This is a genomic window from Brevibacillus sp. AF8, assembly GCF_021270385.1.
Taxonomy (GTDB): domain Bacteria; phylum Bacillota; class Bacilli; order Brevibacillales; family Brevibacillaceae; genus Brevibacillus.
Genome location: NZ_JAGQDN010000001.1, coordinates 519045 through 749730, shown reverse-complemented (window position 1 = coordinate 749730; position 230686 = coordinate 519045). Strand labels below are relative to the sequence as shown.

Sequence of the window (230686 nt, the reverse complement as noted above, 5' to 3'; positions counted from 1 at the left end):
TGCACGATCAAAGGACCACTTTCAGAAGTACAGCAAAAAGTTTGGACTGTGCTGGACGATGCAGTAGGAGTGAAATTCGATGAGTAACGTGAACGGCGTGCTGGTTATCGACAAGCCAGCTGGTATGACATCCCATGATTGTGTAGCACGTATTCGTCGATTGTATGGAACGAAAAAAGTGGGGCATACGGGTACACTTGATCCAGATGTGACGGGTGTACTCCCCATTTGTGTGGGACACGCAACGAGGCTGGTTGAATATTTGCAAGAGCTGCCTAAGCGCTATGATGTAGTCATGCGCCTCGGCTCAACTACCACGACGGAAGATGCTTCCGGAGAAGTGGTGGAGCAAGCTGGAGTAGATGCAGCATCGATTACGACGGAGCGTATTCAAGCGCTGTTCGCTTCCTTCTTGGGTGAAATGGAGCAGATACCTCCGATGTTCTCTGCGGTTAAGGTAAACGGCAAGCGGCTGTACGACCTGGCTCGTGAAGGCACGGTAATTGAACGGCAGGCACGGAAAGTGACGCTCTATGAGCTGACACTTCATAAGATTAGCGTAGATGGGGACACTGTCGATGTTGCATTCACGTGCACGTGTTCCAAAGGCACATACATGCGCACCTTATGTGTTGACCTCGGACGCGCTCTGGGTTATCCTGCCCATATGAAGCTGTTGCGGCGAATAAAAAGCGGCCCGTTCCAGGAGCAAGAGGCAATCCCGCTCCAGCAAATTGAGGAACAGGCAGCAAGTGGGGAAGACATTTCCCACTACTTGGTCTCCATCCCTCAGGCAATCTCGTTCTTACCATCGTTTCAGGTCAAGCCAGAACGGATCAAAGCAGTACGTAATGGACTTGCGACTGCGCTTCCGGGCGTCACTGCGGAGGAAGGAAGTTTGATTTGCTTGTTTGCCGGGGAAGAATTACTTGGCATTCATCGCGTATGCCGTGGAGACAAAGGACTTTTCGCCAAGCCAGAAAAAGTCTTTCCAGCCGAGGTGTAATCCGTGAAAACGATCTACCTAACATACCCGTTTCCGTCTGACCTGCAAGCGAATCCTTGTGCGATTGCACTTGGGTACTTTGATGGTGTACATATTGGGCATCGCCGTGTAATCCAAAAGGCGATTGATACAGCGAAAGCAAACGGATGGCAAAGTACGGTAGTGACCTTTGATCCGCATCCTCGAGAAGTTTTGGGGCAAAGCGGTTATACCCGCTATTTGACACCACTTGAAGACAAGCTCGAGCAATTCGAAAAGATGGGCGTAGACACCACATATGTGATGAAGTTCGATATCAGCTTTGCGGCTATTTATCCAGAAGATTTCATCGCAGAGTGCCTTCTTCCATTGGAATGCCGCCATATTGTCGTTGGCTTCGACTACACCTTTGGTTATCGCGGGATGGGGACTGCCCATACCTTGCAAGAAATGAGCAAAGGTCGCTATGGGCTCGACATCGTGGGTCCGGTAAATCGCTTGGGTGAAAAAGTGAGCAGTACAATCATCCGTGAATATCTTCATCATGGGGATGTCGAGCAGGTTCGTCATTTGCTAGGCCGCTCCTACAAAGTGCGTGGAACAGTCGTGCATGGCGACAAACGCGGTCGAACCATTGGTTTTCCTACAGCGAACGTCCAAGTAAATCAGCCGTACTTAATCGGAAAGAATGGGGTCTACGGCGTTCGCTTTACCGTGGATGAACAAAGCTACTATGGTGTCATGAACGTTGGGATCAAGCCTACATTTGAACTGGAGAAAAAAGAAAAGTCACTAGAAGTGCACATTTTTGAGTTCTCTGGTGAAATTTATGACAAAGAAGTAGAAGTAGAGTTTTTGTTCTACATCCGGGAAGAGCAGAAGTTTGCTGGAGTCGATGCACTCATCGCGCAAATTGGACGAGATGTACAAACGGCGAAGCAAAAATTCGCAGAGGGAATCTCGTAAAGGATTCTCTTTGCTTTTCACAAAATGGTATGCTATAATTCAAAACGTTGTACAGATAACCGTAGCTTGGCTGTCCGATTCTCACCGACGGCAGACTCGGCGAACGGTATAAAAAATGAGGAGGTGAGTCATGATGGCATTGACTCAAGAACGTAAAACTCAACTGATTCAAGAGTTCCGTACTCATGAGAACGACACCGGTTCACCGGAAGTGCAAATCGCTATCTTGACCGAAAACATTAACAATCTGAACGGACACTTGCGTACGCACAAGAAAGATCACCACAGCCGTCGTGGTCTCTTGAAAATGGTTGGTCAACGTCGTAACCTGTTGACATACCTGCGTGAAGCAGATGTTCAACGCTATCGTTCGGTTGTAGACCGCCTGGGTCTGCGCCGCTAATCAGCGTTTTGTAGAAAGCGGGTTCTGCCCGCTTTTTCTATCGTGTGGGAGGGTTTAGCGCAAGAAATGCGCTAAGCCTATCCTAACGAGTAAAGGCTTAGAAACAAATGGTTTGCTTACATTAGCTTCACAAAAGAAGCTTTTTTTATTATCTAGAACGACTGCCAAAGGTACCCATTTAATTTTTATCATGGCAGGAAATAATACATATAGGTAGAAAACAAAGTGTGTAAACGCACATTGTTGTGAAGGAGGACTGCTAGCATCATGGAGCAACAATACCGTACATATGACTTCGAACTGGCAGGCCGAAAACTGACCCTGGAATTTGGCAAAATGGCTAAACAGGCGCATGGTTCGGTCTTGGTTCGTTACGGCGATACAGCAATCCTGTCTGCAGTTACAGTCTCGAAGGAGCCGAAACCACTTGACTTCTTTCCACTGACTGTCAACTATGAGGAACGTCTCTATGCGGTTGGGAAAATTCCTGGCGGCTTTATTAAAAGAGAAGGACGTCCAAGCGAAAAGGCGATTTTGGCTAGCCGCTTGATTGACCGCCCTGTCCGCCCTCTTTTTGCAGAAGGATTCCGTAACGATGTACAAATCGTAAATACTGTTCTGTCTGTGGATCAAGACTGCTCGCCTGAAATCGCTGCGATGATCGGTACTTCCGCAGCGCTATGCGTCTCGGAGATTCCTTTTGAAGGTCCGATTGCAGGGGTAATCGTAGGTCGAATTGACGGTGAGTTCGTCATTAACCCTACTGTAGCTCAAGCAGAGAAAAGCGATATTCACCTGACTGTCGCAGGTACGCACAAAGCGATTAACATGGTGGAAGCAGCTGCGAACCAAGTACCGGAAGCGGTCATGCTTGAAGCGATCATGGCTGGTCATGACGTGATTAAGCAATTGGTAGAATTCCAGAACATGATCGTAGCAGAAATCGGCAAGCAAAAAATGGAAGTCATCTTGCATGAGGTTGATCCTGAAATCGATCAAGCTGTACGTGCATATGCGGAAGCTCGCTTGAAAGAAGCTGTTCGCATCGAAGAAAAACAAGCGCGCTACGATGCTATTGATGATATCAAGGCAGAAACCAAAGAGCATTTTGCAGCCAAGGACCCTGAGGCATATCCAGAACAGGAAAAGATGATTAGCGAAGTACTTGGCAATATTGTCAAGGATGAGGTTCGCCGTCTGATTACTGACGAGAAAGTTCGCCCTGATGGACGAGCTTTGCACGAAATCCGTCCGCTGTCCAGTGAGACAAACATTCTTTCCCGTACACATGGCTCTGCTATGTTTACCCGCGGTCAGACGCAAGCGTTGAGCGTTTGCACATTGGGCGCGCTGGGAGATGTTCAAATTCTCGATGGACTCGGTCTGGAAGAATCGAAGCGTTTCATGCACCACTACAACTTCCCGCCGTATAGCGTGGGTGAAGCACGTCCGTTGCGTCCTCCGGGTCGTCGTGAAATCGGACACGGTGCGTTGGGTGAGCGTGCTATCGAGCCGATCATTCCATCTGAGACAGAGTTCCCATACACGATTCGTCTCGTATCCGAGGTCATTGAATCCAATGGTTCCACATCGCAAGCATCGATTTGCGCGAGCGTACTTGCCTTGATGGATGCAGGTGTACCGATCAAAGCACCGGTAGCAGGTATTGCGATGGGCTTGATCATGAGCAAAGATGAGAAATCTTTCTCGATCCTGACTGATATTCAAGGTATGGAAGATCATTTGGGAGACATGGATTTCAAAGTAGCGGGTACAGAGGCTGGTGTAACAGCTATCCAAATGGACATCAAAATTTCCGGTATTAACCGTGAGATTTTAGAGTTGGCCTTGGAGCAAGCGCGTGTTGGTCGTTTGCACATTCTGAACCATATGATGAGCACGATTTCCGAACCGCGTAAAGAACTGTCTCCTTATGCACCAAAAATCATGACCATGACGATCAATCCGGAGAAAATTCGCGATGTAATCGGTCCACAAGGTCGTGTCATCAATAAGATTATCGAAGAAACCGGCGTAAAAATCGACATCGAACAAGATGGAAGAGTCTTCATTGCATCCATCAACCACGAGGCGAATCTGCGCGCGAAACAAATCATTGAAGATCTGGTTCGTGAGGTAGCTGTTGGTCAGGTATACCTGGGAACAGTAAAACGCGTAGAGAAGTACGGTGCGTTCATCGAGTTGTTCGCGGGTAAAGAGGGCTTGTGCCACATCTCTCAACTGGCTGAAGAGCGTGTAGCCAAAACAGAAGATGTTGTCGCAGTTGGTGATAAAGTACAAGTGAAAGTGACCGAGATCGACGACCAAGGTCGTGTGAATCTCTCTCGCAAAGCAGTTTTGAAAGAACAAGCTGCTGCGGCACAAGCTGCTGAAACGCCAACAAAAGCAGAATAAAGGAAACCAAAAGGCTTCGTCACTCGAAGAAATTCGTGTACGGAAGCTTTTTTCTTTTCTATACCAGATGCTCCTGATTCGTATGTCTAAGTCGTTCCCTCCCTTCATACATTGGACAAGAGAGACTCGTACGATTGATAGAGGAGGGCGACGCCCTAATGACGAATAGGACCAGGAGACTTTTGTTCATCGTTATATATGGAGCTGCGCTGATTGTTCTCTTGAATTATCAGCCTATTCATCATTACATTAGCACGCTCAAAAATGTCCAGGTAGTAAATGGGGATCGAAACGACAATGAAAAAGCGCGTTTACGGGCGCAGATTGAAAAGTGGAAAGAGGGCAGAGAGGAAGAACCAATCGATGCCGTCGTTGATCAGACGTGGAAGGCGATTCCCGGCTATAATGGACGTGTAGTCGATGTAGAAGAATCACTCAATAAAATGCTGGCTGCGGGTGTGTCCAGCCCAGATTTGCTGGTATACAAGGAAGTACCTCCAGCGGTTTCGCTTGAGCAATTGGGAGCACAACCGATCTATCGAGGAAATCCAAATAAACCAGCGATTTCTTTTATGATCAATGTGGCTTGGGGAAATGAGTATCTCGATTCGATGCTCAATACACTCGATAAACATAAGGTAAAAACAACGTTCTTTCTGGATGGCTCTTGGGTAAAACGCTACCCAGAAGAAGCGAAAAAGATTATGGCACGTGGCCATGAGATTGGGAATCATGCGTATTCGCATCCTGATATGAACACACTGGGAACACAGAGGATTCATCAAGAGATAAGTCGTACGCAAGATGTTATTTTTAAAACGCTGGAAGTAAAGCCTTCCCTGTTTGCACCGCCATCTGGTGCTTTTAACCAACGCGTTGTACAAATCGCGCATTCGTCTTATCAAATGAAGACGATACTATGGACGGCAGATACCATTGACTGGCAGAAACCTTCGCCTGCTTATGTGATCAATAAAATAAGCCGGAAAATGGAGAACGGCGTCCTCGTACTCATGCACCCTACTTCTACCTCCGAGGCCAGTTTAGACCAGCTTCTGACAATCGCCAAAAAGAAGGGGTTACAGCCGACGACTGTTTCGGAGGTTATATCGAGTCGTAGACTCCCGTCACCGTAAATACATGTTCATTTATTGTGGAGACAAAGGAAGTTTGCTATAGTTAGACGTGTTTACAAGAAATTCCCCGAGGTTTCGGGTAGAGACAGATGAACAACCGAGGAGGATTTACGTGATACAACGTCATACGTGTGATAACGGTCTTCGAATCGTGACGGAACGGATTCCGTCCGTTCGCTCCGTTGCCTTAGGCATCTGGGTAGGGACTGGTTCGAAATATGAAAACGAGAAAAACAACGGGATTTCCCATTTTCTCGAGCATATGTTTTTCAAAGGCACAAAAACTCGTTCTGCAAAGGAAATTGCGGAAACCTTTGATGAGATTGGCGGGAACGTGAACGCCTTTACTTCGAAGGAGTATACTTGTTATTACGCAAGGGTGCTCGACCAACATGCTCCGATCGCTCTCGATGTTCTTTCCGATATGTACTTCAACTCGGTATTTGATGCAGATGAGTTGGAAAAGGAAAAGAACGTCGTCATTGAAGAGATCAGCATGTATGAAGACACACCAGATGATTTGGTGCATGATTTGATTGCACGCGCTTCGTACAGCACACACCCGCTAGGCTATTCGATTTTGGGTACGGAAGATGTCCTGCGTAGCTTGAAACGTGATGATTTGATCGGTTATATTGATCAGCACTACCTGCCAACGAATACGGTGATTACGGTAGCGGGAAATTTTGAAGACAGTTTGATTGAAGATATTCAAAAGCGCTTTCAAGCTTTCTCTCGTCCAGGCGCTATGCCGACCTTGTCTACTCCTGACTTTGCTGGAAATGTTATTGCACATCACAAGGCAACAGAGCAAGCGCATTTGTGCCTGTCTTTACCTGGGTTTAAGGTAGGACATCCCGAAGTATATTCCTTGATTTTGCTGAACAATGTGCTGGGTGGCAGCATGAGCTCGCGTCTATTTCAAGAAATTCGAGAAGAACGCGGCTTGGCATACTCCGTGTATTCCTATCATTCGTCCTATAAAGAAGCGGGTACGTTCCACGTGTATACAGGAACGGCACCAGAGCAAGTGGGACAGGTTTTTGATATCGTCTCGCGCGTCCTGCGCGATGTCGCTGATCATGGAATTACGGACAAAGAGCTGAACAAAGGAAAAGAGCAGCTGAAAGGCAGCCTGATGCTCAGCTTGGAAAGCACGAATAGCCGTATGAGTCGCCTTGGCAAAAATGAGCTTTTGCTGGGCCGTCATCTCAGTCTAGATGAGATCATCGCCAAAATTGACCGTGTTTCCCATGAATCTGTTTTGGCTGTGGCGCAGCAGCTGTTCCGTTCCAAGATGTCTATGGCGATGGTGAGTCCACTCGATGGCTTCCCTGAAAACGTGAATAACGATATTTTGTTGTAGGCAAAAATCCGGCATAGCCCGGATTTTTTTGCGTATATCAACAGTAAATGAAAGGACAAAGGGGGCTTCTCCATGCGCTTAAGCGAGTTAGGTGGGAAGGAGATTATCGGACTGGACAACGGGGAGAAAATGGGGGTCATCAGTGATTCCGATTTAGTCATCCATCCCGAAAACGGTTCGATTCAATCCATCATCTTGCCAGGAGGTAGTTTCTTTGGGTTCGGCAAGAAGCGAGAGGACCTCGTGATCCCATGGAGTTCCATCGTAAAAATTGGGTCAGATATGGTCATCATCCAGCTTCAAGCGCCTGAGGCACAAGCTTCTCAAAAGTAGGCACTACTGTCACCGAAGTAGCAGGAGCGGAATAGGATGGGGGTAGACCGCATGGATTTCCGTCAACTTTTCCAAAAGGAAAACCTTTGCGTTCCGATCATTTAATGCAGTAAAATGTGTGGAAAGGGGAACGCAGCATGCTAACGGGCATACATGTTGCCTTCATCGGCGGAGACGCTCGCCAGTTGGAAGTCATTAAGCGATGCATACAACTGGATGCTAGCGTCACGTTAGTTGGCTTCGACAACCTGGAAAGTAATTTTACAGGGGCAACGAAGAAACCATTAACATGCGATGTGTTGAAAGACGTGGACGCCCTCATCCTACCCATCGTAGGGACCGATGATCAAGGATACGTGGAAAGTATTTTCTGCTCCAAACAACTGCAGTTGCTAGACGAACATGTGGCAAGTCTGCCGGGTCATTGCGTGGTTTACACGGGAATGGCAAAGCCTTATCTGAAAAAGCTGTTGGCTTCCACACAGCTTCCTCTCGTGGAGCTTTTGGATCGTGATGACGTAGCTATCTATAACTCTATCCCTACTGTAGAGGGAGCGTTAATGATGGCGATTCAACATACGGATATTACGATTCATGGATCACAGTCAATTGTTTTGGGATTGGGCCGAACAGGTTTGTCCATGGCTCGAGCATTGCATTCGTTGGGAGCCCGCGTAAGAGTTGGAGCCAGACGTCAAGAACACTTGGCACGCATTTATGAGATGGGATTGACTCCCTTCCATATAAGCGAAGTAAGGCAACAGGTTACGAATGCTGATTTCATTTTTAATACCATCCCGCAATTATTACTCACGGCAGAAGTGATTGCTCAAATGCCTCAATCGGCGTTTATACTTGATCTTGCCTCCAAGCCAGGGGGAACAGATTTTCGTTACGCTGAGAGACGAGGTATCAAAGCTCTTCTTGCTCCCGGATTGCCTGGAATCGTTGCACCTAAAACCGCTGGACAAATTTTAGCCCAAACATTGTCTCGTCTGATTGCGGATCAAAGGAAAGCGCCAGGAGGGGATGCAACATGAGTAAGCTTCAGGGAAAGACCATTGGATTTGGTTTGTCTGGATCGCATTGCACCTTTGAGGAAACGATGCCGCAAATTAAGCGATTTGTGGATGCTGGAGCACGGGTGGTTCCGATCGTATCGAACACGATTATGACCACGGATACACGCTTCGGTACTTCGCAAAGCTGGCAGCAACAAATCAAGGAACTGACGGGGGAAGAGCTTATTTCGACTATTCCACAGGCTGAGCCGTTGGGACCTTCCAAGTTGTTGGATGTCATGCTGATTGCGCCTTGCACAGGGAGTACGACGAGTCGACTGGCAAATGCCATTACGGATAGTGCCGTACTGATGGCGGCTAAGGCTACCATGCGTAATTTGCGACCCATCGTGATTGCCATATCCACCAATGATGGTCTGGGATTAAATGCAGCCAATATTGCCAAGCTGTTGGCTGCGAAAAATATGTATTTCGTTCCGTTCGGGCAGGATGCTCCGGATAAAAAACCGAATTCGCTTGTAGCTCGTATGGATCTACTATTAGAAACATGCGAAGCAGCTTTGGAAGGTCGACAATTGCAACCCTTGCTCATCGAAAGATTTAACTACTAATAAGACTACAGAAAAAACAATTAACCTGCTTTTTCGCGATTAGGAGGAGAGTAAGAGATGGCAAACCAACTGACTTTCAATGTTGCTGTAGTCGGTGCGACTGGTGCAGTCGGACAGCAGATGATTCAACTATTAGAAAAGCGCAACTTCCCAATCAAACAGCTTAAGCTGCTTGCTTCTGGACGTTCTGCAGGAAAAACAGTCACCTTCAAGGGGCAAGAAATTGTACTGGAAGAGGCGACTCCAGACAGTTTTGCAGGGGTTGATTTCGCCCTGTTTAGTGCTGGCGGATCGGTCAGCAAGGAACTGGCTCATCACGCAGTACGTCATGGCGCGGTTGTCATTGACAATACCAGTGCATTCCGGATGGACCCAGATGTCCCTCTCGTTGTGCCAGAAGTAAACATGGATGCTGCGCTCGCTCATAATGGAATCATTGCGAATCCGAATTGCTCTACGATTCAGATGGTTGCCGCTCTAAAGCCCCTTTATGATCGTTTTGGTATAGACAGAATTATCGTTTCTACTTACCAGGCAGTATCCGGTGCAGGTCAATCTGCGATCAATGAATTGCTCGACCAGAGTCGAGACATTTTGGATGGAAAAGAACCGCAGTGTAACGTACTTCCCGTAGGCAAATTGCCTGTACATCATCAGATTGCGTACAACGCGATTCCGCAGATTGATGTGTTCACCGACAATGGTTTTACTTATGAAGAAATGAAAATGGTCAATGAGACCAAAAAAATCTTCGGTGATGACACTGTACTTGTTTCAGCTACTTGCGTACGTATTCCAGTGGTCTACGGCCACAGCGAGTCGGTATATGTAGAGCTGAAACAGGATTACGATCTGGCAGAAGTAAAGGCCCTGCTGAAAGACGCTCCGGGTATCGTGTTAGTAGATGCGCCGGAGGAACAGCAGTATCCACTCGCTACTGATGCAACAGGCAAACTGGAAGTATTCGTGGGCCGGGTGCGTCGTGATCTCCATCATCCTCGTGGACTGCATATGTGGATCGTTTCTGACAATCTTCTCAAGGGTGCAGCATGGAATACAGTACAAATCGCTGAAGAACTCATAAAAGCAAGAGTATAGGGGAGAGGTTAGTGAAGATTCTCGTCCAGAAGTTCGGTGGTTCTTCCTTGACGACGGAGGATTGCCGGATGCGGGCAATCTACCATATGGAAAAAGCAATTGATGAGGGCTATGCCCTCGTCGTTGTCGTATCGGCGATGGGACGCAAAGGCGATCCATATGCAACCGATACACTTTTGCAGTTGGTTCGAGCGAACGGGAACCAACTGCCGAGTAGAGAAATGGATATGCTGATGCATACCGGAGAAATCATCTCTGCTACAGTCATGTGCAGCATGCTGAATGCACGGGGAATTAAAGCGACGATTTTGACAGGCGGTCAAGCAAATATAGTGACGAGCGACGACTTTACAAATGCACAAATCATGTCGATCGATCCAAGTCGCATTTTGCAAGACTTGCAGGAAAATCAAGTTGTGATCGTTCCAGGATTTCAGGGGCGTACAGCCGAGTGGGAAATTACGACACTGGGACGGGGCGGAAGCGATACGACTGCTACCGCTCTCGGTGTCGCCTTGAAGGCTGAAACGGTGGATATTTTCACCGACGTGGAAGGCATCATGACCGCAGACCCGCGTATCGTTGAAGAAGCGCAGCGGCTCGGTATGGTGACCTACACGGAAATTTGCAACATGGCTCACCTGGGTGCAAAAGTTATTCATCCTAGAGCGGTGGAGATCGCGATGCACGCAAACGTGCCGATTCGTGTTCGCTCTACGTTTTCGGACGACCCCGGTACACTTGTTACGACGATGCTGGAGATCGGGAAGATGGGCTACACTGTAAACGATAGAGTCGTTATGGGAATTGCTCATGTACCGAACATTACCCAAATCAAAGTCGCGAACAAAGAAGGGTCTTATGATACACAGCTACAAGTCTTCAAAACGATGGCAACCAATAACATCAGTGTAGATTTCATCAATGTGAACCCAATGGGTGTTGCTTACACGGTCCATGATGAAATGGGAGAAAAAGCTGCTCGTCTGTTAACAGAAATGGGATACGAGCCGCAGCTTTTGCCGCATTGCGCAAAAGTGTCCGTGATTGGTGCAGGGATGACGGGCGTGCCCGGCGTGATGGCGAGAATCGTGGAGGCACTTACACAAGAAGACATTCAAATTCTTCAATCGGCAGACTCTCATACTACCATCTGGGTACTCGTGCATGAAATGGATATGGTGAAGGCGGTTCGCGCTCTTCATCAGCAGTTCAACCTGCATGTTCAACATATGTAAGAGCATATCCTGACTTTAAATACCTACTGATCACGATAAGAGGAGTTGGAGAGGTAGTGGCACGTTTTGGTCGACTGGTTACCGCTATGGTAACGCCTTTTAATGAGCAGCTACAGGTCGATTACGATAAAACAGAGCGACTGATTGACCATTTGATTGCAAATGGTTCAACTGGAATCGTATTGAGTGGTACCACGGGTGAATCACCAACTTTATCCCGTACGGAGAAACTCGACCTTTTCCGACATGTGGTTTCTTACGCAAAAGGAAGATGCCACATCATTGCAGGAACAGGCAGTAATGATACAGCCTCAAGCATTGAGTTCACCCAAGCTGTACAATCCATTGGCGTAGACGCTGTCATGGTCGTTGCTCCTTATTACAGCAAGCCATCACAGGAAGGACTATACGCACATTTCAAGGTATTATCGGAAGCGACCGAGCTGCCCGTGATGCTTTATAATGTGCCAGGAAGATCCGTCGTCAATATGACTGCTGAAACGACACTTCGTTTGGCAAAACTGCCTAATGTAGTATGCATCAAGGAAGCCTCCGGCAATTTGTCGCAGATGGCGCAAATCATTGAGCATGCACCGGAAGGCTTTGAGCTGTACAGTGGCGATGATGGATTAACCTTGCCGATCCTGTCTATCGGGGGAGTGGGCATAGTCAGTGTGGCGAGTCATGTAGTTGGCCGTCTAATGACAGACATGATGGACGCCTTTTTTGCCGGTAACTTAACGGAGGCAGCAAGACTCCATCGCAAGCTGTTGCCGATTTTTGAGGGCCTCTTTGCATACCCGAGCCCAGGACCGACCAAGGTCGCTTTAGAAAAGCTCGGCGTTCAAGTTGGAGGCGTTCGACTGCCATTAGTCGAGCTGAACGAACAAGAAAAAGCATTCGTTCATTCTCTGCTTGTTTAACTCCATAGAAGATCAAGAGCCATTCCTGCCTGGGATGGCTCTTTTTCCTTGTGTTCATGATTTCACTTCGGGTATAATAAGAACAAGTGATTTGGGGCGGTTTTTTTGAGTGGACATGACAACTAAATATAGGAGGTTACACGTTTTGGCAAAGTCGAATCACTCTGTTCTCGTTTTCGCCCTGGGCGGAGTCGGCGAAATTGGGAAGAATATGTACGTGGTACAAAGCGGTGACGACATCGTAGTGATTGATGCCGGATTGAAGTTCCCAGAAGAGGAAATGCTGGGGATTGATATGGTTATTCCGGATATCACCTACTTGGAGGAACATCGCGACAAGGTTCGGGGTATTATTATTACGCATGGACATGAAGACCACATCGGCGGCCTCAGCTACGTGCTGAAGCATTTGAAAGTCCCGGTTTATGCGACAAAACTTACCCTTGGTTTAATTGATGCAAAGTTAAAAGAAGCGGGTATCCTAAACGAAACAAAACGCGTATTGATCAACAGCGACTCGGAAGTCGTTCTAGGAAAGATGAAGGCAACCTTTTTCCGTGTAAACCACAGCATCCCGGATTGTGTAGGGGTATGCTTGGATACGCCAGAAGGCTACATCGTTCATACAGGAGACTTCAAATTCGATCAAACACCTGTTAACAATCAGGTAGCTGATTTGGCAAAAATGGCGATGATCGGTGACAGAGGCGTTTTGTGCTTGCTCTCTGACAGTACGAATGCAGAACGGCCTGGATTTACCGGATCGGAACGCTCAGTGGGCAAAGCACTCATGGATGTGTTCAGCAAAGCACCTGGACGTATTGTTGTTTCTACGTTTGCATCAAATGTTCACCGCATTCAACAAGTGGTGGACGCTGCAGCACAGTTCAACCGTAAATTGACGGTTGTTGGCCGGAGCATGCAAAATGTCATTACTATCAGCAGAGACTTAGGGTACTTGTTGGTCCCTGAGGGCTTGATTGTTGAGATCGATGAAATCAACAAATTGCCTGCTGAACAAGTCGTTATTTTATCAACTGGAAGCCAAGGAGAGCCTATGTCCGCGCTCACTCGTATGGCCCGATCCGCCCATCGGAAAATTGACATCCTTCCAGGGGATACCGTTATTATTGCAGCCACTCCCATTCCAGGGAATGAAAAATACGTGGCGCGTACGATCGATCAATTATCGCGCATTGGTGCAGATGTCATTTATGGTGGCCATGGACCTAACGGAACCGTCCACGTCTCCGGTCATGGAAGCCAAGAGGAATTGCGCCTGATGCTTAACCTAATGAAGCCTAAATACTTTATTCCCGTTCACGGTGAATATCGCATGCTGAAAACACATGCTTTACTTGCTGAACAGGTTGGAATTCCTGAAGAAAACACATTCTTGCTCGATAACGGCGATACAGTTGAATTCTCAGGGGGCAAGGCCCGTTACGGTGGAAAAGTCCATGCTGGCAATGTTTTGATTGACGGCTTGGGTGTTGGTGATGTAGGAAACATCGTACTTAGAGATCGCAAATTACTGTCACAAGATGGCATACTGGTAGTTGTCGTTACACTCAGCAAACAAAATGGCACGATTTTGTCAGGTCCAGACATCATTTCTCGCGGTTTCGTCTACGTGCGAGAATCCGAAGAGCTGCTGGATGAGGCAAATCGCATAGTGACCCAAACACTTGTCAAATGCATGGAAGAAAATGTGAACGAATGGTCTTCACTGAAAAATAACGTGAAAGAGTCATTAGGCCGTTATCTGTACGAGCAAACGCGCAGACGTCCGATGATCTTGCCGATTATCATGGAAGTGTAGGATCACGATAAAGAGCTGGAAATCCTTTTGAAAAAGGGTTTCTGGCTTTTTTTGCCTTTGTGGGCGCATGATTTTTCCTGTCTTTATCCATACTACAGAGGAAAGTGAGGGAGGATCATCCATGTCGAATCAACAATTTAGCGATTTTTTAAATAGGCCGCCGTTTGCAAACACAGCAGTAAATAGTAAGGAATCTCAGCCACAATCACCCACTGATGATCAGGAGCCTGCTGCCTCGCCGCCATCAGAAGCACCCGCACAGGAAGACCCGAAGAAAAAACTGCTGGATTCCATTACGCAACTGGGCCAGACAAACGTTCCACAGCTCGAAAGCAATATTTATTGTATGACCGTCATCGGACAAGTAGAAGGGCATATTCAGTTGCCCCCACAAAATAAGACGACCAAGTACGAGCACCTCATCCCTCAATTGGTTGCGGCAGAACAAAACAGTAAAATAGAGGGCGTACTCGTTATTTTGAATACGGTTGGCGGGGACGTGGAAGCAGGCTTGGCAATTGCGGAAATGGTATCGTCCTTGTCCAAACCGGTAGTCACACTCGTACTTGGCGGTGGTCATAGCATTGGTGTTCCAATTGCTGTAGCTGGTTCGTACTCGTTTATTGCAGAAACAGCCACGATGACGATACACCCGATCCGTTTGACGGGTCTTGTAATTGGTGTGCCTCAAACGTTTGAGTACTTGGACAAAATGCAGGATCGTGTAGTAAGCTTTATCGCCCGTCACTCCAAAGTTTCAGAAGAAAAGTTCCGTGAGCTCATGACCCGTACCGGTGAATTGACACGAGACATTGGAACCAACGTGATTGGTGTAGATGCAGTAAAATACGGATTGATTGATGAAGTAGGCGGTCTTGGTAGTGCACTGAAAAAACTGAACGAACTGATCAAAGCGCAAAAAGGCGAGGAGAGTGTACTCCAATGATCCTATACTCCATCATTCCGATGGAAACGGTGTTTGAGAACATGGAGCAAGTGGAGAAACAAGAGCTCAAAGAGATAGCCGTGGGTCATGCCACGATGCTCATTGAGCAAACCGGACCGTTTGAAGGAAAAATCGTCAGGCTGATTAGTCCCAATCCGCAAGACTACCTGAAGGAACAATACGCACCTGGACAAAAAATTCAGTTTCAACCTGAGTGGCTTGCCTAAGAAGTCCTGTATTTCTATGAATTTCCTGTGTTATACTAGAGAAGTACGAACAGCAGCCGAACACGCGACGGCTGCCTTTTTTAACGAATAGGAATTTAGAAATTAAATTCCGGAGCGCATGGAAACTTTCCGCTATAACAGGGTCGCTCTACGTTGAAAAGGCCTCGATAGAGGTGTTCTAACCATTGGATACATAAGGAGTATAATGACGGGAGGAGGCGTGCCATTGAGTAGGAGAAAAAAAGAGCGTTCACAAGCGGCATTGGCCTCAGTTGTCAAAATAGAGCTGCTGGGACTTCTCATCATCGTGCTGTCCTTGATCGGGCTTTTGGAGAGTGGATGGCTGGGCAAAAATGTACTGGCACTTCTATTTCGGTTTATTGCGGGCTCATGGGATTTTCTCATTCCTGTTCTGCTAATCGGTATGGCCATACATATGATGTTTACCAGAAAGTCACCGAAGCTTACTTACCGCGTCTTAGGCATAGCGCTCATAGGTGTGGCGATTTTGACTTGGGATCACATGATATTGTACAAACAAATTACCGCAGATGGAAAATTTGCAGAGCAAAGCATTATTAAGGTTACATGGGACAGAATTTGGCTCGATCATGGTCAGAAAGTGTCCACCACCGGGGTAGGCGGAGGAATGATTGGTGCCCTGTTTTTTGCGGTGACAAATGGCCTTGTTGGAACAATCGGTACTGGTCTCGTGATTGTGTTCCTTTTCCTCGTGGGACTGATGTTTCTGTTCAATCTCTCTTATGTAAACATTTTGATGTTTGCCAAGGACAAGCTCGCTTTGTTTTACGGAAAGGCGAAGCATACAGTGAAGGACTCTGTACAGCTTTTGCAGGAAGAGAGCGAGAAGAGAAAGAAAGAAGCAAAGGAAGCGGAAGAGGCTCGCAAGCAAAAAGAATCGGAGGCAGAGAACGAGGCCATTGCTGTTACGGCGTTGAAAGAGCAAAAATCTCATCCACAGCCTGTCAATCAGGAGGAAGAAGTACAGCAACTAAACGCCCCATTAATTCGTGATTTTACAGATCGCATTGCGCTGGAAGAGGATGAGGAACCGATTCATCCTAGTCATCAAGCGAGAGCTGCACAACCGAAAACTAATCAGGAAATTACGTTTGCGCTCGAAGGAGAAGAGGAAATCTTCGGTACAATAAATACCGGAGAAGAACAAAATACCATGCCGTATGAGCTGCCAAGTCTGCAAATGCTTGCAAGACCCAAAGCGAGTTCAACAGCTAAAGACGTCGATCATACCTCAAATGCGGCAAAATTAGTGCAGACACTAAAGAGCTTTGGCGTCAATGCAACTGTTTCCGAGGTACATCGAGGACCAGCTGTTACACGCTACGAAGTTCAGCCTGCTACAGGGGTAAAAGTAAGCAGGATTGTTAGCCTGACGGATGATCTGGCTTTGGCATTGGCAGCAAAAGATATCAGGATTGAGGCACCAATCCCAGGAAAATCAGCTATCGGCATCGAGGTTCCGAACTCGGAGGTAGCGGTCGTATCATTACGAGAAGTGTTGGAAGCACCCGAGTATCAAGATGCGCCAGGCAAGCTTACCGTTGCTCTTGGCCGAGATATTTCCGGAGAGCCGATCGTTGCAGATTTGACCAAGATGCCGCATTTGCTTGTAGCGGGTGCGACGGGAAGCGGAAAATCAGTATGTATTAACGGATTGATCATGAGTATTTTGTTCAAGGCCAAACCGGAAGAAGTCAAGCTGATGATGGTTGACCCGAAGATGGTGGAACTGAATGTCTACAACGGAATTCCGCATTTATTGGCTCCAGTTGTTACTGATCCGAGAAGGGCTTCTGTTGCATTGAAAAAAGTCGTGGCCGAGATGGAACGGCGCTATAATTTGTTTGCCAAAACCGGTAGCCGCAATATTGAAATGTACAATGCACAAGTGGAAGGCACGCCACTTCCCTATATCGTCGTTATCGTCGATGAGCTTGCGGACTTGATGATGGTAGCTCCGGGAGAAGTGGAGGATGCGATTTGTCGACTCGCGCAAATGGCTCGTGCTTCCGGGATTCATCTCATCATCGCTACCCAACGTCCTTCTGTAGATGTCATTACAGGTGTGATCAAGGCAAATATCCCATCTCGCATTGCCTTTGGGGTGTCTTCGATGGCGGACTCCAGAACGATTCTCGATATGGGAGGAGCAGAAAAGCTTCTCGGTAGAGGTGACATGCTATCGCTGCCGATGGGGGCATCCAAGCCGACCCGTGTCCAAGGAGCTTTTGTATCTGACAAGGAAGTAGAAGAGGTTGTTCGTTTTGTAAAAGAACAGCAAGAGGCTCGCTACAATGAAGAGATGATCCCGGGTGACGTGCAGGAGGAGCAGCAGCCAGTTGTGGATGATGAACTGTACGACCAAGCTGTCCAAATTGTTTCAGAAGCCCAAACGGCATCGGCATCCTTGTTGCAGCGTCGTCTTCGTGTCGGTTATACGAGAGCGGCACGATTGATTGATATGATGGAAGCTCAAGGAGTAGTCGGTCCTTATGAGGGAAGCAAGCCTCGTGAGGTTCGTCTTCCACGCCCGTCCATAGAAAGTAATATTTCATAAAGAGAGACCTTGCCAGCATTTGTGTTGGTAGGGTCTTTTTTCCTATTTTAGGAGAAAAATCCCTGTCGAAATTAATCATTTTGCATTATTATTCATAAATATTTGGCTTGCATGATACTCGCCCCTCATGTAAAATTTCTAAGAGATTGACGGAAATTGTTGTTATTAAGTCTCATACGAATCAGAGGTCTGACGTCCTACCTGTTGGGATGGCTGAAGGACAGCAGGAGTGAATGATGATGAGCATCAAAGGGAATGTTCGATCACTGTTTCTCTTGGTAATGGACAAGATCAAGAGTGATATCGAAACCGGACTTCTTCGTCCTGGTGAACGCCTCCCTTCTGAAGCCGAACTATCGAAACAGCTTGGTGTAAGCAGGGCGACGCTTCGCGAGGCACTCCGACTTCTTGAGGAAGAGAAGATTGTCATTCGTAGACACGGTGTAGGTACCTTTATTAATTCAAAGCCTGTTTTTTCGGGTGGGATTGGGGAACTCTTTAGTGTGACGGATGCAATCGAGCGTCAAGGATATACGGCAGGAACCTTGATCCTGAAAACATCCTTTGGCGAATCTGCTGAAGAAGAGAGGAAGCGGCTGGCCTTAAATCCGGGTGAAGGCGTTCTCATCGTAGAGCGAATTCGAACGGCTGACGGTGAGCCTGTGGTTTATTGTGTGGACCGCATTCCTGCACATCTGGTGCCCGAGGGCTATGCGGCAAGTGGAGAGTCTATCTTCAAATGGCTGGAGAGCGTAACAGGGGTAAGGATCGCATACGCAGTAGCCGATATTGAACCCATAGGCTACAATGAAAAGGTTTCCAACCTACTGCATTGCGATAAATCTGCTCCCATGCTCTTGCTCAAACAGATTCATTACGACGAAAGTGAAAAGCCAGTGCTATACTCCCATAATTACTTCAGGGCTGACAAAATTCACTTTCATGTCGTACGGAGACGGTTGTAACAGTGGGGGCAACCTCACTCAACAATTTCATCAACTAAAAACAGGGGGTAATCTCAGATGAAGAAAGTTCTATCCGTGCTTTCTGTGGCAACACTCAGCCTGTCGCTCGTTCTCGCTGGCTGCGGAAGCAAAGAAGCACAGCCTCAAGGCCAAACTGGTAGCAATGGAGGCGCTCCAGCCGCTAAAGCTATCAAAGTAGGTATGGTTACAGATGTTGGCGGTGTAAACGACAACTCCTTTAACCAGAGTGCTTGGGAAGGGCTGCAAAAACTCCAAACCGATATGAATCTCCCGAAAGAAAACGTAAACTATCTGCAATCAAAATCAGATGCTGACTATGTACCAAACCTGACTCAATTCGTAAAAGACGGTTGGGACCTGACTTGGGGTATCGGCTTCCTGATGGGTGACCACCTGAAAAAAGTAGCAGATGAAAACAAAGATGCAAAATTGGCGATCATCGACGCTGAAGTAGATGCTCCTAACGTAACATCTGTACTCTTTAAAGAGCATGAAGGCTCCTTCCTTGCTGGAGTAGTTGCAGCGAAAATGACCAAAACGAAAAAAGTTGGATTCGTGGGTGGCGTTGACATCCCGGTAATCAAACGTTTTGATCTTGGTTTCGAAGCGGGCGTAAAAGCTGTAGATCCAAGCATTCAGGTAGTTAAAGTTTACACGGGTGCTTTTGACAAACCAGACATGGGTAAATCTACTGCTTCCTCTATGTACGGTCAAGGTGTGGACATCATCTTCCACGCTTCCGGCGGTACAGGCGACGGTGTGTTCAACGAAGCAAAAGACCGTAAAGCTAAAGGCGAAAACGTATGGGTAATCGGTGTTGACAAAGACCAATCCCTGACTTTCGGCGACGAAGTCACATTGACTTCCATGGTAAAACGTGTTGACGAAGCAGTTATTCGTGTATCGAAAGACCTGTCTGAGGGTAAATTCAAAGGCGGAGTACAATGGCTAGGACTGGCTGAAAACGGTGTAGGTCTGGCTGACACTTCCACGAAGAACGTTCCTGAAGACGTATTGAAGCTGGTTGAAGAATACAAGCAAAAAATCGTTAAAGGCGAAATCACAGTTCCTGACAAGTAAAAACTAAGGAAGCTGCAAATGGACAAGGCTGGTTCGAGCTACTGGCCTTGTCCTTTACCTTCACACTAGACCCGAAAAATGGGGTGAGCATGCATGAACTCGGTAAAAAAAGTGGTTGAAATGAGAGGGATCACGAAACGGTTCCCAGGCATTGTTGCGAACGACAGTATTACGCTGTCTGTAGGTAAAGGTGAAATTCATGCGCTGCTCGGAGAGAATGGCGCGGGCAAGTCCACACTCATGAATATTTTGTTCGGTCTATATCAGCCGGATGAAGGCGAAATTCTGATTAACGAGAAAGTTGTAGAGATCACAAGTCCAAGGATTGCAAACGAACTTGGTATCGGAATGGTTCACCAACATTTTATGCTCGTAGAAACATTTACAGTCACGGAAAACATTGTGCTAGGAAATGAACCGAAAAACGGGTTGAAGATAGATATTCAAAGCGCTGAGAAAGCGGTAGAAAAACTGTCGAATCAATACGGGCTCAAAGTTGATCCGAGAGCAAAAATTCAGGATATCTCAGTAGGGATGCAGCAGCGTGTAGAGATTTTGAAAACGCTTTATCGCGGTGCCGACATCTTGATTTTTGATGAGCCTACGGCTGTATTGACGCCGCAGGAAATCCATGAACTTATCGAGATCATGCATAACTTGGTAAAAGAAGGTAAGACGATTATCCTGATCACACACAAGCTGAAAGAAATTATGGCTGTATGTGACGCGGTTACAATCATTCGTCGAGGAAAAGTCATTGACTCCGTATTGGTAAAAAATACGAATCCAGACGATTTGGCTGCGAAAATGGTTGGTCGTGAAGTGAACTTCCGCGTCGATAAAACGGAAGCAAAACCAAAAGAAACGATTCTTTCCGTAGAGAATTTGACAGCGATGGGTAACCGTGGTGTGAATGCGTTGAACAATCTCAGCTTAGAGGTTCGCGCTGGTGAAATTCTCGGGATTGCAGGAGTCGACGGAAATGGCCAAAGTGAACTGATTGAAGTTTTAACTGGCTTGCGTAAAGCAACAAGTGGGCGTGTCCTTCTTAATGGCAAAGAAATTACGAATCAAAGTCCACGTAACATCTCGGAATCAGGATTGTCGCACATTCCTGAAGACCGACATAAACGAGGATTGGTTCTTGATTTCACCATGAGTGAAAATATGGTATTGGAAACGTACTTCCATCCAACGTTTTGCAAAAACGGTTTTCTTGATTATGGCGCCATTGACAAGCATGCGGCCAAGCTTATCGAAGAATTCGACGTTCGGACTCCGAGTATTTACACGCCAGCACGAGCGCTCTCTGGAGGAAACCAACAGAAGGCAATTATTGCCCGCGAAGTGGACAAGAACCCGGATTTGCTGATTGCGGCTCAACCTACTCGTGGCTTGGACGTAGGGGCTATCGAATTTATTCATCGCAGGCTGATTGATCAGCGCGATCAGGGAAAAGCGGTTCTCTTGCTTTCCTTGGAGCTAGATGAGGTTATCAATGTATCCGACCGGATTGCGGTTATTTATGAGGGAGCCATTGTGGGGATTGTCGATGCAAAATCGACAACGGAGCAAGAGCTCGGCTTGATGATGTCCGGCGGAAAAGTAATGCAAGGAGGGGGAAACGATGAATAAAGTTATTGCGGTCTTCACGAAAGAATCGTTTCTCGTTCCTGCCGTTGCGATCATTCTTGGTCTTTTGACCGGAGCAATCGCAATGCTGGCAGGTGGATTTGATCCAATCGCTGCCTATACGGCTTTGATTAAAAAAGTATTTGGTAGTGCGTATAACTTTGGTGAAACGATTCGCCAAATTACGCCTTTGATCTTTACAGGTTTGGCTGTAGCTTTTGCTTTCCGTACGGGTCTTTTTAACATCGGGGCAGAAGGCCAATTTATCGTCGGGATGATTGCTTCTACTGTCGTAGGTGTTTCTTTTGACCTTCCAGCTATCATTCACGCTCCACTTGCGATCCTTGCAGGTGCTTTAGCAGGTGGTTTGTGGGGTGCCATTGCCGGTTATTTGAAAGCAGCACGTGGTGTCAATGAGGTTATTACCAGCATCATGTTGAATTGGGTAGCACTTTACTTTGCAAACTGGATCATGAATGCTTTCTTTATTCCAGCAGGCAAGCAAACATCGGAAGAGGTAAAGGATTCTGCGATCATTACTATCGGATGGCTCGCTGAAATGTTTGACAATGCTCGTTTGCACTGGGGTACACTCATTGCCGTACTCGCAGCTATTTTCTTCTATATCATCCTTTGGAAAACAAAATCTGGTTTTGAATTGCGTTCCGTTGGTTTGAACCCGAATGCTTCTGAGTATGCAGGTATGAATGTAAATCGTAATGTTGTAAAGGCCATGTTCATTGGTGGTATGTTTGCAGGGATTGGTGGAGCAACCGAGATTTTGGGCGTCTTCCACTATCAAGCGATTATGACGCAGCATACGGGCTATGGATTCGATGGAATCGCGGTAGCATTGATCGGCGGAAATACTCCATTCGGGGTTATCCTTGCTGCCATATTGTTTGGAGTTCTCACATTCGGTGCGAGCGGCATGCAGTTTAGTGCGGGTGTACCGTTTGAGTTAATCCGTGTCGTGATTGCTTCTGTTATTTTCTTCGTTGCTGCACATGGCATCGTGAAAATTTTCGTTAAGCCGATCTTGATGAAGAAAAAGGAAGGTGGAAACTGATGGATTGGGGATTAATTCTCAGCAACCTCGTTCATGATACCATCGTGTTTTCCACTGCCTTGATTTTTGCCGCATTGGGTGGATTGTACTCGGAGCGTTCTGGTGTCGTGAACATTGCGCTAGAAGGTATGATGATTATCGGTGCTTTTACCGGTGCCGTAATGACCTATGCTTTCCAAGATTCACTTGGTGCTTGGGCACCGTGGGTCGGATTTATAGCGGCAGGGATTGCTGGTGCTATTTTTGCACTCCCACATGCCGTTGCTTCCGTTACATTTAAAGCGGACCAGACCGTCAGTGGTGTGGCCCTGAACTTCTTGGCAGCTGGACTTTCCATCTACCTGACCAAAATTATTTTCAACGGAGCAGGTCAAACAACAACATTGACCACTGTATTTAACAAATTCAGTATTCCAGGATTGAGTGAAATTCCGTATATCGGACATGCCATTTTTGAGGCGTATCCTACTAGCTTTTTGGCTTTCATTGCTGTTTTCGTTACTTGGTATGTTGTATTTAAGACACCATTCGGATTGCGCTTGCGTTCAGTTGGTGAGCATCCGCGTGCTGCTGATACGGTAGGGATCAACGTTAAGAGAATGCGCTACACGGCTGTTATGATCAGTGGTATGCTGGCTGCATTGGGTGGAGCGACCATTTCTTTGACGACAACCAGTAACTTCTCCCATAACACGGTTTCCGGACAAGGGTTTATCGCGATTGCGGCCTTGATCTTCGGTAAATGGCATCCAATGGGTGCGATGGGAGCTGCATTGTTCTTTGGTGTCGCTCAAGCGATCAAGTCTTTGGTACAAATCTTCGGATTGACCAATTACATTCCTACTGAATTTATCTTCATGCTTCCGTACGTACTGACGATTCTCGTGATGGCTGGTCTGGTAGGACGATCCAGTGCTCCAGCGGCCCTCGGCAAACCTTACGATACGGGATCGCGTTAATCATTCGTTAACAAAATTTGGCGTCTAGAACCTGTCACTTCCCCTGTGCGATAATTTTTGTGACTGCTTGCGGTCAGCAAAAAACGGTCCTGTCCGTTTTTACAAATTGTTTGTGGGGAGGGAAAAAGATGAACCGCTGTCTACATAAGTACAGCAGTTATCGATGGAACAGGATTCTAGGCGCTTTTGTTTTTTGCCTGATGATAGCAGTATCCGGTGGAATGGTTTCAGCAAAAGAGCCAGGACCTGTCATTTCTGTCGTTGTCGATGGAAAGGGAGTCCAATCAGATGTATTGCCCATCCATCGAAATGGCCGAATGCTTGTTCCGATACGGGTAGTAGCAGAGGCAACAGGCTCAGAAGTAAGCTACGATGCCGCCACTCAAAAAGTCATGCTCAACAAAAAAAGCAAGCATATATCCTTTGCGATTGGCAGCCAGACAGCGTATGTAGATGGAAAACGATTGAAGATGGATGTCTCTCCAATCATTGTGAATAAGCGGACACTTGTTCCGATTCGTTTTATCTCTGAGGCATTTAGCTATCAAGTCCAATGGGATGAGACGTCGGCTGTTGCATACATACAATCCAAGTCTGTGGAAGACAAGGCTATGAGTGTGAAATACTCATTGAATCCCTATGTCGTTCAACAGGGTGATACCTTATCAAAAATTGCAGCTCGCCACGACACGAACATGAGTGCCATTCAGAAAAATAACCATCTTTCTTCTGATGAGGTACTGGTGGGTCAAATTTTATTTTTGCCAGAAGGTGCCCAAAGAGCTGAGCACCCCATTGCCACAACCGTTGCGGATGATCAATTGATTGGGAAACAATTTCGGTTTCCTTTCCACGATAATAGTTGGTATGAGCCGTATGGGGATAGCTTCGGATCCGATCGAGAGTGGACCGAGACGAATAGCGGCAGTGTTCGTAGTCACGAGGGCATCGACATAATGGCACCAAAAGGAACGCCGATTTACTCGGTATCCGATGGGACGATCAACAAAGTGGGCTGGAATACGTATGGTGGCTGGAGAGTAAATATTACAGATGAGAATGGTCAATATCGGATGTATTACGCTCATTTGCAGGCGTATGTACCAGGATTGTATGCAGGGAAAACGATAAAAGCTGGGCAGCTGATCGGTTTTGTTGGAGATACAGGCTACGGTGGAACTGGGACAGTGGGAATGTTTGAACCTCACCTGCATTTTGGCCTCTATCGTAACAGCACGGGGAAAGCGATCGATCCGTATGATTACTTGCGAATTTGGGAGCAAAATAAAGTAGATAGCGCCCTCTAAAATTTGGACAAACTACTACGGAGTACCTTCACGAATAAAAGGAGGCCCTTTGTATGTGGACATGTCCGTATTGTGGGGGAAGTCACGGCTTACCCTTTCACGATGAGCAGCTGGATGGCATGCTTTGTCTCTCGTCTGATTGCGGTCGATTTGTTGAAGAGCATAGCACATCGGATGATCCTCGAGACTGGGATGCAATGGATATGTAAGGAGAAGAGTGAACGGCCTTCGTAAGAAAGGTGCTGTTCGCTCTTTTTTTGTTCCATGGAAGCGCTGTGATTTGCGTATTATGGGACTTGCGTGAGCGCATAGGATGAAGCACTGGGATATATAATGGAAGATTCTGATGCTTGATGCCCTGACAATTGGTTACAATAGAGAAGAGTATGAGTATGCTGATGGAGAAGGGAGATTGGACTATGACTGCTTCTACGACCGAAATTGCATTTCAAAGCTCCCAAATCAATGGGATGAACGTACATATCCTTCCAACCGAAAAGTTCAAGACCACGACAATCGTGACGATGATTGAACAGGCGCTATCGGAGGAGCACGTAACGAAAACAGCATTGCTTGCAATGGTTATGAAACGTGCCAGCGCTCGTTTTCCGGAAACGAAGCAATTGCGAGCACATTTGGATTTCCTATACGGTGCCATTTTTGATGTAGATGTCATGAAAAAAGGCGAGCGGCAAATTCTGCAAATTTATATGGAAGTACCGAATGAAAAATATTTGTCCAATGAAGCCTCGCTTTTGGAGCAGGCCATCGAATTCGTGGGAGATATGCTCGTCAGACCGTATGTACAGGACAACGCTTTTTCCGAAAAGTACTTGGCACAGGAAAAAGAGACGCTACGAAAACGGATAGAGAGTTTGATCGACGACAAAATGAAGTATGCAAACCAACGCGTAACCGAAGAAATGTGCAAAGGTGAACCATTCTCTCTTCTCGTCCAAGGCCGTGTGGCGGATTTGCCGAAGATCACTGGTCAGGAGCTGTATCAATATTTTCAAGAAGTAACGACGACCAATCCGATCAATATGTTCGTGGTGGGCGATGTTGACCAACAGGAAGTAAGCGAGGCTATTCGCAAGCATATCCCGTTGGAGCGCTCCCAAGTAGGAGAACTGCAAATCGCATCGGCGGCGAAGGACGTGTCTGCTGAGCGCGAAGTGATCGATCGGCTCGATGTCAACCAGGCAAAGCTCAACATCGGCTGCCGCACGCAGATCACCTATAAGGATGATGATTATCCGACGCTGCTCTTGTTCAACGGGATTTTAGGCGGTTTTCCTCATTCCAAGCTGTTTGTCAATGTCCGTGAAAAAGAGAGTCTAGCTTACTATGCCGTATCCAGGCTAGAGAGCCACAAAGGGATTCTCATGATCATGTCCGGGATTGATGTTAGCAAATATCAGCGTGCGGTTGAGATTATTAAACAGCAGCTGGAACTGATGCAACAAGGAACCATATCGGACGAGGAAATGAGCCAGACTCGTGCCACTTTGTCAAACCAATTCCGCGAGCTTTTGGACAGTGCACGCGGCATGATTGATTTTACGTACAATGGTGTGATTAGCGGACGTCCTCGGAAAATCGAAGAGCTTTTGGCTGGGATCAACCAAGCAACAATTGAAGATATCAAGAAGGTAGCGAGCAAGGTGACGATCGACACGATTTATCTGCTGCGGGACAAGAAGGGAGAGGCATAAGATGCAGACCACTGTCTTTGATCAAGTAAATGAAACGGTATATCATGAAACTCTCCAAAATGGATTGCAAGTCTATCTGGTTCCCAAACAAGGCTTCAGCAAAACATACGCGGTGTTCACTACGCGCTACGGCTCCATTGATAGCCATTTCCGCACCCGAAGCGGGGAAGAAATCAATGTTCCCGACGGTATTGCGCATTTTCTTGAGCACAAAATGTTTGAGAAAAAAGATCGGGATGTCATGCACGAATTCAGTAAAAACGGGGCGAGCTGCAATGCGTTCACGAGCTTCAATCGTACAGCTTATTTGTTCTCGTGCACAGATAAGTTGGATGACAATCTGAATCTGCTGCTCGATTATGTTCAGGACCCATATTTTACAGATGCCAGTGTAGAAAAGGAAAAAGGAATCATCGGTCAGGAAATCACCATGTACGATGACAATCCTGACTGGAAGGTGTACATGAATCTTCTAAAGGCCATGTACCAGAAGTATCCTATTAACATTGAAATTGCGGGTACGATCGAGACGATCTCTCATATTACAAAAGAATATTTGTATCAGTGCTATGAAACGTTTTATCATCCTGCCAATATGCTCCTGTTGGTCGTGGGCTCCTTCGAACCTGAAGCGATCATGAAGCTCATTCGAGAAAATCAGGGAGCTAAGGAGTTTCCTCCTGCGCCACAAATCACGCGCGTGTTTCCAGACGAGCCATCAGCGCCAGCAGAGGCGAAGGTAGAAGCGTTTCTAACAGTTGGTCTACCCAAATGCATGATCGGAATTAAGGAAAAGGAAAACGGTCTAACCAAGGAAGCCTTGTTAAAACGCGAATTGACTACTAAACTGGTATTGGACATTGCGTTCGGCACTAGCTCCGCTGTCTATGAGCGTTTGTATGATAGCGAGCTGATTACGGAAAGCTTTGATTTTGACTACAGCAGTGAGCAGGATTATGCGTATACGATCATTGGTGGTGATACACCTGATCCAGAGCGTTTGGTGGAAACAATCAAAGCGGAGATCGAACAATTGAAGCAAGCCGGTATAGCCCAGGATGATTTTGAACGTGCGAAGCGTAAAAAAATCGGAAACTTCCTGCGTTCTCTAAACTCCGTGGAGTTTATCGCTAACCAGTTTACCAGCTTCAAATTTAACGGGAATGATCTGTTTTCCGTAGTGCCGACCTTGGAGTCGATCACACGCGAAGATGTGGAAAAACGTTTGAAGGAGCATTTTTTAATCGAGCAGATGGCTGTTTCCATCGTTCGTTCCGCTTCGCCACAGGAGTAATGTATTCATGTTCAAGCAAGAGACGCCATGGGCGTTAATTACGGGGGCTTCCGGAGAGATCGGGCAGGCGATTGGTGCCTATCTGATTGATGCGGGGGTTCCCCTTTATCTGCATTACAATCGAAATATGGAAAAATTGGAGCCGTTGGTGCAAAAATGCCAGGAGCGGGGCAATCCGTACGTTATCCTCCAGGCTGATTTACGGGACCCACATCAAATTGCCGCGATGTTTGCCCAGATGCAGGTTGCACCACTGTTGATCGTAAACAACGCTTCAGTGGATGATGTCGGCTTATTTACGGATGTGACCGTCGACAAATTCGATGAACTTATCGCACTCAATGTTCGATCCACTTTTTTGGTCTGCCAAGCTGCTGTTCCGGCCATGCTGCGTGCAAGGTATGGGCGTATCGTCAACATTTCTTCCATTTGGGGGCTGACGGGTGGTTCGTGTGAGGTGCTTTACTCCATGACCAAAGGAGCAATCAATACGTTCACCAAAGCCTTGGCAAAGGAAATGGCACCAAACGGAATCACGGTAAATGCAGTCGCTCCAGGAGCGATTGCTGGTGGAATGATGGAGCGCTTTTCTCCCGATGAAATGGAAATGATCGCGGAAGAAATACCAGCCAATCGTCTGGGACAACCATATGAGGTAGCCGCAGTCGTGCGCTTTTTGCTATCGGCGGATTCCAGTTATGTGACGGGGCAAGTGATTAGTCCAAACGGTGGATGGTACACGTAGAAGATAAGTATGCATGAATAAAATTCGAGAAATGATGGAATTCTACCTTTTGTGTGGGCAGCAAATCTGTTCGCAACGTACAAAAGGAGGGAATTTCCCTATGTCGATTCTTGACAATTTTAGCGACTGGAAAGCGTTTCTCGGAGATCGGGTAGAACAAGCGAAACAAGCCGGGATGGAAAGCGATACGCTTCAAAATGTAGCTTATCAAATCGGTAGCTACCTGTCTGAGCAAGTAGACCCGAAAAACGATCAGGAGCGTCTGTTGAAACAGCTGTGGGACGCAGGTGATCAACAGCAGCAACAAGCTTTGGCATCACTCATGGTGAAGCTTGTTCAGAATCGCAATGACGCGAACGCTGGCAGCTAGCCATTCAAATCCCCTCCTTTTGGGGATTTTTCTTTTCGCGATTGTCGAATGATACGAACGTGATATACTACATAAGAAGAGAATTCTGGTTGGCGGAGAGGATTGCATATGGAAGCGAAGAAAGAATGGTACATGGAGTATGAGATTGCCCGTAACCGTCCTGGTCTATTAGGGGACGTATCTTCTATTCTGGGGATGTTGAACATCAACATCGTGACGATCAATGGCGTGGATACCATGCGTCGAGGTATGCTGCTCTTGACCGATGATGATGAAAAAATGGAGGTTTTGCGCAACGTTGTGCAAAAAATGGACAACATAACCATAACGAGGTTACGTCCCCCGACAATGCTGGATCGTTTGGCTGTTCGCCATGGTCGCTATATTGAACGGGATAGCGAGGACAAAAAAACGTTTCGCTTTGTTCGTGAGGAGCTGGGCTTGCTGGTCGATTTCATGGCAGAAATCCTGAAGAAGGAAGGTCATCAGCTCATCGGGATTCGGGGAATGCCTCGCGTAGGAAAGACTGAGTCAATGATTGCTGCCAGCGTATCCGCCAATAAACGTTGGACATTTATTTCCTCTACTTTGTTGCGCCAGACGGTGCGCAGCTCCTTAGCCATTGATGAAATGTCTACTGATCATGTATATTTGATAGATGGAATTGTCTCAACGCTGCGATCGACAGAAAAGCACTATACCTTGCTTCGGGAGATTATGAACTTTCCTGCCGCAAAAATCATTGAGCATCCGGATATATTCGTAAGGGAATCAGAGTATCAACTAGATGATTTCCATTACATTATTGAGCTGCGTCATCATCCGGATGAAGAGATTACATATGAGCTTATCAACAATCGCGGCTTTGATAATTTCGAAATGAATTAAGGAGGGGCAGCTGTGTCTGAGCTAGGTCAAGTCCTGCAAAGGGCCCGCGAAGAAAAAGGAATCACGCTCGACGACATCCAACGTATCACCAAGATACAGCGGCGATATTTGGAAGCAATTGAAAGGGGTCATTTTCACGTACTTCCTGGCCACTTTTACGCGCGTGCATTTATAAAGAGTTATGCGGAAGCTGTCGGTCTAGACCCGAACCACATCCTGACTCACTTTCAGTCCGATTTGCCGGCCCAGCCACCTACAGAGCAAGTAGAGCGACTGCGTCGCAGAAGAGTTGCTTCAGCGAACAATCCATTACAAGCGGGGCGATGGGTTACCAAAACCTTGCTCGTATTGTTTATTGCCTTGATTATCGGGGTTATTTATTTCGCTGTCGTCAACAACAACGGTCAGTTGACTCAGCCAATGCCAGGTGGAACAGTTAACCCTGGAGCGGAAATTGTCACGCCTGACACTGGTGGTGGAGCGGCAACATCCCCGATTGCTCAACAACCGAAGCCTCCTTCTATTACCACACCGAATACTGAAACAGGAACAACCCCACCTGAGACCGTTACGGAAACTCCTCAGGCAACCATCACATTTGAATCGCAGCAAGGATCGATGTATAGCTATTCCTTGCAAGGTGGAGAAAAAATCACGGTTTATCTGAAGATAAAAGATGAAACGAGCTGGTTTGGTATTTCGGAAGGAAAAGGCAAAAAGTATGTTGAGCAGGGCACGCTCAAGAAGGATCAGGAAAAAACGATTGAGCTGGGGAAATCCGCTTATATTCGTTTGGGCAAACCGACTGTAGTGGAATTGAAAGTGAACGGAGTCTTGGTAGACACGTCTAAAATGAAGTCAATGCCGTCCAATATTACGATGAAAGTAAAAGAGGCGGTCACCCAGTAGGCAAGCATATGCTTGCCTTTTGTACTTTTCTCTTTTTTGACACTTCCTTTAGGCTTATATTATACTGGATAGGTGTAATATGGGTTGGTGTGACCAATTGGAGGAAAAAAGATGACAGAGAAGGTAGGCACGCGTGAAAAAGTAGCGATTGTTACGCTGGGCTGTGAAAAGAATCTCGTTGATTCGGATATGATGGCCCATCTGATAGATGAAAAAGGTTATGAACTGGTTGATAACCCGGAAGAAGCAACTGTGGTTATCGTCAATACCTGCGGTTTCATCGATGCAGCCAAGGAAGAATCCGTAAATAAGATTCTGGAAATGGGTGAATTGAAGGAAGCCGGCAAACTGAAATCGCTTGTGGTGGCAGGCTGTCTCACACAACGTTACAAAGAGGATATCTTGAATGAGATTCCTGAGGTGGATGGCATTGTCGGAACAGGCGATTTTATGTCGATTACAGGTATTATCGAAGAATCTCTGGAGGGCAAGCGACCGATTTTTGTAGGTAATCCCATTTTTACGTACGAAGATGTCGTGAAGCGGAAAGTAAAACAGGGCACGTACTCCGCATATATTAAAATTGCCGAGGGCTGCGACAACGCCTGTACGTTCTGCTCGATTCCTTTGATGCGTGGAGGATTCCGCAGTCGTACAATCGAGTCCATCGTGGAAGAAGCTCGTCATTTGGCGGCACAAGGGATCGTAGAAGTAAGTCTGATTGCACAAGACTCTACGAACTACGGAACGGATATTTACGATGGAAAATTGATGCTTCCCGAACTTTTAAACCGTCTGGCAGAAGTCGAGGGCATCGAGTGGATTCGTCTTCACTATGCATACCCTGGATTCTTCACGGATGAATTGATCCACACCTTTGCTACCAATCCAAAAGTGTGCAAATACGTAGATATGCCTTTGCAGCACTCGGAAGACCATATTCTGAAAAGAATGCGTCGCCCAGGTAGACAGACGGACATTCGTGCGCTGGTTGCAAAAATTCGCGCGCAGGTTCCAGACGTTGCTCTGCGTACCTCGTTGATCGTAGGGTTCCCTGGGGAAACAGAGGAAGACTTCGAGCGTCTTAGCGAGTTTGTGAAGGATATCCGTTTTGATCGACTGGGTGTATTTACTTACTCCAACGAGGATGACACGCCAGCTTCCCGATTGCCTGACCATGTAGACGAAGAGGTTAAGGAAAAACGTGCGAACATGCTGATGGAAATTCAGCGTGAAGTAGCTGGAGATCGTAACGGACGCTTTGTTGGTCAAGTCTTGGAAGTTTTGATTGAACGCTACGAAGGACGTAACGATATTTATGTAGGTCGAACACAGTATGACGCTCCGGAAATCGATGGTGAAGTATTCGTCACCGGTTTTAAAGGCGAACTGGGTACCATCGTAAAAGTAAAAATAACTCACTCCTATGAATACGATTTAGCCGGGGAGGTAGTCTAGGTGAATCTCGCCAACCGCATCACCCTCGCCAGGATTTTTCTGGTGCCGGTAGTTATGTTTTTTCTGCTGGTGCGTTACAACATCGGGACATTTTCGATTGGCAGCCTGACGATGACGTATAACGAGCTGATTGCGGCTTTGGTGTTTATCCTAGCAGCCAGTACGGACGGACTCGACGGTTATATTGCACGGAAAAAGAAAATCGTGACGAACTTGGGGAAGTTTCTGGACCCGCTTGCTGATAAGCTGTTGATTTCTGCAGCACTCATTTCACTCGTAGAGATGCAGCGTTTGGAAGCGTGGATTGCGATTGTCATTATCAGCCGGGAGTTTGCAGTAACGGGTCTACGGCTAGTTGCTGCGGCAGAAGGACAGGTAATTGCTGCGAGTGCATTGGGTAAACTGAAAACATGGGTGCAGATCGTAGCAATTACGGCTGTCATGATTCGCAACTTCCCATTTGGGTTCTTCGGTATTCCGTTCGACGAAGTAGCTACTTGGGCGATGGTGATCATCACGATTTACTCCGGGTACGACTACTTTGCGAAAAATCGTAACGTGATCCAATACTCGTAATGCGGGTATTGGTCTCTTTTTTCACAAGACTCTTCTCTTGAGCGTTTGCAAGTGATAAACTGTTAGTTTAGAGGCTTTTCTACTCTCAAAGAGAATGGATGAGGAAGATGAGAGCGGAGATTATCGCGGTAGGTACCGAGCTTTTGTTAGGCCAAATCGCTAACACCAACGCACAGTTTCTTTCTCAGAAGCTGGCGGAAATTGGCGTGGGAGTATACTTTCATACGGTTGTGGGAGACAACACGGAGCGATTGCTACAAGTGATTCGATTGGCATCAGGACGATCTGATCTCGTCATTTTCACGGGTGGGCTAGGGCCGACTCAAGATGATTTGACAAAAGAGACCTTGGCGGGGCATGTAGGCATTGGATTGGAAACGAATTCAGAGGCCATGGAGAGAATTGAAAAATTCTTTTCGCAACGTGGGATTGTCATGACGGAGAACAATCGTAAGCAGGCGCTGGTGCTTTCTGGCAGCCATGTATTCTCCAACGATTTCGGGATGGCGCCGGGGATGGCGATCCGTCATGACAGTAGTACGTTCGTGCTGTTGCCGGGACCACCAAGTGAGATGTATCCAATGGTGGAGAATTACGTGATGCCTTACTTGACTGATTTGCTCCCCGAAAAACAAGTGTTTCACTCTCATGTACTCCGATTCTACGGGATAGGCGAATCGGCTTTGGAGGAAAAACTGCTCGATTTGATCGAAAAGCAGGACAATCCAACGATCGCGCCTTACGCCAAAGAATTCGAAGTAACGCTGCGGATTACGGCAAGAGCTGCTACAGTCGAAGAAGGGGAAGCCCTGATTTTGCCTGTAGAAAAAGAAATTCTCAGCCGTGTTGGCCAGTATATGTACGGGATGGGCGAGAACTCGTCGCTGCATGATGTGCTGGTTGCTGAGCTGAAAAAAAGAAATGAGACGATTGCTTGTGCAGAAAGCTGCACAGGAGGAGCGATTGCCTCGTTGATTACCTCTGTACCGGGAAGCTCGCATGTGTTTCGTGGCGGGGTTGTCTGCTACACCAATGAAGTGAAAAACCAGCTACTCGAAGTACCTGATTCCATTTTGCAAACAGATGGGGCAGTCAGTGAGAAAACAGCTCAATTGCTGGCTGAGCATGTACGAGAAAAGCTGGGAGCTACTTACGGGATTTCTGTCACGGGAGTAGCTGGCCCCGATCCATCCGAGGGCAAGCCTGTTGGCCTTGTTTACGTAGGGATCGCGGCAGAAGGAATACCCACAGTTGTAAAAGAGCTGCGCCTTGCCGGAAGAAGGCATGCAATTGTTGGGCGTGCCGCTAAATACGCGTTGTTTTATGCGCTGCAAATGCAAAAAGAAAGGTGATTTTTTTCATGACGATTTTTTCTGATTTTCCTTTACATAAATCTATTCTGCAAGCGATTCACGATATGGGCTTCGAAGAGCCATCACCGATTCAGGCAGCTTGCATTCCAAAAGTTCTGGATGGCGGAGACCTGATTGGTCAAGCGCAGACAGGTACTGGTAAAACTGCTGCATTCGGGATTCCACTTGTAGAAAAGATTACGCCTGCCAATCGTGTTCAAGCGATCGTGCTGACACCCACTCGTGAGCTGGCTATCCAGGTTGCGGGAGAGCTCCTGCGCATCTCCAAATACAACAAAGTTCGTACGCTGCCAATCTATGGCGGACAATCGATCGGACATCAAATTCGTGCACTCCGTCAAGGTGTACAAATCGTCGTAGGTACGCCTGGTCGTGTCATGGATCACTTGCGCCGCAAAACATTGAAGCTGGATCACGTACATACACTCGTTTTGGATGAAGCGGATGAAATGCTGGACATGGGCTTCATCGAAGATATCGAAACGATCATCACACATATGCCGGAAGAGCGTCAAACCTTGCTGTTCTCTGCGACGATGCCGCCAGAAATCAAGCGTTTGGCTACCCGTTACATGAAACAGCCGCAAACGATCGCGGTGAGCCGTGAAGAAGTAACGGCGCCATTGATTGAACAGGTATACTACAAAGTGTTTGACCGTAACAAAGTAGAGAGCCTCTGCCGTATTCTGGACAGCGAGGATGTAGAGTTGGGAATCATTTTCTGCCGTACCAAGCGCGGTGTAGATGAGCTGTCCGAAGTGCTGCAATCCCGCGGATACCTTGCAGATGGTTTGCATGGCGACTTGTCACAGGCACAACGTGACAAGGTCATGAATGCGTTCCGCGAAGGCTCGATTGAATTCCTGATTGCAACAGACGTAGCAGCACGTGGTATCGACGTAGGAAACGTTTCTCACGTAATCAACTACGATATTCCACAAGACTCTGAGAGCTACGTACACCGTATTGGCCGTACAGGTCGCGCTGGTCGCAAAGGAATTGCGATGACGCTGGTTACGCCTCGTGAAGTAAGACAAATGATGTTTATCCAAAAGCAGACAAAAGCACAAGTGCTCTCTCGCAATGTTCCTTCCCTGGAGGAAGTGGCTGAGCGCAAACAAGAGCAATTGCGCGAACAGTTGACTAGCCTTTTGGAAAGCGATGCAATCGCGGATATGTATCAAAAAGTAGCGGATGCTCTCGTAGGTCAATACCCGGCTGAAAAAGTAGCTGCTGCTGCATTACACCTCGCATTCCATACCGAAGCAGGACAAGGGCAGGAAGTAGAAGCGTACAACTTTGGTGAGACGGGTGCAGCAAAAGGCATGGTTCGCTTCTTCCTGAACGTAGGTCGCAATGCGAACATGAAGCCACAGGATCTGGTAAGAGAAATCTCTGAATCTGTTGGTATCCCGGGAAAATCAGTAGGTCGCATCGACATTTTCGAGAACTTCACATTTGTTGAGGTTCCAGAAGAGGTAGCGGCATTCGTATATGAGTCACTGCGTCAAACACGCATCAACGGAAAACGAATCAATCTGGAGCCTGCAAAGCCTCGCGGAGCGAAGCGTTCCTAATTAGGGTGCATGACACAAAGCAGCCATTTCACTGGGAATAACCAGGAAATGGCTGCTTTTTTACGATGCGAATATTTGTTCGTAAAAAATACTTGGCAAACACTTCTGTCTCGAGGTATGATGAAGACAAGCAAAACAGAAGCGAAAAATTGAAAGGGTGTGTACCATTTGTCAGATCGTCGCGCAGCTTTGGAGAGTGCATTGCGTCAGATAGAAAAGCAATTCGGAAAAGGTTCCATTATGAAGTTGGGGGAAGTATCCAACGTTCAGATTTCTACTGTATCGAGCGGAGCGCTTGCTCTTGATATCGCACTTGGTGTGGGCGGATTCCCACGTGGACGGATTATTGAGATTTACGGACCAGAGTCTTCTGGTAAAACAACAGTAGCACTTCATGCAATCGCAGAAGTACAAAGACAAGGCGGACAGGCTGCGTTTATCGATGCTGAGCATGCCCTGGATCCGGTTTACGCTGCAAAGCTGGGTGTGAACATCGACGAATTGCTCTTGTCCCAACCAGACACTGGTGAGCAAGCGTTGGAGATCGCGGAAGCATTGGTGCGTTCGGGTGCAGTAGATATTATCGTAGTGGACTCCGTTGCGGCACTCGTGCCAAAAGCAGAGATCGAGGGCGAGATGGGAGATTCCCACGTAGGTTTGCAAGCACGCTTGATGTCCCAAGCACTTCGCAAGCTGTCCGGTGCCATCAACAAGTCCAAAACGATTGCGATCTTCATCAACCAGCTTCGTGAAAAAGTGGGAGTTATGTTCGGTAACCCGGAAACAACTCCAGGTGGACGCGCTTTGAAGTTCTACGCGAGTGTTCGTTTGGATGTTCGTAAAGCGGAATCTATCAAAGTCGGCAACGACATTTTGGGTAGCAAGACAAAGATCAAAGTTGTCAAAAATAAAGTGGCTCCACCATTTAAGGTTGCAGAAGTGGACATCATGTACGGTGAAGGTATTTCCAGAGAAGGTAGCATTCTCGACATCGGTTCTGAGATTGATGTCGTGCAAAAGAGTGGTGCTTGGTATTCCTTCAACGAAGAACGTCTCGGCCAAGGTAGAGAAAATTCGAAAGTCTTCCTGAAGGAAAATCCGCACATTGCATCACAGATTGAAACGAAAGTGCGCGAATACTTCAGCCTGAACCCTGGTTCTGTTCCAGAAGTAGAGGCAGAGCATGACCCAGAGCAAGATGAAGAGCCTACATTTGATCTGGAGTAAGAAAGTAAAACAGCAGCCTGTCGATGAGACAGGCTGTTATTTTAGCTTTGCGAAGGAGTGAATCATCATGAAGAGCGGCCTGATCACTGCCGTTCATCGAGATATCAAACAAAAGCAACGCTACCATATCGATGTAGAAGGCGAGTATGCCATTACCGTACATGAAGACATACTGGTAAAGTACAACCTATTTAAGGGAACAGAATTAGATGAAGCTTTTTGCCGAGAAGTCCTGATAGCAGAAGAAAAGCATAAAGCGTATTTAGGAGCTTTGCGATACCTCGGTATACGCCCACGGACAAGCAGTCAGCTGCATTCTTATTTGGTAGAGAAGGGATTTTCTTCGCAAATTGCCGAAGAGATATGTCAACGCTGCAAGGATCACGGCTACATCGATGATGAAGCATTTGCGAAGCAATGGGTAGACGAGCGGTTGCGTTTGAAGCCGAGAAGCTCGTATATGCTGCGTATGGAGCTTACGCAGCGAGGAGTGGACAGAGCGATTGTAGAGGACGCAGTAAGTGGCGTGTCTAGGCAGGCTGAACTAGATGCTGCCCGCGCATTGATAGAAAAGAAGGCGCGACGCATAGAGGGTGCCCCGAACCCCGAGGAAGAACGCAAGCTGCTGTCCATGCTGATGCGCAAGGGATTCTCTCATGCGATCATTCAACAAATGCGTGAAGAATTGCGTCATAGAAGCGATAGTTAGGGCCAACTCTATTTGCATGATCTTGACAATTCTTGTTCACAAATAATAAAATAGGTTTGTATTTACTTGGTGTATCATAACTTTTTGTGATTTGCTCACTCGATGCCTATGAAACAACTGAAAAACCGTGCGAAAGCAGTACGGATTCAGCGGACCGAGTAAAATCGGTCTTGTTTTTTAGCCGAATGTTCAAATGTGAGAGCACTCCATGAAAAACAAATGCTTGGAAAGCGGGGAGATGTCTTACAATAAGGAGGTGAAACGAAAAAGCCTATGGATCCTATAATTACTGTTGTCATTGTGCTCGTTGCCCTGCTGATCGGCTTGGGTGCTGGCTACTTCACTCGTAAATCGATTGCCGAAGCGAAGATCTCCAGTGCAGAAGAAGCTGCACGACAGATCGTGGAGGAAGCCAAACGGGACGCCGAAGCCGTTAAGAAGGAGAAGGTGCTGGAGGCAAAGGATGAAGTGTTCAAGCTTCGATCCGAAGCGGAAACCGAATTGCGTGAGAGACGCAATGAGATCCAGCGTCAGGAACGACGAATTCTACAAAAAGAAGAATCGTTGGACCGCAAGATGGAACAGTTGGAGCGCAAAGAAGAAGAATTGTCTGAGCGTGACCGTGCCATCGCAGAACTGCAAAGCAAGGTAGAGCACTTATATAAAGAACAAGTATCAGAGCTAGAACGAATCTCCGGTTTGACGCAGGATGAGGCGAAGACGATCATTCTCACAGATGTGGAGAATACCGTCCGTCACGAAATGGCTGTGATGATCAAGGAGATTGAGACTCAGGCCAAGGAAGAAGCGGACAAACGTGCTCGTGAGATCATTACGACCTCCATTCAACGTTGTGCAGCAGACCACGTAGCAGAAACAACCGTTTCTGTGGTTACGCTGCCAAATGATGAGATGAAGGGACGTATTATCGGACGGGAAGGACGTAACATTCGTGCCCTGGAGACGTTGACTGGTATCGATCTGATTATTGACGATACTCCAGAAGCAGTCATCCTGTCTGGCTTCGACCCGATTCGTCGGGAAATCGCCAAGACAGCGTTGGATAAACTGGTCGCAGACGGTCGCATTCACCCAGCTCGCATCGAGGAAATGGTGGAAAAAGCGCGTCGCGAAGTAGACGAGCGAATCCGTGAATACGGTGAGCAAGCAACGTTCGAAACAGGCGTTCACGGCTTGCATCCAGATTTGATCAAGATTCTCGGACGCTTGCGTTACCGTACGAGCTACGGTCAAAACGTACTGAAGCACTCTATGGAAGTGGCACATCTCGCCGGTTTAATGGCGGCAGAACTGAAAGAAGATGTGAAGCTGGCCAAACGTGCAGGTTTGCTGCATGATATCGGAAAAGCGATTGACCATGAAGTAGAAGGTTCACACGTGGAAATCGGTGTAGAACTGGCTAAGAAGTACAATGAGCATCACGTTGTAGTGAACAGTATTGCGTCTCATCACGGTGATACCGAACCAACTTCCGTCATTGCTATGCTCGTGGGAGCTGCCGACGCTCTGTCTGCCGCACGCCCAGGTGCACGCCGTGAGACATTGGAAACATATATCAGACGTTTGGAGAAACTGGAAGAAATCTCTGAGTCGTTCGATGGCGTAGAAAAGTCTTATGCGATTCAAGCAGGACGCGAAATTCGCGTGATGGTTCAACCTGATAAGATTGACGATGCGGAAGCTACCCGTCTGGCACGGGAGATCACGAAACGAATTGAAAATGAACTCGACTACCCAGGTCATATTAAAGTAACGGTTATCCGTGAAACAAGGGCAGTTGAGTATGCAAAGTAAAGTGGCTGCGTGCCACTTTACTTTTTTTGTAGCACACCAGATGCTTGACGAAGTCAAGTTTTCTAATGAGTAGAGGAATTGTGTATACTAGCAATGAGGTGATTTGGTAATGAAGTTGTTATTCATTGGAGATATTATGGGCTCGCCTGGCAGAGAGATCGTGAAAACATATCTGCCGTTACTGAAACGAAAATATAACCCAACCTTTATCGTAGCGAATGGAGAGAACGCTGCGCATGGTCGCGGGATCACAGAGAAAATTACCAAGGAGCTTTTCGAGTGGGGTGTTCACGCGATTACGCTCGGGAATCATACGTGGGACCAAAGAGAAATTTTCGATTTTATCGATGATGAGCCGCGGATGATTAGACCGGCGAACTTCCCGGAAGGGGCTCCTGGAAAAGGGATTACATATATCAAACAACCTGAAGGGGAACTAGCCGTCATTAATTTGATGGGGCGTACGTTCTTGCCACCTCTCGACTGTCCGTTCCAAATGGCTGACAAGCTCGTAGAACAAGCACGAAAACGCACGAAGCTGATTTTTGTAGATTTTCATGCCGAAGCCACATCCGAGAAGCAAGCAATGTCATGGTACCTCGATGGAAAGGTAACAGCGGTCGTGGGGACACATACCCATGTGCAAACCGCTGATGAGCGTATTTTGCCTCAAGGAACCGGATTTTTGTGTGATGTAGGAATGTGCGGCCCAAGTAACGGCATTTTGGGAATGGAACGCGAAGCTGTTATTAAGAAATTTTTGACGCAGCTCCCTGTTCGATTTGAGGTAGCGCCAGATCCAGCGCAGTTGAATGCGGTGCTGATTACCCTGGATAAAGCGACAGGCCATGCGAAAAAACTAGAACGAATCAGAATTGACTCTGACCATCCGTTTATGGAATAATGGGAATAAGATTAGAATTTTTTGAATCTTTCAAGCAAGTTAGCAGGAATTTTTAGGGGTTATGCGAATATCATACTAATGATGACAGGATTCCTATCAGACGGGAGGTTCAAAAAGGATGGAAGTATTAAAAGTTTCAGCAAAGTCTAACCCCAATTCCGTTGCTGGTGCCCTTGCCGGAGTTCTTCGTGAACGAGGAGCGGCTGAGATCCAAGCCATTGGCGCTGGGGCGCTTAATCAAGCTGTGAAGGCAGTAGCAATCGCACGAGGGTTCGTAGCGCCGAGTGGAGTTGACCTCATTTGTATTCCAGCCTTTACCGACATCGTGATTGATGGAGAAGAGCGAACTGCAATCAAACTAATCGTAGAACCCAGATGATACAACTGCAAATGCATCACCTGCCTGTTTGTTCGAAGAATGAACAGGTTTTTTCGTTTGTCCAGAAGTATGACCCTCCGAAGTTATCGAAGAGAAGGAGCATTTCCATATGAAAATCTTTGATGCGCATTGCGATGTATTATGCAAGCTATGGCAGAATCCCGAGCTGGACTTTTATAAAGAAGACAAGCTCTTGCAATCTGGTTTTACCGCTCTTGAAAAAGGGAATGTAGACATACAAGTGCTTGCCTGTTTCGTCCCATCTCAGGTGCCGTTTGGACGACGTTTTCATACTGTGCTAGAAATGATCGATATTTTTTATCAAAAGGTGGCAGGTGATCAATTCCGTCCCATTTTTACAAAGGCAGATTTGGCTGAATGCGTATTAAAGGGACAGAAAGGGGCTATTCTGTTTGTAGAAGGTGCGCATGCATTAGAAGAGAGCCTCGTTCAGCTACGTACGTGGTATCGGCTTGGTGTACGAGGAATGACACTGACCTGGAATCATGGCAATGCTCTAGCGAGTGGAAATGGAGAGCCGAATCCAGGTGGACTTACTTCATTTGGACGAGAAGTCATTGATGAAATGAATCGGCTGGGGATGATTATTGATGTTTCGCATTTAGCCGATCCAGGATTCTGGGATGTACTAGAATGCTCGAAAGCACCCGTGATCGCTTCACACTCAAACGTGAGAAGCCTATGTCATCACTCTCGCAATTTGACGGACGAGCAAATTCGAGCGTTAATCGCCAAAGATGGCGCGATTGGCTTGACGTTTGTAGACTTCTTTACCGTATCGGAGAAGCGCACGGTCTGGATCGACGACTTGTTGCGCCACTTGGATCATATCTGCGCATTGGGTGGCGTAGACCACGTAGGTTTTGGCTCCGATTTCGATGGGATTACCGAGACGTTTGGAGATATGGTATCCGCAGCAGATTACTCCCAGTTACTAGAAGCTTTGTTAAAACGTTATAAAGAGGCGGAAGTATTGAAATTTGTGCAAGGAAATTGGTTGCGTGTTTTCGGAAACGTGCTACAATAAAGCATGAGGATATTAATGTACCAAGTTCAACATTAAAATTCAGGTCAAAAGTAAGTTGAGTAAAAGCACTTGCAATTTGACATGGACAGGACTACAATTGTTACTGTCTATGCACAGAAATGTCACATCTTATCAGTCTTTTCAAGGTGTGATAGGCAGCTTTTCTCACAGTCACTGAAAGGGTGGAATCTGAATGATTAGTCAACTTTCCTGGAAAGTTGGAGGACAGCAAGGGGAGGGCATCGAGAGTACTGGTGAGATTTTCTCGATGGCGATGAACCGGATGGGGTACCATCTGTATAGCTACCGTCACTTCTCTTCCCGTATTAAGGGTGGACACACGAACAATAAAATTCGCGTGAGCACAACGCCTATGCGTGCGATCTCTGACGATCTGGACATTCTCGTAGCGTTTGACCAAGAGACGATCGATTTCAATGCGCATGAGCTTCGTGAAGGCGGTATCATTATCGCGGATGCGAAATTTAATCCAAAGTTGCCGGACGGCTTGAAGCCAGTTCGCTTCTTCACTGTACCACTGACTGAGATCGCTGATGAGCTGGGAACTTCCCTGATGAAAAACATGGTGTCGATTGGTGCTTCCAGTGCCATCCTCGGCATTGCAGTGGAAAGCTTCCGTCCCATCGTTGAAGATATGTTCCTCCGCAAGGGCGAAAAAGTGGTTGAAAAGAACATGGATGCCATTCGCCGCGGTTTTGATTTTGTAAATGAATTGACTGGTGGTCAACTGCCTGAGTTCCAAATGGAAAAGGCTGACCCACAAAAACAACTGTTCCTCATCGGTAACGATGCGATCGCTCTGGGTGCTGTAGCAGCAGGCTGCCGTTTCATGCCAGCTTACCCGATCACACCTGCTTCCGAGGTAATGGAATACTTGATTAAAAAGCTGCCTAAATTGGGCGGTACGGTTATCCAAACAGAAGATGAGATTGCTGCTATTACAATGGCAATCGGTGCTAACTTCGCAGGTGCTCGTTCCTTGACTGCTTCTGCAGGTCCTGGTCTGTCCCTGATGATGGAAGCAATTGGTCTGGCTGGTATCACGGAACAACCTGTTGTAATCGTGAACACACAGCGTGGTGGCCCATCCACTGGTATGCCTACTAAAATCGAGCAATCCGATGTGAATGCTATGATCTATGGTACGCATGGTGACATTCCAAAAGTAGTTATCGCGCCAAGCACAGTAGAAGAGTGCTTCTACGATGCAGTTGAAGCGTTTAACATTGCGGAAGAATACCAACTGCCTGTTATCCTGATGACAGACTTGACGCTGTCCTTGGGCAAACAAACTGTTGTTCCATTTGACTACAGCAAAGTAGAAATCCGTCGCGGAAAACTGCTTGCTGGACAAGAATTGCCAGAAAAAGAGCAAAACGACCTGTTCAAACGTTATGAAGTAACAGAAGACGGCGTTTCTCCTCGTGTAATTCCTGGTCAAAAATACGGTCTGCACCACGTAACTGGTGTAGAGCATGATCAAACTGGTCGTCCATCTGAGAATGCTGCAAACCGTATTCAACAAATGGATAAACGTATGCGCAAAATGGAAGGCGTCCTGAAAAACTTCAAAGGCGCTGTAACTGCAGATGCTCCTCACGCTGATGCGGATGTCCTGGTTGTGGGTATCAACTCTACAATTGGTACGATTCAAGAAGCAAAAGGCCGTCTGGAACAAGAGGGAATCAAAGTAAACCATGCACAAATTCGTTTGCTGCATCCGTTCCCAACTGAAGAAATCAAAGCACTCGTAGACAAAGCGAAGAAAGTTGTTGTTGTAGAGCACAACGCCCAAGCGCAAGTAACAAGCTTGCTCAAACAACACGTTGGAAACGCTGAAAAAATCGAATCCGTGCTTAAATATGACGGTAACCCATTCCTGCCGAAGGAAATCTATGCTGAAGTGAAGGAGCTGGTAAAACATGGCGACTATGAAAGAGTTTCGAAATAACGTTAAGCCAAACTGGTGCCCAGGCTGTGGAGACTTCTCCATCCAAGCGGCTATTCAACGCGCCGCAGCGAACGTAGGCCTGGAACCTGAAAATCTGGCGGTTGTTTCCGGTATCGGTTGCTCTGGTCGTATTTCCGGCTACATCAACTGCTATGGTTTCCACGGTATTCACGGACGTTCCCTGCCAATCGCACAAGGTGTGAAAATGGCGAACCGCGAGCTGACAGTTATCGCAGCTGGTGGTGACGGGGATGGTTTCGCGATCGGTATGGGCCATACTGTACACGCTATCCGTCGTAACATGAACATCACGTACATCGTAATGGATAACCAAATCTACGGTCTGACAAAAGGTCAAACCTCCCCGCGTTCTGCGACTGGTTTCGTGACTAAGTCTACACCGGCAGGTTCCATCGAGTCCTCCATTTCTCCAGTTGAACTGGCGCTGTCTGTTGGTGCGACATTCGTTGCTCAATCCTTCTCCAGCGATCTGAAGGGCTTGACTGAACTGATCGAAAAAGGTATCCAACACGAAGGCTTCTCCTTGATCAACGTATTCAGCCCTTGTGTAACCTACAACAAGGTAAATACGTACGACTGGTTCAAAGAGAACATCGTACCAGTAGACACGATCGAAGGATACGATCCACATGACCGTATCAAAGCAATGTCTACTTCCATGCAACACAAAGGCCTGATTACAGGTCTGATCTACCAAAACACTGAGCAAAAACCTTACGAAGCTCTCGTAAATGGCTTCAAAGAAGAAGGTTTGGCTAACCAAGACATTCGTTTGTCTGAAGAAGACTTCGAAAAATTGGTTAAAGAATTTGCTTAAGTTTGATAGAGTGAAAAACCTCTCCTTAACGGGAGAGGTTTTTTTGTTACATGCGATCGCGCCACTGCCTGTACACGAGCATGACAAGGAAAAAGACAACCAATTGACCAAAGAGTGGGTATAGAAAACGTAGAAGTGAGCTAAACCCGATAAAACTGATCAAATAGCAAATGAGCAAAATCCCTAGTAAAATAGTCGGACCTCGAAGGGGGATAACTTGTCTAATCTGTTGGGCAAGGCCAAATACGTTTGCCACAAGAGTCGAGAAAATTTCGGCGTACACCAATAGGGAGAACAAAAAGGGAATAGTTGGTCCCAAGCCTTGCAGGACAGCGATCATGGGCATTTCCGCGTGATGGATTCCCGGCATTTTTACAGACAGAGAGGCGAAAGCGAGCAAGAGTAGAAGGCCTATTCCTAACCCTCCTATGATTCCCCCTAGGATAAGAGGCTTCTCGCTGGGACTCTGTCTGCCCATCGGAATCAAAACAGCTTGTGTAAGTGTGACATTTAAGGCAACATAATAAAAGGGAGAACTAAGCCACGCCCAAGGCCGTAACGATTCAACGACGACATTCGTATCTAACCATGGCTTCGTGTAAAGGAAGACAAGTACAGTAAAGGCAATGAGCATCGGAACAAAAATGCTGTTCACTTGATGGATGGCAAACAGCCCTTTTTTCGTCACGAAAAAAATCAAAATCATGCTAAACCAAATGCCAATTTGGGGAGATAATCGAAAAGACTCCCAAAAGATCGCACCGGTGGCAGCGAGCATGACGGAGGTAGTGCCTAGCAATACGGTTAAAAGCAAGGTATTAAATACAGTGCCAAACGGATGCCCAAATAAATAGATGCTGACTTCTTGATAGGAATCGGCCTGAATTCGATAGGCAATCAGCATGACGCGGATGCCGGCCCAAATAAACAGCGTCGTCGCCAGAATGATGCCTACCAAGCCTTGTGTTCCATATTGAACAAAGAACTCTACAATTTCTTTGCCTGAGGCAAAACCAGCTCCTACGACTGTCCCAATATACGTAAAAGCGATCTGCCATGCGGCTCTCCATGTTCCTTGCATCCCAGACCTCCTGTCCCACCTTACTCCATCCTATGAGAGGAAGTGAACCGAATATGCGCGTTACCGTGTTAGGCTATCAATCTCCTTATCCTGGCCCAGGAGGTGCTACTCCGGGTTACCTGATCGAGACAGACCAAGTCAAAATTCTTCTCGACTGCGGCAGCGGTGTTCTTGGGCAGTTAGGCAAGCATTTGCCCATTTATGAGCTGGATGCCATGTTCTTATCCCACTATCATCATGATCATGTTGCGGATGTAGGAGTCATGCAGTACGGTTTGATGGTTCATCAGTTATTTGGCCAAAGACCTGCTGACAAGCCGCTTCCGATCTACGCCCCTGCGTTGCCAGTGGCTAATGCTCAGACATTGGTGTATCGAGATGCGACCACATTTACCCCCATCACCGAAGAAACGTCTGTTGCCATTGGGGATGTCTCGATCACTTTTTTACGGACAGACCATGGTGACGGAGATCCATGCTACGCCATGCGTTTGGAAGCGGAGGGACATGTCCTCGTATACGGAGCTGACAGTGGACCAGGAACAGGTTGGGAGGGCTTTGCCAATCAAGCGGATTTGTTTATTTGCGAGGGGACCTATCTGGATTACAATTTACCAGCGAAGCCAAATGGGCATCTGTCTGTTCGCCAAGCGGCAGAGTTGGCACAATCCCTATCCTGTCGCTCGCTATTAATTACCCATTTGTTTTACGGCTATGAGGAGTCTCAAGTAATCGCGGAGGCAAATGCCTTTGTCGCAGGTCCAGTTTATGCGGCGAGCATCGGTCTGCAAATTGATTTATAACGCTATTTGTCTACATAGAGAGGAGAGGTGACTTTGTTTCCAAATGTATTAGAAGTCGCACGCAAATTAATTCGCGAACGCGTACAAGCAGGAGAAACGGTTGTTGACGCCACGATGGGGAACGGAAATGACACCTTATTTTTAGCGCAATTGGTACAAGAAGAAGGGAAAGTAATCGCCTTCGATATCCAGCCGCAGGCGATCGAGAAAACGCGCGAGAGACTCGAGAGAGAAGGTCTGGCAAACAGGGTAGAAATGAAGCTCGCCAGTCATGAGGAAATTGACAAGCTGGAAATTAGTGCCGCGGCGATCATGTTTAATTTGGGCTATTTGCCGGGTGGAGACAAGGAAATCACTACACAAGCGAGCAGTACCATTCAAGCGATTCAATCAGGGTTGAGGGTACTCAGACCAGGCGGAATCATGACAGTCATGATTTATTGGGGGCATCCGGCGGGAGAGACGGAAAAAGAGGCAGTGGAAGCATTTTGCCACGAGCTAAGTCAATTGGATTATTTGGTTTTAAAATACCAATACATTAATCAGCAAAACCAAGCGCCATTTTTACTTGCCATCGAACGCAGGGGACAATAGAAAGAACGCAACGCGATCCTTTCCCGGGCAAGCGCAGCATCCGACATCATTCCGATGGAAATGCAATATTTTGTCGTGTCGCTGATAGGTGTACAAAAATAGGCACGCTCTTGCCATTTCTGGCACATACCCTATGTAGAGCAATGTGGCAAGGGGGATCTACGTGGACAGAATCGGGATAATGTTGGATTGGGCCCTTATGGAGAAAGGAATTCATGGCATCAAGTCATATGAGCGTCTGCCTTATTATGTTGAAATCGGTAAAGAGCTTGGATTGGAGCCTGTTTTTTTCCATCCGCGGCATGTGAGGCCAGGAGATGAACGGGTTAAGGGATATTTTTGGAACGGAAACCGACTTGTTTCACAACTGGTTTCAGTCCCGCGAGTCATCCACAATCGTGTTTTGACAGGAGATGCAAAAGCGCGGAATGTGATTCGAAGATTGAGCCAAAAGAAGACGGTATTCAATGGCTTGGTTGTACGGGATAAGAGAAAAGTACATCAGATGCTCTGGAAAAACGAACAGATTCGCAGCTATCTGCCGCATACAGTGCCTTATTCCATGGAGCAGTTACGTCTGTTCTTGGATAAATACCAGGTGGTGTACGTCAAGCCGTCAATTGGATCTGTTGGAATTGGGGTAGCACGTATTGAACGGCACGGAGGCAGTTATCACTTCATTGCATCGAAAAAACGGCAGATCTTATCTCGTTCGCAGTTACTCTCCACGGTGCGACGTTGGGTCGGCAACAAAAGATTTTTGATCCAACAAGGAATTCCTTTGGCGCACTATGGAGGAAAAACATTTGATATTCGTGTTTCGGTACAGAAAAACAAAGAGAAACAGTGGACTGTGAGCGGGATGGTTGCCAAGGTTGCCAATAAGAAAAACAAGCTGAGCAATCTCTCTCGAGGAGGGACAGCAGTACCATTTTCGGAAGCTTTGGCCCCCATCTTTCCTGAGGTGAAACAACAACAAGCGGTTATCGAAAGAGTGAGCATAGCGGCGGTGGAAATTGCGAAGCAGTACGGTCGCCATTTTTCATCATTAGCAGACTTAGGGATGGATATGGGAATTGACGAGCGAGGCAATCCGTATTTAATCGAAGTCAATGTGCGTGATCAACGCTATTCTTTTTTCAAAGCAGGAGAGAAGGCGATGTTTAAACAAACGTACCGTCATCCGCTGGAATATGCCCAGACATTGCTCGCTGAAAAAAAGAAACGGAAGCATCAGCTTCTAGCACCGAGCCAATTGCTCTAAGAAGAAATACAGAAGAATGTGAAAAAGACGGTGGCATTTAATGCCCCGTCTTTTCGTATACGGTGACCTACGATTCTGCCGGCTGTTGCTGGTCAGCCAAAGGAAAGGGCAGGTTGCGAAAGTGGCGATATACCAAAGCCAATATCGATTTTCGAGTCAAGATTCCTTGAAAATAGTGCTCGTCGTCTTCAATACAAACGAACGGGTGATTTATCGACACTTCTAAAGCTTTCAAAAATTCATCGGTGTCACGCAATCGAGGGACCTTCGTATCCATCACATCATCTACTGTATGTTCGGACATACGCTCAGTCTCGAAGCGCTCCAAACCAAGAGTCTTATTCATGATCATATTCGTGCTGATTAACCCATGCAACCGATACTGATGATCCAGTACAGGAACGGCTGAATAGCCTGACTTGATTAGAACTAGCAGGGCGTGCTCAAGCGAATTACCTAGCTGCACATGTGCGACCTTTGTGGACGCGATTATGAGGTCTTTGATCGGAATATGTAACAAAGGGATCTCTTGATTCATTCAGATCCACCACCTTTTCTTTCTGTCGTCTATAGCAGTAAGAACTGCCTGTGGTCCCCTTCTATGATACCGTAAGAGAGATACAAACGGTAGGGCTACATTTAGAAAACTTGGCGTTGCCAAGGCTTTGGAGAGGCTTCAAACAAAAAAAGCCCGGCAGTTACGCCAGGCAAGTAATCGAGGTGTGGAACAATCGTCCCTAGTTCTAGTATGCGAGATCCTGTTGTTTTTTACATTAGGAGCTTAGAGGAAACCAGTTCCTCCCTTACGCTTTATACGTTTGATTTTTAAAAATGGGTTTGGCTTCCACCCGTTTTTTTCGATTGAACCAAAAGGACATCGTCGTCAACTCGTAAAGGAAAATACAGAGTGGCGGTGTAATCACGAACATGCCGAGAACCATTGACGGCGTCGACCAGCCAAGTCGATGAATGACGTAGCTCTGCAGTAAAAACAAGATCAACGGATGGACCAAATAGATAGCCATATTTTGTTTGGCCAACCGGGCAAGCCATGGACCGAGTTTAGGCAGTTTGCCTAGATAACTGGATACAGGGTAAAAGCTGATGATTACACAGAGTGTGTAGACCAAGTAAAGCGGCTCGAAAATATTCATGCTCTCGTAATAGCTCTTGTACCCGGAAAGATAGCTGTAAGCCAGCCAAACGGCTGCACTTGCCATCACGACGATAGAAGGTATTTGAAGTCGTTTCACCCATGTTCGCCATTTATCCACATTCATCCCGGCATAAGCGCCGAGTGCAAAAGTAAATACGTACATGAAAACATAATGCTGTCCGTAAACATAAGTGTGCTTCATGAGGGACAAGAATGGGTTTGCTGCCCAATCAATAGCCCATAACGGCGTAATGAACAAATAGTGGTAGAGAACGTACAAACCCGCTTGTCCAATAAATAGAACGATGATCCAACGGAAATTCAAGTACCGTTCCATCCACGGTTTAATCAGGCAAAACAACAAGCTTAATTGCAAGTAAAGCGGAATGTAGTACAGGTGGTAGAAAGAGCTACCCGTAAACAGACTATCGAAAAACGGTTCTACCAGCACGGCCGGGTCAAAGGTTTGATGTTTAAAATAGGTGAAAATGGCTGTCCAAATTACGTAAGGCAAAATAACCGCGCGCCAACGTTTTTTCCAGAAAGCACGCCAATCCAATTGTCGGTTTTGATACCAGTAAAACAGCAACATTCCCGTTGCAAAGATAAACAAGGAGCGACCGAATTTTAATAAGATAATTAGAACGGCTTGCAAATCACTATTCCACGGATACGTCTTCTCATTTGCGAGAAAAAAACTGAGGATGTGAATCATCAAGACAGTAAGAGCCCCAAAAACAAAAAGGGCATTCAGATCCTGAAACGTCCCCTTTCGATTGCTATTCATAATTCCTCCAGAATTTTACCGGCAGCACCTGGAGAATCAAAAGCAAGTAAAATGCCCGTTATTCGGGTAAGTGCCAGTCAGGTGCGGCCAGTTCTTTTGCGGTATAAGAAAATAAGTGTAATCGCTGCGACAAATGTTGCCTCGACTCTGTCACTAACTCATTTTGCACATAAAAGGGGGTAGGTGATACAGCCCACTCAGAACGGATTGTCTCCAATAGACGTGCTTTTACATCATCCATGGTGGCCAATTTTCCAGTCAAACTTGCAATGCTGCCAACGGTCGAAGCATCGATGGAAGGAATTGGCTTATGACTCTGCATTTCATCCAAGCCGGCGAGACGGTAAAAGCGCTCCATCCATTCCCCGCGAGGTCGATCGTCTACGTTAATGCATAATTGCAAAATAGAGCCGTGTCGCGTGCGTCTTTGTGCCATGCCTCCGATTTTTTTACCGTGAATGGAAAAATCGTATTCCCCTGCACAGTACGAACCCGTCACTTCTCCAAATTCCAGCTTTCCGTAATCACGCAGGCCCACATTAAGAAGCTGGGCAACAAACGAGAAGAAGGAGTCAATGGAAATCGACGTGTCGGGCAATAAACAAGCCATATTGAGTACACCAGCATCAAGCGGAACACAAGCGCCACCAGACGAGCGAAGAACACAACCAAAGCCATCTTGACCGAACTTGCGCAAGGCCTGCTGTAGATGGGGAAGCTTGGCGTCTCTGCGGCCGAGATACAGCGCCTGATCGTACACCCAGAGATGAATGACAGGTGTTGCTGATTCATGTTGCATACTTGCTGCCAACGCTTCATCACGAATTAAAGGCTCAAGTGGACTATCCTGGTAAGTACCGGAGTCCATCCAGCGAAACGGTTGATTATCAGAAAATGACATCGGAAGGCTCCTTCACAGGACAAGAATAGCTACCATTATAACATCTGAAATGCGTCTATTTCTACGTTTTCGCTATCTTTTTTCCATTTGGTAGAACATGCATATGGAGTAGAGTGAAAAATACCCGACAGGCCAAGATAGCTTGTCGGGTCAAAATATGGTTCTTTATTTGGTCTCTTTAAAGGAGAAATTGTCCAGGTAAGTCGTTTTGCGAGGTGCACCTTTCGTCGCATCTTCTTGCAGGTACAGACCGAGCTTTGTGCCTTCTTGTTTCACGTACTGTTGACCGAACAAGTATTGATCGTTCAGATAAATGGAAACAGTGTTCTCGTTAACTTCTACTTTTAAGCGATTGCTGGATTTCAGCTTGTAGGAGCTAGAAGTAATGATGTCAATATCGTCTTCTTCGACATCATTCACTTTTCCTAAAACAACACGATCTTTTTGGACGAATACAACATTGGCTTTTCCGTCTTTACCGTTGAAGTAAAGGCCTCCTAAACCTTCACTACCTACGACATTAACATCGACGCTCAATTCGTATTTTTTCACTTTGTCAGACTCGTTCCAATTCAATGGCAGGAAGTAGTGATCCAGATCATCGTCATCGGATTCAGCTGTCACTTGTTTGCTCGCGACCTCCCAGTTTCCTGTCGCTTTGTCTGTATTCCAGTTTTTCAATTTGGAATCAGAGAAGGAGTCGCTGATATTGATTCGCTCTGGTTCTGGCTGTGGTTTCGGTTGACCAGGGGTAGGGAAAACAATTTTGATCTCATCATCATCGTCGCGATCCAAAATAGCGCGATAGAGCAGAGAAGCAGCTTCCGCACGTGTAATTGGATCTTGTGGACGGAAATTGCCATTGTATCCTTTCATCAGATCGGTTTGGATTGCAATCGCAATATACGGACGCAATGCTGACGAAATATCGTCGTAATCACGGAACTTTTTCAATTGATTCAAGTCGGCTTTGTACTTTTGATCGTAGCCCAACAGGCGTACCAATGCGACAGCAATGTCTTCACGTACTGCCGCTTGATCTGGCTTATACGTGTAGGTGGAGCCGGATTTGTAACCAGTCAAGTAAGGCTTGGCGTATTCCACATACAGAAATGCCCAGTGATGACGCGGTACATCTTTAAAGGTTTGGTCGACGTAGCTTTTGTTTATATCTACATCTGCTGCAGCGATCATAATTTTTGCAAATTCGGCGCGGGTAACTTCATTGTTCGGTCTAAATGTCCGATTGTCGTACCCTTTGATGATCCCTTTTGCCGCCATCTCCGTAATTTCCTTGTATGCCCAATGGCTACGTGGAACGTCTGAGAACGAAGGGGTGGAAGCGGCACCAACGACTGGGATAACCGTTAAGAACATCAACACCGACAGGAATACGGCTAGTGCTCTTTTCATGTTAACCTCCTCAAAATGGCAATGTAGTTTTTGTTGACTGCTATTCAGACGGTTAGTGGGCTTGTATTGTTGCAGGAGAAAAAAATATTATGGTGAAAATAGGAAAAAAGACGGAGTTTCGAAAAAATTGGCGGGTAAGGAGGAGCATGTAGAAATGGAAGGACATGCTTCTTTGATTTGGATGGAACGCTTTTCGATAGGGAACGGTCTCTCGCCGTTTCGTACATATTTTGCCTCATAATGGTTATTATGCATTGGCTTTTGTATCACCCAAAATGATATAATTCTTTATTGGTTACTTATGTAGATGATTATAGCTGAGGTGATATATGATGAAGGAAACGAAAGAGGCGACTGTGGACTTAAAATCCGTTAAGTCTCCAAAGAAAACGGAAGACTATGCGAAATACTTCCAGGCCCCCTCTCTGAAAGATGCGAAAAAGCGTGGTAAGGAAGAGATTTTAGTCCATTACGATTTTAATATCCCAGAAGATATGCAGAACATCGGAAAAGGAAAGCGTTATCACGTTCGTACGTATGGCTGCCAAATGAACGAGCATGATTCGGAGACGATTTCTGGTATTTTGCAGGCAATGGGTTATACTTCCTCTGATTCTGTCGAAGATGCGGATGTCATCCTATTTAACACCTGTGCGATCCGCGAAAATGCAGAGGATAAAGTATTTGGAGAGCTCGGCCACATGAAGCGGCTCAAGAACAACAACCCAAATCTGATCCTCGGTGTTTGCGGCTGTATGTCCCAAGAAGAGAAAGTCGTCAAGAAAATCCTGAAAAGCTACCAGCAGGTCGACTTGATTTTTGGAACGCACAATATTCACCGACTGCCAGAATTGTTGCGCGATGCGATGTTCAGCAAAGAAATGGTGATTGAGGTTTGGTCCAAGGAAGGCGATATCGTCGAAAATATGCCGAAGCTCCGTGAAGGAAACACCAAGGGATGGGTTAACATTATGTACGGCTGTGACAAGTTCTGTACGTACTGCATCGTTCCGTATACCCGCGGAAAAGAGCGCAGTCGACGCCCGGAAGATGTCATCGCAGAAGTGCGTGATCTCGCTCGCCAAGGCTTTAAAGAAATCATGCTTCTTGGACAAAACGTCAATGCGTATGGGAAAGATTTTGAGGACATCGAGTACGGCTTTGGGGACTTGATGGACGAGATCCGTAAAATTGATATCCCGCGTGTGCGCTTTACGACAAGTCATCCGCGTGATTTTGACGACCACTTGATCGAGGTTCTTGCAAAAGGCGGCAACCTGGTTGAGCAAATCCATTTGCCTGTCCAATCCGGTTCGACAGAAGTACTCAAGCGGATGGCGCGCAAATATTCGCGTGAACATTATCTGGAGCTCGTTCGCAAAATCAAGGACGCGATCCCGAATGTCTCGCTTTCTACCGATATTATTGTTGGCTTCCCAGGCGAAACCGATGAGCAGTTCGAAGATACCATTTCGATGGTGGAAGAGGTCAAATATGATTTTGCCTATACCTTCATTTACTCCCCACGTGAAGGCACACCGGCTGCTGTCATGGAAGACAACGTTCCGATGGAAGTGAAAAAAGCGCGCCTGTATCGACTCAATGAAGTTTTGGCTCGCATCGGACTGGAGCAGAACAAAAAACTGCAGGATCAGGTTGTCGAGGTACTCGTGGAAGGCGAATCGAGGACGAATGCGGAAGTGCTTGCGGGTCGTACGCGTACGAACAAGCTGGTCCATTTCACCGGCGACAAATCCTTGATCGGACAGTATGTTCACATAAAAATTACAGATGCGAAAACGTGGACACTCCACGGTGAACTCGTATCCAAAGTTGAGGTGTAGGTCATAATGGAACAAACAAACGTATATACCCAGAAAGAAATTCTCGATAAAGCTCGTGAGCTTGCAGCCATGATCGCGCGTACAAATGAAGTTGATTTCTTCAAACGTGCCGAACTGCAAATCAAGAACAATGAACGTGTGCAAGATTTGATTGATACATTGAAGCAGAAACAAAAGCAAATGGTGATGTTTGAATCCATCAACAAGCCGGAACTAGTGAAAAAAGTGGAAGGCGAATACAACCAATTGCATGAGGAGCTGGATTCCATTCCAATCGTTACGGAATTCAAGCAATCGCAGGTCGATGTGAACGATCTTTTGCAAATGGTTACGAACGTGATCACGAACACCGTTTCGGAGCGTATTATTTTGGATACAGGCGGAAACCCATTGACCGGAGAGACGGGTGGCGGGCCTGAAAAGAAAAAATCTGACGGCTGCTGCTCCTAATTCTTGATAGAAAGCCTTCCCGGCGCTGTTTTGATGAATACCCAACAACTTTCCCAAATATAAGGTGGTTGTTTGCACGCTAGTCGAATGCCCTGCATACAAATGTACAGAAACGTTGTATGGAGGAGGTAACGAAATGTCGGGTATAGACAAAGATCTACAGTGCCGGGAACTTATCGCGAAAGCAGTCTGCGGCAAAGGCCATAAATTTTCTACTACCACCCACACCATCATACCGTCGCAAACTCCTTCGACGATCCTCGGATGCTGGGTTATAAACACGAACTTCCAAGCAGAGAAAGTCGGAGATGCCGTTGAAGTATCTGGTACGTATGACGTCAACCTGTGGTTTTCGTTTGCTAATAACACGCAAACCGAAGTCAAGCGGGAAACTGTTCAGTTCTCCGTACTCGTACCGCTTACGTTCTTCGACAAAAACTGCAGAGGCGATCTGGAAATCGTTGCACGCGCCGTGGAGCAACCGAAGTGCATAAAAGCGGAGTTAAGTGGTGGTAGCACAATCACGGTCAGAGTTGAAAGCGAATATGCAGTAGAGGTCATTGGAGAAACAAAGGTGTGCGTTGTTGTCTGCAATAGTTGTGATGACAAAGAATTCCATCTGGTTGACGACTTTGAAGATAACAGTGACGAGTATGATGACTTTGATTCCGCTACGCTACTCGACGAGCTCGACTAAAGAGGAGAAATTATCTCCTCTTTTTTCTTTTTTTTCGGATACGTACCATTCACACGTTTTTCTGGGCGCATTCATAAGATAACGAGAGAATAGCGGGGGAGTGTGGAAGGCATGATTCTACGCACAAGGGCGAGTCAGCGAGCAAACAAGCAGGAAACGCCAGCAACACAACCGATGACGGCCAACGCTAAAGAAGTGGTAGCGTATTTGCATCGTCCTGAAATCGGTCGCTGGTTGCTACGGCAAGGGAGAATACCTGTAACAACAGGAAAAGCAGCGCGACCGGGCTGGCGAACATATAGGATATGCCTTTACCAAGACTATGTACTGGATATCGCCAGAAGCGAGGAGCAATCACAATGGCTACTGCACCGCCTACAGGAACCCGAGTGGCATTCTGTCTCCTTGCCTTCCGCTGAACCAGAGATTCAGGTGGTGCAAGGGCTGGCTGTGCGCAGTTTGTATGCCGCCGGAGCCGATGCGGGTCAAGTGACGGTCATGGCGGCCTCTCCCCATCGACTTAAGGTCGTCGAGGTAGAACCGAATTGGCCAGCCAAGCAAGCTGACGAATATATGCAGCGGGCTCGAGAGTGGTGGGAAGCTCGGATGCGCAAACAGCCGCAAAAGCTGCAAAGTATGGGGGCAGATCCCGAATTTGCTTTACGCAAGCCCACAGGAGAGATGGCACTTGCTTCTGACTTCCTGAGCATCAATGGGACGGTTGGATGTGATACGACACGTTACCGGGAAGAATTAGGTCTCCATCAGCACCCGGTTGCAGAGTTGAGACCTGCGCCGTCGGAGGACCCTGATCAATTATTTATGCATATCTACGATAATTTGGCACTCGCATACAAAAAAATAGGAAATTCGTCTATCGAATGGCTCGCTGGCGGAATGCCGTTTCAAGGTTATCCAATCGGTGGGCATATTCATTTTGGCGGGCTCACACCGACTTTTTCTCTTCGGCGAAAGCTGGATGCGTACTTGGCTCTTCCCCTTGTTCTGATTGAGGATGCAGGCTGTATGAGCCGCAGAGAGCGCTATGGATTTTTGGGGGATGTAAGGGAGAAGGACTATGGTTTCGAATACCGTACACTCCCTAGTTGGCTCGTTGATCCCCTCGTCGCTCGAGGTATTCTTCATTTGGCCCATTTGGTTGCAACCAATCATGGGAAACTACAAGCGATGCCCCATCTAAAGCTCCCACTTATCAAAGCGTACTACCAGGGCGAAAAAGAAAAGCTCCTGCCGTACGTAGTCCAAGTCTGGAAAGAAGTAAAGGAACTACCAGGCTATACGCTGTCACGTATACATTTGGATCGATACTTTTCTTTTTTAATCGAGTGCCAATCGTGGAAAACGGATGAAGACCTGCGCAAGATATGGAAGCTATCATAAACGGATACTGCCATCGGATGTAGGGTCAACATTACCGTTCAATCATGTTATAATAGCGACGAGAATGAGTAGGCTAGGAGAAGAAAATCATGGCTCAATATACCCCGATGATTCAACAGTATCTGGCTATCAAAAAAGATTATCCGGATACTTTCTTATTTTTTCGCTTGGGCGATTTTTATGAACTGTTTTTTGATGACGCCATCCTTGCGTCCCGTGAGCTGGAAATTACACTGACGGGACGTGATGGTGGAGGTTCTGAGCGCATACCAATGTGTGGTGTTCCACATCATGCGGCAGACGGCTATATTGCAGAGCTACTAAAAAAAGGACATAAAGTAGCCGTTTGCGAGCAAGTCGAAGATCCCAAAGAAGCAAAAGGGGTCGTTCGCCGGGAAGTTACACGTGTCATTACTCCAGGTACGATGATGGAAGGCAAATGGCTGACGGATAAGGAAAATAATTACATGGCGGCGTTGGCCCAAGTAGAAGGGCGAACGGGTGTTGCTGCGTGTGATATGAGTACAGGCGAGATGTACGTTACCTCTTTGGTGGGACAGGCAGAGGGTGTTCTGGATGAAGCCTTGCAATATCGCCCCAAGGAGCTCGTCTTTTTTGGCCTCACTGTTTTGCCGAAGACAGCACTGCCATCTACTGTCGTGGATGCGCACCAACTGGACGCATTTGCGGTAGATAGTCAATATGCGGAGCAGGCCAAAGGGTTGGATCTATCCATGCGAGCGGCGGTCAATGCTCTCTTGTTCTACATAGGGACGACGCAAAAACGCAGCCTTGCTCATATGCGCCTGTTAAAGCAGTACGATGCAAAGCAGTTTCTCCAAATGGACGGCTTTTCCAGACGTAACTTGGAATTGACAGAGACTATTCGCGATAAGACGAAAAAAGGCTCTCTGTTGTGGCTGTTGGATCGGACTCAAACGGCAATGGGTGGTCGTCTTTTGCGCAGATGGATTGAGCGTCCATTGCTCAGTCGCGATCAGTTGGAAGCACGTTTGAGCGCTGTGGAAGCCTTGAAGGGTGACATGCTGCTTCGGTCCGATTTGCGGACTTGCTTGGATCGTGTCTATGATTTGGAGCGTCTGGCGGGTCGTATTTCCTACGGGAATGCGAACGCACGAGATCTCATTCAGCTACGGATGTCTTTGGAGGCAGTTCCAGAGCTAAAGCAGTATATGATCCAAACGAATACCCCAGTATTGATGGAACTGGCGCAAGGGATGGATGAGTGTACAGATATCGTCAACTATTTGGCTCATGCGCTCGTGGATGATCCACCGATATCGGTTCGTGAAGGCGGCATGATTCGGACGGGATATGATGAATACCTGGACAAGCTCCATACAGCAAGTCGTGAAGGGAAGACGTGGATTGCCCAACTGGAGCAGGGGGAACGGGAAGCGACTGGAATTCGTTCACTTAAAGTAGGCTTTAATAAGGTGTTCGGCTATTACATCGAAATATCGAAATCCAACATTGCCAACGTTCCGGCTGGTCGGTATGAGCGCAAGCAAACTTTGGCCAATGCAGAGCGGTACATCACGCCAGAGTTAAAGGAACGTGAAGCCCTTATTCTGGAAGCGGAAGAAAAGATGATTGAGCTGGAATACCAACTGTTCGTGGCGGTAAGAAGTGAAGTCGCGAAGCATATACCAAGACTGCAAAACCTCGCGGAGCGCATTGCATCTGTGGACGTTCTTCAGGCGTTTGCTACGGTAAGTGACGAGCGGGGATTTGTACGCCCTGAGCTTGTGGAAAGCGGCGAATACGTTATTACAGAAGGGCGTCATCCAGTAGTAGAAGCCGTTCTGGAGCGCGAAAAATACGTGGCAAATGACGTGGAGATGGATCAGACCAATCGTCAAGTTTTGCTCATTACGGGCCCGAATATGGCAGGTAAGAGTACGTACATGAGACAGATTGCCTTGATCACGGTGATGGCACAGATCGGTTGCTTTGTTCCGGCTAAACAGGCCAAACTGTCGATTGTCGATCAGATTTTTACTCGAATCGGGGCAGCCGACGACTTGGTAGGCGGGCACAGTACGTTTATGGTGGAAATGCTGGAGACCAGACACGCTCTGCAAAAAGCAACAGCGAAGAGCTTGATTCTGCTCGATGAGATTGGCCGCGGGACTTCGACGTACGATGGAATGGCGCTTGCACAAGCAGTCATTGAGTACATTTGTCAAAAAATCGGTGCCAAAACGCTCTTCTCCACGCACTACCACGAGTTGACCGGGTTGGCAGAGACGTTGAGTGGTGTCGTGAACGTCAATGCTCGATGCGAAGAACGGGAAGGAAAGCTCTTGTTCCTTCACAAAATTGAAGAAGGACGAGCAGATAAAAGTTATGGAATTCATGTGGCAGAGCTTGCGGAAATGCCGACCTGGGTCATTGAGCGGGCGCGCAGTATCTTAACCGGGCTTGAAGCGAGTGGAAGCGCAGGGAATGGAAATGCAGCGAGTGACGTGCAAATGTCGCTCGAATCGCTATGGACGGCTCCAGTTGCTGCGGTGCGTGAAGAACCGATGCAGTTTGCGTCAGCGGAGGAAGAAGCGATTATGGCTGAACTGCGCGAGCTGGATTTGAATTCAACGACGCCAATGGACGCCATGATGAAACTATATGAATGGAAACAGCAATTGAAAAAGCGATAGGGTTCGTCCGGAGGGGAGGCACTCATGGGAACCATTCACGTTTTAGATGAGCATCTCGCCAATATGATTGCTGCAGGGGAAGTAGTGGAAAGACCGGCTTCTGTTGTCAAAGAGCTGGTCGAAAACGCAATTGATGCCAGTGCAACGACAATCGAGATCCACGTAGAGGAAGGCGGTCTGGAGATGATTCGGATCGTTGACAATGGGAAAGGGATGGATCGGGAAGATTGCCAGCTGGCTTTTGAGCGCCATGCCACGAGTAAAATCAGCAACGCTCGTGATTTGTTCCGCATTCGTACGCTGGGCTTTCGTGGAGAGGCACTGCCGAGTATTGCAGCAGTCTCGCGTATGGAGCTGACGAGCAGTACATCCAGCAGTGAGGTAGGTACTCATCTCTTAATTGAAGGTGGGCAGCTCGGAACGATTTCCGATAAAGCCGCTGTTAAAGGGACGGAAGTATGTGTACGCAGCTTGTTTTTCAACACGCCTGCTCGCTTGAAATACATGAAGTCGATCGCTACGGAAGTCGGACATATTTCCGATTATGTGAACCGGCTTGCACTCACGCATCCGTCGATCTCCTTCCTGCTGACTCATAACGGCAAGACACTCTTGCAAACATCTGGCGACGGAAAGCTGTTGCACGTCATGGCGGCAATCTATGGTGTGCAAGTCGCGAAGCTGTTGCTTCCAATTGCAGGGGAGACCCTCGACTATAAGTGGTCTGGTTTTCTTTCGAAGACGGAAGTGACAAGGGCGAATCGCTCTTACCTTTCGACACTGGTAAACGGTCGGTACGTGCGCAGTTATTCGATCAACAATGCGATTATGCGTGGTTATCATACATTGTTACCGATCGGTCGTTATCCGATTGTGGCCTTGCAGATCGAAATGGATCCGTCACTGGTCGATGTGAACGTACATCCTGCCAAACTAGAGGCGAGATTCAGTAAAGAAGATGAATTGTGCAGTGCAATAGAACAATCGGTAAAAGAGACTTTGAGACAAGGCTTGGGGATTGTCAGACCCATGATTACGCAACCAAAAGCTAAGGTCGTCACCCAGGTCGTTCAACCGCAGTTTGACCTGCAAATCACCAAGCCTGATACTCCACAATCGCCGTTATTAGCTGCGAGTCCCCGACTCCAGGAATGGATGGCCAAGCAAGAAACGCCAAGTAAGCAAGTAGATGTGGTGGCCCATACCGCGCCATCCATTGAGAACGGTACGGTGAAAGAGACTGCAGCCAACTATGAAAAGTTGGAAGTTGCAAAGGTAGAGACTACCTCGCATGAAATCGTGCAGGCGACTTTGTTGGATCAAACGGACACGAGGGAAGCTTTCCAACCTCACGAGACTCGGATTCCGGTACAATTGGACATTGCCCAGGCACCATCTCCTGTGCATCCATCTAATGAAATCAGCAGCGAGGACAATTCAGCAGTGGCAGGTACTGAACAAGCGCCGCCACTCCTGGAAACCACCAATGAAAATGAAACGGATTCGCCTGTTCCGGTTATGTACCCAGTTGGTCAAGTCCATGGCACCTACATCGTCGCGCAAAATGACGAAGGCATGTATTTAATTGATCAACATGCCGCGCAGGAGCGGATTTTTTACGAGTACTTCATGGACAAGCTTGCAGAAGAGGACATTTCCAGCCAGATCATGCTGTTTCCTCATACGGTGGAATATACGGCTGCAGAGGCAAGCAAACTGGAGAAGCGACTGTCGCTTTTGCAATCGTTTGGTTTGGAGATCGAGGCGTTTGGTGGGCGGACCTTTATCGTTCGCGCTCATCCACATTGGTTCCCAGAAGGGGCTGAGCTGGAGGTCATTGAGGAGCTCATTCAGTTTGTACTGGAAACGGGAGAAAACGCCCAAGCCAATGTCGTGCTGATGCGCGAAAAAGCTGCCATCATGATGTCCTGCAAAGCATCGATTAAAGCGAACCGCTTCCTGACGCATGCAGAAATGGAAAGCTTGCTGAACCAACTGCGTAATACGAGCAGTCCGTATACGTGTCCACACGGAAGGCCGATTGTGATTCATTTTACTGGATATGACTTAGAAAAAATGTTTAAGCGTGTGATGTGAACTGTGCCCTCTTGCGGAGAAATCCGGGGAGGGTATTCTACTGTAAAAGAAAGCGGAAAAAACAAAAGTCAATAAAACAAATCTCATGCTGGAACAGAGCTTCTTCTATCGAGGCAAATGACAAATGGGATCATTGGATACGAATACAGATATATTTCTTCTTTTATTGAAAAAACGAAAGGTAGGGGAGTATCAGTTTATATAATATTGAGTTCTGTACTTTTGTACGACAGCGTGGAAACGTTTTGAACCAGATAACATGACGGTCCTGGTAGCGTGGGATAGGAAGGAGCTACATAATAGAACACGGCCAAAGAAGTAAGCTCCTTTGGCCGTTCTGAAGCAGTTAATGTTTATTCTGAAGACGACGAGAAATTTCGTCTAGTTTATGGATGATAGAAAATAATTGCTCGGAAGTAGTATCTAATTGCTCAGCGGAAACAGTTGTTAATGAGACCTGTTGATCAATTTTAAGTAATTGATTGTTAATGTTCTGTAGAGATTGGTAAATGTCTTTCGATGAGGCATTTGATTTATCGGCTAATTTACGTACTTCATTAGCAACAACGGTAAAGCCACGTCCGTGCTCTCCAGCTCTAGCAGCTTCAATCGCAGCATTAAGGCCTAGAAGATTGGTTTGTGTAGAAACATCTGCTACGAAGCCGCTAAGTTTCTCAATCTCCTCATTCTGCTCCTTTAACACATTCATGGAATGAGCGATCTCACCATTGTATTCATATAGTTTGGTTGCGGAGTCGGTGAAGACGGAAGAGATTCTAAGCGCTTCCTGGGTTGTAGCTGTCAATTCGGCTGCCATTTGCTCCATATTGTGGCGGTAGCTTACATTTTCACGCATCGTGTCACCGATATACTGTTCAAGAATAATTGCAGAATCAAAAAAAACTCTTTTGATAAGAGCCTGATAAAATGCAGTTGAGTTTTCTAGCGATTGAATTCTTTCTGAAAAAAGACGTAAATACAGTGAGTATCCACCCAAAAACCAAGAAGCAGACAATCCAATTCTCGCATGGGTTGTTCCGATTCGTTTTCGGCTATTTACATATTCTTCATCAATAACAGGAGAAGAAAGTGTTTCGATATACCAAATCTGCATGTTCTTTAATTGGTCCATAGTTACATTTGTACGAATCAATCGATCCAAGTTGGGATGTTTTTCCAATTCTTCGTAAAAACAATCTACGATTTCTTTTGAGTGAGTGCTGAAGAATTCCTTGTGTGAATACAAAAGGTCTAAGTCTTCTTTTGTTAGGCCGTAGAACAGCCTAAGTGAATTCCATTTGTTATCCAGTACAATCATGATACCAACCCCTATTATCTTTATATGTAATGTGAAACTCTTTCAGATTCTAACAAAAATAAAATGGTAGATTATAATAAAATGTTAAATAAAAATGAAATATTTATGAAATATATACTGATGTGATAAACATAACGTGTTCAAGAAACAAGTATCCCTGCAACTAAGAACATGGAAGATGTATGGGATTTGGGGGTATTTGTTTGGGGGTGTTGTTCAGAAAATTCGAAAATTTGGATTGATTTTAGGCAAACACTGACTTATGATTACTTGCAAAAACGAGGTGAAACGAAATGAGTCCATCACGACAAAACGGGATGTTTATTTATCCGTGGGATATAGCAGAGAGTGGTATCGAGGCAGTAATGCAAACCTTGCAAGAAGTCAGATGCAATACAGCAGTGGTCAATAGCAGCTATCATCAGGGGAGATTTTTTCACCCGCGAAGCAAAACGTTTCGCAGGCTGCCGTTTTCAGGAGTATCGTTTACGCCTGATTGGTCGAAGTACAACCGTTTGCGCCCGACTGTACACGAGCAAATCGCACAAGCGGGCATTCTTGCCAAAATGAAAGAGGCTTGTGAGCAGGCAGGGATGGGATTTCATACATGGTGGGTTGGCCTGCACAATTCTACACTTGGTTTGGCTCATCCAGAGCTTTGTGTGCAAAACATCTGGGGGGATACATACACATACTCATTATGTCCATCGCAACCTGAGGTACAGCATTATGCCAAGGCGCTTTTTACCGATACGTTGGAGCAGGTCAAGCCAGAGCGGATTTTGATGGAAGCGACTGCCTTTTTGCCGATGAAGCATGGTGAGCATCATGAAGTATGCCTCCTACCGCTAGGAGAATCATTGCAATGGTTACTCTCGTTCTGTTTTTGCGGGGCGTGCATGGAGCGTGCCGAATCGAAGCGAATTGATGTAGGAGCAGTCCGATTGCTTGTATCGAGGCTAGTCAGTCAGATGGTGGATGCCGATTCTATCTCGCAAATATCAGCCGAAGCGAGAGAAGTTGCTTTTTTACTGCTGGAATATCCGGAATTGTATCACTATCAGCAATCCCGTTTGGAAGCGGTAGATCAGATATGGAGGAGCCTGAAGGAGATCGCGCAGAGTATGGGGACTGCGTTGGATGGTTTTCCGTCCTCGACACCATTTTTTGTGAACCAGTCTTATTGGGAAGGGGTTTCATTGCGAAAAGCAGCGGCTACTCTCGATCGTGTCGTTCCGCTCGCCTATGGAGACAGTGTCGGTGATGTGGCATATACGTTCCATGCCATCAAGCTTGTAGCCCCAGAAGCTTCGCTGGGAGCGGCTTTTTCCCTGCATCATAGTCAAATCCGGTCAGCAGTCGATTTGGCAGCGAGGGTGAAAACAGCAGTGGACGCAGGCGTTCAATCGATTGTTTATTACAATCTCGGTCTGTTAAATAACCGGAGGCTGGACTGGATCAAACAGGCGAACCTTGCAGTTGAGGAGTGGAGATAGCTTTCTCATTCGCATGGGGTATGCCGACATGTAACAATACCCATAGAACTTCGTGGGTCTCTTTTACATGGGTGAAACTGATGGACTGGAAAATCATACTACAGTCTGACTGGGTTTTATAAAAAATGGTATGATTGTCATAGCGGAGAGGAAAAAAGTTTGGTTCAGATTCTATTTGACCGGCAAATTAATCCTGCTTACAATAATATGATCGTTACCGTTTATGTAAAAACCGTCGAGTCGCTTTTCTAGAACAGCAGTTCTTATTAAAAAGGGCGAAGACGTAAGGAAGGGAACAAAGGCGTGATTGTTACGACAGGACTTGAGCCTGGTGAAGAAACCTTGCGTCACGCAGCTGAATTGGCTAGTACATTGGGGCTACAAGTTGTGAATCGACGCGATTTTTCATTGGGTCAAATGCGCAAGCGATATGGGGTAGAAGAAGTATTGGTGGTTTCCGCTCTCGGAGCACGTCTGGAAGTGCCGGGAAAAAAACCATTCTTTTTTCATCCGAACACATCTGCTTTTCGTATAAAGCGGCTCATGCGCGGCGATACTGATACTATGCTTGTTGCTTGCCAAATTCATCCAGGGGATGAAGTGTTGGACGCCACCTTGGGTTTGGGTGCAGATGCGATTGTATTTTCGCATGCGACTGGCGCAAATGGGAAAGTCGTTGGCATCGAATCAGAGCGACTGCTAGCCATCTTGGTAGAAGATGGGTTACGGCACTGGTCATCTGATGCGGAAGAATTGGAGCAAGCCATGCGTCGTATTGAGGTGCGATGTGGCAACCATTTAGAAGTACTGAGAGGACTGCCCGCCCGTTCCTTCGATGTCGTTTATTTCGATCCCATGTTCGAAGTAACTGTACAAAGTTCGTCGGGGATCGCCGGAGTCCGTGAGCTCGCCAATCCAGATGCTCTTTCCGAGGAGGCTGTTTTGGAAGCGCAGCGAGTTGCGAGAAAACGTGTGGTAATGAAAGAAGGAAAAGAAGGTAGGATGTACGAGCGCTTTGGTTTTACGCCGTTTCGCTCCCGCGGCCAGCAGGTCGTGTACAGCTACAAAGAGATAGGTGGAGGGGAGTGACCTTGCAACAGAGAGAAAGGCTAGTCGTGATTATTGGCCCAACAGCGGTCGGCAAAACCCAGCTTAGTCTGGAGCTGGCCGAACAGTTCGACGGTGAGATTATTTCCGGAGATTCCATGCAAGTATACCGTGGGATGGATATTGGCACCGCAAAAGCAGAACCTGAGGAGCTTGCGAGCATACCGCATCACCTCATTGATATTAAAAATCCAGACGAGGAATACTCTGTTGCGATGTTTCAGGAAAGTGCCGCAGGATTGATTACAGACATCAACCAACGTGGCAAACTTCCGTTTATCGTCGGCGGAACAGGTCTGTACATAGAATCGGTTACCCATCGATTTCAGTTTTCCACCACTTCTCAAGACCCTGAGCTGCGTGATCGACTGCAAAGATTGGCTGACAGTGAAGGCGTGGAAGCACTACACGCCCGATTGGCCGATGTCGATCCGATTACAGCCGAACGCTTGCATCCCAATGATGTAAAGCGGGTGATTCGCGCACTGGAGATTTATGAAAGCAGCGGGTACAAAATGTCCGACTTTCAGCTGCGGGCGCAGCATTCCCCTTATGATTTGGTGATGATTGGTCTCACGATGGACCGCGCAAAGCTGTATGAACGAATCAACCACCGGGTCGAACTCATGATCGAAGCGGGACTGGTTGAGGAAGTGAGGGAGCTTTTGGATGCTGGCTATGACGCGTCACTGGTCTCCATGCAAGGCTTGGGGTACAAAGAGCTCATTCCTTATCTGTATGGAGAAATCACCCTAGAAAAAGCGGTGAATGACATACAGCAGCGAACGCGGCATTTTGCCAAACGCCAACTCTCCTGGTTCCGTCGCATGGAAGAAATTCAATGGTTTGACATGACTGATCCAGCTGAACAGAGGAATAACGTGGAAACTATCAAGCGAATATTGGCAGGAAAGTTTCAACAATTGCCGAATATATAACATACAAGTCCTTTTAGGGGGTAGTGTACATGAAACAGACGATCAACATTCAAGATACGTTCTTGAATCATTTGCGGAAAGAAAACATCGCGGTTACCATTTACCTTGTGAACGGATTTCAATTGCGCGGGTATATTAAAGCATTCGATAATTTCACGATTGTGATTGATAGCGAAGGCAAGCAACAATTAGTATACAAGCATGCGATCTCCACTTTCACTCCGCAACGCCCTGTATCGCTCATGTCTCAGGAGAACAACCAACAGTAAGCGAAGTAACACCAACAGCCAGGATACATGTGATCCTGGTTCTTTTTTATAATTTGGCTCGAATGAGGGTAGGGATGATGGAAATCAATAATGATGCTGATTACAAAACGTACTTTTATCGCAGGATATTGACGACCACGGCCATCATTCTGTTCATTTCGACTTCAGTGGATGGATTTTGGAGTTCTGAGTCCGGAGAGAATACGTGGGGGATGATTTTATTTTCTGCTGTTTGGTACTCTGGCGCATCCTGTTTCATTAGTGCATTTCTCATCAATCAGAGGTGGAAATACCTTCAACGCAAAAAGTATCAATAAAAAAAGCCCTGACGCTGTTGAAGCGAACAGGGCTTTCACATTACTCCATGCGATGATTATTCGTGTAAATTTGGAACGTGATGCCGAACTTGTCCTTCACATTGCCGTATGCCGGGCTGAAGAACGTCTCTTGCAGAGGCATAATCACTTGACCGCCTTCTTGGAGGGCATCAAAAATCTTATGCGATTGCTCTTTATCATCGGTCGAGATGCAAATGGTCACTTGATCACCAAGCTGATGCGGTTGTCCTGGGAAGGTATCGGAAAACATCAGTTCAGTTTCACCAACGCGAATAGTAGCATGTCCGATACGATTCTTGGCTTCTGCTGGTAATGGGAACTCCGGATTTTCCGGCATTTCACCGAAGGTTTGCTTGAACAGCACTTCAGCACCTAACGCACCCTCGTAAAAGCTAATCGCGTCACCAGCAGTACCATCCAAAACGATGTAAGGAATCAAACGCAATGCCATGTGTCAACATCTCCCTTGGTTTTCATATGACCAACTTGTCAAATCCACTTACTATTATTGCCTATAATTTGATTGTAATGCACAGAACGTATGTTTGCAAGTGGTGAATTGATCACGACGCTCAAGAACTCCGGCGAACCATAACTACGTAGCAGACAATGGCGCCGATCGTAGAAAGAGCAATGATGATCCCCATTGGTACTGCTGTATGTTCGCCGCTGATTCCCACAAGTGGCGCGACAATGCCGCCGCTAATGAAGGAGAGAAGCCCCTGAAGAGCAGATGCGCTTCCTGCCGCCTTGCTTTGATTTTGCATGGCGAGAGAAAAGCCTGTTGCCCCGACAATCCCTACGCTGGATACGACAAAGAATAAGGGAACGAGCACAGCAATAAGACCAGCTTGTAGGAGAATCATTGCCAGAAGGAGGATTCCGCCGACCCCGGCAATGGTAATCCCTGCAATGAACAAGGAAGTTTCTTTCACTTTCCCTGCAAGCTTCCCTGTGATTTGACTCGCAATAATAATACCTACCCCATTAATCGCGAAAATGAGACTAAACGTTTGTGGAGACACTTCAAATATTTTTTGAAAAACAAATGGAGAACCGGCGATGTAGGCAAACATAGCAGCAGTCACCAGCCCCTGTGCCATGGCGTAACCCATGAAAACGCGATCCTTTAACAAGGTGCCAAACGTCGCCAGTGTGTTGCCGATTCCCGCCTTGGATCGGCGATCTTGTGGCAATGTTTCTGGAAGAGCAAGCAGCACGACGAGGAACATGATAGCGCCGATCAGGCCCAAGACGACAAACACGCCGTGCCAGGTAGTGAATTCCAGAATTTGTCCCCCTAGGATAGGTGCCGCAATCGGAGCAATCCCGTTAATAAGCATCAAGAGGGCGAAAAACTTCGTCAGTTCTGTCCCCGCGTACAAATCGCGAACCGTAGCGCGAGCGATAACAATTCCAGCAGAACCCGCAAGACCTTGTACGAAGCGAAGCAAGACGAACGTATAAATAGAGGGAGCTACCGCACATAAAAAGGAAGAGACGGCATACAAAATGAGTCCAATAATCAAAGGGATTCTTCGACCGCGTACGTCGCTGATCGGCCCCGCGAACAATTGACCAATGGACAGGCCGAGCATGCATGCTGTCAAACTGAGTTGGGTCATGGAGGTGCTCGTTTGCAAATCATCGGCAAGCATAGGAAGTGCAGGTAAATACATATCTAAGGATAGTGGGCCGAATGCAGAAAGCGATCCTAGTATCGCAGCCATCCACAGTCGGCCTGATTTGTTGCCGGTAAGGGACGTGGAATCAAGTTCTTTTGCTAGTTTATTCACGGCAAGCTGTCAAACCTTTCTCATTATTTTTCCGGAAAAGAAGCTTTTTACAACGCAGAAGTGGGCTGCGTATTTTGCGAGTAAAAAGCTTGGAGGTTGCTGTGCATGCGATCGAGCAAGCCACGCAACACATCCTTTTCTTCCTCAGAGAATCCGATGAAACAGTTTTCCTCAATGACGCGTAATACTTCTTTGACATGTTTGGTAGCCATCCGACCTTTGTCGGTAAGATAAACGCGGGAGATACGTTGGTCCCGTTCGTCTGCTCGGCGCTCGACAAGTCCCGATTTGGCCATCCGATTAATCATGACGGTAAGCGTAGCGGGCTTTACCCCGATTTTCCGGGCCAATTCTCTTTGGATCATTCCATCTTTTTCAATCAAGCGCATCAAGAGTATAGGCTGACCGGGATAGACGTCGTATTTTTGAATCAGAAATTCTACATTTTGCCGATGCAATTTCATCACATGCGACGCAGAATGGGTTAATGCGGTTGCATAACTAAACTCCACCAAAGTACCCCCAATTAATTAGTTTGCTAATGAATATTCTGTTAAAGACGTCCGTAAGTTCACACCTTGTCCTATTATACAAAAACGATGCGTCTTCGTCATGAAAATGATTTGCATGTACGAGCTTTGGAAGGATACGCTGCATTCTTTGGAGAAGTAATAATGTCCTTGAAAATCGAATGAACAGGTTAGGTGAGATCAAGATGATCCTGAATGAAAAAATAAAAGCGGCAGTCGTACAATTAACAGGAGTAAACGGAGAAGATCTTGGAATCATCTCCACAAAAGAAGCGCTTCAAATGGCAAAAGAACAGGGAGTGGACCTGGTCTGTCTTTCTTTGGCTTCGAGTCCGCCGCCTTGTCAGTTAGTGAATCGAACGAATTATAAGGAACAGCTAATCAAAGAAAACGCCAAAAACCGAAAAGCAGTAAAAGGCGTAAAAGTAAAAGAAATTCGTCTAAGTGCCTACATCGAAGACCATGATTACGATACGAAAAAAAGACAGGCAGAACGAATTCTTTTATCTGGGGATGCTGTGCAATTGATTGTAAAACTGGAGAAAAAGGAAAATCAGGAAGCCAAGCGATTACTTGAGCAGCTCATCAAAGATCTGAATCATTGTGGAAAACAGGATAAAGGGATTCAAGTAAGCGGCAAGCAGGTAGTTGCCAATCTATTGCCGCTCTAATCAAGAAAAGGGAGTAAGCGCATGCCTTTTACTTTTGCTCATCCGGCTATTGTTCTACCGTTACGCAAATGCAAGTGGTTTTCGTTCTCTGCCCTCGTTTTCGGCAGTATCGCACCCGATTTTGAGTATTTCTTGCGGATGCAGCCATTCAGTGTGTACAGTCACACCATGCCCGGATTGTGGCTGGTTGATTTGCCAATCGCGATCCTATTAGCGTTTTTGTACCAGCACGTGGTCAAAAAGCCGTTGCTTGCACGTTTGCCGGAGTGGATGGGACGAGGGCTCAACTACACAAACAATGGGAGCGGAATGCCAGCGTGGCGAACAACAATTGTATTTATATACTCCGCGATACTCGGTAGTCTGAGTCATATCGCATGGGATGCCTTCACCCATGACGGTGGTCGTATGGTTGACCACTTTTTGTTCTTGCAACAATCCCTCTTGATCGCTCATTATCAAGTCCCAGTTTACAAACTGCTGCAGCATGGTAGTACCCTTCTCGGCGGGTTGGCCATTTTGTATGTTATTGGACAAAGGGCGCGGAAAAACAGACAGATCGTCATGAGACAAGTACCTGTCTTGGAAAAATGGTTGTTCTGGTTTGGTGTAGGGTTGTTTGGTATCGTGACGGTCTTTTTGCACGCATTCGTGGTAAAAGGAATTTCACCCTTCGTCCATCCTATGCAGCAAGTCGTCCCGTTTCTCTCTGGATCACTGCTTGGAATCGTGGTGCTCTGCTTCGCCTTGGACAGGCTCAGGTTGAAAAAGTAGAATCCCTCAATATGATATGAGGGATTTTATTGTTTCTAAATGGAAAAATCCTCAGACTTCAAATTCATTAAATCATCACGGGTTGGGTCAGGAATTTTCAGCAATCTAACCGCTTGCACACGTATTGCCTTTTCAATATTATTTCGTACATATCTTGCATTACTGAAATTTACTTGAAACGGATCACTCGTTACTGTTATCAGTCTTCTTCTCAGTTTTTCACTTGCTTCAGCAGAGATTCTATACTCCTTGTTCTTTGCCATTACATTTGCAATTTCCATCAACTCATCCACCTCATAATCAGCAAAGTTGATGTGGACGGGAAAACGGGAAGGCAGTCCCGGATTTAACTCAAGAAATGTATCGATTTCATCATTGTACCCGGCAATTATACAAACGAAATCATTGCCAAAGTCCTCAAGGCATTTTGTAAGGCAATCGACAGCCTCTTTTCCAAAATCTTTTTCACCGCCGCGAGCTAATGAGTAAGCCTCATCGATAAATAGGATTCCTCCCATGGCTTTCTTAACAAGATCACGTGTCTTTTGTGCCGTGTGCCCAATGAATTCACCAACGAGATCTGCACGTTCAACTTCAGTTAGATGGCCCTTCGTTAAAACACCCATTTCCTTAAAAATCTTTCCGAAAAGGCGTGCAATTGTTGTTTTCCCAGTACCGGGATTTCCTTTAAAAACCATATGGAATACTTGCTTCTCAACTTTAAGTCCGTGTCGCTCCCTTGCTTTATTCATTTTGATGAGCGCATAAATTTCATAAATCGTTTTCTTGGCTTCATGTAAGCCAATCAGACTTTCTAGTTCTTCAAAAACAGTTGTTAAATTTGAACTCGACGTGGTGCGCACTATTTCAGGTAAAGTATTTAGCTGCTTAACACTTACTGGTCGATTGAATACAACTTGAATTCGATTATTACTACTTGAAGATTCGAGCACCTCCGTTTGAGGAATAGCTCCTGCTTGCTTCACATGTTTCACCTGCCTTGACCTTCATACAGAAAGTATACTCAGGAACATCGGAAAACCTGCCAATTTTTACGCGAGAGATTGAATAGGAGAAGTCTTTGAAGGGGTTGTTGTGAAAGCCAGAAGATTTCGCATAAATGGGATCAGTAGATAAACGACCATTACTCCGTTAGCGAAGAGTGATGGTCGTTCTGTTTTCATCAAGGAATGCCGTTCAAAATTCTACAATATGATATAATCTTCCAAAACAAAGGACTTTACCAAACCTACAAATTGATTGATTTCATGAAGATCTCCTCAAGGAAGAGGAGGATACCTTGCCTGATGGATATGATGACAAGGAACTTCGCAAAGCAATTAGCAAAGTGATTCCGCTTTTCGTCAAGGAGATTTTCTCAGAGAAAGCGGCGGGTAACCCATGACATATGTTGATTTCAGTTGGCATGCCCCACTGCCGTAACGTTTTGGGCAAAATGTGGTATGATAGTCGTGAAGGGGCGTGAATCGGTGAACGATCTGATCAAAACGCAAGAAACAGCCATACTGGTTGGTTGCTATTTAGATAACCGGGATGAAGAAAGAACCCGTCTTTCCATGGAAGAGTTGCATGAGCTGGCTGATACTGCTGGTGTAGAAGTACTGGACGTCATCACGCAAAATCGGGACAGGGTTGATTCTGCCTGGTATTTGGGGACTGGAAAAATTGATGAAATCGCGCAGAGGGCTGAAGAGCTTGATGTGGACGTCATCATTTTCAATGATGAGTTGTCTCCGAGTCAGACTCGTAATTTGGATAAAGTGTTTGATTGCAAAGTGATTGATCGCACGCAGCTCATTTTGGATATTTTCGCAGGACGTGCACAGTCGCGTGAAGGGAAAATCCAGGTAGAGCTGGCGCAGTACAACTACTTGCTGCCGCGGCTTGCCGGGCAAGGGAAACAGCTTTCCCGACTCGGAGGCGGTATCGGTACACGCGGCCCAGGTGAAACCAAGCTGGAAAGTGACCGACGTCATATTCGCAAGCGCATCAGTGAACTTAAGCAGCAATTAGAGGATACTGTTCGGACGAGACAATTGCATCGGGAACGTCGGAAGAAAAACAACGTGTTCCAGATTGCGTTGGTCGGTTATACAAACGCCGGGAAGTCGACGATCCTCAACAAGCTTACGAATGCAAACACGCTGCAGGAAGACAAACTGTTTGCCACTTTGGACCCGACGACCAGGCAATTGGAGTTGCCGAGCGGACTGGATGTGCTATTGACGGATACGGTTGGCTTTATTCAAGACTTGCCAACGAGTCTGGTTGCTGCATTCCGTTCGACGCTGGAAGGTGTAAAGGAAGCAGACCTCATCCTGCATGTGGTGGATAGTCATCACCCTGATTTCCAAGTACACATGGAAGTCGTAGACAAGATCTTGCGCGAGCTAAAAGCAGAAGAAATTCCGCAGCTAGTCGTTTTCAACAAGGCAGACATGCTTGCAGAAGGCTCTTATTTGCCGCGTGCAGAAGAATCGATTTTGATTTCTGCCATGCGGGATGATGACCTGAAGCAACTGCTCACCCGGATTGAGTCATTTGCGCTGCAATCCTTTAATGAAATGAAGCTGCGCGTTCCTGTCGAGCGCGGAGATATTCTCTCCCTCCTGCATCGGGATGGGGTAGAGATGGAACAAGAGTTTAATGAAGAGGAAGCGGCCTACTTGATCACCGTCCGTGTGAACAAGGAAAATCCGATATACGGAAAGATTGTTCCTTTCCTCCTGGATAAACCAGAGACTGTTGAAGAGAGTTGGTAAGTAACAGATGTTTTCATATTTTTCCCATGGAGAAAAGCTTCGTCCCCTCGTGATGGAGGTGGAAGCGACGATCTCAGAGAGACATCGTCAAATTTCCGCTTTGGTGGATACGAATCAACTGAAAGTATTGCGTTCCTTCCAAAAGCACGAGGTCAATGAATTTCATTTTTCAACATCCACAGGATATGGCTACGATGATTCTGGACGGGCAACGTTAGAATCGATTTACGCCGAAGTATTCGGTGGAGAAGCGGCTTTGGTGCGCAACCATATCATCTCGGGTACACATGCGATTGCGATTTCTTTGTTTGGCATTCTTCGTCCGGGCGACGATCTTCTCTATATTACGGGCAAACCGTACGATACGCTTGAAGAGGTAGTAGGTGTGCGCGGCGAAGGGCAAGGTTCGCTCAAGGATTACGGCATCGGTTATAGCTACGTGCCTTTGACACTAGAAGGAGAAATTGATTTTGTGGCAGTTGCACAAGCGATTTCGCCTAAGACGAAGGTCATTGGGATTCAACGTTCGCGAGGCTATGCAGACCGTCCTTCTTTCACCATCGCGAAAATCCAAGAGATGATTCGGGTTGTAAAAGAAATCAAGCCTGATCTGATCGTATTTGTAGACAACTGCTACGGAGAGTTCACGGAGGAGCAGGAGCCATTGCACGTAGGTGCAGACATCATGGCTGGCTCTCTCATCAAAAACCCGGGTGGCGGCTTGGTCAAAACAGGCGGTTATATAGTAGGACGCGAGGATTTGGTTCAGCTTGCTTCGTATCGGATGGCAGCACCGGGAATTGGCGCAGAGGGGGGCGCATCGCTCTACTCGCTACTGGAGATGTTCCAAGGCTTTTTCTTGGCTCCACATGTCGTGGGAGAAGCTCTCAAGGGAGCGGTATTCTCTTCGGCAATGCTGGAGCGTTTGGGCTTCAAAACAAATCCACTGTGGCATGAACCGCGAACCGACCTGATTCAATCCGTGGAATTCGGCAGTGCTGAACGGTTGATCACGTTTTGCCAAGGGATACAAAAAGCAGCACCAGTCGATTCCCACGTCACTCCGTATCCAAGCGAAATGCCTGGATACGCTGATCCTGTGATTATGGCAGCCGGTACGTTTATTCAAGGGGCGAGCATCGAGTTTTCGGCAGATGGTCCGATTCGTCCACCGTACTTGGGGTTCGTTCAAGGTGGTTTGACGTACTCGCACGTAAAAGTGGGGATTTTGACGGCGCTGAATGGGATGTTGGAAAAAGGCTTACTCGAAATACCGGGTGAATAGGGTAAAAACGCAAGGAATGGCGGCATTCTCTGGATGATGGAGGATGTCGTTTTTTTATGTAAGAAAACTGTACATAACTTTTCGTGTAATATTATCTAACATCTATTGACAGGGATTTTGTTATAAAATAGAATAAGGCTAAGAAATACGAAACAGGAGGGACAAGTCATGAGTGATGACCTTCGCCGGAATATGGCCCTCTTTCCCATTGGGATCGTCATGAAGCTGACGGATCTCACTGCGAGGCAAATCCGTTATTACGAACAAAACGACCTGATTCAGCCCGCCCGCACAGAAGGGAAGCAGAGGCTCTTTTCTTTCAACGACGTAGATCGCTTGTTGGAGATCAAGGCTCTGATTGAAAAAGGACTGAATATTGCAGGGATCAAGCAAGTCCTGCAAATGCAAGAGCCTGCTATGGAACAAACAGAGATTACCACGACGTCCGAAGAGAAACGCAAGGACATGTCCGACAAAGAGCTGCATCAGCTCCTAAGGCAACAGATTATGTATCGCGATGCCACTCGCCATGGCGAGGGTGCATTGATACGTGGAGAGCTTTCCCGCTTCTTCCACTAGATAGAAAGCCGAAATAGAGACTGGAGGAGAGAAATGTGAGCAAGTTTACAAGAGAAGACATCATGCGCATGGCCAAAGAAGAGGACGTAAGGTATATTCGACTGCAGTTTACCGACCTGATGGGGATCATTAAAAACGTAGAAATCCCGCTGTCCCAATTGCCAAAAGCACTCGATGGCAAAATGATGTTTGATGGTTCTTCCATCGAAGGCTTCGTTCGCATCGAGGAGTCCGACATGTACCTGGTGCCTGATCTGGATACATGGGTTGTATTCCCGTGGGGCAATGAGTTTGGTAAAATTGCACGTCTGATCTGTGATATCCACATGCCAGATGGCTCTCCGTTCGAAGGAGACCCGCGCTACATCCTGAAGCGTGCCTTGAAAGAAGCCGAAGAAATGGGCTTCACAGCTTTCAACGTAGGTCCAGAGCCTGAGTTTTTCCTGTTCAAGCTGGACGCAAAAGGTGAGCCTACGCTGGATTTGAACGACCAAGGCGGATACTTCGACTTTGCTCCACTCGACTCCGGTGAAAACTGCCGCCGTGATATCGTATTGACGCTGGAAAAAATGGGCTTTGAAGTGGAAGCATCTCACCACGAGGTAGCTCCTGGTCAACACGAAATCGACTTCAAGTATGCAAATGCACTCCAAGCCGCTGACCAAATCTTGACGTTCAAACTGGTTGTTAAAACCATCGCGCAAAAGCATGGTCTGCATGCGACCTTCATGCCAAAACCGCTGTACGGTGTAGCTGGTTCCGGTATGCACGCGAACCAATCGCTGTTCCGTGGGAAAGAAAATGCTTTCTATGACGAGTCCGATGTAATGGGACTGAGCCAAACAGCGAAGCATTACCTGGCAGGTATTTTGCAACATGCGCGCAGCTTTACTGCGATCACGAACCCGCTCGTAAACTCCTACAAGCGTTTGGTTCCTGGTTACGAGGCTCCTTGCTACGTAGCGTGGTCTGCGAAAAACCGCTCTCCATTGATCCGTATCCCTGCTTCCAGAGGTTTGAGCACGCGTATTGAAGTGCGCAGCCCAGACCCTGCAACGAACCCATACTTGGCGTTGGCAGTGATGCTGAAAGCTGGTTTGGACGGAATCAAAAACAAGCTTACACCACCACCTGCTATCGATCGCAACATCTACGTGATGACCGAGCAAGACCGCGAAGCAAACGGAATCGAGAACTTGCCTGCTACTTTGAAGGAAGCAATCGAGTGCCTGAAAGCAGATCCGGTGATTTGTGAAGCATTGGGCGAGCATGCATTGGTACACTTTATTGAAGCGAAAGAAATTGAGTGGGATATGTTCCGCACACGCGTTCACGATTGGGAGCGCGAGCAATACATGACTGCTTACTAATAAGCGAAACCCCTTGTGCCTGTAGGTGCGAGGGGTTTTTTCTATTTGGTGGGCAAATTTCATTTTTTTGGAGGTTTAACATTTTTGCCCACGATTTGCCCACTGTTTTTTTCTGAGTACACACTCTCCATGTAGCTTTCAAACTTGTCCATGTTATCTAATTCGATTTTCTTTGAGATGTGGGCATACACATCCGAGGTGATCTGGATGCTACCATGGCCTAATCGTTCTTGGATGTATTCATATATCAGTTCCAGTTTCCAATAAAAGAACTGCGTGAGTGTGTCTGAGAGAGTGAATAGGGATAGAGGGAATGTTCAATCGTTTAAGTGTATTACGAGATTGAGGCCAGATCGTCGTACAGCATACAAGGATGGCAGGATGGTTTAATTGTCATACACAAAATGGGCAGGGCAGAGCAATAGCGAAAGGAGCTAACCCAGCAGTTCTTTGGCTCCGTTCATTACTAAGGGTAAAGACTGTTTAACGAATGATTCCGCACTTATTAGACGCCCCTCATTGTTCCAAACGTAAGCAGCCCCATACATTCCCCAACTTAACATGATAGAAGCCGTATTTATTAAAAATTGCGCGTTTGGAGTCGATAGCATCTTGTCTTTGTCTATAAAGGAAAGAAGTATCGTTTGAATTTTTTCCTTTATTTGAATTTCGAATACAGGTACAAGGGATGTATTTCTTCTTTTGCACATAGTGCTTAGACCCTCGTGAAATTCGCATACCCCGAGAAAAATACTCTGAATTGTTTCTTCATTCAATACTTCGTGACCGCTTATTCTACGATTTATGATTGTCATAAATGATTCCATTAGTCTGGCCTCAAGAATTTCGAATTTATCTACAAAGTGCGCATAAAAAGTCGCTCTGTTAACAGTAGCTCGCTCTGCAATATCCCTAACGGTTATCGATTCAAAGTCTTTTTCTTGAATTAATGAATCAAAAGCGTCTTGAAGGAGTCGCCGTGTACGTATCACACGAGGATCAGCTTCATTCTTTTTAATTGTCATGGTTAAGATCTCCCCAGTAAAACGACATTATAGAAATGGTGTTGTCTATACAACGGTTTATGGTTATTGCTGATTGCCTACCATTCGGTTGATATTATAGCATACAAATACAACAAGTGTTGTTCAAGCAACTAATGTTGTATTGAAACAAAGTGCTGAATGCCGTTTTTTCAAAAGGAGGAGAGAACCATGTCGGTTTCACAACCGTCGCAAATGAGGGAGCACCAACTTTTTTTGAAATTATTCGATAACGCCTGTCGATCCATAGCTATGATCCCGAGATCAAGATTTCGCGAGAGGAATAGACCGAAACATTACGGCAATCCCCGCGCTGGCTCCTTCAGCTGCTAACATGCAGCCGTGGCTTTTTCGTTATCGACAAAAATGTAGTTATATAAAACACATCAGGAGAGTGAATTATGAAGAGCACATGGAAAGTTTACGTTCTAGCCTTGATCAGCTTTTTAGTTGGAACATCCAATTACATCGTTTCCGGAATATTAGACCGAATCGCAGAGACATTGGGAACAAACGTTGCAGCAGCAGGTCAGCTCATTACGGTTTATTCCCTGGCCTATGCAATTGGTACTCCTATTTTGATGGCGCTGACGGCCAAAATGGACCGGCTTAAGCTCCTACTTTATTCGCTGGGCCTCTTTATTGCCGCGAACCTGCTGACATTTATATTGTCCGGCTTTGGTTTCTTCATTACCGCGAGAATCATTACGGCGTTAGGCGCCGGGGTGGTCACAGTTAACGCGCTCAGTATCGCAGCCAAAATCGCTCCGCCAGGTAAGCAGGCCAGCGCCATCGCGAACGTCACCATGGGGATTACCGCATCGCTCATCATCGGCGTTCCGCTGGGGAGACTGGTAGCCTCTGCTTTTGGCTGGAAAACGGTATTTCTGGCCATCGCGATTGTCGGGGGCTTGGCCATGCTTGTCATTGCTGCTGTTATACCACGTATGCAGGGTGACAAGCCTGTCCCTCTGATCAAACAATTTGCTTTGTTAAAAAAACCTCAGGTTTTGGTTGCTTTAGCGATTACTTTTTTCTGGTTGGGAGGATATTCACTCGCCTATACTTACTTATCCCCTTTTCTGCTAGAGGTGACTCATTTGAATGAATCATTGATTAGCGCAGCTCTGTTCGTGTTCGGCGTTGCCAGTTTGATTGGCTCGAAAGTAGGCGGCTACAGTGCGGATAAACAGGGCATCAAATACACGCTCGTTTCTGGGATGGTGCTTCATGTCATTTCGTTAATTTTGCTATCCTTAGTCGGACAGTCGGTCATTGCCGTATTCGCCATTTTGATCCTCTGGTCTTTTGCCGCTTGGTCATCCGCTCCCGCGCAGCAATTTAACCTAGTTTCGCTTGTTCCTGAATCCACGGGCGTCATGCTGAGCTTGAACAGTTCCATGATGCAGCTTGCCATGGCTGTCGGCGCAGGAATCGGCGGGCTGATCGTTAACCGTGTTTCTTTAGCATCCATTACCTGGTTCGGCGTACTCGGCGTACTCATCGCCATCATTGCTGTGTTTGTATTGTCCAGCATGGCATCACGGCATCCGGTGGTTCAATCAGTGGATTAAGGGTATGCTGACTTAGCTGAAAAAGCAGGGCATCGACGACGCTCTCCTATAACCGTATTCCGTATATTCAAAGCTCGCAATCACCGAAGCACAAAACGAGTAAAACGAGGTTATCAGTAATTCCTAATATAACAACTCATACGTTTGTACTTGGTGACAGCGACGTTGGTACTACTTCATTTTGCTAGAAATCATACCGGGGTATCCTATAATAAAATACTTGATATAAACTACTACTTGATATAGATATCCATTGAAATGAGGGAATTCTCCATACTTTTAAGCATAAAGGTTAAAAACGCGCGCTGAGACGCTCACTGAAAAGCAGCCTTTCGCCGGTTGTTTGAGAGGAAACGATGCATTGTACCAGCAGATGGATTTTATGAATGGGAGCAGCGTGAGTCAGGGAAACAACCGATGCGGATCATGATGAAGACAGGGGAACCGTTTGCTTTTGCTGGCCTATTTGATACCTGGATGAGTCCAGGAGGTAATAAACTCCACACTTGTACAATCATCACTACCAAACCAAACGAAGTGGTCAAGGACCTCCACAATCGCATGCCTGTGATATTGCGTTAACAGGACGAATCAGCATGGCTTGATCGCGAAAAGTTCGATGCTGACTCGTTACAATCACTGCTTGTACCATATGATCACGAACAGATGAAAGCCTACCCTGTTCCAGCAATGGTTGGCAGTCCAAAAAACGATATACCAGAATGTATTCAAGAAATAGCTAACCCGTCCCTGTTTTGAGGAGACGGGATTTTTACTGTGATTCGTATGCGGAATTTGCGGGTACACGAAACAAATACTTTATTTGACCACGAGGTACAATTCGTAGCCAGCGATTCTACTTCTGATTATCTTCAGGAAGTAGCGAATATTCTAAACCCATAAAACTAGCTACAGAGAGCTCTTCTTCGTTTATGACCTGAAATCGGTAATTAGCAGGAGACAATAGTGCCTGGTTATCAGCTTCTGTCAAATTTTCTTTTAGCTTTAGCTGTTGCGAAATCGTATACCGATTCTCTTTACTGTTTAACTTAATTTGAACGAGTGAAGGAGACTCTGCAAGCAAATTTTTAATGGTCTCGTTACCTGGCATATCTGCAAACGAAAAGTAAATGGGTTTTTCAGTATGCATCATTTTTTCTCTCAAATCGTCCGAAATTAAGATTCGTAACGTGAGTTCTGCGGAATTACCGTTTTTTGTTATTTGAAGCACAGATGTTTTTAAATTCTCCCCTGTAATTTCTTCGAAATAATCGTAGACGCTTACATATGACTTCTCTTTAGGGACTGTTACTGCCTCGCTACAGCCACTAAGAAGAACCAAGAACAGAAGGAGAATGATATGGAGAGGTCGGATCATAGATCTTTTGATTTTTTACTGGAATACTCTTTATACGAGTATTTGACGTTAACGTAGTTAGAATCTACTACTCTGCCTTGAAAATATTCGACTATGTTTCCAGTTGTTTTTACGGCTTTTGAGCCGTATTCAACGGTTGTAATCGTACGCTTTGGTATGACCCAACTATGGGTTGTTTCTATAACGTCTTCTTTTCCAAATGCAATTTCAGCATTAATCCCTACTTTTCCCTCTATTATTCTCCAGTTGACTTTCGACTCGGCTTCCGCACCTACTTTTCCTGTCAAAAATGTTTTTCTTGTAACCTTCCGTGAAAATGTATCGTTCTCGTTACTATCGTTCTCAATATCAGCTTCATAAGATTTTGATTTGTATAGGTCCTTCTTAGACTGTTCATACACTTTGCCAGTCATATCATTGCCTAAGGGACCAATCTTAGATGAATCATTCTTTGTTAGGACATCTGTAAAATCATATTCTACTGGGTTCTCATATACATGTTCAACAATTTTTAGTTTACCTATTTTAATAGGCTCACCTTGAGATACTGCGAAGGCAGAACCAGCTCCAGATACTACTAAACTGCTAAGTAAGACAGTTGCGACAGAAAGCTTCTTAATATTCATTCTTTTCCCTCCAGTATATTTAACGCAATTTTCAATGCGGAATTATTATAACATATATTTCCAATTAATTCATATAACTGGAATTGCATATGCCGGAGATCTGGATCCACCATGTCAGGAAGCAGCGAGCGTGATTCCTTTCAACTCATTAGATAAACTGCTTGGATGAAAGCGGGAGGGGTTCGTAATCCTGTTAACAAATAAGCATAAAAGAGAAAACAAATACTAAATGAAGACAAGAGCCCTCCAACGTTGAAGGGCTCTAAGCAGCATTATATCGGGCTTTTCTACATGTATAGCACACCCACAAACGCACCCACAAAATGATGAAAAGCTTTGATGTCATTTGAAATAACAGTAGGTGAAAGGATTGATTTTATGGGGTTTCTAAGGAGTATTAAAACCGATTGCAAGCCATGAATATGTTGCGCACACGCGTTCATGACTGGGAGCGCGAGCAATACATGACTGCTTACTAATAAGCGAAACCCCTTGTGCCTGTAGGTGCGAGGGATTTTTCTACATCTGATGCAATACACAGATAAGTACTGAACGGTAACGACCAAATAAAAGGTACCAAGATTAACGGTGCGGCTACAAAGGACGTAACTAAAGCGCAAATGGCAGGAAGCAAGATCAGCAAAAATAGCAAGAAGTCGAGACCTTTAAAGGACTCACAAAAAATATAGTCATAGCAAACAATTAATGACATCAATGATCCACTAAGACCAACCAATAAACCTCCAATGGAGAACCAATTCTTTAGCATCGTATCAACCCTCCTTTATGGACCAAATAGTACCATCCGAAACTTTAGGAGGAAAGAAAACGAGCTCAATCGCTTTACAAAATGTTTAATGAAGAAACGCAAATAGCCGTTTTCGTTACCGAAACGGCTTAGAAACAACGTTGTGTAATATATAACTTAAAAGGCTATATACTTCATTTCCTGGTTCGATAAAAGGCTGGCAACCTGATGGAGATTTAAGGGGATTGCAAATCGTTCCATATTAGATCTGTCTTCCCAGTCCATTGCATTCCCTACCCATGTATTGGTTGTTCCACAATAGGCTACACGACCACCGAAACGAACAAATGTTAGGGCCCATTCTAATATATTCTTTGGATTGTCACCGTAAAGAAATTGTGGAATTTCCATGCCTAATTGTTGAGTGACAGTTTGTTCGGTATTAGGACTACCGATCATTTTAACAAGCCTTCCTTTCACCAAGCCATTTACCCCCTCTCCATTAAAAAACATAGTGGTTTGGATACCGAGACGTTGCCAATATGCTGCTGAAATAAAGCTAGAGAAATACTTTGCCCCTTGATCCGGGGGTGAGGAAAGATGGATTAAAATTGGAGTTTGCGTAAAGGAATTTTCGTCACGATAAATGGGGTGGTTAACAGAGCGAGCCCAATAATGAGGCAGGGAATATTCATGAAATATCATGTTAGTTCCTTCCTAAGTCATATTTTTTGTATGGTATGTTATTAGGTCGGAATAGGTGTGTGTCTTGTAGCAAGCGGAGGAAGGTATGAGCCTGGTATTCCAGGAGGCAAGGGGAGCTAGATGCTAAATTGAAGCGATTGAGTCTCGAGCTTAACACATCGGTAATTGAGATGAACGGAGGCAAGACGGTGTACAGCCCAATTAATGCTTCGGTAATGTCTAGGGGTAGCCTCGCCTGCCAAAGAAAAAAGAGCCGCAAGGTAGCTCGGCTCTTAATATAATCTTAATGGTCTCTCTAATATTAAATTTATTCTCCGGTCTCGTTGAAACTCTTAATGCGAGCGCCGATTTCATCACGAACTCGTTGAAACTCAGACCATTCTTTTCCCGCAGGATCGTCAAATCCCCAATGGACGCGTTTTACATGAGAAGGAGTAGCTGGACAAACGGAATCTGCATGGCTGCATAATGTCACGACGAGATCCGTATTGTTCAATATATCAGGGTCAATGACATCAGATGTTTGACTGGAAATGTCTATGCCAACTTCTTTCATCGCTTGAATGGCATTTGGATTGACCCCATGGGCTTCAATACCAGCTGAAAAGACGTTCCACTTGTTGCCCAAGTATTTCTTTCCCCATGCTTCTGCCATTTGGCTTCGGCAAGAATTTCCTGTACATAAAAAGTAGATTGTTTTTTTGTTTTTGTTTTCCATGATGTACCCACCTTTTCAGCTTCAATTAGGAAATGCTGGCAAAATACTTGCGCTTGAACCATAAAGCTACATAAACCAATGCAATCATCACAGGTACTTCAACAAGAGGACCGATGACGGCTGCAAAGGCGGCGCCTGATTGAATCCCAAACACGCCGACTGCCACAGCGATAGCTAATTCAAAGTTATTACTGCCTGCTGTGAAAGCAAGCGTCGTAGTAACGGGATAATTTGCGCCAATCTTTTTCCCCATATAGAATGAGATAAAGAACATGAGGATGAAATAGATAAGAAGTGGAATGGCGATGCGAACAACATCAAGAGGAACGCTTACGATGTTTTCTCCTTGTGTTGAGAACATGACAATGATGGTAAAGAGTAAGGCAATCAGAGTCATAGGGCTAATTTTTGGGATGAACACTTTCTCGTACCATTGTCTGCCTTTCACTTTTACAATAGTAAAGCGTGTCAGCATCCCAGCAAGAAAAGGAATACCCAGGTAAATAAACACCGATTTTGCCACTTCCGCCATCGTAATGCTAATGACTGCCCCCTGAATCCCAAGCCATTCCGGAATTACGGTGACAAAGACATAGGCATATACTGAAAAGAAAAGCATCTGAAACACAGAATTGAAAGCCACAAGCCCCGCAACATATTCTGTATCTCCTTTTGCGAGGTCATTCCACACAATTACCATAGCGATACATCGTGCCAGCCCAATCATTATCAGCCCAACCATATATTCTGGTTTATCTGGCAAGAAAATGATGGCTAGTAAAAACATCAAAACCGGGCCTATCACCCAGTTTTGAATAAGGGATAGTACAAGAACCTTAAGGTCTTTAAAGACACGTCCCATTTCTTCATATCGAACTTTTGCTAAAGGGGGGTACATCATTAGGATTAAGCCAATGGCAAGCGGTATGGATGTTGTACCAATTTGTAAGCTGTTTAATCCATTTGTGAAAGTAGGAAAGAAAGTTCCGATAATAATCCCTACTGCCATAGCAAGAAAGATCCAAAGGGTCAAGAAGCGATCTAAAAATGATAATTGTTTCATTGGGCCTCCCACTTTGTCTTAGCAGCAAGAATTGGTTGCTTCTGTTTTTGAATCTACGCAGCAGGATGTGGATTCGATTTTATGAATGTCACTGTCAGACTTTGTGTAGAAAAATTCCCACTCATTACCGTCTGGATCAGTAACCCAAAATTTATCCTGCACAGCATAACAACATGTCGTATCCATCTCGTCCCGAGCGAAAAAGCCTTCTTTTTCTAGTCTTTCCTTATGAGTTAGGATTTCATTTGCAGTTTCAACCTGGAATCCGAAGTGGTTAACCTGATTTCCACTTACTGTATCCCGAACATTCAATGTGAAATTTAGTCCTGGGGTTTCAAGCAAGAACTTAGCATAATCAGGTTTTACCTTTACAGGATTAACTCCAAAAACCTTCTGATAGAACTCAATAGATTTCTCCAGAGTGGTAACGTTAACGCCAACATGTACATACTTCATTTCATAATCCTCCTTTAATTAAAAACTATTAATCAAAAAAAGTTGATGTAAGGTCTAAAAAAAATTAGCAGCAGCTTCCTTTACCTGTTTTCCTGAAAATACAGCAAAGCTCTTCCGATAACAGATGATTCACTTCACCATCATTTAAATCATAGTAACTCCATGTGCCTCTTGTCTCTTTCATAATCAGATTAGCGTCCAATAAGATTTTGAGATGGTAAGATAACTTTGATTGAGGCATGTCAAAAACCTCGGTAAGGTCACACACGCATGTTTTACCTCTCTGGCAAAGCTCATACATAATTTCTAAACGTTTCTGATCGGCGAGAGCTTTGAATTTTTTCTCATATAGCTCCAAATTATGCTTGATGTCATTCATGGATTACGACCTCATTCATCAATTTTTCTTGATGCATTTATTATATGTATGATTACCAAGAAGATGCAATAATTAAATCAACTTTTTTTGATGTAAGCTTTTTTTCATTTAGTATCGATCCATGTAATCGGATAAATAAACGAACTGTTTTCCACCACCAATAAACTGCGGATAAGGTCAGTTACATAATTTTAAAAGGTGAATATAATTGAACAAATCCGTAGATATTCTCGAAGTAATAATTCAGCAACTATTAGAGGATGATAGGTTGGTACAGATGTTGATACGGAGATTACTAGAAAGGATGGGGACGAGCCTGCAATTGAAAAGTGGTTAACTGTTAATGAAGCAGCAAATACCTGAATATTTCTTCTGACACGATCTACATTATGGTACGCGAAGGTACATTACCAGCATCTCGACTCGGATCATTAAGTTCACGAAAACCAGCACTTCGCTTTCAACTCAGTAAATGATTGGATGGAAGCTGGAGGGCGCCGCGATCCTGTTAACAAACAAGCATGAAGGAAAGAAATTATTCCATATAGTAAAGTGCACCCAGGAGTTTGATGCCTCACGGGTGCAGTGATGGCTGATGGGGATTCTAACTACCTTTACAATCTAGCGCCTTATCTTACATCGTTATCCTTTGCAATTGGATAGGTTCCACTATCTTCAGACGAATTGGTTAGCGTTTGAAAACCATTGAGGATACTCTTCATCTGTTTTATGTCCTCGCTTAGTTCATTTGGGGAGTTTACATGCTTTTTAATATTCGAAGCAAGACCCTCCATTTGGTCAGCTAGCCTGTGAACCAATCCAACATCGAATTGAGTCATTCTAATCACTCCTTCATCTGTTTTTACATTCCTTGCTTATAATACTGGTGTGAGAAAGAAAATCCCCGAATCTCGAGGGTTACAGTCTACCAATATGCTTGCTTACTTCAAAGCCGCTTAGACTTACCTTGGTCCCAGATTGGTTCGCTTCATAATTCGACGGAATCCCAATGTCTGGTCCAAATTCCTCACTTGCTCCGGCGGGGAGCGACTGTTCCAACGCCTCGACGTAGTCGACATCTGACTGAAATATACCCTTTTTATCGCTTTGATCTTTCGTTTCTTTTTGGTTAGTCATCGAAGCACTCCTTTCTAACGTAGTTTTTCCAAGCAAATAAAAATGAATTCCTTCTAGACCCGTTGTAACACAACATTACGCTTATACATGGGGGAAGAGAATAGCATGGAGACTCAAGCGCCTAGAACTGTTTATAGTGGCATATGGCACAGGTGCAACCTTGCTGCATGAAAACATCAGTCAATTTTGACAAATAAAGTGAGTGAGTGGTAGATTTTATTTATACTATTTCTTAATATGGGTGGGCTTATGAGAAAAAAATTACAAATATACATATCGTCTACTTACTACGATCTTATTGAGGAAAGACATACCGCTGTTGAAGCCGTACTCCAAGCCGGTCATATCCCTGCTGGAGTCGAGCAATTTTTCAAGGAAAGTCCAATGAAAATTAGGAAGAGATGGATCGACGAGTCCGATGTATATATCCTGATTCTCGGAGGATTCTATGGTTTAACACTTCCTGATGAATCCAAGAGCTATACGCAATGGGAATATGAGTATGCCGGAGAAGCGGGCAAACCTAGATTTGCTTTTGTTGTCACAGATGAAGCATTAAGACAAAAGCCTTACGACTTCGCAGCAATTGAATATTATCAGAAATTTCAAGAGTTTAAGCAATCGGTCATGGAACAAATTCCTATCTACTATGTTGAAGATGTACGGCACATTAAAATGGTACTTCGTGATCAATTGCCAGAGTATGCAGCAAGAGACGATTTGTATGGCTGGTTTTCCGGCAAGGATGTCCCGGACGTTCAAAAGCTGTTGGAAGAGAATGCAAGATTAAAGGCGGAGTTGGAGAAAAAGAAATGAAAGAGGGGCTGGCAATCAGCCCCTTTCTTCTGTCTTCGCTTAATGTTCTCCTTTAATGACAAAGAACGAACCCCGAATGGTCCCTGTAGTTTTACCGTGTAAGATATGTAGACTACAATGATGGTTTCGATGAGTGATTAATCTCATCACTTGCTTATCTATGTGTAATCGTTTTATTTGAATTAAGAAATAAAACAGGCAAGAATGCCTCTGGTGATTAGGGGAACTTGCAACCGAAAAGACCCAACTCCTTAATCGTAGGAGTTGGGTCTTTTCCATTATTTCGGGGGAGCGTCGCCGGCGTGGTTTGCATCAGCTTCACACTCGATCACATCTTTATCAATAACCGTGCTGCCCATCTTTATTGTTTCTACCCGTTCCTGAAACGCTGTTGCTACAAGACCCATCCCATTTTGCTTTAGCTTGTGCTTCCTGAATTGCTCGGTCTTGAGGAAACGGCATCTGATGACGCATAACGCAGGCTTAACTTACCGTTTCTTCCAGGAAGAAAAGAGAACTTATGAGCTTGCCGGGGTATCGGACGGCATGGATCTGACGGGAATTACACTTGAAGAGAATCTGCAAAGACTTGCTTCTGTCCCGCTTCTATATGAGCCGGGGAAAATGTGGAGGTATTCCATAGCAACAGACGTGCTCGGAGCGGTCATCGAAAAGGTTACTGGAATGCCGCTAAGTGAAGCTGTACGGATGCTTGTAACTCATCCGCTTTCCATGATGGACACGGATTTCAAGGCCGTGGACACGGACAGATTGACTACGGCTTACGCAGACAGCGCTGGAGAGCCCCGGCGCTTGCGCGATTTTGATACCGTTCCATTCGTGGAGGGGACGGCAGGATTCCTCCTTTCCCCAAACAGGTTTACCGATAAGACAGCTTATCCTTCCGGGGGAGCTGGCATGATTGGCAGCGCAGAAGACTTTCTCAAACTGCTGGAAGCTTTGCGGCAGGGAGGAAATCCGATTTTGCCGGAGGCTCTTGATACGAAAATGACAACCAATCAAATTGGTAACCTTGTAATGCCCTACTGGCCGGGGAGAGGCTTTGGACTTGGTTTCACGCTGCTTAAAGACCCAGCGGCTGCTAATAACACCGGAAGCGCCGGGAACTTGGCGGATGGGCGGCACCTATGGTCACTCATGGTTTGTTGATCCGAGAGAGGAGCTTAGTGTTGTAGGGTTCACCAATACGGCGCTTGAAGGAATGTCAGGCAGGTTTACAGCAGAGCTGTGCGAATCTGTCTACAAGGGTATTCGAGGAGTTAAGTAAAGAGTAAGAGGGTTATCTTGAACAAATATTCGGAGTATGCAGACCCTAGATGGCTATCAGATTACACTTACAAAGTTAATTTGAGATGAGAATTTATCATGCAGTACAATCGGTCGTTCAATTTAACGGAGAACGAGTTCAATAAACCAGCCGCAGTCTAGGACTTGGTTTTGCAATGCTTGGATGGAAGCGGGGGAGTTCGCGATTCTGTTAACAAACAAGCTTGAGAGAAAAGGCCATTTACTATAAAGCAAAGTGCACCCAGGAGCTTGGATAGCCACCTGGGTGCACTTAGTTTGAAGAATAGCTCTTTCGAATATTGTCCACTTAGTTGCCCACTCTTTTTTTCTGAGTACACAAATTCCATGTAGCTTCAAACTTGTCCATGTTATCTAATTCAACTTTCTTTGAGAAGTGGGCATACACATCAGCTCTTTATTTCCTCACGTTCTTCTTCTTCCGGATATACCAGCCGCGTTTATGAAAGGAGATGGACCTGTATTTCTGAGCCAGTCTGATGATTCGTTTGCGAGTAAGTGATGCCGGTTTTGAAGATAAGCTTTTGTTAAGGGAACTTCTTACAACCAGATGACCGGGGTAGTGAGCTTTCACGAAGTTACCGTAAGTTTCGAACTCGGAAAAGCCGGCATAACTCTGCTTGTTTGTTTTCTTGATAATCGCCCAATACCATCTAGTTTTATGCCTGGCCTCAATTTTAGACTTTAGCCGGGAGAGCTTCGATTTGTCGAACAGCATATAGTGGGCAACGAAAGAGCGTGAAGCGGTTGGTCTCGTGCCCATTAATTTCTTATAGGTGCGAAAATACTCGGGACGACTCCAGTTACGACAGTAAAAAATGGTTTTCCCGTTGACGAGAAAGACATGAGGTCGAATAAGAATGGTGTCGGCGTCAATCACAAGATAATACCTTTGCTTGGTCAAGTTTCCTCCCGCCAGCTTCAACAATTGTTGGAGCAGCCAGCCTGAGCGATTGGTGCGTTTGGTCTGGTAGTGAATGTCTTTTTTTGTAATTGGAAGGACGCGTCTTTCATTGATGAAGGTGCAGTTTTTACGCCGGCAGAGGGCTTGAATTCGTTTGCTTGGTGGCGATACAACCATGATCTTACCGACAGGATGCTTCACTTGCTTACGGATGCTGTCAATGACATAGGGAAGAGTACCGAGGTCTTTCTCAATAGCAGGGATCAGGACATCAATTTTAATAGAGCTGTTGAAGGTGCTTTTCGCTGAACGTGTCAACTTCTCAACTCCTTTTCGCTAAGCAGTTTCAAGCATATTTGTCTGAAAGGTTGGCCAAAGTGTCCGACTTTCCAGATAGGATATGATTTTTTTTCTTAGCGGGAATACGACAGATATGGAAATCCTGCGAAATGTGTGTTTGTCAAGCCTACTTGAGTCATGGAGCAACTCCTCACTCACTTTGTCTCGTCGAAATTGTTGATCTATAACAATGGCAGTTCAATCCGACTCAGATGGTACTGACTGGATAAATACGTTTCTCTGAAGGTAGACGGGAACACATGGAGTTGGCAGAAAACCAGGAGCGCTATGATGGCCCAGATGAAATCAGAGGAAACAAGCAAAAGGGTCTTTGACCATGAAAGACCTATGCCAAATTCATATCGGGATGAATTCATTCATTCTGTGTACAAAGTAAAATAGCCGTTCGAGTAGAACGGCATGTCGGGTGGAGTAGTTACGGTTACGTGGTGAAATGATGATTCTTTTGTGGTCAATTCGCCTATCTGGGTCAGGAAACGCAAGCATTACCAAGCATTGGGATTCTTACCTATCGGGACTTAGCACATGATGTGATAAATGAAGAAAAAGAAGATAGAAAGCTACTTTTATTGTCCCAGTATTGAGAGTCTTGTAGTAGTAGAGCATAATACCGAGGGTGAGCGCCCTTTGAAACGTAAAGTATGCACGAAATGCCTGTCAAAGCAAAAAGACGGCCAAATGAGGACGTCTCGCTGTATTTATCCCGATACGTATATATGTTGATCAAAAAAGCTTGACTCAGCGTTTCTAGGATTACGAGGAAAACCTTCGAAACGAGAATTCGTAAAAAATACCCGATAAAGGGGTGAAGATTAATGCTTCAAGACTGAAAGGGCGTGACGAACTTTATGCGCAAATTGGACGGGCTCGTCTATTGATTCGAAGTGTATAAACATGATGCCGGGGTTGTTAAAAAGCCAGTGATTGTGAAGGGCAGTAACCAGTATATCGTAATGGCGAAGAACAGAAATGAATGGGTTAATCTCTTCTGGGAGAATTACTGTTTCCCCCAAACAAAGCGCCTTCCCATTTTGATCCATTGATTCAAATGGAAACATCATCGGTACCGTTAGTGCTGAACGAGAAGGACGTCTTAAAATGGTTACGGGAATATTCCTAACTGTTCTGAATGTCCAGGTAATCTCTGCCGCCTTGAGGCTATAGTAACCAATTCAGTAGGAATTTTGAGCTGCTTCGAGAATATGATTTATCAATTAGTTGAATAGGGGGACGTTAATGTGGGCTTCTTAGATGGTCTAATGGGTAACGCTTCGGAAGTTAACATTGCAGATGTTCAAAAGGAGTATGCTCAAATCTTAGCTAATAATGAAAGAATAGAAAAGGCGTACAAATTAATTCGTGATATGTTCATCTTCACTAACAAGCGGTTAATACTGGTTGATAAGCAAGGCATTACTGGTAGAAAGATAGAGTACCATTCCATTCCTTATAAAAGTATTAATCATTTTAGCATTGAAACAGCCGGAAATTTTGATTTGGATGCGGAATTGAAAATTTGGGTTTCTGGAAGTTCAGTACCGATCCAAAAGCAATTTAACAAGAACTTGAATATTTACCATATACAGAGTGTGTTGGCCGATTACATTTTGGATTAGTATCGCTTGATAAAGGGACTGCCCAAATCATTATGCTACATCATTCTTGGACATGATGAAGAGTATCTATGAGTAAGGGATTATTACAAACTATTTACCAATATTTATACAGGAAATAGCCGCCCAATCAAACCGATATAAGTAATGTAAGATGAAATCTAGTGTAGACTCTCTTGGGGATAAGGCGTGTGACTCAATCTGTGCAGATGAGTCTGCGCTATTTTTTTTGGCAAGAGAAGGTATGCATACCTATATATACTTGTAGTAAATATCGAGCGGATATCCTACTATATGGATAACTACTTTTTTATTCACGTATTACTTCTTGTGTGTCCCAATTTGCTTAAAGCAGTTGGGGCTTTTTTTTATCGAGATGACCACCATGTTTATTTCCCCGATGTTGCTTACCATACATGACAAGCAGCATTTAATTTGTACATAATATCATGCGGTACCAAATTAGCCTGAATGAGCAGCTATTTTTGTACCGTTTTTTAAAATAGGGCGATGGTAAACTTTTTTGCTCGCCGCTGCATTTTGACTCAGGCGTTCATAGACTAAGTGACTTCAATTTCGAAGATTCGAATTATCTGCAGCCTCTTACAACAAATGGGAGGCGTATGGGCAATCCACACCATGTAGCGGGTTCTCCGTACACCCCGGTACCATCGTCACTGAGCTCTCCCTGTGGACAGGAGTGCACTCCTAAACCATTTTAGGGAGTCGTTTTCGTTCCGATTACGACGGTAGCATCGAGCTCGTCAGACCGTGTAACCCGTGTTTTCAGCCCGCAACGAGTGAAGATAGCGACTGTCTGTGGTGTCTGACGCTCGCTTGTTTCAACGAGTAAGTGTCCACCAGGAGCCAGCCAGAGTGGTGCTGCAGCAACTACTCGTCTCTGAACGTCAAGCCCATCCGATCCCCCGTCGAGTGCTATTCTCGCCTCATGCATGCGAGCTTCAGGTGGGAGAAATTCGATGGATTTGGTGGGAACGTAGGGAGCATTGGCAACGATGACGTCAACGCGCCCCGTAAGTATTTTTGGAAGAGGCTCAAATAAGTCTCCTTCGTATACGTGACCGTCTGCGGTAATAATATTGCGACGGGTGCATTGCACCGAGGCTGGATCAATGTCTGTAGCATACAATTCGATCTGTTTTATGTGAGCAAGAACCGCACCCACCGCCCCTGAACCGCAACATAGGTCAAGCACAACGGACTTTTGACGGATGAGGTCGGTAGCCTGTCTAACGAGAAATGCTGTACGCTGTCTGGGAACGAAAACTCCCTTATCCACCGTAATCCGCAGCCCACAGAACTCCGCCCAGCCGATAATGTGTTCGAGAGGCATGCCAGATGTCCGTTGTTCTACCATGTCCGAAAGTTCAGCCGTACCTTCTGCCGAGGCGATGAGGAGTCTGGCTTCATCTTCAGCGAAAACACACCCAGCTCCCTGAAGTTTAGTGACGATGGTAGAAAAAAATTGCTCGCCATGAATCCAATCATTTTTCAAATACTAATTTCCCTCACTTCAGAATTGATGTAATTTTATGTATTTGATTTTATTCTATGCTTAGGGGCAACACAACAAACGATTTGAAAAATGGGAGGAATTGCATGGGTGAGTGAATGAAGAAAGAAATTTTCATTCCGAATATGTCTTGCGACGACTCGAAACAACTCTATTTAAAAAATGAAATTGATAAGTGCTCATATAGAAAGAGGAGCCGATTGCTGGCTCCTGATGCTTCACTTTAGAAAAGGTGGACGAAGTTGATATTTATTACGCTATTTCCTCCAGAGTCCACCAGGGCAAGCAGTAAAACCACCTTTTTTATAAAACTCAGTATGTTCGGAGGCATAGGTTACCGTTACAATACCTAAGCCAGTACGTTCTGCTTCCTCTAACAGTTTTTTTACTAAGGCTACACCAACCCCTTGCTTTTGATGATCTGGATGCACAATTAAATCTTCCATATACCCATGTAGTAATCCAGTACCACAAACATACCCGAAGGCAATGAGTGTTCCGTTTTCATCCCGGAGTCCTGCCCAGTAATTGCATCTTTCCAATAACGTTGGGAAATCTCCATCTCGTCTCTCCCAACCAACTAACTCTCTTAAGTCTGGTACTTCATTATTATGAATGGGGAGGTTGATTAATACAGCATGCATTACTTTCGCTCCATTCTATCAAAATAGCTTATTCTGATTTTAATATCACTCGTTTTGAGACATGAGACTAATGGTTGACTTGAGGATCAAGGCGAAGACTGCTTATATATAGCGAAACCTCAACGTTTATTCATTTCTTTTGATAGCTTGATTCAAGGGCGCTCAATAGCACCCTAGTGATGTTTAATTCGATTTGCTAACAGAACTTGGAGATGGACCAAAAACTGGTGCTAATCTTGACGGGTGCAGCTTGGTGCTAAGGCCAAAAAACTCACAGAAGTTCATAATCAGTGGGCTCCACTTCTCAGGATCGATGTAGTTCTTCTCGCCAGTCATTAGGATTTGTTCATCAATGTGAACGCGTACGATCTTTACTTCAATAGCTTTTAAAGAACTGGGCAATTCAAAATTATGGACCTGCTCTAATCGTGCCTCCAATTGAACTGGGCACTCAGCAACGCGTGGAGGCCGAATCAGGTCTGAATCTTGGGGGGTGAGCCTAGCTGTTCCGAATTTATCCGGTTCAAATTGGTATCCCACATTAGCCTTGCGCTCTGGGACAGGATTTCGCCCAGTAAGCAGAGCTAGACGGTCTACCGCATGAGCAAGATCGGACGAAGGAAGATTTAAAACACATTCGCGTTCGCGCAACAAATTGGCAACGGTTTGAGATGAACTACTCATTCCAAGCATACATGATTGATTCAGCCACCAGGCAGAAGACATGGGGGCCAGGTTGACAGAATTGTCCTCATTTAAAGTGCTGATGAGTACAACCGGCGTCCCAAAGTAAAGAATTTTTGGCTCAACTACCTTATGCATAATCGCGCTCCCTCCACTTCGAAAAGAAAAGTTTTCCATCGCCTCAGATATGAGACCTAGTTCAAATTATAATCACTATCCATTTCGTTATTTTGCTATTTCATTTCGAGTGAACTTTGCACTACATTGCTGATGAGAAGGGGAGGAAGGGGACGTACATCAAGCACAACTCGCATTCATGAACCAAGACGATAAACTCATTTTTTATATATACACAAAAAATATAAAAATCATTGACATGAGAGCTCAAATATGTGATTATCTTCTCTGTCACTTATAATGATAATCATTATCAAATAATACCTCACACCAAACATCACGTGACAAGGAGAAATGAGCACATGAAAAAAGGAACACGAATTGTACTGGCCTGCTTGGTCGCCGTAGTTACTGCCGTATCCGCGGGTTGTGGAAGCAGCCAAACGGCTTCGGAAGCACCGAAAAAGCCTGAGACACGCGTAGTCAAGCATTTGATGGGGGAAGTGACGATCCCTGCGGAGCCAAAGCGAATTGCAGACGTATCGGGAGCAGCGGAGGAGCTTTTAATTTTGGGACACAAGCCGGTTGCTACGGCCAATACATACAAAACAAAAATCATGTCCCACGTTGCGGATAAGCTGACAGATGTAAAACCAGTTGGCTGGATGTGGGATGACTCCATTAATCTCGAAGCTGTGGTAGAAACAAAGCCAGACCTGATTATTATGAATAACCGCCAGCAAAAGGTGTACGAGCAACTGTCCAAAATTGCGCCGACGGTCGTTCTGGAGACAGACATGGACAAATGGCGTGATAAGTTTAAAGAAATCGGTCGCCTGTTTGGACAAGAAGAGGACGTGAACAAATGGCTGGCTGGGTATGACGAGAAGACGAAAGGAATGCACGAGCAACTTAAGCAAGCTTACGGCGACGAGACTTTTATGTTCCTGGCCGTAACGCCAAAATTGTTCCGCGTGTACGGGAATTATGGATATGCAGATATCTTGTTCACTGATCTCGGCCTGAAGCCAGCAGCCGGAACACCTGCTGATAAAACAATGGAAATGATCGAACTGGAGGGACTGACGAATTTTCAGCCAGACCATATGTTCCTCGTCAATTTCGGCGGAAAAGCGGATGATGTATACGCAGAACTGAAAAAGAGCCCAGTATGGAAAAGCAACAAGGCAGTTCAACAAGGCCATCTCTATGAGGTAAGCAATGAAACATTCAACATCAAAGCCTTTGGCCCAATTGGAAAGGAAATGCTCTTAGAGGAAATTGGAAGCATGTTGCTGAAAAAGCAATAGCGATGCGATCAACACAGAAAAGCGAAACTCCTTGTGCATGTTGTCACGAGGGGTTTTTTCTTTCGTGGGTGCGTTCAAAAAATAGAGGTCATCCAGACGGCACCCACGAAACAAGACGTAAACAGGAAAAACGACCTATCCACAAAACAGCACGCTATTTTCTTAGAGCGTATGATGGGAGATTGGGACAAAAAAGTCGGGTACGCCAAACCTCGTGCTCAATAGGGCACCTGACAAATGTGATCACAAATCCCGTGAGATCTCCAACGGCGGCAACGATCGTAACACTCTTCATCCAATCGTACTCTTCTTGAGTCAAGATATGGAAGACATAGCGTTTCACAATCTTCATGAGGCGGACTTACACGTCTACATTCGTTCATACATTCTTGAAAACTAGGAAGAAATTCAACCAATTGACCATTTACTTTCGTGAATCGCTTAGACCTAGATTTTCTCTTTTTCAAGTGATATCACCTCTTGATGACGATCTAAGATATTGTACGAATACAAGTGTCCATTTGATTGGTCAAATGTACCCCATGTATCGAAAATGTATGTGGATTAGCATTCAGGAACGTCACCAGGGCATGTTTTACTGAATCGTATAAGTAGCGACGATTACATTTTGATCCTGATAAGAATAGGGCGCTTGAAATTGTACGTAGTGATACCCGTCCGCATCAGCCTTAATAATGATACCTGTTGTGCCGCTCCAAATCTGTTTATTTTGAGCATTATAAACTGTGTAATAAGCAAAGCTACCTTTTGCACCGATACGGAGTTCCTGCCCTTTTTTTAGATAAATCGCTTCTTTTGGACTTAACTGCCCAGGAGTAAGGTAGTAATATTTGGTGAATGATTCTGCTTGCGTTTGTTGCTCAACGGTGACTGTGTTTGGTCCACCTTGTACATGAGCATTGGTAGAAGCGGAGGCATATGCAGGTGCGCAAGAGAGGAGTAAAGCGAACATCGAAATAGAGAGAAGCTGTTTTTTCATACCTAGTACACTCCTTTTAATCAATTCTGACCAAATTCTAAATACATAAGCTAAAGGTAATTATACTCAAATCAAATCAAATGGTAAATATTTACATTGTTATGAAAATCCACCCAGAATAAATTTTGCTAAGGCAAATGCCTACAGTTCAATCCACCTAGCAGGTGAGCTTACAGGAAGCATCGTATAAAAATTAATCGCAACGATCACGGTCATTGGCAATATTCACGATGCGAAAAACAGGGGGATGGTCTTATAGGAAGCAAAAAGTGAGTTTCAGTGGTTTATGGAGATGGAGGGGGATAATGAACTTTCATTTGATGATAATGACAGATGCAAAGCAAGTCGCAATTTGGAAATATCCGCAGGAATATTCGATATCGGGCTCGGAATGAAACCGGATCTGAAAGGGAAGGGGATAGGCTTATACAAAAACGAGATTCAAAGAAACGGCCTCATTCGTAAACAACCGGACCCCCTTTATTATGATGACGACGGAAGTGGAAAGCGTAAAAGAAATACTACTCTGAAGTATGTAGTTGGAACAAAATTCCTCACATGAAGACATTTAGCCGCTCGGAGAAAGAACCGGGCGGCTCTTTTGTTGAAATGGTAAGTGAATGAAATACCAAAGAAAAAGTTTTGTCGTAGGACAGGGCGTCCTAATCTAACCTCTCCACCATACTACACTCCTTCTACCAAAGCGTAACGTGGGAGGATTGGACAAAAGAAGGGCTCAAAGCTCCGAGATGTCATAGAGGGAGAAAGAGGGCAGCCTAGCCGCCCATCACATTGGACAGATATTAACAATCATCACAGCTGCAAGCAACAATTGTTAATAAAACGAAAAGAACCAAGACCAAAGCAAAATTGTCGTCAAAGAATCCCATCGATATCACCCCTTTGAAAAGTATGAGGAAGAACCTCAAACTCAAGCTATGCAAATTGAGGAGCTATGTAAGGGCGATACCACAGTAAGTAAAAAATTTGGGCATGTTCCAGCCATGTCCAAGCGCTCAAAAATGTTAAATCAGCAGGGGATATACGACCAAAAAAAAGGCTATCCCCTAGCCACATTCATGGCATTTGGGACAACCTTCTTGCTCTATCAAGTACTCATCATTTTCATAAGGTCTTTCATACTTTCTTCTCCCTGCTACATACATTTGTATATGAAAACGAGGAACAGAAAGAAAACGATTCAATAGAAAATGCAAATGAAACCAGTTCTTTTACCACTAAAGTGGACTTACAATGAATCCAAAAAAAGAAAAACATCATACCGATAGTTTATCAGTCGGTAGATGATGTTTGATTAATAATACAAAGTAGAAATTACGAACCTATTAATATCCCTTAGCACCTTTGTCGCCAAGATCGTTTGCAATTGTGTTGGCAGTCGTCGTTTTATACAGGAATTATCGTTGGTTCTTTCCAACTTCATTGGAATGGTTGGTGTTAAACGCTATAGGTCGGCCATCCGCAATACCCGTCAGCTTCACATGGTACACGTTGTTCTTTTGCGCTGCTAACACCAGGAAATGAAAGCGCTAGAAATAATGCAGCAGCAATACCAAACAGAGTAAATTTTTTCATAAATCTTCCCCCTCATTAGTTTGCCTTCCAAAAAAGTATACGCTTGGGAACAACATATATTCTGAATAAATGGAGTAGATGAAAAGGACACAGTTAATCCCATCTGCAGAGGGGACCTGCCACGTCCATCATCAATCGCGAAGTTTGTTGAGTGATATAAGTCATTTGAAACCCATCACAAACTGACGTATAATCAGATATTATTGATGAATCACTAAAAGGGAGGCGATCCTGCAATGACGTCAGTCAATCGTAAAACGGAAATCATTTCTGCGGCCATTGAGGTTTTTGCTGAAATCGGATATTTTCGGGCAACGACAGCGCAGGTTGCAGAGCGTGCAAAGATTTCCCAGCCGTATATTTTCAAGTTTTTTGCATCGAAGGAAGCGTTGTTACTGGCAGCATTAGAGGCGTCATGGGAACGGATCATTGACTCTTTCCGTCTCGTTGTGGAGTCCGCATCCAAAGAGCAGTTGGAAACAGATTTAATCAAGACATATGAAAAGATTTTGGCATCCCATCAAAATGAAATACTGCTTCAAATGCAGGCTCAGACGATTCAAGAGCCTTTGATTCGTGAGGCAATGCGCGAAGCATTTCGGGAGGTTCGTCAGATTGTCCTAACAGCTTTTCGCAAAGCGGGCATCGCGAATCCGGAAGAGAGAACGCTTATTTTCCTGGCAAGAGGAATGCTGTGTAACATTTCAGTGGCTTTGGACATGCCAGAATTGATGGAGGTGTAGCTGAGAAAAATTGCGAGAATTAGTTATTGACTAATCACTAACTAAAGCGTTATAGTTCAAATTAGTTAGTGATTGATCAATCACAAAATAAAACGAGTGGAGATGATCCGGATGAAAAAAGCGATTGTAGTCGGGGCAACAGGCGGAACGGGAGCCGCAATTTTGGAAGAGCTCATCAATCGAGGGATTGAAACGATTGCTTTTGGGCGATCTCAACAAAAGCTAGAACAAATGGCGTCAGACCTGGGGAATCCAGTACATTTGTCACTGGCCGTCGGAGATGCATTCCGGTCTCAAGACATCGTAGCTGCATCGGAAGGAGCGGATGTACTCTTCCATTGTGCAAACGTCCCTTACCACGAGATGGTGAATAAGCTGATCCCACTTGGCGAAGCGATCATGGAAGCCGCAAACAAGAGAGGTTTGAAGGTTGTAGCAGTAGACGGCATTTATCCATACGGGAGAAAGCAGATGGAACCAGTGACGGAGGAGCATCCAAAGCAACCGCATACGAAGAAAGGAAAAATCAGGTTGGCATTTGAACAGATGCTGTTTAGCAGTCGGTGGGATCATGCGCGAACGATGATTGTCAGATTACCGGATTATTATGGACCCACTGCTAATCAAGCATCGTATTTAGGTTCCACACTTGAGGCTATTGCGGCTGGAAAACCGGGTCTTTTCATTGGGAGCATGCATGTTCCTCGCGAGTTTGTTTACTTACCGGATGCGGCGAAGATGATCGTAGAGTTGGCCTGCCGTGAGTTTGCTTATGGACAAAATTGGCACATCCCAGGTGGAGGCATCATTTCCGGTCGAGATATTGTCCGAATCGCCCAAAAAGCAAGTGGCACCGCAAAACCTGTCATTCCACTTGGGAAAATTGGTTTGTCTTTGTTAGGGCTGTTCGTCCCGGTGATGAAGGAGGTTGTCGAGATGCTGTACTTAACTGAAAAACCTTTGATCCTTAGCGGAGAAAAATATCAACGGCTGATTGGACCGATTCCAGCGACGAATTTCGAGGAGGGAATAACAGCAACGATCCAGCATTTGCAGAATCGTGCTTCCATCAAATAAATGTTGACCGTTTGTGATTGATTAATCACTAATGAAATAACCTGTGAAATCCCTTAAAATATTCCTTTACAGGAATATTCCCTTCGGTGTATATTTTACCTAACAAGGCGATCACAATAACGCTGAAGGGGATGAGATGAACGTAGAATCCATCATGTAACGAGGTGAGTGACATGTCAGGGATGAATCCGGGCATGGACATGGCGACGCTGAGTGCTTTGGCTGAACCAAATCGTATGAAAATCGTCGAACTTTTGCGCGAGGGCCCTCTGACTGTAGGGGAAATCGCTGACCAACTGGGGCTTCGCCAGCCCCAAGCCTCGAAGCATTTGAAGGTGCTTAGTGACAACGGTATCGTGGATGTGAAGGCCGAAGCCAATCGCCGATTTTACAAACTCAGGCCCGAGCCCTTCCGAGCGCTGGATTCTTGGGTGAAGTCATTCCAGCGTGTTATGGAAGAGAGATTCGATAATCTGGAAGACTATTTGCGGGAACTGCAAAACAAAGAAAATGATTGAGATCCATTCTAATGAATGAGGAGGAATTACTATGACAAGAAACGCAATGATTTCAAGGGTAGAGAACGACCGGGTGCTGGTACTGGAGCGTGTATTCGACGCGCCTAGAGATCTGGTGTTCAAGATGTTTAAGGAGCCTGAGCATCTCAAGCGTTGGTGGGGACCGAAAGGCTGGGAACTCCCGGTTTGTCATGTTGATTTCCGACCAGGCGGTGTTTGGCACTACTGCATGAAGTGTGTCGATAAGAACCAAGGTGATTTTTACGGAATGGAATCTTGGGGCAAAGGCGTTTATAAGGAGATTGTTGAGCCAGAGAAAATTGTCTATACCGATTACTTTTCAGATGCAGAAGGCAACATAAATGATGCCATGCCTTCGACAGAGGTTATGATGGAATTCATCGATTTGGGTGGCAAGACGAAGCTGGTCAACCGTTCTGAGTATGTATCTGCGGAAGCTCTCAAAACTGTTATGGACATGGGCATGCTAGAGGGCATCACCCAAACATGGGATCGTTTGGAAGAAAGTCTCACCGAGATCAAGTAAGGAACATAGGAAAGGCCGCCTGGCATGGAGACCAGACGGCTTTTTCATTTTCGTTGCAGACTTATTTCACCATAAGAGAGATAAAATCGTTCAGCTTATCCAGCGAAATGATATTTTGATTGCACGTCACACTGTCTTGGCAAATGTAGTTTCCTTTTTTCAAATACGTTCCATCCCCAGAACCTTTGGCTTCAAGGACGAACATGCCGATTTCCTCAAAGCGATTACAGAGCGCACAAACGCCTTTTTTGTTTACGCTTGTAAACTGTCCATGTATGCCAACCAGTTTTCCTTCGTGGTAAGCAACAATAAATTTCTTTTCTGTAGAGGTGTCTAGCCAGCTCACATAAGAGATTTCGGAAAAATCGATCTCAGCTAAATTCGAGACTTTCAACTTCTTTACTTTCGGAAAGAGCTTCTTAATGGAAGACTCTGTGAGAGCAGGGAAGGGAATCACAAATGGTGAAAGTTGATGCAAAAATTGTTTTCCTTCTGCCTTTTCTTTAATCGAGTCAATCGGTTGTAAAATCTCTTTTTGTTCTTCCGTCATGTTTGGGAACAATTGAAAGATTTCTTCATGGGCGATTTCTTTGCGAGCACGAATCACGTTGACATCTGTACTGGTCGCATAGGCGTTCATGATTGCTTGAACGCGTGATTTAATGAAGTGATATTGATGCGTATGGATAAAAGGTTCCATCTTGCGGTTCCTCCTGTTTCTGTCTTGTTAGGTGGGTTCTTCTTTACTTTAACGTGTTTGCAAGCGAAGAGAAAGGGAGAGGACATTTCCCAAAAAAACTCGCCATAAAAAAGCACTGACAACTTAAATGGAAAAGTCGTCAGTGCTTTATAAACGTCTATTTGGTATACACGATTTTTTTAATCGTCTCGGTAGACAAAAAGTATTCCTCCGCTAACTGAGAAATAGCCGTCCCGGCCCGAAAGCTGCTTTTAATAGCCGTATTCCGCTCATCCAGGAGCTTTCTCCCGCCGGTGCGCGTCCCCCATTTTTGATGGGTTACTTTTGTCTTTGGAATATAGATGGTTTCTCCTTGCACGTACTTTTGAATTTCCGCGAGTAACGATTCAGGAAGGATTAAGTTTGCTTTTACACATTTCATTTCTGCTCGCTCCTTATTTATAGGTAGGCAAATAAGGGGCAAAGCCAAGAAATAGGAAATGAGATACGCAAATGAAGGCGATGATTCGTTTAAACGGAAGACCACCTCATGCAAAGTATCGCCTTACTATTTCTAGGCTTTGCATGAGCCGCTGCGGTATGTGGCAAATTGAGTGCATTCGCCATTCGTACACCCCCCTCGAGGTCCATTTTAAAAACGGTGTCCCCCTTTTTTGAAAGGGGCTATTTGAATTATATAAGAAAATGGCCTGTTTGTGTAACGATACCTACAAAAATGACAGAAAGAAAGGCAGATTTATGGTCTGCCCTCTTTTTTATATAACAGGTTTTTGAGCTTAATTTGATAGATTTCAGCGAGAATAAACGGGATATTGTACTTTTGCGAGATTGCCAAGCTAGTTGCTTCAGAATTTTCCTGTAACTCCTTCTCGATAAACCTGAGAATGTCTTGCTTTTTCATTTCCCTTCCCTCCTTCACGGGAGACAGTAAGTAAAGATACATTTAGAGGCAATTCGGAGTGATCGCGATTGCGAATGGGAAATCACCAACCGGAATCCGTGGCAGGATTTCGGTATTGGTCACAATGTTGATCACAGAGACCGTATTCTCATCAATATTTGTCACATAAGCACGCAGACCATCTGGAGTGATCGCAATACGAATAGGACTTGAGCCCACTGGAATTGGAGCCCCAATGACTGTGTTAGTAGCAGTATTAAGCACGGAAACAGTATTGTCGAACAAGTTGGTAACATACGCACGGGAACCATCTGGTGTAATCGCGATCCCTCTGGGAGCATCCCCAACCGGGATGGGGTTCTCCGAAACATTGTTTGTGGCAGTGTTAATGACGTAGACGAAATCACTAATCCCATCACTAGCGCCAGTTGTCACATAGGCGTGCAAACCATCTGGAGTGATCTCAATACATATGGGCAACGTACCGACAGTGATTCGTGGCAGGATTTCGGTATTGGTAGCAGTTCTGATTACGGAGACGTTATTACTAAAGGAATTCGTCACATATACACGTGAACCATCTGGAGTGATTGCGACATCAACCGGGTTCGTTCCGACCGGAATCCGTGGAAGGATTTCTGTATTAGTAGCGAGATTGATCACGGAAACATCATTACCAAACAAATTTGCTACATAAGCACGCGAACAATCAGGAGTGATGGCGATACCGAATGGGAAGTCTCCTACAGCGATTCGCGGCAGGATTTCCGTATTTGTAGCGGTGCTGATCACCGAGACAGTGTTATGAAAAGAATTCGTTACATACACACGGGAACCATCCGGTGTAATTGCAATTCCTACAGGGTTGTCTCCAACAGGAATGCGAGCTGCCATTTCCGTGTTCGTTGAAGTATTAATCACGGATATGGTATCATCATTCGGATCGTCTCCTGAATTTGTGACATAGGCAATAAAGATAGGGGAAAAGGAAGTGACTTCAGAGATAGGGACCACATGGCTCGCATCTAAAATGAGGATGCCTTTTTCAACATTTGTCAAACGCCCTTCGATAGGTTCACAGCATCCTCTAATCATTAAGGATATGATTTGTCCAATACAGTGGACAAGTTTTTTACGCAGGTTTTGAAAACCGATTGTTTCGGGAGTGGAGCAGCGAGAGTGTCCCTTTACTTTTCCTGTTTTTATCTCCACTTCCTCAGCGTATACATAGATTTTGTTGTCTTCCCTTTCTTTTCCTTTCTGTTTCTTATGATGTTCCACGTATAACCCTCCCTTTAACAGCATCGTTAACACAGTTTATGAAAGAGAGGCTGCTTTGAAATGGATGATTGACAAGTAACAGAAGCACAAATGGCAGGACGTATTTTTTCTCTTTTCCATTCAGAAAAATCATGAAGTGATAAAACATTTACAGTCCATGGAAACTGCTATATAGTTACAGTAATGAACGTGAAAAGAGGTTTTGATTGAGTATGATGAAACTGATAATCGCTAAGTAAAATTCGAATGAATTTTATATGGGAAAAGGTCAAATGAAGGGCGCCCCTTTGTTTCTTTTTTATACCTTTTTTCAAAAGCGATTAGAAGGCATTGTATCTCATTTAAACAAATTTCACGTTTGAGCACGGTATCTATTCTGTTCGGGATAGGTATCTTCATCACAACGATTAATTTGACCATGAGAAGAGAATTCTTCTTGTGGTCTTTTTTATTTGGAAAGAAGGGATTGCTGAAGAGGAATGAATGATGACAAACAGCACAAACAATGGAATGGGAGGTTTTTACATGGGTGAATATCGATTGATTAGCGACTACAAGCATATCGAAACATACAAGGAAAGCTTTAATGACCTTGCCAAGCAGATCTTTCAGCTCGATTTTAAAGAATGGGATAACAAGGGTTTTTGGAACGACAACTATGTTTGCTATTCCTATTTGGATGGGGAACAGGTTATTGCGAACGCTTCTGCCAGTAAGATGCTCGTGACATGCAATGGGAAAGAGTATAAGGCACTTCAGATCGGAACGGTCATGACGCATCCTGCCTATCGCAACCAAGGCTTGGCAGCGAAATTGATGAATCATATTCTTGAAACACGTGAGAAGGAATACGATTTTATATATTTGTATGCCAATGATACCGTGCTCGATTTTTATCCGAAGTTCGGGTTTGAGAGAGCACTGGAAAGTAGTTTTCGTTTATTGGCGTCCGATCTGAAAAAGCAAGTGGGACAAAAATCGGTCTTGCGTAAGCTGGATGTCGATAATGAGGCTGATTTTAATATTATGAAGGAATTTGCTGCTAAAAGAATCCCCGTTTCATCGAGACTAGGCGTGAAGGATAGCGAGCATCTGTTGATGTTTTACTTTTTGCTTGTTTTTCGGGATGCGATCTATTATCTCGAAGAGGAGGATGTGATTGTCTTATTTGAACGAGAAGACGACCAACTGCATGTATTTGATCTTGTAAGCAAAGAACCAGTTGATATAGAAGCGGTCATCTCTCATTTGGTAACGGCTGAGACTTCAAACATTCAATTTCACTTCATGCCGGATAGTGAGAATAAAAAGATCCAATCTGCATGGATGACAACGACCGATGATGTCTTATTTGTTCGACCCTCGTTAAAAATAGAGGCAGAACATTTTCGTTTTCCGCTTACTTCACACGCATAGAAGGTTTGAAATGACGCGTCAGGTGAAACAGTAAAAATAGAAGAGAAAAGCAGGCATCCAGGGAAGGATGTGAGGGAAAAGCATGTGCGGTCGTTTTACTCTCGTAACGAACTTGGAAAAATGGAAGGAACGGTTCCAAATCGAAGTCATTCCATTTGATGCAAAGCCACGGTACAATATTGCACCGGGTCAGTTCATTCCAGCGATTATTGCAGATCGCGGCGAACGGCGTATGGGTCAGTTGAGATGGGGGCTAGTACCGTCGTGGTCTGCCGATGAGAAGAGCAGCTACAAAATGATCAATGCGCGTTGCGAGACATTAAATGAAAAGCCAGCATTCAAACAGCTTTTCGCCCGAAAGCGATGCATCCTTCCTGCCGACAGCTTTTATGAGTGGATGAACACCATTTCAGGGAAACAACCGATGCGGATCATGTTGAAAACCGGGGAACCATTCGCTTTTGCTGGCCTGTTTGATACGTGGACGAATCAAGAGGGAGAAAAAGTACATACCTGTACGATTGTTACGACAAAGGCGAATGAGCTCATGGAGAATATTCATGAGCGAATGCCTGTCATCTTAAAGAAAGATGGCGAGGACTTATGGCTTGATCGGGAGAAGTATGATCGGTTGCAGCTCCAGTCACTGTTTACCCCCTATGATTCCAGCGAGATGATGGTGTATCCGGTATCTACCAAAGTGGGCAGCCCCAAAAATGATGATCCTTCCTGTATTGAAGAAGTAGAGGTCGGCTCTTTGCTTGAAGATTAATCCTTTCGTAGGAGATGAACTCTTTCACGTAATTCCTGTTCGGTTAACGATTCCAATTGCAACAAGGCCTCATATGGATCACTACCTGGAATATGAAAGTATCGAGCAAATGCAGGCTCGGTTTTGATGCCGCTTTGCTTCAGAGCTCTGATGTGTTGGTATGCATCCATGCCCCCTATTTCTAGCAATCGTGCTTCGATGTCCATATGACGATAGGCATTTTGCTTTTCGACAGCTAACGGTTGAGCAAACAATTCAAACCAAAAGTCAGCTGTGAAAAAAGAGATAACGCACGTGGGAATACTTTTTATATCTAGTTGAGTCACTTCAAATCCAGGCAAACAGCCAAACGCTTTACGAACAACCTGCTCAAACTGATGCAAATCATGACTCTCGCAAATAATATCCAGATCACTTCCTACAACGTCAATGTTCAATGGGATGGTTCCGGCAAGCACTGGACGGTAATCGGATAGTACTTCCATGAGGTGCGTCTGTTGAATTGCTTCCAACGCCGCTTTTTGGCGTATTGTTCCTCTGCCCAGGTAAGAGAGATCATGCCAATTTCTCATGAGACAACCTCCATGTCTACTTTCTTTTAAAATAGTTTAGACAAAAGTGAATAAGTACGCAACGAAATCGGTAATCACTCGTATACCTAAATGAAGGGAGTGTAGTGGATGGAAATATTTTTGTGGGTCGTAGTTGTGTTATTGTTCTTGCTTAGCATCGCAGGAATTTTCTTACCCGTTTTACCTGATACGATCTTGCTGTGGGCGGGCTTTTTACTCTATCACTTTTTTATTGCAGATCCGGGAGCGGGATTGCCGGCATCCTTTTGGTGGGGAATGGTCGTTCTAAGCATTCTACTTTACGGTGCTGACTTGCTGACGAACATGTACTTCGTGAAAAAGTATGGGGGGTCAAAATGGTCGTCCATTGCCGCTGCGGTCGGAATTATCCTCGGGATTTTCGTGTTTCCACCGTTTGGTATGCTGATCTTGCCGTTTGTATTCGTCGTTATCGTAGAGTTAATGGTGCAGAAGCAATCGATGGAGCGAGCAGTGAAAGCAGGGGTAGGTTCACTGATCGGATTTTTGGGCAGTGCGGTCGTAAAAGTCATCTTGCAAGTTACGATGATCATCTGGTTTTTTATCGCCAGATAACATATAGAAAACGAAAAGGACAGCCGAGGCTGTCCTTTTTTACGTGGAAACTAGTGAATGAGGCGATAGACACCGATGACTTTACCGAGAATGGTGACATGCTCCAGAATGATCGGTTCCATTGTGGCATTCTCCGGTTGGAGTCGGAAGTGGTTCTTTTCTTTGAAAAATCTTTTGACGGTCGCTTCGTCTTCTTCTGTCATGGCTACGACAATGTCACCATTGTTCGCTACGTGTTGTTGGCGAACAATGACGTAATCTCCGTCGAGAATTCCGGCATCAATCATACTGTTCCCGGAGACACGCAGCATGTAGACCTTGTCTGAAGTCACGATATTGTCTGGAAGCGGGAAGTATTCTTCCACATCCTCAATGGCTGTAATCGGTTGTCCAGCAGTTACTTTTCCGATTACGGGCACACGGACGACAGAGTCTTCGAAATTGTCTTGAAAACGATCTTCATCTGATAGCAATTCGATGGCGCGAGGTTTGGTAGGGTCTCGACGAATGAGGCCTTTTTTCTCTAAACGTGCCAAATGACCATGTACCGTTGAGCTGGAAGCGAGTCCGACAGCCTCTCCAATTTCACGTACAGAAGGCGGATATCCTTTATCACGAACTTCCTTTCGTATGAACTCGATGATGGCTTGTTGTCTACTCGATAATTTTGACATAGAAAGACACCCCTGATTTCTCGAACATATTTTCCTATATTATACCATGGGAGCTTGCGTTCGACAAACATAAGTTCGATTCATTGTTGACATGAACATACGTTCTCATTTATTATGAGTTTACAAAAGGACAGAACGTATGTTTGTAAGGGGGCCATTATCATGAATTCATCGACAGTACGTAATCGTTTCGAGAAAAAAGAAGAACGTCGTGTTCGTTTTGGTATCACGAGAGGTCAAGCTCTCTTGTTTCTTATTACATTTATTCTCTTTTTTTACTTGTTGACCGAACTAGTGTTTGCTTCTTCGCCAATGGAGGAGCCACAAGGCATTGAGGTAACCGTACAATCCGGAGATAGCCTATGGTCGTTAGCCGTTCGCTACTCAGATCAGCATACAGATGTTCGTGACTATATCATAGAAATCAAGGAAGCGAACGGTTTGGATAGCAACAGGATTTACCCGGGTCAGACTCTGATCATGCCTGATATGCCGTAAGTGTTCGGCTGTCTTGCGGGATCATTCGAATGTGGTATAATGAAGCGGCACTACTACAGAGTGGGAGGAACCAGCAGTGGTATCTGACGCAGAAATTAAACGCATTAATGAATTGGTCAAAAAATCTCGCGAAGAAGGTTTGACTGAAGAAGAAAAGCTCGAACAAAAAGCATTGCGCCAAAAGTACATTGACGCCGTTAAGCTTTCATTGAGAGCTAATTTGGATTCCATCCGTTATGTGGAAGACCTTGAAGAAAATAAGCCAAAACAGTAAGATAACAATTACTGATACGACAGACATCCTCGCTTGACGCTAGGGTGTCTTTTTCTGTGACATACATAACGCTTTGATTGCCAGGGAGGGAAAGCGATGGCGTGGATAGCTGTAGCGGTTGGAGGAGCAGTTGGCTCTCTTTTGCGCTACCTATTGTCTTTGCTTGCGAATCAGCCGGGATGGCCATGGGGAACCTGGATCGCCAATGTTTGTGGATCGTTGATCATCGGCATCTTGTTCGTGCTGGGGAAAGAACGTGGCATATTATCTCCAACACTCTATCTCTTATTTGCAACGGGGGTCATGGGAGGATTTACGACTTTCTCTAGCTTTTCCTTGGAAGTGGTCACTTTTTGGGGAGAAGGCCACCTGTTGCGTGGCACTTTGTACGCTCTTCTCAGTTTGGGAGTCGGGCTACTTTCTTGTGCGGTTGGAATATGGCTGGGTAGGCAATGGTCCTGATACGTTCAATGGACACGATACATGTGAGGGGGAATGAAGGTGAGTACACAGCATCGTGATTATGAATGGGAACAAAAAAAGCTGGATGAAACAATTTCGGCGATTGACGAAGAAATGGAGCAGCTTCGCAATGATATTCGCGAGGCGACAGATGACTATGTGAAACAGGTCGTTAACTATAAAAAGGCAAAGGATTTGCGTTACCTGGAAGATCAGGGGCGAGAGAAGCCTTATTTCGGCAGAGTGGACTTCTTGAAAGATGAGATCTACGAGCTGGATCAGGTCTACATAGGAAAACGGGGAATTGTACGCAGCGATACGTTTGATTCTGTCGTCGTGGATTGGCGTGCGCCTATCGCCAGTCTTTATTATTCCGGTGAGAGCAAAGACGCGTTTTATCGAATGGGACGAGAGATCGTGCGAGGTGAAGTTCGCTTAAAGCGTAATTTTGCGATTGAAGACGGTAAGATCGTCGGCATCTATGATGGAGCGGTAAAAGAAACGATTAACCGCGAAATGGGGCATCCTGACGAGTTTTTGCAAGAGGGCTTCATTGATGAATTTTTGGCAGCCAATCTGAATCAGGCGAACGATAGCAGGCTAAAAGACATCGTCGCTACGATTCAATCCGAGCAAAATGATATTATCCGGGCGGAAAAAGAACGGCCCATCGTTGTGCAAGGAGTAGCGGGGAGCGGAAAAACGACCATTGCGCTGCACCGACTCTCCTATTTGATATATAACTATCAGGATTCCATGATGTCCAAAAAATTCATGGTGTTCGCACCAAACCGGATGTTTCTTACCTATATATCCGAGGTTTTGCCTGAGTTGGGAGTCGATGACGTTCAGCAGTCTACCTTTGTGGATTGGGCAGCGCGTCTCGTGAAACCTCTGCTGCCAAAAGGATGGAGAATCGTGAGTCCGGATAAGCCTCTGCAATTGTTCTTTGAAGAGGGGCAGGATGAGCGCCAGCAAGAAATGACGCGAAACAGGCTTCGCTTCAAAGGATCGCTCGCTTGTCGGGAGGCGCTGGAGCAATATATCCGGCATATCGTCGAAACGAGAATTCCTTTTAAGAAACTCAGCTTTTTATACAATAAAACGAAACAAGTCTTTTCCATTCCGGGTGATTTTATTCGCCAATGCTTCCTGGAGCAATTCGCCAATATGCCGTATCATCGACGGGTAGAAGCTCTTCGTAAGCATTTGAAACAAGAAATGAACAAGCAATTATTTGCCCATTTGCGAGAACGAAAAGTCGATTTGGACAAAGAAGGCTTGTACAAATTCGAGAAAATGCTGGAGCAAATCCTGGATACGTACCTGACTTCATTTCCAAGACTGGAAATTTTCGCAGCTTATCGCGAATTGATTGCTGACGAGGAATTGCTGCGCAAGCTCGTACCTGCTGATATTTCAGACGAAGTGGTGCGTGATGTGACGCAGTCAAGTGCTGCGCTGTTTGCAGAGGAGAGATTGGAGCCGGAAGATATCGCTCCACTGCTATACTTGCAGCATATTGTTGAAGGAATGAATAAAGCGGAGCATTTTGATCATACGGTCGTGGATGAAGCACAAGACTTGAGTGCGTTAGAAATAGCCGTCATTGCATTGGCAACCAAGCGAAACTCGCTCACAATCGTGGGAGATATTGCGCAAGGCATTCATAGCTACCGGGGGATTCATGCCTGGGAAGAGTTGACGAAGGGGATTTTTGCCCAGCTGTTTCCTTCCTATTATACGTTGTCGCAAAGTTATCGTTCGACAATTGAGATCATGCGCTGCGCCAATGAAGTGTTGCGGCAAATTGAATTGCCCGAGACGGTATTGGCAAAACCGGTTTTGCGACATGGTGAAAAACCAATCATGGTCAAGGCTCGTTCACGAGCGCAACTATGGGAGGACATCTCTTCACGTGTGGCTGCCTACCAGTCGGAAGGCTTCAAAACGATTGCCATTGTAGCGAAAACCATACAAGCGAGTAAAAAAGCCCATAAAGGCTTGCAAGACAAAATAGCTGATCTGACTCTGTTAGGCAGCAAGGATAACCAATTTCCCGGTGGCGTAACCGTCATGCCTGCTTTTTTAACAAAAGGCTTGCAGTTCGATGTGGTCATTATACTGGATGTGGATGCCTATCAAAATAATGAATGGGATGCGAAACTGTTGTACGTCGCGATGACACGTCCGGTCCATCGGCTTGTTATGACGCAGGTTGATGATGTTTCTTCACCGTTGCTGAAAGATTTACCGACAGCGCTGTACACCATGGCTACTGACGAATAAGAATCGACTCATCAAAGAAAACCCTCTGCCTGTAAAAAGCAGAGGGTTTATCTGTACAATCTTAGTGGTCGCCTGTGTTGCCTTTGGAAGGGTTGGTAATCACAAAACCTTCTTGCGGCAAGAAGAGGTAATCAATGACAACGCCATCCAGTAATGGCTCATCTTTTTTCACGATCACATCGATCTCTTTGTCAGTCGAGATCACCACATCTTCTTCTGTTGGCTTGTCCAGAGCGAGTCCGTAGTGGGCATGATCACCATGAGCGTGAGTAATATAAACGCGCAGTTTCAATTCTTTGTCTTCTTCTTGCTGGATAATTGGAGCCAATTGTTTGGCAGCGTTACGAGTGATTTTTAGTTTCACAGGTCAAATCCCCTAACTGTATGTAAGTTACCCTTCCATCTTAGCAAGAGGGAATTCAGGATGCAATGTTGAAAGTGTTACGACATGTGTAGAGAATGACAACGGGGTGGAAGGAGAGTCATCTATGAAAATTGATTTGCGTAGTGATACCGTTACGAAACCAACCGAGGAGATGCTTCGGGCAATGGCGGAAGCGGAGGTTGGTGATGATGTTTACCGAGAGGACCCAACTGTCAATCGTTTGGAAGTAATCGCGGCTGAAATACTCGGAAAGGAAGCGGCTCTGTTCGTAACAAGTGGCACGCAAGGCAATCAGGTCGCTGTTTTGACACACTGTGTCAATGGAGACGAGGTCATTGCGGAAGCGGATTCGCACATTTTTTACTATGAAGGCGGCGCTATGTCGGCATTAGCCGGCGTACAGACAAGGACGCTGGTTGGCGAACGGGGTGCTTTGCGCGCAGAAGAGGTAGAGAGGGCGGTAAGGGGCAACAATATCCATTTTCCTCGCACAAAATTGATCTGTCTCGAAAATACACATAATCGCGCTGGAGGGGCGGTAATCACTGTGGCGCAAATGAAGAGTGTTTATGCTATCGCGCAAAAACACGGTATTCCCGTTCATTTGGACGGTGCTCGTCTCTTCAATGCGGCTGTCGCCCAAGGTGTTGCAGTCAGTGAGCTAAGCGCTTTTGCCGATACCGTTCAGATTTGTTTGTCGAAAGGGCTGAGTGCTCCGGTTGGTTCCATTTTGGCTGGGGATCGTGCGTTTATCGAGGAAGCGAGATGGTGGAGAAAAAAATTAGGAGGCGGGATGCGTCAGGCAGGGTATTTGGCAGCACCGGGCATCATCGCTTTGACACGGATGACCGAACGATTGGCAGAAGACCATGAACGGGCACAGCAATTGGCAAAAGGCTTGCGCCAGCTATCGCTTCAGGTCGAGCAAGTCGAGACGAATATCGTGCTGGTAAATACAGACTCGATTGGACAAACAGCTGTTGGCTTCTTGGAACGTTTGGAGGAAAAAGGAGTGCTCGCTGTTGATTTTGACGAGTATGTCATTCGCTTTACGACGCATCGGCACATTACCGATCAACATATCGAGACCGTCGTTGCAGCAGTCGAGCAATTATTGGAAAAGGTGTAATCGTTTCAACCGCCTGTAGCCAGTCGAAGGGAAGACTGGCTTTTTCTTTTTCTTAAAACCGAATTCAAAATAATTAGACAATTTGTACAAAATAAGAGTCTATACACGATCTGTTTTTCGCCATACCGTCTGATTTGTTTCGTCTGCACTTGCGTTATCATGGTAGTGTGATAAAGCAAAGGCGTTTCCTGGTGTATGGAATCGAATGGAATCAAAGGGGATGGTCTCGATGAGAAAGAGGATAAGCTTTATTTTGAGCAGTTTCTTATTACTTCAAGTTTTAGCGGGATGTAGTACAAGTGAAACGGGGGTAACGAACAAACCGAATGAGCAGGCATCTCAACCAACGAAGCCAACGGGAAAAGAGATGGTATTGAATTGGAATGCTGACGGTGGAGAGCCTCCGACAGCAGATCCCGGACTAGCTTCCGATGGCACTTCCTTTGATGTGATTACTGCCTGTTTTGAAGGACTGACTCGCTATGGACCGGATGGGAAAATAGCCAACGCGATTGCCGACAGTTATACGGTATCCGAGGATTTGACGACGTACACGTTCAAATTGAAAACGAATGCGCAATGGAGCAACGGAGATTCGGTAACCGCCCATGACTTTGAGTTCGCCTGGAAAAGAAATCTCGACCCCAAGACAGCGTCCGAATATGCCTATATGCTTTATTTCATTAAAGGGGCAGAGGAGTTTAACACTGGGAAAGGATCACATGAAGACGTAGGGGTAAAAGCACTAGACGATTTTACATTAGAGGTCAAGCTCAATTCGCCAGCTCCGTTTTTTTACGAGCTGACGGCTTTCCCGACACTGTTTCCTTTACATAAAAAGACCTTGGAGGCACATCCGAACTGGGCAGCTTCTCCAGACAACTACGTAGGCAACGGCCCATTCAAAATGGAGCTGTGGGAGCATAAAAACAAAATGGTCCTTGTGAAAAACGAGAAGTATCATGACAAAGATGCCGTGAAGCTCGACAAGATCGTCTGGAGCATGATTACTGATACCAACACCGCTCAAGCGTTGTTTGATTCTGGTGATTTGGATTGGGGAGGGCATCCTACCTACGTGTTGCCCGTCGATGTGATCCCTGCTTTGCAGGAGGAAGGAAAAATCGTGATGGCACCATATCCGAACACGGTTGCAGTTACCTTTAACACAACGGTGTCCCCTTTTACGAATAAAAAGATTCGACAAGCCTTCTCGTATTCGATCCAACGGCAGCCTCTTGTAGATGGAATCGTGCAGACAGGGGTGCCTGCGGCTTTTGCGTGGGTTCCGCCCTCGATGCAACTCAGCGGAAATGACTATTTTCAAGAGGATGTAGACAAAGCCAAGCAGTTGTTGGCTGAAGGGTTAAAGGAGCTGGGGCTTTCGACATTGCCTGACGTGACCTACACATATGGTTCGGGTGACGATCGTCAGAAAAAACTGGCTGAAGCTCTTCAGGATCAATGGAAAAGAAACCTGGGTGTAGATCTGAAAATCAGTGGCTTGGAGGAAAAAGTTTTTTTACAAAACAAGCGCTCCAAAAACTATCAATTTGCCTACCGAAATTGGGGTGCTGATTTTAACGACCCTATCAATTTCCTGGAAATTTTCAAGGATAAAACAGTGGGCACGAACGACGCTGCTTGGGAAAACGACAGATATAGAGAGCTAATCGTCCAAAGTTACTTGGAAAAAGACCCGGCGAAGCGTAATGCGATCATGCGTGAGGCAGAGAACATCTTAATGGAGGAAATGCCGATTGCCCCTGTGTATTATGGTGCAAGACCGTATATAAAAAACGACAAAGTCAAAGGATTCTTGATCAACCCGTTTGGTGGTAGAGACTTTAAATATACTACCATCGAACAATAAAAAAGAGTCTTGCCGTATCCGGAAACTTGGAGAGCGGCAAGGCTTTTTTTGGTTCCGTTCGGTTGACTCACTTGTGTGTAATTCAGACCCGCCAATGAAATACTATAGCTATCCAACATAGGGGAAAAGAGGGATGGATATGATCTCGGCCAAAGAGCGAGAACGCATTCTCAATCAAATGAAACGGGATGAGAGCAAGATTGTCAACATCGTCCTAAACGATTCCAATCAGGTTGCGGGCGAAATTGAAAAAGCCAACCACCAAGGCATTTTCCTGGTGGATGGCCGGTACTACGGGTACGAGGACATCAAAGAAATCAATGGCTCGTAATGGTTACAGGCGTGGAGGCGGGAAGAAATAACGCAAGGCGTCAGGCAGCTCTTTTTGCCACAAACCCCAGACGTGATTCCCTGGTTTTTCTCGATACGACAAGGTTGCTTGCTTGTCCTCAAGAATCTGTTTTGCCTTGCGATTCCATTGAACGAAGTCGAAGGTACCCGCACTTGTTTCTACAGATGTCTCATCGAGGCCAACGACCATCCAAATTCGCAGCCAAGATAGACTAGACTGATCCAAAAGCGGGTCGAGTGTCGTTTGGAAAAACGCCCCGGACAGCGCGAGTACTTGTGGAAAAAGGTTTGGGTTTTCTAATGCGAGATGCAAAGAAACGGTTCCACCCAAAGAGTCTCCTGCCAGCACACGTGAAGCAGGATCACGGCGCACAGGATAACGCTCCTCTATGTAAGGAATCAGCTCTTCGGTGAAAAAACGCTGATAGGCTGCGTTTCTCGACCCAGATGGAGAATACTCGCTCGTGCGTTTGTTACGGTCGACGGAAACACCGACGACGATATAGGGTTCGATACCTTCTTCCAGAATCAATTGATTGGAGATGGTCGCGATTCGCCCCATCGTAAAAAAGTCGTTCCCATCCTGGCAATACACAACAGGGTAAGAAAGAAGCTCATTGTACCCCGGCGGCAGGTATACTTTGACCGAGCGGGGAGTGTCCACGTGGATGCTGGGCACTTCTTCTTTTATGATGGTTCGCTTTACATAGTCAGACATCGATTCACACTCCCTGTATGCTCAAATGAAAAACTAAGCCTTGAAAAAAACTGATACAGCTTATATAGTAAATGATAACAGAGAGGAAATAAACCCTGTAATATCAATACTGTAACACATTAAACAGGTATTTTGACTGCAATATAACAGGGTGTTGCAAACGGCGCTGTAAGCCCTTTCTTGCACCATGCAACTTTCTTCTGGTTTTTATCAGGGTCACTTCCGCCGCGAATGGCATTCGTCGCTCATCGAGCAGATGCTCAGATAGAGGCGACAAAGAGCAACGCGGGAAAAGGAAGTCCCTTATTCTAGTGACGAGGTGAATGTGATGAGCGTATCCACTGCTGTTGAACAAACAGAGAACAACGCCCCGCTGCAAATTCTTGCCCCGGATGGTACGGTTGTTCGTCCTGACTTGATGCCTAAGCTCTCCGATGATGAATTACGTGAACTGATGCGTAAAATGGTATTTACCCGTGTGTGGGACCAACGCGCAATCAGCTTGAACCGCCAAGGTCGTCTTGGTTTCTATGCACCAGTAGCTGGTCAAGAAGCAAGCATGATCGGTTCCGAGGCTGCTCTTTCCAAAGAAGACTTTGTCCTGCCTAGCTACCGTGATATTCCACAAATGGTGTGGCATGGTTACCCTATGCACAAAGCATTCCTGTATTCCCGCGGACACATTGAGGGCGGCAAAATTCCTGAAGGTGTAAACGTATTGATGCCACAAATCATCATTGCGGCTCAATGTACACAAGCAACAGGTGTTGCAATGGGTTACAAGCTGCGCGGTGAAAAGAAAGTGGCGATCAACTACTTTGGTGACGGTGCGACTTCCCAAGGTGATTTCTACGAGGGTATGAACTTTGCAGGTGTATACAAGCTGCCTGTTATCTTCTTCTCCCAAAACAACGGTTATGCGATCTCTCTGCCGTTCGAAAAACAAACGGCTTCTGAAAATATCGCAGTTAAAGCAGTTGCGGCTGGTATTGCTAGCGAACGCGTTGACGGTATGGACATTCTCGCCGTTTACTACGCAGTTCAGCAAGCAAAAGAGCGCGGCGTGAATGGCGAAGGTGCGACTCTGATCGAAGCAATGACATACCGTTATGGACCTCACACCATGGCTGGTGACGACCCAACTCGCTACCGTACAGGTGAAGAGCAAAGCGAGTGGGAACTGCGCGATCCACTGATCCGCTTCCGCAAGTTCCTCGAAGCAAAAGGCCTCTGGAGCGAAAAAGACGAAGAAGCTGTGATCGAAGAAGCGAAAGCAGCTGTTGCGGACGCAATCAAGAAAGCGGACGAAACACCTAAGATGAAAGTTAGCGAACTGATCGATGTAATGTTTGAGACACTGCCGCCTGCACTCGAAGAGCAAAAGGCAGAATTCCTGGCGAAGGAGTCGAAATAAGCCATGGCACAAATGACAATGGTTCAAGCCATTACGGATGCAATGCGCGTAGAGTTGAAGCGCGATGAAACCGTTCTTGTCTTCGGTGAAGACGTAGGTAACAACGGCGGGGTGTTCCGTGCAACAGAAGGTCTGCAAGCTGAGTTCGGCGAGCAACGCGTTTTCGATACGCCGCTCGCTGAGTCCGGAATCGGCGGTTTGGCTGTTGGTCTTTCCGTAAACGGCTTCCGTCCAGTAGCAGAAATTCAGTTCTTTGGTTTCGTTTTTGAAACGTTCGATGCAATCGCATCTCAAGCTACTCGTATGCGTTACCGTTCCGGCGGTCGCTTCACGAGCCCAGTTACATTCCGCTCCCCATTTGGTGGCGGTGTGAAAACGCCTGAGCTGCATGCTGACTCTTTGGAAGGGTTGATGATGCAAACTCCGGGTCTGAAAGTGGTTATCCCTTCCAACCCGTATGATGCAAAAGGACTGTTGATCTCCGCGATTCGCGACAACGATCCGGTTGTATTCCTCGAGCACATGAAGCTGTACCGTTCCTTCCGTCAAGAAGTTCCAGAAGGCGAGTACACGATTCCACTCGGCAAAGCAAACGTAGTAAAAGAAGGTAGCGATGTTACCATCATCACCTATGGTGCGATGGTGCATACCAGCCTGAAAGCAGCAGAAGAAATCGAGAAAGCGCGTGGAGCAAAAGTAGAAGTAATCGACCTGCGCACCATCAGCCCACTCGATATCGATACGATCGTGGATTCTGTGAAGAAAACAAATCGTGCGATTGTGGTTCAAGAAGCACAAAAAACGTCTGGTGTTGCGGCAGAAATTATCACGCAAATCAACGAACGTGCGATCCTGCACCTCGAAGCACCAGTGCTGCGTATTACAGCACCAGATACCGTTTACCCGTTTGCACAAGCAGAAGATGTATGGCTGCCTGACGTAAAACGCGTAGTAGATGGTCTGACTCAAGTCCTCGATTTTTAATTGAGAAACGGACATAATGGCGGAAAAGTTGAAAGCTTTCCGCCTTCTTTTGGGAAATATAGGCTTACTACTATGGCGAAGTGTTATAAGGAGGAGATACTGTGAGTCGTTTTACATTCAGACTCCCGGAGCTCGGCGAGGGTATCCATGAAGGCGAAATTGTCAAATGGCACGTACAGCCCGGAGATTCCGTAGAAGAAGACCAAGTCATCATGGAAGTACAAAATGACAAGGCGGTAGTAGAAGTACCATCGCCTGTTAAAGGGAAAGTTATCGACCTGAAAGTAACTGAGGGTACGGTTTCTGTAGTCGGCGATCCACTGATCGAGTTTGACGTAGAAGGCGAAATTCCGAACCTGCCAGACCATGGGCATGGCGATTCCCACGCTGCTGAAGCGGCACCAGCGCCTCAAGCTGCAGACAAAATGGAGCCAGGCTGCGACATCGGTTCCCAAGTGAGTGCAAATGCGAACCAAACTCTTGAAACGCCAATGGCACAAGCAACTGCAACAGCAGTAGCGGCACCAATTGACCGTAAGCATGTGTTGGCTACACCTTCCGTTCGTAAATACGCTCGCGAAAAAGGCGTTCAATTGGCTAATGTACCTGGTACAGGCAAATTGGGTCGCATCACACGCGAAGACGTAGATCGCTTCGTATCTGGCGGAGCAGCAGCGCCAACTGCACAAGCAGTGGCAGCTACAGAAGTAACAGAGGCACCTGCAGCAGCTACAGGTGTAGCACAAGCAGCAGCGGCTCCAACCGTTCACCACACACCTCAAGCAGGCGAGCTGGAAGAGCGCGTTCCGCTGAAAGGTATGCGTAAAGCAATCGCGAAAGCAATGGTGAAATCTGCTTACACAGCACCACATGTAACAATCTTTGACGAAGTGGATGTTACAGCGCTTGTTGCTATGCGTAAAGATGCGAAGCCACTTGCTGAAGAGCGTGGTGTGAAGCTGACTTACCTGCCTATGATCGTGAAAGCTGTTGTAGCTGGTCTGAAGAAATTCCCAGAACTCAACGCTTCTATCGACGATGAAAAACAAGAAATCATCTTTAAAAAGTACTATAACATCGGTATCGCTACCTCGACAGAAGACGGCTTGCTCGTTCCAGTTGTGAAATCCGCTGACAGCAAATCAATCTTCCAAATCGCAGGCGAAATCGGCGAGCTGGCGAAGAAAGCACGCGACCGCAAAGCAACTGCTGATGAGTTGAAAGGTTCTACTTTCAGCATCACAAACATCGGTTCTGCGGGCGGTATGTTCTTCACGCCTATCATTAACTATCCAGAAGTAGCTATTCTGGGTGTTGGTCGCATTAGCGAAAAGCCGATTGTGAAAAATGGTGAAATCGCGGTAGGTCAAATGTTGCACCTGTCTTTGAGCTTTGACCACCGCTTGGTTGATGGCGAACCTGCACAGCGTTTCGTCAACTACGTGAAGCAGCTCCTCGAAAACCCAACGCTGCTCGTCATGGAGGGATAAGAGACAATGGTAGTAGGTGAATTTACTACAGAGGTTGACGTACTCGTAATCGGTGCCGGTCCAGGTGGATATGTTGCAGCAATTCGTGCCGCTCAACTTGGTAAAACAGTAGCTGTCGTGGAAAAAGCTGAGCTGGGTGGCGTGTGCCTGAACGTAGGTTGCATTCCTTCCAAAGCGATGATCCACGCTGCACACACATATGAGCACACGCAACATACAGAATCCATGGGTATCACCATGGAAAATGTAAAAGTGGATTTTGCCAAAGTACAAGAGTGGAAGAGCGGCATCGTGAAGCAACTGACTGGTGGCGTTGGCTCCCTTTTCAAAGGCCACAAAATCCAGGTAATCCCTGGTGAAGCGCTGTTCGTAAGTGAAAATGAAGTACGCGTGTTCCACGGTTATGATGTCAACCGTTATCGTTTCCAGCATTGCATCATTGCAACTGGTTCCCGTCCAATTGAGTTGCCTGCATTCCCGTTTGGCAAACGCGTAATGTCTTCTACTGAAGCGTTGTCCTTGACTGAACTGCCGAAGAGCCTCGTGGTAATCGGCGGTGGATACATCGGGATCGAGCTTGGTACAGTGTTCGCGAAGTTTGGTACAAAAGTTACAATTTTGGAAGGTTCCGATCAAATCTTGCCAGGATTTGAGCCAGACATGCCACGTTTGGTGGAACGCAAGCTGAAAAAGCTCGACGTTACCATCCATACAAAAGCATTGGCACAAGGAATGGAAGAGACAGAAAACGGCGTGATCGTGACTGCTGAAGTAAAAGGCGAGCAACAAAAAATCGAGGCGGAATACGTACTCGTTACTGTTGGACGCCGTCCGAATACAGATGAACTCGGTATTCGCGATATCGGCATGAACATGACTGACCGTGGGTTGATCGTTGTCGACAAACAAGGCCGCACAAGCATTCCTAACGTATACGCGATCGGGGATATCGTAGCAGGTCCTGCGCTGGCTCACAAAGCTTCCTACGAAGGTAAGGTTGCTGCTGAGGCGATTGCTGGTCATCCAGCAGAAGTGGACTACAAGGCGATTCCAGCGGTTGTCTTCTGCGATCCAGAAATCGCAAGCGTTGGAATCAATGAGAAAGAAGCAAAAGAAAAAGGCATCGATTACATTGTAGGTCGTTTCCCATTCGCAGCAAACGGTCGCGCTCTGTCTGTAAATGCAGGCGAAGGCTACGTGAAGCTGATTGCAGAAAAAGAAACGAATCTCGTATTGGGTGCGCAAATCGTTGGTCCTGAAGCATCCAACATCATCGCTGAGATCGGATTGGCGATCGAAATGGGCGCAACACTCGAAGATATCGAGCTGACCATCCACGCACATCCAACACTGGGTGAAGTAACAATGGAAGCTGCTGAATTGGCTCTGGGTCGTCCGATCCACGTCATGAAATAGGAAGCGGGAAAAGCCTTGTGCCAGAAATGGGTACAAGGCTTTTTCTTCCACATCTTACCCTTTCCACCTGTTCTTAAATAATGTAAAATAGTGGGAGACAACGTTAGGTGGGGGCCTGCAGCATGGAAACAATGAGTAAGATGATTGATGACTTGCGACTAAGGCTGGAGCGCGCAGCGAAAGATTCAGGTTACAATTTTCTTGACCCTGAAATCGTGAGAATCAGCCAACAATTAGATAAATTAATTGTCGCACATATGCAACATGAAAAACGCCCTTCATGAGGGCGTTTTTGGTTGAGTGGATACTCCCGAGATGGAATAAAGCAAATGAGCATTCCAGCCTTTTTTCGTAAGCACGGGTTCTTGAGCATAATAATAGCTCGGATAAAGAATGAGATGCTGTGCATCATAGCTAGGACCATTACTCGGACAGGTAAGCTGGTGAGTTTTCGTATCGTAGGTAATGGCGGGAGAAATGGATTGCAGATAGGTAGTAAGGGATTCGATTCCTTGTAAAGAGTAATAAATCCGTTCTGCTTCACGAACAAATTTTGGAGCAATCGCCTCCCAATTCGCCTCAAAAAATAGCTGCCAATAAGATGAAACGAACAGGCTGAAACGGCCTTTCACATAATCGGCATCCTCTTCTAAATCGAGAGCAACTGCAGGAGAATCGTGATGCAATATCCACTCCTCCAAGATCGGTTTGATGCTACGCAAAAAATGATCAGTGGGAAGTGTTACGAAGTACTCATATTGATCATCGACAGCCATCACGCCTTTTGTATGTAGGGGGTCAAATGAGTCAGGGATCCCATATCGAAAGAGGGGGACCAAATAGCCCCATTCTTTTAAAAGACGGGCAGACTCAAACTGCTCTAATTTTTCTTCGGTCCAAAAAGCAAATCGCTCGGGAGGTGTCTCTTGGGCGAGTGTATACAAACTGGCAGCCATCTCGTACAGCGGCGAAACACTATAGCTGATCAAATTGGAAAGAGGGCTATGGTTGCCCGGAAGTGGAATGGTGATCATCTTCACTTAACCTCCATCAAGGATACTAAATTTATCATAGTTCATCCTTGTGGGACAATTCAATCTTTTTCGATGTAAAAAAAAGGAAGAGTAAAGACACCCGACTGCAATGGAGCCGGGTGTCATTCATTATCCTTCTCGTGTTCGAATAGCGCGCGAATGATTTTGCTGCTTCACTTTTTTAGAGCCGGACTGGGGTTCGCCGGTCTGTTCCAGCGGTTGAGCTACATTATTGTAAGTTTGATGCGGATTTTCATCAAGAATATGGTCCTTTTCCATAAAATCAACTCCTTCTTTACCTAGTTTGGCGTAAACACATGATGACGAACCATAGGAAATGCTGGTATTCTATAATGAGGTTGTTCCAAACTGGTATGGTGAGGAAGCATGTCCACATTTAGAAGGAATTGATATGTTGTCAAAACTACAGAATGGCACGATACTGTTTATAGAACATAATATTTATTATGTAAACAATAAACGAGCTCTGCTGGTCTGGAAGGAGCGAGAACTATGCCGGTCTTAATCGCCCCCGTATTCAATTCAACAACAGCACAGCCCGTTCGGATCGATTTGCCTAATTCGTACACGCTCATATCAGGCGCAAAGAGGCCATATGAGATCGCGTCTCGTTTCTTGCGCAATGAGATGGACGAGAACAAGCGAACCTTTGATTTGCGTGTAGATCCCAGCAGTTTATTTTTAGTTGGGGATCACGAAGAGATGAAAGTAACGGATGATCGGGTGTGGATTGAAGAAATCGAAAGTAAGCTGAATCTAGCGTCCACAACAGGGACTTGTTCGATTCCTTACATCATCACAGTCAGTGGCAATATGTATGGCATTACGTATTTGAAACGATCACTTGATGGTGATAAGTACACATTTGATGATGAAACGGCTGACATTTTTTCTTCTTTAGTTGAACAGAAGCTGCCATCCCTTGCTTTTCGTCGCTATGCGCTCTCACTGGAGAAGAAAAACTACGAGGATCAGCTGTTGGATCTGTGGATTGCATTAGAATCATTGTTCGTTCCCGATGGCAAAAAAGGCGAGATTACCTATAAATTGCGTGTCCGAATGGCGTACTATTTTGGAGAAACCGCCTTGCAGCGTGAACGGATTGCACAGTTTGTAAAAAAATCGTACAATCATCGCTCAGAGATTGTGCATAGCGGCAAGCTGTTCGGTGACAAGCTGGCTACAGAAGTCACGATTCTGAGGGCGTTGACAAGAGCCGCAATTTTGAACATCGCCGGGGAAAGTGTCAACCTTCAAGAAATGCGTGTCCGGCTGGACGAATTGGTATTTACGGGCGAATCTTATGTGGCAAGGTACGCGCCTACTTTTTTTGAAAGAATTTTGTTGTAAGCCTCATAGAGGAAACAGATCAGGAGGAAGAATAGAGCATGAGTGTTTTGATTGTAGAGAATTTGTCCCATGGTTTTGGGGACCGTGTTTTGTTTCGTGATGTTTCTTTCCGTTTGCAACCGAATGACCGTGTAGGACTGGTAGGCGCAAATGGTACCGGAAAATCAACGATGATGGGAATTTTGACAGGCCAAAATTTGCCTGATAACGGTCGTGTTGAATGGATGCCCAAAATCGAATACGGATATTTGGATCAGCATACCAAGCTGCAAGCTGGTAAAACGATTCGCGACGTACTTAAGGACGCTTTCCTGCCGCTGTTAGAGCAAGAAGCTGAATTGATGACGATTGGTGAAAAGATGGCCGAGGCATCTCCAGAGGAACTGGAAGAATTACTGGAACGCATGGGCGAAATTCAAGACAAGCTGGAAACAAGCGGCTTTTATTTGATCGATGCAAAAGTAGATGAAATTGCCAACGCTTTGGGCTTGAGTGCAATCGGTTTGGAGCGCGATGTTGCCTCCCTCTCTGGTGGCCAGCGTACCAAGGTTCTTTTGGCAAAATTGCTGCTGGAAAAACCAACCGTTCTTTTGTTGGATGAGCCGACAAACTACTTGGATGAAGAGCATATCGTGTGGCTAAAAAACTACTTGAAGGAATATCCATATGCCTTCATGCTGATTTCCCATGACACGACCTTCATGAACGAAGTTGTGAATGTGATTTATCATTTGGAATTTACCAAGTTGAATCGTTACACAGGGAACTACGAATCCTTCTTGGCACAGTCTGAGATGAAACGCAGTCAGCACTTTGACGCATTTGAGAAGCAACAGGAAGAAATCGCAAAAATGGAAGACTTTATTGCGCGCAATAAGGCACGTGCGTCTACTACCGGCCGCGCGAAGAGCCGTCAAAAGCAACTCGATAAAATGGATCGCATTGACAAGCCGGAATCAGCAGCGAAACCTTCGTTTATCTTTAAGGAATCCCGGGCAAGTAGCCGTTTTGTCATCGAAGCTGAAAACTTGGAGATCGGATATTCACATCCTTTGCTGCCAAAGCTTAGTGTGAAGCTGGAGCGCGGTGAAAAAGTAGCGATTGTCGGCATGAACGGTGTCGGTAAGTCTACACTGCTGAAAACGTTGCTGGGCGTAATTCCTCCGCTGGGTGGAAAGCTGGAGAAAGGCGATTTCCTCCATCCGGCTTACTTCGAGCAAGAAGTAAAGGCGAAGCCAATTACTGCACTCGATGATGTCTGGAATGAATTCCCTTCCATGAATAACCATGAAGTTCGCGGGGCGCTGGCACGTTGTGGCTTGAAAAATGAGCATATCAATCGTAACCTGAACGCTCTGTCCGGGGGCGAGCAAGCAAAAGTTCGTCTCTGTAAATTACTGCAGCGTGAGAGCAACTGGTTGGTATTTGACGAGCCGACGAACCACTTGGATGTCGTTGCCAAGGAAGAGTTGAAACGCTCTTTGAAGGAATTCAAAGGAACCGTCCTTCTCGTATGCCACGAACCTGAATTTTATGAGGATTGGGTTACACAGACGTGGGATGTTGAGAAATGGAGTTTGGAGCAGGCAAAAACTCCGATTAAATTGTAAAAGCAAAAACAGGCAGCCACCCATTGGGAGACTGCCTGTTTTATTATGTGAGCGACGCATTTCGCATACGGATCACGGAAAAGTGCAGACTGAAGCTGAAAATTCGCAATGGCTGGGTCTTCACTATAGTGAAACAATTTGTCCAAGAATCTGAAACCTCCTCAAAATCACCCTAGCCGTTCTCTAAAAAACAGCCCACGCATTTGGCAAATAGCGGCCTCGATGATAGGGAGAAGACGTCTTCGTAATGGCCTCACCATTGTGCAGCATCATGGAACTGGAACCACCGTCCATGGCCATTGCTGTAATTACACCCCGCTCAGCCAGTATTTCCGCCATGTCGTTCATGCTTGCCCCGATGGAATGCCCGGGTTGGCGACCATCAATGACTGCAAATACAATCGTCCCGTCTTCTTTTTGTCCAATCGCGGTACGCGGTTGAATGCCCCAGCTTTTGGCAGGCTTTCCTTCAAACATATTTTTCCCGTTTACAATCAACTGCGGACGGAAGCTCACAGCGTCACGCACGCCCATTTTTACGAGTTGTTCAGCCGAGTAGCTGCCCGTAATCAGTTTACCGTCATAGGTAAGCCCTAGTGCGGTTTCTCCGCTTCTCGGGTTGTAGCCTTGCAAAATCTTTCCGTCGTGGATGACGACGCCGTAAGCTCGCGCTCCTTTGCCGTAACCGTCTGGGTCGGCGAATCCACTCGCATTGACGATCCCGATGGCTCCTGTTTTCTTTACAAACTCATCGAGCAAATCTCCACGGTCCTTGCGATTCGTGACGACGAGCCGTACTCTGCTCGGGTCGCTAATGTACATGATTTTTCCTTTAAAGTAATAACTGCCTTTCGAGACGTCAATTTCCTCAATCTCGATCAGCTCCTTTGGTTTCTCCGGAAGTGTGACGGTTACCAGATTCGATTTCGGCGGAATAGCAGGTCCTGTCGTGGCTGAACCTGTATCTTCAGAGTTGATAACGGTAGGATGTGTAATTTGCTCCTTTAGTTCTTTCAGTTTTTCATCGGGCAAAAATGTATAGGGGGCCCAGTAATCGTGCTGGGTTGTCAGCAAAGTACCTGCCGCCCATTCACGTAATTCTACTCCATTTTTCGTTCCAAATAAAAAAATAATTCCCAGTAGAGCTAAGGTTGTACAGGTTAAGGCAGTGCCGAGGATCCATTTCTTAACCCAACGCCATGGTCTTTTGCGCTTGGCTCGCTTGCGTGTGCGAGTGCGCGACAACGTCTCCATTCACTATTCACATCCATCTAACAAATTGTACTAGGGTTGTCATTCCTATATGAAGAGACGCATTACCGGGAAAAAGGTTTCAGGAAAATAATATGTGATCAGCCTGGTCAAAATAAGAACAGGAGGTGATAGGTGTGCGTGACTATGATGAGGCGTTTCAAAAGGAAGTAGAGGAGTACATGGAAAGTCCAAAAGGGACACGTAACCAAACCACCAGCCGGGACCGTCAAGACCAAGGTGAGAAGCAGGAAACCCGTTTCGATTCGAATAACGGGTAGAAGGAAGGTCAGGCGAAGTCCAATGCGGATTTCGCCTATTTTTATCTTTTTCTAAATGGACCTTACCCCACGAGGACTGGCTTACCTCTGTATTCTACCTGCAAAGTGTGGTAAGCTTACCCAATGCACGACTTTATGCCAGGAGGGTTTTTGTGAGCACCACGTTTGCAGATTTACAAATTAGCGCACCGCTGTTGACTATATTGCGAGAGCGAAAAATGGAAACACCGACACCTGTACAAAGTGAAGCCATCCCGTTGATTATGGCTGGTCGAGATGCCTTGATTGAATCACCGACAGGGACAGGCAAGACGTTTGCTTATTTACTGCCGATTTTATCGAAAATCAATATGGAGCAAAAAGATGTACAGGCCATTGTACTCGCACCGACGCATGAGCTCGTTGTTCAGATTGCGCGGGAAGCAGAAAGCCTTCTGCCAGGCAAGGACACGGCCGTGATGTCCATTATTGGCGGTGTCGATGTAAAACGCCAAATCGAGAGACTGAAAAAGAAGCCTGTATTGATTGTAGCAACACCAGGAAGACTGCTGGAGCTGATTGATCAGCGCAAGCTAAAGGTCCATGAAGTGAAGACGGTTGTTGTTGATGAGGCAGACCGTATGCTGGATGCGGGCTTTGGCAAGCCAGTCCAAGAGGTCATGAAAAAAACGCTTCGTGATACACAACGACTGTTATTCTCAGCGACAATCGCAGAGGAAGTCGTACATACGGCTGAAATTTTCACAAAAGATGCTGCCGTTATTCGCGCAGCAGCACCAGAAGGAGCTGCAGGGGTAGCACACATGTATTTGGTGACCGATCCACGTAAAAAGGTGGATACGCTCCGTCGTTTGCTGCGCCTCGTCAATGTTCGCTCCTCGATTGTTTTTGTCAATCAAATCGAAAAAGTGGACGAGATTGTTTCGAAGCTCAACTACCACCATTTGCCGTGCAGACTCCTGCACCGTGATGCTACGAAAGAAGAGCGTGCCCGCACCCTCCAACAATTCCGGGATGGGGCATTCCCGGTGCTGATTACGACAGATGTATCCGCACGTGGCATTGATATTCCAGGTGTGGAATGTATTGTGCATTACGATCCTGCATCGGATGCTGACACGTATATTCATCGCAGTGGCCGAACTGGGCGTATGGGGCGTGCCGGACTGGTATTTTCGATCATTACGACACAGGAACGATTCATTATTCAAAAATTTTCCAAGCAAACAGGCTTGCCGATTGCTGAAAAATTCATGACGCACGGAGCACTGGAAGATCCGCGTCCTGCAAGAAAGCCCGCACCAGCACAAAAGTCAGGAGCTCCAGCCAAAAATGCGAGCCCTGCCAAACGGAATCAAAATCGTGCACATAAGAAGGGCAGCTTTGGAACAAAGTAGGACAAGAAGTACACAACTTGTCTGCAGGAGGTTTCCATGCGCAAAGATCGGTTATATGAAGAGGATTTACTGGTAAATGGCACTGTTGGTGGAGAAGTTCTGACGAAACACGAACGACAAGTGCTGCGCCGGGAAGCAGGGGAACTGAAGGAAAAGATGGAACAGGCGAAACAAGAGCCGATTGCAGAATGAAGAAGAGCAGGGAGAATCCGTGAAGTCTACGGATGCCCTGCTCTTTTTTCCAGGTAGTGGATCATATAGCGATCCAGCTCTTCTAGCCAATCCTGTACGCTTTTATAAGGGGCGTCCATTTGTAACAAACGGCGAATCATCATGCGAATGGAAGGAGATAAAGAAAGCTCTTCTTCCCAGCTTTTTTCAGGTGCGTCTGGTTCCGATTCATATCCGGAATAGAGCAAAAATAAAAAGAAATGTCCCAAAGCGTACAAGTCACTGGAAGGAGCGACTTCTCGCTTCAATTGTTTTTCAGACGGGTAGGCGGAAAGAGCATCAGCCGTGTAAGTCGGGCGATCACCAACGAACCGAGCGAGGCCAAAATCAATCAGGTACGGCTTGTCCTCTTTCCAGATGACGTTGGGGATCCGTACGTCACGGTGAATCACGTTTTGTTCATGGAGGTAAGCCACGAGTTCCCCGATTTGGCGCATCCATTCGGCGCATTTTTTCTCGTCAGCCACGATGTTTAGATCAAACAACATGTCTTCGAGTGTGGGACCTGCAATATAAGTCATGACCATAAACGAGTCTTGCCGATATGTGAAAGAATCCAGACAGCGAGGGATTTGCGGATGCGAGAGGGACATCAGCACCTTTTTTTCGTACGCTTGCATGGCTTCTCCTTTTGGTGTGTGACGCAGGCTTGGTTTCACTTGCTTCAGTACAACCTGATTACCTGTAGGGTTGTGCGTGGCGAGATAGGCAATCCCGTAGCTTCCCATCCCTAATACTTTTGTTATTTCATACTGTCCTGCCAGGTGGCCGGGCCGATATGGTTTATCGCGTATTGTTTCGTTCCACCATGACTTCATACGAGTCCACATTGTCTGATTTTCCCCTCCTCCTTTCATCTTATCATGATTTGAAAAAGCTGACCTTTTTTTCAATAGGTTTGCTATAATCAGTTCGTTACATGCAGACAGGAGCGAAGGGTATGAATTTTACAATTGACTGGTTATCCTTTTATCTGATGGAACAGCCTGAAGAAGAGGATGGCATAAAACAAGTGCGAATGACGCGCTATTTGGGCCATGATGAATATCAGAAGAGCGAGCTGAAAGATTTTCTCGATGGGGAATTCGCCCGGATTGCGAAAAGAAAAGTCGAGATGAATCCAAAGACAGAAGGCACGCCGACAAAACTGGGTCAATTTGTGTTGGAGCCTGGACATCCATTGGACTCGAACCCCAACTATGCCCTCTTGAATCGATTGTTGGCAGCGGAAACGCCAGGGGAGAGCAAGGAGCCCTGTCAGGAGTTGATTCAGTCGTATTTGCGAACCTCTCAGGTGAGAGGCGGGGTTATGATTGTAGTGCGGACGAGGCTCGATCTAATTGATGAGCGCTATGTCTTTATTTTAAAATGCGATTTCGAACAAAAAACAGCAGTCATCACAGATGAGAAGAGCCTCATATCGAATGTGCGCATGGCGATCAATGCCAAAAACATGAAATCGCTGATGTATCCGTATATGATCGAATCCGGGATGAATGATCCCTATCACGTGAAAATTCATCAGTTCTCCCACGCACGGTATTTCGAGGAGTTTCTGCGTTTTATCGAGTATCCGCAAACGATGACGCAGATCGTCTCTGAAGAAGTTATTTCATTGGCGAGACAGCACATCGAATATACGTACCCCGAAACATCAGAAGAGCGGGTACGGGAAGAGGAAGCCATTGAACTCATTGCAGCAAGTCCTAAGCGGGAGCTCGCAGAAAAATGGGAACATGAGACCGTGATGGAAGCGATGCAAATTATTACAGATCGCCAACCAGAGGTCGAACTGAAGTTCAAGCTGGATCATATGCAGATCCGTACATTATTGGCCGATTACGGTACGAACCTGCATATCGCGAAAGTAAACGGGCGTTATTTGGTATTATTAGAAGGCGAGCAGCTACAGTTCGAGCGTGGCATGTCTCCTGTGGAGTTTTTAAAGCCAAAAGCGTTGACGGACATCGTGAAAGAAATCGAAGAGCGAAGCCAAAACGTTGGGTATACACCGATGAGCACGCCAACGGAGGACGACGATAATCCACCTTGGTAATAAATGATGAAGGGAGTGATGGAGTTGGATCGACAACTGAAAGTAACCGGCCAAGAGCCTAACATTTATCCGGTATTGCGCCATGCCTCGATGATCCACAAGTACCCGGAGCGGTGGGTTGTGAAGGAACATACAGCAGATACGTACGTCCTGTACGCCCTAGATCAAGGTGAAGGCTACGCATTGATTGAGAAGCGGATGTTGCAGGAAGCAGGCTGGACGAGCGAGCAGCTTCATTCATACGCGATGGAAAACTTGCGAAAGCTCCCCTTTTCAGTGAAGTCACAAGAGGTAGGGGGCCAGCACATCCATTTTATTAGTCCGACAGACGGCTATGCGGCAAGCCGAATTTTGCTGGATTCATTTCTGGCGGAGATGGATCAGAAAAAGCAAGGAGACGCGCTTGGTGTCGCGATTCCGCATCAGGATGTGCTGATTGTGGCGGATATGGCAGGAGAAGCTGGAGCGCATCTGTTAGCGCGTCTCACGTATGATTTTGCATCGAAAGGGCAAGTTCCGATTTCTGTCTTGCCTTTTTATTGGGAAGAAGGGGAATTGACCCCATTTCTCGTGGTGACGCACGATTCCGGTACGAAAATTGAAAGAAAGTAGAGCAAGCGCGGGAACAGGATTCCCGCGTTTTCTATACTGTGCGAAAATCGGAGGAAACCCTCGAATGAAAAATTTCATGATTGGTCAATATGGAGGCTTTGATCAGGGAAAATACAAACGAGATTTTAAGGAGGGCTTTTACGGAATCGAGGCATGCTTGTTTGATTCAGAGGAGGATATCCAACAACTACAGCGTGAATCTCAAGCAAAAGGATTTGCGATTGGTGTTCATTTTCCGCTGCGTGCAGGTCAGTCCGAGCTGCGGGATGCATTATTCATGGATGCTCATGATCAGACAAGAGCCGAGGCATTTGAAAGGATCGAGAGAGAACTGGCGTTTATGTCATTCATTCAGCCAACCTATGTCTTATTCCATTATCCGAAGCCTGTCATTTTAGACGATCGCGTCGACTGGAATGTGTGGCGTTTTCATGATTGTCGAGATTATGTATGGGAGCAAGCCTACTCGGAAGAAGAATTTCAATATCGTAGTGAGCAGGTCTTTGCGTGGTTGGCTGAGAAAGGCAAGGAGTATCACTTCACGCCAGTCCTTGAATTCGATGCGCTCAATCGATATGTGTATGAGACAGAATTTTTAGAGTCCTTGCTCCGGAAATATCCAACGATCAAGCTCTGTCTCGATACCGGCCGATTGTTCCTGCAAGAAAAAATCGACCCTTTTTTCAATGCGCGTGACGTCATTCAAACGTATACGAAATATGCGTGGAGCATTCATTTGAAGAGTATGAAGGTGACTGCTGACAAGGTTGAATTCGTTCACTTTCCCGTTCTTCCTGAATGTAAACCGGAAGAAGGGTGGGCTCCGATTGAAGACTACCTGACGATCATCAGAAAGGAGAACCCACATGTAAAGATTATGTTCGAGCATCGTTCCGACCTAGTAACAGACGAGCAACTGGAGCGTTGCTATCGTTGGGTAGAGCAACTCTTATCTGAACCTGATGAATCCACGTCCAGTAATAATTCAATATAGCGTCCGGCATCTTGAATGAGCCAGTACGGGTACCTGGGGCCGTGTATGTACAAGTCTGTGGCGGTCACGAGCATGGTTTTCACCCGTGTTTTATCACCCATCATTTGCGCGCATACCCCCATCGTCATCCAAGGGTATAAATCACCAGTTTGAAACGTATCAAAATGCGGGAAAGCGTCTGTGATCCTTTGGTAAAGCAGCGAGGCCGTGTTGGCATCTGTCATGCTGTATACAATCGGAAACGCTTGGGAAGTGACGTCCGGGTACCATTTTCGCCAGCCGGGGTACGTGCGATCATACATGGCATACGACTTGCGAATTCGACTGTACATCCCACTGATACCAAGCTCACAGGCTTTCGCACGTGAAGCCGCTTCCTCGGCAGCATTCACATCACCGATTAACGAAAATAAATACGAAGCATCTGCCAGCCCCTTGGCCACCTCGCAATTGTCCATCAAATATTTAACCCGATACGAATGCTTTGCCCAAGTCAAACCGTCTTTCTGTTGAAGGCGGGCAACTGCTTGGAGTAGGGACAAGAGTGTAGCGTGGTTGGCATGCAGCCAATCTATACGCCCCGTTGCCCGTATCCATTCTGCAAGCAGGCTGAAATAAGTGGTGTGGTAGCTATCTTCGCTATCATTTGTGCCGGTATCGATTTCTCTGCCCTGTTCAAGACGAAAATCATTGATGTAGCCGTTCGCATTCAGGTTTTGCAAATACCAATCGAGATGACCGCGAACAGCCTCTACCTCCTTCATTCGGATGAGGGAAATAACACCCAGGTTGGTAAAGTAAGGATTGATTTGATCACGTTGGGGTCCGAGGCGAAAGGTACCGCTCGGCAATTGGCAGGATAGCAAAAAACTTGTTTGATTCAACACCATTTCTTGCATCCATTTTTCCATGGGACTGATCTCCTCTCCAAGCTACGTGATTGCTGAGACGAGTTTGACTCCGTATTCGATCCATTGCAGTGAACGCACATAAGAATCACTGTCGATGGTTGGCAGGGAAGCGGGTTCTTTCACGACCTCGTGCCATTTTTCATCTCGAAACCAATCTACCCCATCTGCCGGATCGTGTCCATAATCAGCCCATGCATCTTGAAGACGTGGGCTGTATATCCGCGGACTTCCTTCTAGCAACTCATGTCCATCCAAGCGTAGTTGGTACTCGCCTTCTGTGGTGGAAGGTGCATGATGAGGTGTGAACAAATGCGGCCAATAATCTGCGCGTGAGCCTGTATGAGGAATACGAGAGCAGTAGGACAGTATTTTCTCGAAGCGAAACCGCTCCCCAAACAATTGGTGGTACAACGACTTTCCGACCTGAATGCGGTTTCTGACATCGGGAAAATGATGAACATTCAACCCGATCAAGCTGAGTCGGCGGTCAGTAGGGTGCGCTTTATAAGGAATGAGCACTTGATTCATCGAGAGAGCAGATTGGGCGACGAAAGCAAACGAAGCAAAAATATGATTCAGGGTAAACGGCTTCTGTACGACACGCTGTTCGATATATTGCTGCTCATTGACGATGAGTGCATGTGTAAGGTTCGCACTGTCTTTGGATACGAGGAACTCTTGCCAATACGGTTGCATAAAGACTGAAACACCAAGTGGCGCCAAAAGGTTGGTTAAATCTGTCCCCGTTCGTTTCATCTCCGCATACAGAAGTAATTGTGGATAGGCATCGTGAAAAATCAGCCAGTTGCATCTTTCCAAAAACCAAAAAAACGGCTCGATTGCTTGTGCATCCATGATAAGCGGTAGCCATTCTCCTTTTAAATCGGTCATGTTCCACCCGCCATTTCGTGAGACCAGATGGGCCAATAATGCCCAGTGAACCTCTTGGTGCTCGAGATAAAAGGCGAGGTATGCTTGTGTGCGGGTCACATTGTTGCGATTGGCTTTGGCTGTTGCTTGTCTGATTTGAGCAACCAAGTGCTGCTCGGCTATTTTCGTTGCTGTCTTATCTGTCATCGGTATGGGTGCTCCTTGTTGTTTTTCACATGGAAAAAAGCAGGTCTACTGGGCGACCCGCTTTTTATTCAACCAATCATTTCTAGTACGAGAAGCCGAACGAGTAGTTTTTCCTTGGCTTCCTCCCACGTATTCGCAAAAATGACAACGTGCTCCGATTGGAACTCCGTTTCCGCGACAAAAATCCCATCTTGTTCGTAGATATTCATAGATGATCGTCCTTTCTGCTGCCTTTCAAGCATTGTATGCTATCATGTAAGAGATGATGCATCCAGCATGCTGGAAAATCATGAGAAGGGTGGCACCAAATATGATAGTAAAAGTGACAAAAGAAGCAGTAGAACGCATAGCCAATACGGACAAGCCCATTCGGATCAACGGTGAGCTAGTCGGTGGCTGCGGGATGAATGTAGAGTATGCGTTGTGGTGGGATACCCAAGGTCCAGAAGATGAAGTCTACCAGGTCGATTCTTTGACGTTTCTGATAGATCGCGAAACGATCGCCTATATCGGGTCTGATGTGCTTACGATTGATTATCGTGCGCAGCAAGGCTTTCGCATGGTCACGCCACAGCAAATTTTGGCCTATGGCCTTCAACTGAAAGAGCGCTGGACCTAATCACTTCGGGAGAAATTGCAAAATAAAGGCGAGAATCCCTGCTGCAATTAAAGGACCGACTGCAACACCGCGGAAAAAAGTGACACCAGCGATTGTACCTAACAGAAGGCCTGTCACGATCAATGGATTTTGGGTCATCAAGGCCGTTCCTTTTCCCGCGAGGTAAGCCACAAACATACCGACAGCAACGGCCAGTAACGAATGCCAATTCGTAAAAATCTCCAAGATGGACGAAGGATTGATCTTGCCGCTTGCCAACGGGGTCATGATGCCAATCGTCAATATAATAATTCCGAGCTGTAATCCATGCTGCTCGAGTAGAGGGAAATATCGGTCCAATGACAGGAGCCTCATTAAGAGAAGAATCGCAACAGCAATGGAGACGGTGGCGTTGTTGCCGACGACACCGAGCGCCAGTAATACCAAAAGGATGATAGAAATCCAGTCCATAAGCGGGTTGGCTCACTTTCGTTTTTTTTAGTATATCCATACTGCTTCGGCATGTGCCCGGGCAAGAAAAAAGAGATCGGCATGCACAAGAGTGCGAGTGCCGATCTCTTTTTTCTAGTCGAACCACAGTTCCAGCATTCCTACTGGAAAACCCGTCTGTTCATCCGAATCAGGGAAACGTCCCCAAGCAAAGACGCCGTTGAAATAGTCGATTGTAAATGGCTGATCATAATCAGGCACGCTGTATTTGCTGCCGATTCGGAACTCACCCGTTCCTAAATAGTACGATTTCGCCATAAAGTACTTTTGTGTAATGATCGCAAGCTGTGAGTGATCACCAAGCTCCTTTTTCTCTTTCGCTTCTACGTGCAGGCGCTCCATTTCCTCCTGCAGCTCGGCGAGTGTCATCTGACTGTACAAACGCAACGGACTGCCCCCTTTCCATACATGTATATTGTAGCAAAAGACAAGGGAAAAGGCGATGGATGCAGAATCCTCTAAGGAAACGAAAGGGGGAGTCGTTTCGAAAATGACACGTTTTGATTTGCATGGAAAAAAAGCAATCATCACAGGTGCGGGCAGAGGAATTGGGAAGGCACTTGCGTTGGGAATCGCAGAAGCGGGTGCACAGGTTGCGGTGGTCTCGCGAACAGCTTCCGACTTGCAAGAGGTGGTATCGGAGATTGAAGCAAAAGGCGGACTGGCTGTTCCTGTCGAGGCTGACTTGACTGTGTCTGATGCAGCGGACCATGTTGTGAAGCAGGCAGTCGAAGGACTAGGGGGTGTTCATATCCTGATCAACAATGCAGGAATGAATATTCGCAAAAAAGCTCATGAGGTAACGGAAGAAGAGTGGGACAGGGTAGTGGATTTGAATTTGAAAGCAGCGTTTTTTATGAGTCAAGCTGCAGGCAAGATCATGTGCGAGCAGCGCTATGGAAGAATCGTCAATATTGCTTCGGTCGCAGGTGTAGTAGCACTTCGTACGGGTGTCGCGTATGGTGCCAGCAAAGCAGGGCTCATCCAGATGACGCGGGTGCTGGCATTAGAATGGAGCAAGTTTGGGGTCAACGTAAATGCGATCGCGCCGTGGTATTTTCGTACGCCATTAACGGAGAGCTTGCTTAGTGACGAAGCGTTCGTCCAAGAGGTATTGCAGAGAACGCCAAGTGGCCGCATCGGGGATGTCGAGGACTTGGTAGGACCAGCGATTTTCTTGTCCTCTGATGCCGCTTCCTACATATCCGGTCAAACGCTTTCGGTTGATGGCGGTATGTCTATATACGGATTTTAATAAAAAAAGGGGCATTCCCACGTTGGGAATGCCTAATTATTGGGGGCGATTGAGAAAAAGAACGACTGATTGTTCTATGACTGGTTTGCTCTCACCCAAAACAGTCAATCAATCAAAGCTATTAGCGTAGGCATACTCAGATTGAATAAACGATCTAAACATGCTTACGTTAAAAAGTCATCCAAAGAAGATAATCGAACTTTTTCTCAATGCGTTGAAAAAGTGCTTACACCTACAACATAGCAAGCAAAAGTAAAACATCCATTAAATAAAAATAAAGTATTATTAAATCTTTTTCGGGAAGTAGCGCGTTAACGAGCAAAACGATGGTTACCGATCTCAACCGTTACAGGACGTGACCAAATCCACTTGGAAGTAGCCGTATCCGGGTTAAAGAAGTACAGGGAACCGTTGCTTGGATCCTTTCCATTGACCGCGTCCTGGACCGCTTTTCTCGTACTCTCATTTAATTTATGTGTCAAATTGCCGTCATGGACAGGCGAAAACGCATTGGGAGCATAAATAACCTCCCGTACCGTATTTGGAAAATCATCTGAAGCAACCCGATTCAATACAACGGCAGCAATCGCTACCTGTCCTTCATACGGTTCTCCCCGGCCTTCCGCATACACTAACCGGGCGAGCAGTTCCATATCCCTCTCCGAAACTTTCACTTTTCCATTCCGAACCACTTTTGGACGACTATCACGACTAACCTGCACAGACTTGCGTTTTACTGCTGCAGCAGATGTGGTTGGTGTCTTTTCCTTCTTCGAAACTTGTTCCGATGGCGCCGTTGCACTATCGAGAACAGGGAGGATTTGTATTGGTTGTGGTGCCATTGCACTTGTCGGTGTGACAAATAAGCATAACAGCATCAAGCCAAAACTGTTCAAAAAGAAGAAAAAGCGCGTTGGCGCTTCACGTGTCAACATGGTGTGAACCACTCCTTTTCGCTCTTTGCGTTTTGATTGCGGAAGCGAATCAGGTCTTTTGCAAGTCTAGCGGTCTGATCGGAATGGTTCAAGAGGTAATTGGTACCATAGAACTATTTACAAAATGATTCGATTCATGAAAGTGCTTTCATAAACAGATGTTTCCTCGATAAAAAAAGCCACTTTCCTGTTGAGAAAGTGGCTTTCGTGTGCAGTTTGAGCTTATTTTTCCGTAATCGTAATGGTTTTAATGGTAATCGTTTGCTCAGGAACACTTGGTTCACCCGTTTGTGGGTTTTTCTTTACTTTTGTTCCGGCAATTTTTTGAACGATATCCATACCACCCGTGACTTTTCCGAAAATCGTGTAGTTCGGAGAGTTGTCCAATCCTGTCACGTCAGGTCCAGAACCAATGAAGAATTGGCTACCATTCGTGTTTTTACCGGAATTCGCCATGGCAACTACGCCTGGTTCGTATTTATGACCATTTTTCAATTCGTCTTCAAACGTGTAGCCAGGGCCACCCATGCCATTACCCAATGGATCACCTGTTTGAATCATGAAGTCTTTCATAACGCGGTGGAACGTGATGCCGTCATAGAACTTGTCCTTTGCGAGGAAAACGAAGTTATTGACAGCAATTGGAGCGTCTTTTTCAAACAGATCGATCGTGATGTCTCCCATGGAAGTAGAGATTTTCGCTTGATAGTCCTTTGCTTTGTCAATCTGCATAGCCGGAGCCTTCTCGTATTTCTTCTCTCCGGTTGGACCCGGTGGGTTAGCTGGCTCTTTGGATGCTGGTTTCTCTGCTGGCGTAGTCGGCTGATTAGGAGCGGCTTCATTGCTTCCTGTAGAACAACCCGTAACCAAGGCGATTGCCGTCAGACATGTGAACAGAGTTGTCATCATCTTTCTCATCTTATGCACCTTCCTTTGTTTCATACTGTTGGGTGGTTCGGTTTCGAATTATAACACAAATAGTCGAGCTTTTGCCAATCCGCTAGTTTCCTTTCCAATCTCGCGTGGTATGATTGGGAGAAAAGGGTGATCAATGTGGCAGAGCGATTTGAGACCAAAACGGTACATATCGGACATGATCCTTTGCGGGGAGTAAAGAGCAAAACGACACCGATTTTTCAAACCTCTGTTTTTGCCTTCGAAGGCTTGGAAGAAGTAGAAGCGTACTACGTCGGCGAAGGAGAATATTTGTACACCCGAAATGGCAATCCGAACCAAGCTGAGCTGGCTCATGCTATCGCTGTTTTAGAAGGTGCAGAAGCAGGTGTCAGTGCTGCCTCCGGTATGGGAGCGATCATGGCTGGTTTACTTGCTGTTCTTTCCCCTGGGGATCACGTGCTGGCTTCCCATGAAATTTATGGCGGTACCTACGCTCTTCTGCACAAGGAGCTGTCGCGATTTGGGATCGAGCTTGAGTGCATCCAGCTTGGTCGAATGACAAAGCTTGCTGATCATGTTCGCCCAACGACGCGGCTGTTTTTCGTGGAGACTATCACCAATCCGCTATTGACTGTGGTAGATCTACCTTACTGGATCAAGGAAGCAAAAAGTCTTGGCTTAACCGTCATGGTGGATAATACGTTCGCGACTCCGTATTTGGTACAACCCGTATCATTTGGAGCAGATCTCGTGGTACATAGTGGAACCAAATACATTGGGGGACATAGCGATGTGACGTCAGGTGTTCTGGTTGGATCACAGGCGACGATCAAGCGTGCCACTGAGATCGTAGCCAATTACGGTGCATCGCTCAGTCCTTTTGAGGCCTGGTTGACATCGCGCGGTTTGAAAACATTGGCAGTGAGAATGGAGCGTCAATGCGATAATGCCAGCCAGATCGCTGCGTTTCTTCGTGCTCATCCTGCAGTTGGACGAGTGCATTACCCAAGTCCTACAGATACCTTCTTTTTTTCAATGCAAAAACAGGGAGCAATGGTATCCTTTGTTCTGGCAGAAGAGACGAAGATTTACGACTTTTACCGGGCGCTTGACTGGATCAAGCTGGCTCCGTCTCTTGCAGGTGTGGAGACGAGTGTATCTCATCCAGTTACGACGTCCCACCGTGCTTTTTCTGAAGAGCAGCGCAAGGAAACGGGAATCACGATGGGACTGGTACGGTTATCGGTCGGAATTGAAGCTGTTCAAGACATTCAGATAGCATTAGATGCCGCATTAGGGAAATAATTCAAAAAACTTTGCCACATTCTGAGACTACTCTAACTAAGTAATACGTATTACTTAGTTAGAGTAGTCTCAGAATGCAGTGGAGAAAGTCCATTCTGAGAACATGCTTCAGTCTGGAAGAAACCGAGGAAAACGCAAATGGGAATGGCTATGAAGCAACCGTCGGGGCCATCATCCGGAGATTATTATGAATCTCGTCCATTTACGGAACTGTATGACGAATATTTTGATCGCGTCAACCGGTATTTACGATGCCGGGTTCAAAGTACGTGGGATGCCGATGATTTGACCACCGTGGTCTTTTTAAAAGCACTAGAAAAATTCGAGCAATATAGCAGAACAAGTCCATTCGCATCATGGATTTTTCGTATTGCTCACAATACATATGTGGATTTTATGCGGAAAAACAGGGAGTTACCTGTTGACCAGGAAGATTTTCTAGGAGCAGAACCGGATGACACATGGCAGCCGGAGCGACAGGCGCTGACGAATGAAGAGATTCGTCTGCTTCGTGATCGTCTGGACTTGTTGTCTCAGGATCAACGTGACGTGTTGATGCTCCGGTACTTTGCTGACCTCAAAATCAGTCAGGTAGCTGAGGTGCTCGGCAAAACAGAATCGAGTATCAAAATGATTTCTTATCGCGGATTACAAAAACTTCAGAAGATGTATGAGAGGGGGGACTCCGAATGAGAGAAGAGGAGAAACACCCCCAGGATCATCAATCGGATGATCAGACCGTAACCCAACTCCTAGCCCATTTGAAGCAGATGCGCGGATCGGTTCCAGTCAATTATCAGCTAAAATCAGACCTGAAAAAGCAATTGCTCCAGAAAATGAGAGATCTCGAGGCCAAACAGACAAAGGCTCCAAATGCCGCACCCAAAAAGCTTGGGAAGTTAGTTTGGAGCGGAATCGCTGCTGCTGCGCTCACCCTTGCCATAGGCGGATTTGTGTGGTGGAACAATACCTCTCTTGCCGTTCGAGAGCATGAAGTCCTTAAACTGCCAGCACAAGCAGCCGTGGAGCTTGTTGACATTGATCGCAAAGCCACTCAGCTAGCTTATATCAATAACAATACAGAGCTGAAAACCATTCCAATCGACGAGGAATTAAAGCCAGTCACGATCAAATTGCCGCCAACAGAAGGCAAATACACCGGGGTAGCATGGTCTAATTCTGGAAAGCAAATCGCTGTCGTCGAGCAGGATAAAAAATTATCGCGGATATGGATTGTGGAGATGCCGACGGCTTACAGCATGGGAAGCAGCCGATTGCTGAAGGAAGAAGAAGGAGTATTATACGCTTCACCAAGCTGGTCTGAACATGATGATTCGCTTGCCTTTACCCGCTCGAAAAATGGCGTCGAAGAAATTTGGGTGAGCAGCACAGTTTCGTTCCAAGAATGGAAGCTTGTAGAAGGCTCTCAGCCTGAATGGTCGCCAGATGGAAGCTTGCTTGCCTTCAATAAAGCAGGTGAAGTACAGCTGATGGAAATGCGAACGGGGAAAGTTACCCCGCTTGCAGTGGGACAGTGGGCATCGTGGAGCTCCGATACGAAATTGACCTATACACACCCAAACGGAACGCTGATGGAAGTAAACGTGGGTGTAGAGCCTTTTGTGACACGCGAGCTACCATTGCGAAACCAGTCATCTGAAGAGCTGATCAAAGGAAACTGGGCAAACCAAGGTAAGCACTTACTGCTTATCTCACGCCATGATCAGCTGCAACAACTGGTTATCTCTTTGGCGTCACGAAAATGAGCGGAGGAACAAGCATGAGATGGAAATGGATGTTAATCTTTGTCATCACATGGCTTAGCTTTTCGATACGCCCAGCTATGGCAGAGAGCAACATAGACATACAATTCGAAATACCTTTAAGTGGGATCGTCAAATATGAATCATGGATGAGACTAAACGTTAAGGTAACCAGCCAGGAACAGAATTTCACAGGGGCCGTAGAGTTATCGCAGCGACAAGTCAAAAAAAATAATGAATTTAAGCTTCGGCGTCCAATAAAACTCGAGCAAGGAAAGAGCACAACCGTTTACTTTGATATGCCTTCCCAAATATTGCTCGATGATTGGTACGTCCAGGTAACGCAAAACGGTCAAGTTCTCAAAAGTGAAAAGCTGCGAATCTCATATCCAACAGACGGCCGCACCATTGGGGTGATTAGTGAGGAGGGCAATGCGTTTCACTTCCTTGCCGTCAATCAGTCACAATCCAAAATGAATCGCCCCTTGTCCGTACAAAATCTCACGGAACAAATGTTGCCTGACCAATCGTGGATTTACGAAAACATAGACATGTTAGCGCTGGCAGGCAATAGCGGCTCCACAATAAATGATCAACAGATGGCAGCGATCAAGGAGTGGATCCAGCTGGGAGGGATCGTGGTTGTTTCGGCAGGTCCCAATCAAGATGGGATGATCCAGCGGTTTGCTGATATTCTCCCTGTGGAAGCCGGAAAAGCCGGTAATATTGATCTGCAGCAAGCACTTAGTGAGTATGACATTGCAAAAGTCGCGCCAAATGGCAGTATCGGTGTATACAACCGTGACATGCCCTTATTTGTGTCAAAATCGTACGGCAGAGGGTTGCTGCTATTTGTCAACTATGATGTGACAGCAGAGCCGTTGGCATCGTGGCAGTTCAATCCACAACTGTGGCAGAATGCAATGACCCAGCATGGCGCCAAGAAGATTTTTGAAGAGAAGCCTTTTATGGATCAAATGACCCGGCCTTTTCTTGATTTGAGCAAGAAGATTCCTGAAGTACAAACGCCTCCGCCGATCTGGATGGTGGCGTTGTGGGGCGGATATGTAATTGTACTTGCACCATTGACATACTTCGTTCTAAAAAGAATGAGAAAACCTGAATGGGCGTGGGGAGTCATCCCAGCAGGAGGAATTTTCTTGACCGTTGCTATATTCGCGGTTGGAAAGCCTGCTGTTGTGAAAACGAGTACCAGCTATGCCGTAACCAAGATCGACATATTAGATGAGTCACTGGCTCATGTTCGCTCAGCCACTACGTTTTTAGGGGTGGATCAGAACGAATACGATGTTCAGCTCGAACCTTCGATCGCTGCCCTGCCTTTGACAGTCGGGCGAAATGATTATCGACCAGAGGGGTTAATGGTTGGTGAAGAGGTTCTCTCTTTCCGTAATCTCCCCTATTTGACACCGAAACAAGCAATTGCTATCGGCGTAAAGCACGACATGGGGGCTTTTGATGCTTCCTTGCGAATTAATGAAAATCGGCTGCAAGGGAAAGTGAAAAACAATACAGAGTTTGCTTACGATCAAACTTATATTGAAATTGGTTTTCAACGAATTCCGCTTGGGCCATTGAAAAAGGGCGAAGAAAAGCAGGTTGACAGTGTGCTTGAACCCCTGTTTATGCCAAGAAAACCAAAGGCAACAAACGAATTGCAAACAATAGAAGAACGAATCAAGGAAATGCAGGAAAGAGTCGTTGATTATGAAGAGGGGAATCAGGTAAGTATCATCGGTACAACGAAAGAGCCTCTTCCTCTGATGACAATGCAGGTGCCTCACCAAGCGAATTACTGGAATGTCATTCAGCAGTCTATTCAATTCCAGCCGAATGAACAAGGTCTAGTGACTTTTCCTTATGGTTTGCTAGATGCCGAAATGTATGAAGTGGTAGGAGACTTCGACAATACCGGATACATTTGGCAGCTTGGAAAGGGTAGCATTACATTTGAGCTGCGGTCAGACAAAGCTGCCATCAATATGAAGCGGATAACGGTACCATTGAATCACAGTTCATTCAAGCCTTTTAGAATCGAATATTTCCACCAAAAGAGCGGTAGGTGGATACCTGTTGAACGCGGGACGAGACTTGTCCTCGATAATGAACTCCAGCAAGTCTTGACGCCAAATCAATCGTTATTGCTTCGTTTTTCCCACAATGGAACGTCGCGATTAGCTCTACCAGAGCCAATTTTCCAGGTAGAGGGGGTGCGGAAATGGTAATTGAAACCGTTCATTTAGGAAAAAGATACGGCAATTTGCAAGCGTTGACGGATTTGAACCTTTCCATTGAGCCAGGAAAGGTGTTCGGTTTCATTGGTCCAAATGGCGCCGGAAAATCTACCACGATGCTCATCTTGTCCACCCTTTTGGAACAGAGTGAAGGGGAAGCCTTTGTCTGTGGCTACAATGTACGAAAAGACCCTGCAAGTGTGCGCCAGTCTGTTGGCTACATGCCCGATTTTTTTGGTGTATATGACAATTTGACAGCGGTGGAGTATTTGGAGTTTTATGCTGGAGCATACAAAATTCCTGCCTCGAAAAGACGGGCACTCGTCGGTGATCTTTTAGAACTGGTGAATTTGTCTCACAAAGCAGACGCTTTCGTCGATTCTTTGTCTCGAGGCATGCAACAGCGTCTGGGGTTAGCGCGTTGTCTCGTACATGATCCGGCCGTGCTGATTTTGGATGAACCCGCATCAGGACTGGACCCGCGAGCTCGTATCGAGTTGCGCGAAATTATGAAACAGCTACGCGAAATGGGCAAGACGATTATTATCAGCTCCCATGTTTTGCCGGAGCTAGCCGAGCTGTGTGATGATATTGGTGTCATTGAAAAAGGCAGATTAATTGCGTATGGGTCTGTGCATGAGGTCAGCAATCGGGATACAGGGCAAAGCCGGATGCAACTGAGAGCCCTGCGGAATTTGGACAAAGCCGGACTTCTATTAGCGAGCTCTCCGTATGTCCATCAATTGACAGACTATATGGGAGGCTTTCGCTTCTACTTTCAAGGGACGGAGCAACAAAAAGCTGAATTGCTTCAAGAACTGCTGGATGAGCAGGTCGCAGTCGTCTACTATGGCGATTCCAAGAAAGATTTAGAAGACGTCTTCTTAGCGATTACGGAAGGAGTCGGTATGGAGTGAGCGACTTCTTGTTCAATCCACTTTTGGTAAAAGAAATGCGGGAAAGATTCCGCTCGAGAAAGACCATGCTCATATTAGCGATTTACTTATTTGTCATGGGGGGAATACCGATGGGCTTTTTGCTCATGGACCCCCTGAAGGCCGAATCGTTAGGGGATAACCAGGATCTGTTTCTGATATCTGCGGGGATACACTACGCGATGGTTTGCTTTGTGGCACCTGCCCTGACTGCTGGAGCGATCAGTGGGGAGAGAGAACGCCAGACCTTGCATATTTTGCTGACGACCCAATTGTCGACGCGCACGATTATTTTGAGCAAGCTCATTACGTCTTTGGCGTTCTCCACGCTGCTTTTGATTGCCTCGATGCCTTTGTACAGTATCGTAATGCTGTACGGGAGCGTCTCCCCGGAACAAATGGCCCAACTCGTCCTTTTTCTCGCGGTGAATATGTTTTTTCTCGGGTCGTTGGGATTGTTCTGCTCCACTTGGATTAAACGAACGTCGATTTCGACGGTCACCACATACGGCATTGCCTTCTTTTTTGTAGTAGGTACTGGCTTGTTGTTCTTTTTTATCGGGGAGTCCTTGCAACAGGCGCATCCGGAACGGTACATCAATTCCAATGTTTGGAGCATGTATGAGCTACAGATGCTGGCAGGGATGAACCCTATTATCGTGTTGTTCGATATTTTAGGCGAGTCTTTCGATCAATCCGATGACATCACTTTTGCACCGTGGTTGTTTTTCTCATGTGTGTACTTCGTTCTTTCCTTTATCCTCATCATCTGGAGCGCTTATTTGTTAAAACCAATTCGCCGAAAATGGTGGAGTTGGAAGAAACGACCTGTTCGTGTACAATGAAAAAGGTGCATGGGAAAAGGGAGGTTTTTATGTGAGCGATGAACAAGTGCAGATCATTGATTTTGAAGAGCTGCTTCGTGCGATTGAGAGCCGTCTGGCATCTGCTGGGATGTACGTCAAACGCGAAGCGATCGTGACGATTCTTCAGGCAGAAGAAGCGTTTTTGCTTGAAAAAGGTGTTCTTCAAGAGTATAGTGAGTAATCAGCTAACAACCTGCCTTACGCGGTAGGTTGTTTTTCATGGACAGGCAAGGCACAGAGTTTTTCGCCTGTTTGCTTCTCCCGGAAAAAAACGGTATGATGGAACAGAATACGAATATCTGCATAAGGACGTGAACACATTGACAGAAGAGAACAAAGACCTCGAGTTGGGCGATATCATTACATTGGACGATGAAAATGGTGAACCGTTGGGGGATTTCGAAGTATTGGCTATGTTCGACCTGAACGGTAAAGAATATATTGCCTTGGCTGAAGCTGTGGAAGATGAAGAAAGCGAAGAAGATGAAGAAGTAGATATCTTCGTATTCCAAGTGGACGGCGGCGAAATGGTACCATTGGAAGAAGATGAGGAAAGCACTGTTTACGCGAAGCTGAACGAAGTGCTGGAAGGCATCGAACTCATTAAAGAAGACAAGTAATCCCGGTAAGAATGAAACAAGCCACTGCTGGCGTTAGAAACCGAGCAGTGGCTTTTTCTTGCGGTCATCAGTCATTCATTTTAATAATGTTATCCTTAAGGTCTCGTACAACGAGAAGGCATGTATAGTCGGTTTCTTGCAGTTCCCGAACCAATGCCGAGCACTCGTCTTTCGTAAGACCTAGCTTTTCGAGACGGGTACGCAATTCTTCACCGCCATTGTCAAAGAAATGCGCCATGCTGTCAATGTGACCGACGGCACTTTCAAAGTGGGTGCTGTATTTATAAAAATTGTTTCGTTGATTGGAGTGATTTTTATCTGGATTCCATTTCAAAACCCAGATGTCATCACTGTTGTATCCGGCGGAATTTAACGCATGAACGTCAGAAGCTAGCTCAGCATCATACTTATGGAATTTGACAAACGGCTTGGTAGCACTGATCAAATGTAGTCCCCCCTTTTTCGCCTCAGGAATCGATGCCTTTTTAGGATGTCCAAAGCCAAAGAGCGAATGAATGGAAATACCTGAGGCACGTTTGTGAACGCTACATAAGAACCAATTGACATATTTTCCTTGATAGTAGCAGGATTTACGCAGTGGGGGAAGAAATAGAGAAAGGGAAACAAATGTTTTGGTTTTTCATTTTGACCAATCTTCACCAATAGTGCTACACTAATTAATGGAATAAGCTTGTCATGTACAGAACGAATGAGAACGAGGAATACTGAGAAGAATCGGCCATCTCGCTAGGGGCGAGGTGGCTTTTTTGCCCCATTTTGCTACTGGCGTTGAATACTATGGGAACCATACGGTACAATAGCGATTAAGTGTTCGCTTTTATTAGGAAAACGTTCCTCTCAATGGTGATTGAATCATCTCGGCGTTTTTCAAAAAAGGTGAATACGACGCTAGCCATCAGTAAAAAAGGCATGATCGTTTTTCTACGTGTCCGAAGAGTAGAGGGGAGAGCGCGATTGAAGGAAACAGAAACACAGCAAACATTAACGTATACGGAAGAAGATATTCAGGTCTTAGAAGGCTTGATTGCCGTTCGAAAGCGCCCTGGAATGTACATAGGCTCCACGGGCTCGCGTGGCCTGCATCATCTGCTGTGGGAAATTGTAGATAATGCCAAAGACGAGGCGCTTGCCGGCGTTAATGATAGCATCATCGTCACTTTGTACAAGGATGGAAGTGTCAGTGTAGAGGACCATGGGCGCGGAATTCCAACGGGTATGCACAAGACTGGCCGACCTGTACCAGAAGTCATTTTTACGACGCTCCATGCCGGTGGTAAATTCGGCGGTGGCGGATATAAAAAAAGTGGTGGCTTGCACGGAGTAGGTTCCAGTGTTGTTGTGGCCTTGTCCAAATGGCTTGAGGTTGAAATCCATCGGGAAGGCAAAATTCATAAGCAACGCTTTGAATATGTTGTAGATGCAAATGGAACTGAGCATGTTGGTAAACCGGTTACCGGTCTTGAAATCACAGGGAACACCAAACGCACTGGAACAACGGTACGTTTTCTCCCGGATGACGCGGTGTTTGGCAACGCTCGCTTTGATTATGAGACCATTCGTGATCGATTCCGTGAGACGGCATTCCTTTTGAAAAAGCTGCGCATGGTTTTGAATGACGAGCGTGGTCCTGAAAAGAAACGGGAAGAGTTTTATTTCGAAGATGGCTTGAAATCATACGTTTCTTATTTGAACGAGGGGAAAAATACGCTCCATCCGATCGTTTACTTCGAAGGGGAAAAGGACAATATCTACGTTGAACTGGCTTTTCAGTACAATGACGGCTATGCAGAGACACTGGTGTCCTATGTCAACTCCATTGTAACAGCGGACGGTGGAACTCATGTTACGGGCTTCCGCAACGGTACAACCCGGATCTTTAACGAATTTGCCCGGAAAAAAGGGTACTTGAAAGAAAAGGACCCGAACTTAACTGGAAACGATTTGCGGGAAGGTTTCCTCGGTGTATTGTCATTGCAAATGGCTGACGTCCAGTTTGAGTCCCAAACAAAAGACAAGCTGGGGAACGAAGAAGCACGGGCAATCGTAGAACAGATTGTTTCCGAAAAGCTAGGCTTCTTCCTCGAGGAAAATCCGGAAATAGGCAAGCTGCTGATTGACAAGGCATTGCGTTCTGCTGAGATTCGCGAAGAGCTGCGCAAACAACGCGAAGCCCTGCGCGGCGACAAGAAAGGCAAAACCGCGAAAAAGCGCAAATCGATTTCGGAAAAGTTCACTCCGCCGCAATACAGAGACTCCAAGCGCAACGAGCTCTTCCTCGTCGAGGGGGATTCTGCGGGTGGCTCTGCAAAGCAGGCGCGTAATTCAGAGTTCCAAGCTTTGTTCAGCCTGCGCGGGAAGCCGTTGAACACAGAAAAAGCAAAGCTATCCGAGGTATTGGCGAATGAAGAGTTCCGCACGATCCTCGAGGTGCTTGAAACCGATATTGGCGAAGAGTTTTCCATCGAAAACTGTGCATTTGACAAAGTCATCATCATGTCTGACGCGGACGTTGACGGCTCGCACATTCAAACGCTGCTCTTGACCTTCTTCTTCCGCTACATGCGCCCGATGATTGCAGCTGGTCACTTGTATATTGCGCAACCACCTTTGTATCAGGTGAAAAAGCAGAGCAAGGGCAAGCAGACAGAGGCAATCTATTGTTGGAGCGATTACGAGCTGGAACAGGCATTGAAAAAGGCTGGACGCGGTGCTGAAGTGCAGCGCTACAAAGGTTTGGGTGAGATGAACGCCGATCAGCTCTGGGAAACAACCATGGACCCTGAGACGCGCAAGCTCATTAAGGTTGAACTGGAAGACCTCGCTCACTGTGAGAAGCTGGTAACCGTTTTGATGGGTGACAAAGTCCCACCACGGCGTGAGTGGATCGAGAACCACGTCACCTTTGAAGTGGGGGAGGATGAATAAGCATGCTGTCCAATCAAATTATTAAGCAGAGCTTCGCGGAGATTATGGGAAAGCGCTTTGGGGACTATGCCAATCTGGTTATTCTCTCACGCGCGATCCCAGATGCTCGCGATGGACTAAAACCGGTACAGCGCCGGATTTTGTATGCCATGTACCAAGAAGGCAACACGAACGATAAACCATACCGTAAATCAGCGAAAACGGTCGGGTACGTGATGGGTACCTATCACCCGCACGGTGACTCGGCGATTTACGAAACGATGGTGCGGATGGCGCAGTGGTGGAAAATGCGCCAAGTGCTCATTCAAGGCCATGGAAACTTTGGTAGCTTGGATGCAGACCCGCCAGCCGCTATGCGTTATACCGAATCCAGACTGTCGGCATTGGCCAATGAGCTTTTGCGCGATATTGAAAAGGATACGGTTACATTTATCCCGAACTACGACAACTCCGCTCAACAACCGGCAGTATTGCCTTCACGGTTTCCCAATCTTCTCGTGAATGGCGCTGCCGGGATCGCGGTTGGTTTTGCAACTGATATCCCTACGCACAATTTGGGCGAAGTCATTGATGCGGCTGTTGCACAAATGAAGAACCCAAATATCTCGCTGGATGAACTGATGCAGCATGTCAAAGGCCCAGATTTTCCGACAGGCGGCATTGTTCAAGGGCTGTCCGGGATTCGCAAGGCTTTTGAGACAGGACGCGGCCAATTCATCATTCGCGGGAAGACGCATGTAGAGGAGCCAAAAGGCGGCAAGATCAAAAAAATCGTCATTTCCGAAATCCCTTACGAAGTGGTCAAGTCGAAGCTCGTCGCCCAAATCGATGAGCTCGTGATGGAGCGCAAAATCGAGGGGGCACTGGCGGTTCGCGATGAAACCGGACGCAAAGAGGCCGAACAGAAAAAAGTTCGCATCGTAGTGGATATTCGCAAGGAAGCGGATGAGCAGGCGATTCTCAACTACCTGTACAAAAATACGGATCTGCAAATCTATTACAATTACAACATGAACGTGATTCATGAGGGGACCATCCGTCAGATGGGACTTAAGGCTTTATTGGGGGCGTACATCGACCACCAAAAAGAAGTCGTCACGAATCGCTGCCAATATGATCTGGATCGAAAGCAAAGCCGAGAGCATATCGTGGAAGGCTTGATTCGTGCCAAGTCCATTTTGCGTCAAATCGTCGATACGATTATGGATTCGGAAGACCGTGCAGATGCCAAGAAAAACATCATGGAGAAATACGGCTTCACCGAAAATCAGGCAGATGCGATCTTGAGCATTCAGCTCGCTTCCTTGACACGTTTGGATATCGTCAAGCTGGAAAAAGAATTGGCTACATTGGCAAAAGAAATCGAGGAACTGAAATCGATTTTGGCAAGCGAGAAAAAGCTGATTCAAGTCATTACAGGCGAGCTGAACGAGATCAAGAAAAAATACGCAGAAGAGCGCCTGACAGAAATCCAGGGCGAGATCGAGGAAATCAAAATCGATATCGCAATGCAAATCAATGCCGAGGATTGCATCGTAACCCTGACAAACGAAGGATATATCAAGCGGACGAGCCCGCGCTCCTTCAAATCAGTAGGGGGAACGCTGGAAACATGTGGGGTAAAAGAAGGAGACCGTGTCCGTTATTTCATGGAGACGAATACGTCTCACACCGCTCTCTTCTTTACCCAGGACGGTAAATACTTCGCCACACTGGTCAATGCCTTCCCGGACGATAAGTGGAAGGATATCGGTTCGGCCCTCGTCAATATTATCCCGTTGGAGAAGAATCAGCGGATTGTTGGCTTTACGATCGTAGAAAACTTCAAACAACCGCTGTATGTATACCATGTAAGCAAAAAGGGTTTGATGAAAAAGACGGCGTTGTCCGAATACGAAACAAATCGTTCCAGTGCGTTGGTAGCTGCAAAGATAAAAGGCGACGATGACGAGTTTGTGAATGTATTTGTGGCGGACGAAGCTGGCGCGATACTCGGTGCGACGAAAGATGGCATGGGCATCCGATTCCAGCGCAGTGAAGTCAGCGCTACTGGTAGAGCGTCGAGCGGGGTAAAAGCAATCGCACTTGCTCCTGGCGACGTTGTGATCACGATGCTTCCGATTGAGGAAGTCGATTCTCGTGCCTTTAGTTTGTTGACCGCTGAAGGGGTTGTCAAACGCACAGCCATAGCTGCGATCCCACTCCAGGCTCGTGCAGGCAAAGGCGTACAGTTGATTCGTAAACGAAAAAACAACCCGCATGAGCTTGTTGCGATGTTCATCGAGGAAACGGTTTATGCGTGGACGTCGCAGAACGAATGGACCCTTGTTGAGACAGAGCAAGTGATCGTCAACGAGCAAGGTGGCATTGGGCGACAACTGGTGGAGGGTGGAGTAAAATCAGTTGCTTTTGAAACCATTTTGCCGACAGATGAACCGAAGGACGAAGCGACGGCAAAAGGTTCGGGAGACGGAGCTGGTACAGCAGGACAACAGAAGACACCTAATGTCCAGTCTAGCCTGTTCGATGGAAATCATCGTGAATAAAAGGAATGATGAATAGATGGCGTTTGAAGCCTTTGTTTCACCGCTAAGCTGGCAGCAGGTTTCTCTGCTCCTCGATACCGTGCAATATTTCGAAGATGCGCCGAAACTTCTCTCTCTTCCACAAGAGCAAGGAGCAAGTGTGCCTGTGCCGATTACGTTAGACACATTAAAGACGATGCTTGCTTGTCTGGACGAAGAGGAAGCATTTAGCCGCAAAGCTTTTGCATTGAGATGGGAAGCAGCTGAGGACGAAGGAAGTGGCTATCTCGTTGTCGAACTTCCGAATGGAGACACAGTGAGACAGCCAGCCGTTCTGTCCGCTTTTTCTCCGGTTTAACAAATAAACGCTTTGGTGACGCGCTTGCATCCATGACAGGATGTGAATCGTTTTGCCAAAGCGTTTTTTTGCATACAAAAAGATTGTCAGCAAAATGGAATATGTGATACAGTTTGAACACGAGTTGTTGTGTAATAAAGTTAGTAACTTACTAAATTCGCATACTTATTACTGGAGGATGGAATCATGGAAAAAGTTATCGATCAAAAGGCTTTTATGAGCGTCATTCGGGAGCGTCGTTCCGTACGTCATTACGATCCAGCAGCAAAAATCTCGCAGGATGAACTAAAGGAAATGCTGAAGGAAGCGACCTTGGCACCTTCCAGCTCCAACCTCCAGCCATGGCGGTTTTTGATTATCGATGAACAGCCATTGAAAGAGAAGCTGCTCCCCATCGCATTTAACCAAAAGCAGGTGGTAGAGGCTGCGGCGGTTATTGCAGTCCTGGCTGATTATGAGGGCTACAAACAAGCAGGGAGCATTTACAACAAAGCGGTTGAAGCAGGCTATATGACCGAGGAAGTAAAGGCTACACTCATCGACAACATCAACAAGCGTTATGAGAATCGGGATCGAGCAAGCATCAAGGAAATTGCTTTGGTAGACGGAGGTCTCGTCTCGATGCAATTGATGCTCGTTGCCAAGGCGAGAGGGTATGACACGGTGCCAATGGGAGGCTATAACAGCGAGAAATTCAAGGAAGCTTTCCAAATTCCGGATCAATATGAAACAGTCATGTTGATTGCAGTCGGCAAAGCGGCAGAACCTGGTCATCCGACTACTCGCCTGGATGTAGAAGAGATTACGTTCTGGAATGAGATGCCGAGTAAATAAGCATAGAGAAATGGAATAGCCTTGGCCTGATAGGATTTTGGGCCTGGGCTTTTTCACGTTTGCAAGCTTTTGAGAGGTAGACATGCTGGCAATCAGGTGAAATGGGGCGTACAATAGGGAGACATGACAGTATCTGAGAGAAGCTGCAGACGAGCGAAAGAAGGGTGTAGGATGAAAAGATTGTTGGCAATCAGCGATATTCATGGGGAACTAGAGAAACTGGAATCGTTGATGGAGCAAATTCAGTACGATCCACAAAACGATCAATTGATCCTGCTAGGTGATTATGTAGACCGTGGTCCAGAATCGAAGGGCGTCGTCGACAAGGTAAAACAGCTTCATGCAGAAGGGGCAATTGTGTTGATGGGCAACCATGATCATATGATGGTTAAATCATTCGAACAAGATCCAGTCTTTATTGAACGATGGTTCCGAAACGGTGCACAAAAGACGTTGGCGAGCTATGGGCATGCTGCAGCAGATACGGAGTCTGGCGCACCAGAGGCCTTGGAAATCACCTCTTCCGTCAAAGAACATCTGGAATTTTTGGCTGGCTTGGACTGCTATTATGAAACCGATGATTATATTTTTGTTCACGGGGGTGTACATCCCGAGACTCCTGTCGCAGAGACTGATCCGTATCTGCTGATGTGGATACGTGAAGAGTTCCATAAAGGCTACCAGGGGGAGAAGACCGTTGTTTTTGGTCACACGCCGACCAGTTATTTGCACGGTAAACATGATGTGTATTACGGAGAAAATAAAATTATCGGCATTGACGGAGGTGCCGTATACGGCGGCCGTCTGCATTGCTTGGAGCTGCCAAGCCGAAAGGTTTACTCGGTAGAGTGATCGACTAAAAATAAAAGGCTTTCACCTCTCTTTACAAAGAGTGGGTGAAAGCCTTTTTGATATCGTCAAGATAAGTTCAGAGTAATATTGTAATGAATTTTTATTTAAATAAATTGCAAAAATTAATAATTAAAGGCTTGTCTTCTAATATTTGGGATAGTAAAATATTCCCAACTCACTCATATTCTTATAGTTTACCATCATATTAGCCCACGTGAATATTAGCAAATTAATGACCAATTTCCCCTGCCATACTCGTTGTAATGTGACCGTTACTCTAATCGTCGTGTTTATTCCACTACTAGAAAAGACAAAAGAACTAGCCATTTAAGAAGTACCATCTCATTTTGGCGATGGTTTCTTGTTGTGTATCACTTCAATAAAAATCAATTAAAGGGAATATAAGTAAAAACGTGTATCGGTCGCTTTTTCTTCCGGGTAAGTGGTGTTTCCGGGTAAAGGTTCCTAATATTCAGAATGGGGAGCTGTTTTCTCATTCCGCGTACCAGCCTGCGTCTACCCGGAAAAGAAAGCAGGAGACAGGCGATTCGTAAAACGAGTTATAGCTTGGGGAAATTCACTTCTCTTGTATCACGTGGGTAGAACAAAGAAGGGCTCTATCGGTTTTACAAATGCAAGAGGGAGCATTTGGAGTGGTTATGCTCACCAGGCAAGCTAGAAACTATCAAACACGGGACAAGGGAGGAACAACGCTTTGCATTTTGTTCAGACATTAGTAGAAGCACTAGAATTGTGGAAGAACGAGGACCATAAAGGCGTTACCTTCATTTTGGGAGACCAGAATGAGGTGTTTGTTTCTTATAAAGAACTGTATGAAGAAGCCCTCGGCTATTTATTTGTCCTCCAAAAAAGTGGAATCAAGCCTGGTGATGAGGTCGTTTTTCAAATTGAGGATAGTAATCTTCGAACTTTTGTCTGCCTTTTTTGGGCATGCTTACTCGGTGGAATGATTGCTGTTCCTATCTCCGTTGGGGATAACGAAGAGCATCGTCTTAAGCTGTTAAAGGTTTGGCGGACATTAATCAATCCATATCTCATTACGACGGACAGCGTGTGGAAACGACTGGAGGATTTCTTTCGTAAACACAACTACCTGACGGAAATGGAATCGTTGAAGTCGAAGTCCTTCCTGCTTGATGAGACCGGGAAAAGAGAAGAGAAGGGCACAATCTATTATCCTTCTGCTGATCATGTGGCCTTTATTCAATTTTCATCCGGGTCTACAGGAGATCCAAAAGGGGTTACCCTGACGCATGAAAACCTTGTCCATAATGTGCTTGCGATTAATAACAGACTTGGAACGACTGAGTCTGATTCATTTCTAAGCTGGATGCCCTTAACTCATGACATGGGGATGATCGGGTTCCATTTATCCCCGTTGTATGCAGGAGTTCAGCATTATTTTATTCATACCTCACTGTTTATCAGGCGGCCTACTCTATGGCTGAAGAAGGTAAGCGAGCACAAGGCGACAATTTCTTCTTCTCCGAACTTTGGATATAAATATGTGTTGTCCAGATTTAAACCGGAAGTGGCAGAGGGGTGGGATTTGTCCACGCTTCGCACGATTTTAAATGGAGCCGAACCTATTGCTTCCGAATTAATCCATCAGTTTTTGGATCAAATGAGTCCATATGGATTGAAGAAAACAAGCATGCTCCCGTGCTATGGATTGGCTGAAGCCTCTGTGGGAGTATCGATACCCGATCAGAACCTGCATTTTACAACGCTTTCTCTGGATCGTAGGTTTATTCAGGTAGGAAAGCCAATCAAGATGACGGATCAAACAAATCCAGAAGCACTCACCTTGATAGAAGTCGGTTACCCCATCGATTTTTGCGAGGTAAGAATATGTGATGACGAGGATCGCGAGCTGCCAAGCGATACGGTTGGCCATATCCAGATTAGAGGGAAGAATGTAACTGCTGGATATTACAACAACCCTGCTGCTACCGCTAATGTAATGACGGATGATGGATGGCTCCGAACCGGGGATTTGGGTTTTATGCGAAATGAACGTCTTGTCATTACTGGGCGTGCGAAAGACATCATTTTCGTGAATGGTCAAAACGTTTACCCGCATGATATTGAGCGGATTGCTGAAGAAGTCGAAGGAGTCGAGCTTGGGAAGGTCGTTGCTTGCGGGGTATTCAACGAGGAAAGCAAAGAAGAAGACATTCTTGTGTTTATCCTTCACCGGAAAAGTGTAGAAGAGTTCATAGAGCTTTCCAAGAAAGTGAAAACGCATTTGAACGAGCGAACCGGATGGAGAATAAGCGAGGTCTTGCCGATTCAGCGCATCCCCAAAACAACGAGTGGAAAAGTGGAACGATATAGAGTGGCAAGGGAGTATCAGTCTGGAGCATTTCGAGATGTTTCCGAGGAAATGCGACGCCGAACCACTGAAGAGGTAAAAGAGGAGAGAGCTGATCAATCACCTCAGTCACGTGAAGAATTAGAGAAGCAAATGCTTGCCATTTGCCGCGAGGTGCTTCAATCAGACAGGTTGGGACTAAACGACAGTTATTTTGACGTAGGCGCGTCCTCTATGCAGTTGACCCAGTTAGCAGGGCGGATAGAAGAGGAGATGGGGATCACGTTGGCGGTAACCGATTTGTTCGCCTATCCGACGATCGCCAGGCTTGCCCGCAGTCTCGTCCCTGAGGAAAAAACGGCTGATCATATTAAACAGACAGATACGCCTGAACAGAAACAAAAGGATATCGCAATTATCGGGATTTCTTGTAAGTTCCCGCAGTCTCGGGATGTTGATCAATTTTGGCAAAACATCCGGGAAGGAAAGGATTGCATTCATGAGCTTCAAGGTCAGAGACGAAAGGACACAGAACAATATGTATCGCTGGTTAGAGGCGAGCAGGGCAATCCAACCCTTGTAGAAGGTGGTTATTTAGAGGAGATTGACAAATTTGATTATTCATTCTTCTCTATTACCCCAAAAGAAGCGAAGCTAATGGACCCCAACCAAAGGCTGTTCCTTCAAAATGCTTGGAATACGCTAGAGGATGCAGGCTATGGAGGGCACAAGCTTTCAGGGGAAAAAGTAGGGGTGTATGTCGGCTTCTCCAAGCTGGGATACGATTACGAACGCCTTTTGTCAGTGGTAAGTCCCAAGGATTTGCCTTCTTATGTAGTAGGCAACCTTCCTTCCATAATTGCAAGCCGCATTTCACACTTGCTTGATTTGCGTGGCCCTGCTGTCACCGTGGATACGGCCTGCTCGTCTTCCCTGGTTGCCGTTCATATGGCGTGCAAGGCTATCCAAAGCGGTGATTGTGAGATGGCATTGGCAGGGGGAGTCAAAACCATCCTGCTGGCGCAGAAGGCTGGAATTGGAATGGAATCCTCTGACAACCGTTCAAGGGCGTTTGACGATCAATCTGATGGAACGGGTTGGGGTGAAGGCGTAGCTTCTGTCTTGTTAAAACCTTTGGAAAAAGCCATCGAGGACGGGGATCACATCTATGCCGTGATAAAGGGAAGCGCAGTTAATCAAGACGGTGTTACAGTCGGGATTACCGCACCGAACTCACAGGCCCAGGCAGAATTAATTGTAGACGCTTGGGAGGATGCCCAAGTCGACCCTGAAACGATTAGCTATATAGAGACGCATGGAACGGGTACAAAGCTCGGGGACCCCGTTGAGCTGGATGGAATTCAGAGAGCTTTCCGACAATATACACAGAAGAAACAGTTTTGTGGAATCGGCACGGTCAAAGCGAATATTGGACATTTATATGAAGCAGCGGGAATCGCTGGATTGATTAAGGCTGCTTTGCAGTTAAAACACAAAGAGCTCCCAGCCCTCGTCCATTTCCAGAAACCCAATCGCAATTTCGCATTTGAAAAGTCCCCAGTCTATGTGCAAAACAGACTGGAAAAATGGGAAACAGATGGACATCCAAGGAGATGCGGGGTTAGCTCGTTTGGGTTTAGCGGTACCAATAGCCACATTATTTTAGAAGAATATGTGCCGGTAAATGAAGCGGAAATGACAGTCTCAGATGAAGTGCAAGTGTTTACCTTGTCGGCCAAATCCGAGTCAGCCCTTCAACGTCTGATTCAAAATTATCAGGAGTTTCTTTCTTCCCGTGGACCGCTTTCGTTGTCTGATTTGTGCTATACGGCAAACACCGGGAGAGAAACGCTTCCCTATAGGATTGCGCTCATTTTGCATAGCCGCAGCGATTTCGAACAAAAGCTCGACCGATTGGCGGTCCGGCTTGAAAATGATCGAGACGTTTTCGTCTACTCGCCTGGTAAAAAGCGCGTTCCAGAGGAAACCGTTCATCTATTGAGTCAATCCGCCCGGGATGTGCAGGAAAAGTACCACACGGCGAGTGCAGAGATGAAGTATTCGTATGCAACGACATTATGCGATTTGTATGTACAGGGAGCTACGGTTGACTGGGATGCGTTCTACAGAGATGGCAAAAAGAGAAGAAAAATGCCATTGCCAGTCTATCCTTTCGACCAGCATCGCTCTTGGATTACAGATGATGTGATCAGTATCGTTCCAGAACAGACGAATACTATTAGCGGAAATAGAGGTGCTACTGTGTCAGAGATAGGAACTGCGCCAATCGCAAAAGTTCTGAAAGAGTTGGTTCATCATGCTTCAGGTTTTGCTGTAGAAGAAATTGATCCATCCCTCCATTTCTTGGAGCTAGGCTTGGATTCTATTATGCTCGTCCAAATCAATCGTGAAATTCAGGAAAAGTTTGGAGTGGTCATTCCGGCTCAAGAGCTGTTTGAAACCATCACCAGCGTTGATATGCTAGCAGCGCACATCGCTCAGGAGCTATCCAGTAGCCCGGCTGTAGCTTCTGCCAAACAAATGGAATGGATGGCAATCGAGCAACCGCAAGCAAACGTAGTGGTTGAACAGAATGACGTTCAACGTATTCAACAAGCAGAGCCGAGTGAGCAATCCACGAAAATGCCAGTCCCGATAAGATCAGGTGCGGTTGAAACCATTATCGAAAAGCAGATTTCGCTCTTATCTGACCATCAAAACCAAATGGCTACGTTGTTACAAAAGCAATTGGAGCTGTTGAATCAGGAACAAAGCTTTGTGCCAAAACAACACGTCGAATCTGTGACTCTTGCTCCCGAGATCAAAAAACCTGAGGCAAAACTATCGGTCAAGGTCAAAGGGAATGAAGAGGAACGCCAGAAGCCTTTTATACCGTATCAGCCACTGATGATCGGTGAACGAGGCAATTTTACGCCAACACAAAGAGAGTATCTGAACGCATTCATTCAAAGCTATACGGAAAAGACAAAGCAATCCAAGAAGTATACGCAAGAGCACCGATTTGTTCATGCCAACAATCGCAATGTGTCTGGATTCCGTTCCTATTGGAAGGAAATGGTATACCCGATTATTACGCAAGCATCAGCTGGCTCCAAAATGTGGGATCTGGATGGGAATGAATATGTCGATCTGACGATGGGTTTCGGTGTAAACCTGCTCGGTCATAATCCCGCATTTATCATGAAAAAGCTCGAGGAGCAGATTCAATCAGATCTACCTCCGCTGGGTCCTATGTCGGATGTAGCTGGAAGGGTAGCGGAGTTAATCAGCGAGCTAACCGGAGTGGAGCGTGTTGCCTTTTACAATTCGGGGACCGAGGCAGTAATGGTGGCACTGCGCCTGGCCAGAGCTGTTACAGGCCGTTCAAAAATCGCCTTGTTCTCCGGCTCCTATCACGGTACATTTGACGGCATTCTGACAGTTGCTGATCCTGAGTCCCAGGACGGGAAGGCCATACCGATGGCACCAGGTATTACCCAGCATACGGTGGATGACGTCCTGGTCTTGAACTACAACCATCCAAAATCAATCGAGCTGATCAAAAAACATGCCCATGAACTGGCCGCAGTATTGGTCGAGCCTGTTCAAAGCCGCCGTCCAGATCTACAGCCGGTGGAATTTTTGAAGGAAGTCAGAGAGATTACTAGCCAATCAGGAACTGCCCTTATTTTTGACGAGATCATTACGGGATTCCGCATACATCTTGGTGGCGCACAGGCATGGTATGGAATAGAAGCAGACCTCGTTACGTATGGGAAAGTTCCGGGTGGCGGCATGCCGATCGGTGTTGTAGCCGGGAAAGCCGCGTTCATGGATGCAGTTGATGGGGGAATTTGGAATTTTGGAGATCAGTCTTACCCGGTAAATGCGGAGAAAAAGACGTTTGTGGGCGGAACGTTCTGCACGCATCCACTCACGATGCATGCCGCCATCGCCACACTGGAATATTTGAAGGAACAGGGTCCCAAGCTTCAGGAAGCGTTGACTCAAAAGACCCTCTACTTGGTAGAAACACTTAACGCATACTTTAAAAACGAGCAGATTCCAATCCAGATGATCAATTGCGGTTCCTTGTTCCGCTTCGTATCGTTTACCGATATAGAATTGTTCTTCTATCATCTGATCAGCAAGGGCATTTATATATGGGAGGGCAGGAATTGCTTCCTTTCCACTGCTCATTCTGATGAGGATATCGAGAGACTGATCCAAGCGGTGAAGGAAAGTATTGATGATCTGCGCCGAGGAGGTTTTTTGCCGGAGCCACCCCCAACTTCTCCAAATGGAGGACGCAAACAAAATCAAGTCGTCGAATTGACAAACTTTACGAGACGGGATGGGCAAAAGCCAGAGGCAACGCTTGTGGAAAGGGTGGGGGAAGAACTGAGGCTTCCCCTTAGCCCCGAACAGAAACAAATGTGGTTTGCAGTCAAATATCGCGTGGAAGCATCCGCTGCTTTTAACGAGACCGCCACACTTCAGGTCGAGGGTGAGCTTGATATCTCTGTGTTTGAGCAGGCTGTCCAAGCCATGGTGGATCGCCATGAAGCGTTGCGAACCATCATTGATCCCAACGGAGAGTATCAGGTAGTTCTTCCCAAGAGGGACATACGTGTTCGAATCGTGGATTTGAGCCACCTTTCGTCTGAGGAACAGGAAGAAAAAAAGAATCAGCTGTTGGATGAACAAACAGGCACGCCATTTGAGCTGTCCTCTGAGGACCCGCTGTTTCGGGTAAGTGTCATCAAGCTGGCTCCTGCCAAATTCCTGACTTCCTACACCTTCCATCACATGATTGCGGATGGATGGTCCATGGCTGTGTTTATCAAAGAGCTGGATGATATCTACTCGGCCCTTACACAGAAACGCCCCATATCGCTCGAGCCTTCTACACCGTTTTCTGCTTACCGAAACTGGCAAGAAGATCAGATGCAGAAACCGGCGTTTCAGGAAGCGCTCGCGTACTGGAACGAAAAATTCGCAGATCCAATCCCCAAGCTCGTTTTTCCTTTAGGGCAACGAGAAACGGGAAAACCATCTTTTACAGGCGAGAGAATCACTTTCAAGATCGACAGTAGCATCACAAGAAAGGCAAGAAAAAGAAGCATTCAAAACAAGAACAGCCTGTTTATAACCTTGTTGGCTTCTTTTAACCTCTTCCTTCATCGCCTTCTTGGAAATAGAAAAATGGTGGTTGCGATTCCTACAGCGGGTCAGTCCCATATCGGTAAAATGTCCTTGATCGGAAACTGCGTCAATCTTTTGCCGATTTGCACGGAAATTGACGGAGATGATACGGCTGCGGATTATTTGTTCCGAGTGAAACAGGCGGTTGCGGAGATGGAAAAGCATCAAGCTTACTCCTTTGCTGCATTGGCTGAGAATTTGCCACCTCAAAACTTGCCGGAGCTTTCAGTGTTGTTCAATATGGATCGACCGCTTCACAACCTGACTTTCGCTCAAATGAAGGCTACGCTGCTGCCCAATCGGATCATTTACAGCAAGTACGATCTTTTTGTAAACGTGACAGAAGTGGGCGGAGAGCTTGTTGTAGATGTGGATGCACGAAGCGGGGTAGTAACCACGGAGATTCTTCGCCAGTGGGGCGTCTACTTTGCCAATCTCTTGCACCGTATTGCAGAAGACGATCAGGAAAGAATTCGTGCCCTATCACTTTTACAGCCCGACGAGATGGAAAAAATGAAACGCGAATCCAGTGGCAACCTGGGCAAATATACAGCAGAATGGACAGAGCTTTTGCAGGAAATGCCAGATGATCAGGTAGGACGAGCTTCCCTCTATGTCCTGGATCAGTATGAGCAACTGGCTCCTGTGGGTGCGGTCGGACAGGTGTATCTGGCTAATGAGGGACTCGACCATGCAGATCCGTCACATTGGCAACGAACAACGAAATCTGCTGTTCCGCTAGGAAATGGAGAAATCCAGATTATCCATTCAACCGATCGGCTTGCCGGGCAAAGAAGCATGAGCGGCAGAGAAGCAGAGCCGGCTGGAACGGCGACCGAAGAGACTATCAGAGTCATTTGGCAGGAAATCTTGGGAAGCTCCCCAATGTATCTGGATGATAATTTTTTTGAACAAGGCGGGAACTCCTTACAAGCGACTGTCATGCTCAGCAGAATTTACAAGGAATGCCACGTGCAAATTCCTTTGCATCAAATTTTTCAATCGCAGACGATACGTGAATTGGCCAAATATGTAGACTCATCAAAGCATCAAACTTTTACACCCATTCGTTCATGTGAGTTGCAGCCATACTATCAGTCTTCTTCCGCACAGAAAAGGATGTACATCCTCCAAGGTCTGGATGGAGGAACCGCCTATAACCTATCCGGCTATTTACAATTGGATGGGGAAGTGGAACTTGATCGTCTGATTCACTCTTTGCAACAGGTTGTCCAGAGACATGATTCTTTCCGGACCAACTTTGCCATTAGGGATAATGAAGTCGTGCAAGTTCTACATGATGATCTGTCATTTGATATTGAGGTCCAACACTTGTCCGAAGAGGATGTAAATGAGGCGATTCGCACCTTTATCCAGCCATTTGATCTCAGCAAAGCACCGCTTATAAGGGCGAAAATCTTCCAAGTGTCAGCCAAGCGCTTCATTGTGGCAGTGGACATGCACCACATTATTTCGGACGGCTATTCGGTTTCTCTGTTTATCCGTGAGCTGCTCCATACGTATAGAGGAGAATCACTGCCTGAGCTCAGCGTGACGTATAAAGATTTCGTGGCATGGGAGCAAGAGAGGGAGCAGTCAGAACAGCTCTCGGCTCAAAGGGAGTACTGGCTTGAGCAATTTGGCCAAGGAGAGCTCCCAGTACTGAAGCTCCCCGTTGATTACCAAAGACCGCCGGTTCAATCCTTTGAAGGTGACCGCTTGACGATGGGAATCAGTGAGGAAGTCAGGAAGCAGTTACTCCAATTGGCAAGGGAAACTGACACGACCTTGTATATGGTCTTGCTTGCTGCTTACAATGTACTGCTTTACCGATACACCGGGCAGGAGGAGCTGATTGTCGGTTCTGCTGTGGCGGGAAGACAACACCCTGATTTGGAACGAATGATCGGCATGTTTGTAAATACGTTGGCTATCCGTAACTATCCAACAGGAAGCAAGACCTTTAAGGACTTCCTGAAAGAAGTGAAAAATCAAGCCCTCCTTGCCTTTGAAAATCAGGAGTACCCATTTGAAAAACTGGTTGATGCTCTTCAATTAAACAAAGATTTGAGCCGGAATCCTTTATTTGATACCATGTTTGATTACCATTATGAATCCTTTGACGATGTGGCCTCAGATGATTTCAAAGTCACGACGTATGAATATCCAAAAGGCGTGTCCCTTTTTGATCTCAGTCTTGATGTCCATGACGATGGGACAACGCTCACTTGCCAATTTGATTACAGCACGCATCTGTTTAAACGCGATACGGTTGAGCGAATGGCTAATCATTTTGCCAAGCTACTTCACTCCATTGTGCAGTCTAATGAGAGTTGCCTAGCGGATCTGGAGTACTTGTCCAGCGAAGACATCAAGCAGGTGGTTGCCGACTTTAATCAAGCGAGAAAGCAAATCCCCGCTCCTCTCTATCCAACTTTCTATGAATGGTTTGAGGCAGAAGCAATACGCCATGCAGAGCAAGTCGCCGTCTCCTACGGGGAAGAGCAGATCAGCTATCAGGAACTCAATGCGAAAGCAAACCGTCTGGCCCGGACGCTACGTGTTCAGGGTGTAAGGCCAAACAGCTCTGTTGCGATTTTGGCAGAGCGCTCGATTAACATGGTCGTCGCTGTTCTGGCGGTCATGAAGGCGGGTGGTGCCTATGTTCCGATTGATCCTCAGTATCCGAAGGACCGCATTTCGTTCATGCTGGAAGACAGTCAGGCAACGGTCATGCTGGTCAATCAAAATGGACAGAGCGGAGTAGAATTCAGCGGCGCCGTAATCGATCTGGACGCCGAGGCCAGTTACAGGGAGGATTCGTCCAATCTCGATGCCATCTCCGGACCGAGCGATCTCGCTTATATCATTTATACATCCGGCACTACTGGCAAGCCCAAAGGGGTCATGATCGAGCATCGCAACCTGGTGAGTGTAGCCAATACATGGCGGTACGAGTACGAACTCGAACAGATGAATGTGAATCTTTTGCAGATGGCTAGTTTCTCATTTGACGTGTTTGCAGGGGATTTATGCAGAGCTCTTTTGCATGGTGGACATTTGGTGATTTGTCCGAGTGATGTAAGGATTGATCTTCCGGCTCTTTATCAGTGGTTGACCCGGTACGAAATTTCCTTGTTTGAATCGACACCTGCTCTTGTTCTTCCTTTTATGGAGTACATTTATCAAAATGGATTGTCGCTCGATCATCTGAAACTGCTAATTCTTGGTTCAGATACATGCCAAAGCGAAGCGTTTGTCCGCTTGGTCGAGCGTTTCGGGCAGATCAAAATCATCAATAGCTATGGGGTCACGGAGGCTGCTATTGATTCCAGCTACTTCGAAATGGCTGGCGATACCGAAATGACGACCGGAAATGTTCCGATCGGAAAACCGCTGCAAAACACAGAATTTTATGTGCTAGATTCCCAATTGCGGCCACAGCCGGTAGGTGTGTACGGTGAACTATATATCGGCGGAGCAGGTGTTGCGCGGGGGTATCTGAACCGAGAGGAATTAACCCGTGAGCGCTTCATCCCAAATCCTTTCCGTCCTGGTGAGTCCATGTATAAAACCGGCGATATTGTGCGCTGGATGGCAGATGGAAATATAGAGTTTGTTGGTCGTTCGGACTACCAATTGAAGATTCGTGGATACCGTGTGGAGCTGGGTGAAGTCGAAAATCAGCTGTTACGTCATGAAAAGGTTCGCAATGCCATTGTGCTCCCAAACACAAAGGGAGATGAATCCGTTGTATTGTGCGCATATTACACGACGGATGAGGGAGTAAGTCCATCCGAAATCAAGGGATTTTTAGCCGATTCCTTGCCTGAGTTCATGGTTCCGACCTTTATCATCCCATTGGCAGAGTTGCCTGTGACGCCAAACGGCAAAATCGATCGGAATGCTTTGCCTGAACCTGATCTGTCTAAGCTGGTATCCGAGGAATACGTAGCGCCTTCGACAGAAAATGAGAGAAAAGTTGTAGAAATATGGCAAGAGGTCTTGGGGATCGAGCGAGTCGGCGTTCTGGATCGATTCTTTGAAATCGGTGGACATTCGCTACATGCTGCCATTCTCCTTGCCAAAGTGAACAAGGAGTGGCAGGTAGAAATTCCGCTGCGCGCCGTTTTCCAAAATCCTACCGTCAGGAGTTTTGCCCACGTCATTTCCGAAGCGACTCAAGCAGAAATGCCGTTGATTCAGTCGGTTGGAAAACAAGAGCATTATGAGCTCTCTCCTTCACAAAAAAGGATTTTCACCGTTCAATCACTCGATGAAACGAGTGTGGCCTATAACATGGCAGGCGCTTTGGTTCTTTCCGGACAGCTGGATTCTGTGGCATTGGAAAACGCGTTCCAGTCCCTTATCCAAAGGCATGAGGCGTTCCGTACTTCCTTCGACTACGTAAATGGTGAACCGAAACAATTTGTCCATGACTCTGTCCGTTTTACCATCGATCATGATCACGCAGAGGACAGTCCGGAAAGTATAGAAAATCTCATTCGGACGTTCATTCAGCCGTTCGAACTGAACCAGGCACCATTATTGCGCGTCAAGCTGGTCAAACTGGTGGAGGACAAGCATTTACTCCTGATCGACATGCACCACATCATTGCAGATGGAACATCGGTGAGCATCGTCATTGATGAGTTAAATCAACTGTATAACGGGCAAAATCCAGAACCACTCATCGTCCAGTACAAGGACTATTCGGCTTGGCTGAAACAGATCAAGACGACGGGGCAGTCGCATAGGCAGGAGCAGTTCTGGATAGATGAATTCAGCGGGGAACTACCTGTCATGAATTTGCCTACGGACTATCCGCGACCCCAGCTTCAAAGTTTTGAAGGGGGTACGGTCGAAAGCGAGATTAAGGCGGATGTATCCCGTAGATTGCACGCTGTGGCGAAGGAAGCAAACGTAACAGTCTTTTCGATTCTATTGGCGGCGTACAACGTTTTGTTGTCCAAATATACCGGGCAAGAGGACATTGTCGTAGGGACTCCGGTGGCAGGACGAAACCACACCGATGTTCAAAATGTAGTGGGAATGTTTGTAAATACGCTTGCCCTGCGAAACTATCCAGCAGGCAGCAAGACGTTCCGCGAGTTTGTCCGAGAACTAAGTGAGAAGTCACTGTTGGCGTTTGAACATCAGGATTATCCATTGGAAGACCTGGTAGAAAAGCTACAGGTTCGACGCGACCCAAGCAGGAATCCGTTGTTTGACACCATGTTCTCCTTTGACAATGTGGCAGATACGGCCTTTGACTGGAACGGGGTAGACGTCAGGCTTTATCCATTCCAAACGAAAATATCCAAGTTAGACATCGTCATGAATGTCGAGACGAGAGATGATAGATTTTTTGTGGAGTGCGAATATAGCACCAGCCTATTTAAGCCTGAAACGATGGCGCGTTTTATCAACCATTTTACCAACGTACTGAGTCAGGTAGCGGCGAACATGGATATTCTTGTGGGCGAGATTGACCTCATGTCTCCGGAAGAAGTGCAGATTTTGGAGAAGCTCAGCAATGATACGAAGCGAGAGTATCCGGTGGTACAACCGATCCATATAGCTATCGAGGAATCAGCCAGACTTTATCCGAATCGAATTGCCGTTTCTTACCAAGGCTCGACAATCACTTACCAACAACTGAACGAAAAAGCCAACGCAGTCGCATCTGATCTGCTGAAACGCGGTATAGGAAAAGGCAAGTACGTACCTGTGCTTATGGAAAGAAGTCTGGAATTGGTCGTATCGTTATTGGGTGTAATGAAGACGGGAGCTGCGTTTTCACCATTGGACATTCAGTGGCCTGTCGATCGACTCCAGTCTGTTATTGCCGAGCTGGGTAGCGAGTTCGTATTCGTAGAATCTGGACATGCCTTTACGGAAACGGATCTGGGAGCGAAATTGGTCGAGATTGATCTGGGGCAATTGACAACGGAAGTGGAAAATCCTAATTTGTCCGTATCGCCGGAAGACCCCATCTATGTCATTTTTACTTCTGGTTCAACAGGCAAACCAAAAGGAGTCGTCGTACCGCATAGAGGGATCGTCAACCGCTTTAACTGGATGGATGATTACTTTGGACAAGAAGCAGCGCAATCTGTCCTTCAGACTACCAACCATGTATATGACAGTGCCATTTGGCAATTCTTCTGGCCGCTGACCAATGGCGGAAAAACAGTACTGCCTACTACAGGAATGACTGTTTCGGCTGATTACATGGCTGGAATCATTGAAGATGAACAAATTACCTTAACTGATTTCGTCCCATCTGTTTTTAATGTGATCGTGAATCAGTTAGCTGAAAATCTCGAACTGCAGGGCAAATTACAATCGCTCAAAAAGATCATTATCGGCGGCGAGGAAATTGTTCCGTCTACTGTTTCCAAATTCCTGAAAATATTCCAGTATGTATCTCCGACAAATTTGTATGGTCCGACAGAAGCAAGTATCGGATGCATTGCCTATCAAATTACGGGAGAAGAAGATCGCATCCCGATTGGAAAACCGATTTTCAACACGAAAATCCTTCTACTCGATGCGTATGGAAAACGAGTGCCGATAGGAGTACCTGGAGAAATCCACATTTCAGGCATGCCGCTTGGGTTAGGTTATTTGCATAACGAGCAGCTAACGAGACAGAGCTTTGTCGATAATCCATATGCGGAACCGGGTTACGAAAAAATGTATAAGACAGGAGACCTGGCTGTCTATTTACCGGATGGGAACATCCACTTCCTGGGCAGGAAGGATTTCCAAATCAAAATCAGGGGATATCGAATCGAGCCAGGGGAAATTGAAAGCAAGCTGCTTTCGCTGGAACAGGTAAAAGAAGCAATCGTTATCGCCAGAGAAGAAGAAAATGGAAGCAAGTACTTATGCGCGTATATTGTGACTGAGCATGAGCTTTCGGCTGACGAGTGGAGAGACCTGCTCGCGAAAGATTTGCCCGATTACATGATCCCGTCTTTCTTCGTCCGACTAGACGCTATGCCGATTACCGCAGTTGGAAAAGTGGATCGGAAAAAACTCCCTCTGCCTGATCGCTCTCTCTTGGTGGAAGAACACATCGTCGAGCCGTCCGATGAACAGGAACAAATCATGGTCACTATCTGGAAGGATGTGCTGGGGCTTGCACAAGTAAGTGTGACCCACAACTTCTTTGAGCTTGGGGGAGACTCCATTAAAGCTCTTCAGATGATAGCGAGATTGAGGAGTCATGGGTATGAGCTCCGATTGAAAGACTTGTTCCAAAACCCGCGTATTCGCAATGCAGCCAGATATCTCCAGCCGCTGACCAGACAAATTGATCAAGGGCCTGTAATGGGAGCAGTAGCATTGACACCGATCCAGATGAACTTCTTTGAGCAAAACCATCAGAACCCTCATCATTACAATCAATCTGTCATGTTGTACAGAGAAGCTGGCTTCGAACCAGAGTTAGTTCAACAAGCATTTACGAAGCTGATTGAGCATCATGATGCGTTGCGAATGAAATTCCAAATGAATGAGTCAGACATTGTCCAACAACATCGGAACCTGGACGAGTGTCTCGTTCCCATCATGATCAGGGAGTTTTCGTCTCAAAGCGTAGAGGAGATGGAGCAAGCTGCACAGCTTATTCAGGAAGGAATCGATTTGACGGATACTGCGTTGGTAAATCTCGGTCTTTTCCGAACAGAAGCTGGAGATCACTTGTTAATTGTGATTCATCATCTCGTTGTCGATGGCGTCTCATGGCGGATTCTCTTGGAAGATTTCCATACCGTGTATGACGCCTTGCTGCAGGAAGAAGAGCCTGTCTTGCCTATGAAAACCGATTCCTATCAAACATGGTCAGAAGAATTGCAAAAATATGCGCAGGGAAGCGAGATTCAACAGGAAATCAGTTATTGGAAGCAGGTAGAGGAAACGCCATTCTCTCCTCTGGCAAAGGCGGAAACGGTTGGGGCACCGCTTATGCAAGATACAACAGATGTCACCATCGAGCTTGATGAAGCTTACACAGAAAAGCTGCTTAAGCATAGTCACCAGGCTTATAACACGGAAGTGAATGATTTGTTGCTTACGGCGTTGGGTTCGGCGGTAAAAGAGTGGGCTGGGATAGAGCATGTGCTCGTCAATCTGGAGGGACATGGCAGAGAAGAGATCGTGAAGGGCATCGATATTTCACGCACGGTCGGTTGGTTTACAGCCCAGTATCCATTCGTACTGGATATGAGCCGATCAGAATCGCTTGGCTACCAGATCAAAATGGTGAAAGACAGCCTGCGACGTGTGCCGAACAAAGGTATTGGATACAGTATTTTACAGTATCTGTCTGCGAGACAAACCGATGTTCCGTTAACGTTCCAGGTAAAGCCCGAGATCAGTTTTAACTACTTGGGTCAGTTCGATACAGACTTGGAATCAGAGAGCATAACGACTTCCTCCCTCTCTCCGGGCCGAGAAATCAGTCCGACCGCCATTCGTTCCTTTGCGCTTGATGTGAATGGAATGGTCGTGAATCGCAAGCTGACACTTACTTTTACTTATCATCGTGAAGAGTTTGAAGAAGGAACCATTCAGCGCCTCGTGGATGCCTACCGAGATAAAATCGTAGAAATCATTACGCACTGCTTATCGAAAGAGTCAGTCGAGCAAAGCCCAACAGATTTCACATACGATGAGCTGTCCATTGAGGAGTTAGATCATCTTTCTCAACTGCTGGGTGAAAAAATTCAATGATAGATGGTGATGAGGTTTGAATGGTGTTCAGATAAAAAATATATACCGCTTGACACCTATGCAAGAAGGCATGCTGTATCAATTTATCCTTCATCATGAATCAGAGGTTCACTTCGAACAAACGGTGATTACGATGGAGGAGTCGTTGCGGCTTGATCTCCTTGATCAGAGCTTTCGCGACCTCGTCGAAAGATTCGATATCCTGCGAACAGTCTTTCACTATAAAGAAAGTAAAAAGCCGCTGCAAATCGTGTTGAAGCAAAGAGAAGCAGCTATTCAGATCGAGGACATCTCTGACCTGAATCAGGATGAACAAGAAGCATTCGTAGAGCAATTTCTTGTAAGGGATCGGCGCAAGAGATTTGATCTGGAGAAAGATCTGTTGTTTCGGATGACCGTTATGAAATTGAGTGAAACAAAATACAAGATGGTGTGGAGCTTCCACCATATTATTATGGATGGCTGGTGCTTGGGGATTGTCGCAAAAGACTTTTTCCATATCTATCGCTCTTATCTTCAAAATAAGAAGGCTGAGCTGGCTCCACCTTATTCCTTCAGTAGCTATATCACTTGGCTTGGCAAGCAAAATAAACAAGAAGGACTCTCGTTCTGGCGCGATAGCCTGGATGGATTTGATCAACAATCTCCTTTACCGGTTGAATATATTTCAACCGGTAAGGGGTACCAACGAGAATCGATCGTGTTCCGCATTGATCGGGAAACGACTGCCCGTTTGGAGCAAATAGCGAGAGCAAATGATGTGACACTGAGCATCGTCTTTCATTCCCTCTGGGGATTGTTGCTGCAACGATACAATTATGCCAATGATGTTGTCTTTGGATCAGTTGTTTCGGGACGTCCTTCTGAACTCGTTGGTGTGGAAGAAATGGTTGGGTTGTTTGTCAATACGATCCCAATGCGGATTCGCAGTGAAGGCAAACAGACATTTTCGGAGTTACTCGGACAGGTGCAACAATTCTTCACAGCCACAAGTAGCTACCAATACTTGTCTCTGGCGGATATTCAGTCCGAAACCGCATTAAAGCAAAACCTGATTCAGCATCTTATGGTCTTTGAAAACTATCCATTGACGGAAGAGGCATTCGACGAAGATGGAAAAGGCGGTTTATTCGGAATCACGGATGTCCAAGGATATGAGCAAACCAGCTACGACTTCAACTTGTGCATTATTCCCGGTAAGGAACTAGAAATTCACTTTATCTATAATGCACTTGCCTACAGCGATTCCTATCTGCAAAAAGTGCAAGCGCATCTGAATCAGTTGGTTCAGAGTGTCATCCGCAATCCCGACCAGCCAATTGCAAACATGCAAATGGTTACGGACGAGGAGCAGGCTCTCATTCTGGAACAATGGAATGACACGGAGATGCTGGTTGACCAAACGCGAACCATTGACCAGCTATTTAAGGAACAGGTCAAAAAGTGGCCGCATCACATTGCTGTGGTCGATCAGGAAGGCAGCTACACGTATCAGGAATTAGATGACAAATCCGATGCGCTGGCCCACGTTCTGCGTGAGAAAGGGGTAAAACCTGGCAGCATTGTTGGTGTGATGGTGGAGCGCTCTACTGCTTACAGCCTCGCCATCTTGGCCGTTTTGAAAGCAGGCGGTGCTTTTCTCCCTATTAGCACTGACCATCCGAGTGAACGGATCAGCTATATGATGGAAGATAGCGGGGCCAGCATTGTTTTGGTCCATGATCCGACAGTAGCGTATGCAGAGCGTATTCTCCCTGCAGCAATGGTGATCAATCTTGATGGTAGGAGCGTATACAACGGCGTTACAGCTGATGTAGAGACCTTTCATCGTTCCAGTGACATGGCCTACGTGATTTATACCTCCGGGTCAACGGGGAAGCCAAAGGGAGTAAGGCTGCACCACGTTGGAATCGCCAACCTCCAGCAGTTTTTCATCAACGATCTCGGTATCACCCAAAATGACAGGGTGTTGCAGTTTGCCAGCATCTCCTTTGATGCCTCTGTCTGGGAGTTTACGATGGGGGTATTGACGGGGGCGAGACTTGTCGTAGTCTCAAAGGATGTCGTACTCGATTCGCAGGCTTTCAGTGAGTATCTGCTGAGGCATGAAGTAACAGTCGCGACGCTTCCGCCTACTTTTGTGACGTATTTGGAACCGGAAAATTTCCCGAAATTGCAAACGTTAATCACCGCAGGTTCCGCAGCAAACTGGGAGCTCGTCCATAAATGGAGCGCCCATTGCCGCTACATCAATGCATACGGTCCAACCGAAACAACCATTTGTGCAACGACTTGGACGTATGAAGGGCAAGAGGAGCTGCCGCAGCAAGTGCCAATCGGAAAGCCCATTGCCAACACAAAAGTATACGTGCTGGATGCGCATGGTCATTTGCAGCCCCTGGGAATTCCTGGTGAGTTAGCGATCGCGGGTATTAGCGTCGCTGATGGCTACATCAATCGCGAGGAATTGACAAACGAGAAATTCGTGGCAGATCCGTTTATTGCCGGTTCGAGGCTCTACAAGACGGGAGATATGGTGAAATGGCTTGCGGATGGAAGTCTGGAATATTTGGGGCGAATGGACAACCAGGTCAAGATACGCGGTTTCCGTATCGAGCTTGATGAGGTTGAAAACGTGATCCTATCCCAGGCGGGAGTGAAGGAAGCGGTCGTGTTGGCCAAAAAAGAGCAGGGAGGAGATGCCTGCCTGATCGCTTATCTGGTCTGGGAGCAGCCTGATTGGAACAGAGATTTGCGTCAGGAGCTTTTGGCCACCCTTCCAGCCTATATGGTACCAACGTATATCCACGTCCTTGAGAGAATGCCTGTCACACCGAATGGAAAAATAGATCGGAAAGCATTACCTGAGCCTGTCATGATCAGGGAGGCAAGTAAGCAACTGAATCCACCTGTTACAGAGCAAGAGATTAGGCTGGCAGAAATCTGGAAAGAAGTGCTGGACCTCCAGGAAATCAGTGTGGATGACCATTTTTATGATCTGGGCGGGCATTCTATCAAAGCGATCCAACTGGTAGCACGACTGCATAAGGAAGGCATCGAAGTGAAGATTCAAACGATCTTCCAATACGACACAGTCAGAGCGCTGGCAGGATATGTAGATACCGTAAATCGGATTCGTACCACAAAAGCGCAAGATAAAAAAGAGCTGGAAACCTTGATCTACGCCCATTTTCAAGTACGAAGCAACTATGTAGAGGTGCCGTTCGGCAGCAAGCACCGAGCTGTTCTGTACGTGGAAGAAAATGCGCGGGACAAACATCAAGAAATCCTGTCCTTATTGCGCAGGTCTTGCGATCCTGCGATACAGCCGCACGCCATTCAATATCTGGATCTCTCGCAAAAAGCATGGGAAAAAGAGAAGAATCATTTGCAACAAGCTGCGTTCGATGAGAAGGAAACGATGCCATGGCAGGAGCGCCTCTTCAACGACCTCGATCAGAAGCTCCTTCATTATTCGGAGGCGATCGTGAATCAGCAAGCTTTCATCAGGCAGCCACTGTCACCTTCACAGCGCTATCATGTACAGGAAAAGGACATTTCTGGAACAGTAATTCGCTTTGAGCGGATGATCGATCCGAAGACGCTGGAAAAAGCCTTCCTTGACGTTTTGAAGCGGCATCATTTACTACGATGCACGCTAGCTTTTGAGGAAGCAGAGCCATATTGGAAAGAATATCCTTGCCCTAGTGAAATTGAGCTTCCAGTTGTTGATGTATCGGGCGAATCGGAAGAAAGAAAAGAAGCGGTGCGCCAACTTTTACTGAGCGAATATTTTTACCAGCAGCATGATTCGATCGGCTCCTTGTCATACAAAGTGATCTTGCTGAAAGAGAGCGAGAAAGAGTACTCGTTCATATTCCCGGCATCGCATCTCATTTTTGATTTGATTAGCAGCGAGGTTCTGCAAAACGACATAAACCTGTATTACGAAGCATTGGAGAATGGCACAGACCTCTCGGAAAATGATCGGAATACGTATTGGGATTTCGTCCAGCAAATTACGAAAGGTCCAATCGGAATCGAAGATCAACAGCTTATGGAGGAGTTTGATCTCCTCGGATTTGAGAATAGTCTTTTGTCCATCGAAAGCCAGCTTCCATCTTCATCTGCTTTGGACGGATACACGATTGTTACCTGCGAACTGGATATGGATAACCCGCAGGAGACAGAAAATACGCGAATTCCGATTGCTCTTTTAGCCAGATTTTGCGAAAGAAGTTATGGAGTCCAAAAGGCCCCCATCTTCCTTATGAACTTTGGCAGATCCTTTATGGGGAACCATTTCTTCGATGTTCTTGGCGAGTGCATCGATCATATTCCACTTCATATTGATCCGTCGTGGAGTCTCGATGAGTTGGAAACGTATGTGAAAGTTCGGTTGGATCTCGCAAAGGAGAGGAACATCCATTTCACCAATCTCGTGCAAAATCCTGACGTAACGGAAAACTATCCTCTTTCCCACCAATCACTCATCCAATCCTTGCAGATGACACCTATTATTTGCAACTTTTTGGGTGAGCAGAACAAGAGTCAACCAAGTGAATACGATCACCTGTTTATCAAGGGAAAGAAGCGTATTCTCTTTGAGGCTTCCTATACATCCATGGGCAAAATGACTATTTTTATGGCTCTGCCATATCAAGAGGATGAAAGGAAGCTGCGAGTGCTCTTAGAGGAAGAAGCGAAAAAATTGATAGGAATGCCTCTAGTCATACGCTAAGAGTCCGCTAGGCATCGTATTGGAAATCGGCAGATGGATTCCGCTCTATTCCGGGGGTATTGTCCGTGAAGTGTAGCGGGATCATCTTGCCGAAATAAATCATCACCTAGAGGGATTACTATTCAGGGAGGTTAAGATGGGCAACCAATCATACGGATTAAATATTTTTCTCTTTTCTTTTACTCGTTTCATTACGGAATTAGGTAGCGGTGTATACAAATTTGCCCTTGCCCTGTACATTGCGGATATGACGGGTTCTTCCGCTGCATTTGCAACTGTTTTGGGCTTTTCGTACTTGCCGGGGGTGCTGATTAATATTTTTGCAGGCGCCTATATTGATAGACACAACAAGAAAACGATCATGGTTGTCACCGAGCTGCTAAGCGGTGCGCTCGTTCTCTTGTTTTTACTGTTTTTCCTCCAGTTTCCCACGAATCTATGGCTGTTTGTAGGTTACGCCTTCGTGATTAGCACCATTCAGGCTGTTACGTATCTCGCTTTGCAAGCATCCATTCCAGAGCTGGTAGATGAGGACAGAGTAGGAAGTATGAACTCTATTTACCAAGCGATCAGCGCCATTCTCAATGTAGCGGGTCCTTTGGTAGGGGCGGTTGCCTATCGTTTAATGGGGATGGAAATGATTTTGCTGATTGATGGTCTTTCTTTTATCGGAGCAGGTATCTTGCAAATGTTCCTCCGTTTCCGCAAGGCCGAGGTAGTACAGGAAACAACACAAAGCTATACAGAAACAATCAAGGAAGTCTTCCAATATATCCGAGAACAGGTTGTTATCAAGTACTTGTTCCTGATTTTCCTTGTGCTCAACTTTATTTTCCCTCCGCTCATGTATGTGGGGCTGCTGCATATTGCCTATCGAGTCGAAAAGGTATCGATGGAGCAATTCTCCTTTATTCAGTCCTCCTGGTTTATCGGGATCATTATCGGAGCGGCTATTGTCTCTATGAAAAAGGTAAGCAAATACGTTGAGAATAAAATCTTTCTTTTGATTCAAGTGCAAGGGATTCTATTGATGTCGTGGATCTTTCCGATTTTTGTTCCGGAAACGAGTAACGCCTCGTGGATCATTACGGGCGTGTTTGTCGGGATTTTATTGGTCTCCGCCATCTTCAACTCCATGGGGAACATCCCGATCTTTACCTTTGTTCAATTGAACACGCCTGAGCATTTGCGTGCCAGCATGTTTGGTGTGGTCGGCACATTTACCGGTGTGGCCGTACCATTTGGGATCTGGTTGTACGGTATTTTACTGGAGGCCGTTTATTGGCCGTATCTCCTGTTGGCCTCAGGTGCTCTCATTTTCGTGATCGCCTTGATCGCTCATCTGAACAAGCAAGTGAGTCAATACTTTAAGAAAAAAGAAGAGCAGGTTGTTGCTACGGACAAGTCTGCTTGAGCAAAGTCACGATAACGAGAGAGAGAATAGGATGTCAGCTTCTTTCAAAAAGACAATGACAAAACTACTGGAGGACTCTACGTGAAGAGTATGCACTATGTCGTTTTGACCGTTGTACTGATGTTCATCACGGGGTGTGGAGTGGAAACGAAACAGGAAACGGAGCAAACCAAACAAAAGATCGTGCAGGTGCACACCGTAAAACAGACAGATTCCTTGCCGACTCCTCTTACTGCTTTCGTTGAATACAAACAGGAGAGCCACCTAGCCTTTGGGGCTTCTGGTACGATTGAACGAATGAACGTAACAAAAGGGGCAAAGGTAACACAAGGCCAGGTATTAAGTTCCTTAAATACGAACTATTATCAAAAAGGGCTGGAAGCGGCACAAAGCCAGGTCCAAAGTGCATCTGCGTTGCGTTCAAAAACGTTGCAAGGAGCAAGCGCGGATCTCATCAGCAAACAACGCTTGGCAGTGGACAGCCAGGAAAAGCGTTTGAAGGATGCCCAGCGGAAATGGGAGACAGCCCAGGAGCTGTTTAAGGGCGGCGCTATTTCGCAGAGTGAGCTGGACAGTGCCCAGTCGGAAAAAGAGCAAATCGAGATTTCGCTACAAGAAGCGCGAATTACATTGGATAAGTTGCTAAAAGGAGCGGAAGTCAACGAGATTGCCAGTGCAGATGCCGAATTAAAACAAGCAGCCAGTCAAGTAGAGCTCGCAAAGAAAACCCTTCAAGAAACGCAACTCGTCGCGCCGTTTAGCGGTACGGTCATCGATGTGACCCAAAAGGCAGGCAGTCTTGCCCAGCCAGGTGAAAGTATCATTCACTTGGTTGATAGCTCGGAAGTAAAGCTGAAGGTCGATGTCCCATTGGATGTGATAGAAAACTACAAGCAAGGGGACAAGGTGCCAGTGACAGTGGAGGGAAAGGCCAAAAGCACAGGGACCATAACATTTATCTCGCCCGTTCTTAACGCAGAAACGGGAAAGTATTTGGTAGAGATAGCTGTCTCCAATAAAGACAACGTGTTGATCGAGGGAATGATCGCGACTGTAGAGATGTCACGCAAGGTAAACGGGATGCTCGTTCCTGTCCAAAGCGTGGGCATTAAAGAAACACAGCGCTTCGTCATGGTTGTCGAAAATGGAGTCATCAAGAGACGCGACGTGGAAGTTGGGCGAATTTTTGGAAATAACGTCGAGATTCTATCGGGCTTACAGACGGGCAATCAAATCCTAATCTCCGGCATAACGTACTACGCCGAAGGAGAAGTCGTTACGGTGAAAGGGGAGTAACCGATGGACAAGGTCATTCTCTTTTTGCTGAAACGAAAAGTGATCCTCTATTTGTGCACATTCCTCATCGTGCTTACCGGAATCGGTGCTCTCTTTTCCTTCCACGTGGAGCTCGTACCGAAAACGAATTTGCCTTGGATTGAAGTGAATATTTCAGGAGGAGCGCTGCCGCCTGAAGAGATGGTGGAAAAGGTCACGGAAAAAATAGAGCAGGAATTGAAATCTGTGGCTGGGATAAAAAATTTCTCATCGAAAACAGGGACGGGGTTTTCTGGCATCTCGATCCTTGCAGAGGATGGGGAAGGTGAAAAGGTCAAGCAAGAGACCCAAAATATTGTGAATCGGCTGCGCAATGAATTTCCCAAAGTAGTGGATACCGTAACCGTCACTCAAACGAATTTAGGTGATGAGGACTTAATCGACTACGCAATGGTTGGTGCCGATACACAGACCATGCTCACCTTGCTGAAGACGACCATTAAGGATCGAATAGAATCCGTCCCGGGTGTGAAGGAAGTGGTCGTATCCGAGGACGGTTTTGAAAATAAGGTTGCGATAACATTTCGTCCTGAACGGCTTACTGCCTATCGAACGACAGCAGCGGATGTTGTTGGTCAGCTACAGGGGACCAATTGGAAAAAAGCTGTGGGGATATTGGAAAATCCCGGATTCGACACCGTTGTGATGATTGACAACAGCTTAAAGAATGTAGAAGGGTTCAAAAACATTTTGATCAAGACACCCAAGGGCAAGGTTGCACTCGAACAACTGGCAACGGTGAGTGACCTGCGCGGAAGCGTGAAGGACGCTATTTCCATGACAGAAGGCAACCTCTTTGTACAAATCAGTGTAAAGCGTGCTCCGGGGAGTGACCTGATCACCACACAGAAAAAAGTCGAGGAAGTTGTGAGGCAAATCAATGAGGAGGCAGGTGGAAACTACGAGCTGAGAGTCATGTTTGAATCCGTCTCCTTTATTAAAAAAGCGATCACCAATTTGAGTCGAGATGTTGTCATCGGGGGCATATTGGCAATCCTCGTACTCTGGGTATTCCTGCGAAACTGGCGTGTGACGATGGTCATTGCCACGACGCTACCTCTCTCCATCCTGATGACTTTCATCGCGCTGAAAGCTGCCGGTTACAACATTGACATGGTGGTATTAATATCACTGAGCTTGTCAATTGGATTGATTGTTGATGCGGCGATCGTTGTTCTGGAGAGTATTTATCATTTGAGAGAAAAGGGAATGCAGCTGAAGCAGGCCATCGTACAGGGCTCAAAAGAGGTGATAGCACCTGTTTTTGCTTCCCAATTAACCTTGATCGTTGTGTTTTTACCGCTAGTGGTCGCGGATTTTGAACAGTGGCTGAAGCCTATTCTTCATACCATTGCGTTTACCGTTACTTCTACCATTCTTGCGTCGACGATTGCAGCTTTTCTGTTTGTTCCGATTTTTTCCGAGCGTTTTCTCCAACATGATAAACAATTGCAGCCCCGTAGCGAAAAAGGGAAAAAAGGGATTGTTTCTCTCTTTCAGCGATTACTGTTGTTAACCCTTCGTCATCGCGTTCTCACATTGCTGGTGGCTCTTGCAATGTTTGTAGGGGCCTTGAGTCTCTTCCCGTTGATTAAAATAGGAAATGGCTTGAATGCCAATGAGAATCAGATTTTTGCCACGTTAACGATGCCCGATGGCACTAGCTTGGAACAGGCACAAACCGCAGCGGTTGAAGCGGAAAAAGCGTTAAGAGAGCTGTCCGACGTGAATCAAGTCTTTTTTACGGCAAAGAAAGAGACAGTGGAGTTAAATATTACATTAGTGACCAAGTCGCAACGAACGCAAGAGAAAGAAGAATTTATGCAAGAAGTAAACGGTCGCTTGAATGCCATTGACGGCGTGGAACAAACGAGTATGACATTTGGATTCTCGGGTAAATCGGCTCCTATTGAGTTGCAGGTCGCCGGCGAAGATTTGGAGGTCTCGCGGTCGATTTCCGCAAAGGTAGAAGAAATGCTGGCGAGCATACCCGGTGTAGTCAATATTCGGAATGATTTCGAAAGAGGGAAGGAAAAAGTAACGCTAATACCCAATCAGGAGGCAATGTCTCAATTGCAGGTTGACTCAGATTCGTTGGACAGCCAAATCAGCATGCTGCTTGGGGAGCAGCCCCTATCCACAATCAGTCAAAATAGTATCGAAACCTCGATTGTTGCCAGATTTCCAGAGACATGGGTGACACATCCTGACCAACTCCAGCAGATCATGATACGAACAGAAACAGGTTCGCATGTGCCGTTACACGAGCTGGTTGATTTTCATTTCAGCAAATCTCCGATTACGATCAAACATGAAAAAGGAGAACAAATCATCACGGTATCCGCAGAACTGTTGGGCACGGATATTGGTACGGCGGGCAGACAAGTAAATGAGAAGCTGGGTACAGTGGAATTGCCTGCCGGGTACAAGATCGAGATCGCTGGTGATTTGAAGGAACAAAATAACACCTTTACGCAAGGAATTATTGTCCTGGTAGCGGTTGTCTCCCTCATCTATGTGATTATGGTGGCACAGTTTGGGAGGTTGTCTCAGCCGTTTATTATCATGCTGTCGTTGCCAATGGCCTTGGTGGGAGTTATTCTTGGATTCGTAGTCACACAGCGAACGTTTGGTGAGATGGCGATGATTGGGCTCATCATGCTGGTAGGAATCGTTGTATCCAATGCAATCCTGTTAATTGACAGAATCAATCTGCTCCGCTCACGGGGGATGGGGTTGGAAGAAGCAATTGTACAGGGCACGCGGGATCGTGTTCGTCCGGTGATTATGACCAAACTGACAGCGATACTCGGTATGCTGCCGATGGGACTCGCTGTTGCGGAAGGAGCGGAACTAGAGGCGCCGCTTGCTACCGGGGTAATTGCGGGGTTGATTTTTCACACGCTCGTAACGCTTGTATTGGTTCCTGTTCTTTATTCGATCTTTGAGGGGATTCGCGAGAAGAGAGTAGCGCGAAAAAAAGCAACTCGCATTGCTGATATGTAAAAAGGAAAACGGGGCACGGCGCTGGCGAACCAGCGTTGTGCCCTCTAACCATTTCATAGAGCCGAATAGCATGACGACAGGTGAGTCGACCAAGGGTGAAACACAACGATTTCTTTGCAACAAAATATTGGATGATTGCCATGTTGCTTGGTCACACTAAGGTGGGAGGTGTAACCATGGAACGAACTATTCAGGTCAATGGTGAGGATTATCATTTCGAGTCAACATATGATGGGGATTCACAGTACAACGTACAAGTACGATGTGGCAAAAAAGTGGTATCGAGTTTCAAAATCTCGGCCGGATCGGAAAGTGAAGTGTTTGAGGCAGCCCGTGCTCATTTTAGTGCAGATAAGGAATTGGGCAATCTAAATGGATAGAGATTGGTCTCGGAACGCAGCTTGCGAATGCAGGGCTGCGGTTTTTTCTTGCGTAAAAGGAAGTCTCATGATAAAGTTATTTTGTTTCCGTGGAAACAAAGGTAGAACATATAAGGAGCTGATGCTGCATTGGACCCTAAAAAGAAGCTTTGGAATCGATGGATCACCTTTCTACATAAACAGGAGCAGCGCAGCAAGCTACGTGAAGAAATGCTATTGCGCCAGATCAAAATTAGCGTACCAGATTACGATAAGGTTGGAAGGTTATCCGTAACAGAGCTCCACGTCCTTCAAGAGGTAGGGAGAAAAGATCGAGTCAATGTTACAACAATTGCACTGCATATTGGGGTAACAAAGAGCGCGATATCCAAAATAACAGTCAAACTTTTGAAGAAAGGATTACTCGAGCGGTATCAGCTCGAAGACAATCAGAAGGAAGTTTTTTTCAGGCTGACATCAGCAGGAGAGATGGTAAACGAGATTCATGAACACTATCATCAACGCCTGGAAAATGACATGTACCGATTCTTGGATAGGTATACGCCTACTGAATTGGCATTTTTGGAAAAGGTCATAAGAGAAGCAACAGAAGATTAGGGGAAACATACTACGGGTGTTCATTATTTTTTTTTGCGAAATTGTTTCCAAGGACACAATATTAGAGAGATAAGAGGAGAGCAACCATGAATCCAAAAAAAGTACTGTACCTACTTGGGATAACGCTAATGCTAGGTATGTTCGCGCAAAATTTGTTCATGCCTATTTTACCAGCCATGCAAAAAGAATTTCAGACGAGTGCAACCATGATTAACTGGACTGTTTCAATCTTTACCGTCATGCTCGCGATTATGCAAATCATCTACGGACCATTTATCGATAGGTTCGGTCGAAAGCGTGTTATGATACCTGCCCTGATCCTATTTACGATCGCGTCAATCGGATGCTATCTGGTCGATTCGATTTATGGGCTACTATTTTTCCGGGCTTTACAAGGGGCGGGATTTGCTGCCATTCCGATCGTAGCCGCAACGATTATTGGAGACATATTTACAGGAGTCCAACGTGCATCTGCGATGGGTACTTATCAGATGCTGCTTGCGCTTAGTCCGGCCCTTGGTCCACTGTTAGGAGGCTGGATTGGCGGCATCGGCGGACATTCTGCGGTCTTTTTGTTTTTGGCGATCTGCGCAGTCTTTCTTGTCTGCATCAATGCTGTATGGTTACCTGAAACGAAAAAGGCTCAAGCTACATCATCAGGCGGTTTTACACGAGGGTCCTTCCGTAATATTTTGCTCCACCCAGTCGGAGCATCTGTCATTTTAATCGGTTTTAGCCAAATGTACGCGTATTATTGCTTTCTGCTGTTTCTCCCAGTCCAATTGACGAACCACTACGCAGTCACCGTTGAAATAATCGGTTTGGTTTTCTTGCTCGTGTCAGTTGTCTTTATTATCAGTAGCAAGCTGTCTGCTGTGTTGCAAAATCGATGGGGAGCACGGAAAACATTACTGGTGACGACAGGTGCAAATGCTTTGGCGATGTTTCTTTTTATGACTGCGGCTGATGTTTCTTTTCTCCTGCTTGTGCTAACAAGTACGCTGTTTGCCTTAACCTTGGGTGTAGGTATGCCTGCACACACGATTTTGCTATCCGAAGTATTTGAAGCAGAGCGTGCAACGTCCATTGGTGTGTACAATTTCATCCGCTATACGGGCATGGCTGCAGGTCCGGTTGTAGGTGCGATGCTGTTAGAATGGGGAGGGGTCTGGTTTGAATTTGGTATGGCCGGTATCCTCATTGCTTGCGCGACCTTATTCGCACGACAAAAGGTGAAAAGAACCGCTGTGAACATTCAAGGGGAGCTCTAATGTTCGGACAGACTTTTCATGTTCGGCTAAATATGCTACAACAGGGATGAAACAATGGAGCGGGAGGAGCTATCAAAAGATGCAGCATCAAGAAGAACGGGACCCGAGGTTACTGATTGCAAGCTTTAGCGAAAATCCGTCTAGCATCCAGTCGCTAACCGAAGGCGAATGCCTGACATTCCTGCAAATGCTCGAACAGTATCGCCAAGAACATCCAGACGAAGAGCTTGATTTGACGGAAGCGATGGTGCTGACACGGATGTCTGCTTTGCGGATGCATAAAACAGGAGGCCATACACTTGCGACTGAATGGGTAGATCGTGCGCTTCAACTAGCCCCTGATTATCGCTACGCTGGAGAAGTTAAGCTTGAGCTGTACTTTACACAGTTGCGATCCCATGCCTTTCTCACTGAATTCAAGTCAGTGCGTGAAACGGATAACGTCGTCATGCGCAGGAGAACAGTTGAGGTACTGGAAGATCAGGCAACCAATGAGCTCGCTGACATCACGAAATGGCGCTCTCTTGCGGAGGAGACGCTACTGGCAGCGCAAAAGTGGAGCGATTCGGAGGCGGAAGCTACAGCTGCTGGCCTCGTGCTGTTATACACGGAACGACAAAATTTATTAGTACAATTGCAAGAACGTGTTCAAGCGTATGGAGCGTCTTTATCCGGGGTCTTTTACTCCAGTGAAATGCTCGTCCAATTGCAAGAGACGATTCGCGCTTTAACGAACCAGCAAGAACAGAAAGAAAAGCTTCTGCCGCAAAGGAACGAAAGGGTAGAAGATCGCGAAAAAGCTCCTCAGCAAGATAGGGGTGCTTTAGAGCAATTGGAGCAGTTGATCGGCTTGGACGAGATCAAGCATCGGGTTCGGCAGCTGGCGCAATTTCTGCAGTATCGCCAGCTACGCGAAGAAAAGGGCTGGCATATGAAAGATCAGCTCCCCCTTCATCTTGTGCTGATGGGAAACCCAGGCACGGGGAAGACGACTTTGGCTCGCTTGATCGCCAAGCTGTATCAAGAGCTTGGGTTGTTGGAAAAAGGACAGCTCATCGAGGTGGATCGTTCTCAGTTGGTCGGCGCTTACGTGGGACAGACAGAGCAGCGCGTCATGGAGGCGATAAAGCAGGCAGACGGCGGCGTCCTGTTTATCGATGAGGCATACAGCTTGAAGCGTCCAGATAGCTCTGGCAGTGATTATGGACAAGTCGCAATAGACACGCTTGTATCCGCTATGACGAGTGGCGAGTATGCAGGACGCTTCGTCGTGATGCTGGCGGGCTATCCCGAAGAAATGCGTCACTTTTTGTACGCCAACCCTGGGCTAAATAGTCGTTTTCCAGAGACGGGCCACTTTTTGCTGCCGGACTATCAGGCGGACGAACTGGTGCATATTGCAGAAGAAGTAGCCGTACGGAACGATTTTACTCTGACAGAGGCGGCAAAAGTTACGCTGCGGCAGCGCATTGAAAAAGCACAAGTAGACGAGACGTTTGGCAATGCAAGGACAGTCACCAATATCGTGCTCGATGCTATCTTTGCCAAAGGACGCGAAACAGACGGTAAAGAACTGAAATGGGATGACTTTACGATTCTGAAGCCCGAGGATGTACGTGGCTTCGATCCGCCGCAAAAAGAAAGAAATGCGGAAGCTCGACTACAAGCGTTGATTGGTCTTGCTCAAGTGAAAACGGAGTTGAAAAAAATCGCGGCATATGTGTCCATCCAGCAAGAACGCGCAGCGAGAGGCCTGCCGAAAAGTCCGATTGAGCTGCATGCCGTCTTTACTGGAAATCCAGGTACAGGGAAGACGACGGTCGCCCAGCTGTATGCACAGATTTTGCAAGAAATCGGCTATTTGAAACGCGGTCATCTAGTTACGGCGAGTAGAGCCGACTTGGTAGCAGGGTATGTCGGTCAGACCGCAGCGCTTACTCGCAGAAAAGTTCGCGAAGCCTTGGGTGGCGTCTTGTTTATCGATGAAGCGTATTCGCTGCTCGGCGGAGGAGAGCGGGATTTTGGGCAGGAAGCGGTTGATACGCTCGTAGAGGAGATGACCAAACACGAAGAGAATCTCGTCGTGGTCCTCGCAGGCTACCCACTCGAAATGAATGCATTACTAATGAGCAACCCTGGACTATTGTCACGGTTTAAAAAATATATTGCGTTCCCCGACTACACGGTGCAGGAACTCGTACACATTCTTGAACAGGCTGCATGTGATGTGGGGTATGTGATTGAGAAGAACGTGTTGGAAATGATCGCACAGTCCTTGGATAAAGCAGACAGTGATCATCGATTGAATGGCAACGGTCGTTTTAGCCATAACCTGTTGCAAGAGGCGATCCAAAACCAGGCTGTGCGACTGATAGATATTCCGAAGCAGGAATGGAATCAGGAAATGCTCATGCAGTTGGCATGGGTCGATTTTCAACCGCTATTACAGTGGACGGCAGAAGAGGATGGGACAAAAAATTAGTTTTTGTCCCATGTCTATGCCTTCTTACTCTTTTGACAATTCACCCTTTCTCTTATAATGGATAGAAATGGTTTTATTATGCCATGGGGGGAAGGGTGTTTGGTTTGCGAAAAAAATGGCAGGCAGCTTTATGCGCGACACTTGTTCTGACACTTTCGCTGGAAGGCATTCCGGCGGATGCCAAACAAGAGGGAGAGCGTCGGGGCAATATCCAGATCGAAGCGGATGAGGGTCTGGCCCTGGACAAGCTTTCGTCGAAAAAGAGAGAGTCTGAGCTCGTCGTTATTCAGTTATCCGGTCCTGTTCGTGAGGAGTGGAAAGAAGAACTGGAAGAAATCGGCGTCACGCTTGGTGATTACATACCGGATTTTGCATTCATCGCAAAAATGGAGGATGAACAGGTAAGAAAGGAAGTCGAGAAGCTGTCCTTTGTCGAAGATGTAATGTCCTTTACACCGAAGTCGAAGGTATCGTCCGAGCTTCGTTTTGAAGGAGGCAAAAGAGAGCGGGTCGAGGTTGCCGTCGTCGGTTTCAATCAACGGGTGGACATGTATCGAGCGATGACAAAATTGACGGAGGATCAAGATATAGGAGACATTCAATCACCTGAGGATGCTCCGCATATATCAATCGCTAAGATGGATCAGGAAACGATTGAACAAGTGATCGAATCAGATGATGTCATTGCGGTTGTCCCCGTGCCAGAAAACAAGCTGCACAATGATGTGGCAGCTACCATCATTCATTCAGACAAGCTGGCCTCGACAGGGTACACAGGCAAGGGACAAATTGTCGGAGTCGCCGATACCGGACTTGATACAGGGAAGCTCCAAACGATGCATCCAGATTTTAAAGGCCAAATTGAGAAGCTCATTTCACTTGGCCGACCGAATGATGCGAGCGATGTCCACGGTCATGGTACGCATGTAGCTGGCTCCATTGTAGGCACAGGTGAAGCATCAGATGGACAGTATAAAGGAACGGCACCGGGTGCCAAGCTCGTATTTCATTCCATAGAGAACGGGAAAGGGAAGCTCGTTACGGATGTCGAGACCATTTTGCAGGAAGCATACGAAGAGGGAGCCCGCATTCACTCCAATTCATGGGGGGCGAATGACAAGGGAGAGTACAGCTTGTCATCGATGCTGTTTGATCGCTTTTTATGGGAGCATCCAGATATGACGGTGCTTGTTGCGGCTGGAAACGAAGGAGAGAAAGGTTTTAAAACGATCGGGAGCCCAGCCACCGCTAAAAACGTCATTGCCGTTGGCGCTACAGAAAATGTTCGTCCGGACTTGGGGAAGAACTCCGATAAAGCGGACGACGTGTGGGTATCGAGCAGTCGCGGCTTAACAGGCGACGGGCGTTTGAAGCCGGATATTGTCGCGCCTGGTACAGCGATCTTATCCACGCGCTCTTCACTGGCACCGAGCAAAAATTTCTACAAGCGTTTTAATGAACATTACGCGTATATGAACGGCACGAGCATGGCGACGCCGATTTTAGCGGGCGGTGTGGCACAAATCCGGGAATTTTTGCAGGAAGAAGGGGAAAAAAATCCGAGCGGTGCATTAGTAAAAGCCATGCTGTTGACGAGTGCAGACAACTTGGATGAAGACATGCGAGAGCAAGGCTTCGGACGAGCCAATCTGGCGAATGCGATTGAAACGAACTACAAGGACGAGAAGGACGGCATTCGCACGCGTGAAAAAGTTACGTATAAGGTCAAGGTCTCGGATGATTCCAAGCCTTTGGCAATTACGCTAGCGTGGACGGATTATCCTGCTGCCATTGTCGCAAAGCGTGCACTCGTCAACGATTTGAATCTGAAAGTAACGACACCGAGTGGAGAAAAACTGAACGGCAACGACTTTTTTGAACCCCCGTACAACGACGAAGTGGACAACCTGAACAACGTCGAGCAAGTATGGATTACTGAACCGGAAGAGGGAATCTACACCGTGACGGTCGAAGGCTATAACATCCCGAAAGGGCCTCAGCCGTATGCGCTAGCAACTACGGGAAAATGGCAAAAGGCCGATGACGAGGAAGAGGAGAAGCCACCGGTTGAACAAGAGCCATTCCGAACAGGAAAGCTGGCGAAAAAGCAGAAATACATGGACTATTCCATTCGCATCAGTGAGCCAGGGGATTTGGAATTGTCCGTAGACTGGAAAGAGGATGCAGATGTTGATTTGTACGTGTATAACAGTCGTTCCAAAGAGCTTGCGTCTGCTACAACGTCCAGCAATCCTGAGCAGCTAACCGTGAATATCGAACAAACCGGCTTGTACAAAATTCGTGTCGTGCTGACGGAAGGCAAAGAAGCGAAGTATCGCCTTTATATGAATAAGCCGGGGAAATAAATCTAAGACACAACCTCCATCTTCTGAACAGATGAAAGGTTGTGTCTTTTTTTAGTTCTGCTCTTCCTTGTTTAACCAGTCTCTCGCTCGCATGGCGATTTCCAAGCAAATCCTTTTTTGCGTTGCTGTGTAATCCTTTCCGAGAATTTCTTCGATTTTTTCCAAGCGATGATAGAGCGTTTGACGATGAATGAACAGTTTTTCCGCAGCTTCCTGCTTGGAAAGGTTACTCTCCAAATAGACACGCAGCGTATGAACGAGCGAGGAGCTATGTGCTTGGTCATGGGCTAGCAGCGGACCGAGGTAATCGCTTATGAAGGCCTTTAATACAGGCTCACTAGGGACGTGGAACAGGAGTCGGAACAATCCGAGATCAGCGAAAAACGGACTGGATGATTCCTGACAAAAAGCCAGTGCCTGTTCCGCTTCCGCGAGGTGCCGTCCAGCGTCTGACAACCGTTTTCCGGCTCGACTGACACCTATCCGTATTTGAATATCCGCTCCTAGCATTTGCGTCATGATCCTTTTGACATCGCGAAAGGCTTTTTCCAGGGTACGCCGGGAATCTGCAAGCGGACGCTGCTCGATCAGCAAAAAGTAAAAGCGATGGCCCATGCATCGTATGAAAGGCCGAAAGTGATGACGGGTCAAAAGTGAACGGAAGATAGCTGTCAGATCGTGCGGCGGAAGGGAGTCCTGGGCCAGGTTCTTCGGCTTCTCAAACGATAAAATAATCATGTGATAGGCCGAGGCTTTACCGCTGCCCGTGATACCAAGCAAGGAACACATTTGTTCCTCTGGAATAGAGCGGTTGGCAATCAAATCATCAAACAGTCGGTTTTCGGTAGCAAGCGCCTGTTCCACAAACATTTTCCGCATTAAAATTTGAGCCATCGCGCTGACCGTATTGTCTAAGGTCAGGAGCAAATACTCATCCGGACTGCGTTCATACAAAACAATGCCGACATAGGCGAGCACGTGCCCCATTGCCATCACGGGTTGATAGGCAAGCTGTCTGGTCGCAGATAGAGAAAGGAAGCGGACACCAGCTCCACTACTATCCAGTCCGGAAAAATGAGACCGCATCAAATCGCTCATCTCCACTGCAACATCATGTGGTACCACCGGAGCAAATTGTGTCGAGCCATCTGGTGCGTAATAGAAGACCTGCGTCTGAACCGCCACCTGAAAATGCTGCAATAGCTTGAGTATGCCCGCTGCCTGCAGGCTGAGCTGTTGCAAACTGCGAGAGTAGGCTTCGAGATTCCGGAGTGCTTGCATCTGCGATTGGATCAAATGCTCGTGCAAATCTTGCGTGATGTCCACAAAGCGGACAGGCTGATGGAAAACGAGCAACGGAAACTGGTGGTGGTTCGCCAGCTCTAGCATATCTTCCGGGATGGAGGGGATGTAACGTCCCAGCTCGATGCACAGCCCGACTGCTTTTCGCCGAATGAGCTCTGTTAAATACGCAAGTCGCTTTTCCTTTTCTTCGCCAAATCCTAGCCCGGTTGATAGGATCAGTTCGCCGCCATTTAAAAACTGTCCCGTATCGGCAGTCTCCAAGACGTGAACCCAGCGAACAGGACGGGACAGGCCACGATGCCCTGCCACCACTTGAACATGTTGAAACAATGGACGGTTGATGATTTCTGCAATGGTCAGGCGCAAATCGTTGCTCAATAGGATCACCTCCTCCAGTTACACTCTGTAAGATTAACCCTACGTAATGCGTTACACTTTGTCTAGTGCTGACAGGCATTATTTTTGGATAAAATGGAATTGTCAATCAATTGAACGTGAGGAGTTGAAGGGATGAACACAGCTATCGTTGGAAATCCGTTGCAAAACTACATCGGGGGCCAGAAGGTAGATTCACTGACGACACGTTTTGAAGATGTACCCAATCCGGCAACAGGAGAATTGTTGTCACGCGTACCACTGTCGACGAAAGAAGATGTGGACAAGGCTGTTGCTGCTGCAAAGAAAGCGTTTGTGAGCTGGAGTGCTACCCCTGTCGTGGATCGTGCGCGCATTATGTTTCGTTTTCATAGTCTTCTCGTCAAGCACGAGGATGAACTTGCCCGGATGATCACCATGGAGAACGGCAAAAATCTGCCTGAGGCACAGGCAGAGCTATTGCGTGGGTTGGAAATGGTAGAGTTCGCCTGTGGGATGCCGACACTGATGATGGGAGAAACGTTGCCTAATATCGCAAACAGCATCGACAGTCAGGTGATCCGTTTTCCGTTAGGGGTAGTCGGCGGGATTACACCGTTTAACTTCCCTGTGATGGTCCCGATGTGGATGTACCCGATTGCGATAACCGCAGGAAATACGTTTGTCTTAAAGCCCTCGGAGCGCACGCCGCTGTCTTCGATTCGGATTGCTGAACTGCTTAAGGAAGCAGGGCTCCCAGACGGTGTATTCAATGTGGTAAACGGAGCGCATGATGTCGTCAATGGTCTGTTGGAGCATCCGGATGTTAAAGCGATCTCTTTCGTCGGCTCACAGCCGGTAGCAGAATACGTGTACAAGACAGCAGCGGCGAACGGGAAGCGTGTGCAAGCACTGGCTGGAGCGAAGAATCATCATTTAGTCATGCCTGACACGGATTTGAAGCGCGCGGCAAAAACAATTACAAGCTCCGCATTCGGCTGTGCAGGAGAGCGGTGTATGGCAGCCAGCGCTGTCGTAGCTGTCGAGGAGATTGCCGATGAGCTGATCGCGCATCTAATCGAGGAAGCGAATGCTCTCGCGATGGGAAATGGTTTGGAGGAAGGTATCGATCTCGGTCCTGTCATCCGTGATTCGCACTTGTCTAAAGTACATGACTATATCGAAAAAGGGGTCGAGTCTGGTGCCGCACTGGTACGTGATGGTCGCCAGGATGCGGAAAAGCTGCCGGATGGCTACTTCCTCGGGCCAACGATTTTTGACAAGGCAGATGCCGAGATGGTCATTGTCCGCGACGAGATTTTCGCGCCTGTCCTGAGTGTGATGCGTGTGAAGGACTTTGAAGAGGGCTTGGAGACCATTAGCCGCTCGCGTTTTGGCAATGGGGCGACCATCTACACGAACAACGGAAAATGGGGAAGAGAATTCGTTCAGCAAGTGGAAGCGGGGATGGTCGGTGTCAATGTAGGGGTGCCTGCTCCGATGGGCTTCTTTGCCTTCTCGGGCTGGAAACAGTCTTTTTACGGTGATTTGCATGCAAATGGAAAAGACGGCGTCCTCTTTTTCACGAAGAAAAAAACGGTCACATCCAGATGGTTCGAAGATGGCGATACCAGCATTGGCTCGCAAAAAGTGTTTGTAAAATAACCTCTTACGAAAAAAGAAGGAGGATTGCGCGATGGAGCAAGGACAAGTGACAAAAGATTTTGATAAAGAGAGCTTGCTGGATGCCGACCGTTCGCATATGTGGCACCATATGTCCCCGTACAACCCCAATCCGATGATCGTAACGGAAGCGAGCGGATCGTGGATCACCGATATCGACGGGAACCGGTATCTGGATGGGATGTCTGGCTTGTGGTGCGTCAATGTTGGCTATGGCCGACAGGAGCTCGCAGACGCCGCTTACGAGCAACTGAAGCAATTGGCGTATTTTCCACTCACACAAAGCCACGTACCTGCTATTCGTCTATCCGAGAAGATCAGCGAATGGCTTGGAGAGGAGTATCGCGTTTTCTTTTCCAACAGCGGCTCGGAAGCGAACGAGGTCGCATTCAAGATTGCCCGTCAATATCATCATCAGAACGGGGAGCCGGGCCGTTACAAATTCATTTCGCGCCATCGCGCCTACCACGGGAATACGATGGGGGCCCTCGCTGCAACTGGTCAATCCATACGCAAGGAAAAATACGAGCCATTAGCGCCTGGCTTCCTGCATGTACCGCCGCCTTACTGCTATCGCTGTCCGGCAGGAAAATCGTACGGCAAATGCAATCTGGAGTGCGCCCAATATTACGATCAAGTGATCAATTGGGAAGGAGAAAAGACCGTGGCTGCCGTCATCATGGAGCCGACTATTACCGGGGGAGGCGTCCTCGTTCCTTCGCCGGAATACATGCCAAAAGTGCGTGAAATCTGCGATAAGTACGGTGTGTTGATGATCGTGGATGAGGTCATCTGTGGATTTGGTCGCTCTGGTCAAAAGTTCGGCCACCAAAACTTCGGAATCAAACCAGACATCGTGACCATGGCCAAAGGTATCACAAGTGCATACTTGCCACTTTCTGCAACAGCAGTACGGGCCGAAATCGCAGACAAATTCAATGAGCAGGGGAATAATCTGCATTTCCGACATGTCAATACGTTCGGCGGCAATCCGGCGGCATGTGCGCTTGCCCTGAAAAATCTCGAAATTTTGGAAGAGGAAAAACTGGTGGAGAGAGCGGAGGAACTCGGAGCAGAATTACGTGCCAAGCTGGCTTTTCTCGCAGATCATCCATACGTTGGAGACATTCGCAGCTTCGGTTTCCTGATGGGGATCGAGATGGTAGAGGATCGTAAAACAAAGGAACCTGCGGCGCCGGCGAAATTGACACAGGTCATTGCCGAGTGCAAGAAGCGGGGATTAATTATCGGGCGCAATGGCGACACCATTCCGAGCTTCAACAATGTGCTGACACTCTCACCACCATTTACCACGACGAGCGATGATCTCGATTTTATTGCGCAGGTTATGAAGGAAGCCTTTGATACACTGGAGTAGGAGTAGCTAGAACGAAAAGACGATTAGACGAAAGCAGCGGTAGACTAGGAGATGCGAAAATCCTAGACTGCCGCTGTATGTATTCAACGATGGAGCTGATAGCGCTTTTGCAGCTTTGCTCGATGTGCTTCCAAAATCTCCTCAAAAGGAACCTCGTATTGGTTTGCCAGCAAGATTAAATTCCCAAGTACATCGCCCAGCTCTTCCACCAGCTCCTGCCGCGCTTCCGCTGCGGGTTTCTCCCCTTCATCTGGACGATCTCGACCAATTTCAATGGCGCGTACAGCTCTTGCCAGCTCGCCAGCCTCTTCCATCAGAAAACCTACTCGAATAAACGGACCATACCCTGTCCAACCTCGTTCTTGATAAAAATCTCCTACCCATTTTTGGAACTCAGTTATATTCATATATATCTGTCCCTTCCTGATTTTAGTATAATTATATGACACGCAAAGAAATTTAGGAAAAGCCATTCTACTTCAACAAGTTTTGGGAGGATGACATGAAACGTATTTGTGTTTATGCAGGTTCCAATCCGGGTGTAAATCCACTTTTTGAGCGGTCCGCACAGGAGTTGGGAAAAGAACTGGTCGCTCGTGGTCTTGAATTGGTCTATGGTGGTTCCAGCATGGGACTGATGGGGCGCGTTGCAAATGCAGTACTGGAAAGCGATGGAAAAGCGATCGGCGTCATGCCTACAGGACTGTTCCGCGGAGAAATCGTACATAAAGGGCTGACAGAATTGCATGAGGTCTTGACGATGCACGAGCGCAAAGCGAAAATGATCGATCTGTCTGATGGCTTCATTGCTTTGCCAGGTGGATTGGGTACCTTTGAAGAAATTTTTGAAGTGGTGAGCTGGGGTCAAATTGGCATTCACCAAAAGCCAATTGGACTGCTGAACGTGGATGGCTACTATACGCCGTTGATGCAAATGGTAGAGCATGCAACTGAAGCCGGATTTATTCCCGCTATGCAGGGTGAATTGATCCTGTGCGAGAGTGATCCCGCTGTCTTGCTAGATCGGATGCGAGATTACACACCGCCAGTGAAAGTGAACAAGTGGTCGGAGCTGGATAAATAGAACGTGAAAAAATACCCCGAAGCCTTCCATGTGTGGGAGGAATTCGGGTTATTCTAGTTATTGACAGGATGAATGCAGAAGTGTTAATGTAGTTGATTATATCCCTAGTAAACATATAGGAATAATATCAATATGATTCTTCTTCATACGTCAGGAGGATACTTCATGAACAGATCAGCAAAATGGCTACAACTCTCCACTTCAGCAGCCGTACTCTCGGCGGCGCTCGTTTTTCCAACTGCAGTCGGTGCAACAACGAAAACAACGGTAGAAGCACACGTAGAGTGGAACAGCTTTTTGCAGCAGCAATACGGTGTGAAATTTGACAAGACAGTAACTCGCGAGCAATTCGAGAACGCATTGCTCAAGATCGTATCTACTACCACAAGTATATCGGAAAAAGACTTGTCAGCCAAAACTTTCTTGCCTGCATCCAAAGATGCCTCCAAGCTGGTTGTATGGGAAGCAGTCAGTGCTGCCGTAAAAGCTGCAGAGTTAAAAGAGCTCGGGTATACATATAGCGAGGAAAAAGCAGCGGCTGCCTTGAAAAAAGCAGGGATTTCGTATAAAAAAGGCAGCACGCTTACTTTGCAGGCTGCACAAGAGCTGGCTGTAGCCATTGACACGGGGCTTGTGTCCGCCAATGCGTTGAAGTCAGCATCTGTAGAAGGAGCAGTATCCGCAGAGCTTGCTAGTCAATTGCTAGCAAAAGTAGCAGAGTTCCATGGCTCTGCCAAAAACTTTCTGGGAACAATCGCCGATGAAGAGATTTTTGGCAAGCTCGCACAGGCGTGGAATGAATCGCAAATCATTAAAGCAGGTGAATTACAAGAGCTCGTAGACAAAGGCTTGAAGCAAAATCTGATTACTGGCTACAATTTGAAGGATGCCGCATTCGATCCTCATTTTGATCCGCAGCGCACAATTACGTATGGGCATAGTGATATCGCTCACGCCATTCAATTAATCGGCCTGTTAAAAAGTGAAGGCGTCAATGCCAAGGTTCAATTTGAACCAAAAACATCTGCCTTCATTTACTTGAAGGAATGGGGAGAGCCCGTTCAAACAGCCGATTATGAAGTGGTTCAGATTGAAAACGGCAACTACATTGCGTATGCCAAGGAGTACGATCTCAGCCTGGAATTCGACAGCGTAGAAGCGAAGAAGAAATTCCAGCCACTTGTTTTGAAATATGCCAAACGGGATCAAGAGGACATGACTGGATTGCTCAAGGCTTCTTGGTGGCAGCCGCTTTATCATTCCCGTACAGAGCTGGCAGATTATGCTGTCATTACGAACAACGTGTTAAAAGATGGTCGTTATGTCGTGCAGTCTTTCTCGCTGAATGAAGAATCTCCAAAAGTTGTGGAAGGCTTCCATAAGCTGAATGACAAGGTAAAGGTAGAGACATACAAGTTCTGGGTAGATCAACCGTTCTTCAATTATCTCAACGGTGAATCGAAGTAAATCAAGTGCATTGAAAAGCGTCCTTCCCTTCAAAAAATGGGGGAAAGGACGCTTTATTCTGTTACATTGATAATGGATAAAAAACTTTTTAGCGGATTTTGTCTATTTCTGGTATAATTTAGGGATAACCGTTGTTTTATGGCGATGGTTGTATAGTCATGCTGATAGTTTGGGAGGGAATGAAGTGGAAAAGAAAGCGATAATGCTACTGTTGTCCTGCTGTTTGTTCGCTTCGACAGCATTCGCAGCAAGCGCATCAACGACAATGCCAATCACACCGCAAAGCGGTACTGGAACATCCGTGCAGGCACCAGCAGATTTGTCAAAAGGGCTGCTCGTGAATACCTTCACTTCCCATCAGTGGAAACAAGATTCGCTTACGAAACTACTGGGAAAATCCGTGAAAGAATTTGATGATTATGTGTATTATCCACAAGGAATCAGCATGAAGTGGGACGAAAACAAGCAAGCGTTTGCCGTTCTCGTTGAACCTTCCTATAAAGGCGAAGTTGTCAAAGGGATTACGACCTCCAAAAGAAAAGACGAGATCGTCCGAGTCTTGGGTAAACCACATTTTTCCGATGAAAAGCTTGCGTTGATTGGCTATGCAGAACAGGGCTATTACTTGTTTTTCACGTTTGCGCAGGATAAAGTAAAAGCCATTTCTATTTATCGGCGTGATCAGATCACCGATACGAAAGCACTTGTTGATATGGCAAAAAATTTACAAGACGATGGTGAGAAATTAGGGGCACCCGCCGAATATGCTGATTTTTCTATCTTTGGTGCTTGGGGTAAGCCGGATTTTACGTATCATCTCAGGGGAATCGGTACATATGCGTGGGAGTATCCATCCAGAGGCATCGCCTACGATGGTATGCCAGAGGATGCAACGCTAACCATCTACAGTAATTTTTCGAGCAAAGACACGCTCGCAGATTTGAAAAACGTAAAGAACATCGTCTTTTCCAAAGAAGATTCCCTGTTCTTGATCGAAAAACTGAGAATCGAAACGGAAAAAGAAAAAATCGAATTAGCGAAAAAAGCTGGAATCCCTTCACCAGACAAGAAAAAAATCGCAGTGATTGATTCAGACAATTTGTACAATACCGCGAATATTCGTTTCTACCAGCCGGATTACACACCGCAAGCTCAACTATTTCCAGGTTATTTTATCGATGAAGTAACATGGTTGGACAACAACTGGGTCTTGTATCAGACAATGATGGGTGTGGGAGTTTATCATGTCACAACACATGAAAAGATAGAAATTGTAGGGATGGAGAAAAAGGCAAACGAGCCTTTTGATATGCTGGATGTCAATGCAGTCAAGCCTGATCTGACGAAAAAAGCAATTGTGTTTGAGGTCAGCATGAAAGAGAAGAAACAGACTTTCACGGTTCGCTATCAAATCACGGGTGACAAAATCACGTTCTCCTGGTAGAGAATAGGGATTAGCGTTCTTTTTTTGCGCTGATGGGTGAGCTGGCTGCTTCCTTTTCAGCCAAATACGAGCGCATGCCTCGAACAAACAACTCACGAAGGACTTCCTGCTGCGTTTTGCTGCTGACGAGAGAGCGAATGAGCTCCAGCTCAGCTACCAATTCTGAATCAAGGTGAAGGTTGACAGTTTTCCCTTTGGTTCGTGGGTGCAGCTCGTAGTACTCCGTTGATTTTTTTACGATTCCTTCGAAGACAACAGCTTCGTCCAACCATTCCTGGTCGGGTATAAACAAGCATGGTGCTTCTAAAATAATATGGGTCAGTTCTTCGCTAAATCGAATAGCGAGGGTCTGGCCCTTTTTTTTATGCAAGTCGCGGATTTGTCGTGATCGCTCTTGATTGGCAACTGTATTTTCCAGCGTGATTACGGCCAGTTCCATAGTGCCTCCTTACGGGATGAGCAGTTCTTCTTCCGGTACCGACAACAATACTTCTCCCGTTTTTTCCAATTGGACTTGGTAGGTGAAGTGCTGATCGCTTCGCTCGACGGAGGTGATGATTCCCCAGTAGCAAGTGCTATCTTTTGTGAGCTGGACACGATCCAAAACCTCGTAGCTCGGGCGAAGATACCCTTTGTTATATAGATAATTGAGCACGGATTCACGAGGAAAAAGAAATCGTTTGTTTCCTTGTTTACTGACCAAAAGGGGGAAGGTCTCCCGTTCGTCTATACAATCCCCTAAATAGCCTTGATCTGCCCAGCGTTTGACGGTAGCCATACTGCCGATACGGCCAGTCTTTGTCTCCAGGATGTCGAGTATTTCGCGTGAAGAGAGAAACGCTCTGCGCCTTTCGAGTTGCATCAGGTAGTTTTGGCGCTCGGTTTCCAAGTGGCTGAGAAGCGCTTGTGCTTCCGCGATTTTTTGTTTCACTACCTTGATCTCCAGATCGTAATCCTTCATACGGGACGGCCCTTTCTTCCTTGTTTGTTTTTATCCTATTCGATCATGAAATCATTCATGTCAATTCCAGCAGATTGATTTCGTTTCCTCACTAGGCAAATACGAAATGTAACAATCATAAAAAAGCGATTTCGCACATTGATTAATAGCAAGCATGTTTAGATCTGGTGAGGAGGTTGTGGACCGATGAGCATATCGAATGAGCTCGCGAAAAATTTCGCGGAAGTCGTGCCTGCCCTAAAACCGATGGAAGCCATCCATGAGGCGAATCGCTGCCTGTATTGCTACGACGCACCCTGTATCAAGGCTTGTCCCACGTCGATTGACATCCCTTCCTTCATCAAAAAAATTGCGACCGGAAATTTGTTCGGATCAGCCCGGACGATCATGGAATCGAATCCCGTCGGGGCGAGCTGCGCGCGCGTATGTCCAACAGAGGAGCTGTGTGAAGGGGCCTGTGTACTCAATTCGGCCTCCAAGCCCATCATGATCGGCCTTCTCCAGCGTCATGCGACAGACTGGGCAATCGAAAATCAAGCAACGCTTTTTTCAAAAGGCGAAACAAATGGTAAACGGGTAGCCATCGTCGGAGCAGGCCCGGCGGGATTATCAGCAGCGCGTGAGCTTGCGCGTCTCGGCTACGCGGTTACGGTTTTTGAAGCAAAGGAAAAAGCGGGAGGATTGAACACGTACGGCATCGTGTCGTTCCGGCTGCCACAGGAAATTTCGCTATGGGAAGTAGAGCAAGTAGAGGCATTGGGGGTAGAGATACGTACGAATACGCGAATCGGCGTGGATGTAGGGACAGAGGAGCTATTGGACCAGTATGATTCTATTCTGTTGGCAGTCGGTATGGGCAATGTCCCTCAGCTTCATATCCCGGGAGAAGAAGTGGAAGGTGTCCTCGATGCCATTGCACTCGTGGAGGAGACCAAGACTAAACCACTGTCAGACGAGATGCTCGGCAAAAAAGTCGTCATTATTGGTGCGGGCAATACGGCGATTGACGCTGCCACCTGTTCCAAACGGCTGGGTGCAGACAATGTTCAGATTTTGTATCGGCGGACCGTTCAAGAGATGTCCTGTTATCAGTTTGAATACGAATTCGCCAAGCAGGATGGCGTAGAATTCCGCTGGCTCGTTGCCCCAACCCGTGTAATCGAGGAAAACGGCCGAGTGAAGGGACTGGAACTCGTGCGAATGGAGCTAGGTGAGCCGGATGAGAAAGGTAGAAAGCGTCCAGTAGAAATTCCGGGCAGTCATTTTGTCATCGAAGTAGATTATGTCGTGAAGGCGATCGGACAAAACAGACATTTGTCATTGATTGAAGCATTCGGGCTCCAGCATCGCAATGGGATTGTTGAGGTCGAGGAAGGCACCTATCGAACCTCCCATGTCAAAGTTTACGCAGCGGGCGATGTCATTTTTGGTGGAGGCAAAACAGATGCGATGGTAGTCGATGCAGCCAATCACGGGAAACGAGCGGCTTATGCCATCCACCAATCGCTCCGTGATCAAAAACAGCCAGTATAAAGGAGGAGACCTATCATGGCAGATCTCAGCATTAATCTGGCGGGAATCCAGTCCCCGAATCCATTCTGGTTGGCCTCTGCACCACCGACCAATTCAGGCTACCAAGTACAGCGTGCCTTTGAAGCGGGCTGGGGTGGCGCGGTCTGGAAGACACTCGGAGAGCCGATCATCAACGTCACTTCTCGCTTTGCCGGTCTGAACTTCGGGGGACAGCGCGTCTTTGGTTTCAACAACATTGAACTGATTACGGACAAACCGCTTGAGGTCAATTTGAAGGAAATGGATGAAACGAAGCGTCGCTTTCCGAAGCACACGTTGATTGCTTCGCTCATGGTTGAACATAAACAGGAAGCATGGCACGAGATTGTCAAAAAGGTGGAGGCAATTGGTGTAGACGGTCTGGAGCTGAATTTCGGCTGTCCGCACGGCATGGCAGAACGCGGGATGGGCTCTGCGGTCGGTCAGCATCCAGATTTGATCAGGCAACAGGTCGAATGGGTAAAAGAAGTCGCCCAAACCCCTGTCATCGTCAAGCTCACCCCAAATATTACGGACATTCGCTTTACTGCACGGGCCGCGAGTCAGGGAGGAGCCGATGCCATTAGCATGATCAACACAATTAACAGCTTGATGGGGGTTGATCTCGACAAATGGCTGCCGATCCCACATGTGGATGGAAAAGGGGCACACGGCGGCTATTGTGGACCAGCAGTCAAACCAATCGCTCTGAACATGGTCGCAGAATGTGCACGCGATCCCAAGGTTGGTATCCCGATCTCTGGCATTGGAGGTATCTCGGATTGGCACGATACCGTTGAATTTTTGCTGATGGGTGCAACGGGTGTTCAAGTATGTACAGCCGCCATGCATCATGGATTCCGGATCGTGGAAGACATGATTGATGGGCTTAATAATTACCTGGATCAGCGCGGAATTGCCTCCGTGATGGACATTGTCGGAAAAGCCGTGCATACGTACTCGGATTGGGGACATCTGAATCTGAATTACAAGGTCGTGGCGCGCATTCATGAAGAGACCTGTATCAATTGCAACAAGTGTCATATCGCTTGTGAGGACACCTCGCATCAATGCATTGACATTGTTCCTGATCCATCGACTGGCAAAGAGCGCTTAGTTGTACGAGAAGAGGATTGTGTAGGCTGTAATTTGTGCTCCATTGTTTGTCCAGTGGAAGGAACGATCGAGATGGTCGAAATCCCGAGCGACAAAGCCCCTCTTAGCTGGAATCAGCGACAGGCTGCTTTGGCTGCGGGTGGCAGCTGTGAGCTGTAGTGTAGTCATGTTTTCGGCGTGGGGTGCATAGCGTGTACAAGAGAAGGCATGTCTACTCGGTGACGGGTTGAAGGGGAGATGATCATCGGATGAAAAAATGGATTCGAAATGGCACAGTCGTGACAGCGTCAGACACGTATCAGGGGGACATTTTGATCGAAGGGGAAAAAATAGTTGCAATCGGCTCCAATCTGGATGGGAAAGATGCCGAAATGATCGATGCTACCGGATACTATGTTTTCCCAGGAGGGATTGACCCACATACCCATCTTGATATGCCTTTTGGCGGAACGGTTACTTCCGACAATTTTTATACAGGCACGAAGGCAGCGGCATTTGGAGGGACAACGAGCATCATCGATTTTTGCCTGACGAATAAAGGAGAGCCGTTGCATTCATCTATTTCGACCTGGCACGAAAAAGCAAGGGGCAAAGCGGTTATCGACTATGGCTTCCACTTGATGGTTTCAGATGCGAACGATCAAGTGCTCGAGGAATTGGGAGCAGTCGTACGAAATGAAGGGATAACTTCGCTCAAGGTATTCATGGCCTACAAAAATGTGCTGATGGCCGATGATGAGACGCTATTTAAAACGCTGGTTCGGGCTAAGGAGCTAGGTGCCCTGGTACAGGTTCATGCAGAAAATGGAGACGTTCTGGACTATTTGATCAAGCAGGCGATTGCAAAAGGGCAGACAGACCCCGTGTACCACGCCTACACTCGTCCACCTGAAGCAGAAGGAGAAGCGACAGGACGTGCGATTGCATTGACTGCACTGGCAGATGCCCAGCTGTATGTCGTGCATGTATCGTGTGCAGAAGCGGTGCGCCGGATCGCAGAGGCTCGCGAAAAGGGGTGGAATGTGTACGGGGAGACATGCCCGCAATATTTGGTGCTCGATATTACAGATCTACAGAAGCCGGGCTTTGAAGGAGCGAAGTACGTCTGGTCCCCTCCGCTCCGGGAAAAGTGGAATCAAGACGTCTTGTGGAGCGCGTTGAAAAACGGCATCTTGCAAACGGTTGGCTCTGACCATTGCGCCTTTAATTTCTCCGGTCAAAAAGAGCTGGGGCTAGGGGATTTCACGAAAATCCCGAACGGTGGACCAATCATTGAGGATCGGATGCGCCTCCTTTTCTCGGAAGGGGTAGCGAAGGACAAGATCAGCCTCAATCAATTCGTCGATATGACCTCTACAAAAGTAGCCAAACTGTTCGGGATGTTCCCGCAGAAAGGAACGATTGCGGTAGGCTCAGACGCGGATATCGTATTGTTTGATCCAACTTTGAAACGAACGATCTCCGTTGAAACTCACCACATGAATGTCGACTACAATCCATTTGAAGGAATGGTGGTGAACGGCGATATTATTTCGGTACTTTCGCGGGGCTCTTTTGTCATTCGCGATCAGCAATTCGTCGGGCAAGCCGGGGCTGGACGCTTTGTAAAACGATCGACCTTTGCAAGACCGTAATAAGGGAGAGCGTAAAAAGGCGAGGAGGGCGTTTATGGCAGATATCATTCGTATCGGCTTGATTCAGGCGAAAAACGATGTCGACGGAGACGAACCGGTTCATTTGCACAAAGAAAAAGCCATTGAGAAGCATGAGCGGATGGTGCGGGAGGCGGCGGCCAAGGGGGCACAAATCATCTGTCTGCAAGAAATCTTCTACGGCCCGTATTTTTGTGCCGAACAGCAACCGAAATGGTATGAGTCAGCAGAAGAAGTCCCAAATGGGCCGACTGTGCAACATTTCTCTTCCCTAGCTCGCGAGTTAGGAACCGTACTCATTTTACCTGTGTACGAACGCGTCGGGATCGGTACGTATTACAACACCGCTGCAGTGATTGATGCGGATGGCACGTATTTGGGCAAATATCGCAAGCAGCATATTCCGCATGTCGGAGTGGGCAGCAGTGGCTGCGGATTTTGGGAGAAATATTACTTTAAGCCCGGCAATCTCGGGTATCCCGTTTTTGAAACCGCTTTTGCCAAGGTCGGGGTCTATATATGCTATGACCGTCATTTTCCAGAAGGCGCACGATTGCTTGGCTTGAACGGAGCAGAGATTGTCTTTAATCCGTCCGCGACGGTAGCGGGCTTATCCGAATACTTGTGGAAGCTCGAGCAGCCTGCTCATGCGGTAGCCAACGGTTATTATGTGGCTGCGATCAATCGGGTAGGGACTGAAGCACCGTGGAATATGGGCGAGTTTTACGGACAATCGTACTTGGTCGATCCGCGCGGACAATTTGTCGCTATGGGGAGCAGGGATCAGGATGAGGTTATTGTCGCTGAAATGGATCGCAACAAAATTCATGAGGTACGGGATACGTGGCAATTTTACCGGGATCGCAGACCGGAGACTTACGAAGATATGGTAAAGCTATTACCTTAATAAAAGAGTGAGGGAGGTGCTGGAAACGCGCCTTCCTCCTTTTCACATCATTGGAAGGATTCCATCAGAGTCAAAAGGAGCGTTCAGGGATGAGGCAGACTGTATATCGAGGGGTCGAATATGGCGAGGGACTTCGCGTCGTGAAAGCGCAAAAGTATGAGAGGGCAGAACGGCGTCATTTTACAAACGGTGCGAGTGCAAAGGCAGTGTTTGGGGCTGGTGTTTACTTGGTGAGCAATCCGGAAATCGCCGCACAGTATGCGATTTGTCATGCAGAAACCAATGGGGAGAAGGCAGTGGTGCTGAGCCAGCGGCTTCATTTGCAGGGTCTCGTTTGTTTGGACGAGCGCTATGGGGAAAATGAACTGCGCATCGATGCATTGCGTGCTGCTTTTTCAGAAGAGGAACTCGAACAGAGACAAAACGGAATGGGCTATGAAGAGTGGCTGCAATGGACAGGGGATAAGGTGCGTGCGTATTTGATTGCATGTGGGTATCGGGGGATTCGGTACCGGATCAGCCCGGAGCTAACGTATTATATTTGCTATGAGCCTGATGTTCAAATTGAAGAGATTGCGATTCTATCTGTGCTTGATGTGTGAGAAAGAGACGGTGACTATCGACTTAGGTAAGTAAGGAAAACGAAAGACTGGCAAACCCAATGAGGGCCGCCAGTCTTTTTTGGTAGCTTGCTATTAGGAAGCAATCGTTTGTTTGTTGTTTGCCGTGATTTTCTCGTAATCGTTGGCACTCAAGATCGAAGCATCATTTTTCATCATCCACGTGTAAATCACGAGTGAGATCAGTAGTCCGACAGTCCAAGCATTGTCCCAAATAATGGTTAAGCCCGGAATGTATTTACTTATAAAAGGAATCGCAATCCCGATTAGCATTGCCCAGATGGCTCTGCCATTAAAGCCTGTTTTGTAGTTGTAGATCCCGTTTGTTTTGTACAACTCTGTTAAATGAATGCGCCGCTTGCGCACGAGCCAATAGTCGGCGATGGCTATTCCATCAATCGGGCCTAACAAGGCTCCATACGTTCCGAGCCATAAAAAGATGTAGTTGCCGAAGTTCTCTAAAATGTACCAAGGCTGCATCAAGAGTGACACGACCCCGGCGATGATGGCGCCGGCTTCATACGAGAGACGGCGAGGGGCCAGATTCTCCACTGCTCGGGCGGGAGCAACGATATTGGCCGCTACGTTGGTCGTCAATGTGGCAAGAATGATTCCAATTGTTCCGAGGAAAATGGCGAAAGGCGAGAATTTGGCCAACACGGCAGCAGGGTCCCACAACGCTTCTCCGTAAATAACGACAGTAGCAGAAGCGACAGCAACTCCGATGAACGAGAAGAAACCCATCGTGGTCGGCAACGAAGAGGATTGTCCGATGACTTGGGCTTTTTGACTTTTGGCATACCGACAGAAATCCGGAATGTTGAGGGCCATTGTTGCCCAAAAAGCAATCGCTCCCGTCAATGCTGGGAAGAAAACCTTCAGGAATTCTGCAGTGGTAGTGAATTTCGAAGGGGCAGAGAGCATCGGTCCCCATCCGCCTGCTTTCGTAAGCGCCCAGACGAGGAGAGCCAAACTCATAATGATCAGGACGGGAGCAGCCCAAGCCTCCATTTTTTTGATCGCTTCGGGACCTCGATACGCGACCCATACGTTTAACAGCCAAAAGCCAAAGAAGGATATCCAGAGATGTCCGGGAACATTTGCCCAGCCTGTCATCGACATGAGGAGTGTATCGATGGCAGCACCTCCGAACCAACAGTTGATGCCAAACCAGCCAGCACCAATCAAACCGCGTGCAACAGCAGGGATGTGCGCTCCTTTGGAGCCGAACCAGAGGCGCGCAAAAACAGGATACGGAATGCCGAATTTCGTCCCGGCATGAGAATTGAGAAGAATAGGAATAAGGACAATACAGTTACCGAGAATGATCGTCAAAATGGCCTGCCACCAGTTCATACCCAAGGAAATTAACCCTGCCGCCATTGCATACGTCGGCAAACAGATCGACATACCAATCCACAAGCTGGCGAAGTTGTAAGATGTCCATGTGTGCTCTGCTGTCCTCGTCGGCCGCAGCCCTTCATTATAAAGCGGACTGTTCTTGATTGCATCTTCGCCTTCTTTTGTCAGGGTAACGATTCCATTTGATACCGTTTGCGTCTTCACTTCTTTCCCTCCTTTGCTTTTCAAGATGTCTCGTATTCGGACAAGCGCCCTAGTTTGTCTTGAATACAAGTTGTAACATTATATTGGGGGAAAGAAGGCCTAATACCTGATTTTTTGTCGTAAAAACGCAGCCTACAACGACAAGATTCGTCATTGACGATGGGAATGATTCTACCTTTTTACCTAATGGGGATGGTAAGATGAAGCAAGGGGGGAGCAAGCTGTGACGACAAGAAAAATCCGAATATCTTTGCAAACCAGAATGATCTTATTGATTACTATTGTCATTATTCTGATTGTTTCGTCAGTTGGTGCGGTGTGTTCTTCCATTGTTGCGTCTTCGATCGAAGAGCAAGTAGGCAAAAAAGCATTGAGTGTGGCGAAGATTGTTGCCAGCGATCCAGAGCTGCGTAATGCATTTTCGAGCGATTACCCTCCTTCACTCATTCAACCCATCGCTGAAAACGTCCGTGTGCAAACCGGAGCAGAGTTTGTGGTCGTGGGAAACCATGAGGGAATTCGGTATGCGCATCCGATTCCGGAACGGATTGGAAAGGAAATGGTGGGTGGAGATAACGAGCCAGGACTTTCGCAAGGTCAATCTTACATATCGAAAGCTGTTGGCAGTATGGGCCCTTCATTACGAGGGAAGGTGCCGATCAAAAATGATCAAGGGGAAATCATCGGGATCGTATCCGTTGGGTTTCTGCTGGAAGATATCGAGGAGGCCATTGACCTCTATCAAGACCGCATATTGATTTTGACTCTTCTCGCCTTGTTGTGCGGTGTTGCTGGTGCCATTGCACTCAGCCGCTATTTAAAGCGCTTAATTTTAGGATTGGAGCCGGAGGAGATCGCATCCTTGTACGTAGAGCGAAATGCTGTCCTAGAGTCAGTCCGCGAAGGCATCGTGGCGATTGACCGCAATAATCGCATCACGATGATGAATAAGGCTGCCATTCGTATTTTGAACTTACCGGAAGAAGGGTTTCATCGCAAAGAAATAGTGGAAGTGCTACCAGACAGTCGCATGCCAGAAGTTCTGGAATCCGGCGAGCATCAATTAGATCGCGAGTCGATTATGGGCGGAAAAGAAATCATTGTGAATCGACTTCCAATCAAGTTCGGTGGGAAGGTGGTAGGAGTAGTCAGCAGCTTTCGTCCCAAATCGGAAATTGACCAGCTAGCTTCAGAATTGTCCCAGGCGAGGCGTTATGCGGATGTACTTCGCGCCCAAACACATGAATTTCACAATTTGTTGTATACCATTTCCGGTTTGTTGCAGCTTGGTTCGATTCAGGAAGCGGTCGAGTTGATTACGAGTGAAACGTCCGCACAGCAAGAGATGATTTTGTTTTTGGCGAAGCAAATTCCCGATCCGTTAATAGGGGCTTTGCTGTTAGGCATGCACAATCGAGCCAAGGAGCTGAAAATACAATTCGTCATCCATCACGACAGTCACTTGAAGGAGCTCCCGCCGACGATTAATCGGCAGCAGATCGTGGTTTTATTGGGGACGCTGATCCAAAATGCGTTGGAAGCCGTCAATGAGCCAAGTGTCGAATATAAACGAGTGGAGTGTTATTTGTCTGACACGGGCGATGAGATCATGTTTGAAATCGAGGACTCAGGACCGGGAGTTGGGGAAGAACTGCGAGAAAAAATATTCGAACACGGTTTCTCAACGAAAAAAGGTGAAGATCGTGGAATTGGTCTGGCCAAGGCGCATGGAATCATTAATGAATTGGACGGCTATATTCTCGTTGGCAAAAGCGAGCTAGGAGGCGCACTTTTCACAGTATCCCTACGCAAAAGAATGGAGGTGGCGTCTTGAGAAAGCTGGAGGTTCTCATCGTCGAGGACGATATGCGAATTATCGATATCAACAAGCGGTTTGTCAGCAAGATAGAAGGTTTTGAAGTCATTGCTACAGCAACGAATGGTACGGATGCCAAAGAATTGCTGTCTTGTACGCGCCCCGAGCTCGTTTTGTTGGATGTGTATCTGCCTGATATGTTGGGAACGGAGCTGGTCTGGCATATTCGGCAACATTACCGCGAAGTTGACGTGATTATGATCACCGCAGCCAAGGAAATGGAAATGGTACAGGAAGCGCTGCGCGGCGGCGTATTTGATTACATTGTCAAGCCGCTGGTTTTCGAGCGTTTTCGTGAACGGCTGGAAAGCTATCGTGAGCATGTCATTCGAACGAGAGAAGCTGTCGAGGTAGATCAGGAAGTCATTGACCAAATGCTGACCAGAAGACTTGTCACTCCGAAAAATCGAGATGTGAGCGTCCCAAAAGGAATTGACCTCCTAACGCTGGAAAAAGTAATCGAAGCGATCAGACAGACGGGAGACAAGGGGGTCTCGGCGGAGGAGATTGGTCGCGAGATTGGAACCAGTCGAACAACGGCCAGAAGGTATTTAGAATACTTGGTCCTGGAAAAAAAGGCGCGTGCTGACTTGATTTATGGCACCGTTGGCAGACCGGAAAGAAAATATCGCTATCTTCCATAATGTACCATGAACAATATGAACAAAAAGTGATTAATTTTCAAAATAGACCTTATGCACGAAAACTATTCCCCTAGCTTCCGCGGTGGTACATTATGTTCAAGCGTGATAGCGCTTACAAATAAGCGGGTTAAGGGGGATATTTGCTTGATGAAAAGAAAAAAAGTGCTAATCACAGTGTCCACTTTTCTTACACTAGCACTGGCTGCTTGTGGTGGAGGTACTGGAAATACGGGAACAGCAAGTCCAGGAGCACAGCCTGCCACAGAGACATCCAAATACCCGGAAAAGCCGATCGTATATGTAGCTCCATCCGGTGCGGGTGGGGGCTGGGATAAGACAGCTCGCTCGGTAGCAAAGGTATTGGCGGAAAGCAAACTGGTGACAGAAACCATCACGGTTGAAAACAAGCCGGGTGGCGGAGGAACAGTGTTCTTGGCTGAGTATGTAAGCAAAGACAAAGGCAATCCTTATAAATTATTCGTGAGCTCTCCTCCTATCTTGATTAACAATAACAAAAAAGAGGGGAATAGCCCATTTGGCTACAAAGATGTCACACCCTTGGCGCAAATGACGAAAGATTTCGGCACCCTCGTTGTGAAAGCGGATTCACCTCACAAGGACATCAAGAGCGTGCTGGACGCGATCAAGGCTGATCCAGGCAAAATTACACTGGCAGGTGGCTCTGCTCCCGGATCGATGGATCATCTGATCGGGGTATTGCCAGCAGCTAAGTATGGAATTGATCCGAAAAGCGTTAAGTACGTCTCTTATGATGGCGGCGGAGAAGCAATGGCAGCCTTGTTGGGCGGTAATGCGGATATCATTGCAACGGATGCTTCCAGCGTGGGTGAATATTTGAAAGCAGGTAAAATCCGTGTACTGGGCGTTACTTCTGATGAACGTCTCGGCGGTGATTTGAAAGAGATTCCGACGTTAAAAGAGCAAGGCATAGATGCGACGTTCACGATTTGGCGCGGGGTCTTTGGACCGGCTGATATGCCAGCAGACGCAAAAGCCTACTGGGATGCAAAGCTGAAAGAACTTTCCACGCACGAGGCATGGACAAAAGAATTGGCGGCAAACGGTTGGGAAAGCGAGTACAAGGACGCTGCTGCTTTCTCGGCATTCCTGGACGAACAAGATAAGCAGGTCAAAGAACTGTTGACATCACTGGGTATGTCGAAGTAGGGAGAGGAGGGGCATCCCCTCCTTTTTCCACACCTTAGGAGGTATACATGAACCTGATGTTTGATCGTATCGGCAGCCTGTTTTTTGCGCCAGTAGGTGCACTCTTTATCGCTGAAAGTCAAAATATTTCGTCTAGTGCATACGGCAGTCAGGTTGGGCCGAATATGTTTCCATTTGGGCTTGGCATCATCCTGATCTTGTTGAGCTTGCGACTGTTGTGGGAGACCTATAAGAAAGGCGTGGCTGCTTCCTCATCCGAGTCACAGAGTCCACTGCGATACAAGCGGTTTTTATTGATTTTGGCAGCAACAGTCTTGTATGTATTGTTGTTGGAGAAACTCGGTTATGTCATCTCGAGCTTTGCTTTCCTTATGTTCGCCTTCACCATGATGGGAAGTAAAAGCGTTCTGAAATCGGGAATCGTTTCCTTGCTGTTTTCAGTAGGCGTTTATGTCATCTATGTGCATTTGCTAAAAGGTACGCTTCCAGGACTACCTGCCTGGCTAGGCGTCTAGGGAGGGGATAAATTAGCATGAGTGCATTGCAATTTTTGGCGGATGGTTTTCTCGTTGCCCTGCAGTGGCATAATCTTGTTTTTGCCTTTATTGGCGTTCTGATCGGTACTGCGGTAGGGGTCCTTCCCGGCATCGGTCCAATGAGCGGAGTCGCGTTATTGATGCCCGTTACGGCTTCCTTGACCTCTGGCTTACCTCCTGAAAGTGCGGCGGCTAGCGCACTGATTTTGTTGGCAGGCGTTTACTATGGCGCGATGTACGGTGGTTCCACAACATCCATTTTGTTAAATACACCGGGTGAATCCTCCTCTGTCGTTACGACATTGGACGGTTATCAGATGGCCAAACAGGGACGTGCTGGTGCAGCGTTGTCGATTGCAGCGATCGGTTCTTTTGTCGCGGGGCTCGTGGCGTTGATTGCTCTTGTGTTTTTGGCTGATCCATTATCCGATCTCGCTTTGAAATTCGGCCCTGCTGAATATTTCTCCCTCATGCTTCTCGGCTTGTGTGCGGTCAGCGGACTGGGGGGGAAGTCGATGACCAAAGCCCTCATTATGACAGTCATGGGACTCTTGCTTGCGACAATTGGGATGGACACCGTTTCGGGTGTGGCGCGGTTTACATACGATATTCCCGATTTGTACCAAGGCTTGGAGTTCCTCACGATAGCAGTTGGTTTGTTTGCCCTTGGAGAAGTGTTCAAGACGATTATCGAAGACGATCAATCCTCAAAGGAAATTATTAAAGTGGGGCGGGTACTGCCCTCCAAGCAAGACCTAAAAGAAAGTGCCGGACCGATTGCACGCGGTTCGTTGCTCGGATTTTTCATTGGTGTTTTGCCTGGTGCTGGTGCTACCCTGGCATCGTTCTTCTCGTATATTTTTGAGAAAAAGCTGAGCAAAGATCCTAGCCGTTTTGGAAAAGGAGCGATTGCTGGTGTAGCAGCGCCGGAGTCTGCAAACAATGCTGCGTCTGGTGGTGCGATGATTCCACTGTTGACGTTGGGTATACCGGGGTCTGGTACGACTGCGATTTTAATGGGTGCATTGCTGATGTATAACGTACAACCGGGACCCCTCTTATTCGCTGATCATCCGCAAATTGCTTGGGGTTTAATTGCGAGTATGTTTATCGGGAATGTAATGCTGCTCGTTTTGAATATGCCCTTAGTTAAAGTATTCGCCAAAATTATTGAAACACCGTCCCATTTCCTGATTCCCCTCATTATCGCGATTTCCGTTTTCGGAGTGTACGCTGTGCAAATTAGTACGTTTGATTTGATTTTGCTTGTGATTTGTGGGGTAGCTGGCTATTACCTGACGAAAAACGACTTTCCTCTGGCACCGCTCGTCCTCGGCCTTGTGTTGGGACCGATGATTGAAAATAACATGAGAAGAGCATTGACCACCTCGAATGGTGACTTTTCCATCTTTTTGACAAAGCCGCTTTCTGCTGCTTTTCTGGTTTGTGCGCTTCTGTGGTTGCTGATCCCTATCTTCTTAAAGCGCAGAGGGAAGCAAGTCATTATCAGTGAAGAAGCGTAACCTCAAATCTTTATCTTGACAGCGTCCTCGCAAGCCCGTATCATTGGAAAAATTTCGGGGAACTGTTCTGTTTGATGATTGAAGCAGAACAGTAGAGGAGAGACAGACATGTTAACCATTGAACCTGTAATCTTGGAAGGCAAGCTGGTCCGATTGGAGCCGCTCAGAATGGCCCATGTGGACGGAATCTGGGAAGCAGGCGCATACGAAGAGATTTGGCCGCATATGTCCATTGCCATTCGAACAAGAGAGGATGCTCAGGCTTTTATCCTGCAGGCTTTAAAAAATGAACAAGCCCAAACAGAATTGCCATTCGCCATCATTCGCAAAGCAGATGAGCAAATCATCGGAAGCACGAGATTTTTAGGGATAGCGAAAAAGGATCGCGGATTGGAAATCGGGTTTACATGGCTGACCCCATCTGTCTGGAAAACGGGCGTCAATACAGAGTGTAAATGGCTTCTCTTGCGCCACTGCTTTGAACAGCTAGGATGTATTCGCGTACAGCTCAAGACAGATTCGCGCAATTTGAATTCGCAACGTGCCATTGCCCGAATAGGTGGCATTCGAGAAGGTGTCCTGCGCAATCATATGGTGATGCCAGATGGATACATTCGCGACTCGGTATACTTCAGCATACTTGACCGTGAATGGCCAGAAGCCAAGCAAAAGCTGCAATTGTTGCTGTTTGGTGAATAAAGGCTTGGATTGATTGAAGGGCGTTCAGAGCATGTGTACAATAGGGGTGAACCAAGAGGGTTTACTCTGACAAGACCCGGAAAAGAGGGTATACATGAGACAGCGTTTGTCTACGCCGGGCTATTTATTGTTGCTCGGGGATCTGATCGCCTTTGTGCTTTTTGTTTATTACGGAAAAATCATTCATAACTACCCTGTCACGACCATGGGGATTATCGAAACATTAGCCCCTTTCCTCGTGGGATGGATTATCGCGATTCTACTTTTCAAGAGCTACGGACAACGAACGTATGAATCTGCGGGCAGACAATTATTATCGGCACTGATTACTTGGACAGTAGCGGCACCAATTGGCTTACTGATCCGCTCCTTGTGGACTGGTGTACCGACTACGCTTATTTTTGCAGGTGTGACTTATTTCATTACGCTGGCATTTTTGTTCGGATGGCGTGTACCGTTTGCCATCGGCTATGCGATCTACAAACGCAAGAGACTACTCGCAACCAGCTAATAAAGTGACCCGAATTGGTTACGCTATCCTATGAACGACGTAGGAGGTGAAACAATTGGGGAAGAATAACAACAGCAAAGACCTCGGGAAAAATCGTGGTAAAACGCTGGATGAAAATGATCGCAACACAAATTTGCGACAATCGAATCATAATGATCGAAATGAAGGAACTGCAAAAGACCGCTGAGCAATCAGCGGTTTTTTACATGGATACAGGTCGTGATGTGATATAATAGATTTTGTTTTTCTAGCGAGTGGAGGGAAACGTATGACGGAACCGATGCAGAATGTACAGCCGGTGACCTTGTCGTCACAGGCGTTTTTACTTTTGTGTAGACTATATGATGGCTGCTATGACGAATTGAAGCAAAATGAGCAGGTTCGCGAACTCGTGGAGTCCATCGGTGATATTTTGCTGGCGGGCGTAGAGACGTTGGAGAAACAGGAAACCAAGCCGAAAAATCTTACTTTTCCACTTACCGTGCAACAAGCTTTTTTCTTGCGTCGACTTGTAATTGAGCTGTTGGCTCAGTCGCCGACGGACAAAGAAGACCGAACGACACAATGGCTGCAGGAATGTGTGACAGCACTCGCTGGAGGCGGTGTCCAACCTAATGTCAAGCACTCGTGAGCTGCATGTGATTACAAGCGGACGGCATTCGCTTGATGAGGTATTGCGAATGGCAGAAGCTGCTTATGCAGGTGGTATGAACTTTTTACACATACGGGAAAAACAGCGTACCGCAAAGGAATGCATGGACTGGGTAAAGGCATTGGCGAATGTCATCCCCCTTTCGTCCTTGATCGTGAATGATCGGGTGGATGTGGCTGCTGCGTCGGGTTGTGCTGGTGTTCACCTGGCATACCATAGCCTGTCTCCTGCGGACGCGAGAATGGTACTGAAGACTGGTCAAAGGATAGGGCGTTCTGTCCATTCCGTGGAAGAAGCACAGCAAGCCATTGCTGCACAAGTCGATTATTTGCTCTACGGGCATATTTTTGCGAGTGGTTCGAAGCCAGGTCTTGCACCAAGAGGAACAATCGAACTTGCGCAAATGACGGCAAGATGGCATGTGCCGATTATCGGACTCGGTGGTATCACACCGGACCGGACCGCGCAAGTTTTGGAAGCTGGGTGTGCGGGCATTGCTGTCTTATCAGGGATCACAGATGCAACTGATGCCAAGTCAGCAGCCAGCGCTTATCGAGAGGCATTGGATCGTTGGGAGGGAAAATAAAGCATGCGTGATATACAAAGACTTCGGGAAAAAATGGGTGTATACTTTGTCATTGGTACGCAGGACTGTGGGTATTCCAGCGAAAAGACCGTGCAAACCGTGGAAGCAGCATTACGCGGAGGAGTAGGCACGCTTCAGCTACGTGATAAAGGAAGCAAGCTAACTGCTCAGGAACAATATGAGTTGGGTAGAGAATTGCAACAGCTATGTCGTGACCATGATACCGTATTTTTTGTGAATGACGATGTGGATCTGGCGATTCGCTTGCAGGCAGACGGCATCCATGTCGGGCAAGATGACATGGCATTGTCAGAAGTACGAGCCAAAGTTGGCTCCGAGATGTACATCGGGGTTTCGGCAGGTACGGTCGAAGAGGCGCTCGCTGCCCAAAACGGTGGCGTCGATTGTATTGGTGTAGGAGCGATGTTCGCTACCCGTTCTAAGGCAGATGCTGGAGAGCCTATCGGACCAGTGGGGCTAGCGGAGATTCGTAAGGCAGTCGGGAATGATTTGCCTATCGTCGGTATTGGTGGCATCACACTGGAAAATGCCTCTGAAGTGCTTGCTGCGGGGGCCGATGGCGTCGCGATTATCAGTGCGATCAGCCAGGCCGAATCACCTGAAGCAGCAGCGCAAGCGTTACAGCGGATTGTACGATCTCGTTAGCACGGACAAAGCGACGATTACATATGGTAGGGTAATAGAAACAAACCAGGATGATGCAATAATGGCGATCAAAAGGAGGTGAAGCCGATGAAAAATCGGATTTACCGCATCGGATATGAATGGGTGAGCAAGCGGGAATTGCTCGAGCGGTTGTTGATGACCGACTGCATTCTTATCGAACACAAGCGAATGCAACCCCCACCGGAGGATCAAGATACGGAATTGCCACCAGAAAAAGAAGTTCACGCTGTTTTAGTTCGCAGCCAGCGCCGCCCGGGCGAATGGGTGACATTTAACGGGCTATATGAAATACAGACGAGAGAGCCTATTCCCTGGATAGATTCACCGCTGGAGTACCATCAATTCGGAGTAGAATTGATTCCTGGTAATATTCGCAGGGAAAAGGCACCTCAAGGCAGGATACCAGCGCGAACCAAGCTGCAAATCGCAGCTGTGCGACAAGATACGGTATTTGTCACGGTTCCTGGGCATCCGTCCAGACGTTACGAAATGTCGTTGGCTCACGCTCGTTTTGCCAAGGATAACCCGACAGAATTGGAAATGAAGCTACAAGTATACGCTTTTCCTCCACGCAACGATATTTTTGTGGATTGGTTATTGAAAGAAGGACGCAAAACAGGAATCATTACCCGCCCCAATCAGGAAAGGGTAGAAAAATCAGCTTTTCAGGTGTGGGAAGATCTACGCCAAGAATACGGCATTAGTGTCAGCGCGGCATTGATAGCGATTAAACAGGCACTCATTGTTCTGGATCGTGCTGGTGTCGAGACTGACTTCCCATACCCGACACAAGAGCGATCAGATATTTCTTTGTTCAGTGAATCAGAGCGAGATGCCTTTTATTCCTACCAATCCGTTCGATGTGCGATGGCTGCTGTCGCTGCCCTGTTGACGGTAGACCCGAAAGATCCGTTGCAGGATACACTCTTGATGGATATCATACTCGAGCAACAAATCAACCGCAGGCGCGAATAGCGTTTGCGGTTTTTTAGCTTTATAATGGGAATTGGTAGATGAACCTAATGAAAAGGACGTGTGACCATCATGTTTGTATCCATGAACAGACTGACTGTACCAGCAGACTATCAATCCCATTTGGAACGCGCATTTGGAAATGGGGGAGAACGGATGAAGGAGGTTCCTGGTTTTTTGGAGTTCCTTTTCCTGGCACCTACGGAAGGTGACGAATACATCGTTTTTACGAAATGGACAGATGAGGAATCGTTCAAAAATTGGACAGAAAGCGAGGCTTTCAAGCGCGCGCATACAGGAACCAACCCGAATAGCCCGGTAAAATCGGATTTGCGCAATTACGCTGTCAAATCCCATTCATAAAGCGAAAGCATTTGTCTCTGCGGGGGCAAATGCTTTTTGGATGGTTGAATAATAAACATTCTTGACCTTTTTATGCTCGATCGTGATATGATAGAAAATGTTGGAAAGCGTTTTCAGTCAAACATGTTCAGGAGGTGAGGGTGTCCGAAAAAGGCAATGTGAAAGCTCGCGATAATAGGATGCTGGCCGAGATTGTTTGTCTGTAAGGATAAGAAGAGAACCTGATTGGATGGTGTCATTCTCTGCACCATGATATCATCAAGCCGCTTTACATCTTGTCTCATTTACGTCCATAATAGAGCCTATACATACTTGGAAAAATAGCCTCAATGAAGCACGGAGAAAAGGAGCCAGAGTGTTTTGAAAAATCGAATAAGTAAGTATCTTACTCATTTGGTCCCTGCGGCGGTGGCCAAGACGTTTTCCTTTCTTTCAGATCATCATTACTCTGCTTTGCTTCTAGAAGACCGCGAAAATACAGAGGCTTTGTTTGTTCAGCAAATCACGAAATGGATTGAAGTAGTAAAAGTAGTCGACACGTATGCATTCGAGCGAGAATGGAGCGAAATTGCATACAAATTTTCGCTGCTCGGAATGAATCTTACGTATTTGCAGCAATTTTTGCGCAAGTGTCGAGACGTTATTATTGAAGAAATGAATAACAACTCATTTTCTCTAGCCACGACGGAAATGGAGCGAGTGGAGCTTTTGCAAGCACAGATTCGCCTCTATCAGTCGATGGACTGCATTTTGCATCAAATGGACGATGTATTTAACAAAAATTCGCAATCATTTCCGGTTGAGAAAACAACAACTTCTCCTACAAGTTCGGCCAAAGGAGAAGATGTTTCAATGCTCGCTGAACAGGAGCTTGTCCAATTGGTTCTGCAGTCCAGTGATATTGCCGTCTTGATGATCGACCGCCAGTTAAGAGTCATTGAAGCGAATTACGCTGTCTGTCATTTATTTGGCGTAGATCGGCATCAACTCATTGGTAAAAACATTGATCATGCTCTCCGCCCTCATGTAAGCGAGCGTTTTGTCCAGTGGGTGATTGAACGTGGGCAGTCTGGCCATTATGTTGCGGAATACAGAGGCAAATGGACGACAGTGAGTACGAGCCCCATTTACTACGGTGGAGAGATGTGGGGAGCGATCGCTGTTCTTCGGAATGTTACGGAAAGCAAAAAATATGAAGAAGAGTTGAGCAAGCGTGAAGCACTGGCAGCAGTTGGGCAACTGGCTGCTGGGATGGCACATGAGATTCGGAATCCACTGACAGCCATCAAGGGCTTCATTCAGTTGCTGCGGGAGCAAGGGGAAGCAAATCGTAGTGAATCTTATTTTTCTGTAATCTTAACGGAAATTGAACGCATTGATGGGCTATTGAACGATGTTCTTGTTTTGGCCCGGTACAGGGATGATAAAATCGTATCGGAACGTTTCTTAGTGATGGACGAGTTATATGGCGTCATTCGTTTACTGGAGCCAGAAGCGAATCGAAGAGGAATCAAGCTTGAGCTGGACATTGCACAAGGCGAGTGGTATGTGTTTGGTCATCGTTCACGAATCAAGCAAGCCATCTTGAATATCTTGAAAAATGCGCTTGAAGCATTGATGACCCAAGGAAACCTCGTTCATGTGAAAGTGTACTCATCTCTCAATCAAGTAATCATTGTTGTGGAAGACAACGGACCTGGTCTATCAGATTCTTGCCTGCAAAATTTGTTCGTTCCTTTTTATACGACCAAACAAGAGGGAACGGGGTTAGGTTTGTCTACGACACAACGCATCATCGCGGATCACGGTGGCGAACTCTATGCGGAAAACTCTCCGAAATTGAAAGGAGCTCGTTTTGAGATTCGTTTACCCCTTTCCACTTCCTAAAAAAACAAAAAAGGATTGTGACTGTAGACGGATCGAATATCCGTCTTTTTTTACGTTCACATAAGAGAAAAGTCCTATTCGCGAAAAAGTTGCAAGTCTTTCGAATCAATCTTTTTGTAAGTTGTTGTCAAGGTCTGTCGATCAGTGGAATAATTTACAAAACGGTTACAATTTGAACGGAGTTGAACAACTGTGATTCGGATGCTGAAAAAAAACGAAACGAGGTGGAGCTACTGGGAGGTTTGGTATGAGGAATCAGAGCGCCTTTATACCGTTCATTACGGAAATGTAGGGGAAATTGGCGACTATTTTGCTGTAGTGGCGGAGCAGATTGAGGGAAGGCCTGATGAGGTTTTGCAGAGCTGGGCAGAAGAGATGAAAGTACAAGGATATCAGGTCATGAAAGAGAACGATTTCCACCCGATGGTCATTCGATTTCCCCATTTGTGTGAGTCAGAGATTGAAATGCGTTATTTGATCGAACAGCTGTTGGACGAATGCTTGGGAAAGACGGGGAACGGGCACAGCGACGGTGGGGAAGACAGTGAGAGGACGTTGGCAGTGATTTGCCGGGTGATCGATACGAAGAAAGCGGCTGCTGCGGTATTTGAAGCGATGTCCAGCGCACAGATGGCAGAAGGATTTTCTATCAGCATAAAGCAGGAGGATGGAAACTTGATTCCACTTAATCCTCCTGCCTGAAATTATCTGATTTATTTCACGATTTTGTGCCGCAGTGCTTTTGCCACTGCCTGTGTACGATCCTCGACACCCATTTTTTGCAAGATCCGATGCACGTGTGTTTTTACAGTGCCTTCAGATATAAACAAGTTTTGCGCAATCTGATCATTTCGATAGCCATCTGCGATCTGTTGGAGTACATCCAACTCTCGATCCGTAAGTTCATCTAGCAAAACTGATTGGGAGGTGGTCGTCGAATCAGGTGTCTCACGTTGACCTTGCAGAGCTTCGGCAAGGGCTTTTGCAGCTGTCACGGTGTGGAAGAGGGCTTCTCCCTGGTGGGCTCTGCGAATCAGATCAAGCATTTCCTGAGAGTCAGCATCTTTTAGCATATAGCCGACAGCCCCGGCGCGAATCCCTTCCACCACATAATTGTGGTTATCAAAGGTGGTAAGAATCAATACCTTCGTGCGAGGATGCTGCAGCATGATTTCTCTTGTGGCCTCAATACCCGACTTGTTGGGCATCTGAACATCCATTAAAACGACATCAGGTGCGAGGTCGCCAATAAGTTCTACTGCTTCTACGCCATCGGAAGCTTCCCCGATTACTTCCATATCGGATTGCATTTGAATGACATAGCCTAAACCTTGGCGAATCATGGTTTGGTCATCTACTAGGACCACGCGAATGGCTCCTTCTTTTTGTTTACCGGTCATGTTCGCATGCTCCTTTCAGGTTCAGTCTGGTGAATCGGAAAGCTGAAATCGAGTTGGAATCCGTGGGGCTCTCGAATGCGATACGCGAGAGTTCCGTTCAATAATTGAATTCGCTCAGATATGCCAGTTAGGCCAAAGCCAGGTTTGATTTTTTGGTCGCTCGTGATGCTTCCATCGTCTCGGATTGACAACAAAAGGATGTCCTTCTTTTGTTCAATGATGACGAGAATTTCTTTTGCGTCAGAGTGACGGAGGGAATTGGTGATCGCTTCCTGCAAGATTCGATAAAACGTTATCGTCATTTCCTGGGAGAGCGGGATGTCCAAATCGGAGCATATCAGCTCCATTTTTATTCCTGTATGCTTTTGAGCCTGCGACAAAAGAGCTCGCAGAGGCGTAAGTCCCAAGGAGGTTTTATCCAGAGCCAGTGTATGGACAGACGTGCGAATATCCTCCAGACTTTGCTTGGCGACACCGAGCATGTTGCGCACGGCTTCTTGTGCGTTGTCAGGTCCATCCTGCAACATATACTTCAAGGCATGTAGCTGGACAATGAGTGAAGTCAAACTATGACCCAATGCATCGTGAATATCACGGGCAATTCTCGTTCGTTCCTCAAGAACAGCTACTTGAAGGGAATGAAGCGCTGCTTCTTGAAGCTGTAAGTGTGCCTCTTGCAACTCTGTATGTGCTTTTTGCAGCTGCTCCAGATGCTGTTGGTTGGTTTCATATGCTTCTGTTTGAATCCGATAGCCTCGTGCGCCGATATAGCAGCCCACATACGTAAGAATATAAGAGATGATGTGCGTGAATCTCAGGTTTTCTTCAAAATATAAAAAAAGCGTACTGCACGTACCAAAAAAAGTAGCATACGCCAACGCTCGGCGTCCATGAATGTGAAAACCGATAAAAACAGCGAGTGGGAGCATCAAGCCGAAGCCCTCTCCACCCAAGATGAGGGACTTTAGCAAGGAAACGATTCCTAGCGCGACTGCCACTAATTCGAATTGGAAAGGCTTCCATTTTTTCTTGGAAGTCCAAAATACCACAAGGTAACAAATAAATAGTACAATGGTAAGGGAAAATTGCAATGGAGTTTCCCGTTTAAATGAATCAGGAAGCAAAGCTAATACAAGTAAGATGGAAAACCACATGATCAGCAAACGTTTTTGTATGGCTTTCATCATTATCTTCAACAATGAGAAGTCCTTCTTTCTCTGCCGGATAATCACTTAACTTCATTCTAGCATGCGTTGTCGTCTATCTCCAGATAGATAAATCCTTGTCAGAAATCTACCCCTGGGTAGACTTCACTACATATAGATTTCAGTAGAATTATTTTTGGGAAATAAACGATTAGTTATGGGTGTGAAGTGGTTAAGTAAGGATGGCAAGGGAGGTTCTCATGAAAGAACTGATTCAGTTGGCAAAACTCCTGCAAGAAGCCAGTGTTTTGTTTAGCACGATTTCTGAGCAAGAGCTGGATACAAGCGATGTAACCTGGCAACAGGTCTTGATTCTGGAGCAGCTAGGAAACGGGCCAAAAACGATGGGGGACATAAGTAAGACTGTCGGTCTTTCATACAGCACAACTTCCGGTCTCATTAACCGGTTGGAGCAGGAAAACCTGGTACGAAGATTCCGCGACCAAGCAGATCGACGAGTTGTGTGGGTGTCACTGACAGAGCGTGTATACCAACAGCGAGATGTGAAATGGGGAAATTCACAAACCGTTTAAAACGGTTTCACCCCTTTATATTTCGTTAAACGAAATGTCACGACGAGATTCACCTTATTCATTTCGTTATGCGAACTATTTCTCACAAAAAATTAGCAGATATATAAAGAAGAGGTGAGTGGATTGAATCTTTCTGAACTATCGATTAAACGCCCGGTCACCATGATTATGTTGACTCTGGCCATGCTGATTTTTGGTTTCGTCTCACTGCCTCGCTTGGCGATTGATCTCATGCCGGACCTGAACTTCCCGGTTGCTGTCGTAGTTACCTCCGTTGACGGCGGATCGCCAAGTGAGGTAGAAAAACTGGTAACGAAGCCGATTGAGGACGCACTTGCAACGGTATCCGATTTAGATAGTATACAATCGGTATCGATGGAAGGCGCTTCGCAGGTTATCCTCATGTTTAACTGGGGGACAGACCTTGATCAGGCGACTCTCGACATGCGGGAGAAGGTAGATCAGGTTCGTGGCTCTTTGCCTGACTCAGCTAGAGCGCCACGTGTACTGCGCATTGACCCGAACAGTACACCGATCATAGAGTTTGCGGTGACGGGTGAGCAAGATATCAACAAATTGAAAAAGATGGCCGAGGATATGATCCAATCACGCCTGGAGCGTATTGATGGGGTCGCATCTGCTTCCATCAGCGGTGGACAAAGCCGGATCATCGATGTTACCGTCGATCCAGCCAAACTGGCGGCGTATGGATTGTCCCTTGACCAAGTTCAGCAGGCTCTACAGGGCAGCAACTTGTCAGGTTCCGGTGGAGCGGTACGCGAGGGTGATGCCAAGCTCAACATCCGTGTACAAGGTGAGTTTGCCGATGTCGATCAAATCTCGCTGACACCAATCTCTGTTGGAGGAAACTCCATCAGGCTCAGCGATATTGCCGAAGTAAAAGACACGCATCAAGATGTAACGCAATTGAGTTACGTCAACGGAACACCGAGTTTGGGTATTAAAGTGACAAAAGCTTCTGGCGGAAACACCATTGAGGTAGCAGATGATGTAAAAGCTGAGCTGGAGAAAATCAAAGGCGAGCTGCCAGAAGGCGTTAAAATCATTACGACTCTGGATACATCCACTTACATTAAGGATTCCGTTTATACGACCGCTGAACATGCCCTGTTGGGTGGCGGTATCGGTATGATCTTGCTGTTCTTCTTCTTGGGCAGCTTGCGATCCATGGTAATTGCGGTCATCGTTCTTCCTGTATCGATCGTTGCTACATTCTTGCTGATGTATATGTCTGGACAAACGATCAACCTGATTTCCCTCTCCGGTTTGACATTGGGATTGGGATCATTGATTGACTTTGCGGTTGTTATGCTCGAGAATGTTTTCCGTCATCGAGAACAGGGAAAAGGTATGATGGAAGCCGCCTTGGATGGTTCCAAAGAAGTAGGTACGGCAGTAATGGCTTCGGCTTTGGCGCAAATTTGCGTATTCTTGCCGATTGCCCTCACGGAAGGTATTGCTTCTGAGTTGTTTGGACCACTTGCATTGACGGTTGTTTACTCCCATATTGCGGCGCTGGTATTCTCTATTTTGCTCGTGCCGATGCTGAGTTCGAGAATTTTAAACAAAATTCCGTCGCATACACATCATGAGAACTATCGTGGAATTAATCCGGTTACTTGGTTCAACATTGGATTTAGCAAAGTAGAAAAAGGCTACCAAAGACTGTTAAAATGGTCATTGGGCCATCGTAAAACAGTCATGATTTCTTCGGTTGTCCTGATGGTGGGGTCTCTCGCATTAACACCGATGATCGGGGCAGAGTTTATTCCAGCCATGGACCAAGGTCAAGTAAATATCTCTATCAAAATGCCGAATGGTACTGTTCTGGCTGAAACTGAGAAAGTTACCAGACAAGTAGAAGAAATTGTCAACACGGTTCCGGAGAAGAAAATTGTAGCGACTTCGGTTGGTAGCAATGCATCACCGATAGCTAGCACATTGTCATCCAATCAGGGGACGATCACCCTGATGCTGGTAGATCTCGACAAGCGAACTCGTTCCTCCAATGAAATTGTGATGGATCTCCAGGAAAAGCTGAAACATATTGCTGGCCCGGAAATTAAGGTAAGCGCACCAGCCGGCATGTCTACCGGTTCCCCCATTCAACTGAAGGTTAGCGGGGATGACTTGGCCGTACTGAAAGACATCAGTGGTATCATTAAAGGTGAAATTGAGAAGGTACCTGGTACGAGTAACGTAACAACCAGCTTGGAAGAATCAAGACAAGAGCTGGAAGTGAAGATCGATGCTGAGAAAGCGAGCCTGTACGGATTGACGACAGGACAAATTCTCTCCAGTGTTCGCACTTCCTTCCAAGGTCAAACGGTAACGTACTATCGCACAGGGGATGATGAGATTGACGTCAACCTCAAGCTGCCCAAATCGTATCAGGAAGACATCAACTTCTTGAACAATATGCGAATTTCCGCTCCTGGTGGGGCACAGATCGCGCTTACCTCGGTTGCGACTATCAATAAGGTAGATGTGCCAGTATCGATTAACCGTGCCAACTCAAGCCGTGAAGTTCAAGTAACGAGTGATTTGGCAGGGCGTGACCTGAGCTCTGTCACACGGGAAGTGCAAGAGAAAATTTCGAAGCTGAATCTCCCGGATGGCTACACAGTCGATTTTGGCGGGCAAAGTGAAGAAATGATGGAATCATTCAGCAGCCTTGCTCTCGCGATTGTACTGTCTGTCGTGTTGCTTTATATGGTAATGGCAGCGCAGTTTGAATCGTTATACACCCCATTTATCATCATGTTCTCCGTGCCACCAACCGTTACAGGTGTTCTGCTTGGACTTTTGGCGACAGGTACAACGATCAGCGTTGGGGTTTTGATCGGGTACATCTTGTTGATCGGTTTGGTCGTGAACAACGCGATTGTATTGATCGACTACGTGAACCAATTGCGTGCTAAAGGTATGGAGCTGTATGATGCGATCCTGCATGCTGGCCCGATTCGTCTTCGTCCGATTTTGATGACGACACTTACCACTATTCTGGCGATTGGACCACTCGCATTCTCTGGCGGCGCTGGTTCTGAAACGAACGCACCAATGGCCGTGACGGTTATTTTCGGTCTTGGATTCTCTACCTTGATTACACTAGTTCTGGTTCCTGTCGTTGCTTCCTGGTTTGATGACGCAGGGAAAAAGAGACGCTTGAAGCGCCAATTGAAACTCGAAAAGAAACTTGCTAAGAAACAAAAGAAAATCAATCCCGCTTTGGAATCGTAAGACGTTTGTGGGAAGAGGAGGGACATACATGAAACTAAATAAAAAACCCGTCATTTTGGCATTGCTGGCCATCACTCTAGTGGCAGGGTGCTCCAGCCCGCAAGCGGAAACGCCGCCTACGGAAACGGTGGAAGCAGCAACCCCTGTACAGGTTGAAACGGTTGCTTTAGGCACAGTAGTATCAGATTCTGGTCTCACGGCAAAGCTGGCTCCGAGTGAAGAAGTGCAAGTTTCCCCGAAAATGGGCGGGAAAATTTCTTCCCTGCCAGTGAAACTGGGCCAATACGTGACAAAAGGTCAAGTATTGTTCAAGCTCGATGAAAAAGATCTCGTGAACGGTGTCAAGCAAGCAGAAGCAGCTTACAACGTATCAAAAGCCAGCTTAAACCAAGCAGGCAGCAGCTCTGATCAAGGCTTGGTTCAAGCAAAAAATAGCCTGAAGCAGGCAGAAACTGCCCTTCAGGATGCCAAAGTAAACCAGCAGCGGATGCAACAGCTCTTTTCTCAAGGAGCGATTTCCGCACAGCAGATGGAACAGGCAAACTCCCAACTGACAACGGCACAGACTTCTTATGATAACGCACAGCAGGCTTTACAATCTGCTGGGCAAAAAACGAGCGTGCAAGTTTCCGAAGCCTCTGTGCAGCAAGCCCAAGTGAGTCTGCAAAATGCTCGTGAGCAATTGGCGAATGCAACTGTGACGTCTCCGATCAACGGATATATTTCCAGCGTAAATGGCGCAGTTGGTCAAATGGCAGGTCAGCAGCCGGTTGTGGTTGTCGTTAACACGAATCCACTTCTGGTAAAAGCGAATCTGTCAGAAGCTGATATCACAAAAGTAAAAGTAGGGACTACTGTAAAAGTAAACGTACAATCATCAGGAAAAACGATTGATGCCAAAGTAACGGCGATGAGTCCAGTCATGGATTCACAGCTCAAGGCATACCCGGTGGAGATTACAATTCCAAACCCATCCAATGAGCTGAAGTCCGATATGGTTGTGAATGTGACCTTCCCATCGGTTGGGGAAAGCGGAGCGAAATCGATCGTTGTAACACGCGGTGCAGTTTTTGATCGCGATGGTAAACAGTATGTATTCAAGCTGGAAGGTGACATTGCAAAACAAGTCGAGGTCACTACAGGCAAATCTTCTAGTGATCAGATCGAAATTTTGACAGGCTTGTCTGCCGGCGATAAGATCGTGGTAAAAGGGCAAACACTGCTTCAAGATGGCGGTAAGGTTACGATTCAGTAAGAAAAAAAGAATAGCAGGAAAGGGGCGGAGTACATCCGCCTCTTTTTTGTGTACAATGGAAGTATTCATGAAGGGGATCTGAATGAGCTATTATACAAAGGAAAATGTCACGGATTTAAGACAAAGTGTCTTTGCTACTTTTGAAGGGGGAAAAGATTCGATACAATGAGAAGATAGTGGATAAAATACCCACCGGAGGTACATATGACTGGCGATATTACTGTCTTTTTGGCATTTGCAGCAGGTTTTCTCTCGTTTATTTCTCCTTGCTGCCTGCCGCTTTATCCGTCCTTTTTGTCTTACATAACTGGGGTAACGATTGATGAAGTAAGGAACGGGAGAGCGGTTTTTCGAAAGCAAGCCTTCTTGCATACCTTTTTCTTCATTGTCGGATTTTCGATCATTTTCGTTGCGCTTGGGTTGTCTACATCATGGATCGGAAGCTTGTTCACCGACCAGCAGGACTTGATTCGTCAATTGGGCGGTATTTTGCTTGCTGTTATTGGTTTCGTTATGCTTGGCGTGTTTAAAATGGATTGGATGATGCGTTCTTTTAAAATCGATTTAAAATCGAGACCATTGGGGTATACTGGGTCCATACTGGTGGGAATGACGTATGCAGCTGGATGGACACCTTGTGTGGGACCGATTCTTTCTGGCATTATCGTCATGGGCGTATCCAATCCTTCAAGCGCCTTGGCTTACACATTGGCGTATACACTCGGTTTCGCCATTCCGTTTTTTGTCATGACGTTCTTCATCAGTAAGGTGAAAGCGATTGTGAAGTATTCCGACCTGTTTATGAAAATCGGAGGAGCCATTATGATTTTGTTCGGTGTTCTTCTGTATACAGATAAACTGACGGATATTACACGCGTTCTCATTCAAATGTACGGAGGCTTTACGGGATTCTAACTCAGTAGGGCAGAGGTGACAAAATGAAAAAGCTGTTGCTCGCGGTGATCGTATTATTGGGCGTCGGACTTGCTGTGTGGGAAAAGCCTCAAGAAACAGCCGCAATCGTAGCAGAGGTTCAAAAACCGGAAGTTGGCTTTGCGGCTCCTCATTTTACACTGACCGGACTGGATCAGCAGACGTACAAGGTAGAAGGAAAAAGGGCGAAACCGTTGGTCTTGAATTTTTGGGCTTCCTGGTGTGGACCATGCAAGCTGGAAGCGCCTGATTTACAAAAAGTCTATGAAAAATACGGCGGACAGGTTGATATGTTTGGTGTGAACGTCACGAGCAATGACAGTCCGGAAGCAGCTATGGCCTTCGTCACCAACTACAAGCTGACATTTCCGATACCGATGGACGTAGCTGGAACTGTGTCGAACCGTTACAAGGTGATGGCATTCCCAACGACTTACTTGATTGACGCGGATGGGATCGTACGAAAGAAGATCATTGGCATGGTGGATGCTTCTACACTGGAGCTGGAACTGCGCCAGTTGTTAAGTCCAAAGCCATAATGAAGTCACATAAGTCGCTGGGAGAGAATTCTCCGGCGGCTTTTTCTATTTGTGATATGTATGACAAGGCCCATTTTGCAGGTGAATATCTTGATTTTGTATGCTTGCCTAAAGAGCGGGGGTTCTCTCCTTCATAGACTGGAGTGATCCAGGGCAAAGGGAGGAAAACAGATGGCCAAGGGCAAAAAGATCAAGAAGAAGAATACGCGACAGCACCCCAATCAAGTACAGATGAAAATCGTAACATCCCATACATGTCAAGTATGCAAGCAGCAATGTGCACGAGGTTTGGCATATATGGAGCAGATGTCCCAGCCCGGCGCGATCGGCTTTGGTGTACCATGTATCCTTACTAAGCAAAAGCCATAGTTCGTCCTTTTCCATTGTGCGGGATATTCTGTTCACGAGATAGTCCCTTCGCGTACGGTGAGCAGGGATCAAACAGCCTGACTCCATTTTGGAGCTACCTATGGGTGGCTCTTTTTTAATTTTTCATTAAGAATTGGCCTGAGCAAATGTGAAAGAGAGGATCAGTAGAGCCAACATGTTACAAAGGTTAAAGGCTCTCAAGTGCCAGGCTTGTATGCTGGCAGGTTTAACGGCTGTGTATTATACTGAAGGGACTGATAAAAGCAAGGGAAAGGAGCAAAATAACATGCGTCCATTACAAATATCACCGGAGACCGCTGTCAAGCTGGCGGAAGCGCTTCAGGTACCCTTGGAGCGTCTCATGCACATGCCGCAGCACATCTTGTTGCAAAAAATGATGGAGCTGGCGAATCAAGAAAAGGAAGCAAACGAAGCAACGGATAAAACCCAAGAATAGGCGAGCGATACAAAAGGAGGAGAAAAGATGGGGGCAAACGTAGCACATAAATTCCGTACGGGGCTTAAGCCACAGGCGTTTGTGGAAAGCATGACGAAAAATCAGGATACATACCAAAACTGGTCGGATGCATTTTCATGGGAGGATGAACAAGAACGTGCTTTTTTTGCCTCTCTCCAGCATCGTGATGACCTCAGATGTTTGATTTTGGCTGCAGATTGGTGTGGCGACGTCGTTCGCAACTTGCCAGTCGTCTTACATGCCCTGAAAGAAACGGACATGCCAGTGGAAATTATGGTGATGGAAGAACACCTCGATCTGATGGATGAGTTTCTTACGATGGGAGGTCGGGCGATCCCTGTTGTTATTTTCGCAGACACGGGTGGTCATGTTCTTGCCAAATGGGGACCGAGACCAAAGCATGTCCAAGCTGTCATGACGGCATTCAAACAAGATAACCCGGACCGAACCGCAACGGATTATGAAGACAAGATCAAGGTAGCGCGTGCCGAAATGCTTGAGCAGTATGGAGAAGGCACTGGCTATCAACAAGTGATTGTCAAAGAACTGAGAGAGCTACTTTCCTCGATCTAACGATCATATCAAAAACAGGGCGGAGTCCCGGCTCCGTCCATTTTCATGCAGAAGGGCTGAATATTCATGTATTACTACGGCAATGAAACCATTATGTCCTTGGAGCAGGTGCTTCGCTTAAAAGCATCGGAAGTTCGAATCCTGGAGTGGGTACGTACCTACGAGTTTTTAGAAAACAGTTATGGGATCGATGAAGCCGTTCCCTACTTCTTGGAGATAAAATGTGAAGAAGGGCATGTCAAGATTCGCAAAAACCGCATACTAGAATTCCCGGAATACTCCTGTGAGGGAGAAGCAACATTTCAAGAAGTAGACGAAGCATTGCGTGTCTTTCACGAGTGGGCACAGGAGATTTTGGCGCAAAAAGATAGTCAATTTAAATAAATATATTGACGTCAAACAAAGTTCATGATAAATTAATAAATGTCGCTTCTGGTTGAAGAGAGTAGACGCAGAAGATAGACAGCACATATTGTGGGGAGATAGTGAAGTGGCTAAACACGGCAGACTGTAAATCTGCTCCCTCCGGGTTCGGCGGTTCGAATCCGTCTCTCCCCACCATTGATTTTCTTTCGAAGATGTGCTAATTTATTCATAGTTTCACTTGCCGGTGTGGCGGAATGGCAGACGCGCGCGACTCAAAATCGTGAGGGAAACCGTGGGGGTTCAAGTCCCTTCACCGGCACCATATCAAAACGAATGCACACTAACCATGATGTTTACAGACACATGGAAGGTGTGCTTTTTTAATATACATACGGGAAACAATCCAAACAGCGGCGAGTCTAAGACTTGGTTTTCAGGTCTTAGGTCGCCGCTGTTCCCTTTTTGGGTAACGAAAACTCGCTAAAAATTTAATTCGGCAATCGTCTCGCCAAACAGAACCATACCATTTTTTTGAAATCCGAGTGAGGAGTAAAGGTTTTCGGCTGCGACGTTGGCTGGAGCATAACCAATGACAATTTTTTGACAATCTTCCTTTGCCTTCAAGATATCAATGACTTGCGCAATCGCAGCACGTCCGTAGCCTAGTCGTTGGTACTTCGCATCAATTAAGAGTCTGTAAATCCAGTAGTTGCCATCGTCAGGGTCAAGCCCATACATGACAAAGCCAACCATGGTGTCATCATGGTATATGGCCAAAGGAACAAATGTAGTTTGAAACTTTGATTCAGCGATGGAGTAGAGGTTCGGGGCAACAAACTCGCTCTGTTCGGGAGTAGGTTCCAGTTCAATACACTCTTCCCAGTTTTCCAAAGTTACTTCACGAAGTGTCACAGACATCTAATCACATTCATCCTTCCGAGGGCTTTTTGCCAATATATTACATTTTATCCTACGTGAAAAGACAGCCAAAATCAATAGAGTACACAAATTTTTTTCTATTTTATGCAGCGCTAGAGAAGGAGAACAAGGAATGGAATTCCCGTAATTTTCAGAAATAACAATTTATGGAAAATTCATTTGACACTACAGAAGAGTCATCTATATAGTTGAAATTGGAAGTATTTGTAATCGATTTGATTTTTTACCATGTCTGAATTGTGGTTACATCTGCACAATTCAGAAAGGGGGATATGCTTTGCGCCAGGATAAGAAGCAATGGAAGGTCGGTTATCCTTTAAGTCATCCACAAAAGCGTATCTGGTATACGGAAAAATTACATCCACAGCTTCCTATCCATACGTTAGGGGGGATGGTGAGGGTGCAAGGAAAGGTGAAGCTGGATGTACTGGAAGCCGCTATTCACCTGTTCATTCAAAAGAACGATACCTTGCGACTCAACTATCAGGAGGAAGAGACAGTCCTTCAGTTTGTTGGAGAGTACGAACCGCAGCCATTGCAGGTGTTTGATTTCAGACAGGAACAGAATGCGCCAGAGCGGTGCAGACAATTTCTGCAAGATTTGTTTACAAAGCCGTTTTCGATCGGACAAGAGCCTCTGTTCTACTTTTGTCTGATTCAACTGAGTGACGAAGAAGCGGGGTATTTTGTAAAGCTGCACCATTTGATTGCTGATGGTTGGTCTATTTCAATCATGACAGAACAAATTGCTCACTATTATGACACGTTGTTGGCAGGCGGTACCGTCCATGTAGGAGATGAACACGCTTATCAAACTCTTGTCGAAAGGGAGCATGCCTATTCTCAGACTGACAGATTTGAAAAGGACAAGCGATACTGGCGGGACAAGTTTCATAGCTTGCCCGTAATCACGACATTACAAAAGGCGACAGATACTACTGAAGGCAAGCGCAAAGTTTTTGCATTCAACCGCGAAGATTCGACAAGAATACGCCAGTTTGCAGACCAAATGAAATGCTCGCTAAATTCCTTGTTTGTGGCTCTCGTGAGTCTTTACCTGCAGCGCTGTACGAGGCAAGAAGAAATCGTGATCGGTACACCGCTGTTAAACCGTTCAGGCAAAGTGGAGCGCAAAATATTCGGGATGTTCACCAGCACTATGCCATTTCGTCTGGCAGTTCCGATGGAAATGGATGCTATCGATTATGTTAAATATGTCAACAGGGAACTCACTTCCTGTTATTTTCATCAGAAATATCCTTACGATTTGCTGGCTCAAGAGCTGGAGCTGAAGAAACATGGCTATGACAGCCTGTTTCAG

213 protein-coding genes, 2 tRNA genes and 1 pseudogene (2 of these 216 only partly in view) are annotated in these 230686 nt (G+C 46.5%); 157 read left to right on the top strand and 59 right to left on the bottom strand.

What is annotated here, in order from left to right:
- From KB186_RS02940 to KB186_RS02735, 42 genes are all read left to right on the top strand, one after another.
- On the top strand, positions 1 to 87 hold the 3' end of the coding sequence (locus KB186_RS02940) for a DHH family phosphoesterase (protein WP_173607988.1). The gene continues 909 nt to the left of window position 1, outside the view; 87 of the gene's 996 nt are visible here — the last part of the coding sequence; its start codon lies off the left edge, out of view; it ends in the stop codon at positions 85 to 87.
- A complete protein-coding gene (truB, locus tag KB186_RS02935) occupies positions 80 to 1006 on the top strand; it encodes a tRNA pseudouridine(55) synthase TruB (protein ID WP_232773062.1) in 927 nt (308 codons plus the stop codon). The genes KB186_RS02940 and truB overlap by 8 nt, the downstream gene beginning before the upstream one ends.
- Positions 1007 to 1009: 3 nt before the next feature.
- A complete protein-coding gene (locus tag KB186_RS02930; protein WP_173607986.1) occupies positions 1010 to 1951 on the top strand; it encodes a bifunctional riboflavin kinase/FAD synthetase in 942 nt (313 codons plus the stop codon).
- Positions 1952 to 2084: 133 nt separating this feature from the next.
- Positions 2085 to 2354 (top strand): 30S ribosomal protein S15, encoded by a 270-nt coding sequence (rpsO, locus tag KB186_RS02925; protein WP_015891708.1) that lies wholly within the window; start codon positions 2085 to 2087, stop codon positions 2352 to 2354.
- A gap of 267 nt (positions 2355 to 2621) precedes the next feature.
- Positions 2622 to 4769, top strand: a complete 2148-nt coding sequence (gene pnp, locus KB186_RS02920; protein WP_173607985.1) for a polyribonucleotide nucleotidyltransferase — start codon at positions 2622 to 2624, stop codon at positions 4767 to 4769.
- Positions 4770 to 4927: 158 nt separating this feature from the next.
- A complete protein-coding gene (locus KB186_RS02915; protein ID WP_221869155.1) occupies positions 4928 to 5905 on the top strand; it encodes a polysaccharide deacetylase family protein in 978 nt (325 codons plus the stop codon).
- A 112-nt stretch (positions 5906 to 6017) separates the two neighbouring features.
- Positions 6018 to 7271: a M16 family metallopeptidase gene (locus KB186_RS02910; protein ID WP_173607983.1), complete on the top strand. Its 1254-nt coding sequence runs from the start codon at positions 6018 to 6020 to the stop codon at positions 7269 to 7271.
- Between the two features lie 72 nt (positions 7272 to 7343).
- On the top strand, positions 7344 to 7604 hold the full coding sequence (locus KB186_RS02905) for a YlmC/YmxH family sporulation protein (RefSeq protein ID WP_232773061.1): 261 nt from the start codon (positions 7344 to 7346) through the stop codon (positions 7602 to 7604).
- 137 nt (positions 7605 to 7741) lie between these two features.
- The gene (gene dpsA, locus KB186_RS02900) at positions 7742 to 8644 is read left to right on the top strand and encodes a dipicolinate synthase subunit DpsA (protein WP_173607982.1); all 903 of its coding nucleotides are present in this window, start codon (positions 7742 to 7744) and stop codon (positions 8642 to 8644) included.
- A complete protein-coding gene (locus KB186_RS02895; RefSeq protein ID WP_007719213.1) occupies positions 8641 to 9237 on the top strand; it encodes a dipicolinate synthase subunit B in 597 nt (198 codons plus the stop codon). Before dpsA ends, KB186_RS02895 begins: the two co-directional genes overlap by 4 nt.
- A 57-nt stretch (positions 9238 to 9294) precedes the next feature.
- The gene (locus KB186_RS02890) at positions 9295 to 10335 is read left to right on the top strand and encodes an aspartate-semialdehyde dehydrogenase (RefSeq protein ID WP_173607981.1); all 1041 of its coding nucleotides are present in this window, start codon (positions 9295 to 9297) and stop codon (positions 10333 to 10335) included.
- An 11-nt stretch (positions 10336 to 10346) separates the two neighbouring features.
- Positions 10347 to 11573 carry an aspartate kinase gene (gene dapG / locus KB186_RS02885; RefSeq protein ID WP_173607980.1) on the top strand — a complete coding sequence of 409 codons (1227 nt, stop codon included), beginning with the start codon at positions 10347 to 10349 and terminating at the stop codon, positions 11571 to 11573.
- Between the two features lie 56 nt (positions 11574 to 11629).
- The gene (gene dapA, locus KB186_RS02880) at positions 11630 to 12496 is read left to right on the top strand and encodes a 4-hydroxy-tetrahydrodipicolinate synthase (RefSeq protein WP_173607979.1); all 867 of its coding nucleotides are present in this window, start codon (positions 11630 to 11632) and stop codon (positions 12494 to 12496) included.
- A gap of 145 nt (positions 12497 to 12641) precedes the next feature.
- Entirely contained in the window at positions 12642 to 14318 is a 1677-nt protein-coding gene (locus KB186_RS02875; protein WP_173607978.1) for a ribonuclease J, read from the top strand.
- A 121-nt stretch (positions 14319 to 14439) separates the two neighbouring features.
- Entirely contained in the window at positions 14440 to 15264 is an 825-nt protein-coding gene (locus KB186_RS02870; RefSeq protein ID WP_221869153.1) for a ClpP family protease, read from the top strand.
- The gene (locus tag KB186_RS02865) at positions 15261 to 15491 is read left to right on the top strand and encodes a YlzJ-like family protein (RefSeq protein ID WP_173607976.1); all 231 of its coding nucleotides are present in this window, start codon (positions 15261 to 15263) and stop codon (positions 15489 to 15491) included. The genes KB186_RS02870 and KB186_RS02865 overlap by 4 nt, the downstream gene beginning before the upstream one ends.
- Positions 15492 to 15711: 220 nt before the next feature.
- Positions 15712 to 18090: an FtsK/SpoIIIE family DNA translocase gene (locus KB186_RS02860; protein WP_330873219.1), complete on the top strand. Its 2379-nt coding sequence runs from the start codon at positions 15712 to 15714 to the stop codon at positions 18088 to 18090.
- Between the two features lie 239 nt (positions 18091 to 18329).
- Complete coding sequence (locus KB186_RS02855) at positions 18330 to 19055, top strand: GntR family transcriptional regulator (protein ID WP_173608375.1); 726 nt, start codon at positions 18330 to 18332, stop codon at positions 19053 to 19055.
- Between the two features lie 57 nt (positions 19056 to 19112).
- Complete coding sequence (locus KB186_RS02850; protein WP_173607974.1) at positions 19113 to 20156, top strand: BMP family lipoprotein; 1044 nt, start codon at positions 19113 to 19115, stop codon at positions 20154 to 20156.
- A gap of 93 nt (positions 20157 to 20249) precedes the next feature.
- Complete coding sequence (locus KB186_RS02845; protein ID WP_173607973.1) at positions 20250 to 21791, top strand: ABC transporter ATP-binding protein; 1542 nt, start codon at positions 20250 to 20252, stop codon at positions 21789 to 21791.
- The gene (locus tag KB186_RS02840; RefSeq protein WP_232773059.1) at positions 21784 to 22857 is read left to right on the top strand and encodes an ABC transporter permease; all 1074 of its coding nucleotides are present in this window, start codon (positions 21784 to 21786) and stop codon (positions 22855 to 22857) included. Before KB186_RS02845 ends, KB186_RS02840 begins: the two co-directional genes overlap by 8 nt.
- Positions 22857 to 23816 carry an ABC transporter permease gene (locus KB186_RS02835; protein ID WP_173607972.1) on the top strand — a complete coding sequence of 320 codons (960 nt, stop codon included), beginning with the start codon at positions 22857 to 22859 and terminating at the stop codon, positions 23814 to 23816. Before KB186_RS02840 ends, KB186_RS02835 begins: the two co-directional genes overlap by 1 nt.
- A 128-nt stretch (positions 23817 to 23944) precedes the next feature.
- The gene (locus tag KB186_RS02830) at positions 23945 to 25123 is read left to right on the top strand and encodes a stalk domain-containing protein (protein WP_232773058.1); all 1179 of its coding nucleotides are present in this window, start codon (positions 23945 to 23947) and stop codon (positions 25121 to 25123) included.
- Between the two features lie 53 nt (positions 25124 to 25176).
- Positions 25177 to 25332 (top strand): hypothetical protein, encoded by a 156-nt coding sequence (locus KB186_RS02825; protein WP_007719195.1) that lies wholly within the window; start codon positions 25177 to 25179, stop codon positions 25330 to 25332.
- A 210-nt stretch (positions 25333 to 25542) separates the two neighbouring features.
- On the top strand, positions 25543 to 26838 hold the full coding sequence (yfmF, locus tag KB186_RS02820) for an EF-P 5-aminopentanol modification-associated protein YfmF (protein ID WP_232773057.1): 1296 nt from the start codon (positions 25543 to 25545) through the stop codon (positions 26836 to 26838).
- Between the two features lies 1 nt (position 26839).
- Positions 26840 to 28132 carry an EF-P 5-aminopentanol modification-associated protein YfmH gene (gene yfmH, locus KB186_RS02815; protein ID WP_173607969.1) on the top strand — a complete coding sequence of 431 codons (1293 nt, stop codon included), beginning with the start codon at positions 26840 to 26842 and terminating at the stop codon, positions 28130 to 28132.
- 7 nt (positions 28133 to 28139) lie between these two features.
- Positions 28140 to 28877 carry an elongation factor P 5-aminopentanone reductase gene (gene ymfI, locus KB186_RS02810; protein WP_232773056.1) on the top strand — a complete coding sequence of 246 codons (738 nt, stop codon included), beginning with the start codon at positions 28140 to 28142 and terminating at the stop codon, positions 28875 to 28877.
- A 100-nt stretch (positions 28878 to 28977) separates the two neighbouring features.
- Complete coding sequence (locus KB186_RS02805) at positions 28978 to 29247, top strand: DUF3243 domain-containing protein (RefSeq protein WP_048033399.1); 270 nt, start codon at positions 28978 to 28980, stop codon at positions 29245 to 29247.
- Between the two features lie 108 nt (positions 29248 to 29355).
- Positions 29356 to 30135 carry a YmfK family protein gene (locus KB186_RS02800; protein ID WP_173607967.1) on the top strand — a complete coding sequence of 260 codons (780 nt, stop codon included), beginning with the start codon at positions 29356 to 29358 and terminating at the stop codon, positions 30133 to 30135.
- A 12-nt stretch (positions 30136 to 30147) separates the two neighbouring features.
- On the top strand, positions 30148 to 31044 hold the full coding sequence (locus KB186_RS02795) for a helix-turn-helix domain-containing protein (RefSeq protein WP_173607966.1): 897 nt from the start codon (positions 30148 to 30150) through the stop codon (positions 31042 to 31044).
- A 111-nt stretch (positions 31045 to 31155) separates the two neighbouring features.
- Complete coding sequence (rimO, locus tag KB186_RS02790; protein ID WP_173607965.1) at positions 31156 to 32502, top strand: 30S ribosomal protein S12 methylthiotransferase RimO; 1347 nt, start codon at positions 31156 to 31158, stop codon at positions 32500 to 32502.
- Positions 32503 to 33078 (top strand): CDP-diacylglycerol--glycerol-3-phosphate 3-phosphatidyltransferase, encoded by a 576-nt coding sequence (pgsA, locus tag KB186_RS02785; protein WP_173607964.1) that lies wholly within the window; start codon positions 32503 to 32505, stop codon positions 33076 to 33078.
- A 107-nt stretch (positions 33079 to 33185) separates the two neighbouring features.
- Complete coding sequence (locus KB186_RS02780; RefSeq protein WP_221869145.1) at positions 33186 to 34430, top strand: competence/damage-inducible protein A; 1245 nt, start codon at positions 33186 to 33188, stop codon at positions 34428 to 34430.
- 8 nt (positions 34431 to 34438) lie between these two features.
- A complete protein-coding gene (locus KB186_RS02775; RefSeq protein ID WP_016743381.1) occupies positions 34439 to 36028 on the top strand; it encodes a DEAD/DEAH box helicase in 1590 nt (529 codons plus the stop codon).
- Between the two features lie 168 nt (positions 36029 to 36196).
- Positions 36197 to 37255, top strand: a complete 1059-nt coding sequence (gene recA, locus KB186_RS02770) for a recombinase RecA (RefSeq protein WP_048033393.1) — start codon at positions 36197 to 36199, stop codon at positions 37253 to 37255.
- 67 nt (positions 37256 to 37322) lie between these two features.
- Positions 37323 to 37964 carry a RecX family transcriptional regulator gene (locus tag KB186_RS02765; RefSeq protein ID WP_173607962.1) on the top strand — a complete coding sequence of 214 codons (642 nt, stop codon included), beginning with the start codon at positions 37323 to 37325 and terminating at the stop codon, positions 37962 to 37964.
- A gap of 273 nt (positions 37965 to 38237) precedes the next feature.
- Positions 38238 to 39779 carry a ribonuclease Y gene (rny, locus tag KB186_RS02760; RefSeq protein ID WP_173607961.1) on the top strand — a complete coding sequence of 514 codons (1542 nt, stop codon included), beginning with the start codon at positions 38238 to 38240 and terminating at the stop codon, positions 39777 to 39779.
- A 109-nt stretch (positions 39780 to 39888) separates the two neighbouring features.
- On the top strand, positions 39889 to 40683 hold the full coding sequence (locus tag KB186_RS02755) for a TIGR00282 family metallophosphoesterase (protein ID WP_173607960.1): 795 nt from the start codon (positions 39889 to 39891) through the stop codon (positions 40681 to 40683).
- 118 nt (positions 40684 to 40801) lie between these two features.
- Positions 40802 to 41062, top strand: coding sequence for a stage V sporulation protein SpoVS (gene spoVS / locus KB186_RS02750; RefSeq protein WP_003385776.1), 261 nt, complete (start codon positions 40802 to 40804; stop codon positions 41060 to 41062).
- Positions 41063 to 41171: 109 nt separating this feature from the next.
- A complete protein-coding gene (locus KB186_RS02745) occupies positions 41172 to 42110 on the top strand; it encodes a dipeptidase (RefSeq protein ID WP_173607959.1) in 939 nt (312 codons plus the stop codon).
- A gap of 193 nt (positions 42111 to 42303) precedes the next feature.
- Complete coding sequence (locus KB186_RS02740; protein WP_173607958.1) at positions 42304 to 44082, top strand: 2-oxoacid:acceptor oxidoreductase subunit alpha; 1779 nt, start codon at positions 42304 to 42306, stop codon at positions 44080 to 44082.
- A complete protein-coding gene (locus tag KB186_RS02735) occupies positions 44054 to 44920 on the top strand; it encodes a 2-oxoacid:ferredoxin oxidoreductase subunit beta (RefSeq protein ID WP_047067761.1) in 867 nt (288 codons plus the stop codon). Before KB186_RS02740 ends, KB186_RS02735 begins: the two co-directional genes overlap by 29 nt.
- Positions 44921 to 44966: 46 nt before the next feature.
- Here KB186_RS02735 and KB186_RS02730 read toward each other — a convergent pair whose 3' ends face one another.
- Entirely contained in the window at positions 44967 to 46001 is a 1035-nt protein-coding gene (locus tag KB186_RS02730) for a YkvI family membrane protein (protein WP_173607957.1), read from the bottom strand.
- Positions 46002 to 46054: 53 nt separating this feature from the next.
- Here KB186_RS02730 and KB186_RS02725 point away from each other — a divergent pair, with 53 nt between their 5' ends.
- The 3 genes from KB186_RS02725 (at position 46055) to KB186_RS02715 (ending at position 48662) form a co-directional block, all read left to right on the top strand.
- Complete coding sequence (locus KB186_RS02725) at positions 46055 to 46804, top strand: MBL fold metallo-hydrolase (RefSeq protein ID WP_173607956.1); 750 nt, start codon at positions 46055 to 46057, stop codon at positions 46802 to 46804.
- A gap of 33 nt (positions 46805 to 46837) precedes the next feature.
- Positions 46838 to 47398 carry a tRNA 5-(aminomethyl)-2-thiouridylate-methyltransferase MnmM gene (gene mnmM, locus KB186_RS02720; protein WP_047067757.1) on the top strand — a complete coding sequence of 187 codons (561 nt, stop codon included), beginning with the start codon at positions 46838 to 46840 and terminating at the stop codon, positions 47396 to 47398.
- A 163-nt stretch (positions 47399 to 47561) separates the two neighbouring features.
- On the top strand, positions 47562 to 48662 hold the full coding sequence (locus tag KB186_RS02715) for a YheC/YheD family endospore coat-associated protein (protein WP_221869144.1): 1101 nt from the start codon (positions 47562 to 47564) through the stop codon (positions 48660 to 48662).
- Between the two features lie 67 nt (positions 48663 to 48729).
- Here KB186_RS02715 and cbpB read toward each other — a convergent pair whose 3' ends face one another.
- The 4 genes from cbpB to KB186_RS02695 all read right to left on the bottom strand — a co-directional run bounded on the left by cbpB (position 48730) and on the right by KB186_RS02695 (position 52919).
- Positions 48730 to 49200, bottom strand: coding sequence for a cyclic-di-AMP-binding protein CbpB (cbpB, locus tag KB186_RS02710; protein ID WP_173607954.1), 471 nt, complete (start codon positions 49198 to 49200; stop codon positions 48730 to 48732).
- Positions 49201 to 49465: 265 nt separating this feature from the next.
- Complete coding sequence (locus KB186_RS02705) at positions 49466 to 50605, bottom strand: acyltransferase (protein ID WP_173607953.1); 1140 nt, start codon at positions 50603 to 50605, stop codon at positions 49466 to 49468.
- A gap of 58 nt (positions 50606 to 50663) precedes the next feature.
- Entirely contained in the window at positions 50664 to 51506 is an 843-nt protein-coding gene (locus KB186_RS02700; protein ID WP_232773055.1) for a lipoate--protein ligase family protein, read from the bottom strand.
- Positions 51507 to 51671: 165 nt separating this feature from the next.
- Positions 51672 to 52919 (bottom strand): S-layer homology domain-containing protein, encoded by a 1248-nt coding sequence (locus KB186_RS02695; RefSeq protein WP_173607951.1) that lies wholly within the window; start codon positions 52917 to 52919, stop codon positions 51672 to 51674.
- Positions 52920 to 53251: 332 nt separating this feature from the next.
- Between KB186_RS02695 and miaB the strand changes: the two genes are divergently transcribed.
- From miaB to mutL, 6 genes are all read left to right on the top strand, one after another.
- A complete protein-coding gene (gene miaB, locus KB186_RS02690; protein WP_048033378.1) occupies positions 53252 to 54763 on the top strand; it encodes a tRNA (N6-isopentenyl adenosine(37)-C2)-methylthiotransferase MiaB in 1512 nt (503 codons plus the stop codon).
- A gap of 6 nt (positions 54764 to 54769) precedes the next feature.
- Positions 54770 to 55213 (top strand): YlbF/YmcA family competence regulator, encoded by a 444-nt coding sequence (locus KB186_RS02685; protein WP_047067744.1) that lies wholly within the window; start codon positions 54770 to 54772, stop codon positions 55211 to 55213.
- Between the two features lie 136 nt (positions 55214 to 55349).
- Positions 55350 to 55910: an outer spore coat protein CotE gene (gene cotE, locus KB186_RS02680; protein ID WP_173607950.1), complete on the top strand. Its 561-nt coding sequence runs from the start codon at positions 55350 to 55352 to the stop codon at positions 55908 to 55910.
- A 111-nt stretch (positions 55911 to 56021) separates the two neighbouring features.
- On the top strand, positions 56022 to 57311 hold the full coding sequence (locus KB186_RS02675; RefSeq protein WP_173607949.1) for a putative amidoligase domain-containing protein: 1290 nt from the start codon (positions 56022 to 56024) through the stop codon (positions 57309 to 57311).
- A gap of 89 nt (positions 57312 to 57400) precedes the next feature.
- Entirely contained in the window at positions 57401 to 59989 is a 2589-nt protein-coding gene (gene mutS / locus KB186_RS02670) for a DNA mismatch repair protein MutS (protein WP_221869139.1), read from the top strand.
- Between the two features lie 24 nt (positions 59990 to 60013).
- The gene (gene mutL / locus KB186_RS02665) at positions 60014 to 62086 is read left to right on the top strand and encodes a DNA mismatch repair endonuclease MutL (protein ID WP_221869138.1); all 2073 of its coding nucleotides are present in this window, start codon (positions 60014 to 60016) and stop codon (positions 62084 to 62086) included.
- A 346-nt stretch (positions 62087 to 62432) separates the two neighbouring features.
- On the opposite strand, the gene KB186_RS28360 is transcribed toward mutL, so the two are convergent.
- Positions 62433 to 63404, bottom strand: a complete 972-nt coding sequence (locus KB186_RS28360; protein WP_221869137.1) for a globin-coupled sensor protein — start codon at positions 63402 to 63404, stop codon at positions 62433 to 62435.
- Between the two features lie 293 nt (positions 63405 to 63697).
- On the opposite strand from KB186_RS28360, the gene KB186_RS02650 reads away from it, so the two are divergent.
- From KB186_RS02650 to hfq, 4 genes are all read left to right on the top strand, one after another.
- Positions 63698 to 64900: an alpha-amylase family protein gene (locus KB186_RS02650; protein ID WP_221869136.1), complete on the top strand. Its 1203-nt coding sequence runs from the start codon at positions 63698 to 63700 to the stop codon at positions 64898 to 64900.
- Positions 64901 to 65203: 303 nt separating this feature from the next.
- Positions 65204 to 65989 (top strand): class I SAM-dependent methyltransferase, encoded by a 786-nt coding sequence (locus KB186_RS02645; protein ID WP_173607944.1) that lies wholly within the window; start codon positions 65204 to 65206, stop codon positions 65987 to 65989.
- A complete protein-coding gene (gene miaA / locus KB186_RS02640) occupies positions 65986 to 66945 on the top strand; it encodes a tRNA (adenosine(37)-N6)-dimethylallyltransferase MiaA (protein ID WP_173607943.1) in 960 nt (319 codons plus the stop codon). The genes KB186_RS02645 and miaA overlap by 4 nt, the downstream gene beginning before the upstream one ends.
- Positions 66946 to 66974: 29 nt before the next feature.
- Positions 66975 to 67214 (top strand): RNA chaperone Hfq, encoded by a 240-nt coding sequence (gene hfq / locus KB186_RS02635; RefSeq protein ID WP_007719110.1) that lies wholly within the window; start codon positions 66975 to 66977, stop codon positions 67212 to 67214.
- 115 nt (positions 67215 to 67329) lie between these two features.
- Here the strand turns inward: hfq and KB186_RS02630 are convergent, their stop codons facing one another.
- From KB186_RS02630 to KB186_RS02615, 4 genes are all read right to left on the bottom strand, one after another.
- Positions 67330 to 67473: a hypothetical protein gene (locus KB186_RS02630; RefSeq protein WP_221869135.1), complete on the bottom strand. Its 144-nt coding sequence runs from the start codon at positions 67471 to 67473 to the stop codon at positions 67330 to 67332.
- Between the two features lie 98 nt (positions 67474 to 67571).
- Positions 67572 to 68003 carry a VOC family protein gene (locus tag KB186_RS02625; RefSeq protein WP_173607941.1) on the bottom strand — a complete coding sequence of 144 codons (432 nt, stop codon included), beginning with the start codon at positions 68001 to 68003 and terminating at the stop codon, positions 67572 to 67574.
- Positions 68004 to 68124: 121 nt separating this feature from the next.
- Entirely contained in the window at positions 68125 to 69348 is a 1224-nt protein-coding gene (locus KB186_RS02620) for a multidrug effflux MFS transporter (protein WP_221869134.1), read from the bottom strand.
- A gap of 47 nt (positions 69349 to 69395) precedes the next feature.
- Complete coding sequence (locus tag KB186_RS02615; protein WP_217366854.1) at positions 69396 to 69863, bottom strand: MarR family winged helix-turn-helix transcriptional regulator; 468 nt, start codon at positions 69861 to 69863, stop codon at positions 69396 to 69398.
- Positions 69864 to 70063: 200 nt separating this feature from the next.
- On the opposite strand from KB186_RS02615, the gene infC reads away from it, so the two are divergent.
- Together infC and KB186_RS02605 are read left to right on the top strand one after the other, a co-directional pair.
- Complete coding sequence (infC, locus tag KB186_RS02610) at positions 70064 to 70549, top strand: translation initiation factor IF-3 (protein WP_232773054.1); 486 nt, start codon at positions 70064 to 70066, stop codon at positions 70547 to 70549.
- Positions 70550 to 70570: 21 nt separating this feature from the next.
- On the top strand, positions 70571 to 71323 hold the full coding sequence (locus KB186_RS02605; RefSeq protein ID WP_232773053.1) for a DUF4184 family protein: 753 nt from the start codon (positions 70571 to 70573) through the stop codon (positions 71321 to 71323).
- A 35-nt stretch (positions 71324 to 71358) separates the two neighbouring features.
- Here KB186_RS02605 and KB186_RS02600 read toward each other — a convergent pair whose 3' ends face one another.
- Positions 71359 to 72309, bottom strand: coding sequence for an AAA family ATPase (locus tag KB186_RS02600; protein ID WP_173607937.1), 951 nt, complete (start codon positions 72307 to 72309; stop codon positions 71359 to 71361).
- A 504-nt stretch (positions 72310 to 72813) separates the two neighbouring features.
- Here KB186_RS02600 and hflX point away from each other — a divergent pair.
- The 4 genes from hflX to glnA all read left to right on the top strand — a co-directional run bounded on the left by hflX (position 72814) and on the right by glnA (position 77340).
- Entirely contained in the window at positions 72814 to 74106 is a 1293-nt protein-coding gene (hflX, locus tag KB186_RS02595) for a GTPase HflX (RefSeq protein WP_173607936.1), read from the top strand.
- Positions 74107 to 74113: 7 nt separating this feature from the next.
- A complete protein-coding gene (locus tag KB186_RS02590) occupies positions 74114 to 75391 on the top strand; it encodes a methionine gamma-lyase family protein (RefSeq protein ID WP_232773052.1) in 1278 nt (425 codons plus the stop codon).
- A 168-nt stretch (positions 75392 to 75559) separates the two neighbouring features.
- On the top strand, positions 75560 to 75970 hold the full coding sequence (locus KB186_RS02585) for a MerR family transcriptional regulator (RefSeq protein WP_015891641.1): 411 nt from the start codon (positions 75560 to 75562) through the stop codon (positions 75968 to 75970).
- Between the two features lie 35 nt (positions 75971 to 76005).
- Entirely contained in the window at positions 76006 to 77340 is a 1335-nt protein-coding gene (glnA, locus tag KB186_RS02580; protein WP_047067708.1) for a type I glutamate--ammonia ligase, read from the top strand.
- 59 nt (positions 77341 to 77399) lie between these two features.
- Here glnA and KB186_RS28525 read toward each other — a convergent pair.
- Together KB186_RS28525 and KB186_RS02575 are read right to left on the bottom strand one after the other, a co-directional pair.
- Positions 77400 to 77670: pseudogene (locus tag KB186_RS28525) on the bottom strand (tyrosine-type recombinase/integrase); the annotation flags it as partial.
- A 104-nt stretch (positions 77671 to 77774) separates the two neighbouring features.
- Positions 77775 to 78365, bottom strand: coding sequence for a TetR/AcrR family transcriptional regulator (locus KB186_RS02575; RefSeq protein ID WP_232773051.1), 591 nt, complete (start codon positions 78363 to 78365; stop codon positions 77775 to 77777).
- A gap of 419 nt (positions 78366 to 78784) precedes the next feature.
- On the opposite strand from KB186_RS02575, the gene KB186_RS02570 reads away from it, so the two are divergent.
- Together KB186_RS02570 and KB186_RS02565 are read left to right on the top strand one after the other, a co-directional pair.
- Entirely contained in the window at positions 78785 to 79957 is a 1173-nt protein-coding gene (locus tag KB186_RS02570; protein WP_232773050.1) for an MFS transporter, read from the top strand.
- A gap of 339 nt (positions 79958 to 80296) precedes the next feature.
- Positions 80297 to 80539, top strand: a complete 243-nt coding sequence (locus KB186_RS02565; protein WP_232773049.1) for an SOS response-associated peptidase — start codon at positions 80297 to 80299, stop codon at positions 80537 to 80539.
- Positions 80540 to 80813: 274 nt separating this feature from the next.
- Here the strand turns inward: KB186_RS02565 and KB186_RS02560 are convergent, their stop codons facing one another.
- The 8 genes from KB186_RS02560 to arsR all read right to left on the bottom strand — a co-directional run bounded on the left by KB186_RS02560 (position 80814) and on the right by arsR (position 86030).
- Entirely contained in the window at positions 80814 to 81188 is a 375-nt protein-coding gene (locus KB186_RS02560) for a hypothetical protein (protein WP_232773048.1), read from the bottom strand.
- Between the two features lie 143 nt (positions 81189 to 81331).
- Positions 81332 to 81961: a hypothetical protein gene (locus KB186_RS02555; protein ID WP_232773047.1), complete on the bottom strand. Its 630-nt coding sequence runs from the start codon at positions 81959 to 81961 to the stop codon at positions 81332 to 81334.
- Positions 81962 to 82436: 475 nt separating this feature from the next.
- The gene (locus tag KB186_RS02550) at positions 82437 to 82730 is read right to left on the bottom strand and encodes a hypothetical protein (protein ID WP_173607928.1); all 294 of its coding nucleotides are present in this window, start codon (positions 82728 to 82730) and stop codon (positions 82437 to 82439) included.
- A gap of 156 nt (positions 82731 to 82886) precedes the next feature.
- Complete coding sequence (locus KB186_RS02545) at positions 82887 to 83414, bottom strand: hypothetical protein (RefSeq protein WP_173607927.1); 528 nt, start codon at positions 83412 to 83414, stop codon at positions 82887 to 82889.
- Positions 83415 to 83721: 307 nt separating this feature from the next.
- A complete protein-coding gene (arsC, locus tag KB186_RS02540) occupies positions 83722 to 84132 on the bottom strand; it encodes an arsenate reductase (thioredoxin) (protein ID WP_173607926.1) in 411 nt (136 codons plus the stop codon).
- A gap of 25 nt (positions 84133 to 84157) precedes the next feature.
- The gene (arsB, locus tag KB186_RS02535; protein WP_173607925.1) at positions 84158 to 85195 is read right to left on the bottom strand and encodes an ACR3 family arsenite efflux transporter; all 1038 of its coding nucleotides are present in this window, start codon (positions 85193 to 85195) and stop codon (positions 84158 to 84160) included.
- A gap of 18 nt (positions 85196 to 85213) precedes the next feature.
- Positions 85214 to 85651, bottom strand: a complete 438-nt coding sequence (locus KB186_RS02530; RefSeq protein WP_173607924.1) for an ArsI/CadI family heavy metal resistance metalloenzyme — start codon at positions 85649 to 85651, stop codon at positions 85214 to 85216.
- A 64-nt stretch (positions 85652 to 85715) separates the two neighbouring features.
- Positions 85716 to 86030: an arsenical resistance operon transcriptional regulator ArsR gene (gene arsR, locus KB186_RS02525; RefSeq protein WP_217366852.1), complete on the bottom strand. Its 315-nt coding sequence runs from the start codon at positions 86028 to 86030 to the stop codon at positions 85716 to 85718.
- Between the two features lie 359 nt (positions 86031 to 86389).
- Here arsR and KB186_RS28390 point away from each other — a divergent pair, with 359 nt between their 5' ends.
- On the top strand, positions 86390 to 86506 hold the full coding sequence (locus KB186_RS28390) for a MerR family transcriptional regulator (RefSeq protein WP_173608370.1): 117 nt from the start codon (positions 86390 to 86392) through the stop codon (positions 86504 to 86506).
- 153 nt (positions 86507 to 86659) lie between these two features.
- Here KB186_RS28390 and KB186_RS02520 read toward each other — a convergent pair whose 3' ends face one another.
- A complete protein-coding gene (locus KB186_RS02520; protein ID WP_173607923.1) occupies positions 86660 to 86869 on the bottom strand; it encodes a hypothetical protein in 210 nt (69 codons plus the stop codon).
- Between the two features lie 79 nt (positions 86870 to 86948).
- A complete protein-coding gene (locus KB186_RS02515; RefSeq protein WP_173607922.1) occupies positions 86949 to 87167 on the bottom strand; it encodes a hypothetical protein in 219 nt (72 codons plus the stop codon).
- Between the two features lie 249 nt (positions 87168 to 87416).
- On the opposite strand from KB186_RS02515, the gene KB186_RS02510 reads away from it, so the two are divergent.
- Together KB186_RS02510 and KB186_RS02505 are read left to right on the top strand one after the other, a co-directional pair.
- Positions 87417 to 87983 (top strand): DUF4062 domain-containing protein, encoded by a 567-nt coding sequence (locus tag KB186_RS02510; protein WP_173607921.1) that lies wholly within the window; start codon positions 87417 to 87419, stop codon positions 87981 to 87983.
- A 465-nt stretch (positions 87984 to 88448) separates the two neighbouring features.
- A complete protein-coding gene (locus KB186_RS02505) occupies positions 88449 to 89153 on the top strand; it encodes a serine hydrolase domain-containing protein (RefSeq protein ID WP_232773046.1) in 705 nt (234 codons plus the stop codon).
- 553 nt (positions 89154 to 89706) lie between these two features.
- On the opposite strand, the gene KB186_RS02500 is transcribed toward KB186_RS02505, so the two are convergent.
- On the bottom strand, positions 89707 to 90531 hold the full coding sequence (locus KB186_RS02500) for a DUF6492 family protein (RefSeq protein ID WP_221868642.1): 825 nt from the start codon (positions 90529 to 90531) through the stop codon (positions 89707 to 89709).
- Positions 90532 to 91385: 854 nt separating this feature from the next.
- A complete protein-coding gene (locus KB186_RS02495; protein ID WP_370646642.1) occupies positions 91386 to 91715 on the bottom strand; it encodes a DUF1259 domain-containing protein in 330 nt (109 codons plus the stop codon).
- A gap of 96 nt (positions 91716 to 91811) precedes the next feature.
- On the opposite strand from KB186_RS02495, the gene KB186_RS02490 reads away from it, so the two are divergent.
- Entirely contained in the window at positions 91812 to 92189 is a 378-nt protein-coding gene (locus KB186_RS02490) for a PH domain-containing protein (protein ID WP_173607919.1), read from the top strand.
- Between the two features lie 715 nt (positions 92190 to 92904).
- Here KB186_RS02490 and KB186_RS02485 read toward each other — a convergent pair.
- The 3 genes from KB186_RS02485 to KB186_RS02475 all read right to left on the bottom strand — a co-directional run bounded on the left by KB186_RS02485 (position 92905) and on the right by KB186_RS02475 (position 95186).
- Complete coding sequence (locus tag KB186_RS02485) at positions 92905 to 93702, bottom strand: putative protein N(5)-glutamine methyltransferase (RefSeq protein WP_173607918.1); 798 nt, start codon at positions 93700 to 93702, stop codon at positions 92905 to 92907.
- A 275-nt stretch (positions 93703 to 93977) separates the two neighbouring features.
- Positions 93978 to 94364 (bottom strand): GNAT family N-acetyltransferase, encoded by a 387-nt coding sequence (locus KB186_RS02480; RefSeq protein ID WP_221868641.1) that lies wholly within the window; start codon positions 94362 to 94364, stop codon positions 93978 to 93980.
- A 183-nt stretch (positions 94365 to 94547) separates the two neighbouring features.
- Complete coding sequence (locus KB186_RS02475; RefSeq protein WP_173607917.1) at positions 94548 to 95186, bottom strand: flavin reductase family protein; 639 nt, start codon at positions 95184 to 95186, stop codon at positions 94548 to 94550.
- A 341-nt stretch (positions 95187 to 95527) separates the two neighbouring features.
- Between KB186_RS02475 and KB186_RS02470 the strand changes: the two genes are divergently transcribed.
- Positions 95528 to 96475: an ABC transporter substrate-binding protein gene (locus tag KB186_RS02470; protein WP_173607916.1), complete on the top strand. Its 948-nt coding sequence runs from the start codon at positions 95528 to 95530 to the stop codon at positions 96473 to 96475.
- A gap of 595 nt (positions 96476 to 97070) precedes the next feature.
- Here the strand turns inward: KB186_RS02470 and KB186_RS02465 are convergent.
- From KB186_RS02465 to KB186_RS02455, 3 genes are all read right to left on the bottom strand, one after another.
- Positions 97071 to 97475 carry a hypothetical protein gene (locus KB186_RS02465; protein WP_173607915.1) on the bottom strand — a complete coding sequence of 135 codons (405 nt, stop codon included), beginning with the start codon at positions 97473 to 97475 and terminating at the stop codon, positions 97071 to 97073.
- Between the two features lie 803 nt (positions 97476 to 98278).
- Complete coding sequence (locus tag KB186_RS02460; protein ID WP_083261501.1) at positions 98279 to 98365, bottom strand: YjcZ family sporulation protein; 87 nt, start codon at positions 98363 to 98365, stop codon at positions 98279 to 98281.
- Positions 98366 to 98933: 568 nt separating this feature from the next.
- Entirely contained in the window at positions 98934 to 99071 is a 138-nt protein-coding gene (locus KB186_RS02455) for a hypothetical protein (RefSeq protein WP_173607914.1), read from the bottom strand.
- A 236-nt stretch (positions 99072 to 99307) separates the two neighbouring features.
- Between KB186_RS02455 and KB186_RS02450 the strand changes: the two genes are divergently transcribed.
- The 4 genes from KB186_RS02450 (at position 99308) to KB186_RS02435 (ending at position 101956) form a co-directional block, all read left to right on the top strand.
- Positions 99308 to 99814: a TetR/AcrR family transcriptional regulator gene (locus KB186_RS02450; protein ID WP_173607913.1), complete on the top strand. Its 507-nt coding sequence runs from the start codon at positions 99308 to 99310 to the stop codon at positions 99812 to 99814.
- A 111-nt stretch (positions 99815 to 99925) separates the two neighbouring features.
- A complete protein-coding gene (locus KB186_RS02445; RefSeq protein ID WP_232773045.1) occupies positions 99926 to 100891 on the top strand; it encodes an SDR family NAD(P)-dependent oxidoreductase in 966 nt (321 codons plus the stop codon).
- Between the two features lie 173 nt (positions 100892 to 101064).
- Positions 101065 to 101409 carry an ArsR/SmtB family transcription factor gene (locus KB186_RS02440; RefSeq protein WP_173607911.1) on the top strand — a complete coding sequence of 115 codons (345 nt, stop codon included), beginning with the start codon at positions 101065 to 101067 and terminating at the stop codon, positions 101407 to 101409.
- Between the two features lie 31 nt (positions 101410 to 101440).
- Positions 101441 to 101956 (top strand): SRPBCC domain-containing protein, encoded by a 516-nt coding sequence (locus KB186_RS02435; protein WP_173607910.1) that lies wholly within the window; start codon positions 101441 to 101443, stop codon positions 101954 to 101956.
- Between the two features lie 61 nt (positions 101957 to 102017).
- Here the strand turns inward: KB186_RS02435 and KB186_RS02430 are convergent, their stop codons facing one another.
- The 4 genes from KB186_RS02430 to KB186_RS02415 form a co-directional block, all read right to left on the bottom strand.
- On the bottom strand, positions 102018 to 102656 hold the full coding sequence (locus KB186_RS02430; RefSeq protein WP_173607909.1) for a FusB/FusC family EF-G-binding protein: 639 nt from the start codon (positions 102654 to 102656) through the stop codon (positions 102018 to 102020).
- 157 nt (positions 102657 to 102813) lie between these two features.
- A complete protein-coding gene (locus KB186_RS02425; protein WP_007718970.1) occupies positions 102814 to 103077 on the bottom strand; it encodes a CD3324 family protein in 264 nt (87 codons plus the stop codon).
- 315 nt (positions 103078 to 103392) lie between these two features.
- A complete protein-coding gene (locus KB186_RS02420; protein ID WP_173607908.1) occupies positions 103393 to 103557 on the bottom strand; it encodes a hypothetical protein in 165 nt (54 codons plus the stop codon).
- A 42-nt stretch (positions 103558 to 103599) separates the two neighbouring features.
- Positions 103600 to 104838, bottom strand: coding sequence for a YncE family protein (locus tag KB186_RS02415; RefSeq protein ID WP_232773044.1), 1239 nt, complete (start codon positions 104836 to 104838; stop codon positions 103600 to 103602).
- Positions 104839 to 105363: 525 nt separating this feature from the next.
- On the opposite strand from KB186_RS02415, the gene KB186_RS02410 reads away from it, so the two are divergent.
- Entirely contained in the window at positions 105364 to 106254 is an 891-nt protein-coding gene (locus KB186_RS02410; RefSeq protein WP_221868638.1) for a GNAT family N-acetyltransferase, read from the top strand.
- 82 nt (positions 106255 to 106336) lie between these two features.
- Complete coding sequence (locus KB186_RS02405) at positions 106337 to 107026, top strand: SOS response-associated peptidase (protein ID WP_221868637.1); 690 nt, start codon at positions 106337 to 106339, stop codon at positions 107024 to 107026.
- On the opposite strand, the gene KB186_RS02400 is transcribed toward KB186_RS02405, so the two are convergent.
- Positions 107023 to 107598 carry a DUF4269 domain-containing protein gene (locus tag KB186_RS02400; RefSeq protein ID WP_221868636.1) on the bottom strand — a complete coding sequence of 192 codons (576 nt, stop codon included), beginning with the start codon at positions 107596 to 107598 and terminating at the stop codon, positions 107023 to 107025. The two genes, KB186_RS02405 and KB186_RS02400, sit on opposite strands and share 4 nt — an antisense overlap.
- 108 nt (positions 107599 to 107706) lie before the next feature.
- Here KB186_RS02400 and KB186_RS02395 point away from each other — a divergent pair, with 108 nt between their 5' ends.
- A complete protein-coding gene (locus KB186_RS02395; protein ID WP_221868635.1) occupies positions 107707 to 108192 on the top strand; it encodes a DUF456 domain-containing protein in 486 nt (161 codons plus the stop codon).
- Between the two features lie 50 nt (positions 108193 to 108242).
- On the opposite strand, the gene lexA is transcribed toward KB186_RS02395, so the two are convergent.
- Positions 108243 to 108866: a transcriptional repressor LexA gene (lexA, locus tag KB186_RS02390; protein WP_007718939.1), complete on the bottom strand. Its 624-nt coding sequence runs from the start codon at positions 108864 to 108866 to the stop codon at positions 108243 to 108245.
- A gap of 162 nt (positions 108867 to 109028) precedes the next feature.
- Here lexA and yneA point away from each other — a divergent pair, with 162 nt between their 5' ends.
- From yneA to KB186_RS02370, 4 genes are all read left to right on the top strand, one after another.
- Positions 109029 to 109364, top strand: a complete 336-nt coding sequence (yneA, locus tag KB186_RS02385; protein WP_221868634.1) for a cell division suppressor protein YneA — start codon at positions 109029 to 109031, stop codon at positions 109362 to 109364.
- A 76-nt stretch (positions 109365 to 109440) separates the two neighbouring features.
- Positions 109441 to 109638: a DUF896 domain-containing protein gene (locus tag KB186_RS02380; protein ID WP_007718933.1), complete on the top strand. Its 198-nt coding sequence runs from the start codon at positions 109441 to 109443 to the stop codon at positions 109636 to 109638.
- Positions 109639 to 109734: 96 nt separating this feature from the next.
- Entirely contained in the window at positions 109735 to 110100 is a 366-nt protein-coding gene (gene crcB, locus KB186_RS02375) for a fluoride efflux transporter CrcB (RefSeq protein ID WP_173607903.1), read from the top strand.
- Between the two features lie 39 nt (positions 110101 to 110139).
- A complete protein-coding gene (locus tag KB186_RS02370) occupies positions 110140 to 112389 on the top strand; it encodes a HelD family protein (RefSeq protein ID WP_173607902.1) in 2250 nt (749 codons plus the stop codon).
- A gap of 61 nt (positions 112390 to 112450) precedes the next feature.
- Here KB186_RS02370 and KB186_RS02365 read toward each other — a convergent pair whose 3' ends face one another.
- Positions 112451 to 112753, bottom strand: coding sequence for a HesB/IscA family protein (locus KB186_RS02365; protein ID WP_232773043.1), 303 nt, complete (start codon positions 112751 to 112753; stop codon positions 112451 to 112453).
- A gap of 124 nt (positions 112754 to 112877) precedes the next feature.
- On the opposite strand from KB186_RS02365, the gene ltaE reads away from it, so the two are divergent.
- From ltaE to KB186_RS02350, 3 genes are all read left to right on the top strand, one after another.
- Complete coding sequence (gene ltaE, locus KB186_RS02360) at positions 112878 to 113903, top strand: low-specificity L-threonine aldolase (RefSeq protein WP_221868632.1); 1026 nt, start codon at positions 112878 to 112880, stop codon at positions 113901 to 113903.
- Positions 113904 to 114132: 229 nt separating this feature from the next.
- A complete protein-coding gene (locus KB186_RS02355; protein WP_232773042.1) occupies positions 114133 to 115776 on the top strand; it encodes a peptide ABC transporter substrate-binding protein in 1644 nt (547 codons plus the stop codon).
- Positions 115777 to 115909: 133 nt separating this feature from the next.
- On the top strand, positions 115910 to 116107 hold the full coding sequence (locus tag KB186_RS02350) for a hypothetical protein (RefSeq protein ID WP_047067647.1): 198 nt from the start codon (positions 115910 to 115912) through the stop codon (positions 116105 to 116107).
- A 3-nt stretch (positions 116108 to 116110) separates the two neighbouring features.
- Here KB186_RS02350 and KB186_RS02345 read toward each other — a convergent pair whose 3' ends face one another.
- Positions 116111 to 116845 carry an alpha/beta hydrolase gene (locus KB186_RS02345; protein ID WP_173607899.1) on the bottom strand — a complete coding sequence of 245 codons (735 nt, stop codon included), beginning with the start codon at positions 116843 to 116845 and terminating at the stop codon, positions 116111 to 116113.
- A 328-nt stretch (positions 116846 to 117173) separates the two neighbouring features.
- On the opposite strand from KB186_RS02345, the gene pdhA reads away from it, so the two are divergent.
- From pdhA to KB186_RS02320, 5 genes are all read left to right on the top strand, one after another.
- Positions 117174 to 118259 carry a pyruvate dehydrogenase (acetyl-transferring) E1 component subunit alpha gene (gene pdhA, locus KB186_RS02340; protein ID WP_015891588.1) on the top strand — a complete coding sequence of 362 codons (1086 nt, stop codon included), beginning with the start codon at positions 117174 to 117176 and terminating at the stop codon, positions 118257 to 118259.
- Positions 118260 to 118262: 3 nt separating this feature from the next.
- A complete protein-coding gene (locus KB186_RS02335; protein WP_047067643.1) occupies positions 118263 to 119243 on the top strand; it encodes an alpha-ketoacid dehydrogenase subunit beta in 981 nt (326 codons plus the stop codon).
- Positions 119244 to 119344: 101 nt separating this feature from the next.
- Positions 119345 to 120733, top strand: coding sequence for a dihydrolipoamide acetyltransferase family protein (locus tag KB186_RS02330; protein WP_173607898.1), 1389 nt, complete (start codon positions 119345 to 119347; stop codon positions 120731 to 120733).
- A 6-nt stretch (positions 120734 to 120739) separates the two neighbouring features.
- A complete protein-coding gene (lpdA, locus tag KB186_RS02325; RefSeq protein WP_016743458.1) occupies positions 120740 to 122149 on the top strand; it encodes a dihydrolipoyl dehydrogenase in 1410 nt (469 codons plus the stop codon).
- 122 nt (positions 122150 to 122271) lie between these two features.
- On the top strand, positions 122272 to 122433 hold the full coding sequence (locus tag KB186_RS02320) for an aspartyl-phosphate phosphatase Spo0E family protein (protein ID WP_173607897.1): 162 nt from the start codon (positions 122272 to 122274) through the stop codon (positions 122431 to 122433).
- Here KB186_RS02320 and KB186_RS02315 read toward each other — a convergent pair.
- Together KB186_RS02315 and KB186_RS02310 are read right to left on the bottom strand one after the other, a co-directional pair.
- Entirely contained in the window at positions 122428 to 123183 is a 756-nt protein-coding gene (locus KB186_RS02315; RefSeq protein WP_232773041.1) for a hypothetical protein, read from the bottom strand. The genes KB186_RS02320 and KB186_RS02315 overlap by 6 nt on opposite strands.
- Before the next feature lie 129 nt (positions 123184 to 123312).
- Entirely contained in the window at positions 123313 to 123462 is a 150-nt protein-coding gene (locus KB186_RS02310; protein WP_173607895.1) for a small acid-soluble spore protein P, read from the bottom strand.
- A gap of 234 nt (positions 123463 to 123696) precedes the next feature.
- Here KB186_RS02310 and KB186_RS02305 point away from each other — a divergent pair, with 234 nt between their 5' ends.
- Both KB186_RS02305 and KB186_RS02300 read left to right on the top strand, forming a co-directional pair.
- On the top strand, positions 123697 to 124554 hold the full coding sequence (locus tag KB186_RS02305) for a HEPN domain-containing protein (RefSeq protein WP_173607894.1): 858 nt from the start codon (positions 123697 to 123699) through the stop codon (positions 124552 to 124554).
- 38 nt (positions 124555 to 124592) lie between these two features.
- A complete protein-coding gene (locus KB186_RS02300; RefSeq protein WP_173607893.1) occupies positions 124593 to 126164 on the top strand; it encodes an ABC-F family ATP-binding cassette domain-containing protein in 1572 nt (523 codons plus the stop codon).
- A gap of 183 nt (positions 126165 to 126347) precedes the next feature.
- Here the strand turns inward: KB186_RS02300 and KB186_RS02295 are convergent, their stop codons facing one another.
- Positions 126348 to 127418 (bottom strand): phosphodiester glycosidase family protein, encoded by a 1071-nt coding sequence (locus KB186_RS02295; protein WP_173607892.1) that lies wholly within the window; start codon positions 127416 to 127418, stop codon positions 126348 to 126350.
- A gap of 134 nt (positions 127419 to 127552) precedes the next feature.
- Here KB186_RS02295 and KB186_RS02290 point away from each other — a divergent pair, with 134 nt between their 5' ends.
- The 3 genes from KB186_RS02290 (at position 127553) to KB186_RS02280 (ending at position 129285) form a co-directional block, all read left to right on the top strand.
- A complete protein-coding gene (locus tag KB186_RS02290) occupies positions 127553 to 127696 on the top strand; it encodes a hypothetical protein (RefSeq protein ID WP_162837736.1) in 144 nt (47 codons plus the stop codon).
- A gap of 152 nt (positions 127697 to 127848) precedes the next feature.
- The gene (locus KB186_RS02285) at positions 127849 to 129093 is read left to right on the top strand and encodes a DEAD/DEAH box helicase (RefSeq protein WP_173607891.1); all 1245 of its coding nucleotides are present in this window, start codon (positions 127849 to 127851) and stop codon (positions 129091 to 129093) included.
- Between the two features lie 36 nt (positions 129094 to 129129).
- Entirely contained in the window at positions 129130 to 129285 is a 156-nt protein-coding gene (locus tag KB186_RS02280; RefSeq protein ID WP_232773040.1) for a hypothetical protein, read from the top strand.
- A gap of 26 nt (positions 129286 to 129311) precedes the next feature.
- On the opposite strand, the gene KB186_RS02275 is transcribed toward KB186_RS02280, so the two are convergent.
- Positions 129312 to 130142, bottom strand: a complete 831-nt coding sequence (locus tag KB186_RS02275) for a serine/threonine protein kinase (protein WP_232773039.1) — start codon at positions 130140 to 130142, stop codon at positions 129312 to 129314.
- Positions 130143 to 130264: 122 nt separating this feature from the next.
- Here KB186_RS02275 and KB186_RS02270 point away from each other — a divergent pair, with 122 nt between their 5' ends.
- From KB186_RS02270 to KB186_RS02260, 3 genes are all read left to right on the top strand, one after another.
- A complete protein-coding gene (locus KB186_RS02270) occupies positions 130265 to 131380 on the top strand; it encodes a DUF3900 domain-containing protein (protein ID WP_232773038.1) in 1116 nt (371 codons plus the stop codon).
- A gap of 18 nt (positions 131381 to 131398) precedes the next feature.
- Positions 131399 to 131992, top strand: coding sequence for a DUF1444 family protein (locus KB186_RS02265; protein WP_232773037.1), 594 nt, complete (start codon positions 131399 to 131401; stop codon positions 131990 to 131992).
- A gap of 64 nt (positions 131993 to 132056) precedes the next feature.
- The gene (locus tag KB186_RS02260) at positions 132057 to 132986 is read left to right on the top strand and encodes a sugar phosphate isomerase/epimerase family protein (RefSeq protein ID WP_232773036.1); all 930 of its coding nucleotides are present in this window, start codon (positions 132057 to 132059) and stop codon (positions 132984 to 132986) included.
- Here the strand turns inward: KB186_RS02260 and KB186_RS02255 are convergent.
- From KB186_RS02255 to KB186_RS02245, 3 genes are all read right to left on the bottom strand, one after another.
- Positions 132920 to 133897: a hypothetical protein gene (locus KB186_RS02255; protein WP_232773035.1), complete on the bottom strand. Its 978-nt coding sequence runs from the start codon at positions 133895 to 133897 to the stop codon at positions 132920 to 132922. The genes KB186_RS02260 and KB186_RS02255 overlap by 67 nt on opposite strands.
- Positions 133898 to 133918: 21 nt before the next feature.
- Complete coding sequence (locus KB186_RS02250) at positions 133919 to 134974, bottom strand: DUF2515 family protein (protein ID WP_232773034.1); 1056 nt, start codon at positions 134972 to 134974, stop codon at positions 133919 to 133921.
- A 68-nt stretch (positions 134975 to 135042) separates the two neighbouring features.
- On the bottom strand, positions 135043 to 135183 hold the full coding sequence (locus KB186_RS02245) for a hypothetical protein (RefSeq protein ID WP_007718846.1): 141 nt from the start codon (positions 135181 to 135183) through the stop codon (positions 135043 to 135045).
- 101 nt (positions 135184 to 135284) lie between these two features.
- Here KB186_RS02245 and KB186_RS02240 point away from each other — a divergent pair, with 101 nt between their 5' ends.
- Positions 135285 to 135593 carry an iron-sulfur cluster biosynthesis family protein gene (locus KB186_RS02240; protein ID WP_232773033.1) on the top strand — a complete coding sequence of 103 codons (309 nt, stop codon included), beginning with the start codon at positions 135285 to 135287 and terminating at the stop codon, positions 135591 to 135593.
- On the opposite strand, the gene KB186_RS02235 is transcribed toward KB186_RS02240, so the two are convergent.
- Together KB186_RS02235 and KB186_RS02230 are read right to left on the bottom strand one after the other, a co-directional pair.
- Positions 135594 to 136043, bottom strand: coding sequence for a DUF441 domain-containing protein (locus tag KB186_RS02235; protein ID WP_232773032.1), 450 nt, complete (start codon positions 136041 to 136043; stop codon positions 135594 to 135596).
- Between the two features lie 114 nt (positions 136044 to 136157).
- Positions 136158 to 136469, bottom strand: coding sequence for a YfhH family protein (locus KB186_RS02230; RefSeq protein ID WP_047067608.1), 312 nt, complete (start codon positions 136467 to 136469; stop codon positions 136158 to 136160).
- Between the two features lie 103 nt (positions 136470 to 136572).
- On the opposite strand from KB186_RS02230, the gene KB186_RS02225 reads away from it, so the two are divergent.
- A complete protein-coding gene (locus tag KB186_RS02225) occupies positions 136573 to 137337 on the top strand; it encodes an SDR family NAD(P)-dependent oxidoreductase (protein WP_221868625.1) in 765 nt (254 codons plus the stop codon).
- Between the two features lie 311 nt (positions 137338 to 137648).
- On the opposite strand, the gene KB186_RS02220 is transcribed toward KB186_RS02225, so the two are convergent.
- On the bottom strand, positions 137649 to 138272 hold the full coding sequence (locus KB186_RS02220) for a cell wall hydrolase (RefSeq protein ID WP_173607882.1): 624 nt from the start codon (positions 138270 to 138272) through the stop codon (positions 137649 to 137651).
- A 222-nt stretch (positions 138273 to 138494) separates the two neighbouring features.
- Positions 138495 to 139190, bottom strand: coding sequence for a peptidylprolyl isomerase (locus KB186_RS02215; protein ID WP_173607881.1), 696 nt, complete (start codon positions 139188 to 139190; stop codon positions 138495 to 138497).
- Between the two features lie 126 nt (positions 139191 to 139316).
- Here KB186_RS02215 and KB186_RS02210 point away from each other — a divergent pair, with 126 nt between their 5' ends.
- From KB186_RS02210 to KB186_RS02175, 8 genes are all read left to right on the top strand, one after another.
- On the top strand, positions 139317 to 140474 hold the full coding sequence (locus KB186_RS02210) for a trans-sulfuration enzyme family protein (RefSeq protein ID WP_173607880.1): 1158 nt from the start codon (positions 139317 to 139319) through the stop codon (positions 140472 to 140474).
- Between the two features lie 138 nt (positions 140475 to 140612).
- Entirely contained in the window at positions 140613 to 141167 is a 555-nt protein-coding gene (locus tag KB186_RS02205; RefSeq protein ID WP_047067599.1) for an RNA polymerase sigma factor, read from the top strand.
- Complete coding sequence (locus KB186_RS02200; protein ID WP_221868623.1) at positions 141164 to 142240, top strand: TolB family protein; 1077 nt, start codon at positions 141164 to 141166, stop codon at positions 142238 to 142240. The genes KB186_RS02205 and KB186_RS02200 overlap by 4 nt, the downstream gene beginning before the upstream one ends.
- 14 nt (positions 142241 to 142254) lie before the next feature.
- Positions 142255 to 144483, top strand: coding sequence for a hypothetical protein (locus KB186_RS02195; protein ID WP_173607878.1), 2229 nt, complete (start codon positions 142255 to 142257; stop codon positions 144481 to 144483).
- Positions 144477 to 145409 carry an ABC transporter ATP-binding protein gene (locus tag KB186_RS02190; protein ID WP_173607877.1) on the top strand — a complete coding sequence of 311 codons (933 nt, stop codon included), beginning with the start codon at positions 144477 to 144479 and terminating at the stop codon, positions 145407 to 145409. The genes KB186_RS02195 and KB186_RS02190 overlap by 7 nt, the downstream gene beginning before the upstream one ends.
- Positions 145406 to 146272: an ABC transporter permease gene (locus KB186_RS02185; RefSeq protein WP_173607876.1), complete on the top strand. Its 867-nt coding sequence runs from the start codon at positions 145406 to 145408 to the stop codon at positions 146270 to 146272. Before KB186_RS02190 ends, KB186_RS02185 begins: the two co-directional genes overlap by 4 nt.
- Positions 146273 to 146303: 31 nt before the next feature.
- Positions 146304 to 146474, top strand: coding sequence for a hypothetical protein (locus KB186_RS02180; RefSeq protein ID WP_370646634.1), 171 nt, complete (start codon positions 146304 to 146306; stop codon positions 146472 to 146474).
- A gap of 139 nt (positions 146475 to 146613) precedes the next feature.
- A complete protein-coding gene (locus tag KB186_RS02175) occupies positions 146614 to 146913 on the top strand; it encodes a DUF1292 domain-containing protein (RefSeq protein ID WP_007718819.1) in 300 nt (99 codons plus the stop codon).
- 67 nt (positions 146914 to 146980) lie between these two features.
- Here the strand turns inward: KB186_RS02175 and KB186_RS02170 are convergent, their stop codons facing one another.
- Positions 146981 to 147358 carry a YflT domain-containing protein gene (locus KB186_RS02170; protein ID WP_173607874.1) on the bottom strand — a complete coding sequence of 126 codons (378 nt, stop codon included), beginning with the start codon at positions 147356 to 147358 and terminating at the stop codon, positions 146981 to 146983.
- Positions 147359 to 147888: 530 nt separating this feature from the next.
- Between KB186_RS02170 and KB186_RS02165 the strand changes: the two genes are divergently transcribed.
- The 15 genes from KB186_RS02165 (at position 147889) to KB186_RS02095 (ending at position 188302) form a co-directional block, all read left to right on the top strand.
- Positions 147889 to 149859, top strand: coding sequence for a DNA gyrase/topoisomerase IV subunit B (locus tag KB186_RS02165; protein WP_173607873.1), 1971 nt, complete (start codon positions 147889 to 147891; stop codon positions 149857 to 149859).
- Between the two features lie 2 nt (positions 149860 to 149861).
- A complete protein-coding gene (gene parC / locus KB186_RS02160) occupies positions 149862 to 152405 on the top strand; it encodes a DNA topoisomerase IV subunit A (protein WP_221868622.1) in 2544 nt (847 codons plus the stop codon).
- Positions 152406 to 152421: 16 nt separating this feature from the next.
- Positions 152422 to 152742: a hypothetical protein gene (locus KB186_RS02155; RefSeq protein ID WP_173607871.1), complete on the top strand. Its 321-nt coding sequence runs from the start codon at positions 152422 to 152424 to the stop codon at positions 152740 to 152742.
- A gap of 186 nt (positions 152743 to 152928) precedes the next feature.
- On the top strand, positions 152929 to 153576 hold the full coding sequence (locus tag KB186_RS02150; RefSeq protein WP_232773031.1) for a nitroreductase family protein: 648 nt from the start codon (positions 152929 to 152931) through the stop codon (positions 153574 to 153576).
- A gap of 171 nt (positions 153577 to 153747) precedes the next feature.
- Positions 153748 to 154428, top strand: a complete 681-nt coding sequence (locus KB186_RS02145) for a metallophosphoesterase family protein (protein ID WP_173607869.1) — start codon at positions 153748 to 153750, stop codon at positions 154426 to 154428.
- Positions 154429 to 155143: 715 nt separating this feature from the next.
- On the top strand, positions 155144 to 170710 hold the full coding sequence (locus tag KB186_RS02140) for a non-ribosomal peptide synthetase/type I polyketide synthase (RefSeq protein WP_232773030.1): 15567 nt from the start codon (positions 155144 to 155146) through the stop codon (positions 170708 to 170710).
- 16 nt (positions 170711 to 170726) lie between these two features.
- The gene (locus KB186_RS02135) at positions 170727 to 175451 is read left to right on the top strand and encodes a non-ribosomal peptide synthetase (RefSeq protein ID WP_232773029.1); all 4725 of its coding nucleotides are present in this window, start codon (positions 170727 to 170729) and stop codon (positions 175449 to 175451) included.
- A gap of 136 nt (positions 175452 to 175587) precedes the next feature.
- Positions 175588 to 176865 (top strand): MFS transporter, encoded by a 1278-nt coding sequence (locus tag KB186_RS02130; RefSeq protein WP_173607866.1) that lies wholly within the window; start codon positions 175588 to 175590, stop codon positions 176863 to 176865.
- 90 nt (positions 176866 to 176955) lie between these two features.
- On the top strand, positions 176956 to 178161 hold the full coding sequence (locus KB186_RS02125; protein ID WP_217366885.1) for an efflux RND transporter periplasmic adaptor subunit: 1206 nt from the start codon (positions 176956 to 176958) through the stop codon (positions 178159 to 178161).
- Positions 178162 to 178164: 3 nt separating this feature from the next.
- Complete coding sequence (locus tag KB186_RS02120) at positions 178165 to 181206, top strand: efflux RND transporter permease subunit (RefSeq protein ID WP_173607864.1); 3042 nt, start codon at positions 178165 to 178167, stop codon at positions 181204 to 181206.
- 176 nt (positions 181207 to 181382) lie between these two features.
- Positions 181383 to 181586, top strand: coding sequence for a hypothetical protein (locus KB186_RS02115; RefSeq protein WP_026043127.1), 204 nt, complete (start codon positions 181383 to 181385; stop codon positions 181584 to 181586).
- A 129-nt stretch (positions 181587 to 181715) separates the two neighbouring features.
- Entirely contained in the window at positions 181716 to 182183 is a 468-nt protein-coding gene (locus KB186_RS02110; protein ID WP_232773028.1) for a MarR family transcriptional regulator, read from the top strand.
- Between the two features lie 86 nt (positions 182184 to 182269).
- A complete protein-coding gene (locus KB186_RS02105; RefSeq protein ID WP_232773027.1) occupies positions 182270 to 183454 on the top strand; it encodes an MFS transporter in 1185 nt (394 codons plus the stop codon).
- 79 nt (positions 183455 to 183533) lie between these two features.
- Positions 183534 to 185936, top strand: coding sequence for an AAA family ATPase (locus KB186_RS02100; protein ID WP_232773026.1), 2403 nt, complete (start codon positions 183534 to 183536; stop codon positions 185934 to 185936).
- Positions 185937 to 186031: 95 nt separating this feature from the next.
- A complete protein-coding gene (locus KB186_RS02095; RefSeq protein ID WP_232773025.1) occupies positions 186032 to 188302 on the top strand; it encodes a S8 family serine peptidase in 2271 nt (756 codons plus the stop codon).
- Between the two features lie 51 nt (positions 188303 to 188353).
- Here the strand turns inward: KB186_RS02095 and KB186_RS02090 are convergent, their stop codons facing one another.
- Positions 188354 to 189985: a PucR family transcriptional regulator gene (locus tag KB186_RS02090; RefSeq protein ID WP_255688322.1), complete on the bottom strand. Its 1632-nt coding sequence runs from the start codon at positions 189983 to 189985 to the stop codon at positions 188354 to 188356.
- Positions 189986 to 190117: 132 nt separating this feature from the next.
- Here KB186_RS02090 and KB186_RS02085 point away from each other — a divergent pair, with 132 nt between their 5' ends.
- Both KB186_RS02085 and KB186_RS02080 read left to right on the top strand, forming a co-directional pair.
- Complete coding sequence (locus KB186_RS02085) at positions 190118 to 191626, top strand: CoA-acylating methylmalonate-semialdehyde dehydrogenase (protein WP_232773023.1); 1509 nt, start codon at positions 190118 to 190120, stop codon at positions 191624 to 191626.
- Between the two features lie 31 nt (positions 191627 to 191657).
- Positions 191658 to 193022 carry an aspartate aminotransferase family protein gene (locus KB186_RS02080; RefSeq protein ID WP_173607857.1) on the top strand — a complete coding sequence of 455 codons (1365 nt, stop codon included), beginning with the start codon at positions 191658 to 191660 and terminating at the stop codon, positions 193020 to 193022.
- A gap of 83 nt (positions 193023 to 193105) precedes the next feature.
- Here the strand turns inward: KB186_RS02080 and KB186_RS02075 are convergent, their stop codons facing one another.
- Positions 193106 to 193429 (bottom strand): MazG nucleotide pyrophosphohydrolase domain-containing protein, encoded by a 324-nt coding sequence (locus KB186_RS02075; RefSeq protein ID WP_173605206.1) that lies wholly within the window; start codon positions 193427 to 193429, stop codon positions 193106 to 193108.
- 95 nt (positions 193430 to 193524) lie between these two features.
- Here KB186_RS02075 and KB186_RS02070 point away from each other — a divergent pair, with 95 nt between their 5' ends.
- The 3 genes from KB186_RS02070 to KB186_RS02060 all read left to right on the top strand — a co-directional run bounded on the left by KB186_RS02070 (position 193525) and on the right by KB186_RS02060 (position 197017).
- Positions 193525 to 194106 carry an LOG family protein gene (locus tag KB186_RS02070; RefSeq protein ID WP_173607856.1) on the top strand — a complete coding sequence of 194 codons (582 nt, stop codon included), beginning with the start codon at positions 193525 to 193527 and terminating at the stop codon, positions 194104 to 194106.
- Positions 194107 to 194271: 165 nt separating this feature from the next.
- Positions 194272 to 195573, top strand: a complete 1302-nt coding sequence (locus KB186_RS02065) for a hypothetical protein (protein WP_232773022.1) — start codon at positions 194272 to 194274, stop codon at positions 195571 to 195573.
- A gap of 184 nt (positions 195574 to 195757) precedes the next feature.
- Positions 195758 to 197017: a hypothetical protein gene (locus KB186_RS02060; RefSeq protein WP_173607854.1), complete on the top strand. Its 1260-nt coding sequence runs from the start codon at positions 195758 to 195760 to the stop codon at positions 197015 to 197017.
- 10 nt (positions 197018 to 197027) lie between these two features.
- On the opposite strand, the gene KB186_RS02055 is transcribed toward KB186_RS02060, so the two are convergent.
- Positions 197028 to 197456: a hypothetical protein gene (locus KB186_RS02055; RefSeq protein ID WP_173607853.1), complete on the bottom strand. Its 429-nt coding sequence runs from the start codon at positions 197454 to 197456 to the stop codon at positions 197028 to 197030.
- Positions 197457 to 197465: 9 nt separating this feature from the next.
- Positions 197466 to 197978 carry a hypothetical protein gene (locus tag KB186_RS02050; RefSeq protein ID WP_232773021.1) on the bottom strand — a complete coding sequence of 171 codons (513 nt, stop codon included), beginning with the start codon at positions 197976 to 197978 and terminating at the stop codon, positions 197466 to 197468.
- A gap of 186 nt (positions 197979 to 198164) precedes the next feature.
- Between KB186_RS02050 and KB186_RS02045 the strand changes: the two genes are divergently transcribed.
- The 5 genes from KB186_RS02045 to KB186_RS02025 all read left to right on the top strand — a co-directional run bounded on the left by KB186_RS02045 (position 198165) and on the right by KB186_RS02025 (position 203806).
- Entirely contained in the window at positions 198165 to 199511 is a 1347-nt protein-coding gene (locus KB186_RS02045; RefSeq protein ID WP_221868604.1) for an NAD(P)-dependent oxidoreductase, read from the top strand.
- Positions 199512 to 199526: 15 nt separating this feature from the next.
- On the top strand, positions 199527 to 200804 hold the full coding sequence (gene preA, locus KB186_RS02040; RefSeq protein ID WP_232773020.1) for an NAD-dependent dihydropyrimidine dehydrogenase subunit PreA: 1278 nt from the start codon (positions 199527 to 199529) through the stop codon (positions 200802 to 200804).
- An 89-nt stretch (positions 200805 to 200893) separates the two neighbouring features.
- Complete coding sequence (gene hydA / locus KB186_RS02035; RefSeq protein ID WP_232773019.1) at positions 200894 to 202279, top strand: dihydropyrimidinase; 1386 nt, start codon at positions 200894 to 200896, stop codon at positions 202277 to 202279.
- 34 nt (positions 202280 to 202313) lie between these two features.
- Entirely contained in the window at positions 202314 to 203204 is an 891-nt protein-coding gene (locus KB186_RS02030) for a nitrilase-related carbon-nitrogen hydrolase (RefSeq protein ID WP_173607848.1), read from the top strand.
- Positions 203205 to 203293: 89 nt separating this feature from the next.
- The gene (locus KB186_RS02025; protein ID WP_232773018.1) at positions 203294 to 203806 is read left to right on the top strand and encodes a hypothetical protein; all 513 of its coding nucleotides are present in this window, start codon (positions 203294 to 203296) and stop codon (positions 203804 to 203806) included.
- Positions 203807 to 203899: 93 nt separating this feature from the next.
- On the opposite strand, the gene KB186_RS02020 is transcribed toward KB186_RS02025, so the two are convergent.
- Positions 203900 to 205390, bottom strand: coding sequence for an NCS1 family nucleobase:cation symporter-1 (locus KB186_RS02020; protein ID WP_221868598.1), 1491 nt, complete (start codon positions 205388 to 205390; stop codon positions 203900 to 203902).
- Between the two features lie 223 nt (positions 205391 to 205613).
- Between KB186_RS02020 and KB186_RS02015 the strand changes: the two genes are divergently transcribed.
- The 15 genes from KB186_RS02015 to KB186_RS01950 all read left to right on the top strand — a co-directional run bounded on the left by KB186_RS02015 (position 205614) and on the right by KB186_RS01950 (position 218216).
- On the top strand, positions 205614 to 207224 hold the full coding sequence (locus KB186_RS02015) for an ATP-binding protein (protein WP_232773017.1): 1611 nt from the start codon (positions 205614 to 205616) through the stop codon (positions 207222 to 207224).
- 32 nt (positions 207225 to 207256) lie between these two features.
- Complete coding sequence (locus tag KB186_RS02010) at positions 207257 to 207910, top strand: response regulator (RefSeq protein ID WP_229088232.1); 654 nt, start codon at positions 207257 to 207259, stop codon at positions 207908 to 207910.
- A gap of 147 nt (positions 207911 to 208057) precedes the next feature.
- A complete protein-coding gene (locus tag KB186_RS02005; protein WP_221868655.1) occupies positions 208058 to 209098 on the top strand; it encodes a tripartite tricarboxylate transporter substrate binding protein in 1041 nt (346 codons plus the stop codon).
- Between the two features lie 47 nt (positions 209099 to 209145).
- Complete coding sequence (locus KB186_RS02000; protein WP_232773016.1) at positions 209146 to 209613, top strand: tripartite tricarboxylate transporter TctB family protein; 468 nt, start codon at positions 209146 to 209148, stop codon at positions 209611 to 209613.
- A 17-nt stretch (positions 209614 to 209630) separates the two neighbouring features.
- Positions 209631 to 211157 (top strand): tripartite tricarboxylate transporter permease, encoded by a 1527-nt coding sequence (locus tag KB186_RS01995; protein ID WP_232773015.1) that lies wholly within the window; start codon positions 209631 to 209633, stop codon positions 211155 to 211157.
- Between the two features lie 108 nt (positions 211158 to 211265).
- The gene (locus KB186_RS01990; RefSeq protein WP_232773014.1) at positions 211266 to 211856 is read left to right on the top strand and encodes a GNAT family N-acetyltransferase; all 591 of its coding nucleotides are present in this window, start codon (positions 211266 to 211268) and stop codon (positions 211854 to 211856) included.
- A gap of 94 nt (positions 211857 to 211950) precedes the next feature.
- Positions 211951 to 212367: a DUF3054 domain-containing protein gene (locus KB186_RS01985; RefSeq protein ID WP_232773013.1), complete on the top strand. Its 417-nt coding sequence runs from the start codon at positions 211951 to 211953 to the stop codon at positions 212365 to 212367.
- 55 nt (positions 212368 to 212422) lie between these two features.
- The gene (locus tag KB186_RS28240) at positions 212423 to 212554 is read left to right on the top strand and encodes a hypothetical protein (protein WP_255413062.1); all 132 of its coding nucleotides are present in this window, start codon (positions 212423 to 212425) and stop codon (positions 212552 to 212554) included.
- 81 nt (positions 212555 to 212635) lie between these two features.
- Complete coding sequence (locus tag KB186_RS01980; RefSeq protein ID WP_232773012.1) at positions 212636 to 212998, top strand: hypothetical protein; 363 nt, start codon at positions 212636 to 212638, stop codon at positions 212996 to 212998.
- Positions 212982 to 213605, top strand: coding sequence for a thiamine phosphate synthase (locus tag KB186_RS01975; RefSeq protein WP_232773011.1), 624 nt, complete (start codon positions 212982 to 212984; stop codon positions 213603 to 213605). The genes KB186_RS01980 and KB186_RS01975 overlap by 17 nt, the downstream gene beginning before the upstream one ends.
- A 3-nt stretch (positions 213606 to 213608) precedes the next feature.
- Positions 213609 to 214271 (top strand): thiamine phosphate synthase, encoded by a 663-nt coding sequence (gene thiE / locus KB186_RS01970; protein ID WP_232773010.1) that lies wholly within the window; start codon positions 213609 to 213611, stop codon positions 214269 to 214271.
- 87 nt (positions 214272 to 214358) lie between these two features.
- Positions 214359 to 215267 (top strand): hypothetical protein, encoded by a 909-nt coding sequence (locus KB186_RS01965; protein WP_232773009.1) that lies wholly within the window; start codon positions 214359 to 214361, stop codon positions 215265 to 215267.
- A 69-nt stretch (positions 215268 to 215336) separates the two neighbouring features.
- The gene (locus KB186_RS01960) at positions 215337 to 215627 is read left to right on the top strand and encodes an antibiotic biosynthesis monooxygenase family protein (RefSeq protein ID WP_173607835.1); all 291 of its coding nucleotides are present in this window, start codon (positions 215337 to 215339) and stop codon (positions 215625 to 215627) included.
- A gap of 360 nt (positions 215628 to 215987) precedes the next feature.
- A complete protein-coding gene (locus KB186_RS01955; protein WP_232773008.1) occupies positions 215988 to 217514 on the top strand; it encodes a two-component system sensor histidine kinase NtrB in 1527 nt (508 codons plus the stop codon).
- A 192-nt stretch (positions 217515 to 217706) separates the two neighbouring features.
- Positions 217707 to 218216 carry a hypothetical protein gene (locus KB186_RS01950; protein WP_173607833.1) on the top strand — a complete coding sequence of 170 codons (510 nt, stop codon included), beginning with the start codon at positions 217707 to 217709 and terminating at the stop codon, positions 218214 to 218216.
- 11 nt (positions 218217 to 218227) lie between these two features.
- Here the strand turns inward: KB186_RS01950 and KB186_RS01945 are convergent, their stop codons facing one another.
- Both KB186_RS01945 and KB186_RS01940 read right to left on the bottom strand, forming a co-directional pair.
- Positions 218228 to 218914, bottom strand: a complete 687-nt coding sequence (locus KB186_RS01945; protein ID WP_173607832.1) for a response regulator — start codon at positions 218912 to 218914, stop codon at positions 218228 to 218230.
- Positions 218911 to 220146 (bottom strand): sensor histidine kinase, encoded by a 1236-nt coding sequence (locus KB186_RS01940; protein WP_173607831.1) that lies wholly within the window; start codon positions 220144 to 220146, stop codon positions 218911 to 218913. Before KB186_RS01940 ends, KB186_RS01945 begins: the two co-directional genes overlap by 4 nt.
- A gap of 173 nt (positions 220147 to 220319) precedes the next feature.
- Here KB186_RS01940 and KB186_RS01935 point away from each other — a divergent pair, with 173 nt between their 5' ends.
- The 11 genes from KB186_RS01935 to KB186_RS01885 all read left to right on the top strand — a co-directional run bounded on the left by KB186_RS01935 (position 220320) and on the right by KB186_RS01885 (position 228748).
- Positions 220320 to 220652 carry a MarR family winged helix-turn-helix transcriptional regulator gene (locus tag KB186_RS01935; RefSeq protein ID WP_173607830.1) on the top strand — a complete coding sequence of 111 codons (333 nt, stop codon included), beginning with the start codon at positions 220320 to 220322 and terminating at the stop codon, positions 220650 to 220652.
- 123 nt (positions 220653 to 220775) lie between these two features.
- On the top strand, positions 220776 to 223913 hold the full coding sequence (locus KB186_RS01930; protein ID WP_232773007.1) for an efflux RND transporter permease subunit: 3138 nt from the start codon (positions 220776 to 220778) through the stop codon (positions 223911 to 223913).
- Between the two features lie 28 nt (positions 223914 to 223941).
- Entirely contained in the window at positions 223942 to 225168 is a 1227-nt protein-coding gene (locus KB186_RS01925; RefSeq protein ID WP_232773006.1) for an efflux RND transporter periplasmic adaptor subunit, read from the top strand.
- 204 nt (positions 225169 to 225372) lie between these two features.
- Positions 225373 to 226083 carry a cytochrome c biogenesis CcdA family protein gene (locus KB186_RS01920; RefSeq protein ID WP_173607827.1) on the top strand — a complete coding sequence of 237 codons (711 nt, stop codon included), beginning with the start codon at positions 225373 to 225375 and terminating at the stop codon, positions 226081 to 226083.
- A gap of 23 nt (positions 226084 to 226106) precedes the next feature.
- Positions 226107 to 226640 carry a TlpA family protein disulfide reductase gene (locus tag KB186_RS01915; protein ID WP_173607826.1) on the top strand — a complete coding sequence of 178 codons (534 nt, stop codon included), beginning with the start codon at positions 226107 to 226109 and terminating at the stop codon, positions 226638 to 226640.
- Positions 226641 to 226811: 171 nt separating this feature from the next.
- Positions 226812 to 227009 (top strand): hypothetical protein, encoded by a 198-nt coding sequence (locus tag KB186_RS01910; RefSeq protein WP_173607825.1) that lies wholly within the window; start codon positions 226812 to 226814, stop codon positions 227007 to 227009.
- Positions 227010 to 227295: 286 nt separating this feature from the next.
- Positions 227296 to 227466, top strand: coding sequence for a YycC family protein (locus KB186_RS01905; protein WP_173607824.1), 171 nt, complete (start codon positions 227296 to 227298; stop codon positions 227464 to 227466).
- 27 nt (positions 227467 to 227493) lie between these two features.
- A complete protein-coding gene (locus KB186_RS01900; protein WP_173607823.1) occupies positions 227494 to 228060 on the top strand; it encodes a thioredoxin family protein in 567 nt (188 codons plus the stop codon).
- Positions 228061 to 228126: 66 nt separating this feature from the next.
- Entirely contained in the window at positions 228127 to 228444 is a 318-nt protein-coding gene (locus KB186_RS01895; protein ID WP_232773005.1) for a hypothetical protein, read from the top strand.
- Positions 228445 to 228536: 92 nt separating this feature from the next.
- Positions 228537 to 228621: transfer RNA gene (locus KB186_RS01890), tRNA-Tyr, on the top strand.
- 45 nt (positions 228622 to 228666) lie between these two features.
- A tRNA-Leu gene (locus KB186_RS01885) sits at positions 228667 to 228748 on the top strand.
- A gap of 158 nt (positions 228749 to 228906) precedes the next feature.
- On the opposite strand, the gene edeQ is transcribed toward KB186_RS01885, so the two are convergent.
- Entirely contained in the window at positions 228907 to 229344 is a 438-nt protein-coding gene (gene edeQ / locus KB186_RS01880) for an edeine self-resistance N-acetyltransferase EdeQ (protein ID WP_173607821.1), read from the bottom strand.
- Positions 229345 to 229642: 298 nt separating this feature from the next.
- Between edeQ and edeP the strand changes: the two genes are divergently transcribed.
- Positions 229643 to 230686: the start of an edeine non-ribosomal peptide synthetase EdeP gene (edeP, locus tag KB186_RS01875; RefSeq protein WP_255688314.1), read on the top strand. The gene runs 3462 nt beyond the window's last position; the window shows 1044 of its 4506 coding nt (coding positions 1-1044); its start codon is at positions 229643 to 229645; its stop codon lies beyond the right edge, outside the window.

Bases quoted from the DNA above. Each gene is read 5' to 3' on its own strand.
- truB (WP_232773062.1), top strand. From the start codon at position 80: ATGAGTAACGTGAACGGCGTGCTGGTTATCGACAAGCCAGCTGGTATG.
- rpsO (WP_015891708.1), top strand. From the start codon at position 2,085: ATGGCATTGACTCAAGAACGTAAAACTCAACTGATTCAAGAGTTCCGT.
- pnp (WP_173607985.1), top strand. From the start codon at position 2,622: ATGGAGCAACAATACCGTACATATGACTTCGAACTGGCAGGCCGAAAA.
- KB186_RS02915 (WP_221869155.1), top strand. From the start codon at position 4,928: ATGACGAATAGGACCAGGAGACTTTTGTTCATCGTTATATATGGAGCT.
- KB186_RS02905 (WP_232773061.1), top strand. From the start codon at position 7,344: ATGCGCTTAAGCGAGTTAGGTGGGAAGGAGATTATCGGACTGGACAAC.
- dpsA (WP_173607982.1), top strand. From the start codon at position 7,742: ATGCTAACGGGCATACATGTTGCCTTCATCGGCGGAGACGCTCGCCAG.
- KB186_RS02895 (WP_007719213.1), top strand. From the start codon at position 8,641: ATGAGTAAGCTTCAGGGAAAGACCATTGGATTTGGTTTGTCTGGATCG.
- KB186_RS02890 (WP_173607981.1), top strand. From the start codon at position 9,295: ATGGCAAACCAACTGACTTTCAATGTTGCTGTAGTCGGTGCGACTGGT.
- KB186_RS02870 (WP_221869153.1), top strand. From the start codon at position 14,440: ATGTCGAATCAACAATTTAGCGATTTTTTAAATAGGCCGCCGTTTGCA.
- KB186_RS02865 (WP_173607976.1), top strand. From the start codon at position 15,261: ATGATCCTATACTCCATCATTCCGATGGAAACGGTGTTTGAGAACATG.
- KB186_RS02855 (WP_173608375.1), top strand. From the start codon at position 18,330: ATGAGCATCAAAGGGAATGTTCGATCACTGTTTCTCTTGGTAATGGAC.
- KB186_RS02850 (WP_173607974.1), top strand. From the start codon at position 19,113: ATGAAGAAAGTTCTATCCGTGCTTTCTGTGGCAACACTCAGCCTGTCG.
- KB186_RS02845 (WP_173607973.1), top strand. From the start codon at position 20,250: ATGAACTCGGTAAAAAAAGTGGTTGAAATGAGAGGGATCACGAAACGG.
- KB186_RS02840 (WP_232773059.1), top strand. From the start codon at position 21,784: ATGAATAAAGTTATTGCGGTCTTCACGAAAGAATCGTTTCTCGTTCCT.
- KB186_RS02835 (WP_173607972.1), top strand. From the start codon at position 22,857: ATGGATTGGGGATTAATTCTCAGCAACCTCGTTCATGATACCATCGTG.
- KB186_RS02830 (WP_232773058.1), top strand. From the start codon at position 23,945: ATGAACCGCTGTCTACATAAGTACAGCAGTTATCGATGGAACAGGATT.
- KB186_RS02825 (WP_007719195.1), top strand. From the start codon at position 25,177: ATGTGGACATGTCCGTATTGTGGGGGAAGTCACGGCTTACCCTTTCAC.
- yfmF (WP_232773057.1), top strand. From the start codon at position 25,543: ATGACTGCTTCTACGACCGAAATTGCATTTCAAAGCTCCCAAATCAAT.
- yfmH (WP_173607969.1), top strand. From the start codon at position 26,840: ATGCAGACCACTGTCTTTGATCAAGTAAATGAAACGGTATATCATGAA.
- ymfI (WP_232773056.1), top strand. From the start codon at position 28,140: ATGTTCAAGCAAGAGACGCCATGGGCGTTAATTACGGGGGCTTCCGGA.
- KB186_RS02805 (WP_048033399.1), top strand. From the start codon at position 28,978: ATGTCGATTCTTGACAATTTTAGCGACTGGAAAGCGTTTCTCGGAGAT.
- KB186_RS02800 (WP_173607967.1), top strand. From the start codon at position 29,356: ATGGAAGCGAAGAAAGAATGGTACATGGAGTATGAGATTGCCCGTAAC.
- rimO (WP_173607965.1), top strand. From the start codon at position 31,156: ATGACAGAGAAGGTAGGCACGCGTGAAAAAGTAGCGATTGTTACGCTG.
- KB186_RS02780 (WP_221869145.1), top strand. From the start codon at position 33,186: ATGAGAGCGGAGATTATCGCGGTAGGTACCGAGCTTTTGTTAGGCCAA.
- KB186_RS02775 (WP_016743381.1), top strand. From the start codon at position 34,439: ATGACGATTTTTTCTGATTTTCCTTTACATAAATCTATTCTGCAAGCG.
- KB186_RS02765 (WP_173607962.1), top strand. From the start codon at position 37,323: ATGAAGAGCGGCCTGATCACTGCCGTTCATCGAGATATCAAACAAAAG.
- rny (WP_173607961.1), top strand. From the start codon at position 38,238: ATGGATCCTATAATTACTGTTGTCATTGTGCTCGTTGCCCTGCTGATC.
- KB186_RS02755 (WP_173607960.1), top strand. From the start codon at position 39,889: ATGAAGTTGTTATTCATTGGAGATATTATGGGCTCGCCTGGCAGAGAG.
- spoVS (WP_003385776.1), top strand. From the start codon at position 40,802: ATGGAAGTATTAAAAGTTTCAGCAAAGTCTAACCCCAATTCCGTTGCT.
- KB186_RS02745 (WP_173607959.1), top strand. From the start codon at position 41,172: ATGAAAATCTTTGATGCGCATTGCGATGTATTATGCAAGCTATGGCAG.
- KB186_RS02740 (WP_173607958.1), top strand. From the start codon at position 42,304: ATGATTAGTCAACTTTCCTGGAAAGTTGGAGGACAGCAAGGGGAGGGC.
- KB186_RS02735 (WP_047067761.1), top strand. From the start codon at position 44,054: ATGGCGACTATGAAAGAGTTTCGAAATAACGTTAAGCCAAACTGGTGC.
- KB186_RS02730 (WP_173607957.1), bottom strand. From the start codon at position 46,001: ATGCAAGGAACATGGAGAGCCGCATGGCAGATCGCTTTTACGTATATT.
- KB186_RS02725 (WP_173607956.1), top strand. From the start codon at position 46,055: ATGCGCGTTACCGTGTTAGGCTATCAATCTCCTTATCCTGGCCCAGGA.
- cbpB (WP_173607954.1), bottom strand. From the start codon at position 49,200: ATGAATCAAGAGATCCCTTTGTTACATATTCCGATCAAAGACCTCATA.
- KB186_RS02705 (WP_173607953.1), bottom strand. From the start codon at position 50,605: ATGAATAGCAATCGAAAGGGGACGTTTCAGGATCTGAATGCCCTTTTT.
- KB186_RS02700 (WP_232773055.1), bottom strand. From the start codon at position 51,506: ATGTCATTTTCTGATAATCAACCGTTTCGCTGGATGGACTCCGGTACT.
- KB186_RS02695 (WP_173607951.1), bottom strand. From the start codon at position 52,919: ATGAAAAGAGCACTAGCCGTATTCCTGTCGGTGTTGATGTTCTTAACG.
- miaB (WP_048033378.1), top strand. From the start codon at position 53,252: ATGAAGGAAACGAAAGAGGCGACTGTGGACTTAAAATCCGTTAAGTCT.
- KB186_RS02685 (WP_047067744.1), top strand. From the start codon at position 54,770: ATGGAACAAACAAACGTATATACCCAGAAAGAAATTCTCGATAAAGCT.
- cotE (WP_173607950.1), top strand. From the start codon at position 55,350: ATGTCGGGTATAGACAAAGATCTACAGTGCCGGGAACTTATCGCGAAA.
- KB186_RS02675 (WP_173607949.1), top strand. From the start codon at position 56,022: ATGATTCTACGCACAAGGGCGAGTCAGCGAGCAAACAAGCAGGAAACG.
- mutS (WP_221869139.1), top strand. From the start codon at position 57,401: ATGGCTCAATATACCCCGATGATTCAACAGTATCTGGCTATCAAAAAA.
- mutL (WP_221869138.1), top strand. From the start codon at position 60,014: ATGGGAACCATTCACGTTTTAGATGAGCATCTCGCCAATATGATTGCT.
- KB186_RS28360 (WP_221869137.1), bottom strand. From the start codon at position 63,404: ATGATTGTACTGGATAACAAATGGAATTCACTTAGGCTGTTCTACGGC.
- KB186_RS02650 (WP_221869136.1), top strand. From the start codon at position 63,698: ATGAGTCCATCACGACAAAACGGGATGTTTATTTATCCGTGGGATATA.
- hfq (WP_007719110.1), top strand. From the start codon at position 66,975: ATGAAACAGACGATCAACATTCAAGATACGTTCTTGAATCATTTGCGG.
- KB186_RS02630 (WP_221869135.1), bottom strand. From the start codon at position 67,473: ATGAAACAGGATGCGCCAGAGTACCAAACAGCAGAAAATAAAATCATC.
- KB186_RS02625 (WP_173607941.1), bottom strand. From the start codon at position 68,003: ATGGCATTGCGTTTGATTCCTTACATCGTTTTGGATGGTACTGCTGGT.
- infC (WP_232773054.1), top strand. From the start codon at position 70,064: ATGATCCTGAATGAAAAAATAAAAGCGGCAGTCGTACAATTAACAGGA.
- KB186_RS02605 (WP_232773053.1), top strand. From the start codon at position 70,571: ATGCCTTTTACTTTTGCTCATCCGGCTATTGTTCTACCGTTACGCAAA.
- KB186_RS02590 (WP_232773052.1), top strand. From the start codon at position 74,114: ATGTTTTCATATTTTTCCCATGGAGAAAAGCTTCGTCCCCTCGTGATG.
- KB186_RS02585 (WP_015891641.1), top strand. From the start codon at position 75,560: ATGAGTGATGACCTTCGCCGGAATATGGCCCTCTTTCCCATTGGGATC.
- KB186_RS02575 (WP_232773051.1), bottom strand. From the start codon at position 78,365: ATGACAATTAAAAAGAATGAAGCTGATCCTCGTGTGATACGTACACGG.
- KB186_RS02570 (WP_232773050.1), top strand. From the start codon at position 78,785: ATGAAGAGCACATGGAAAGTTTACGTTCTAGCCTTGATCAGCTTTTTA.
- KB186_RS02555 (WP_232773047.1), bottom strand. From the start codon at position 81,961: ATGAATATTAAGAAGCTTTCTGTCGCAACTGTCTTACTTAGCAGTTTA.
- KB186_RS02550 (WP_173607928.1), bottom strand. From the start codon at position 82,730: ATGCTAAAGAATTGGTTCTCCATTGGAGGTTTATTGGTTGGTCTTAGT.
- KB186_RS02545 (WP_173607927.1), bottom strand. From the start codon at position 83,414: ATGATATTTCATGAATATTCCCTGCCTCATTATTGGGCTCGCTCTGTT.
- arsC (WP_173607926.1), bottom strand. From the start codon at position 84,132: ATGGAAAACAAAAACAAAAAAACAATCTACTTTTTATGTACAGGAAAT.
- arsB (WP_173607925.1), bottom strand. From the start codon at position 85,195: ATGAAACAATTATCATTTTTAGATCGCTTCTTGACCCTTTGGATCTTT.
- KB186_RS02530 (WP_173607924.1), bottom strand. From the start codon at position 85,651: ATGAAGTATGTACATGTTGGCGTTAACGTTACCACTCTGGAGAAATCT.
- arsR (WP_217366852.1), bottom strand. From the start codon at position 86,030: ATGAATGACATCAAGCATAATTTGGAGCTATATGAGAAAAAATTCAAA.
- KB186_RS02520 (WP_173607923.1), bottom strand. From the start codon at position 86,869: ATGACTCAATTCGATGTTGGATTGGTTCACAGGCTAGCTGACCAAATG.
- KB186_RS02515 (WP_173607922.1), bottom strand. From the start codon at position 87,167: ATGACTAACCAAAAAGAAACGAAAGATCAAAGCGATAAAAAGGGTATA.
- KB186_RS02510 (WP_173607921.1), top strand. From the start codon at position 87,417: ATGAGAAAAAAATTACAAATATACATATCGTCTACTTACTACGATCTT.
- KB186_RS02505 (WP_232773046.1), top strand. From the start codon at position 88,449: ATGACGCATAACGCAGGCTTAACTTACCGTTTCTTCCAGGAAGAAAAG.
- KB186_RS02480 (WP_221868641.1), bottom strand. From the start codon at position 94,364: ATGCATGCTGTATTAATCAACCTCCCCATTCATAATAATGAAGTACCA.
- KB186_RS02475 (WP_173607917.1), bottom strand. From the start codon at position 95,186: ATGCATAAGGTAGTTGAGCCAAAAATTCTTTACTTTGGGACGCCGGTT.
- KB186_RS02470 (WP_173607916.1), top strand. From the start codon at position 95,528: ATGAAAAAAGGAACACGAATTGTACTGGCCTGCTTGGTCGCCGTAGTT.
- KB186_RS02465 (WP_173607915.1), bottom strand. From the start codon at position 97,475: ATGAAAAAACAGCTTCTCTCTATTTCGATGTTCGCTTTACTCCTCTCT.
- KB186_RS02460 (WP_083261501.1), bottom strand. From the start codon at position 98,365: ATGGGATTCTTTGACGACAATTTTGCTTTGGTCTTGGTTCTTTTCGTT.
- KB186_RS02455 (WP_173607914.1), bottom strand. From the start codon at position 99,071: ATGAAAAAATTTACTCTGTTTGGTATTGCTGCTGCATTATTTCTAGCG.
- KB186_RS02450 (WP_173607913.1), top strand. From the start codon at position 99,308: ATGACGTCAGTCAATCGTAAAACGGAAATCATTTCTGCGGCCATTGAG.
- KB186_RS02445 (WP_232773045.1), top strand. From the start codon at position 99,926: ATGAAAAAAGCGATTGTAGTCGGGGCAACAGGCGGAACGGGAGCCGCA.
- KB186_RS02440 (WP_173607911.1), top strand. From the start codon at position 101,065: ATGTCAGGGATGAATCCGGGCATGGACATGGCGACGCTGAGTGCTTTG.
- KB186_RS02435 (WP_173607910.1), top strand. From the start codon at position 101,441: ATGACAAGAAACGCAATGATTTCAAGGGTAGAGAACGACCGGGTGCTG.
- KB186_RS02430 (WP_173607909.1), bottom strand. From the start codon at position 102,656: ATGGAACCTTTTATCCATACGCATCAATATCACTTCATTAAATCACGC.
- KB186_RS02425 (WP_007718970.1), bottom strand. From the start codon at position 103,077: ATGAAATGTGTAAAAGCAAACTTAATCCTTCCTGAATCGTTACTCGCG.
- KB186_RS02420 (WP_173607908.1), bottom strand. From the start codon at position 103,557: ATGAAAAAGCAAGACATTCTCAGGTTTATCGAGAAGGAGTTACAGGAA.
- KB186_RS02410 (WP_221868638.1), top strand. From the start codon at position 105,364: ATGGGTGAATATCGATTGATTAGCGACTACAAGCATATCGAAACATAC.
- KB186_RS02405 (WP_221868637.1), top strand. From the start codon at position 106,337: ATGTGCGGTCGTTTTACTCTCGTAACGAACTTGGAAAAATGGAAGGAA.
- KB186_RS02400 (WP_221868636.1), bottom strand. From the start codon at position 107,598: ATGAGAAATTGGCATGATCTCTCTTACCTGGGCAGAGGAACAATACGC.
- KB186_RS02395 (WP_221868635.1), top strand. From the start codon at position 107,707: ATGGAAATATTTTTGTGGGTCGTAGTTGTGTTATTGTTCTTGCTTAGC.
- lexA (WP_007718939.1), bottom strand. From the start codon at position 108,866: ATGTCAAAATTATCGAGTAGACAACAAGCCATCATCGAGTTCATACGA.
- yneA (WP_221868634.1), top strand. From the start codon at position 109,029: ATGAATTCATCGACAGTACGTAATCGTTTCGAGAAAAAAGAAGAACGT.
- crcB (WP_173607903.1), top strand. From the start codon at position 109,735: ATGGCGTGGATAGCTGTAGCGGTTGGAGGAGCAGTTGGCTCTCTTTTG.
- ltaE (WP_221868632.1), top strand. From the start codon at position 112,878: ATGAAAATTGATTTGCGTAGTGATACCGTTACGAAACCAACCGAGGAG.
- KB186_RS02355 (WP_232773042.1), top strand. From the start codon at position 114,133: ATGAGAAAGAGGATAAGCTTTATTTTGAGCAGTTTCTTATTACTTCAA.
- KB186_RS02350 (WP_047067647.1), top strand. From the start codon at position 115,910: ATGGATATGATCTCGGCCAAAGAGCGAGAACGCATTCTCAATCAAATG.
- KB186_RS02345 (WP_173607899.1), bottom strand. From the start codon at position 116,845: ATGTCTGACTATGTAAAGCGAACCATCATAAAAGAAGAAGTGCCCAGC.
- pdhA (WP_015891588.1), top strand. From the start codon at position 117,174: ATGAGCGTATCCACTGCTGTTGAACAAACAGAGAACAACGCCCCGCTG.
- KB186_RS02335 (WP_047067643.1), top strand. From the start codon at position 118,263: ATGGCACAAATGACAATGGTTCAAGCCATTACGGATGCAATGCGCGTA.
- lpdA (WP_016743458.1), top strand. From the start codon at position 120,740: ATGGTAGTAGGTGAATTTACTACAGAGGTTGACGTACTCGTAATCGGT.
- KB186_RS02320 (WP_173607897.1), top strand. From the start codon at position 122,272: ATGGAAACAATGAGTAAGATGATTGATGACTTGCGACTAAGGCTGGAG.
- KB186_RS02315 (WP_232773041.1), bottom strand. From the start codon at position 123,183: ATGATCACCATTCCACTTCCGGGCAACCATAGCCCTCTTTCCAATTTG.
- KB186_RS02310 (WP_173607895.1), bottom strand. From the start codon at position 123,462: ATGGAAAAGGACCATATTCTTGATGAAAATCCGCATCAAACTTACAAT.
- KB186_RS02305 (WP_173607894.1), top strand. From the start codon at position 123,697: ATGCCGGTCTTAATCGCCCCCGTATTCAATTCAACAACAGCACAGCCC.
- KB186_RS02300 (WP_173607893.1), top strand. From the start codon at position 124,593: ATGAGTGTTTTGATTGTAGAGAATTTGTCCCATGGTTTTGGGGACCGT.
- KB186_RS02295 (WP_173607892.1), bottom strand. From the start codon at position 127,418: ATGGAGACGTTGTCGCGCACTCGCACACGCAAGCGAGCCAAGCGCAAA.
- KB186_RS02280 (WP_232773040.1), top strand. From the start codon at position 129,130: ATGCGCAAAGATCGGTTATATGAAGAGGATTTACTGGTAAATGGCACT.
- KB186_RS02275 (WP_232773039.1), bottom strand. From the start codon at position 130,142: ATGAAGTCATGGTGGAACGAAACAATACGCGATAAACCATATCGGCCC.
- KB186_RS02270 (WP_232773038.1), top strand. From the start codon at position 130,265: ATGAATTTTACAATTGACTGGTTATCCTTTTATCTGATGGAACAGCCT.
- KB186_RS02265 (WP_232773037.1), top strand. From the start codon at position 131,399: ATGGAGTTGGATCGACAACTGAAAGTAACCGGCCAAGAGCCTAACATT.
- KB186_RS02260 (WP_232773036.1), top strand. From the start codon at position 132,057: ATGAAAAATTTCATGATTGGTCAATATGGAGGCTTTGATCAGGGAAAA.
- KB186_RS02255 (WP_232773035.1), bottom strand. From the start codon at position 133,897: ATGGAAAAATGGATGCAAGAAATGGTGTTGAATCAAACAAGTTTTTTG.
- KB186_RS02250 (WP_232773034.1), bottom strand. From the start codon at position 134,974: ATGACAGATAAGACAGCAACGAAAATAGCCGAGCAGCACTTGGTTGCT.
- KB186_RS02245 (WP_007718846.1), bottom strand. From the start codon at position 135,183: ATGAATATCTACGAACAAGATGGGATTTTTGTCGCGGAAACGGAGTTC.
- KB186_RS02240 (WP_232773033.1), top strand. From the start codon at position 135,285: ATGATAGTAAAAGTGACAAAAGAAGCAGTAGAACGCATAGCCAATACG.
- KB186_RS02235 (WP_232773032.1), bottom strand. From the start codon at position 136,043: ATGGACTGGATTTCTATCATCCTTTTGGTATTACTGGCGCTCGGTGTC.
- KB186_RS02225 (WP_221868625.1), top strand. From the start codon at position 136,573: ATGACACGTTTTGATTTGCATGGAAAAAAAGCAATCATCACAGGTGCG.
- KB186_RS02220 (WP_173607882.1), bottom strand. From the start codon at position 138,272: ATGTTGACACGTGAAGCGCCAACGCGCTTTTTCTTCTTTTTGAACAGT.
- KB186_RS02215 (WP_173607881.1), bottom strand. From the start codon at position 139,190: ATGAGAAAGATGATGACAACTCTGTTCACATGTCTGACGGCAATCGCC.
- KB186_RS02205 (WP_047067599.1), top strand. From the start codon at position 140,613: ATGGGAATGGCTATGAAGCAACCGTCGGGGCCATCATCCGGAGATTAT.
- KB186_RS02200 (WP_221868623.1), top strand. From the start codon at position 141,164: ATGAGAGAAGAGGAGAAACACCCCCAGGATCATCAATCGGATGATCAG.
- KB186_RS02195 (WP_173607878.1), top strand. From the start codon at position 142,255: ATGAGATGGAAATGGATGTTAATCTTTGTCATCACATGGCTTAGCTTT.
- KB186_RS02190 (WP_173607877.1), top strand. From the start codon at position 144,477: ATGGTAATTGAAACCGTTCATTTAGGAAAAAGATACGGCAATTTGCAA.
- parC (WP_221868622.1), top strand. From the start codon at position 149,862: ATGCTGTCCAATCAAATTATTAAGCAGAGCTTCGCGGAGATTATGGGA.
- KB186_RS02155 (WP_173607871.1), top strand. From the start codon at position 152,422: ATGGCGTTTGAAGCCTTTGTTTCACCGCTAAGCTGGCAGCAGGTTTCT.
- KB186_RS02150 (WP_232773031.1), top strand. From the start codon at position 152,929: ATGGAAAAAGTTATCGATCAAAAGGCTTTTATGAGCGTCATTCGGGAG.
- KB186_RS02145 (WP_173607869.1), top strand. From the start codon at position 153,748: ATGAAAAGATTGTTGGCAATCAGCGATATTCATGGGGAACTAGAGAAA.
- KB186_RS02130 (WP_173607866.1), top strand. From the start codon at position 175,588: ATGGGCAACCAATCATACGGATTAAATATTTTTCTCTTTTCTTTTACT.
- KB186_RS02125 (WP_217366885.1), top strand. From the start codon at position 176,956: ATGCACTATGTCGTTTTGACCGTTGTACTGATGTTCATCACGGGGTGT.
- KB186_RS02120 (WP_173607864.1), top strand. From the start codon at position 178,165: ATGGACAAGGTCATTCTCTTTTTGCTGAAACGAAAAGTGATCCTCTAT.
- KB186_RS02115 (WP_026043127.1), top strand. From the start codon at position 181,383: ATGGAACGAACTATTCAGGTCAATGGTGAGGATTATCATTTCGAGTCA.
- KB186_RS02105 (WP_232773027.1), top strand. From the start codon at position 182,270: ATGAATCCAAAAAAAGTACTGTACCTACTTGGGATAACGCTAATGCTA.
- KB186_RS02100 (WP_232773026.1), top strand. From the start codon at position 183,534: ATGCAGCATCAAGAAGAACGGGACCCGAGGTTACTGATTGCAAGCTTT.
- KB186_RS02085 (WP_232773023.1), top strand. From the start codon at position 190,118: ATGAACACAGCTATCGTTGGAAATCCGTTGCAAAACTACATCGGGGGC.
- KB186_RS02080 (WP_173607857.1), top strand. From the start codon at position 191,658: ATGGAGCAAGGACAAGTGACAAAAGATTTTGATAAAGAGAGCTTGCTG.
- KB186_RS02075 (WP_173605206.1), bottom strand. From the start codon at position 193,429: ATGAATATAACTGAGTTCCAAAAATGGGTAGGAGATTTTTATCAAGAA.
- KB186_RS02070 (WP_173607856.1), top strand. From the start codon at position 193,525: ATGAAACGTATTTGTGTTTATGCAGGTTCCAATCCGGGTGTAAATCCA.
- KB186_RS02065 (WP_232773022.1), top strand. From the start codon at position 194,272: ATGAACAGATCAGCAAAATGGCTACAACTCTCCACTTCAGCAGCCGTA.
- KB186_RS02055 (WP_173607853.1), bottom strand. From the start codon at position 197,456: ATGGAACTGGCCGTAATCACGCTGGAAAATACAGTTGCCAATCAAGAG.
- KB186_RS02050 (WP_232773021.1), bottom strand. From the start codon at position 197,978: ATGAAGGATTACGATCTGGAGATCAAGGTAGTGAAACAAAAAATCGCG.
- KB186_RS02045 (WP_221868604.1), top strand. From the start codon at position 198,165: ATGAGCATATCGAATGAGCTCGCGAAAAATTTCGCGGAAGTCGTGCCT.
- preA (WP_232773020.1), top strand. From the start codon at position 199,527: ATGGCAGATCTCAGCATTAATCTGGCGGGAATCCAGTCCCCGAATCCA.
- hydA (WP_232773019.1), top strand. From the start codon at position 200,894: ATGAAAAAATGGATTCGAAATGGCACAGTCGTGACAGCGTCAGACACG.
- KB186_RS02030 (WP_173607848.1), top strand. From the start codon at position 202,314: ATGGCAGATATCATTCGTATCGGCTTGATTCAGGCGAAAAACGATGTC.
- KB186_RS02025 (WP_232773018.1), top strand. From the start codon at position 203,294: ATGAGGCAGACTGTATATCGAGGGGTCGAATATGGCGAGGGACTTCGC.
- KB186_RS02010 (WP_229088232.1), top strand. From the start codon at position 207,257: ATGCGAATTATCGATATCAACAAGCGGTTTGTCAGCAAGATAGAAGGT.
- KB186_RS02005 (WP_221868655.1), top strand. From the start codon at position 208,058: ATGAAAAGAAAAAAAGTGCTAATCACAGTGTCCACTTTTCTTACACTA.
- KB186_RS02000 (WP_232773016.1), top strand. From the start codon at position 209,146: ATGAACCTGATGTTTGATCGTATCGGCAGCCTGTTTTTTGCGCCAGTA.
- KB186_RS01995 (WP_232773015.1), top strand. From the start codon at position 209,631: ATGAGTGCATTGCAATTTTTGGCGGATGGTTTTCTCGTTGCCCTGCAG.
- KB186_RS01990 (WP_232773014.1), top strand. From the start codon at position 211,266: ATGTTAACCATTGAACCTGTAATCTTGGAAGGCAAGCTGGTCCGATTG.
- KB186_RS01985 (WP_232773013.1), top strand. From the start codon at position 211,951: ATGAGACAGCGTTTGTCTACGCCGGGCTATTTATTGTTGCTCGGGGAT.
- KB186_RS01980 (WP_232773012.1), top strand. From the start codon at position 212,636: ATGACGGAACCGATGCAGAATGTACAGCCGGTGACCTTGTCGTCACAG.
- KB186_RS01975 (WP_232773011.1), top strand. From the start codon at position 212,982: ATGTCAAGCACTCGTGAGCTGCATGTGATTACAAGCGGACGGCATTCG.
- thiE (WP_232773010.1), top strand. From the start codon at position 213,609: ATGCGTGATATACAAAGACTTCGGGAAAAAATGGGTGTATACTTTGTC.
- KB186_RS01965 (WP_232773009.1), top strand. From the start codon at position 214,359: ATGAAAAATCGGATTTACCGCATCGGATATGAATGGGTGAGCAAGCGG.
- KB186_RS01960 (WP_173607835.1), top strand. From the start codon at position 215,337: ATGTTTGTATCCATGAACAGACTGACTGTACCAGCAGACTATCAATCC.
- KB186_RS01945 (WP_173607832.1), bottom strand. From the start codon at position 218,914: ATGACCGGTAAACAAAAAGAAGGAGCCATTCGCGTGGTCCTAGTAGAT.
- KB186_RS01935 (WP_173607830.1), top strand. From the start codon at position 220,320: ATGAAAGAACTGATTCAGTTGGCAAAACTCCTGCAAGAAGCCAGTGTT.
- KB186_RS01925 (WP_232773006.1), top strand. From the start codon at position 223,942: ATGAAACTAAATAAAAAACCCGTCATTTTGGCATTGCTGGCCATCACT.
- KB186_RS01920 (WP_173607827.1), top strand. From the start codon at position 225,373: ATGACTGGCGATATTACTGTCTTTTTGGCATTTGCAGCAGGTTTTCTC.
- KB186_RS01915 (WP_173607826.1), top strand. From the start codon at position 226,107: ATGAAAAAGCTGTTGCTCGCGGTGATCGTATTATTGGGCGTCGGACTT.
- KB186_RS01910 (WP_173607825.1), top strand. From the start codon at position 226,812: ATGGCCAAGGGCAAAAAGATCAAGAAGAAGAATACGCGACAGCACCCC.
- KB186_RS01905 (WP_173607824.1), top strand. From the start codon at position 227,296: ATGCGTCCATTACAAATATCACCGGAGACCGCTGTCAAGCTGGCGGAA.
- KB186_RS01900 (WP_173607823.1), top strand. From the start codon at position 227,494: ATGGGGGCAAACGTAGCACATAAATTCCGTACGGGGCTTAAGCCACAG.
- KB186_RS01895 (WP_232773005.1), top strand. From the start codon at position 228,127: ATGTATTACTACGGCAATGAAACCATTATGTCCTTGGAGCAGGTGCTT.
- edeQ (WP_173607821.1), bottom strand. From the start codon at position 229,344: ATGTCTGTGACACTTCGTGAAGTAACTTTGGAAAACTGGGAAGAGTGT.